This window comes from Haloarcula sp. DT43, from assembly GCF_037078405.1.
In the GTDB taxonomy this organism is placed as follows: domain Archaea; phylum Halobacteriota; class Halobacteria; order Halobacteriales; family Haloarculaceae; genus Haloarcula; species Haloarcula brevis.
In genome coordinates this window covers 498,265-720,759 of record NZ_JAYMGZ010000002.1, presented here as the reverse complement: position 1 = coordinate 720,759, position 222,495 = coordinate 498,265, and the positions used below count along the sequence as shown (strand labels likewise).

Here is a 222,495-nt window from a genome sequence, read left to right as displayed (position 1 = left end):
GCTGGCGTCGTCGACGAACACGCGGAGCCCGTTGCGCTCGAACACCTCGTCGTCGGCTTCGGGTTCGTGTTCGAACCGCATCCCGTAGGAGAGGCCGGCGCAGCCGCCCTGCTGGACGTACAGGCGGAGCCCGGACTCCTCGACGTCCATCCCTTCGCTTTCGAGGAGGTCCAGTGCCTCCGCAGCTGCCTGCTCGGTGACGGCCACGTCCTCGCCCCCGAGGTTCGGCTCGCCGTCGTCCGCTGTGCTGCTCATACACGTACGTGGACGCCCGAACGTGTTAACAGTGACGCCGACGGGGCAGGTGAGTCGGGGGCACTCCACCGGAGCGCCGGGAGGGCCGCGCTACTCCTCGAACCGTTTGCGGACGCTCTCGGCGTGAGCCTCCAGCCCTTCGGCTTCGGCGAGCGTCGTAATCGTCTCCGAGAGGTCGCCGAGCGCGTCCTCGGAGAGGCGCTGGACCGTCGTCGACCGGACGAACGTGTCCACGGAGAGGCCGCCGGTGAGCCGTGCGTTGCCGCCGGTCGGGAGGACGTGGTTGGTCCCGGTCGCGTAGTCGCCGGCCGCGACCGGGCTGTACGGGCCGAGGAAGGCCGAGCCCGCGGAGGGGACTCGCTCCAGCAGGGCCTCGTCGTCGTCAGCCTGAATCGAGAGGTGCTCGGCGGCGTACTCCTCGGCGAAGAGGACGGCCTCGCTCATCGACCGTGCGAGCAGGACCCCGGAGGCGTCGTTGGCGAGCGCGCCGCGGATGACCGCCTCGCGCTCCCGGCCGTCGGCCTGCTCGTCGACGGCGGCCGCGACCTGTTCGGCGAGGGCCGCGTCGTCGGTGACGGCGACGACGGAGGCGTTCTCGTCGTGTTCGGCCTGCGCGACGAGGTCGGCCGCGACCAGATCCGGGTCTGCGTCGCCGTCGGCGACGACCATGATTTCGGAGGGGCCGGCGAGGAAGTCGATAGCCACGTCGCCGCGGACCTCGGCTTTCGCCGCCGTGACCCAGCGGTTACCGGGGCCGACGACGATGTCCGTCGCGTTCACGGTCTCGGTCCCGTAGGCCAGCGCCGCGATGGCTTGCGCGCCGCCGACCTGGTAGACGGCGTCGGCCCCGGCGACGTGGATAGCCGCCAGGGTGACGGGGTTGACCTCCTCGGCCGGCGGGGTTGCGACGGCGACGTGTTCGACGCCGGCGACCTTCGCCGGGATGACGCCCATCAGCGCGCTGGACGGGTAGGCGGCCGTGCCGCCGGGCGCGTACACGCCGGCGCTGTCGAGCGGGTGGAACCGCCGGCCCAGTTCGCGCCCCTCGAAGTCGTCGCGCCAGTCCTCGGGGACCTGCCGCTCGTGGAACGCGCGGATGTTCGCCGCGGCGTCCTCGATGGCCGCGCGCACGTCGTCGTCGATTTCTTCGTACGCCCGCTCGGCGGTATCCGTGATGTCGACGTTGCCCACCGACACGCCGTCGAACTCCTCGGCGAAGCGCCGGAGCGCCACGTCGCCCTCCTCTCGGACCTGCGAGACGATGTCGCGCACGTCGTCTCTGACGGCGTCGACGCCGGCGTCGCGGTCGAAGAAGGCGGCCCGCTCGTCGGGACCCAGGTCGGCTATCGTCCGTACGTTCATACGCCTGGTTCGGGACGGGGCAAAAAACGGGTTTCCCTTCGTCGGTCGGGGGAGACGCGCCGCGTCCCGTTGCCCGTCGGTCTCTCGTCACCGTTTTCCGACGCTCGGGCCTACGGGTGGTATGGATTCAGTCGACGACCACCGTCGTCGGACGACCGACCTGCCCGCGGCGGCGACCGACTACTTCGCGTCCGAACTGGACGCTATCGACAGCTACCTCGACGCGGTGCCGGCGACCATCGACGCGGCGGCCGGGGACGCCGCGGTCGGCCCGATACACGCCCTCCCGTGGTTCTACGTCGCCGACCTGACCGGCTGGCGGGGCAGCACGCTCGCCCGGCTGCTGGCCGCGGAGGCGGACGCGCCCTGCTACGAACTCTCGGCCGGGGCCGCGGACGCGCTTCCGGCCCTGTGGTCCATCGTCGACGAGAGCGGGCGCGGCCCCGTCGTCCTCCACCTGGAACTCCAGGGCGAGTCCGGACGGATTCAGCGGACGCTGCGGGAGGCGCTCCGGCGCGGGTACACGCACACCCCCGACGGGTGGGACGACCCCGTGAACGGCGACCCGGCGAACCTCCACGTCGTCTTCACCGACACGAACCCGTCGAAGCGGCTATCTGTGCCGCTCCCCGCGGCGACGACGCCGACCACCGGCGCGGTCCTCTCGTACGCACCCCGCCGGAGCATGCTCCCGGAACGGCCCGACGGGACGACGGTGCTCCCGGACCCGCCGGCGCTCCACGACCGCGAGACGGAGCTTGAGGGGTTCCTGCTGGCCGCGTTAGCTGACTACGGGGACGACGACGCCAGGGCGCAGTACGTCGACCGCGCCGTCGACGTCCTGTCGATAACCCACTCGCTCATCGGGAAGCGCGACCTGCTGTTCGACGTGTCGCCGCGGCTGGCGCTGAAGTACGGGGCACTCTTGGACAGTCTCTCGGTCGGTGCGGCGACGGAGCGACTCGGCCGGGACGTGCTCGGACAGGTGCCACAGAGCCCCGGGAGCGAGGACATTCGGGCGACGCTCCGGGACCTGCTGCCGGAGTGAGAGCGAGCGCGTCGTCGCGGGCCAGGAACCTCAGTTCGCGTCGCTGATGATTTTGACGACCGCTCCCTCCTCCAGTTCCGTCTCGTCGCTGATGCGCCGGTTCTCCCGGGCGTCGACGGCGTGGATGTAGCCGTCGCCGATGTCCGAGTGGACGGCGTAGGCGAGGTCCTTGGGCGTCGCGCCCCGGCGCAGCAGGAACGCGTCGGGGAGGACGTTCCCCTGGCCGTCGGTCCAGTGGGTCTCGTTCTGGACGGGATAGGCCGTCAGGTGGTCGAGCAGGTCGTAGACGGCGGTGTCGAGCGCGCCCTGGACGCCGGTACCGCCCCACTCGTCCATGACGCCGCGGATGCGGTTCAGGCCCTCCCGTTGCTGGTCGCTCACGTCGCCGACGATGTCGAAGTCCGGGTCGCCCGGGTCGTAGTCGATGACTCCCGCCTGCGCGGCGTTGCGAAGGGCGAGTTCGCCGTCGGCCGTCGCGGGGACGACCACGTCGGCGGCGTCCTGCAGGGCCTCGATGTTCCCCTCGGGAGCGATGTCGGCCTTGTTCGCGACGACGACGAGCGGTTTCGTCCGCCGGCGTATCTCCGTCGCCAGCGCCTCGCGGTGCTCGTCGGTCCAGGCGATGGGGTCCTCGGGGTACTCCAGGTCCCGCAGCGTCCGCGCCACGTCGAGTTCGGAGGCCCCGACGCCGGCCAGCATGTCCACGAGCGCCTCGTCGAGCTTGAAATCCGGCGAGCGGGACTGCCGTTCGATGGACTCCCAGTTGCGCTCGACGATGCTGGCGAGCCACAGGTCCATCTCCTCCTCGACGAAGTGGACGTCCTCGACGGGGTCGTGGTCGCCGACTTCGACGGGTTCGCCCTCGGCGTCGGTCCCGCCGGAGGCGTCGACGACGTTGAGAATCACGTCGGCGGTCGATAGCTCGTCGAGGAACTGGTTCCCGAGGCCCCGGCCCTCGTGGGCCCCGGGCACGAGGCCGGCCACGTCGATGAGTTCCACCGGGACGTACCGCTTGCCGTCCCGGCAGTTGTCGTCGCCACAGCGCTCGTCCCGGTCGAGGCACGGACAGTCCGTGCGGACGTGGCTGACCCCGCGGTTGGCGTCGATGGTCGTGAACGGATAGTTCCCCACGTCCACGTCGGCCATCGTCGCCGCCTTGTAGAAGGTAGACTTGCCGGCGTTCGGTTTGCCGGCCAGCGCGATAGAGAGCATGCCAGAGTCTACCAGTGGCCGCCGAAAGGGGGTTTCGGTTCGGCTCTACGGGCTGACCCACTCGCCGCGGGCGTCGCTACGCTCGACGGCGTCGAGGACGCGCTGTGCCGCGAGGCCATCGGCGAAGGACGGCTCCTGCGTCCCGCCCTCGGCGACGGCCGTGAGGAACTCGTAGTTCTCGTGGACGAACGTGTGCTCCCAGCCGATGACGTGGCCGGGGGGCCACCAGTGGTCGACGTACGGGTCGTCGGCGTCGGTGACCAGCACCTGCTGGAAGCCGCGGTCGCCTTCGGTGAGTACCTGCAGCTCGTTCAGCCGTTCGAGGTCGAACTTGAGTGCGCCCTTCGACCCCTCGATTTCGATGGTGTGGGCGTTCTTGTGACCGTTGGCGACGCGGGACGCTTCGAGCGTTCCCATCGCGCCGTTCTCGAAAGCAATCTGGGCGCTGTAGGCGTCGTCGACGGTCACCGGGCGCGTCTCGTCGCTGCCCTCAACGGGGCGTTCCTCAGTGAACGTCCGGAGGTGACCGCTCACGTCCGTTATCTCGCCGGCGGCGTCGCCCACCAGGAACCGGGCCAGGTCGACCGTATGGGAGCCGAGGTCGCCGAGCGCCCCGCTGCCGGCCATCTCCTCGTCGTTGCGCCAGGACCACGGCGCGTCGGGGTCGACCAGCCAGTCTTGGAGGTACTGCCCGCGGAAGTGGTGAATCTCGCCGAGTTCGCCGTCGTCGACGAGTCCCTTCGCGTACTGTATGGCCGGGACGAACCGGTAGTTGAACGCCGCGCCCGCGGGCACGTCAGCGTCGGCGGCCGTCTCGGCCATCGCCTCGGCCGTATCGAGCGTGGGCGCGAGCGGCTTCTCACAGAACGTCGGCGTCCCGGCCTCCAGCGCCGCGATGGACGGTTCGGCGTGGACGTGGTTCGGGCCGAGGTTGTAGAACACGTCCACCTCGTCGACGACGTCCTCCCAGTCGGTCGCCGTCCGGTCGAAGCCGAGTCGGTCGGCCGCGTCGGCCAGCGCCGCCTCGTCGCGGCCGACGAGCACGTCCTTGTTGACGGCTGGCGCTTCGGGGAAGAACATGGGCAGGCGGTCCAGCGCGTTCGCGTGGGCCTTGCCCATGAATTTGTAGCCGAGCATGCCGATATCCAGTGTCATGCTGTCACCTCACTACCGCGAACGAGCGCAGTGAGTGAGCGACCTTTTTCGCCCACGTTTTTGCCGCGAGCGGTGGCCTGCGGCCAGCCGAGCGGGAAAAAGGTGGCCGTGAAGTGGTAGCCGAGCATGCCGATATCCAGTGTCATATACGGGTGTTCACCCGGGGGCGAAATAACGCTCAGGGTGACGGCAGGGCAGCGGGCCGCCGCGAGGGAAAAGACAAAACCGGATGCGCGCGTTGACCCTGCATGGCCACTGAAACGACTGTCCGCATCGAGGACATCATGTCGACGCCTTTGGAGACGATTTCCGCCGACGAGACCGTCAAGGCGGCCGCGACGCAGATGCAGGCCCAGAACATCAACGGCATCTTCGTCCCGGGAGCGCAAGCGGGCATCATCACGACCACCGACATCGTCGACGCCGTCGCGGCCGGGAAGGACCTCTCGACGGCGACCGTCGGCGACGTGATGACCTCGCCGGTCGAGCGGGTGACGACCTCGCTGGAACTGGGCGAGGCCGCCGCCATGATGACGACCTACGACATCAAGCACCTCCCGGTCATCGACGAACACCAGGACTACGTCGGCATGGTGTCCTCGACGGACATCACGCAGGCGCTGTCCTGATTAGGGCTCTTTTCGGCGGCCGCGTCGCCGGCTTTTCAGATGAAATCGTCCAGCCCGGACGCGTCGCCGTCGTTGTCGCCCGTGCCGGGCAGCGCGTCGGCGATGGCCGAGGTGAACGAGTCGAGCCCGCGGGTCTGGTACCAGACCGTTCCCGGCCCGGTGAAGTCCATCACGAGGCCCTCACCGCTGAGCAGCGTCGATTTCAGGCCGCCGACGCGGTGGGCGTCGAAGTCGACCGACTCCTCCCAGGCGACGACGTGGTCGTTGTCGATGGTGTAGGACTCGCCGGCGTCGAGTTCGACGGTCTCCAGCCCGCCGAAGGCCTCGATGAGGACGTTTCCGGTCCCTTTTAGCGCCAGCGGCGTGATGCTCGCGCCGGCCAGCAGCGACTGGATGCCGCCGAACTCCGAGTCGATATCGATTGCTGGGTCGGCCGCGAGGAAGGCCCCGTCGACGGCGTACAGCGTCTCGCCGGCGAGTTCGTGGTGGTGGACGTCACCGGGCGTCGGCGGCGCGAGGGTGACGATGCCGGGACCGCCCTGGGCGGTGAACTCGTTTGCGAGCAGGGACTCGCCGCCGAGCATCGACTTGGCGGAGCTGAGGAGGCCGTCACGGCTGGTCGTCGTCTCGATTTCGACGGTCGGGGAGTGGCTGACCATCGCGCCGGGTTCCGCGAGTATCGATTCGCCACCGTCGAGGCCGACGCGGACGTGCGTGTACGAGGGCTTGTGTGTGAGTTCGATGTCCATCGGGTGTCACTGGATACGGTCGTCCACTCGTAGTGTCTCACAGACGGTATATAAGCGTGAGTGCCCGGAACGGGCGCGCTGGTGGTCGTACCGGCTACTCGGCCCAGTAGGCGTCGCCGGGCTGGGTCTCGAAGACGGCCCGGTCGAGCACGTCGACGGCCTTCTCCAGGCCCTCGCGGGCGCTGGTCAGCGAGTCCTCGTGTTCGATGGAGAGCGCGCCGTCGTAGCCGACCATCCGCAGGGTCGAGACCACGTCCTTCCAGTGGGACTCGTCGTGGCCGTAGCCGATAGAGCGGAACAACCACGACCGGTTCGGCTCGTCCGTGTATGGCGCGGTGTCGAGGACGCCCTTCTCGCGGGCCTCCGACTCGTAGACCTTCGTGTCCTTGGCGTGGAAGTGGTGGATGGCGTCTTCCTCGCCGAGCAAGCGGATGGCCTCGGTCACGTCGATGCCCTGCCAGTAGAGGTGCGACGGGTCGAAGTTCGCGCCGATGCGGTCGTTCGTCCGCCGGCGAAGCTCTAGCAGGCCGCGGGGTTCGTAGACGAGCATGTTGGGGTGCATCTCGATGGCCACGTCCACGTCGTGTGCGCCCGCGTGGGCCGCAAGGTCCGACCAGTACTCGTCGGCGACGCGCCACTGGTACTCGTGGGCGTCGGCGTGTTCGGTCGGCCAGGGGGCGGTAATCCAGTTCGGCACCTCGTCGTCGGGGCCGCCCGCTGGCAGGCCCGAAAAGCCCGTGACGGTGTTCACGTCGAGCTGGTCGGCCAGCCGAATCGCCTCCCGGAGCTCCCGGTCGGCCTCGGCGGCGCGGTCGTCGTCGGGGTGTAGCGGGTTGTTGTGGGTCGCCAGCGCGCTCACGCGGAGGTCGTAGTCGTCGAGCAGTGCCTCCAGTTCAGCCTGTTTCTCCTCGTCGTCGAGGTACGCCTGTCGGTCGAGGTGGGCGTCACCGGGGAAGCCGCCACACGCCAGTTCGACCGCATCGACACCTAGGTCGTTGAGATACGCCAGTGCCTCGTCGAGCGACTGTCCGCCGAGCGGAACTGTCAGTACACCGATGTCCATGCCCGGTGCTACGACTGGTGCCGAGAAAAACGTACTGCCGGTCCTCCCGACCCGGTCGGCACGCGGTAGCGAAGTGGCGGCACGTATCGTGGCGTAAAGGCTTAACCCGGAGCGTACAGTGATTCAGTCATGATTGTGGCCGTACTCGGGACCGGACAGCGGGCACGTGATACCGCACAGCGATGTGTCCGCGCGGGCCACGCGGTTCGTCTCCGAGGGACGGACGCGTCGGACGTGATGGACCGGGTCGACGAGATTCGCCGCGCGCTGGGCGGGGACATCGCGGCGGGTATCGACGGGACCACCGGACTCGAAAGCGCGGTCAACGGTGCCGAAGTCGTCATCGACGCGACGGACGGCGACACGGACAGCCACCGCGCGGTGGTCGCCGAGACGGAGACGATGGTCGGCGAGGAGGCGCTCGTCGCCGTCAGCGACACGTCGCTGTCGGTGACCGCCGTCGCGGCCGGCCTGCGAAGCCCGGACCGAGCGGTCGGTCTCAATATCGTCGACCCGCCGGACGGCGACATCGTCGAGGTCGTCGTCGCCGAGCAGACGACGGCGGCGACCCGCGACCGGACGACCGCGTTCGCCGAGGGGCTGGATGCGACGCCGGTCGTCGTCCGGGACACGCCGGGCTTTGCCGCGCTCCGCCTCGAACTCGCCACCATCGCCGAGGCCGTGCGGATGGTCGAGGACGGCGTCGCCGGGGTCCGTGACATCGACCGGGCGTTCGAGCGCGGGACCTCGGACCGCGACGGCCCGCTGGTCCGGGCGGACAGGCACGGGCTCGAAACGGTGCTGACGGCCCTGGAAGACCTCGCCGAGCGGCTCGACGAGCGGTTCGAACCGCCCCCGTTGCTCCGACGGAAGGTCGAAAACGGACAGCGCGGCGCGGTCGCCGGCGAGGGGTTCTACGTCTGGGAGGACGTGACGCCGACGACCGGGGCCGACCCGGACCCGAGCGTCCCGACGCGGGACAGCGAGCCCGAGTTCAAATGAGCGATAAGGACGACCCACCGACCGACCTGGACGGGGACGGCGAGTTCGCGACGCTGTTCGACGAACTCCAGGAGCTAGAGCAGCTCGTCGACTCCGAGGACGAGCGCCGGCAGGTCCGGGACGCGATGCGCGCGGCCGCGGAGTCACAGGACCACGAACCGGCGACCTTCGGCCGCATCGTCTGGGGCTTTGGCCGGTCCGACCTCGCGGAGGCGCTGCTCGGCTCGCTGCTGTTCGGGATTCCGATGGCCGTCGAGGGCGGAACCGTCGACGCCGGCCTGCACATCGCCCAGCACCCGCTGTATCTCGCCGCGACGCTCGTCATCGCCGTCGGCCTGGTCATCGCGATTCTGTACGTCGCCGACTTCCAGGACGTGCGGGTCGCAAACCGGATACTGGGACTCGTGCCGCGGCGGCTGGTCGGCGTCACGGGGACGGCGCTCGTCGTCTCCGTCGCGCTGTTGACCGGCTGGGGACTGGTCGAGTGGTCGACCGACCCCATGGTCGTCTACCGGTCGGCCTGTATCTGTGCTGTGGCGTTCGTCCCGATGGCCATCGGCGCCGCCCTCGGGGACATCCTGCCGGGGAACTAGGGTGTGAGAGTCCCTCGCGCTGGCGGTCGCGTTTGGCAATCGTTAAAAGCCGCGGTCGGATACGGAGTGGTATGAGCGAGAGCCAACAGAAACAGGCGCGCAAGTGCGTCTCGTGTGGCATCAACATCGCCGGCACGAACGCCGCCGCGTTCAAGTGCCCGGACTGTGGCCAGCAGATTTACCGCTGTGCCACCTGCCGGAAGCAGAGCAACCTCTACAAGTGCCCGGACTGCGGCTTCATGGGGCCATAACGATGGGGAAAGTAGCAGCCAAAATCAAGGTCATGCCGGAGAGCCCCGAAGTCGACCTCGACGACCTGCAGGAGCGTCTCGAGGGCGTGCTTCCGGAAGGAACGAAGATTAACGGGTTCGAGCGCGAGGACGTCGCCTTCGGCCTCGTCGCGCTGACGCCGACGGTCATCGTCCCCGACGACACCGGCGGGACGGAAGCCGTCGAAGAGGCCTTCGCGAACGTCGACGACGTCGAGTCGGTCTCCGTCGAGAGCACCGGCCGCCTGTAATCGGCACGTCGCCGTAGTTTTCCACGCGGGTAGCGACTGCGCGAGCGCGACCAGCGACGGCCGCGGAACGCACGTTTTATTAGGGCGACCGGATTATCGGGGAGCAAGAATGCCTAGTTCAAACGGACCTCTCGAAGGAACACGAGACAAGCTCAAGAACAAGCCCCGCGACCGCGGCACCTCGCCGCCACAGCGCGCCGTCGAGGAGTTCGAGGCCGGCGAGAAAGTCCACCTCAAAATCGACCCGTCCGTGCCCAACGGGCGCTTCCATCCGCGATTCGACGGCCAGACCGGAACCGTCGAGGGCAAGCAGGGTGACGCCTACAAGGTCGACATCGTCGACGGTGGCAAGGCGAAGACCATCATCGTCACCGCTGCGCACCTGCGCCGGCAAGAATGACGATATTCAAAGAGAAAATCAGTGAGGAGTTCCTGACGGTCGCGGAGACCAAGGAGATACTCGAAGACCTCGAAATGGAGCGGGCGGCCGAGGAGGAGCGCGAGATGCGCTACGAGCTCAAGCGGGCCATCGAGCACGTCAACCGCTTCGCCGTCCTCGACCCCGAGGAGTCGCTCCAGCTGGTCGAAGACCTCGAACAGCTCGAAAAGGTCGACACGCCGACGGCGTACAAGATTGCGAACCTGCGGCCGCTGGACCGCGACGAGCTCCGCGCCGTGTTCGCCCAGGAGCGGTACACGCTCAGCGGCGACGAACTCGACGATATTCTCAACATCGTCAAGCAGTACGCGTAGCTCGGCAGTCCGGCCGTTTCTGGTTTTCTCTGTCCCCACGACCACCGCCGCGCGTGGGCTCGCCGTCCCGAGGGCGATACTGAGTGGGCCAGCGGCGTCCCGTGGCGCGGTTCGGGGCATCCACCGGCATTAAGTGTGCTCTGCTCGTACTGCCTGACATGACTGAATCGGAGAGCGGCGGCGACACTATGATGGCGGCTGTCCTCGATGTCCTCCCGCACGGACGGCCCGGGGACGACCGGCCACAGCACCAGAAGGAGCCGCTCGCGTACGCGCTCGACGTCGAGGACTTCTACATCTACGAGCTCCGGCTCGACGACAAGGACGCCGACATCGCGTTCGGCGACCGCGTCGACCTGACGGAGTTCGGCCGCGTGTCGGAAGTCGCGTTCGAGGACATCCCCAGCGGTGCCCGCTCCGAACTCGACTACGCCGTCGAGGAAATCGTCGAGGCCAACGAGCAGCGCTTCGTGGACTTCTACAACGACGCACAGCCCATCACGCTGCGGCTCCACCAGCTGAACCTCCTGCCGGGCATCGGGAAGAAGCTCCGGAACACGATTCTCGACGAGCGAAAGCGAAAGCCCTTCGAGAGCTTCGAGGACCTCGAAGAGCGGGTCAGCGGCCTCCACAGCCCCAAGGAGACCCTCGTCGAGCGGATACTCGAAGAGCTACAGGACGACGACCTGAAGTACCGGCTGTTCGTCCGCCGCGAAGAGCAGTCTTCGTAAGTCGGCCGTCCGCGTGACAGGCACGGCGGCGAACCCCGACGGAAGTAGAGGGCGACCCTTTTCTACCGCGACCCGCTACGGCTCGCCAATGACCACGACCAAGACTGGGAGTCGGGACCCCGACGCGCTCGTCCGCCGGGCCGGCAAGCGGGCCGACACCCGGCAGGACCAGCACTTTCTCGTCGACGACCGGGTACTCGACCGGATTCCGGGGTACGCAACGGACGCCGGCGTCGACCTCTCGCACGTTCTAGAGATTGGTGCTGGCCCGGGCGCGCTGACGGACCGCCTGCTCGCGGCGGCCGAGCGCGTGACCGCAATCGAACGCGACCCGGAGTTCGCGGCCCACCTCCGCGAGGAGTTCGCCGACGAGAGAGCCGCGGACCGGCTCACCGTCGTCGAGGGCGACGCGCTCGACGTCGACCTCCCCGAGTTCACCGCCAGCATCTCGAATCTGCCCTACGGCGCGTCCTCGGAAATCGCCTTCCGACTGCTACCCGAGGGGCGGCCGCTCCTGTTGATGTTCCAGCGGGAGTTCGCCGAGCGGATGGCCGCCGACCCGGGAACAGACGACTACGGGCGGCTCTCGGTGACAGCGGGCCACTACGCTGACGTGGAAGTCGTCGAGACGGTCCCGCCGGAGGCGTTCGACCCCCAGCCTCGCGTCACCAGCGCGCTCGTCCGGACGACGCCGCGAGAACCCGACTACACCGTCCCGAGCGACGACTTCTTCATGGACTTCCTGAAGGCGGTGTTCACCCAGCGCCGGAAGACGATGCGCAACGCCGTCCGCAACACGGCCCACATCTCCGGGCTGGGCGACCCCGACGCGGTGGTCGAGGCCGCCGACGAGGACCTGCTGCGCGCCCGCGCCGGGAAGCTCACGCCCGCCGATTTCGCCACGCTGGCGACGCTCGCCTACGAGGTCGGCGAGCCGGAGGTCTGAGATGGACGACGCGGACGGCGACTCCGGCGACCGCCCCTCGCTGGCCGACCAGCGCGGCGTGGAATCGGTGTACCAGCCCGCGGAGGACTCCGACCTGCTGGCCCGGACGGCCCGTGGGCGGGTCGACGCGGGCGACACCGTCCTCGACGTGGGGACGGGCTCCGGTTACGTCGCCGCGACGCTCGCCGAGGCTGGCGCGCGGGCGGTCGGGGTCGACGTGAGCCCGCTCGCGTGTCGGGAGGCCGCCGACAACGGCGTCACGGTCGTCCGCGGCAACCTCGTGGAACCGTTCCGGACGGACGCCTTCGACCTCGTGGCGTTCAATCCCCCGTATCTGCCGACGCCACCCGGCCAGGAGTGGGACGACTGGATGGAACACGCGCTCTCGGGCGGCGAGGACGGCCGCCGGCTGGTCGACCCGTTCCTCGAAACCGTCGAGCGCGTGCTGGCCCCGGGCGGCGAGGCGCTCGTGCTCGTCAGCAGTCTCACGGATCCGGACGCGGTGCGGGCGTACGCGAGCGACCACGGCCTGGCAAGCGAACGCATAGCGAGTGAGAAACACCCGTACGAAGCGCTCGTCGTCCTGCGGTTCTACCCCGAACGATTACTGTAGAGCATTAAATTGAATAGGAAATATTAAAGCCCGTCATTTCATACTCCAGGGCAATGACACAGGTAATCGCCACGACACCTGGGCTCTTTCCGCTCCCGGACTGGGCCAAGGACGACCTGGCAGATCTGAAGGGCCATCAGAAGACAGACCTCATCTCGGGCGACGAGTCCGGCGAGGTCGTCGCGGCCTACGACGAGGCCCGCGAGGAAGTCATCGGCGTCCAGCAGGACGCCGGACTCGACCGCGTGGTCGAGGGGCAACTCCGCTGGGACGACATGCTCGCGCACCCGCTGGCCGTCCACGACAGCGTGGAGACGAAAGGCATCGTCCGCTACTACGACAACAACAACTTCTATCGGGAGCCGGTCGTGCAGGGCGACCTCTCCGCCGACGGCGGCGACGTGGCCGCAGACCTCGGTGCGGCCGCCGACTTCGTCGACTCGGGACTGCAGGCGGTCCTCCCCGGACCGTACTCGCTCGCTGACCTCGCCACTGACGAGCACTACGGCGACGACGCCGAGTTCCTCGACGCGGTCGCCGACTTCCTCGTCGAGGAAGTCAAGTCGTTCCCCGACGTCGAGACGCTATTCCTGCTCGAACCGTCACTCGTCGAGAACGCGCCCAAGGACGGCGAGGACGAGCGCGCCGCCGCGGCCATCGACGCCGTCGCCTCGGCCGCCGACGCCGAAGTCGTCGCCCACACCTACTGGGGCGCAATCGAGGAGAAGGCCTACGCGCACCTGATGGACGCCGACGTGGATGCCATCGGCTTCGACCTGGTGTCGAGCCACGACCAGACGGTCTACAACGTCCAGGAGTACGGCACCAAGGGCGACGTGGCGCTGGGCGTCGTCGACGGGCAGAACACGCTCGTCGAGTCCCCCGAGACCATCCGCGACCGCATCGACTGGTTCGAACAGCAGACCAACACCGCCTACGACACCGTCTACGCGACGGCCAACACGGAGACGTTCTACCTCCCGGTGAACAAGTTCGAAGACAAGCTCAGAGCACTCGCAAACGCCGCCGACCTGGAGGCGGCGGAGGCATAACCGATGACAGGACCACGAGACCAGTTCAAACCGGCGGACCACCCGAACGACCACTTCCTGCTGACGACCGTCGTCGGCTCCTACCCCAAGCCCAAGTGGCACGACCGTGCCCGCGAACTGTTCGAGGACGAGGACGCCGACTTCGGCGCGGACGAGTGGGAAGAATCGAAAGACGACGCCTCGCGGCTCATCACCCACGAACACGAGCGGGCGGGGCTGGACGTCATCTGTGACGGCGAGATGCGCCGCAACGAGATGGTCGAGTACTTCGCCCACCGCATCGACGGCTACGAGTTCAACGGCCGCGTGAAGGTGTGGGGACACAACTACTTCGACAAGCCCTCGGTCGCCGACGAGGTCGAGTACGGCGAGCAGTGGCTCGTCGAGGAGTTCGAGTTCACCGACGAAGTGGCCGAGCGTCCGGTCAAGGTGCCGATTACGGGGCCGTACACGCTCGCCAACTGGTCGTTCAACGAAGTGTACGACAGCGAGGAGCAACTGGCCTACGAGCTGGCCGAACTCGTCAACGAGGAGATAGAGGCGCTGGTCGATGCCGGCGCGCGCTACATCCAGATAGACGAGCCAGCGCTGGCCACGACGCCGGACGACCACGCCATCGTCGGCGAGTGTCTTGAGCGCATCGTCGACGAGATTCCCGACGACGTGCGCCTCGGCCTGCACGTCTGTTACGGCGACTACTCGCGTATCTACCCCGAGATTCTGGACTACCCGGTCCACGAGTACGACCTCGAACTCGCCAACGGCGACTACGACCAGCTCGACGTGTTCAAAGAGCACGAATTCACGAAGGACTTCGCGATGGGCGTCGTCGACGCCCACGTCGCCGAGGTCGAACCCGTCGAGGAAATCAAGGAGAACATCAAGAAAGGCCTGGAGGTCGTCCCGCCGGAGCGACTCACCGTCTCCCCGGACTGTGGCGTGAAGCTCCTGCCCCGCGAGGTCGCCTACGGCAAGATGGAGAACATGGTGCAGGCCGCCCGCGAAATCGAGGAAGAACTGGACGCCGGCGAAATCGACGTCGTTGCGAGCGGAGCGGAAGCGAGCGCGGACGATTGAATCGGTGAGCGACTTCAGCCGCGACCTGTCGAGCGTCCGGGCAGCGGACGATTGACCCGGTGAGCGACTTCAGCCGCGACCCGTCAAGCGTCCGGGCAGCGGACGGCTGAATCGGGTCCGGTCGCCTGTTTTTCGACGCGCGTGCGCTGTGTTTTCGGCAGCTATCGAATATTCTCGGGCGCGGTGGCCCCGAATCGGTGAGTCTCGCAGGCGACTGTGGCGACCACGCCGAGGACGCTATCCAACGGGGACCGACAGAACTTCCGACGGCGACTCCGGAAACAGCTCGCTCCGGGGCGTTCGAGCGACGATACCCTCGACCAATCAAGTATTCGGTTTCTTATGATTCACCGAACGCCGCTGCTAAACTGAATAGAACGCTCGCCAAGTTTGTTCGACAGACATCGAATGTTGAATCGACCCGAGAGGAAAACATCTGTCGCCATACTAAGGATATAAGGGGAATCTGAATTCATGTGTATTCCCCATATTATGAATAGAGAGACACTCTTCCCACTGATTTCTGTTTCACCATTCGAGTGGTGTGGTAGCACGTCTATCTGGGAAAGAGTTTTGAGGGTTTCCGGTGAAGCTAGCGACGAGAAAGCTATGACAGGGGACATACACCTCCGGGCGGAACTGTATCTTCGCGGGGATACCTACGGGACGTTCGACGCGCAGCAACAGGTCCTCAATCGGGTCAAGCGACTGGAAGCGAACGGCGTGTTCAGCGAGTCGATGGTCGCCGGCGAGTGGCAGCGCATCCGGACGATGGCCGAGGACAAGCGATCCGAGGCCATCCAGACCTACGAGGAGTTCGCGGACTGGGCGGACCGCAACGGCCATTCGCTCGAACCGGCCTTCGAGCGCCGGACCCGGAGCTACGTCGGGATGGACCGCGTCGACGACGTCGTCGTGTTCCCGGTCGTCTCGCTGGCGATTTACGACGGCGACGAGCTGGAGGGCGTGTTCCCGTGCTCGGACGCCGAGCGGACCTACACCGTCGGTGACGCGCTGGAAGCGTTCGAACGCGGCGACGAGAACTGGCTCGCGCAGTTCGACTCGCTGTCGGTCGACCGGACCGACCCGCTGCTGGAGCCGGGCGTCGAGCCGACGATTTAACCGCGCAGCGCGTCGACCGGTTCCTCGCTCGCCGCTTTCCAGGCCGGGTACAGGCCGCTGACGATGCTCGTCAGCACGCCGAAGGTGAACGCCGCGCCGACGTACCAAGCGTTCGGTAGCCTGAAGACGGCCATCGCGTCACCGACGGTGTAGTGGTTTATCGCCAGACCAGCGCCGAGACTGAGGACGACCCCGGCGACGCCCCCGAGGACGCCGAGCAGCGTCGCCTCCATCAGCATCACTTTGAGGACGTCCCGTTTCTGGTAGCCGACGGCCCGCAGGACGCCGATTTCCTCGCGGCGTTCGACTGTTGACATCAGCATGACGTTGAGAATCGAGATGCCGGCGACAAGCAGCGATATCGACGCGATGCCGGCGAGGACGGTGTTTATTATCTGGAACTGCTGTTCGATTGTGTCGACGAGCGAGCCCAGTTCCATAACGTTGACGCGCTCCCGTCGGTCGTTGAGCGAGTTCCGGATAGCCATCGCCGTCTCGTTGGCTCGCGAGCCGGTGGACTCGACGACGTACACCTGCGAGTATCCCCGCTCCTGGAAGGAACTCGCCGGCAGGAAGATTCGGTTGTCCGGGTTGAGCGTGGAGAAGGCGTCGCCCTCAGCGAGGACAGCCCTGACGCGGACAGTGCTCTCGTTGACCGTAATCGTGCTCCCCGGATGGAGGTCGTGCTCCTCGGCGACGTTGGCCCCAACCAGCGCGCCGGTTCGGAACGGCTCGGTGACACGGCCCTCGCTTTCCTCGTAGAGTTCCGCTGGGTTCTCGACGCCGTATATCACCTGTCTCCCCGTCGTCCGTCTGTCGAACGAGACCGGCTCGACGCGCTGCTTGACTGGCGCAACGGTCGCCGTGGGGCTCGCGACCCGGCGGATGTCGCGCACGTCGCGCTCGGTGAGTTCGGTGACGTTCTCGGCGGCGTTCGGTGAGACCGTTATCTGGTTGCCGATGTCGCCGAGGTTCTGGGTAAAGGAGTACTGGAGGGCGACGCCGAACATCCCGAGGGAGGCGATGGCGACGACGCCGATGACGATGCCAAGCGACGCCAGCAGCGACCGCATCTTCGTCCGCGTGAGGTTGCGCCGCGCCATCAGCGCGGCCGGGAAGAACCTACCCGCCATTCTTCCGCTCCCTCCCGATGGTCCCGTCGACCAGGTGAACGGTCCGGTCGACGTACTCGTTGACCAGGTCGTCGTGGGTGACCGCGACGATTGCCACGTCGTCCTCGTCGGCGATACGGCGGAACTCGTCGAGTATCTGTCGTCCCGTCTCGCTGTCTAGGTTGCCCGTCGGCTCGTCGGCGAGGACGACCTTCGGGCTGTTGATGAGCGAGCGCGCGATGGCGACCCGCTGTTTCTGGCCGCCCGAGAGTTCGTCCGGGCGGTGGCCCAGCCGGTCGCCGAGCCCGAGCCGCTCCAGGAGCGACCTGGCGCGGGTCGTGACCTCGGGGTCGCGGTCCAACAGCAGGGGCACCTCGACGTTCTCGACGGCCGTCAGCGTCGGCAGGAGATAGAAGTGCTGGAAGACGAACCCGATAGTGCGCTTGCGAAGCGACGTTCGCTTGCGGTCACCCAGGCCGGTCACGTCCTGGCCCTCTAGCAGGACCGTCCCCTCCGTCGGCGTGTCCAGGAGCCCGAGGATGTTCAGCAGGGTGGTCTTGCCGCTGCCGCTGGGCCCCATAATCGAGACGAACTCGCCGGCTTCGAGCGCGAAGTCGATACCCGCCAGCGCGTACAGGGTCTGGCCGCCGGTGCGGTACCGTTTGACCAGCCCCTCTGCGTCGATGACCGTCATACCTCGATGTCGTCGTCACCGCGGCGGTAGCGACGCACGAGGACGGCGACGACGACCAGCAGCGCCAGCCCGCCGGCGACGAACACCGGGAGCATGCTGTTCTGGCTCCCGCCCCCGCCGTCCGCGTCCTGGCTCTGCTGCTGTGTCACACCGCCCAGCCCGTCGATATCAACGTCGAAGGTCTGTCGCTTCCGCGTGTCGTCGACGAGGTACGTCACTTCCAGCGGGACCGACGAGACGTTCCCCTCGGTGCGGGCGTACACGTCGAAGGAGACGAAGTCGCTGGCCGGGACCGTGCCGACGAAGTAGTCGCGGTTGGGCGTCGCCGGCGTGACGCTCTCGGTGTCGACGACGCTGACGAGGACGCTGTCGGCGTCCGTCGACCCGGTGTTGCTCGCGCTCCCGGATATCTGGAGCCGGCCCCCCTGCCGGAGCACGTCCAGGCCGGTGAGGTCGATGGTACCCGGGACGGACCGGAGCGTCGTCTCGGCGGTCGTCTGCTCGGTCTCGGTGCCGAGTTCGTAGTCGGCGGTGACGGTGACGTCCGCACGCGGCTCGTCCATCGTGGCGTTCAGCCGCACCTGGCGGGTCGTGCTGGCCGGGACGGTTTCCAGCAGCACGCGCTGGAACGACGCGTTCTCCGAAGCGGCGCTCACGATGACGTCCGTTATCGGCGCGTTAGCCCCGTTCGAGACCGCGACGCGCAGTCCGCGGTCGGTGCCGCTGCCGACCGCGGTCGTGTCCAGTTCCACGCTGTTTCGCAGCGGGTCCGACTCGATGACTATCGTCCGTGTCGTGGTCCGGGAGATGTCGCCGGCTATCGTGTAGCTGACCGTCGCGGTCAGCGTGTGCTGGCCGGCCGAGGAGGGGCGAAACCGGAAGGGAGCGGTCGCCGACTCGTCCTCTGCGACGCTGGACTCGACCGTGCGGCTCCGCGTCATCTCGACGCCGTCGCCCTCGACGACGACCTCGACGTTGGTTATCCGGGTGTCGAGGCCGTTCGCGACGGTGACCTCGCCGGTCGATTCGACGCCGGCGACGGAGTCGTTGGCCATGACGTCCACCTGCGGGTGGCGCTCCTGGACGTTCAGCTTCACCGGGTATCTGAGTTCGACGTTCTCGCCGGTGCCGCGGTCGCGGCCGTAGACGATGACCCGGAGGTCCTTGCTCCCCGCCGAGTCGAAGGACGCGGTCAGGGGAACCTCCAGCGTGCTCCCGGGGGAAATCGAGCCCAGGTTCGAGACGCGGTCGTACTCCGTGATGCCTCGCCCGCCCGCCCTGCGGACGGCGATGTCGTTGATTTCGAGCGGGGCGTCGCTGTTTTCGAGGTTTCGCACCGTCGTGTCGAACGTGACGGTCTCGCCCGGTGCGGGCGAGGACGGGGTCACCTCGACGTTCGAAATCGACGCGTTGACGCTGGCACCGGCGACCGAGACCGGGAGCGAACCGACGACGACCAGACAGGCGAGGACGGCCGCGCCGTACCGCATCACGCGGTCACCCCTGACGGGTGCCGTCTGTCAGTCCGACCGCTCATCGGGAGGCTGCTATCGGGGACCGTTACCATGTGGGCCGGTCCGTCCCGGTCGATGTTAAATATACTGTATATCCCACAGTGGAAAACTGCTATCACGGCGGGCCGCCCACCGGTTGCCATGCGCGTCATCTGTGCCGGCCACGTCAACTGGGACGTGACGCTTCACGTCGACCACGTCCCGGAGCCCGACGGGGAGGGGCGCATCACCGACCGGACACAGGCCAGCGGGGGGAGCGCGGCGAACGCGGCGGTCGCGCTCGCCGGACTCGGGGCCGACCCGCTGGTCCTGGGGAGCGTCGGCCGGGACGACCACGGGCGGATGGCACGGCGCGAACTGTCGGCGGCCGGCGTCGAGACGCGGCTGGTCGAGTCGGACGAACCGACGGCGGTGAAGTACCTCGTCGTCGACGAGGCCGGCGACGTCGTGGTGCTGGGAAACGACGGGGCCAACGAGGCGTTTCGCGCGTCGGACCTCCCGGCCGAGCGGCTGGCCGGGGCGGCCCACCTCCACCTGACCGGGCAGGACCCCGCGACGGCCGCGGCGCTGGCGCGTGACGCCGCGACCGCGGGCGTTCCGGTGAGCTTCGACCCCGGCCGCCGGCTCCCGTACCGCGATTACTCGGCGGTGCTCTCGCACGCTGACGTTCTCTTTTGCAACGACCGAGAGGCCGACCACGCGGGGGACGCCGGCCTCTTCGAATCTGTTCCGACTGTCGTGGTCAAACACGGTGACAGCGGCGCGACGGCTCACACGGCTGCGGGGACGGTCACGAACGCCGGGTTCCCGATAGAGCCGGTCGACACCGCGGGGGCGGGGGACGCGTTCGCCGCCGGGTACGTCTTCGCGACGACGCGGGGGACCGAACCGGACCGGGCGCTCGCGGTCGCCAACGCCTGTGGCGCGCTCGCGGCACAGTCGCCCGGCGCACAGACGACGCTCGACTGGGCGTCGGTGCGGGACCTAGTCGAGGACGAGCAATCGCCCGGGCCGGCCTAGTCCGTCCGTATCTCCCCGACGAGGCGCTCGAACTGCTGTCGGTACTGGGCTTCGGCGCGGGCGACGGCGAGGCCGGACGCCTCGGCGAAGGCGGCCTCGAAGCCGGCCATCCGCCACAGGAGCGTCGAGAGCTGGTAGAGGGGGCGTCGCCGCTCGTACCCCGCGTCGAAATCCATCGGTCGCATCTCCCGGTACCCCTCGCGGAACGCCGACCGGAGCGACTCGCGACGGTCCGGGTCCTGAAACGACGAGTCGACGAAGAGGAACTCCGTCTGTGCGAGGTTGTACTCCGGCAGCGCCGCGAGCACGTCCTGCCAGTCGAGGACGGCCGTAATCGGCGCGTCCGCCGACGGGTCGAACATCAGGTTCGCCGGCCTGAAATCGTCGTGTACCAGGCGCGGCACGCCGTCCTCGGGGACCGTCTCCAGGGCCGGTTCGATGCACTCCCTGGCCCGAGCGGTCACGTCCGCGAAGGGCGTGTCGTCGAGACGGGAGAGGTGGGCCCTGGTGAGCCGCTCGAAGTAGTCCCGCCAGCTCCCCATCCAGTCGCTCACGACGATGCGGTCGTCGTGGAGCGTCAGGCGGCCGAACGCCTCGAAGCCGATTTCCGAGTGTATGTCGCCGAGTAGCCGGCCGGACTGGGCCAGCACCCGGCGGCGGTCCGCTGCCGAGAGCCCGGCGAATTCGGCGGCCAGGTTCTCGCCGTGGATGCGCTCGGTGACGAAGTACGGCGGCACGTCGGCGGCCGGGTCGTCCTCGTGGACGAGGATGCGCGGCACGGGCACGTCGGTCCGGGAGGCGACGAACTCGTGGAGGCGGGGCTCGACGGCGAAGGGGACGTCCCCCGGCGGCTTGAACTTCACGACCACCTCGTAGGTCTCGCCGTCGTGGCGCAGCGTCACCAGGTAGACGTCGCTCTGGTGGCCCTGGCCGGGCGTCTCGAACCGGAACCCGTCGTAGTCCGGGCCCGACTCCGCCAGCACCGTTTCGATGTCACGCTCCGGGGTCTGCACTGACGGACCGTATAGCGGGCGAGCAGATAAATCCCGTCGGCGATGCGGACAGCACGCCCGGGTCGTCGACAGACCTGCGCTACCAGGAGTGAAACGGCGACACCGGTTTCGTTCCGTCGGTCACCTCGAAGCGTGCGCCGCCGGTCCGGCTCTCCGTCACCGAAACCTCCCAGCCGTGGGCATCGACGATCTGGGCCACGATGGACAGGCCGAGACCGGAGTCCCCACCCGAGAACCCGTCGACAGCGAGGAGGTCGTCCCGTTTCTCGACCGGGATACCCGGCCCGTCGTCGGCGACGTAGAAGCCAGTCGCTCGACGCCCCCCGTCGTCGCCGTCCGTCTCGCCGTCGACAATCGGCCCGACCCGGACGGTCGCGGCATCGCCCGCGTGGTCCGCCGCGTTCCGAAAGAGGTTCTCGAACACCTGTTTGAGGCGCTCTTCGTCGCAATAGACCGGGAGCGACCCCTCGACCACCAGTGTCGCGTCGGCGGTCCTGGCCATCGCCCAGGTCCGCTCGGCGAGCGCGTCGAGGGAGACCGCGGTCCGCTCCTCGACGGCGTACCCCTCTCTGGCGAGCGTCAGCAGGTCGTCGATGAGCGCTTCCATGCGGTCGACGCCCGCCTCCGCGTCGTCGAGATGGGACAGGTCGCCGGTCGCACGGGCGAGGTCGAGACGCCCCTCGACGACGTGGAGCGGGTTTCTGAGGTCGTGTGAGACGACGCCGATGAACCGCTCCATCCGGTCGCGCTGGACGCGGAGGTCGTGTTCGCGCTCGGCCTTCTGCAGTGCCGCCTGGACGTGGGTGGCGTACATCCGGGCGAGCCGAACCGTCTCGTCGTCGAACGCGACGGGAGTGAGCGACCCGATGTTGACGACGCCGTACTCGTCCAGCGGGAGGATTATCTCACTGCTGACCGGCGAAGCGTCGTTGTACTGGTTTCGCTCGTCGTCGAGTTCGGAGTACGTCCGGACCTCGTCCCGTTCGAACGCCTCCCACGAGAGGCTGTTGCCGGGACGGTAGGTGACCGGCCTGTCGAACACCTCGTCCGCTCGCTCCGTCGACGCCGCCAACTGCAACTCCGACGCGTCGCCGTCGTACAGCCACAGCGCCCCGAGTTCCACGTCGAACACGGACGGGATGCCAGCCATCGCGGTGTCGCATATCTCACGTTCGGACGCCGCAGCCATCAACTCCCGCGTGACGGTCTCGAACGAATCGAGGTCGAACGCAACCGTGGACTCCCCACCCATCCCGTATAGTTCATGCAACGATGTATATAAATCGCGGTGATTCACCGTCAGTGATAGGTCCCGCGGCGCGGCTCCCCCGCCGATGTCGCGGGGTCTTTGTACGCCCAGTCCTCAGGGAGCGGTATGCGCACGGTCGAAATCGACGGCCTCCCGGTTGGCGATGGCCACCCGACTCGCGTCATGAGCGTGCTGAACATGAGCTCCAACTCCGGGTACAAGCCGAGCGTGTACCTGGACCCCGAGGAGGCCGCCGAGGCCATCGAGGAGACCCTCGTCCCCGCCGGCGCGGACATCGTCGACGTGGGCCTCCAGTCGGCCAACCCCAAGTACGAGTCCAAGCCCGTCGAGATGGAGAAAGACCGGCTCGAGGAGGTCGCGCCGCTCGTCGACGAACTCGACGCCGACGTGCCCCTCTCGCTCGAAACGCGGTACGCCGAGGTCGCCGAGGAGGCCATCGGCCACGGCTTCGACCTCATCAACGACGTGTGTGGCTTCGCCGACCCGGACATGAAAGGCGTCGTCGAGGACCACGACATGCCGGTCGTCAAGATGGCCAGCCCGCCGGACCTCGCCCGGCCGGGCGCGCTCAAGACCATCGACGACCTCTTCGAGGCGCTCCAGCGCGACGGGTTCACCGACAGGACCATCATCGACCCGGCCTTCGGCGGCTGGTACGACGGCAAGGAGTTCGAGGACAACTGGGAGATGTTCCGCCGTCTCCGGGAATTCCGCGCCTTCGACCGGCCGATGCTGACCGCGACCAACCGGGAGGACTTCCTCGGCGACCTGGCCGACCAGCCCGAGACCGAGAACCAGCTCGCGGTGTCGCTCGCGGCGGCGACGATGGAGGTCGAACGCGGAGCCCACATCATCCGCACCCACGACACGCGAGAGACCCACGACGTAGTGCGAGTGGCCGACGCGCTCGGCGACGAGCGGACGACCCGCGCCGAGACCGAGCCCGGCCCGACCGTCGCGGAGCTGACCGACGTGACTCTGCGGGAAGTCGCGCGCCACCAGTCGCTCGGCCAGACGGTCGCTGGCGGCACGGACGACGGCGCGACGCTCACGTTCCTGCTGGGCGACCTGACCGACGACGCCCGCGCCAGCCTCCGGGCCGTCGCCGAGGTGACCGACGTGGTCGTCGTCGAGAAAGACGGCGGCGCGCTCTACGTCGGGGGCGCTGCAGCCGCGGTGAAGGTCGTCGCCGACAGCCTCGCCGAGGACGGCCACCGCGAACTGGCCGGCGAACTCCGGGCGTCGCTGTCCCGCCGGGTGTAGACTGTCCGTCCCGACGCGCTACGGTAGCTCGTCGTAGAGGTCGTGGAACGACCCGATGGTGAGGTCCGGCTGGCCGGCGAAGGCGTCCCACGGGCCGCCGTCACGGTTGACCCACACGCCCTGCATCCCGGCGTGCATCGCGCCGTAGACGTCGAAATACCCCGCCGTGACGTGAGCGATGGCCTCGATTTCGGTCCCGGTCCGGGCCGCAGCGTGGCGGTACAGTTCGGCCGCCGGCTTGAACGTCGCTATCTCGTCTGCGCTGACCGTGTCTTCGAGCAGGCCGCCGATGCCGGCGAAATCGACCATGGAGTCGAGCATCTCGGGGTTGCCGTTCGAGACGACGTAGAGGTCGTAGCCGGCGTCGTAGAGCTTGTTCATGCCGTCGCGCACGTCGTCGAAGACATCGAGTTCGTGATAGACCGCGAGAATCTCGTCGCGCTCCTCCGTCGTGATGTCGACGCCGTGTGCGTCCAGCGCGTACTGCAAGGCGTCGCGGTTCATCTCGTAGAACGGCTTGTACGCGTCTATCTGGTTGGCGAGGAACGTGTACGCAAGCGAGCGCGAGCGCCAGAGCTGCGACACCGGCCGGGGGTCGTCCACCCGGTCGGCGAGGGCTTTCTGGGCCGCCTCGACGTCGACGATAGTGCTGTACGAGTCGAACGTAACCGTCGTCACGCGGTCCGGGTCGAACGGCATAGAAGCCCGTAGCACCGGCGGCCTCATATAGCCGGTCGCCGACTCGCGGCTCGACAGTCCGAGACACGCGCAGTGTCGGTCGTGACCCGGCTCAGTGCGCGGCCGTCTCCGAGAGGACGTTGATACAGTACACACCGGCGACGATGAGCAGGACGCCGAGGAGGCCGACGGCGTCGATTGGCTCGTCGAACACGACGACGCCGATTGCGGCCACGCCGACGATGCCCAGCGCGGCCCAGGTGCCGTAGACGACGCCGAGAGGGAGTTCCTCCAGCGTCAGCGATACCAGATAGAACGCCAGCCCGTAGCCGACGACCACGCCGAGGCTGGGGACCGGCCGCGAGAAGCCGTTCGAGAGCTTCAGCGACGTGGTGCCGAGCAGTTCCGACGCGATAGCGGCTCCGAGGAGGGCGTAGGGGTTCACGGGTACACTCGGCGACAGCGGTGGACAGTTGATATACATTTCGTCGCCCGAGGCGTCACCGAGCTGCCCACGCAGTGGCGCTGGCAAGCGGCAACTGCGGGTGAATAAACCGTCGACAACGGGCCGCAGTCCCCCTCGCATGTGGCTTTATCTCCCGTGAGACCGCACTGCGAGCCATGTTCCAGACAGTCGAAACGCGGCCGGTCGCCGGCCGACGCGCAGGAGGTCGCAGATGACGGCGCGCGACGTGTACCTCCCGGTCGCGGCACAGCCCGCCGTCGACACCCTGGTCGGGATGAGCCAGCAGGCCGAGGAGCGCGGCTACGACCGTGTCTGGCTCCCGGAGACGTGGGGGCGGGACGCGGTGACGACGCTGACCAGCATCGCCGAGCACACGTCGACGGTCGGGCTCGGGGCGTCGATTCTGAACGTGTACTCGCGGTCGCCGGCGCTGCTCGGCCAGACCGCGGCCACGCTCCAGGAGGTCTCGGACGGGCGCTTCCGCGCCGGCGTCGGCCCGTCCGGCCCAATCGTCATCGAGGGCTGGCACGGCCGGGAGTTCGAGCGCCCGCTCAAGTACACGCGGGAGGCCGTCGAGGTGATGAAACTGGTCCTCTCGGGGGAGCGCGTCGAGTACGACGGGGACGTGTTCTCGCTGTCGGGCTTTCGGCTGCGCTGTGAGCCGCCCGAGCCCGCGCCGCCCGTCGACGCCGGCGGACTCGGCCCGAAGTCGGTCGAACTCGCCGGGCGCTTCGCCGACGGCTGGCACGCGCTGATGCTGACCGCGGACGGGGTACGGGACCGGCTCGACGACTTCGAACACGGGGCCGACCTCGGCGACCGCGACCGCGCGGCCCAGCGGGTGACGCTGTCGCTGACGTGCTGTGCGATGGACGACCGCGAGCGGGCCCGCGAACTGGCCCGCCAGCACGTGGCGTTCTACATCGGCGGCATGGGGACGTTCTACCGCGACGCGCTGGCCCGCCAGGGGTACGAGGACACCGCGTACGAAATCGCCGAGCAGTGGGGATCGGGCGAGAAGGCCGCGGCCGCAGAGGCCATCGGCGACGAGCTACTGGACAGCATCGCCGTCGCCGGCACGCCCGAGGAGTGCCGCGACCGCCTGGCGCAGTTCGAGGCCATCGACGGCGTCGACGCCGTCAACGTCACGTTCCCCCGGGCGGCCGACCGGGATACTATCGACGCGACTATCGATGTGTTAGCGCCCTGAATCTGGAGCGTCAGTCGCCGGTGACCGGCGCGATGTCGTCGCGTCGGCCGTCGAGCACGTCGAAGCGCTCGCCGCGGCGCTGTTCCAGCCAGCGGAGAAGGCGCTCGGCCCACCGGAGTTTCCGTCGCTTCTCCGCAGTCACGGACGGGTCGTCGAAGTCCCACCCGGGGAACACCAGCGAGCCAGCGCCGAAGTGGTCCGCGAGGAACGCGGCGCGGTCGCCGTCGGTGAAGCCGCCGTAGTTGCGGACCGGCGGGGCGGGCCCCGCCTGCGTCGTCGGGACGACGAATTCGCTGTCGTAGGCCGGGACGTGGGTCTCCAGCGCCGGGACGTTGTCGCCGTGGGCGTGGACAGCGACCGGCGTCCCCTCGGCGGTCAGTTGCCGCCCGGTGTCCGCGTTCTTGTCCAGGTCCGTGACCATGCAGTCGACGGCGACGCCGGCCGCTCGGAGGCGGTCGGCGGCCGTCGACGCCGCGAGGACGACGTCGGCCTCGACCGCGCGGTCGGCCTCGGATTCCAGCGACGGGCCGGCCCCAGCGACGGCGACCGTTGCGCCGTCGAGCCCGAGTCCCGTCGGGTCACAGGGTTCGTCGCCGTCGAGCAGTTCGACGAGGCGGTCGCGGGCGCGCTCGTCGCCGACGCGGGGATAACCGAAGTCGTCGAGGAGGGCCTCGTACACTGGTTCCCAGGTGCGAAATTCCATCCGTTGTGAGAGAGCACGCGGTGGACGTCCTTCTGTCTTGTTCACTCGCGTCGGTCGGGCAGGTGCCCACACAACGGGCCGGAGCGGAGCCGTCGCTACCGGATTCGCGTTCAGATAAACCGAGTTGAGCCGAAATGGCACGTCCGTGTACCCCTACCCGGGTGCCCTTTCGGCTTTCACCCCTTTCTTTCGAGGCCTCCGGTATAAGTTTTCTCTTACTGCCAGCCCCGGGAGCAATCGCCACGGGCCGGCACGGACCGCTGTGCCCGGTCCGGTCGATGAGCGCCGTCGCAGACGGCCGCCGTGACGACGGCCAACCACCGTCCGTCTCCCCAACCTATTCGGTCCCGAACACGAATCGCCGGGCCGCGACAGTCTCAAGACGGGGGAGTCCCTATCGGCGGCAAATGGTTCCGGAACTGTCAGAGAGCGGTCAGGACGGCGCAGTTCCGGACTCGCTCGTGGTCGTCTCGAACCGCGAGCCGTACAGCCACGAGCGCGGCGACGACGGCGAGATACGGGTCCAGTCCGCGGCTGGCGGGCTGACGAGCGCGCTCGACCCGGTGATGCGGGCGCGGGGCGGCACCTGGGTCGCCTGGGGGAGCGGCGACGCCGACATGGCCGTGGCCGAGGACGGCGTGGTCGAGGTACCGCCGTCCGACCCCGCCTACGAGCTGAAACGGGTCCCGCTCTCGGAAGCGGCGGTACAGGGCTACTACTACGGCTACGCCAACCAGGTGCTCTGGCCGCTCTGTCACGAGGACACGGGCCGGATGTGGGCCGAGCCCGCCTACTGGGAGCAGTACCGCGCCGTCAACGAGCAGTTCGCCGAAGCCGTCGATACGGTCGCCGAGGCGGGCCAGCCGGTCTGGTTCCAGGATTACCACCTGGCACTCGCGCCCGGACTGGTCCGAGAGCGACGGCCGGACGCGACGCTGTTGCAGTTCTGGCACATCCCCTGGCCCGCGCCGTCGGTGTTCCGGCACTGCCCCCACAGCGACGCGCTCCTCGACGGGTTGCTGGCCTGCGACGTCGTCGGCTTCCACACGGCGGCGTACGCCGAGCAGTTCCTGCACTGCGTCGACGGCGCGTTCCCCGCGGCGACCGTCGATGCGGACGGCGGGACGGTCATCCGCAACGGAGGCGAAACGCGAGTGGTGGCGAACCCGCTGGGCGTCGACGTTGAGGGGGTCCGGGACCGGGCACGGGCCGCCGACGTGGCCGGCGTCCGGGAGGCCGTGCTGGGCGACAGCGACTCGGACGCGTCGATTCGCCTCGCGCTCGGCGTCGAGCGGCTCGACTACTCGAAGGGCATCCCCGAACGCATCGAGGCGCTAGCGCATCTCTGGGACCGGCGGCCGGACCTCCGGGGAGAGTTCACGTACGTCCAGAAGGCGAGCCGGACCCGGGAGGGTATCGCCGCCTACCGGCGGTACCGGGCGGACGTCCGCGACGCCGTCGACCGTGTCAACGACCGCTTCGGGACCGACGACTGGCAGCCCATCGTCTACACCGAAGCGGCCCTCGACGACGGGACGCTCGCCGGGCTGTACCGGGCGGCCGAGGCGGCGGTGGTGACCCCGCACCGCGACGGGATGAACCTCGTCGCCCACGAGTACTCGGCGGCCTGCGTCGACGGCGACGGGGCGCTCGTGCTGAGCGAACTGGCCGGCGCGGCGTCGTATCTGGACGGCGCGCTGACGGTCAACCCACACGACATCGCCGCGATTGCCGACGCCGTCGAGGCGGCGCTGGAACTCGACGGCGCGGCGGCACGCGACCGGCTGGAACGGCTCCGGGACAGCGTCGAGGCGCTGGACAGTGCGGACTGGGTCGCCAGGCAGTTCAGCGCCCGGTGCTAGCTGCGTCGGCCCTCCGCCTCCGACAGCCAGTCCGGCTCCGTGACAGTGGTGTCACCGACCCGCGAGACGGACAGCGACAGCGTCACCGTCACCGGCTGGCCGTCGCGCTCGGTCGTCACGCGGTAGTGGAACGACCGGACGACGCCGTCCCCGTCGACGAGGACGGCCGCGCTGGCCGAGTCCACCGTCCCGTTGGCCGAGACGTTCGCCGAGACGGCGTCGTCGGCCGCGAAGCCGGTGATGTCGCCCCCGCTCGCCTCGAACCGAGAGACTGCGACGCCGTCGACCGTCTCAGTGCCGGCGTAGGTCCAGTCGATGTCGGCCCCCAGCGACTGGAGCAGCGAGCGGTCGATGACGCCGCTGTCGTTGACGGGTTGGACCTGCCCGTCGTAGGGAGCGGATGCGGTGCGGTAGTCGGTCAGGTCCTCGTCGCCGCGGGCGAGGACGCGGCGCTCGGTGGTGGTCCCGTCGGCCGTGTAGGTCGTCGTCACCAGCGCGTCGCCGTTCGGCTGTACCAGTTCACCGGTCGACAGCGACCGGCCGCTCTCGCGGTCGACGGCGACGGTTCGGTTGATGAACACGGACCGGTTCTCGCCGTCACGAACCGTCGAGAGCCGGAACGATAGCGAGGTGGTAAACGACGAGTCAGACAGCGTCGCGAAATGCCCGCGCTCGACGGCCGCCGCGTCGAACCCGGACGACCCCGGCGCGGGACCGTTGGCGTCGGCCGACGTCGTCGCCGTGGTCGTGCCGCCCGGCCCCTGCTCGGAGCCGAGCAGTCCGGTACAGCCGGCGGTGGCCGTCAGTAACACCACGAGCGCAAGCGAGAGGTGGCGGCGTTGAAGTGACATACTGGAGTCACTGTATCGGCGGAGTAGTTCGTTATGGCCGTTCAGCTGTCACGTTCCCGCCGTCGGGACGCAGTGATCCCGCCGTCCGGGGTCGTGCCGCCCGCGTCCGACCAGCGTCAGACGCCCGTCATGCACGTCATGAGGGTTTAATACGAACGAAACCGCTATGCGAACTGTGCCTCTCGGCTCCGACCCGCTGTCCGAACTCGACATCCCCGACGGCACCACCGTCGAGGAACACGACCTGGTGACCGACGGCGACGTCATCGTCGGCGGCCAGTCGACCGTGGAGTTCGGCGTGCGCGGGCGGACGGTCATCGCAGACGAGCGGGTCCGCTTCGGCGGCCACATCGAGGCCGAAGGCGACTGTCGGCTGGACATGTGGTGTGACGTCGCGGACAACGTGCTGGTCGGCGAGGACGCCTACATCGGCGAGCGAGTACACATCGGCGGCGAACTCCGGGTCGCGGGTGACCTAGACATCGGCGACGACGTGGACATCGAGAACGGGTTCGAGGCGAACGGCTGGATAGTCATCCGGAACCCGATGCCGACCATCGTGTTCCTGTTCGTCTATCTCTCACAGCTCCTCCGCATCGGCGAGGAAGACGCGGCGGAGGCGGTCATCGAGGAGATGCTCGACGACGGCAGCGGTGACCACGACCCGGTGCTCATCCCGCGCGGCGCGAGCGTCTCCGACGACGCCTGGCGCGTCTCGACGCCGGCGACGGTCGGGGACGACTGCCGGCTCCACGGCAACATCCGCGCGAAGGCCCTCGAAGTCGGCCGCGACACGGTCGTCTTCGGGAGCCTGCGGGCGAAAAACGATATCGTGGTCGGCCGGGGCACGGAGATAAAAGGGGACGTGACGACCCGCGGCGGCACCGTCCGCGTCGGCCCGGGCGCGAAGGTCTGGGGCGACATCTCCGGGACGACCGTCGAACTCCACGAGAACGCGACGGTCGACGGGACGATTCGGGCCAGCGAGGAGATGCGGATGCACACCGAGACGGTGCTTGACCGGCCGGACGAGTCCGCCGCGGCGATGGCCGAGATGGCCGAATCGCTCGAAGCCGACACTGACACTACGGAGCCAGCGACCGAACGGGACGAGAGCGACTCGGCTGACGACGCCACAGACGGTGGAGCCGACGACGAAGACGAGGCGGCGACAGACAGCGACGGTTCCGCGGACGGTCCCGACGTGAAAGAGGCGACGGAGTCCGCGGAGTAACCACTCGGAGTTTTCGCCACCGCGAGCGGCAGTGCTGCGTGGTTGGCCGCCGGTGGGACTCCCAGTCCCGCTGCCAGCGCTACGACGACGCCTCGCAGCATCGGCGAGTCGAACATCGACACAGACCTCGGCGAAATCGTCGTCGGGGACGCGTGGAGTGGGGCGGGGGAGTCCGGACTGTTCGTCCCCGCCTGATTTGTGTCCTCCCTCCGATGAGGGGGTATGCGACGCGTCATCATCGACACGGACACGGCCGGTGACGACACGCAGGCGGTTTTGCTCGCCTGTCTCAGCGACCGAGTTACCGTCGAAGCACTCACCGTCGTTGCCGGCAACGTGCCCTTCGACAGGGAGGTCGAGAACGCGAAGTACACGCTTGACCTCGCCGACGCCGCCGACGTGCCGGTCTACGAGGGGGCGAGACAGCCCCTCATCAAGGAGTTCGAGCACGCGACGTACATCCACGGCGAGGACGGCCTCGGCGGGGACCTGTGGCCCGATACCGACATCGAGTCGGCGGCCGGTTTCGCTCCCGACGAAATCGTCGCCCGCTGCCGGGCGGCCCCGGGCGAAATCACGCTGCTCTGTATCGGGCCGCTGACCAATCTGGCGCTGGCCTACGCCCGCGAGCCAGACCTCCCCGACCTCGTCGACGAGGTGTGGGTGATGGGCGGGAACGTCAACTGTGAAGGGAACGTCACCCCCGCCGCGGAGTTCAATCTGTGGGTCGACCCCGACGCCGCCCGGCGGGTGTTCGACGCCTTCGAGGTGACGCTCGTCGACTGGGGCCTGTGCCTCCGGGACGCGGTGTTCGGACCGTCCGAGTTCGGGACCATCGCCGCGTTCGACACCGAGCTGGCCTCGTTCTTCGAGTCGGTGACCGAGAAGGCACGGGCGTTCAACGGCGACGGCGACGACCCGGGCTGGACGGCGCTCCCGGACAGCGTCACCGCCGCCCTGCTGGCGTACCCGGAACTCCGCGAGGCGGTGTCGACGTACCACGTCCAGGTGGACGACCGCGAGGGACTCACCCGCGGGTACACCAGCGTCGACGTCAACGGCGTGACCGACGGGGAGCCGAACACACACGTCGTGGAAGCCGTCGACAGCGAGGCCTTCCGGGCGGTCATGTACTCGCTGCTCCGGTCCCGGGACCCGGACAGCGGTATCGCCGAGTGAACTCCAGGGTGGACAGCGGGCCGTCGCCGTCCCGCGGCCGGGCGTTCCCCTTGGATTTTACTACGGGTGCGGGTCATGTCGGGATATGACGCTCACAGACCGTCTCGACCAGTATCTGCAGACAGCGGGGCTGGAAGCCGTATGGTTCGCCCGACCGAACTCCTTCGCGTGGCTCACCGGTGGCGGCGACAACGTCGTCGACCGGGAGGGCGAGGTCGGCGTCGCCGCCGCGGGCTACGACGGCGACGAGATACGGGTCGTCACCGACAACATCGAAGCGCCGCGGCTCCGCGACGAAGAACTCGACGAGGGCGTGCCCGTCGAGACCGTCGACTGGCACGCGGAGTCGCTGGCCGACGCCGTCGCGGCGGCGAGTCCGACCCCGGCGGCGGCGGACTTCGACGTGCCCGGCTTCGACTCGGTCGACCCGACGCGGCTCCGACAGCCGCTGACCGACGCCCAGGTGGCGCAGTACCGCGAACTCGGGCGCGACACCGCCGCGGCGGTCGAGAGCGTCGCGCGCAGCGTCGAGCCGTCACACACCGAACTCGACGTGACCGGGGTGCTCAGGCAGGAACTCGAAAGTCGGGGCATCGCCGCGCCGGTCGTGCTCGTCGGCAGCGCCGAGCGGGCCCAGTCCTACCGGCACTACACCTCGACCGACACGGAACTCGGCGACTACGCGCTCATGTCGGTGACCGCCCAGCGCGACGGCCTGCACGTCAGCACCACCCGGTCGGTCGCGTTCGACCCCCCAGAGTGGTTCACGGAGCGGACCCGCAAGGCTGCCCGGGTCGAGACCTCGGCGCTGGCCGCGACGCGGGCGGTCGGCCAGGCGGGCGGCACGGCGGGCGACGTGTTCGAGGCCATCCAGGACGCCTACGCCGAGGTCGGCTGGGAGGGCGAGTGGCGCAATCACCACCAGGGCGGCGCGGCGGGCTTCGCCGGCCGCGAGTGGATTGCCACACCCGGCCACGGGGCCGAAGTCGCGCTCCCGCAGGGGTACGCCTGGAACCCGACCGTCGCCGGTGCGAAGAGCGAGGACACGCACCTCGTCTCGGACGACGGCGTCGAACTGCTGTCGTCGACCGGCGACTGGCCGACCGAGACGGTCTCGGCGGTCGGCTACGACCTCGAACTCCCGCGACACGCGGTGCTAGAACTGTAGCTGGACTCCGACAGGAAATTTACAACAGCAGTTGTATTAATCCGTGGATTTAAGCAACGGCTCAGGCTACCCCTGTGTATGACCGCGGAGCGCGCCTGGTGGAAAGAGGCAGTCGTCTACCAGATATATCCCTGGAGCTTCAACGACAGCGACGGCGACGGCATCGGCGACCTGCAAGGCATCATCGAGCGACTGGACCACGTGGCGGACCTCGGCGTCGACGTCATCTGGCTCAACCCCGTCTACGAGTCCCCGCAGAAGGACAACGGGTACGACATCAGCGACTACCGGGCCATCCACGAGGAGTTCGGGACGATGGCCGACTGGGAAGCCCTGCTCGAAGAAGTCCACGACCGGGACATGCGGCTCGTTATGGACCTCGTCGTCAACCACACGTCGGACCAACACGAGTGGTTCCTGCGGTCCCGACAGCGCGACCCGGAGTACGAGGACTACTACATTTGGCGCGAGGGCGGGACGGACGAGAACGGCGACCCCGTGCCGCCGAACAACTGGGAGTCGTTCTTCGGCGGGTCCGCCTGGGAGTACGACGAGGAGCGGGGCGAGTACTTCCTGCACCTCTACGACACCTCCCAGCCGGACCTGAACTGGCGCAACGACGCCGTCCGACAGGACGTCTTCGACACCATCGAGTGGTGGCTAGAGAAGGGCATCGACGGTTTCCGGATGGACGTCATCAACCTCCTGTCGAAGGTCGAGGGGCTGCCCGACGGCGACCCGGACGGCGAGTGGGTCGGGTCCGAACACTTCATCAACGGGCCGGAACTGTCGTCGTATCTGACGGCGCTGGACGAGGAGGTGCTGTCGAACTACGACGTCATGACCGTCGGCGAGATGCCACAGCTCACCGTCGAGTCAGCCCGCGAGTACTCCGGTGCGGACGGCCCGCTGGACATGGCGTTTCACTTCCAGCACACGAAACTGGACTACGCCGACGGGAAGCGGTGGTCGGTCGGCGACTGGAGCCTGCCGGAGCTGAAACGCATCACCGACCGCTGGCAGGACGGGCTGGCCGAGGACGGCTGGAACGCGCTGTACTGGGAGAACCACGACCAGCCCCGGAGCGTCTCCCGCTACGGCGACCCCGACGAGTACCGCCGGGAGTCCGCGAAACTGCTCGGGACGTTCATCCTCACGCTCCGTGGCACGCCCTACATCTACCAGGGCCAGGAACTCGGGATGACCAACGCCGACTGGGACACGATGGACGACCTCCGGGACGTCGACGCCGTCAACCACGCGCGGGAACTGCTCGACCGCGACGGCGTCGACGGCTACGACGACGTGAGAGACGTGGTCGGCTACCGGACCCGCGACAACGCCCGGACGCCGATGCAGTGGGACGACTCGCCCAACGCGGGCTTTACCGACGGCGACCCCTGGATTCAGGTCAACTCGAACTACACGGAGATAAACGCCGCCGACCAGCGACCGGACGAGGGGTCGGTCTACAACTACTACCGCCGGCTCATCCGGTTGCGCTCCGACCGCGACGTGCTGGTGTACGGCGACTACACCGACCTGCTCCCGGACCACGAGTCCGTCTTCGCCTATACGCGGTCGCTGTCGACGGATGCGGGGACCGAGCGGGTCCTCGTCGTCCTGCATTTCGACGACGGAACCGACACCCTCGACCTCCCAATCGAGTACGGCGACGCGACGCTGCTCGAGTGTAACTACGACCACGACGACGCGGACCCGGGGACGGTGACGCTCGCGCCCTACGAGGCCCGCGTGTACGAGCTGTCCGACTGAGGCCCGCGAGAACCGCGCCGAGGCACAGATTGAAGACGCGGCCGTCACCAGGGGTCGTATGTACCTCGCAGACGAGACCTGGCCGGACCTCGGCGCGTATTTCGAGACGGAATCGCTCGCGCTCGTCCCGCTCGGGTCGACCGAACAGCACGGTCCGCACCTCCCGCTGGCGACGGACCACCTTATCGGAGAGGCGTTCGCACGCGCGGCCGCCGACCGGACCGGCTACCTCTGTACCCCGACAATCAACGTCGGCGTCAGCCCCCACCACAGGCAGTTCAACGGCACGATGTGGGTCGACGCGCCGGAGTTCCGGGACTACGTCGAATCGTTCACCCGGAACCTCGCGTACCACGGCATCAACCGCGTCATCTACGTGAACGCCCACGGCGGGAACGTCGAGCACCTCCGCGAGGTCGGCCGCCGGCTCCGGGACGACGAGCTCATGTACGCCATCGAGTGGATGTGGGACGAGAGCATTCCGGACCTCGTGGACGACCTGTTCGAGCAGAACGGCCCCCACGGCGGCCCGAAGGAGACGGCCATGATTCAGCACCTGCGCGCCGACCTGGTGCACGACGACCGCCTCGAAGACGCGCGGGACGGCGGGATTCCCAGCGTCGAGGCGGCCGACACCGACAAGTACGGCTCGCGGACCTTCTACGACGCCGCCGACAACACCGACAACGGCGTCCTGGGCGACCAGACCGACGCCACGGCCGAGAAGGGCGCGGAGCTGTTCGAGGCCGCGACCGACCAGCTCGTCAGGCTCTGTGAGTGGCTGGACGACCAGGCGTTCGAGGACCTGCTGCCCAAACCACACGTCTGAGCCGACCACGGCAGACGGGTCCGCCCACTCGGCAGGTGGATTTTTGCGCCGGGCCGGTGTAGGTCCGGTATGGTCCTCCCTCTATTCCCCGGTATGCCCGGAGCCGTCGAACTAATCGTTCTCCTGGTCATGATGGGTGTATTTCTCGTCGTCCCCCTCGCGCTCGTCGTCGCCGCGTACCTCTTCGGGAAGCGCCGCGGCAGAGCCGAAGCGGGCGAGTCGGCCGAGTCCTGACAATCGCCGGACGGCGGCCATTCGGCCCGTTCCGGCCCTCTCGGCCGGAATCGACTCGTTTATCGGTCCCACTCTACGATGGCAACGTGTGTCCCCACCGCCTTCCCATCGGGAGTCGCTTCGTAGCCGAGCGTTCGAGATAACGGTCGACGACGGTCGAGAGACCTTCAACGCGCTCAGTATCGAGCGGGCCGACTGCGAGACGGCGTGGCTCATCTCCGATACGGTGTATGCGCTCGAAAACATGCGGTAGCGGCCCGGGTCCCGGTCGGCTATCGCCCGCGGTCCCGACCGTCTCGGTACGCCCACCGTCCGAGACGGACGGTCACTCCGCGCCGACCCGCCGCCACACCGGCAGGAACACAGCGTAAAACGAGCCGAAAAACAGGACCACGGCGGCGACGGCTAGCGCTCGACCATCGACCCCGAGTGCGTCGTACAGGACCCGGAGGACGACGACGACCCCGAGCCCCCAGAGGGCGAACGCAGTTCGCTCTTTCCAGGACAGACCGCTGTCACGGAACACGGCCACAGGTGGACTGCGGTCGCTATCAAGGCTACCGGTTCGGCCGCGGCACGGGACGGTCCTGCGTGAGCCGTCCCGCGGGGGCTATCCCGTCGGTTACTCGGTCGGGACGGGACCGGTCCCGATGACGTCCCGGACCGCGCTCTCGAACTCCTGGCGGTCGGCGAAATAGGGCACGTCGACCGCTTCGAGCACCGCTTCGAGTTCCTGCGGGCCGTCCGGCGTCCGAATCGTCGTGTCGCCCTCGCGGTCGACGATAGTGCTGTGTTCGATGCCCCAGGTGAGCCGGGCCGAGACGCGGGCCAGCGGCGCGCCGGCCACGTCGGGGCCGTCGCCGAGTTCGACAGCCGGCTCCTCCGCGTCCTCGCTTTCGTCGTCGCTCATACCCGGACTGTACCCGCCGGCCTGATTAGTGCTTTCGGAACGCCGCGCACCGCGGGCGATGCGTGTACGCGCGCCCGCGTCATGCGTGTGTCTGACGGGTAGTTTTATCCGATGTAGCAGTAGTGTACCGCATGACTAGTCTCACCGACGTGTACGAGGGGGAGGTCGGGCGCGTCGCATCGCGTCGCCAGCAACTCGTCGGGACGGCACTGTTTCTCGCGGGTACCGCCGGGCTCGTGGGGGCAATCGCGCTCGCCACGACCGGCGTCGGGAACGGGTACGGGCTGGACGCCTACGCCGCCAGGCGTATCGCCGGCATCGTCGCCGGACTCGGACTTCCGTCGGTCATCCTCGGGATGTTCGCGGTGTTGCCGGCCAGCCGACGCATCCGGCTGACCGCCCTCGGCGGCACGGCCGTCGCGGCGGTCGGCGTCGGGCTGTTCCAGTCGCTGTACCCCTACAGCTGGACCAGCAGCGACCCGCTCTTGGCGCTGCTTACGGGCTGTGTGTACTTCGCCGGTATCGTGACGACGTTCTGGTGTCTGTTCGTGTCGCTCGCAACGTTCAAGACGCGGAACGACCCCGGCGGGACGGCCCGGATGGAAGTGACGGAGGAAGGGACGATTCGCCTCGTCGAGGAGGCCCGGACCCTGCCGGGGCTGGGCGGCATCGGGTTCTTCGGACAGGACCCCGACGGCACGGTCGAGACGCAGACGAACCGGGCGAACCTGACCGACGAGGGCGCTGTCGGCGACGGCGGGACCGGGCAGTCGGGCGGGACGCACGCGAGCGGCCAGTCGGGGGCCGACCGCGGCACGCGGTCCCAGCGGCGGTCCGACGACGCAGCGGCGACTGGGCGGCAGGCGAACGCCGGGTCGACAGGCCGGACCGGCCCCTCCGAGAGCGCGCTCGACCCGCGGATAGCCGAGGCCGGCCCGGAAGCGTCGGCGTCGACCGACGGCGGCACGGCGACGACGGGCCACGACGCGATTACCGAGACGGCGGTCCACCGGGGCGAGCCGGACACCTACTGCGGGAACTGCCGGCACTTCGAGTACGTGATGCAAGACGGCGACATCGAGCCGTACTGTTCGTTCCACGGCGAGGTCATGGACGACATGGAGCCGTGTTCGGCGTGGGTCCGCAACGACTGAGACGGGCTGAGCGAAACCGGGCGTTTAACACGGGCGGCAGGCATACGGTGGTACTACAATGGAGTTCTGCGACGAATGCGGTTCGATGATGAAAACGGACGACGAGCGCTGGGTCTGTGGCAGCTGCGGGTACGAGAAGCGCCGGAACGCCGAGGCCGAACAGGAGATGGCCGTCACCACGCAGGGCCAGGAGGAGTCGGAGGTCGTCGACACGTCCGAGGTCGACGCCGAGGACATGGGGCCGACCACGGGGGCCCGCTGTCCCGAGTGTGGCAACGAGCGGGCCTTCTACGAAATGAAGCAGATTCGCGCGGCCGACGAGTCCGAGACGCGCTTTTTCACCTGTACCGAGTGCGAACACAAGTGGCGCGAGGACGACCACTGAGGCCAGCCCGTGCCCACTGACCCCGCGTACCCGGACGTCCCCGCCGACCAGTTGCGCGACGGCGGCTGGGAGCTCGTCGACGAGAGCGTCGAGACCGTCTTCGAGCTCCCGACGGCCCGCGTCGAGGGGGCGACGAAGGTGTACGACGCGGCCGAGACGCGCGCGGCCGTCCGGGACGCGGTCGGGCTCGACCACCAGTGGCGGTTCTTCTTCGCGACCGCGCTGTCGTTTACGCCACCGCTCACGCCGGGTATCGGCCCGGCGATGATTCTCCCGACAGTCCGCTCGGAGGCCCAGTCGGCCTTCGCCGACGAACTGGCCGACAGGGGGTTCGAGTCCGTCGAGCGCGGGCGGAGCGAGCGGGTCCGCGTCGACAGCGGCGACCGCGCACGGCTCCGGAGTTACAGCGCCGAACTCTCCCTCGAAGCGGTCGACGCGACGCTGTCGATTACCGGCTGGGTCGGCGTCTGGCACGGCGACGGCTTCCGCATCGCCGCCGGGGCGTACCCCGACCGGGCGCTGGCGACGCTGCTCGGTATCGAGAACCCCACCGAGACGCTCGAACGGACGCCGTCGGACTACCGGGCCGAACTGCTGGCGCTCATCCGCGCCGTGGCGTAAGCGCCAGGAGCGCGCCCTCGGAGAACAGTTCGACCGGGCCGAGGCCGAGCCGTTCCGTGAGCGGGCCCGGGACGGCGGACGCGCCGAGGCGGGCGACGGGCGCTCCGCGGACTCTGAGTTCGGCCGTCAGTCCAGCAGCCGAAAGCGCCGCGGCGGCGTCCGCGCCCTCGACCGGCCGGTCCCGCCAGAGGGTGAGCGCCGCTCCGAACGACGGCAGGTCGACGGCCACGAGGTCGTCGTACCCGCGGACGGTGAAGGCGACACCGTCACGCTCGACGGTCAGGTCGGCGTCGACGAGGAGGTCCGGCTTCCGTTCGAGGACGTCGACCAGCGCGCCGACCGTCTTCGCCGTGGTCGCCACTGTCAGTCGTTGTCGCGTGTTGTGATGGTCAGCGTGCCGTCGACCCGCCAGCGGGCGTGTTCGGCGTCCTCGCCGGCCTTGCTCGGCACGTCGACCTCCATGTCCTCGAAGTCGTACGTTATCTCGGCGTTGCGCCCGGTCAGACGGTCGTAGAGCCCGATTGCGAGGTCGGGCCAGGTCGTCGTCTCCATCGGCGTCTCTGAGTCGCTCATGCAGTGACATGTACGTGCTACTGCATGTTTAAAACCGACCCCAACGGTAGGGGTGCCCGGCTCGGGTGGGCGTCAGGGCCGCCGGGCGAACGTCAGGTAGCCGGTGTGGCCGACGCCGCCGGTCGAGGGGCGGGAGCCGCGGTCGTCGAAGTCCATCTCGCGCTGGATAGTGTCGAGCGTCTCGACGCCTTCCAGGCCGACCTCGGTGGCCGTGGCCACGACCTCGCGGGTGTTCTCCACGAACGGGGAGTACACCGCCAGCGACCCGCCCCGGTCGAGCAGCGTGGGCGTCCGCTCGACCACGGTGGGAGCGTCCTCCGTGTCGAGAGTCACCACGTCGAACCCCGAGAGGTCGTCGAGGTCGTCGGTGACGTCGCCGGTCCGGACCTCGACGGCGTCCGCGACGCCGGCGACGGCCATGTTCTGGCGGGCCACCTCGGCGAAGTCGGGGTCGCGCTCGTAGGTCACCACGTCGGCCCCGATGCGACCCATGTACGCGCTGAGGATGCCGGTCCCGGTGCCAGCGTCGAGGACGCGGTCCGCGGCGGCGACGCCGGTCTTACCGACGACCAGCCCCACGTCGCGGGGCATCATCGGCGCGCCGGTGCGTTCGAGGTGGGTAAACAGGTCCGGGCCGCGCAGCCGGCGGACGGTGAAGCCGGTGCCCAGATGGGTCTCGACGACATCGCCCGGTGCAACGTCCTCGGGGACCTCCAGAATGCCGAGGTCGGACTCGAAGCGCTCGCCGGGGTCCAGCAGGTACTCGCGGTCCTCGTGGACGAAGAGGTACGCCACGTTACTCCAGTTCGTCGACCGCGTCCGCGAGGTCGCCGTCGTTGGCTTCCAGCGCCGCTCGCGCGGTGTCCTCGTCGACGCCGGCCCGCATGGCGACGAGTTCAACGTCGTCCTCGTCGACGCCGGAGTCGCTGCCGCTCTCGTCGGCGTCGTCTGCCGCTCCCGCGTCGGAGTCGAGGTCGCGGCTCTCGGGCTCGCCGACGACCTGGTAGGTCTTCTGGCCCTGGGCCTCCATGAGCTGGACCTCCGCGTCGTCGAAGACGAGTTCCTCGTCCGGCGTGCGGATAATCACTTCCTGCGCATCGATGTCCTCCATGTCGATGCCCATCTGTTCCATCATCTGTTTCATCTTGCGCGGGTTCATCCCGCCGCCTCCGCCAAACATACGTAGGACTGGCGGGCCAGGGCAGAAAAGCGTAGCGACCCGGGCTCGGCCGGTCGTCGGGACCGCTAGCGACCGAAACAGGCACGCCACAGCGGCTTCGTAACGATTCTAAGGCTCGCCCGTCCATTCCCGCCGTGTCACTGCTGTCTATCTTCGCCACGGCCATCCTGCCGGTCGTCGTCGTCGCCGCGGCTGGCTTCGCGCTCGGCCGGGTGGAGGACACCGACCCCGACGCACTCAACACCATCACGGTGTACGTTCTCGCGCCGGCGCTCGTCGTCCACAGCCTGACCACGTCGACGCTGGCCGGCGGGACGATTCTGAGCGTCGTCCTCGCCGTCGTGGTGTTCACCGCGGCGATGCTCGCCGTCGCGGAGGGGGTCGGCCGCCTGACGGGCCACTCCGAACCCCTGCTGGGCGGGTTCGTCCTCATCTCTATCTTCCCCAACACCGGGAACTACGGTATCCCGCTGGCCGACTTCGCCTTCGGTCCCACTGGCCGGAGCACCGCCGTCCTCGTGACCGCGCTGCAGGGCGTGTTGCTCTACACCGTCGGCATCTACATCGCCGCCCGGGGCAGCGCCAGCAGCCCGCTCGCGGACATGCGCCGCGTGTTCGGCGTGCCGCTCGTCTACGCCGTCGTCGTCGCGCTCGGCCTCCGCTGGCTCGGCGCGGTCCCGCCGGCGGAGTCGACGGTGATGCAGACGCTGGAACTGCTCGGCAACGCCTCGATTCCGGTGATGTTGCTCATCCTCGGGATTCAGCTGTCGAGCGTCGACGGGGACAGCGACCTCGGCTCGGTCGGAGCCGCCAGCGCGCTGAAACTCCTGCTCGCGCCGGTGGTCGCGCTCGGGGCGGTGCTCGCGGTGGGGTTCCAGAACCAGACGGTCGCGCGGGTGGTCGTGCTCCTGCTCGCGACGCCGACCGGCGTGACGACTATCATCCTCGTCGGCGCGTTCAGCCACGGGACCGGGGACCGCTCCCCGGACGAACTCGTCAGCGCGACGGTGTTCCTGACGACCGTCGCCAGCGCGGTGACGGTGACGGTGCTCGTCTGGGCGTTGCAGTCCGGGCTGGTGCTATGATTACTCCTCCCAGAAGACATCGACCCCGTCGGCGGTGACTTCGACGTAGTGATTCGACCCGCCGCGGATGTCGAACTCACCGATGTGAACGTCGAGCGTCCGGCTCAGACCGCCCTCCACGTCGACGCTGATGGAGTACTCGCCGGTCGCGGCGATGCCCGAATCGAACTCGCTCGATTCGCCGCCGGGGAGCGTCACCGCCTCGTCGAGCACCGGCGTCCCGCCGCGAGCGACGCGGAGATGGACGGTTCGTTCGCTATCTGTCGCGTTGTGAACGACGAACAGTATCGGGTCGTCCGGAGGTACCGTCAGCGGCGGTGTCGACGCGGGCTGGTCGGTGGGCGTCGGTGACGACTGGTCGGGAGGCGTTGGCGACCGTCGTCCCGCGGCTGTCCGCGACGAACCGCTCTGCGTCGACCGGTCTGAACCGGGCGCGACGCACCCGGTAACCGGGAGGGTGAGGAGAGCGGCGAGGGCCTGCCGGCGGCGCATACCCGTCGTTCCGAACACGACGCAAAGTGCTTTCTGTCGCCGCGCTCCCGCCTCAGTCCTCCGCGCCCTGGCGGACCTTCACGGCCATCCCCGTCTCGAAGTCGTCCATGCCGCCGCCGGGCAGTTCCGCGCGGCCGACGGCAAGCAGATAGCCGTCCTCGTGGACGACGAGGGCCTCGTCGCCCGGTCGCAGCGCCGGGTCGGCCGACTGGACGAACTTCGCGAAGGCGTTCCGGCCCTCGCGGACGAACGGCTCGCTCTCGTCGCCGACGACCACGCGGTGTCGCGGCGCGTCGAACGCATCGAGGAGCCGGTTCCCGCCGGCGAGACCGAGCCGGAAGCGCCCGTCGTCACCGTACGTGGCGATGCGGCCGTCCGTGGCATGGACCTGTCGCGGCCGCCCGGAGCTGGTGTGCGTTACGTCGAGGGCGTCGGGACCCGCAAACAGCGCCGCTCCGCCACCGCCGCCGAACTGGTAGTCGGCCGCACGTCGGAGTCCGCGGAACTCGTCGTCACTCATTGCCCGTGTTCGATGCCGGGAGATAAACCGCCTTTCGGTCTGTCGCAAATAACGGTGTGTCAGACCGTGGCTGCCCGAACCACGGCCGACCGAAGGTGTGTCCGATGTCGAAGCCGCTCCCCAGTCCGTTCCGACTCGCGGTGTAAAGTCTCCGAACCGGAATGCCGTCGGTTCGCTCCGCCGGTCGCCCCGCGCGGGGCGCGTGCCTCCGTATCCGACCCGCGGTCAGGGAGTGACCACGATGCCTGGAACTGCGGTGGGTCTCCGACTCGCGACCGGCCCGTGACGGGCGGCCACGAGGGGTACCGACATCATCTGCAAGCGACAACGCGTCGTCCGTGCGACCCACCTGGGACGGGGCGATACGAGGGGATGTATGTACTGCTTCAGTGTTGCAGGTGCCCCGAATCCCCGCCGGGACGACGGCTCTCGGAGCACCGTGGACATTGCTGCCTTGTACCATACTTTCCTCCGTCGGTTTTGGGGAAATTTATACCGGATGACTCCCAAGTAGCGGGTGATATGGCTACAGACACGCGGAAAGTCGTTCTGGGTGCGGTTCTGCTGGCGGTCAGTACCGTCCTCATTCTCGGCACAGGCGCAATCGACATCGGCATTCCGGCCGCCGCCGGGACGGTGGCTGCGCTGGGACTCGCCGCCGGCGCGCTCCTCCTCGGAACGTCGGAAGACGGCCGCCCGGTCTAACGCCGCTTCACTGACAGTTCTCGGAACGCGACGCCGCCAGCTACAGCAGGAAGCGCTCGGAGTCGTCGCTCATGTCGATGAAGCCGTCGACGGCGGCTTTGAGGTCCTCCGAGGAGGACTCCTCGAAGCCCATCGCCTCGGCGCGACAGCCCTCGTGGCGGAGATAGCGACAGAGGCGGGCGAAGTCGCCGTCGCCGGTACAGAGGACGACGGCGTCGTTGTGCTTCGCCAGCGTGACGGCGTCGAGGCTCATCCCCACGTCCCAGTCGGCCTTCTTCGACCCGTCCTGGAAGGTCTTGATGTCCTTGATGCGCGTCTCGAAGCCGATGTCGACCAGCGCCTCGAAGAACGACTCCTCCTCGGGGGAGTCCGCCCGGATGACGTAGGCGATGGCGCGGGTCAGTTCGCGGTCGTCGACGGCCTCTTGCAGTAGTGCGTCGTAGTCGATGTTCCGCGAGTAGAGGCTCCGGGCAGTGTGATAGAGGTTTTGCGCGTCGGCCAGCACGGCGACGCGCTGTCCCGGATGGGAGACTGTCATATCCGGTGTTGGCTATCCCCCGGAATATGCTTTCGGGATACAGCCGTCGAACGGACCCGTTCGTGTCAGCTGACGACCGTGGTGTCGCCGAGGTACGCCTCCTTCGCCCGCTTGGCCGCCGGTCCTTCCGGGACGAGTCCGGGTGCCGACGGGCTGTCCTCGAAGCGGTCCGGACTGGGCTGGAGGGTGTCGAGCACCTCGCCGAACGTCGCACCCTGTCGGCCGGTGATGTGGACGAACCCGCCGTATGGTCGCTGCTCGAACGGTGTCGTGTCCGGGTCTGGGAACGCGTGCCGAATACAGCCGACGTTCTCACGGAGGTACTCCGACGCTTTGGCCTGCGAGTACTGGCAGTCGGCGTAGAGTTGCTCCCGGTCGTCGCCGTCGAGGTCGTCCTCGACGTGTTTCGAGGATTCGTACCGGACGCCCGGTGCACTGATGTCACCCGTGAGGAAACTGAGGTTGACGGTGAAACTCTCCGGATAGCGCAGAATCACCAGACAGAATATCTGCTCGTCGACGGTGTACCGCTCCTGCAAGCGGTAGTAACACTCCAGATAGTACGCCGCGAGCGCGCCGATCCAGTCGTCGCGGTTGCCGTCGAGGTACGCGGTCGCGACCTCGTAGTAGTCCTCGCCGGCGACCTGCTGTAAGCGGTGCTGGAAGCTCTTTCGCATGTCGGTCAGTTCGTCCTCGTACACTTCCGTCAGCGGCACGTCCGGGTCTGCGAGTAACTGGCTCTTTCGCTTCCCTGCGGCCGCAATCCGCATCATGTTCTCGTGAACGGACCGTTCGGCCTCTCGGTCCGGGAGGGGAAGTCGAACCGCCTGTTTGTGCAGGGTTTCCGACCCGGACTTCATACGCTGCTGCCAGTCACTCATGGGTGTGGTACTGTTCACTCACAGATATTAAACCGTTGGAACTGCGTCTCAGGGACGCTCGGGAGCAAACGCGCCGGACATCGGTCGGGCCACCGACGCGCTCACAGGCCCGGCGGGAGCCGACAGCGAGAACACAAAAGCTAAGTCGGTCAGACGTGGTTACTCGACCATGCGACGACGCCATCGGTCCGGAACTGCCCCGTTCTCCGGAGAGTGCGTCGTCCGCGCGAAACGCAAACAGACGTTTTAGTGGCTCGTGGCGGACGTGGCGACTCCGTCCCGGGTCGAACCAACTGACACCAGCCGGCGGTATCGGCCGGCCATCGTACCGTCTCCGACCGGACAACCCACCCACAACGACACCACGACACAGCAATGACAGCTATCGACTTCCGCGGCGTGTTCCCGGCGATGTGCACGCCGTTCCACGAGGACGGCAGTATCGACTTCGAAACGCTCAGAGACGACGCCCAGCGGCTCGAATCCGCCGGCGTCGACGGGCTCGTCCCCGTCGGCTCGACCGGCGAGTCGGCGACGCTCTCACACGACGAACACGTCGAGGTCGTCGAGGCGGTCATCGACGCCGTCGACGACGTGCCGGTCATCGCCGGCTCTGGCTCGAACAACACGGCGGAGGCGCTCGAACTGTCCCGCCGCTCCGCCGAGGCCGGTGCCGACGCCCTCCTGCTCATCTCGCCGTACTACAACAAGCCCGAGCAGCAGGGGTTCGTCGACCACTACACGACCCTTGCCGACGCCGTCGACCTGCCACAGATAGTGTACAACGTCCCCTCGCGGACGGGCCAGAACATCGAGCCCGACACGGCGGTCGAACTCGCCGCGCACCCGAACATCCGGGCCTACAAGGCCGCGAGCGGCGACATGAACCAGATTTCCGAAATCATCGAGCGCACGCGAGAGGAGGACTTCGCGGTGCTGTCCGGCGACGACGGGATGACGCTCCCGATGCTGTCGGTCGGCGGGACCGGCTGTATCTCCGTCTCGGCCAACATCGAACCGGAGCGTACCTGCGCGATGGTCGGCGCGGCGCTGTCCGGCGACTTCGAGCGCGCCCGCCAGATTCACCACGAACTCGGCCCGCTGTTCCGCGCGCTGTTCGTCGAGACCAACCCCATCCCGGTCAAGGAGGCCATGCGAATCCGCGGGTACGGCCCGGCGTACCTGCGGTCGCCGCTGACCCGCCTCTCGGACGAGCACCTCGACCACCTGCGTGACGTGCTGGCGAGCCTCGAAACCGAGGACCTCGAAGACGAGTACGCGGAGGCCGAGCGATGACGCGGGTGGCGGTCAACGGCGTCACCGGCCAGATGGGCGGGGCCGTCATCGAGGCCGCCACCGACAGCGAGGTCGTGGTCGGCTTCGCCACCAACGGGACGGACGCAGTGGAGGGGGTCCCAGTCGTCGACCCGACCGACGCCGCCGCGGCGCTCCGTGAGTACGACGTGGACGTCGTGGTCGATTTCGCCGTCCCCGAGGGCGCGCTGACCGTTGCCGACGCCTGCGTCGAGGCGGGCGTCCCGATGGTCGTCGGCACGACCGGCTTCGACGAGGACGGGCTGGCCCGCCTGCGAGACGCCAGCGAGGAGGTTCCGCTGCTGAAGGCGACCAACTTCTCGCAGGGGATTCAGGTCCTCCAGCGCCTCGTGAGCGAGGCGGTCGGCACGCTCGAAGAGTACGACCTGGAGCTGATGGAGACCCACCACAACCGCAAAGTCGACGCGCCGTCGGGGACCGCCAACAGTATCCTCGACGTGATTCAGGCGGAGCGCGACGTGGAACCGGTGTACGGCCGGGAGGGACACGCTCCGCGTGAGGCGGACGAAATCGGCGTGTTCGCCCGCCGCGCCGGCGACATCCGCGGCGAGCACGAACTCGTGTTGGCCGGCAACGACGAGGTCCTCTCGCTGTCCCACCGCGCCGAGGACCGCGGGGTGTTCGCCGCCGGCGCGCTCGATGCCGCGACGTGGCTCGTCGGCCGCGACGCCGGCTGGTACGACTTCAGCGAGGTCGTGGACGCCTGAGCGAGCGCGGCCGCGGAATTAATATGTGATAATACACACACAAACACTTCTCTCAATATTACGGGCAGCCTTATATGTCGGAACTGCCGATTGTCGCGTATGGCTACGAACCACCACGTACAACTGCCAGCGACCGACTGCCCACGATGTTCCAGTGAATTCGAAGCGACGGCCCCCCGAATCAGTATGTGCCAGGAGTGCGGGTACATCCCGGGCCGCGGGGCGGACTGAGACGGGAGTGAGTCACGGTAGCACAGCCGTTCCGAAACCCCGGTAAGTAAGCCCCCGGCGTTGCAACCGGGTGGTATGAGCCTCGAAGCCGACATCGACGACCTCTGGCAACGGAAACAGGACGGCCTGTCTGCGACCGACGCGACCGACGACCACCTCGCCGTTCTCGACGAGTTCCTCGCGGCGCTGGAAGCCGGCGAGGTCCGCGCCGCGGAGAAGTCCGGCGGCGAGTGGGAAGCAAACGCCTGGGTTAAACAGGGCATTCTGCTGAACTTCGGCCTGCGCGAGACCGTCGCCCGCGAGTACGGCGGCGTCGACTACCACGACGTACTGCCGCTGCGCGAGACCGCGGACCTCGGCGAGCGCGGGACCCGCAACACGCCGGACGGGACCGCCATCCGCCGGGGCGCGTACCTCGGCGAGGACTGCATCATGATGTCGCCCTCCTTCGTCAACATCGGGGCCTACGTCGGCGACGGCACGCTCGTCGACTCCTGTGACACCGTCGGCTCCTGTGCCCAAATCGGCGAGAACGTCAAGCTCGGCGCGAACACGCTCATCGGCGGCGTCCTCGAACCGGTCGAGAACGCGCCGGTCATCGTCGAGGACGGTGTGTCGCTGGGCGCTGGCTGTCGGGTCACCAGCGGCTTCGTCGTCGGCGAGGACTCTATCGTCGGCGAGAACACGCTCCTGACGCCGCGGATTCCAGTCTACGACCTCGTCGAGGACGAGGTGCTGTACGGCGAACTGCCGCCGGAGCGGCGCGCCTTCCAGCGCTTCGTCGACTCCTCCGTCGGCGAGAACGACCTCATCCCCGGCGGGGCGTACAAGCCCGCTGTGGTGGCGACCGACGTGGAGGAGGAGACGCTGGAAGCGACGGAGCGAGAGGACGCGCTTCGGGAGTAGCGAGGTTCTGAGCGAAGCGAAGAACCTCGATAGGCGAGCGGGGAACGAAGTGACCCGCGAGTAGCGAGGTTGCGACCAGCGGGAGCAACCCCGACGGCACGAACGGCGAAGCCGTGAATAGCGAGCGGCGCGACTGCAGGGAGCGGCTCTCGTTAGACGAACGGTGAGCGGAGCGAACCGTGGACAGCGAGCGGCACGACCGAACGGGGCGGCTCTCTTGAGTGAGACCCGTATCGCGGCGTCGCCCTCACGCCGTCGGCGTGTCGCCGGTCTCGCCGAGCGTCGTCTGGCGGCCGCCCGGTGCCCGCCTGCGACTCCGGTAGGACTCCCGGAGCGTGAGCGCCAGCGCGCCGAGGCCGAGCAGGAACGCTATCAGTTCGAGCAGGCCGCCCAGAATCGGAACCGCGCCGAGGACCGCGAACCCGACGAGGCCGACGACGAGCGCGAGCCAGCGGTTGTCGCGGTCGGCGAGCGAGAGCGCCCACGACCCGACGGCGAACTGGCCGTAGACGACGGCGACCCACGCGGCGACGCCGAACGCGGCCGCGCCGACCAGCGAGAGCGGGATGCCGACGATAGTCAGCAGGAGCACGACGAGCACGACGGGTACGGCGACGAGCGTCAGCGCCCCGACGCCGCCGGACTTCGCCGGGCTCTCGCCGACACGCTCGGCGACGCGCGCCGAGAACGACGGGAAGGCTGCCAGCAGAACCGCGCCGAGCAGGAGGTTCACGAACAGGCCGTAGACCGCGCCGAGCCACGACGGGAGCGCGAACTCGCCGAAGTCCGGACCGGCGCTGTCACCGATGGTCTCGTCCCGGACGACGCTTCCGGCGACGGTGGCATCGGGGTCACGGGTGAACGTCTCGGCGTCGTAGCGGACGTCCCCGCCGACCGACGCCGTCGGGCCGAGAACGATTTCCTCTGCACCGGCGCGGACGGTCCCGTCGATGGACCCGTGAATCGCGAGAAAGCCCGCGCCCGCGTCGAGGTTCCCGGCTATCCGGGCTGACTCGCCGATTTCGACCGTGCCGCCGGCGGCGCTCACGTCGCCGCCGACGGTGCCGTCGATGCGGACGGTTCCGGCCGCGGCCTCGACGTTCCCGCCGACCTCGCCGGTCTCCGTGACGTGGATGGTTCCCGCCGCCGCGGAGACGTCTCCGGTCACCGTCCCGCGGACGACGATAGTCCCGGCGAACCCCTCGACGCTGTCGTACGTCTCGTCGACGCCGACGACGATGGTGTCTGAAGCCCCCTGATACGACTGCGCGGCGGCGACGCCAGTCGCGGCCGACAGCAGGACGAGCGATGCGAGCGCGAACGCGGCGACCCGGCGGCCGCCGCTGGAGAGCCTGGAAGGCATACGAGACATTCGTGTAGGATGACTAATAAGTCTATGCTGATAGGAGATGCAAGCGGTGACAGGGCACGAAAATGGAGAGGTGAGCCGCGGCCGAGCGTGCCGACGGCCAGGTGGAGGCGTTGAATATGGTCGTTAACCGACTTTTCGAACTGGTTTACGAGTTCGGACCTGGACGGGCAGTCACTCGGATAGTGGCGATTCGGTTTCGTGCAGCCGCCCCGCCGGCGCGGACCTACCCGGGTTCTGACACCGGGTTTCACGGTCGTCGGCTCTCGCTGCGGCCGGCGGGAGCGAGCACCAGGGCTGGAAGCGGAACCCTTGTTAGCCGCCGTCGCCGTTGTTTTCCCAATGAGTCACGACTCGCCGCCGGTCCGCCGCCTGGCGGACTGGGACCACGAGCGCCTCCAGTCGGTCGCCGCCGAGCACGGCACGCCGCTGTACGTCGTCGACCTCGACCGCGTCGCCGAGAACTACGAGCGCTTCGCCGCGGCCTTCCCCGACGCCCACGTCATGTACGCCGCGAAGGCCCACACCGGACAGGCCGTCCTGTCGAAACTGCTCGAGGCCGGGGCTGACATCGAGTGTGCCGCATGGGGGGAACTCCAGCGCGCCATCGACGCCGGCGCGGACCCGAACACGCTCCAGTACACGGCCGTCAATCCGCCCGACCACGACCTCGACTACGCCGTGGAGCTGGCCGCTGACAACCCCGGCCTGACGATTACGGCGGGCGCGCGGGACACCTTCGACCGCCTCGAAGAACGGGGCTACGACGGCCGGGTCGCCATCCGCATCAACCCCGGCATCGGCACGGGCCATCACGAGAAGGTCGCCACGGGCAAGGACGCGAAGTTCGGCATTCCCTACGACGCGGTGCCGGAGGTTGCCGCGGACGTGCGCGAGCGCTTCGACCTCGTCGGCCTGCACGCCCACGCGGGCAGCGGCGTCCTCCACGACGACCTGGACGACCACTGCCGGGCCATCGAGAAGGTCGCCGACATGGGCCGGGAGGTCATCGCCGACGGCGCGGACCTCGAATTCGTCGACTTCGGCGGCGGCTTCGGCGTCCCCTACCGCGAGACCGTCGACCCCCTCGACATGGACATCGTCGGCGAGAAGGTCCGCGAGGCCGTCGGCGACCTCGACGCACAGGTCAAACTCGAACCCGGCCGGTACGTCGTCGCCGACGCCGAACTGATTCTGACCGAGGTCAACACGATAAAGGACACCCCCGCGGCGACGGTCGTCGGCGTCGACGCCTCGCTGGCGACGCTCATCCGCCCCGCCATGTTCGGCTCGTATCACCCCATTCGCAACGTCACCGCGCCGGGCCGCGACAGCGCGCCCGTCTCCGTCGGCGGTCCCTGCTGTACCAGCGCCGACGTGTTCTGTACCGACCGCCCCATCGCCCGCCCCGAGCGCGAGGACCTGCTGGCAATCGGCAACGCCGGCGCGTACGGCTACGAACTCGCCAACCAGTTCCACTCCCAGCCCCGCCCCGCGGAGGTCGCCTTCGAGGGCGGCGAGACGCGGGTCGTCCGCGAGCGCGAGACGCTGGCGGACGTGACCCGCATGGAGCAGTGATGGCGTTCGACATCCCCACCTTCCACCGAACGGCGGTCGAGACGCCCTCGCACGAGAACGTCGACGAGATGCGCGCGCTACTGGTCGACACGCTGGAGGACGCCGGCGAGTACCCGGAAATCGACGACCTCGGGAACGTGATCGCGACTCGGGGCGAGGGCGACGGCCCGCACGTCCTCCTCAACACGCACATCGACACCGTCCCGCCGCATCTGCCCTACGAGCGCCGGACCGAGCCGCCGGGGCCGGACGAGGCCGTCGACGGCACCGGGGACGACGGGGATGGAGACGTCGCCTGTGGCCGCGGAGCCTGTGACGCGAAGGGACCGCTCGCGGCCCTGCTGGACGCCTTCCTCACCGTCACGCCCGAGGACGGCCGGGTCACGCTGGCGGTTTCGACCGACGAAGAGACCACCCAGACCGGCGGTGCGCACCTCGCCGAAACCATCGACGCGGACGGCTACATCGTCGGGGAGCCGACCGGCCTGGACGTGTGTACCGCCGCGAAGGGACAGTTCGAGGGCACCGTCACCATCCGCGGCGAGAGCGCCCACGCCGCCGACCCCGGCAGCGGCCACAACGCGATTCGGGCCGCCGCGCCTATTTTGCAGGCGATGGAGTCCTACGACGACAGCGAGGCGCGGAGCGCCTCTGGACCCGCGAGCGGTGACGACGGGGAACCGCGAACCAGCGGCCCCGGCGAACACGAGACACTCGGCCGCCCCATCCTCACGGCGTCGATGATAGAGGGCGGCGAGGCGACCAATCAGGTCCCGGCCGAATGTACCATCACCTTCGACCGGCGCAGCGTCCCGCCGGAGACGAGCGAGTCGTTCTGTGCCGGCCTCCAGGCCCACCTCGAACAGTGGCTCCCGGACGCGATGGGGCTGGAGGTCGAGCTCATCCGCCCGGACACGCCCTTCCCCGAGGCGTTCGCCACCGACGCCGACGCGGAGCTGGTCCGGACGCTACAGGAAGCCAGCGGCGGCGCAGTCCGGCCGTTCGGGGCCGCGACGGAGGCCTCGTACTTCGCCGAACACGCCCCGACCGTGGTGTTTGGCCCCGGCGACCTGAGCGACGGGGTGGGCGCGGTCGCCCACTCGAAGCGCGAGTACGTCCGCCTCTCCGAGGTGCGGACGGCCGCCCGGGCGGTCCGCGAGACGGTCGAGCGCCTGGTCTGAGTCGCGGCCCCGCCTACGCCGACCGCTGGCGGCCGATGTCCCCCAGCCCCGTCGTCGCCTCCTCGTCCGTCACGCTGTCGAACTGCTCGTAGTAGTCGGCGGTGGCCTGGAACGCCGCCGGCTTCAGCGGGACGACGACGGCGTCGGCCCACTGCCGGACCTCGTCGATGACGTCCGGCGGCGCGACGGGAGCGGCGGCGACGACCCCGTCGGCACCGGCCGTCCGCAGGCGCTGGGTGGCGACGCGCATCGCCGCCCCCGTCTGAATCCCGTCGTCGACCAGTATCACCCGCTTCCCGGAGACGTCGAGCGGACCCCACGTCTCGTCGTAGCTGACCGCTCTCGTCTCGACGGCGTCGCTCGCCTGTGTCTTGGCCTCCAGAACGTACTCCCAGGTCACGTCCAGAAACCGCATCATCGGGCTGTTAATCCACGAGAACCCGCCCGGCGCGACGGCCCCGATGGTCAGGTCGGGGTGGTTCGGGGCCCGTATACGCTGTATTACAACGACATCCGCCGGGAGGCCGGCCGCGTCGGCGACCACGCTCGCGATGGGGACCCCGGTCGGTGCGAGCGCGACGACGACGTCGCCGACGACATCCCGCCGGCGCAGCGCGGCCGCGAGCTGTCGCGCCGCATCCGAGCGGTCTGTGAACATAGCTCGTGATATGGTGTCAGGCGTCCTAACGGTTCCGATTGCCGGTATCGGCCCGCGGCGGCGCGAGTTAGTCCTGCGGGACCGGCTGGTCCGGGTCGCCCCCGAACTCCAGGGTCTCCTCGACCTGGGTGTAGGTCAACACGAGCGCGAGGGCCGCGAGCCCGGCACCGACGGTAAAGGGCGTACTGAACGACCCCGCGTTGTACAGCAGGCCGGAGGCCAGCGGCCCGGCGGCGACGCCGAGGCCGAAGGCCATCGTCAGCACCGACAGCGTCGTCCCGGACCCGCGCGCGCCGGCCAGGTCGCCGGCGAGCGCGAGCGACGGGGCGAACACGAGCGCGACGGCGATACCCTGGACGAACCGGGCCAGCAGCATGAGCCACGGGTCCGTCACGAGGCCCTGGACGAACACCGACGGGGCGAGGACGACGAACCCGGCGACGATGAACGGCCGGCGGCCGTACCGGTCGCTCGCCCGGCCGATGGGGACCTGAAAGACGACGTTCGCGATGACGACGGCGGCGAACTGGACGCTGAAAAACAGCGTCGACTCGTCCAGGCGCATCCGAATCGGGCCTTCGAGCGTGGCGAACAGCGCGATGGTCGTCGCCATCATGAACGTGCCGACGCCGAGGACGAACACCGAGTCCAGCCCCTCTCCCTCGCGGTCGAAGACGGCTATCGAGAGGTCTTTGCCCGCATCGGCCTCTGACGGCGGGTCCTGGATGAGAAACCAGACGAGCAGGAAGCTCACGGCAGCGCCCAGCACGGCGACGGCGAAGGCGGCGGTGAAGCCGGATATCGCAGCGCCAGCGAGCCGGTAGGTCACCACGTCGCTCGCGTCGAGCCCGCCGGTGATGACGACGCCGGCGATTATCGGCCCGAAGCCGAAGCCGATGAGCCGGAAGGTGTTGAACACGCCGAAGTTCCCGCCGCGCTCGGCGTCGCTGGCGGCGTAGTCGTTGACCAGCGCGACCGTCGCCGGAATCGTAAACGCCGCACCGAGCCCCTGGAACGCCCGTGCGGCCAGCACCGTCCAGTACGAGGAGAGGAAGGGGTAGGCCGCGCTCCCGATGGCAAACAGCACCAGCCCGGTGAGGACGAACACCCGCCGCCGCCCGGTCCGGTCCGAGAGCCGGCCGGTGAACGGCTGGCCGAAGCTATTGAGGAGGCCAAACAGGGACAGCACCAGGCCGATGAGCGTCTCCGTCTGGAGCGTGAAGCCGAGTACCTGTTGGCCGGCGATACCGGCCAGCGACACCTGCCCGCTGGCGATGTACAGGGGAAGCACGATGATGAGAAACGAGTTGCCGAGCGCGTCCGCCATCCGGGCGAACGCGAGCGTCAGGACTCGTGAGTCGGTTCCGAGGACCATCTATCGTAGGTGAACGACCCCACTCCCCTGAGCGTTGCGTTCGCCCGCCGCCGGCCCCGTACCGCCGCCCCTCAGATGCCGTCGGCCTGCTGTTCGGCGATGCCCGTGTACTCGCCGGGCGTCAGCGCTTCCAGTTCCGCCCGCACGTCGTCGTTCACGTCGAGGTCCGCGAACATGTCGTGGAAGTCATCGATGGTGACCTCGCGGCCCCGCGTCGCCTTCTTGACCTGCTCGTAGGCGTCAGCGTACCCCTCGCGCCGGAGGATGGTCTGGACGGCCTCGCCGATGATTTCCGGCGTGGCGGCGAGGTCGTCGGCCATCACCTGCTCGTTCGGGACGACCTTCGCCAGCCCGTTCTGGCACTTGCCGTAGCCGATGAGACAGTGAGCGAAGGCGGCCCCGATGTTGCGCTTGACCGTCGAGTCCGAGAGGTCCCGCTGGAGCCGGGAGTTCGTCACGTAGTCCCCGAGGAAGACGAGGTCCGAGTTGGCCTTCGAGAGGTTCCCCTCGCTGTTCTCGAAGTCGATGGGGTTGACCTTGTGGGGCATCGTCGACGACCCCGTCTCGCCCTCGACGGCCTCCTGGCCGAGGTAGCGGTCAGAGACGTACAGCCACACGTCCAGGTCGAGGTCGAGCAGGACGTTGTTCGCGCCACGGAGCGCGTCGAACAGGACCGCGAGGTCGTCACAGGGGTTGACCTGCGTGGTCAGTGGCTCGTGTTCCAGGCCGAGGTCGGCGACGAAAGACTCGGCGAACGCCGGCCAATCGACGTCGGGGTAGGCGGCGACGTGGGCCGCGTAAGTGCCGGACGCGCCGGCCAGTTTCCCGGAGAGGTCGTCCGCGGCGCGCTCGACGCGCCCGATGGCCCGGCCCAGACGGGAGGCGTAGACGGCCATCTCCTTGCCGAACGTCGTCGGCGTCGCGGGCTGGCCGTGCGTGCGGGCGAGCATCGGCACATCGGCGTAGGTGTGGGCCATCTCGACCAGCGCGTCGCGAATCTCGCGGAGTTCGGGGACGAGGACGTCTTCGGCGGCGGGCTTGACGAGCAGTCGCTGGGCGAGGTTGTTCACGTCCTCGCTGGTCAGCCCGAAGTGAATCCAGTTGTCGGCGTCCAAGTCCGCGGGCATGCCCAGCCGGATGAAGTACTCGATGGCTTTCACGTCGTGGTTGGTCGCGGCGTACTCGCCGTAGCCCTCCGTCTCCAGTTGCTTGACGACGGCGGCGTCCTCGTCGTCGAAGTCCTCGTACAGCGCCCAGAGCACGGCCCGCTGGTCGTCGTCGATGGAAAGCGGCGTGGCGTCGAGATCGGCGAGCGCGAGCAGATACTCGACTTCGACATTCACGCGGGCGCGCATCAGCGCCCGCTCGCTGGCGTACGGGACGAGCGGTTCGGTGTAGCGGGCGTATCGGCCGTCAAGCGGCGAGACGGCGGCCAGTGGCCCTCTGTCGGTCATGTCGGACTGTCCGCGGGAGGCGCGAAAAAGCGTGTCGTTCCCGGTCGCGGCTACTGTCCCGTGCCCGTCGCTGCCTGGTAGTGCGAGCGATAGCGGGCAACCTTCCGGTACAGCAGGTAGCCGACGACGCCGTCGAAGACGAGCACGAAGCCGAGGAACGCCAGCGTGCCCAGCGGCGCGTACGTCACGACGGTGTTGTACGTCGCGTGGATGAGCGCCGCGACGAGCAGCCCCTTGACGACGATGGGGCCGGCGTCCTCGGGGTTGAACTTCGCCAGGCCGAGGTAGTAGCCGGCGAACGACGAGTAGAGGACGTGGCCCGGGCCGACGAACGCCCGGCTCGTCGCCGTCTGGATGGCCGAGACGATGGGCTGGCCGCTCTGGGCCGCGATGGCCTGGGAGTAGCCCTGCGAGATGTACAGCGCGTTCTCGATGGTCGCAAAGCCCAGGCCCGCGACGGCCCCGTAGACGACGCCGTCGACCACCGCGTCGATGGTACCGAAGCTCCCGACGCGGACCGCGAGCCACTTCACCGTCTCCTCGATGGGGCCGACGACGACGAAGAAGAACAGCGCCATCCCGACGACGGGGACGAACTGGAACAGCGGTTGCAACAGGGTGTTGACCAGCGCGGCGATGCTGGCGAACAGTATCGAGAGGACGAACGTAATCGCAAGCGGCTCCAGCGGCTCGCGCATCGTCGGGTCGCCGTACCAGAGGAAGCCGACGATGCCGAGCGCCGGGACCGCCGACAGCGCCGCCAGCACGCCCAGTTCCGGTCGTCTGAGCGCCAACAGGATAGTCGCCGCGAGCTGTACCACGAACAGGAGCACGGCGACGGCGATGAGCAGCCAGCGCCGCGACGCGTGCAACGCGCCGTAGAGCCCGACGGCCACCCCGTCGAGGCGCGACCTGGCGTCCCACTCGGCGATGTCGTATAAGTCGGTCGTCCCGCTCATCGACGCCGCGACCGGGTCCGTCTCGTCGTCAGTCACGGCTGGTGCGTCACGCGGCGGCTACGTGAGGGTTTCGCCCGCATTTGCAAGATTATGCGCAGTCAGCCGAGCCAGCCGTAGTCGGCCTCGGCGTCGCCGAAGCGGCCGTCCGGCGGGTCGAAGCGGTAGAGGTCCTGCCCGAGCGCGGCCCAGGCGAGCCCGTAGACGGTCGCCGTCGCGGGCTGTACCTCGAACCCGAGGAACGCGATAGTCCCGAACCCGAGCAGGACGCCCAGCCACGGCGGCTGGATGCGGGTCCTGACGAGGCCGGCCGCGACCAGTAGCGACCCGCTGACCAGGACGAGCACGCCGATGCCGACGATTGCCTCGCCGCCGCCGGAGAGGAGGCGGACGAGCTGTCCGGCCGCGAACACGAGGCCCCCGAGGCCGCCCGCCCACGCGCCGACAGTGCCGGGCCGTTTCATCCGTGCGCCGTAGAAGTCCTCGACGGCGTAGTGGCCGGCCACGACGCCGAGCGCGGAGACGACGGTTCCGACCAGCACGGGCTGGCTCGTCGCGGTCCGGGCGGTCGCCGACAGCGCCAGGGCCCAGCCAATCCAGACGACACCGCCGACGGCGGCGACCGCGCCCGCGCGCTGACACCGTAGCTTCGCCATACGGGCGAGTCGGCGGCGGGCTACAAATGCGCACCGCACCGCGGCCACGTGTGTCCCGGTCCCACGCCACAGGCCGGCCGGGGGTTTCGCAACAACTTTGCACGGGCCGGTCCGTCGGTCGCACATGAAACTCGCCGGTATGGCCAGTAACCGCGGCCGAAACCTCATGAACATCGCCGACCGCACCCCGGGCGGCGCGTCGTTCGCCGTCGTCCTGACGAACGACGCCGACGCGCCGGTCCTCGAAGCGGCGGCCGAGCGCGGCATCCCGACGGAGGTCGTCGAGCGCGACGACGACGAGGCCCGCGAGGCCCACGAGGAGCGCGTCCTCGACGCGCTCTCGGAGTACGACTTCGACCTCGTCACGCTGGACGGCTACATGCGCGTCCTCAGCGAGACGTTCCTCGATTCGGCCCCGACCACGCTGAACGTCCATCCGTCGCTGCTGCCGAACTTCACCGGCATGGACGCCCACGAGCAGGTGCTCGACGCCGGCGTGAAGGTGACCGGCTGTACGGTCCACGTCGTCGACGAGAGCGTCGACGGCGGTCCCATCGTCACGCAGGAGCCCATCCCCGTCTTCGAGGGCGACGACGAGGACGGCCTGAAAGAGCGCGTCCTCTACGAGGGCGAGTTCACCGCCTACCCCCGCGTCGTGGAGTGGTTCGCCGAGGACCGCGTCGAGGTCGACTGGGGCGAGGGCGCGGTCCACGTCGAGGGCGACGAAGGCGGCGACTTCCCCGCTCGGCGCATCGTCTCCGACGACATCGCCGCGAGCCTGCGATACGGGGAGAACCCCCACCAGGACGCCGCGCTGTACGCCGACGCCACCGTCACCGAGGCCAGCGTCGTCCACGCCGACCAGCTCAACGAGGGCGCGAAGGCCCTGTCGTACAACAACTACAACGACGCCGACGGCGCGCTGAACCTCATCAAGGAGTTCGAGGAGCCCGCCGCCGCGGTCATCAAACACACCAACCCCGCTGGCTGTGCCACCGCCGACTCTGTCGCCGATGCATACGGGAAGGCCCTCTCGACGGACCCGATGAGCGCCTTCGGCGGCATCGTCGCGCTGAACCGCGAGTGCGACGCCGCCACCGCCGAGCAGATAATCGACTCGTTCAAGGAGGTCGTCGTCGCCCCCGGCTACACCGACGCGGCGCTGGACGTGCTCTTCGAGAAGGAGAACCTCCGCGTGCTGGACGTGAACGACAACTTCGAGGTCACGGACGCGCTGACCGAGAAGCCCCTCGTCGGGGGCCGATTGGTCCAGGAACGGGACACCCAGCACCTCACGGCCGACGACCTGGAGGTCGTCACCGAGCGCGAACCGACTGACGAGCAGGTCGAGTCGATGCTGTTCGCCTGGCACACGCTCAAGCACGTCAAGTCCAACGGCATCCTCTTCGCCGACGGGACGGAGACGGTCGGCATCGGCATGGGGCAGGTCTCCCGGGTCGACGCCGTCCGCCTCGCCGCGATGAAGGCCGAGGAGCACGCCGAGGGCAAGGACGCCCAAGGCGCGGTGATGGCCTCGGACGCCTTCTTCCCGTTCCCCGACGGCATCGAGGAGGCCGCCGACGCCGGTATCGAGGCCGTCATCCAGCCCGGCGGCTCGAAGAACGACGACAGCGTCATCGAGGCCGCGAACGAACACGACATGGCGATGGTGTTCACCGGCCAGCGCAGTTTCCGCCACGACTGACTGGAGTGTCTGACGCTCGATAGACGAGCGAAGCGCGCCTATCGGTGTTTCCCCCACGACTGACTGGAGTGTCTGACGCTCGATAGACGAGCGAAGCGCGCCTATCGGTGTTTCCCCCACGACTGAGCGGGGCGGCCGACCGCGGCAACGAAAGAGGTTTTCCGGAGGGTTCTGAACCCGCTGTCGATGGCAAACGACAACGACAGGGAGGAAGCCGTTCGGGACGCCGTAGACGTGTCCCGGAGCGGCGCGCCGGCGGGTGGCAGCGTCATCCGCGACCGGTTCTCCGCCGACGAGATTTTCCAGCGCATCATCGTCGCGGCCGACGAGGAAGTGACCGTCGGGACCCGCGAACTGTTCTTCGCCGGCATCGCGGGCGGGTTCGCTATCACGGTGACGTTCATGCTGTACGCGTCGCTGTACGCGAAAACCGGCGGCGACCCGATACTGAGCGCGCTCCTGTACCCGCTGGGGTTCGTCTTCATCATCCTCGGGGACTACCAGCTCTACACCGAGAACACGCTCCCGCCGGTCGCGCTCGTCCTCGAACGGCTGGCGAGCCTCCCGTCGCTGCTCCGCATCTGGGTCGTCGTCCTGGTGTCGAACGTCTTCGGCGGGATGCTCGGCGCGCTCGCGCTGGCGACGACCGACGTACTCTCCCCCGAGGCCGCGTCGGCCGCCGCGGGCTTCGCGCAGAAAGCCATCGAAACCTCACAGGTGACGCTGTTCTCGAAGGCGGTGTTCGCCGGCCTCATCGTCGCCGGCGTCGTCTGGGTCGACTACTCACTGCGGGACAGCATCTCCAGGCTCGTGTTGATTTACATCTCCTTCCTGGCGATTCCGTTCGGGAATCTCTATCACGTCGTCGTCTCCGCGACGGAGATGTTCTACCTCGTGTTCATCGGCGAACTGGCGCTGTCGGTCGGCCTCTGGCAGTTCGTCCTGCCGGTGCTCCTCGGTAACTCTGTCGGCGGCGTCGTGCTCGTCACCGTCGTCAACTACTTCCACACGACCGAGCGGCGGCTCGAAACCGCGAGGGACGAAGGGACCAAACGCCAGCTCACGGTCCGGGAGTGGCTCTGGGGGAGCTGGTCCGCCTCCGGCCGCTCGTACGTGCCGGCGACCGAAGAAGTCCCGCGGAGCGACCCGGAACCGCCCGAGAGCGACCCCTGACACAAACCATTTCAACGCCCTCCGGCTATCGTCGGTGTGCGCTGGGTGAAACGGAACCGCCTGCTGCTCCTGTTTGCGGCCGTCGTGCTGACGACGCTGGGGGCTGTCGGGCTCGGAATCGTCGGCATCGTCGCCACAGCCGGGGCGCTGCTCGGCGGCGGCGCGGTCGTCGAGACGTTCGCCGCGTTCCTGCTCGGGACGCTGTTGCTCGTGGGCGTCGACGTCGTCTTCTCGGTCGCGCTGGTTCGGGAACTGGCCCGGCAGGCGTCGGTGCCGAAGAGCGAACGCGTGGCCGGTGCGCTCGCCCGCCTCGAAGCGGTCGTCCCGCCGCTCGCGTCGCTGGGCCTCTCGGAGATGGTCGCGCCACCCGAGCCGACAGTCGAGGAGCGCCACGAGGCGCTGACTCGCCGATACGTCGACGGGGACCTCACGGAGGCCGAGTACGAGCGGGAACTGCAGGCGCTTCTCGGCGAGGCCGAAGACCCGGACGCCGAACTGCTGGGCGACCCCGATATAGAGGCCGAGTCCGCCGGGGCCGACGCCGAGCGCGAACTGAGCCGGGAGTGACACTGAGTGGGTTTTACGTGGCCGCCCGACGACAGGTCGAGTATGGACGCACCGACGTTCCTCGAACTCGAGGTGGAGCGGGACGCCGTCGCCGCCGTGCTCGATACCGTTCCCGGTGTCGCCGTCGTCGACGACGGGAGCGCGGGCTCGACGCCCGCACCGGTATCGGACGAACCGGACGGCCCCGGCCTGACTGACAGACTCGGGTCGCTGTGGCGACAGTGGGGACTGCTCGGCACAGGGCTGTCCCTCGTTGCCCTCGGCGCGGCGACGGCGGGCCTCTGGTGGTATCGCCGCCGCAACGGGACGGACGAGGGGAGCGACGCGTACGCGGCGGCGTGGACCTCCGACGCCGAGGACGAGACACCGGCCCCGACCGGGACGACCGTCGACACGCCGTCGCCGACCGAGACGGAGTTCGAACCGGCCCGGGCGGACACCGACGAGACGCCGACGCCGGAGCCACAGGAGACGGCGCTGGCTTCGGAAGCGACGCCGACCGAGTCCGAAGGGTGGCGGCGGGACACCGAGACGGACACGGAGCAATCTGGTGCCGCCGGCTTCGAGCCCTCGGACGAGCCGGCGGACGAGACCGACGACGAGCCGGCGGACGAGACCGACGACGAGCGCCCGGAGGCGAGAATCAACCCGGCACCGCTGCTGGGTGCCGCGTTCCTGATTCTCTCGAGCGCGCTGGGCCGGTGGGCCACGCGCGACCGCGACGACCGGGCGTGACCGTCGCCGGCCGCCGGAGCCCAGGTCGGGCGAGTGGGCCGTTCGAGCCGCTCGCGGCGACCACACGCGACAGTTCGACAGGCTAAAGCGAGCGGCTCCGATAGCCCGACCATGGAGTTCCACGAGGCCGCGAACTTCCTCTTCGAGTTGCGCCGGTTCGCCCCACGACCCGGCACCGACGCCACGCAGGACCTGCTCTCGTCGCTCGGTGACCCACAGGAGGGGCTTCGCTGCGTCCAGGTTGCGGGGTCCAACGGCAAGGGGTCGACCGCGCGGATGGTCGAGCGAACGCTCCGGGAAGCGGGCCTCGACGTCGGACTGTACACCTCGCCACATCTCGACGACGTGCGCGAACGGGTCCGAACCAACGGCCGCAAACTCTCCGAGGCCGCTCTCACCGAGTTCATCGACGCGGTCCGGACGCACGTGACCGAGCAGGGGGCGGCCAGCGACTCGCCCACGTTCTTCGAGACGATGACCGCGATGGCGCTGTGGGAGTTCGACCGCCAGGACGTCGACGTGGCGGTGCTGGAGGTCGGCATCGGCGGCCGGTACGACGCCACGAGCGTCGTCGACCCGGTCGCGAGCGCCGTCACGTCCGTGACGCTCGAACACACCGACATCCTCGGCGACACCGTCGCGGAAATCGCCCGCGACAAGGCCCACGTCGCGCCCGAGGACGCGCCCCTCGTGACCGGGACGACCGGCGACGCCCTCGCCGCAGTCCGCGAGGTCGCCGGCGACGTGGTGACCGTCGGCGAGGGCGACGACGCCGACGTGACGGCCACGTACGGCGGCCGCGATGGGCTGGAGGGGGCCGTCTCCGTCGATGGTCCCGACTGGTCCGTCGACACGCACCTCCCGCTGCTGGGCGCACACCAGGCCCAGAACGCCGGTATCGCGGCCACGCTGTGCCGACAGGTGGCGAACGTCTCACAATCGGACCTCGAACGCGGCCTGCGCAACGCCCACTGGCCGGGCCGGTTCGAGGTCATGGGCGAGTCGCCGCTGGTCGTCCTCGACGGGGCACACAACCCCGGGAGCATCGAGCGCACCGCGGCGACGCTGTCGTCGTTCGACTACGACGACCTCCACGTCGTCGTCGGCGCGATGGTCGACAAGGACCACGAGCGCATCGCCGCGGCGCTGCCGGACCCCGACCACGTCGTCGCCTGCCAGCCCGACGTCGACCGGGCGGAGTCCCACCGCGTCGTCGCGGCCGCGATGGAGAGCGCGACCGACGCGGCAGTCGAGACGAGGCGGGACGTGGCGGGCGCGCTCGGGACCGCGCTCGATGCCGCCGCCGAGGGGGATGCGGTCCTCGTGACCGGGTCGCTGTACGCCGTCCGGGAGGCCCGCAACCGCTGGTCGCGGTCGGTCGTCTCCAAACGGGTCGACTCCGTCGCCGAGGCCCGCGAGACACTGGAGAGCGCCCACGTCACTGCGGACGGGACCCGCCGGATGCAGGGCAAGGGCGTCCACCGCATCCTGCGCACCCGCGTCCAGCCCCGGCAGGCCCAGTACCTGAAGCAGGAACTGCTGTCTCTGGGCGGCGAGTGTGCGATTTCGGGCCTGAGCGACCAGGACGAGGAGTCCGTCGACGTGGTACTGATGGCGACGATGGCCCAGTACAGGCGGCTCGCCGGCAAACTGGACGGCCAGACCGGCGGGCTCTCGACGTTCGCCGACGAACTCCGAGCGGCGCTGTCCCTCGGGCAGTCCGCCGAGGCCGACCGCGACCACCCCTGGGACGACGGCACGGCCGTCATGGGCATCTGCAACATCACGCCGGACTCGTTCCACGACGGCGGCGAGTACAACGCCGTCGAGGACGCCGTCGCCCGCGCCGAGCGGATGGTCGAGGCGGGCGCGGACATCCTCGACATCGGCGGCGAGTCGACCCGCCCAGGGGCCGAGCCCGTCCCGGTCGAGGAGGAAATCGACCGCGTGGTCCCGGTCATCGAGGCGCTCGCCGACCTCGACGTGGCCGTCTCCGTCGACACGCGGAAGGCCCCGGTCGCGCGGGCCGCGCTCGACGCCGGCGCGGACATCCTCAACGACGTGTCCGGGCTGGAGGACCCCGAGATGCGCCTCGTCGCCGCCGAGTACGACGTGCCGGTCGTCGTGATGCACTCAATCGAGACGCCGGTCGACCCCGACAGCGACATTCACTACGACGACGTGGTGGCGGACTGCATCGACCAGCTGACAGAGCGGGTCCTGCTCGCCGAGAAGGCCGGCCTGGACCGCGACCAGATAATCGTCGACCCCGGTGTCGGCTTCGGGAAGTCGCCGGCCGAGGACTTCGAACTGCTCGACCGACTCCCGGAGTTCCGGGCGCTGGGCTGTCCGCTGCTGGTCGGCCACTCCCACAAGTCGCTGTTCTCGCTGGTCGGCGAGGCGGCGGGCGACTGTCTGGAGGCGACCATCGCCGGGACGACGCTGGCGGCCCAGCGAGGGGCCGACATCGTTCGCGTCCACGACGTCCCCGAGAACGTCGCCGCCGTCCGAGTCGCCGAGGCGGCCCGCGACCCACAAAAGTTCACGGATTGAAGCCAGTAGCGAACAGTCGACCAGCGAACCGCCCGCATCGACCGCTGAACAGCGGTGTTTTCGCCGTCAGTGTGCACTTCTCAATGCTGAGAACCGAGGGCGAACATATAACCCCGGAGTCGGCTGACACATCCCATGGCATTTCAGAGCGAGAGTCCGGGCTCTCGGGACCGCATCACGGAAGCCGATAGGTCGGGTGTCGACGGGACGACGCTAACCGAACGAATCGGACTGGACGCCGACGAAATCCGCTGGCGCAAGGAATTTACCGGGTTCGACGAGTCGGACGTCGACAACCTCACCGCGATGGCAGACGAAGCGGACGCGCGGGCGGAAGCCGTCGTCGACGACTTCTACGACCACCTCCAGTCGTTCGACGAGACCGTCGAGATATTCGGGCGGTCAACCAAGTCGGTCGACCAGCTCAAGAACACCCAGACGCAGTACCTGCGGGACCTCGTCGCCGGGAGCTACGACAGGCAGTACTTCGAGAATAGGGCCCGCATCGGGAAGATTCACGACATGCTCGACCTCGGGCCGAAGATATATCTCGGGGCCTACAGCATCTACGTCGAACACTTCCTGGAGACAATCGTCGAGGACCTGCAGTCGGGCGACGCCGACCGGGACGAGGCGCTCGAAGAGATGCAGGCGCGGGCGCTGTCAGTGTTCAAGCTCCTCAACCTCGACCAGCAGGTGGCGATGGACACGTACATCGACTCGTACAGCCAGCGGCTCGAATCGGCAATCGACGACCAGCAGGCATTGATGCGGGAGGTCGAGACCGGCCTCCGCCAGCCAATCGACGAACTGAGCACGTCGGCCGAAGACGTCGCCCGGACGAACGAGCAAATCAGCGAGACCGCCGAGAGCCAGTCCGAGTCGATGGACGAGGTGGCGGCGGAGGTCGCGGACATGAGCGCGACCATCGAGGAGATCGCCTCGACCGCCGAAGAGGTCGCCAGTACCAGCACGTCGGCCGAACAGAAGGCGGCGCGGGGCAACGAGGCCGCACAGGAGGCCGCGGCCGTGATGAGCGACGTCGACGAGGCCGTCGACACGGTGTCCTCCGACATCGCCGGCCTGCAGGAGCAGGCGGACGAAATCGACGACATCGTCGAGGTCATCAACGACATCGCGGACCAGACGAACATGCTCGCGCTGAACGCCTCCATCGAGGCCGCTCGCGCCGGGGAGGCCGGCGACGGGTTCGCCGTCGTCGCCGACGAAATCAAGACCCTCGCGGGGGACTCACAGGAGCACGCGAACCGCATCGAGGACACGGTCACGGAGATTCAGGACGAGACCGTCGACGCCGTCGAGAGCCTCGAAACCGTGACCGAGCAGGTCACCCAGGGCATCGACCAGGTCGAGGCGGCGGCCGAGCGACTCGAAGAAATCGTGTCGGCGGTCGACGAGGCGTCACAGGGTATCCAGGAGGTGTCGGCGGCGACCGACGACCAGGCGGCGTCGACCGAGGAAGTCGCCAGCATGGTCGACGAGCTATCGGCCGGCATCGACGACATGTCCGACCGGCTCGACGACCTCGCGGCGACGAACGAGGAACAGACGGAGAAGATTCAGAACGTGGCCGAGACCGCGCGCCGACTCGACACCGAGTAGCCCCGAATACCGTCGCGACCGCCTCACTCCTCAGTCTCGGGTGGCTCGACCGCCTCGGCCTCCGTCTCGGTCACGCGGATGCCCTTCGAGGCGAGGTGGCGCATCTGTCGTCGGACGAAGTCCTCCTCGGTGGTTCCGCGCGTCGCCAGAATGACCATCTGGGCGTCCCCGGCGGGGCGCATCGTCCGCCCGGCCCGCTGTGCGCCCTGGCGGCGTGACCCGCCCAGGCCGGAGGCGACGATGGCAAGCTCGGCGTCGGGCAGGTCGATGCCCTCGTCGCCGACGCGGGAGACGACGAGCGTGTCCAGTTCGCCCCGGCGGAACTCGTCGAACAGCTTCTCCCGGCGGGCGTGTGGCGTCTCGCCGCTGATGAAGGGCGCGCCGATAGCCTCGCTGATGGCCTCGCCCTGGTCCAGATACTCGATGAACACGAGCGCCTTCGCGGCGGGGTTCTCGGCCAGCGCGTATCGTATCTCGTCGATTTTCCCGGTGTTGCTGGCGGCGGCCTGCCGGCGGTCGTGGCCCGACGTGGAGGTGTACTCGGACTGCTCGGTCTCGGTCCCCCACGGGACGAGGCGGATTTCGACCTCCGGCTCGGCGACGTAGCCCTCGTCGAACAGCTTGCCCCAGTCCGTCCCGATTGGCGGGCCGACGAGCGTGAATATCTCCTCCTCGTCGTCGCTCTCTCTGGTCGGCGTCGCGGTCAGGCCCAGGCGGTGTTTGGTCTGGAGGTCCGCGCTCCGGCGGTGGATGGGCGAGGGGACGTGGTGGACCTCGTCGTAGACGATGAGCCCCCACTTGCGCTGGTCGAACAGCTTGCGGTGGCGGTCCATGCCGGCGGTGCGGTAGGTGGCGATGGTGACCGGCCGGATTTCCTTCTCGCCGCCGTGGTACTCGCCGATGTCGTCGTCGGTGAGCGAGGTGTGCCGGACCAGTTCGTCGCGCCACTGGGTCGCGAGTTCGCGCGAGGGCACGAGAATCAGCGTCTCGCCGCCGACGGCGGCCATCGCGCCCATCGCGGCGACGGTCTTGCCCGACCCCGGCGGACCGACGAACACGCCCGAGCCCTGCTCGGTGAACCGCTCGACCCAGTCGCGCTGGTAGTCCCGCAGGCGCAGGCGGAGGTCCATCTCCAGGGCGTCGCCCGTTTCGAGGGCGCGGTCGTCCCGGACGGGATAGCCCGCCTCGTACAGCGTCCGCTTGATTTCGGCGGTGGCGTCCTCGTTGACCCACGACTCCGAGTCGGAGATGGGTGCCCGGAGGTGATCGTCGTCGAGCTTCTGGCGGGCGACGTTTCCCATCAGATCGTCGCTCTCGGCTTCGAGGACGACGTAGCCGTCTTCGTGGGTCGTCAGGCGGAACTTCCGGGCGCGCTCCCACTGGCTCGTGACCCACTCTTCGAGGTGGGGCGAGCGCTCGCCAAGCACGTCACGCATCGTCGTCAGGAGGGCGTCCAGGGACTCGTGGGGCGCGGCCCAGATGTCCTCCTCGCGGAGTTCGTAGACGTACCCGCCCGAGCGGTTCGTGTCCTGCAGGCGGGCGAACTGCGAGAGCTGGGCCCGCGTGAACTGTTCGGGGTGTTCGACGACCACCTCCCGGCGGTCGGGGAACAGGACCACGCGCTCGCGGTCGGTCACCTCGGCGACGTCCGTCGGGTACCACACGGACTCGACCTCGGTCACGTCCTGGCGCTCGATGTCGCCGGCGGCGGCGAGTCGCTCCAGCGCCGCCCGCGCCGCCTCGGGCGTCAGGTCCGTCTTCCGGGAGACCTCCGTGGCCGTGAGGTGCGGGCGGCCGACGGCGTCGATGGCGTCGTAGACGGCGTCGAGTTCGAGCGCCGCTGGGTCGTCGTCTCGGTCGGCTGGCTCCTCGGCTGTCACTACCGGACGGAGGCGGCGGACGCTCAAACGGGTTTCGTCTGGGCGGCTCCGCCGGCGAATACGTACATTGATATAGCGCCATCCGGACCTGCCGGCATGGTCGAGGGAATCGCCGCGGGACCGTGGTCTATCGTTCCCGCGCTCGTGGCCATCGGGCTGGCCTGGTACACTCGGGACGCCCTCATCGGGCTGTTCGTCGGCATCGTCACCACCGGCGTGCTAGTCGGCGCGTTACACCCGCAGGCCGTCGGGGTCCCGCCGGACCTGGTCACCGCCGGCGGCGAGGTGGCGACGGTCCGGCCACAGGCCGAGGACGGCAGTCCCTGGACGGTCGGCGTCGGCGGCGTCGTCCTCGGGGCGGTGTTCGGGCTGAAGGTCGTCCCGGAGATAATCGCCACGGCCCCGCTGTTCGGGGAGTGGTACGTCAAGAACGTCCTGCTGGCCATCTTCGCCATCGGCGGGCTCATCGGGCTGATGATTCGGGCCGGCGCGATACAGGGCGTCCTGGAGGCGCTGGTGGCGCGGGCCGACTCCGCCGCGGACGCCGAGAAGGCCGCCTTCCTGGCCGGTATCGCCGTCCACATCGACGACTACTTCAACTGCCTCGTGGTCGGCTCGATGATGCGCCCGCTGACCGACAAGTTCGACGTCTCGCGGGCCAAGCTGGCCTACTACGTCGACTCGGCAGGGTCGCCGGCTTCCCGGCTCGCGTTCTACTCGACGTGGGGCGCGGCGATGGTCGGGTTCATCGGGAGTGGCCTCGTCGAAGCCGAGCGACAGGGGACGCTCCCGTCGGGCATGGCGGACTTCGTGAACGCCGGCGGCGACCAGGTCACCGCGGCGACCGGCGCGGTCTGGCCGCTGTTTTTCAACACGCTGTTTACCGGCTTCTACTCCTGGGTCGCGCTCGGCCTCGCGGGGCTGGTCGCCTGGCAGGTCGCCCCGAACCTCTACGAGATGGGCGTCGAGGAGTCCCGCGCACGAACCGAGGGGAAGGTCGTCGGGGACGACGCCGACCCGATGCTCTCGGCGGAGATGGACGCCTACGAGATGTCCGAGACCGCCACGCCGGACTGGCGGAACTTCGCCTGGCCCATCGTCACCATGGTCGTCGTCGGCCTCGGCGCGATGTTCTGGCGGGCCAGCCCCGTCGTCTACGTCGAGGGCAAGGAGGGGATGGGTGCGACGCTCTTGCAGGTCGGCGGCTGGCAGCTCGTCGCGCCGCCGGCCGGCCCGTGGGCGTTCAACATCGGCGGCGTCCAGCTGGGCCTGGCATCCTTCGCCGCGCTCATCGTCGCCTTCCTGCTGTACCGCTGGAAGGGCGACATCCCGTCGAACGACGACGCCACCGACGCGATGCTGGTCGGTTTCAAAGGTATCCTGCTGGCCGCCGTCATCCTCATGTTCGCCAGTTCCATCCAGAACGCGGTGACGATACTGGGCGTCTCCGCGTTCGTGACGAACGTCTTCGGCGGCGTGCCGGCCTTCGTCGTCCCGGTCGGTGTCTTCCTCGTGACCTCGTTCGTGAGCTTCTCCGACGGCTCCTCGTGGTCGACCTACGGCATCATGTTCCCCATCGCCATCCCGCTGGCGTTCTCGACGGGCGCGAACCTCCCGCTCGTCCTCGGGGCGGTGTTCAGCGGCGGCATCTTCGGCGACCACACCTCGCCCATCAGCGACACGACCGTGCTGGCGTCGTCGACGAGCGGGAGCGACCACATGGTCCACGTCCGGAGCCAGGCCCCCTACGCCCTCATCGCGGCGGGCGTCGCGGCCGCGCTGTTCCTCGTGTTCGGACTCCTCGTCCCCGAGGGGTTCCGCGTCATCCCGTACTGACCGACGCACTCGCCGCCCGCGCGCCGGTCACAGGAGGCCGTATTCCTCGATACGTGTCTCGTAGAGCTCCTCGTACTCGGCGCGGACCGCGTCGTGGTCGAACTCGGCGACCGACTCGTCGACGGTCCAGCGTTCGAAGCCGGCCGACTCGGTGATTTTGTCGGCGATTTCCTGTGGGTTGGTCACCCGGAACGCGCGGTCGCGCTGCTCGATGAGTTCGTGGGCCGAGGACTCGGCCTGGTACTCGACGATGCCGATACAGCCACAGGCCATCGCCCAGAGGAGGTCCGTGGCGAAACACTCCCGGAACGCCGTCTGGACGAACACGTGTGCGCCCTTGTAAATCGAGACGCGCTCCTCGACGTCGCACGCGCCGACGAAGGTCACGCGGTCGTCGATGCGGAGGTCGGCGGCCTCCTGTTCGTAGTGCGCTCGCTCGGGGCCGTCGCCGATGACCGTCGCCGACCAGCCCTTCTGTCTGAGTTCCGCCAGCCCGAGCAACAGCGACTCGACGTTGGCGCTGCCGTCCAGCCGGTGGGCGTACACCACGTCGATTTCCTCGTCGGCGTCGGTCGCCCGGACGAGGTCCATGTCGATGCTCTGTGGGAGAACCGCGGTCTGGTCCGCTGTCGCCCCCCGCTCGCGGACCCGCGTCCGGACGAGCTCCGACGGCGTGACGAGACAGTCCGACGCCCGGAGCGCGAGTGCGGCCCGGCGGCTCTCGGGCACGTCCTCGTCGCCGAACCACTCGGTGAGCAGCGGCGCACGCGACAGCGTCGCGCCGGCCCTGGCCGCGAGCGCGACCGAGGCCGGGGTCGGATGGGCGTGGACGACGTCGGGGCGGAACCGCGCGAGCAGAAACGGCAGGCGAGCGCAGAAGGCGGGGACGGTCGGCGAGACGGTGACGGCGCGGTAGGTGACGCCGTCGCGTTCGCGCCGGTTGTCGAACCCCTGCCACCACTGCGAGCAGAAGACGGTCACGTCGTGGCCGGCGTCGGCGAGGTCGGTGGCCACCCGCTCCAGCCGGGTCCGTCCCTCTGTGTCCCGGTACTGGCTCGTCTCCATGGCGACGACCGCGACACGCATACAGGGGCGACGGTATGCCCGCTCAAAAAGCCACCCGTTTGCCGCAAAGGGTTTTGACCGCTCCCGCCTTCCCTCCCGGTGTGACCGCGTACGACCTCTCTCGCTATCTGAACGTCCGGAGCGCCTACGGCAGTTCGTTCGCGCCGGACGGGACGCTCGCGTTCCTGATGAACACGACCGGCGTCGCCCAGCTCTGGTCGCTGTCGGAGCCCCGCGGCTGGCCCGAACAGCGGACTTTCTACGACGAGGGCGTGAGCTTCGTCGACTACTCGCCCGAGCGCCCCGAACTCGTCTTCGGCATGGACGAGGGCGGCAACGAGCGGGCCCAGCTGTACCGCCTGGACGACGGCGGGCGCGTCCACGAACTCACTGCGATGCCCGACGCGAAACACCGCTGGGGCGGCTGGTCGCCGGACGGCGAGCGGTTCGCCTTCGCCTCGAACCGCCGCGACGAGGCCGTCTTCGACATCTACGTCCAGGACCGCGACGCGACCGGTGCGGACGCGGAACTGGTCTGGGAGGGCGACGGCTGGCTCTCCGTGGGCGGGTTCTCGCCGGACGGTCGGCACCTGCTCGTCAGCGAGGCCCACTCCAGTTTCGACCAGGACATCTACGTGCTGGACCTCGACGGCCGGGACCTGACCCACCTCACGCCACACGAGGGGACGGTCCGGTACACGAGCGCGTCCTGGGGCCCCGAGGGCGAGGCCGTCTACTGCGTCACCGACGCCGAGAGCGACACGCTCGACCTGGCCCGCCTCTCGCTGGACGGCGACCTCGACGTCGTTCGCTCGGATGACCAGTGGAACATCGACGGCGTCGCGCTCGACCAGGACAGCGGCCGGCTCGTGTACTCGCGTAACGTCGACGGCTACAACGAACTCACCGTCGGCGAACTGACGGGGCCGACCACGGTCGAGACGTTCCCGACGCCGGACCTCCCGGGCGGGCTGGCCGGGGGCGTCGCCTGGGGGCCCGACGCCGAGCGCTTCGCCGTCAGCGTCACCGGGCGGACCGAGAACACCAACGTGTTCGTCGTCGAAGCCGAGACCGGCGAGAGCGAGCGGTGGACCGAGGCGTCGACGGCCGGCATCCCACGCGAGACGTTCGTCGAGCCCGAGGTGGTCCGCTTCGAGTCGTTCGACGGTCGGGAGATTCCGGCGCTGTTCTCCCTGCCCGAGGGGGCCGGCGACGGCGACACGCCGGTCATCGTCGACATCCACGGCGGCCCGGAGAGCCAGCGCCGCCCCTCGTTCGCGGGCCTGACCCAGTACTTCCTCTCGCGGGGCTACGCCGTCTTCGAGCCCAACGTCCGCGGGTCGACGGGCTACGGCAAGGCCTACACCCACCTCGACGACGTGGAGAAGCGGATGGACTCGGTGCGGGACGTGCGCGCCGGCGTCGACTGGCTCCACGACCACCCGGCTGTGGACCCGGACCGAATCGTCGCGATGGGGGGATCCTACGGCGGCTTCATGGTACTTGCGGCGCTGACCGAGTACCCCGACCTCTGGGCGGCGGGGGTCGACGTGGTCGGCATCGCGAACTTCGTGACGTTCCTGGAGAACACGGGCGACTGGCGGCGCGAACTCCGTGAGGCCGAGTACGGGTCCCTCGCCGAGGACCGCGAGTTCCTCGAATCCATCTCGCCGATCAACAACGTCGACCGCATCGCGGCCCCGCTGTTCGTCCTCCACGGCGCGAACGACCCGCGCGTCCCGGTCGGCGAGGCCGAGCAGATAGCCGAACAGGCGGCCGCCCAGGGCGTGCCCGTCGAGAAACGCGTCTTCGACGACGAGGGTCACGGCATCAGCAAGCGGGAGAACCGCATCGAGGCCTACACGGCCGTCGTCGAGTTCCTCGACAAGCACGTCTGACCAGGTCCCCGCCGGACCCGGAACGCCGGGCCGCGTGGTTTTTATACGTCGGTTTCAATCGACGAAAACGGTCGGGCGGCTTTATGATGGTCCCGGAGCACCGTTTCGTATGGAGATAGCCGAGCGCTCGCGAGCGCGGGTCCAGGAGCGTCTCGCCCGACTCGAACAGGAGTTCGGCTCGACGCCGGTGGACCAGACCACCTTCTCCGTGGGGGCGGAGGCGTACCAGCGTGCCGTCGAGCGTTCGCGGGAGGGGCAGGTCGACGTGCACGCGTTCGTCCACAACGAGTCGGGGGACGTGCTGCTCAGCGACGACGACGGGTCCTGGGAGGTCCCGCAGGGACAGACCCAGGGAGCAGAGCGGCCGGCGACGGCGGTCGAGCGGGTCGTCACCGAGACGGCCGGCGTCGCCTGCACGGTTCGGGACGCGGTGCGGGCCACCATCTGCGGCGTCCGGAACGAAGCCGACCCGGACACCGAAACGGTGTACCGGCTCAGCCTCGTGTTCGACGTGGAAATCGACAGCGCCGCGCTCGATGATGGCGAGGCGGCGTCGATTCGGTGGGACGACCCGGGCGACGTGGCGGTCGCGGAACTTGTCTAGATGACGCCGGTGACGGTCGCCGCTTCTATCGCCGCTTCCTCGCTCATCCCGTCGCCCAGCACCGTGTAGCGGTCGCGTATCTGGTGGGCCGTCGTCAGCGCCTCGATGACCGTCTCGTCGTCGATGCCGAGTTCGTCCGCGGTCGTCGGCGCACCGATGGCGGCCAGCGCGTCCCTGGCGTCTCTCCACTTGCCCTTCTGGCCGCTGTGGAGATACTCGGTCATGATTGAGCCGACGCCGACCTGGTGGCCGTGGAGCGCGCCGTTGGGGACGAGCCGGTCGAGCTGGTGGGAGAACAGGTGCTCCGCGCCGCTGGCCGGGCGCGAGGAGCCGGCGATTGACATGGCGACGCCGGAGGAGACGAGCGCTTTCACGACAATCCAGGACGACTCCTCCAGCCCTTGCTTTATCGAGTCGGCGCTCTCGACGAGCATCTCGGCGGTCATCTGCGAGAGCGCGCCGGCGTACTCGGAGTAGGGGACGTTCTTGAGCCGGTGGGCGAGCTGCCAGTCACGGACGGCGGTGTAGTTCGAGATGATGTCGGCACAGCCGGCGGTGGTCAGCCGCCAGGGGGCCTCCGCCAGCACCTCGGTGTCGGCGATGACGGCCAGCGGCGGCTCGGCGGCGACGCTGTGGCGCGTATCGCCCTCGGGGACCGAGCCGCGGCCGGAGACGATGCCGTCGTGGCTCGCGGCCGTCGGCACCGAGACGAAGCCCAGGCCCAGGTCGTCGGCCGCCATCTTCGTGATGTCGATGGCTTTCCCGCCGCCGACGCCCAGCAGGAAGCCAGCGTCGATGTCCGCGGCGTGGTCGATGACCCGCTGGACGGCGTCGAAACTGGCCGTCTCGATGACTATCTCGGAGGGGTCGTAGCCCTCGTCCTCGAACTGGGCCAGTACTCTCTCGCCTGCGACCTCGTGTGGCGTCGGGCTGGAGACGACGAGCGGCCGGCCGGTCAGGTGGAGTTCGCTGACGGCCTCGATTGTCCGGTCGAGGACTCCGTGCCCGACGACGACGTTCCGGGGCAGGCGAATCCAGGTGCGTTTCTCGAACATATCAGTGAGTCCCCGCCGCGCGTGAAAACAGTTTAGGTGCGGTGCCGGCGCGGTTCCGAAGCCAGGACGGCGGGCCGCCTTTCACTCCGTGACGCGTTCGATGACCGCCGTCTCGGTGTCACGGTCCGGGCCGTACTTCCGGCCGGTCCTGTCGTTCTCGCGGTGTTCGGTGACAGTCCGCCGGAGGCCGACCCGGTGGGGCGTCGAGGCCCACCCCAGCGACCGGAGCTTCTCGACGCTGAGGACGTGGGGCGTGGCGCGGTACATCGGGAAATCTTGGGGCTCCAGACCCTCACGAGCGAGGTCCCGCGCCGTCGCGCCGATTTGCTCGACGCCGGTCTCGCACGTCTCGGCGAGCAGGTCGACCCACTGGGTGAGCATCGGCGCGTGCTCGTCCCCGACGTTGTACGCCTCGCCCGCCTCGCCGTCCTCGGCGACGATGCGGAGCGCTCGCGCGACGTCCTCGACGTAGGCCATCTGCCAGAGGCTGAGGCCGTCGCTGGGGACGACGATTCGGTCCTGCACGGCGACCCGGTCCACCCAGTAGGCGAACCGCTCGGTGTAGTCGTGGGGGCCGTAGACGACGGTGGGGCGGACGCTCATCGCGCGGACCCCGTCCTCGGCCGCAGCGAACACCTCCCGGTCGCCCTCGGCCTTGCGCGGGCCGTAGGTCGCCGCGCTGTCCGTGGTGGCCTGCTCGTCGTCGCACGGCTCCAGCGCGGTCTGGTCCTCGCGCTTGGGGACCCGCTCTTCGCCGTAGGCCGCGCCGCTGGAGACGTAGACGTAGGCCTCTGCGTCGGCGAACACGTCGGCCGCTTCCCGCACGTCTCTCGGGAAGTACGCCACGCAGTCGACGACGGCGTCCGGGTCGACCCGCTCGCGCGCGGTTTCGAGGGTGTCTCGGTCGCGCCGGTCGCCGATCAGGTGGGCGATATCGGTGTCCGCGAACGGGTTCGGGCGCTGCCCGCGGGTGAGCATCGTCACGTCGTACCCCGCGTCGCGGAACTCGGTGACCGCGTGTCGGCCGATGAATCTGCCGCCGCCGATGACGAGGACGCTGTCCATACCAGTGCCTGGAGCGGCAGCGGCAAAAAACGGGTCGCCGACGTGGCGTCAGTCGTCGACGGAGGCCACGAAGTCGGTCTCTGCCGCGTCGGCGCTCGGGGCGGCCTTCGCCGGCGGTTCGTTGCGCACGTCGTCGCGCTCGCGGTCGCTGATGACCTCGGCGTAGGCGTCGGGCATCACCTTCGTGAAGTTCTCCAGTTCGGCGTCCCAGTCCTCGAGCAGTTCCGCCGCGCGGTCGGAGTCGGTGTAGGCGGCGTGGTTCTCGACCAGCCGGGTAATCATCTGGCGGTCCTTGCCCTCCAGCGAATCGGACAGGGACACCATGCCGGTGTTGGCCTTCGCTTCGAACTCGCCGTCGGGGTCGTAGACGTAGGCGACGCCGCCGGACATGCCGGCCGCGAAGTTCTTGCCCGTCTCGCCCAGCACGACGATTGCACCGCCGGTCATGTACTCACAGCCGTGGTCGCCGACGCCCTCGACGACGCCCTTGACGCCGGAGTTGCGGACGGCGAAGCGCTCGCCGGCCATCCCGTTGACGTAGGCCTCGCCCTGGGTCGCGCCGTACAGCGCGACGTTGCCGATGACGATGTTCTCCGTCGGGTCGAAGGGAGCGTTGTCCGGCGTTTTCAGGACGAGCTTCCCGCCCGACAGGCCCTTGCCGACGTAGTCGTTGGCCGTCCCGGTCAGTTCCATCGTCACACCCTGTGCGAGGAACGCGCCGAAGGACTGGCCGGCCGTACCGTCGAAGTCGACGCGGATGGTGTCGTCCGCGAGGCCGTCGCTGGCGTGCTCGCGGGAGATGCGGTTCGAGAGCGTCGCCCCGACCGCGCGGTCGACGTTGTCGATGTCGGCGTCGATGGCGACCGGGTCGCCCTTGTAGATGGCGTCCTCGGCGGCGTCGATGAGGTCCCAGTCGAGCTGTTCGTCGACCTCGTGGGTCTGCTCGCGCTGCTTGTAGCGGCCGTCGTTGTCGGCCGGTTCGGCGATGACCGACGAGAGGTCGAGCTTCTGGGCCTTCGGCTGGCTCACGTCGTCACGCTGTGCCAGGACGCTCGGGCGGCCGATCATCTCGTCGACCGTCTCGAAGCCGAGTTCGGCCATGATTTCCCGCAGTTCCTGGGCCACGAACGTCATGTAGTTGATGACGTGCTGTGGCTCGCCGGGGAACCGCTCGCGGAGGTTCTCGTTCTGGGTGGCGATGCCGACCGGACAGGTGTTCTCGTGACACTGCCGGGCCATCACGCAGCCGGAGGTGACCATCGAGGCGGTCCCGAAGGTGTACCCCTCGGCACCGAGCAGGGCGGCGACGGCCACGTCGCGGCCGGTCTTCATGCCGCCGTCGGTCGTCACCTTGATGCGCGAGCGCAGGCCGGTGGCCCGGAGCATCTGGTTGGCCTCGGAGACGCCCAGTTCCCACGGGAGGCCGGCGTTCTTGATGGAGGTCTTCGGCGACGCGCCGGTCCCGCCGTCGTGGCCCGAGATGTGGACCACGTCGGCGTTGGCCTTGGCGACGCCGGCCGCGATGGTCCCGATGCCGTCCTCCGAGACCAGTTTGACGTTGATGTCTGCCTCCGGGTTCGAGGCCTTGAGGTCGTGGATGAGCTGTTTGAGGTCCTCGATGGAGTAGATGTCGTGCAGCGGCGGCGGCGAGATGAGACCGACGCCCGGCGTCGCGTACCGGACGTGGGCAATCATCTCGTTGACCTTCTTACCGGGCAGGTGGCCGCCCTCGCCGGGCTTGGAGCCCTGGGCCATCTTTATCTGGAGCTCGTCGGCCGACGCGAGGTAATCGGAGGTGACGCCGAAGCGGCCGGAGGCGACCTGCTTGGTCGTACACTCCTTCTCGGTGCCGAACCGCTCGGGCGGCTCGCCGCCCTCGCCGGTGTTGGCGTTGGCCCCGAGCCGGTTCATGGCGATGGCGTTGTTCTCGTGCATCTCGGGCGACAGCGACCCGAGCGACATCGCGGCCGTCTCGAAGCGTTCGACGATGTCCTCGACCGGCTCGACGTCCTCGATGGGGACGGACTCACGGTCGGAGTCGAACTCCAGCAGGCCACGCAGGGTCTGGAGCTCCTCGTTCTGGTCGTTGACCAGCTCGGCGAACTCCTTGTACGTGTCGTAGTCGCCCATCCGGACGGCCTGCTGAATCTTGCCGACCGTGTTGGGGTTCCACTGGTGGTGAATGCCGTTCGAGCGGAACTCGTACTCGCCCTGGCGGGGCATGTCGGGCTCGTCCTCGCTCCAGGCGACTTCGTGGCGCTGGGTGAGGTCGTCCTCGATTTCCTCGATACCGATGCCCTCGGTCCGGCAGGTCGTCCCCTCGAAGTACTCGGCGACGAAGTCCGAGGAGAGGCCGACGGCCTCGAATATCTGGGCACCCTGGTAGGACTCGACCGTGGAGATGCCCATCTTGGCCATCGTCTTCAGGAGGCCGTCCTCGACGGCGGTGATGTAGGCGTCGATGGCGTCGGCGAGGTCAGCGCCGTCCGGGCCGGCCACCAGGTCCTCGATGGTCTGGTAGGCCAGGTAGGGGTTGACGGCTCCGGCCCCGTAGCCGATGAGCGTCGCGAAGTGATGCACTGCACGCGGGTCGCCGGACTCGACGACGAGGCCGACGTGGTTGCGGAGGCCGTTGCGGACGAGGTGGTGGTGGACGCCACCGACCGCCAGCAGGCTCGGTATCGGCACGCGGTCCTCGTCCGCGCCACGGTCGGAGAGCACGAGGACGTCGTGTTCCTTGGCGGCGGCGTCGGCCTCGGCCCGCACGTCCTCGACGGCCTGGCGGAGGTCACCGTCTTTCTCGTAGGTGATGTCGATGACCTTCGTGGACATGCCGTTCGCGTCTAGGTCCTTGATGGCTGCCGTCTCCTCGTCGGTGAGGATAGGCGAGTCCAGAACGAGCTGGCGGGCGTGGCTCTGGCTCTCGTCGAGGATGTTACGCTGGTGGCCCAGCCGGGACTCTAATGAGGTGACCAGTTCCTCGCGGATGTAGTCCAGCGGCGGGTTCGTCACCTGGGCGAACAGCTGCTTGAAGTAGGTGAACAGCGGTCGGTTGAACTGCGAGAGCACCGACAGCGGCGTGTCGTCGCCCATGGAGCCGACGGGGTCCTTGCCCTTCTCGGCCATCGGCTCGATGAGGTGGTCGACCTCGTCGTAGGTGTAGCCGTACATCGCCTGGTGGCTCCGGAGCGCGTCCGAGGGGTCTCGGGGCGCGTTGTCCTCGCGGTCGGCCACGTCCTCGATGTCGACCTGCTCCTGGGCGACCCACTCGCCGTACTTGTCGTCGGTGATGTCGTCGAACACTTCCGCGTCGGGGATGACGCGGCCCTCCTCGGGGTCGGCGAGGAAGCACTGGCCCGGCTGGAGCCGGCCACGTTCCCGAATCTCGGTGGCGTCGTGTTCCAGCGCGCCGGCCTCCGAGGACATCACGAGCGTGTTGTCCTCCAGCACGTCGTACCGGCACGGACGCAGACCGTTGCGGTCCAGCACCGCGCCGATGCGGTCGCCGTCGGTCGCGGCGACGAGCGCCGGGCCGTCCCACGGCTCGACCAGCGAGGCGTGGTAGTCGTAGAAGTCGCGCCGGGCGCCGGTCACGTCGTTCATCTCGCCGCGCCAGGCTTCGGGGATGAGCATCCGCAGGGCGTGGGGGAGGTCGCGGCCGCCCTGCAACAGGAGTTCGAGCGCGTTGTCGACGCTCGCGGTGTCTGACTGCTCGGGGTCGTCGATGATGGGCTTGATTTTCTCCAAGTCGCCCTCGAACTCGTCGCTCTGGATGTCGGTCTCCCGAGCGCGCATCCAGTTGATGTTGCCCTGGATGGTGTTGAACTCGCCGTTGTGGATGACACGGCGGTACGGATGTGCGAGATGCCACGCGCCCAGCGTGTTCGTCGAGAAGCGGGCGTGGACCATCGCAAAGGTCGACTGCATCCGCTCGTCTTCGAGGTCGGGGTAGTAGTCTTCCAGCTGTTCGGCCTTGAGCAGGCCCTTGTAGACGACGACGTCGGTGGCGAGGGAGACGACGTAGAACCGCTCGTGACCCGTCGGTGCCTCTTCTTCGACGGTGTTTTCGAGCGCCCGGCGGCCGACGTACAGCTGGTTCTCGAAGGCGTCGCCGGTCTTGCCCGTCGCGGAGGTGACGAAGAACTGGACGATGTCGGGCTCGGATTCCAGCGCCGTCGCGCCTAGGTCGCTGTTGTCCGTGGGAACGTCGCGCCAGTCGAGGACGTCCAGTCCCTCCTCGGCGAGTTCCGACTCGACGAGGTCTTTCAGCCTCTCGGCGACCTCGTCGTCGTCCTTCGGGAGAAAGAGCGTGCCGACGGCGTACTCGCCGACTGGCGGCAGGTCGGCGTCGACTTCGACGGCGAAAAACTCGTGTGGAATCTGGAGCATGATGCCCGCCCCGTCGCCCGTGTCCTGCTCGGCACCCGTCGTCCCTCGATGTTCGAGGTTGTCGAGGAGTTCGAGTCCGTCCGATACAACCCAGTGGTCGCTGTCGCCGTCGAGGTCCATGACGACCCCGACACCACAGTTCGACCGCTCGTCCGTGGGGTCTGCAAGCCCGGCGTCGCCTGCAGAGAGACCTGTCTGTCGCTCAACCATGTGTTTCACGACTAGGCGTGCCCCTATAAGAGGGTACTCCTAATGGTATAAGTGTTGTTTAACCCCACATTAAGGCATATATATTTGTCACGATTGTTCGGCTTGTATCACGATTTATATTGATTGGACTGCAGGCTGGCGGTTCCCGAGGTGGTCAGCCCAGCACCGGCGCGGTCGGCTCCTCGATACCCGAAACGTAGGCCGTCATGTCAGTTGTCGTCAACATTCCGACCACGCCCTCCGTCTCGTCGACGACGGGGAGGTGGTGGACACCCGCTTCCAGCATCAGGCCCGCGGCCGTCTCGACGGCGTCGTTCGCCGTCACGGTCACCAGGTCCGTCGTCATGAACTCGGAGACGGCTAACCCGGTCGTGTCGCCGCCCTCTGCGGCGATTTCGACGAAGTCCGTGGAGGTGAGAATCCCCGACAAGCCACCGTCAGCGTTGACGACCACGACGGAACTGATAGTCTCGTCGAGCATCCGCTTGGCGACCGCTTGCGCGTTCGCGTCGGCGGGGACAGTCGTTACGGGCGATGACATAATTCGTCCGACAAACACGTCGTCCATGACAGCCGATAACATGGCCCGTGATATAACCGTGTTGGTTCCGGATATCTATCGGTTCCAGCGAACCGAGACTGTATAAGGCCATATTATGTGCTGGCGGCTGGCGTGCGCGCACTGCCGTGCCAGTCCCTGCACAATGGTCTCCCGAGACGGTCGCCACGGGACGACTGCCCGCCGGGAACTCCCGGGCGGCGGCCCAACGCCGGTTCCCACGACGGAATCTGTTCGCCGTTTGGCGTTTGTATGACTGTAGTCTGACGGCGATTTATATACATAGGGCCAGCAGTGGTCACCGGGGGCACGGAGAAAAACGTCACACGCTCCCCGACCCCATCCTTCCTTCAGTCGGCTGCCCGGTAGCCGTGGGTCTCGACCGTTTCCTTCCTCGGGTGCTCGCGCACCACTCGTCGCAAAACGTCGGCGAAAACTGCGGACCCTCGCTCCGCACGGGCCGGTTCAGTAGCTCTTTGCGAAGTACGCCGTCTCTTCTGCGTCCTCGCCGCAGATGGCACACTCGTCGTGAATCGGCTCCTCGTCGCGGTCCAGCGGGACCATCACGATTTCGGCCGCGATAGCGTCCTTGATGGGTTCCTCGCAGTCCTCGTCGCCACACCAGCCGCACTTCACGTAGCCGCCGTGCTGGCCGATGGTGCCCAGAATCTCCTCGCGGGACTCGGCCTCGCGTATCTCGCCCTCCAGCGTCTCTTCGGCCTCGGCGTAGAGCTTGGCGTGGACGGTGTCGAGGTGCTCCTCGACCGTCTCGGCGATGCCCTCGCGGTCGACCGTGGCGTTCTCGCCGTCGGGGCGGTGAACGAGCGTCGCCTCTCCGTCCTCGACCTCGTGGGGGCCGATTTCGACGCGGAGCGGGACGCCGTGCAGTTCGTGTTCGTTGTACTTGAAGCCGGGATTGCGGTGCTCGCGGTCGTCCAGTTCGACGCGGACGCCGGCCTCGTCGAGTTCGGCGGCGAGGTCCGCGGCGTACTCCACGACCTCGTCCTTGTTGTCCTCCTGCCAGATGGGGACAACGACGACCTGGTCGGGCGCGAGGGCGGGCGGGAGCACGAGCCCCTGGTCGTCGGAGTGAGTCATGATGAGCGCGCCCATCGCGCGCCAGGAGAGTCCCCACGACGTGGTGTGGGCGGTGTTCTCCTCCTCGTCGGCGTCGGCGTAGGTGATGTCGAACGCCTCGCCGAAGGAGGTCCCGAGGTAGTGGGAAGTGGCCGCCTGCACGGTCTTGCCGTCGGGCATCAGCGTCTCGATAGTCGTCGTCGTGTGCGCGCCGGGGAACTTGTCGTGGGGCGGTTTGCGGCCCTTCAGCGGCGGCATCGCCATGACCTCCTCGTAGAGGCGGGCGTACTGGTCCAGGCGGGTCATCGTCTCCTCCCACGCGCCGTCCTCGTCGGCGTGGGCGGTGTGGCCCTCCTGCCAGAGGAACTCCTTGGTCCGGAAGAACGGCTTCGTCTCGGTGGCCTCCCACCGGACGACCGAACACCACTGGTTCAGACGCATCGGGAGGTCCCGGTGCGAGCGGGTCCACTGGGCCATGAACGGCGCGATGATGGACTCGCTGGTGGGCCGGACGGCGAGGCGCTCTTCGAGTTCGTCGTGGCCGCCGTGGGTCACCCACGCGACCTCGGGGTCGAACCCCTCGACCACGTCTTTCTCCTTCTCCAGATAGCTCTCGGGGATGAACAGCGGGAAGTAGGCGTTCTGGACGCCCGTGTCCTTGAACCAGCCGTCGAGGTTGTTCTGGATGCGCTCCCAGATGGCGTAACCGCGTGGACGCGTGACGATGAACCCGCCCATGGGGGCGTAGTCCGCGAGGCCGGCCTTCTGGACGACCTCGGCGTACCACTCGCCGGGTGAATGCTCCTTGCTCTCGGTGATGCCGAGTTCCTGCTCGCCACTCATTAGGTGTGTCCTGGCCCAGGGCGCTAATAAACTCCCCGAAGGGTGGTTGGACTGGCACGCCGAGCGGAGCCGGCGTGGGCTGTTATCCCCGGACCGTGAGTTCGTCGCCCGGCTCCGGTCGGCCGAAAGCCGACGCCGCGGAGCCGCCCCGCAGGAACAGTTCCTGGTAGGGGTCCTCGCCGCCTGCGGAGCCGGGCACGACGGCGAGTGTGCCCTCCGGTACCTCCGAGACGGCGTCCCTGACGACCGCGTCGCGGGACTCGCCGTTGAGTTCGACGGTGACCGTGTCGCGTTCCGGGTCGAACGCCGAGGCCCGAATCGAGGTCTTGACGTTCCCGTACCCGTCGACGTGACAGACCACGGATTCTGGCGGGGCCGGCACGTCCGCAAGCGACCGCTCCGCGCCCAGCGACGAGCGGTCCCCGTTCGCTAGCTCGGCGACGCGACGCGGGAACAGGTCACGCGAGCGGAACTGGCCGGTGTCGGCCGGCAGTTCGACCTCGCGGACGGTCGTGGCGTGGTCGGCGACAAACGAGAGGTTGTAGCCAGCGTCGACGGCGACGACGGGGACGCCGGTGTCCAGTTCGAGATAGCACAGCGGGCCGCCGGTGTCCGCCCGCTCCGGCGTCGTTTCCGCGGTCCGTGGCGCGGTGTTCGAGTAAATCAGCAGGTCGTCGAACGAGGGGTTGTGGACGCCGAGCTGTGCGAGCCAGAACCCCGTCGCGACGGTCGAGAACGGCCGGACTGCGGTCGATTGGACGGTCATCGTCGGGTCGGCAGCGGTGAGGCGGTGGACGACCTCCGAGAAGGCTGGGTCGGCCGGGCCGTAGTCCGCGACGAGATGGACGAAGGTGCTCATGTGGAACCCCGGTCGCTACCACGTCGGTGCGCCTGTAGAATCTTGTGCCCTGGCACACCAGTCGAGGGGTCGAGGGTCGGACTCAGGCCCCGATGGTCGTCAGCGAGGCGATGGAGTCGGCGACGCGGCGCTCCATCCCCGTTCCGGCGAACCCCGGCGCGGGGTCGACGGCCTGTGCGTAGACCTCCGACTCGCCCTCGACGAACTCGACGCTGAGTGCGCGCGCGCCGAAGCGGTCCAGCAGCTCCCGGACCCGGGCCGCGAGCGTCACCTCGACGGTCTCCTCGCTGACGACGCGGTCCAGCCCGGAGACCTCCGACCGGACCCGAATCGCCCGCAGGTGCGTCTCGCGGCCGTCGTCGACGGCGAAGTACTTGTACTCGACCGGGTCCTCGCGTACCCGGGCCTGGAAGAAGTCACCCTCGTCGCTGCCCGCCGGCACGCCGTCCCAGCAGTAGCGGGTCCGGGCGACGTACTCGCAGTCGGGCTTCTCGAACCAGACGGTTGGGACCCGACAGCCGACCTGTTCCAGGCCGTGGAGGGCGACGAGCCGGCACGACAGCGCCGTCGTCGCGAAGAACCCGTTCCAGGTCTCGACCCCGACCCTGTCGGCGTACCGGAGCGCGCTGAACGACTCGGGCCGGAGCGTCGTGTTGACGAGCGCGGCCAAGTCGTCGATGTCGGCCTCTGCCACCGGGTTTCCGGGACGGAGAAACGCGACATCGAACCCCCGGGCGGAGAGCCGCTCCGCGACGGCACCGAACACCGGATGCTCCGGTTCGCAGATGAAGCCGATGCGGTCCATACCGCCACGTCTCAGCGGGCCGATAAAAAAGCCGTGCCGGACCGAACGACTCAGGAGTGACGGCCCCGAACTGTGACCGTGATGAAACTACACAGTGTCGGGGGGTACCCCGTCGGCGGGATACCGGACATCGCCGTCGTCGTCGGCCTCTCTGCCGTCGCCGGGGCGGTCCTGTGTGGCCTCGCTGTCACGGCCTACCGACGGCGTGGGACGCGCCCGTACCTGCTGATTGCGCTGGCGCTCGCCGCACTGCTCGCCCGACCGCTGGTCGCACTGTTGTCGGGGTTCTCGATGGTCTCGGGTCCGACCCACCACCTCCTCGAACACGCGCTCGATACGCTGTTCGTGGTCCTCGTCCTCGGCGCGGTGTACTACGCCAGGACGGTCGAGAAGCGCCTCGACGAGGAGGGAGCGTGAGCGACACCAGAGCCCGGATATACCGGCACATCGAGGCCAACCCGGGCGTTCACTTCCGGGAGCTGACCCGGGCGCTGGACCTCGCTACGGGCCAGGTCCAGTACCACCTGGCCCGACTCGACCGGGTGCACAGCGAGTCGGTCAACGGGCGCACCCACTACTACGCGGCGTCGTTCGACCCCTGGGAGCGCCACGCCATCGCCTTCCTCCGGCGGGAGACGGCGAGAGATATCCTCGTGACGCTCATGGAGCGCGAGACGGCTCGCCCCGGAGAGGTGGCCGAGGCGCTCGACATCGCCCGGAGCACGCTCGAACATCACCTGGACGGGCTGGTCGACCACCGTGTCGTCGAGAAGCGCCGGGCCGAGGGACAGGTGACGCTGGCGCTCCGGCGGCCGGAGCGGACGGTCGAACTGCTCGCGGCGGTCGACCCCACGACCACCGACCGCCTGTCGGACCGCTTCGCCCGGCTGCTGGACCGGCTCTTCGAGAGCGGGTAGCCGAACCGCGGGACCGGATGCGTTCGAGTCCCGTACCACAACCCAATTGGAGGGCCGGCCCCTAGAACGGGTGATGACTGAACGCGGTATCTCCCGACGCGAGTTCGCCAAAAGCGCCGTCGCCATCGGCGGCACCGCGGCGCTGGCCGCCTGTCTCGACCGCGGGTCGGGGACGGTTCCCGAGGGGACCGACGACCCCTCGTCGCTCCCGGAGCGCCAGCACGCCTGGAACGCGGCGCTGGCGACCGACGACGCGGGGAACCACCGGCTGTCGCGCCACCACGTCCTCCTCCTGCTGAACTACCCCGGCGACGGCACGCCGAGCGACGCCGACCGCGAGCAGGTCGAATCGGCGCTTCGGGACCTCGAACGCGCCTACGAGTGGAGCAACGAGGGGCTGCTGTTCACGCTCGGGTACAGCCCGGCCTACTTCGACCGCTTCGAGGCCGACGTGGCCGGCGTCGACCTGCCCGAGCCGGCGGCGCTGGCCCCCTTCGAGGACCCCGAGTTCGACACACCCGACGCCCTGTTGCACCTCGCCAGCGACGACGAGCGGGTCGTCATCGAGGCCGAGGAAGCGCTGAAAGGCACCCGGGAAGCCGCCAACGACCACGAGATGACCGCGACGTTCGAGGGCGTGCTGCACGAGGCGGACCGCCGGACGGGGTTCGTCGGGGCCGGCCTGCCCGCCGAGAACCAGGACGCCGACGGGATTCCGGACTCCGAGCCGGTTCCCGACGACGCGCCGCTGTTCATGGGATTCAAGTCCGGGTTCGACGGCAACCAGGCCTCCGAGGACCGCGTGACGGTCGACTCGGGGCCGTTCGCCGGCGGCGCGACCCAGCACCTCTCGAAGATACGGCTACAGCTCCAGCAGTGGTACGAGCAGGAGTCACACGACCAGCGCGTCTCGAAGATGTTCTGCCCGGCCCACGCCGCCGAGGACAAGGTCGAGGGCGTCGGCGAGAACCTCGGCACCGACAGCGGCGTCGACGAGTGCCCGGCTGACGTGGTCGAGAGCAGTCGACGGGAGGGCGTCGTCGGGCACGCCCAGAAGATGTCCCGGGCCAGAGAGGACGACGCGCCGACGATTCTCCGCCGGGACTTCGACTCCACCGACGGCGGCGAGGCCGGCGTCCACTTCCTCTCCCTGCAGCGGTCCATCGCCGACTTCGTCGCCACGAAACAGGCGATGAACGGGACCGACGTCGCGGCGGACTCCGCCGTCGGCCAGCAGGTCAACAACGGTATCCTCCAGTACATGACCGTCACACGCCGCGGGAACTACCTGTTGCCGCCGCGCTCGCTGCGCGCGCTGCCGCCGGCGGACCCGGCCGCGTGACGGCAGGCGGGTCCCGGCTCCCGGTTTCGGCCGCCGTACCAGAACGGTCTTTCAGACGAGGACCCAAGACGGCCCATGAATCGCCGACAGTTCCTCGCCAGCACCGGCGTCGCCGCATCGGCGGCCCTGGCGGGGTGTGGCTCGCTGAGCACGCAGTCGACGCGCGCACCGCCGCTGGTCGAGAACCGCCCCGACGCCACGTACCGGCCCACCCACGCCGAGGGGATGGGGATGGCCGGGATGGCACAGGCCGGCGAGTACATGGTCGGGCTGACCTACTCGTTCCCCCACCGCTTCTGGACCGTGACCGGGACGACGGCGGAGAGGGTCGACATCCGGAGCGAGGACAGCGTCCACCTGATGGCGACCGTCTGGGACCCCGAGACGGAGATGGTGCTGCCGGTGTCCGCCGGCCTCTCGATTACCGTCGAACGCGACGGCGAGACGGTCGCCGACAAGTCCCCGTGGCCGATGATATCACAGAACATGGGATTTCACTACGGCGACAACTACGCCCTGGACGGCGACGGCGTCTATCAGCTCTCGGTCCGCGTCAACGGGATGGGCGAGCGCCGGCTGGGGGCCTTCGACGGGCGGTTCGGCGAGGCCGGCGAGGCGACGGTCGAGTTCGACTTCGCACAGAGCACCCTCGACCAGCTCTCGTTCGAGGAGTTCCCGGACTCACAGGGCGAACGCGCCGCCGTCGACCTGATGAACATGGACATGCTGCCGACCTCGCAGGTGCCCGAGGTGTCGGCCCTGCCCGGGACGGTCCTCGGGACCGATAAGGGGAGCGACGGCGTCTACGCCGTCACCTGGCTCCGGGACGCCGCGTTCCTCGCCGACGGCGAGTCGTATCTCGCCGTCTCGGTCCGGACGCCGTACAACCGCGTCCCCCTGCCGATGATGTCGCTGGACGGGACCGTGGAAGCCGACGGCGAACCGGTGTTCGAGGACGCGCTGACCGCCGCGGTCCACCCCGACCTCGGGTACCACTACGGCGCGGTCGTCGAGACGACGGTCGAAGAACCGTCCGTCGGCGTCGACGTCGTCGCCCCGCCGCAGGTGTCCCGTCACGAGGGGTACGAGACGGCGTTCATGGCGACGCCGTCGTTCTCGTTTGGGAACTGACCCGCCGCGGTCACACCTAGTCGAACCACTCGGTGTACGCGTCGCAGTCGCGGCATTCGGCGCGGAGGCTCCACTCGTCCCCGCGTTCGTGGTCGGACGGTGCCACCCTGTGTATCCGTACGTCCACCGACCCACATTCCGGACACTGGCTCGGAACCTGTTCATCAAACATGTCTGAGTGCTGTCCGTATAGTTGCCAGAATTATCCCGTGGGTTGATATTTGTTTCCCAGACGTGTCTCGTACAACCCAGTTTCCGGCGAGACGTGGGAAACCGAGCGACGCGTCCCTGGGAGGCTCACTCCACGGCGAACGGGCTCGCGCTCCGTTGCCACGGCCACCCCGGGACTCGCGTCTGGACGCCGGCGGCGAGGGCGGCGTCGAGGTCGTCAGCGCCGGCCGGCTCCGCGTCGTCCCCGTGGGTCCGCACGTCCGCGACGTGGAAGGTCGCTTCCGCGAGCAGTCGGAGCGGTTGCTCGCCGGCGATAATCGCGGCCAGCTCGCGGCCGAGAAGTTCGTCGACGACGAACCCCGGGTAATCGCCCGCGACGTCCAGGTCTCGAAGCAGACGCGCCAGCGCGGCGGCGTTGACCGCGCGGTCGCCGTCGGCGAACACCTCGTCGATGGCGGCCGCGTAGGCGTCGTCGGTGAGCGTCTCGACCTCGACGCCGAACTGGGCCCCGAGGTGGGCCCGGGTTTCGTTCACGAGCGGGACGACGTCGTCGCGCCGGTCCTGTATCCGGTCGTACTCCTCCCGGACGGTCTCGGGCGTCAGTCGCATGCCGGTGTCTCACACGGAATGCGTTTACCGCTTGCGGGCACGGACGGTCTCGACCTCCGTATTGCGAAGGCTTTTATAACACGAAGGGAATACTGAGAAATAGAGGACGGTTTTCCGGACATCTCTCCACGTCCGGAGGCAACTCACCGATAACTGATGACTTTGTTAGAGAGCGTACATCCCGCGGCACCAGGTCGGCCCCCAGCAGCCGTGGTCGGCCCCGCCGGGAGGACACCCCGTTTTGAGCTATGAGCACTGTAGACAAGCAACTCGAAGACGTGAAGGCAACGATTGACGAGGAAGTCCCGCCCCGCATCTCGGTCACGGACGTCACCTACGAGGGACCGGAACTCGTCATATACACGCGGGACCCGAAGGAGTTCGCCGCGAACAGCGACCTCGTTCGCCGGCTCGCGTCGAAACTCCGCAAGCGCATCACGGTCCGTCCGGACCCCGACGTGCTGTCCCCGCCGGAAGAGGCCGAGGCGGCGATTCGGGACATCATCCCGGAGGAAGCCGGCGTCGTGGACCTGAACTTCCACACCGACACCGGCGAGGTCGTCGTCCAGGCACAGCGCCCCGGCGTCGCCATCGGGCGGCGCGGGTCCACCCTGCGCGACATCACCCGCGAGGTCGGCTGGACGCCCGAGGTCGTCCGGACGCCGCCCATCGAGTCCTCGACGGTCGAGAACGTCCGGAACTTCCTCAAACAGGAGCGCGAGGACCGCCGGGACATCCTCGAACGGGTCGGCAGGCAGATACACCGCGACCCGATGTCCGACGACGAGTACGTCCGCATCACCACGCTGGGTTGCTGTCGGGAGGTCGGCCGCGCTGCCTTCATCCTCTCGACGCCGGACACGCGGATTCTCGTCGACTGTGGCAACAAGCCCGGCTCGAACGGCGAACAGCCGTACCTGGACATCCCCGAGGCGTTCGGTGCCGGGACCAACGGCATCGACGCCGTCGTCCTGACCCACGCCCACCTGGACCACTCCGCGCTGGTCCCCCTGCTGTTCGAGTACGGCTACGACGGCCCAATCTACTGCACGGAACCGACGCGGGACCTGATGGGCCTGCTGACGCTCGATTACCTCGATACGGCGGCGGACGACGGCCGGACCCCGCCGTACGACTCCGAGATGGTCCGCGAGGCCATCAAACACACCATCCCGCTGGAGTACGGTGACGTGACCGACATCGCGCCGGACATCAAACTGACGCTGCACAACGCCGGCCACATCCTCGGCTCCTCGGTGTGTCACTTCCACGTCGGCGACGGCCTGTACAACGTCGCCTTCTCCGGTGACATCCACTACGACGACACGCGGCTGTTCGACGGCGCTGTCAACGACTTCCCCCGCGTGGAGACGCTCGTGCTGGAGTCGACCTACGGCGGCCGCAACGACTACCAGACCGACCAGGAGGACTCGGAGCGAAAGCTCAAGCAAATCGTCCAGAACGCCGCCGACCGCGGTGGAACGGTCCTCATCCCGACCTTCGCCGTCGGGCGGTCACAGGAACTCCTCCTCGTCCTCGAAGAGGCGATGCGAAAGGGCGACATCCCGGAGATACCGGTCTACCTCGACGGGATGATATGGGAGGCGACGGCCGTACACACGACCTATCCCGAGTACCTCCGGGACGACCTGCAGGACCGCATCTTCGACGAGGACAAAAATCCGTTCCTCGCCGACCAGTTCACCCACGTCGAGGGCGGCGACGAGGAGCGGCGGGACATCGCCGACGGCGACGCCTGCATCGTCCTCTCGACCTCCGGGATGCTCACCGGCGGGCCGGTGCTGTCCTGGCTCGAACACCTGGCTCCGGACCCGGACTCGACGCTCACCTTCGTCGGCTACCAGGCACAGGGGACGCTCGGCAACCGGGTCCAGCGCGGCGTCGACGAGGTGCCCGTCGGCGGCAGCGGACGCAGCGAGACGGTCCCGCTGGAGATGACCGTCGAGACGGTCGACGGCTTCTCCGGGCACGCCGACCGCCAGGGGCTGGAGAACTTCGTGAAGACGATGAACCCCCGGCCCGAGAAAATCCTCTGTGTCCACGGCGACGAGTCGGCGACGCAGGACCTCTCCTCGTCGCTGTACCACGACCAGAACATCCGGACCTTCGCGCCGGAGAACCTCGAAACGTTCCGCTTTCGCTGAGCGACGCCGTTCTCGCCCGCGACCGGACGAACCTCTATACCACAGGCGGGCGAACCACCGGACATGGACTTCACGAAGTTCCTCGACGAACTCGAACCGGTCGGGATGGTGCTCACCGGACTCGTGCTGTTTATCATTCCAGAGCCTGCGACTTCGACGCTCGGCGTCGGGCTGATGGTGCTGGGCGGCGCGTGGTGGTTCTACGAGTGGAACCGGTGAAGCCGGCCCGATGGACCACGACCGCATTCACGCACGGGAGCCGTCACACCACCGCGACCGCTGGACGGTCGGCACGGTCACCGGGCTGACGGAGCGGGACGGCCACTGCGTCGTCACCGTCGAAGACGAGTCCGGCGAGCAGAGCGAACTCGTCGTCACCGTGGCTATCCGGGACCTGTTCGTCAGTCGGCTCGACATCGACGACGGCGAGAGCCCCGTCGGCGAGCGCGTCTGGTTCCGGAAACGCGGCGGGTAACGGCCGGTCGGCGCGGCGAACCGGGACGAAATCCCGGCGGGCGCTCTGTCCCGCTCGCTACGACAGGTCGACGGTCCGGTCGGCCCAGTGCCGGAGCCGGTCGAGCGCGTCCCGCTCGGCCCGCGAGACCGGGTCGTCGACGCCCAGTTCGTCGCTGTCGAAGGCGTTGAGGACGGCCACGTCCGCCCCGTCGCAGTACGCGGTGAGCCGGTCGACCGCGGCGGCGGTGTGCTGGAACGGAATCGTCGCGTCGTTGACGAACACCGCTCGCGGGGCCGCCGGGAGCGCGTCCAGCTGTCGCTCGGCACGCCGGGCGTTCTCCCGAGCGAGCGCGACCGCCCCGTCAGCCGTCTCGCTCTCGGCTCGGGGGGCGCTGGCGTCGATACGGCCGACCCAGACCGACTCCGGCACGGTGGTGAATCGGTCGAGGCGGCCGCCGAGGACGGTCCCGTCCCGTTCGAGTTCGGGCGCGAAGTCGAGGACGACGACGCCGTCGGGCCCCTCGCGGTCGAGCCAGGCGTCGAGGGCGGCGGCGGTCGTCCGCGTCTTCCCGGCGTTCGACCGGCCGACGACTAGCGTCGACCCCGAGAGCGGGACCTCGACGCCGGTCACGCGAGGAGTTCCTCCCGCAGGAACTTCCCGCCGAGGCCGGCCATGGCGAGCCCGAGCGCGACGGCGAAGGCCAGCACGAACCCGGACAGCGGGCCGACGCCGCCGCCGAGCTGTTCGACGACGAAGTTCGCGGCCAGGCCGCCCGAGACCGCGAGGAGGGCCAGCCCGCCGACGTTGGCCAGCGTCGAGTTCGGTTCCGGGACCGCATCGGAGTTCAGGAGATAGAGGACGACGGCGATGACGAAGGGCGTGCCGACGGTCCCGAGCGCGAGCACGAGGACGAGCTGGCCGAGCACGTTCCCGCCGATGAACGCCCCCGGCGCGGACAGCAGCGCGACGGCGACGAGCAGCCCGCGGTAGCGACCGTCCTCGATGGTGGTGCCCCAGCCGAGCTTATCGGCCAGCAGGAACGGCGGGACGATGGTGTTGCCCCCGAGCGTCGAGACGGCAGCGCCCCACAGACCGAGCAGGAACAGCCAGCGGGCGCTGTCGCCGACCAGGGGACCGAGCGCCTCCGCAGCGCCGACCGTCGTGAGGTCCCCGGAGGTGAGCACGCTCGCCGTCACCAGAAAGATGGCGAGGCTGTAGACGCCGAAGGCCACGAGCATCGATGCGCCCACGTCGACCGTCGCGAGGTCGTAGTCGTCGCGAGTCCAGCCCCGTGCCCGCATCGTGTAGGAGTGCATCGTGATGAGCGTGATGTGGACCGCGCCGCCGAGGATGCCGGCCGCGACCAGCGCGCTCCCGGATGGAACGGACGGAACGAGGCCGCTCACCGCCGCGCCGGCGTCGATGGGCACGACGAACAGACTGGCGACGAACGCGACGACCACGAGCAGGACGAGGACTTTCGCGCCCAGTTCCAGAAAGCGGTAGCCGCCGCCGGCCAGCCCCGCGGCCAGCAGGAGCGCCCAGGCGACGCCCCAGACCCGCGCGTCGATACCGGTCACCGTCGCCGAGACAGTGGCGACGGTCTTCATGATGACTAACTGCGCGACGCCGGCGGCAAGTACTGCGTCGCCGACGAGCAGCCACGCCCAGGCGTCGCCGAGGTGGTCCTCCACGACGCCGACGATGCCCCGCTCGGTCAGCAGTCCCAACCGCATGGCGAGGTACTGGGCCAGCGCCCCCGCCCCCGCGGAGAGGACGACGACCCACAGGAGGCTGTAGCCGAACGCGCCGCCCGCGGTGACGAGGCTGGCAATCGTCGCCGGGCCGGCGGCGATTGCCCCCGCAATCCAGGACGGCCCCATCGCCTCGACGTAGTCACCCACGGTACCCCTGCTGACGGCCGAACTGTCGACGGTTTCGGTCCGACTCATACCTCCGGTTTGGGAGATGCCCCCTCAAAACACTGCCGACATATCGTTCGGTGGTATTCTGTAGTAATCCGGCTGCAGTATGGCGGTTAGCCGGGACAGCAGGATACGCGACCGACACACCGGCCGCTCGGCGAGAGACGGTGTCGAAAGCGGGACCGGCCAGTCAGAGGTCGACGGTTCCGAGGTCCGATTCCAGGTCCTCGACGTGGTCGTTGTACGCGGCCACGAAGGCCGCGAACTGCGGGGCGTACTCGCGGATGTCGGCCGCCGAGGGCGGTTCGTACTGCGAGAGGAGGTAGAGCCCGCTGCTGCCGCCGACCCGGAGATACGACGCCCCGTCCGTGTCCCACTTCAGCTCCCAGCGCGTGCCCCCGATTCGGCTGGTAAAGGTCCCGTAGTCGCCGCCCTCGTAGCGCTGGAGTTCCCGGGCGATTCGGTCACAGACGTCGCGGATGCGCCCGAGGACGCGGTCGCGCTCGACCACGACGCCGTCGGTGGTGGCGATGTCGGGAAAGTCGGTCGACACGTCGTCGAGGACGCCGTCGAGCGAGGCGACGTAGTCGTTGAACCCCTCGACGAAGGCGTCGTAGTCGGCGAGCGCGTCGGCCAGCGGTTCCGGCTCGGGCGGCTGTTTCGTCGAGATGACGTAGGTGTCCGAGCCCCGCGAGGGCGAGAACCGGAGGTACTCCAGGTCGCCGCCCTCGTATTTCACGGTCCACTCGCCGCGGTCGGTCTCGATGTCCGCCTGCCCGTAGTCGCCGCCCTCCAGCCGAGCGAGCTGGTAGGCGACCTGGCCGGCGTGGTCGCGGACCGCCGCGACCAGTTCGTCGCGCTGCTGTGCAACGGCCGTCGCGTCGGCGGGGTCGACCGGTGGCCACTCTGTCACAGTAGACGGAAACGACGGGATAGCAATAACAGGCTCGGTCAGCTACTCGGACTCCAGCAGGGCGTCGTCGCCGTGGCGCTCGCGGAGCGCCTCGAAGTACTCTCGCTGGTCGTCGATGTTCGGCGTCGACGCCGCGTACACGTCGGCGAAGAGGTCCGTCGGGTCCGCCGCGTGGGCCTCGGCGGTGTCGATAATCTCGCCGAGGCGCTCGTCGATGGTGTCGTCCATCACGTCGAGTTTCCCGTCGTCCAGCAGATTGCAGTTCCGGAGGAACGCCTCCATACGGGCTAGTGGGTCCCGCTCGCGCCACTCCTCGACCTCAGCGTCGTCGCGGTACACGTCCGGGTCGTCGGCGGTCGTGTGCGCGCCGAAGCGGTACTGCACCGCCTCGACGAAGACAGGCTCGGCCTCGCTTCCGTCGGCCCCCACGGCCCGCTCACGGGCGGCCTCGGTGACGGTGTAGGTCGCCAGCGGGTCCATGCCGTCGACCTGGACGCCGTCGAAGCCGTAGGCGTCGGCCTTCTGTGCCAGCGTCTGACTGGCGGTCTGGCGCTCCCGCGGCACGGAGATGGCCCACTGGTTGTTGTTGCAGAAGAACACCGTCGGCGTCTCGAACACGCCGGCGAAGTTCATCGCCTCGTGGAAGTCCCCCTCGCTCGTGGCCCCGTCGCCGAAGTGGACGACGCCGACCCGCTCGTCGCCCTTGCCCTTTGCCGCCCACGACCACCCGACCGCGTGGGGAAGGTGCGCGCCGATGGAGATGTTCAGCGGGAACACGTTCACGTCGCCGATGGCCGCGTTGCCCGCCTCGTGGCCCATCCAGTAGAGGACGTACTCCCAGGGGAGCCCCCGGGCGACGAGCGTGCCGTGTTCCCGGTACTGGTAGAAGATAGTGTCCGCATCGGCCAGCGCGTAGGTCGACCCGACCTGGGCACCTTCCTGGCCGGCCAGCGACGAGTAGGTGCCGAGCCGGCCCTGCCGCTGGAGGCTTATCATCCGCTCGTCGAACCGGCGGGCGAAGCGCATGTCGCGGTACATCGACACCAGCGCTTCGTCGGAGAGGTCCGGCATGAGGTCGGGCGCGACGATTTCGCCGTCCGCATCCAGCGCTTGGATGCGGTCGTCGGGAGCCCGATTGAGAACGTCGCGGGACATTTCGTACCACCACGCTCGGAGCGGACGAGCAAAAAGCTGTGTCCGGTAGCGGGAACAGCGGGGTTAAGTACCACTGGGTGTGACCACGGAGTAATGGATAGACGTTCGTTCCTGACAGCGGCCGGCGCGGCGGCATCGCTCTCCGTCGCAGGCTGTGCCGGACTGGGCGGCGGTGGCGATGGGTCGAGCACGGACGAGTCGACGCCCGCCGGGACGACAACGGGCGACGCCGACGGGTCCGAGGAGACGCTCGTCGTCGGGACCTACAGCGCGTTCATCGACTCGCCGTCGACGAGTCCGGGCGCGTGGGTGAAACAGCGCTTCGAGGAGGAGTTCGACGCCCGACTGGTCTGGCAGACGCCGAGCAACGAACTCAACCACTACATCGAGCGCCGCAACGCCGGCGTCGACATCGAGGCGGACATGTACCTCGGCCTGAACACCGACCACCTCGTCCGGGTCGACGAGACGCTCGACGACGGGCTGTTCGCCGACGTCGGCGACGTAGCCGGGCGAGACGACATCAAGCCGGGCCTGCAGTTCGACCCCGACGGCCGGGCGATTCCCTACGACACCGGCTACATCAGCCTGGTGTTCGACGGCACGGCGACCACCGCGCCGGAGACGTTCGAGGGCCTGCTGGCCGAGGAGCACGCCGGCGACCTCATCACGCAGAACCCAGCCAGTTCCGCGACCGGACGGGCGTTCCTGCTGCACACAATCAAGCAGTTCGGCCCCGACGGCTACCTGGACTACTGGAGCGACCTGCAGGACAACGACGTCCGGGTCCTCGGGTCGTGGAGCGACGCCTACAGCGCCTGGTCGGGCGGCGAGGCCCCGATGGTCGTCTCCTACTCCACCGACCAGGTGTTCGCCGACCAGAACGACGCCGACCTGTCGGAACACCAGATTCGCTTCCTGAACGACCAGGGCTACGCCAACCCCGAGGGGATGGCGGTGTTCGACGGAGCGGACACGCCCACCCTCGCCCGTGAGTTCATGGGCTTCCTGTTGCGTCCGGATATTCAGGGCGAAATCGCCGTCCGGAACGTCCAGTTCCCGGCGACCGAGTCCGCCGAACTCCCCGCGGACTACGCCGAACTCGCACAGGAGCCCCCGGAGCCGGTCACTTTCGGCTACGACGAACTCAGAGGCTCGGTCTCGGGCTGGATATCCGACTGGGAACGGCAGTTCGCCTCGAACTGACCGCGACCGTGGCCCGAGATTCCGACGGTGGCGGGGACGACGAGGCCGGCGGTAGTGGCCACGGCGGGCGACGCCGCGCGGTTCGCGACAGCGTCGAACGCCATGCGCTGCTGGCGCTCGCGGCGGCGACGGTCGCCCTGCTGCTGGGCATCTTCTACTACCCGGTGGCGACGGTGTTCGTCGACAGCGTGCTCGTAGACGGCCGCCTGACCGCGCGGGTGTTCGTCTCGATACTCCGGGACCCGTTCTACCTCGGCGAGCCGGCCCGCCTGCTCGCGGGCGAGCCGATAGCCGCGGTCGTCGAGAGCGCGCTGGCGCCGGACCGCCGGCTCGGTGTCATCGGCTTCACGGCGTACCAGGCGGCGCTGTCGACGGTCGCAAGCGTCGCCCTGGGGCTGCCCGCGGCGTATCTGCTGGCCCGGTTCGAGTTCCCCGGCCGGCGGACGCTCCGGTCACTGACGATTCTCCCCTTCGTCCTCCCGTCCATCATGGTCGCCGTCGGCTTCGTCGCCACGTTCGGACAGCGCGGGACGCTCAACGCCGTCCTCGGCGCGCTCGGTCTCGGGCAGGTCAATCTCCTGTTCACGCTCGAAGCCGTCGTCGTCGCCCACGCCTTCTACAACGCGCCGCTGGTGGCGCGGGTGACGACCGCCGCCTGGGAGTCCGTCGACGCCAGCGCGGTCGAGACGGCCCGGAGCCTCGGCGCGAGCCCGGCCCGGGCGTTCCGCGACGTGGTCGCCCCGCAGCTGTACCCGTCGGTGCTGATGGGGGCGGCGCTGACTTTCGTGTTCACCTTCTCTACCTTCCCCATCGTCCTCGCGCTGGGCGGGTTCCAGCTGGCGACCGTCGAGGTGTTCGTCTACCGGCTCATCCGCGACCTGGAGTACGCCGAGGCGGCCGCGCTCGCCCTGTTGGAGCTCGGCATCTCGCTGGGCCTGCTGTACGCGTACCTCCGCTACGAGGCGCGCCACACCGTCCGGTCGCGGGGGATTCGCCCGCTCCCGCGGCGGCCGCTGACGCCTCCGTCGCTCTCGGTCCGGGAACTGCTTCCCAGAATGGGGCTCGCCGCCTACGCCGCCGTCGCGCTGGCGGTGTTCGTCGCGCCGATAGCGAGCATGGTGCTGGCCAGCCTCAGCGGGCCGGAGGGGCTGACGCTGGCGCACTACCAGTTCCTCATCGACCGCCAGACGACCGGCGCGTCGTTCCAGGTCAAGCCCTGGGACGCGGTCAGGAACTCGCTGCTGTTCGGCGTCGCTTCCCTCGCCGTCGCGCTCCCGATGGGCGTCGTCGTCGCCGTCCTCACGACGCGGGACTACCGCGGCCGGAAGGTCGTCGACGCGGTGGCGATGGCCCCGCTTGCCGTGTCGGGCATCGTCGTCGGCCTGGGCCTGCTTCGGGGCCTCGTCTTCGGCGTCGAGGTCGGCGGGACGCGACTCGCCGTCGGCGGCGGCCTCGCCATCGTCGCCGCCCACGCCGTCGCCGGCTACCCGTTCGTCGTCCGGACGGTCGCGCCCGGACTGGAAGGCATCGACCACACGCTGGTCGAATCCGCCCGCGCGCTCGGCGCGCCGCGCGCCAGGGCGCTCGTGGACGTGGAACTCCCGCTCGTGTGGCCCGCCGTCGTCGCCGGCGCGGCGTTCGCCTTCGCCATCTCCATCGGGGAGTTCTCGGCGACGGTCGTCCTCGCCTCCGGGACGAGCCAGTTCACGATGCCAATCGCAATCGAGCGGTTCATCGGCCGTCGGCTCGGCCCCGCGACGGCCATGGGCGTCGTTTTGCTGGTGGTCACCAGCGCGAGTTTCCTGCTCATCGACCGCCTCGGGGGTGACGACGTTGGCTTCTGAACGCCCGCCGGGCGGCGGTGGCGAGGGCGACCTCGACGGCCCGCCGGCCGTCTCCCTCGACGGCGTCACGCGGCGCTACGGCGAGACGACCGCCGTCTCGGACCTCTCGCTGTCCGTCCGCGAGGGGGAGTTCTTCACGCTGGTCGGTCCCTCCGGCTGTGGCAAGACGACGACGCTCCGGCTCGTCGCCGGCTTCGAGGAGCCGACGGCGGGGACGGTCCGGTTCGGCGGCGAGTCCGTCGCCGGCGTTCCCCCGGAGGACCGCGACGTGGGCGTCGTCTTCCAGAACTACGCCCTGTTCCCGCACATGAGCGTCGGCGAGAACGTTGCGTACGGGCTCCGGTTCACCGACCCGCCCGGCGGCGTCAGCGCCGACGAGCGGGTGGCCGACCTGCTCGACCTGGTGGACCTCGGTGGGATGGGCGACCGCGACCCCGACACCCTCTCGGGCGGCCAGCGCCAGCGGGTGGCGATGGCCCGCGCGCTCGCCCCCGGCCCGGACGTGCTCCTGCTCGACGAGCCGATGAGCGCGCTGGACGCGAAGCTCCGCGAGCGCCTCCGCGTGCAGGTCCGCGAGATCCAGCGGGAACTCGGCATCACGACCGTCTACGTCACCCACGACCAGGAGGAGGCCCTGGCGGTGTCAGACCGCGTGGCCGTGCTCAACGAGGGCCGGGTCGAGCAGGTCGCGCCGCCGCGGACCGTCTACCACCGACCGGCCTCCGAGTTCGTGGCGACGTTCGTCGGCGACAACAACGTCTTCGCCGGCGACGTGACCGCGGTGCGGACCGACGAGGACGGGCGGCGGCTGGCGGACGTGGCCGTCGGTGACGCCGCGTTCGCCGTCGCGCTCGATGCCGACGCGGCCGACGCGTCGGCCACTGTCGGGGACCGGCTCACCGTCTGCGTCCGCCCGGAGCGCCTCGCCGTCGACGCCGGCCGGAACGAACTGACGGCGGACGTGACGAGCGCGGAGTTCCTCGGCGAGACCACGCGCGTCCACCTCGACTGGGCGGGCCGCGAGGTCCTGCTCCGGGCCGAGGACCCGCCCGAGGGGACGGTGACCGTCGGCTTCGACCCCGCCGACGCCCACGTCGTCGACGGGGCGTAGCGGGGCCGAGATTCAAGGTCGGTCCCGCCCTCAGTTCTCCACGTGTCTCCGATGCGACGGCGCGTTCTCGCGGACGCCTCGCGGGCCGGCCTCGCCCTCGCCGGCGTCGGTGGTCTCGCCGGCTGTCTCGGCGGCGCGAGCGAGGTGGCCGTGACGTGTCCGCCGTCGGTCCCCACCGACGAGGCGCTCCGGCTCGGCTTCGTCGGCGACGTGATGCTGGGCCGGAGCGTCGACGAGCGCTGGCGCGACGACCCCGAGGGGCCGACCGCTGTCTGGGGGTCGATGCTCGACCGGCTCCGGTCGCTCGACGGCCTCGTGGCGAACCTCGAGTGCTGCGTCTCGACGCGGGGCGACCCGCGACCGGGCCGAACGTTCCACTTCCGAGCGACCCCCGACTGGGCCGTGCCGGCGCTAGAGCGTGCCGAGGTGACCTGCGCGGGGCTGGCGAACAACCACCTGCTCGATTTCGGACCGGCGGCGCTGACGGACACCACGGCGCACCTCGCGGACGGCGGCGTCGCCGCGGCCGGGGCCGGGTCGGACAGGGAGGCCGCGTTCGAGCCTGCGGTGGTCGAAGTCGGCGAGCTCACTCTCGCCGTCGTCGCCGTCACCGACCAGTCGCCGGGCTACGCCGCCAGTCGGAACCGTCCCGGGACGGCCTACGCGCCGCTGGACCCGAGCCACCCGCTGACTCGGCGGCGTGTCGGCGGAGCACTGGCGGCGGCCCGCGACGCCGACCCGGACCTGCTCGTCGTCACCGCCCACTGGGGGCCGAACTGGGTGACCGAACCGGGCGAGACACAGCGGGCGTTCGCCCGCTGGCTCGTCGACCGCGGGGCCGATGTGGTCCACGGCCACAGCGCCCACGTCCTCCAGGGCGTCGAAGTGTACCGCGGCCGTCCCATCATGTACGACACCGGCAACTTCGTCGACGACTACGCTGTCAAGGAGGGATACCGCAACGACCGGAGTTTCCTGTTCGAACTCCGCGTCGAAGGCGGGCGGCTGGCCGCGCTCGAACTCACGCCGGTCGAGAACGCGTACGCGCAGGTCCGGCGCGCCGACGACGCAGTGGCGGAGTGGCTCCGTGAGACGCTCAGAGCGCGCTCTCGGCCCTTCGGGACGCCGATAGAGCGCGACGGACTCGGGCTTCGGGTGCCGCTGGCGTGTCCGGAGTAGCGACCGCGTTCAGTCCTCGCGGCTCGGTCCAACGGCGTCGAGGTCGAGTATCTTCGAGAGAACCTCGGTCGTGGCGGGCGACAGCGACGCCAGCGCCGCGGTCTGCTCGTCGGCGTCGTAGGAGACGATGCCGGCCTCGTCGAGGGCCGGGAGATGGCGGTGGTGGAGCGCGGTGGGCATGTGGGCGCGGTCGGGAGGGTCGGTGGTCCGACTGCGCGCCCGCGACCACTCCACGACCGCGTCAGCGAGGGGCTCGATTGCAGCCGACTCGTGTTCGTCGAGATAGATATACGTCAGCCGCCTCGGTTCGGCTGCCAGCGCCCGAAGCAGCGTATCGAGTCGCTCGGGAGACAGTCGTACCGTCTCCCCCGGCCGTTCGTACTGGTCCATGTCAGTGATTCGTCCACTCTTGATATTAATATCATCGGCCGATACATAACCACAGATGTGACGGAATCCATTTACGTGCCAGCACCGTCTGATGCGTATGAACTACGAGTCCGCTCTGCAGCGTGCGTACGACGTGTTACCAGACCAGCCCCGAGAAGCCGGCGAGCGGCTCTCGATTCCGGACCCCGAGGGCCAGACCGACGGGGCGTTCACACGCCTGACGAACCTCGAAGCCATCGCCGACGCCGTCTCGCGGGACCCCCAGCATCTCCACCGGGCCATCCAGCGCGAGTTCGGGACCAACGGCCAGTTCGACGGCGGCGAGGCCCGCTACAACGGCTCGTTCGACACGGCTGACTTCGACGCCGCCGTTGACGCGTACGTCGCAGAGTACGTCACCTGTTCCGAGTGTGGCCTGCCCGACACCGTCCTCAAGAACGAGGACGGCGTCGACATGCTGCGCTGTCAGGCCTGCGGTGCGTTCCGCCCGGTCGCCAAGGGCGCGAGTTCGACCGCACAGCAGGACCGCCCCACGCTCGAAGAGGGCGAGACCTACGAGGTCAAGATAACCGGCACGGGCCGCGAGGGCGACGGCGTCGCCGAGAAGGGTAAGTACACCATCTTCGTCTCCGGCGCGCGCGAGGGCCAGGTCGTCGACGCGTACATCGAGAGCATCAGCGGCACGCTGGCGTTCGGCCGCGTCCAGTAAACCGCTCATCGGACGGGCGACACCACAGAAAGCATTTATCACGCCTGCTCAGTGTCGTAATATGCTCGACAACCACGGCGAGGCGGGCCTGTACGCCGTCGCAGTGCTAGCGCTTGGCCTCGGTGGCGTCAACGCCCTCTCGGGGGGACTGACACTCGTCTCCTCGCTCGGGTCGGCAGGCGCACTCATCCGTGCGGGCAGTCAGGCCGTGCTGGGACTGCTCCTCGTTCCCACCGGCATCGCGCTCGCGCTCCGGAAACCGTGGAGCCGCTGGGTCGGCGTCGTCGCGTTCGGCGGTATCGCCGTCGTCCAACTTCTCCCCCTCGTGGCGGGCTCGACGTTCGCGGTCCCGCTCGCGGGTATCCTCCTCGCCACCGGGTGCTCGCTGTACCTTCTGCTGGCCGGCGAGGCGTTCGAGACGGCGGACGACGGGCGCGTACTGACCGAGGACACGGACCCCCACGAGTTCGTCCGGTGAGGCCCGCTCAGTCGCCGCCGTCCCACAGGTCCGTCGAGAGGTAGCGTTCGCCGGTGTCCGGCAGGACGACGACCACCGTCTCGTCGGGGTGTTCGCTCGCGTACGCCGTGGCCGCGTGCAGCGCCGCCCCCGATGAGATGCCGACCATGATGCCCGCTTCGCTGGCGAGTCGGCGGGCCGCCTCGGTGGAGTCCGCCTTGCTCGCGGTCCGCACCTCGTCGACGAGGTCCCGGCGGAGGATGTCCGGGACGAACCCGGGACCGATACCCTGGATGTCGTGGCTGTCCGGGTCGGCCGCCGAGAGCAGTTGCGACTGGTTCGGTTCGACGGCGACCGAGGTGAGGTCCGCGCCGACCTCCTCCTCGATGTACTCCGAGATGCCGGTAATCGTCCCGCCGGTCCCGACGCCGGCGACGACGGCGTCCACGTCGCCGCCCGTGTCCGACCAGATTTCCGGGCCCGTCGTCTCGCGGTGGGCCCGCGGGTTCGCCTCGTTCTCGAACTGCCGGGCGCGGACGGTTCCCGGCGCGTCCGCGAGTTCGTTCGCGCGCTCGATGGCCGCGCTCATCCCGCCGTCGGCCGGCGTGAGTTCGAGGTCCGCGCCCAGCCCCGACAGCAACTGCCGGCGCTCCTCGCTCATGGACTCGGGCATCGTCAACACGCAGTCGTAGCCCCGGGCGGCACAGACCGCGGCCAGTCCGATGCCGGTGTTGCCGCTGGTCGCCTCGACGACCGTCCCGTCGTCGGGGAGGTCGCCGGAGTCGGCGGCCGCCTCGACCATGTACAGCGCGATGCGGTCCTTGACCGAGTAGGGATTCGCCGCCTCGACCTTGCCGAACAGATTGTCCGCGAAGCTATCGAGACAGACCAGCGGCGTGTCGCCGATGAGTTCGGTCACGCTGGCTGCGACGGTCCCGTCGTCTCGCTGGGCGTACGACTGCATACGTCGGTGGAAGACGGTTGGTCGGCCTAACTCTGCACCCATAATACTGCGGGCTGAATAGGTTCACTCGGTTCCGAGTCTCCGGAAGCTTATGTCACCTCGCTACTATTCCACCAGTGATGCCCGAGATTACCGTCTCAGAGGGCCTGTACCGCCAGCTCGCCGCCACCGAGAACAAGGTCGACGAGGACACGCTCTGGAAGATGCTCCACCAGTTCAAGCGACAGCACGCGGCCAGCGAGTGACTGCGCCCGGTCGACCTACCCGACCGGTTCGATGAGTTCCGGCGAGTCGTTGGCCGGACTGTTGACCGCCGAGGAAACCGGGTAGCTCCGCATCGGCCCGTCGTAGGGGTCCAGCAGTGCCGCCGCGTCGCCGACATCGCCCCGCAGCCACGTCGACTCCTCCGACGGGTCGAGGACGACGGCCATCCGGTGGTGAAGGTCAGCGACGGCGTCGTTCGGCTCGGTCGTCACAATCGTGAACGACTCGACGACGTCGTCCTCGCCGCCCGACTCACCCCCGCTCGCGCCGAACTCCCCGAGCCCGGTCTGGCGCTGTGGCGGCTCCCACCGCTCGTACAGCCCCGCCATCGCGAACAGGTCGTCGTCCGGCAGCGCCACGCGGTAGGGCTGTTTGCCGTCGCTCGTCTCGACCCACTCGTAGAACCCGTCCGCGGGGACCAGACAGCGCCGTGACTCGTAGGCCTCGGCGAACGAGCGCGTCTCCGCCAGCGTCTCGGCGCGGGCGTTGATGTGGCCGTGGTCCGACCGGCTGTCGGCCCAGGACGGAATCAACCCCCACTCCATCCGCTGAATCGTCCCGGGCGAGTCGTCGGTGACGACCGGCAGGTCCTGGCTCGGGGCGGCGTTGTACCGCGGCTCGTACTCGAAGTCGAACGCGGCGTCGAACCGCGCCTCGACGTCCTCGCGGGGCGCAAACAGGCTGTAGCGGCCGCACATAGCCGAAGACAGGGGCCGGTGGCGGATAAATCCAGCAGTACCGGCCCGGAGGGTGGCCCCGCCGTCTCGAACGCACAGCGCCGGCCGTGGATATTTGACACGGCCACGCGAACACGGAGATATGCCCTCGAACGACGAGGCGACGGACTACGATTTCGTCTACTGCCGGACCTGCGGGTCGAAGGCGGCCGGTTCCTGGTCGTACTGTCGCTCCTGCCAGTCGTCGCTCGACGATGCGCGCCCGCCCGAAGACGGCCTGGAACGGCTCGGAGCGGGCGACGCGTCGGACATGGACGACGCCGGCTGTCCGAAGTGTGGCCACGAGACGGCCGAAGTCGACGAGATAGCGACGACCGGCGCGGGGCTCACGAAGTTCTTCGACGTACAGAACCGGCGGTTCAAAACCGTCTCCTGTACGAACTGTGGCTACACGGAGTTCTACCGCGGCCCGGACGGCGACGTGGTCGTCGACCTCTTTCTGGGCGGCTGACCGCGCCCGCGAATTTAACTTGTATCGCGTCCAACCACTTCGTAGATGACGACGGACCCCTCGTTCACCATCCCCGCCCACCCACAGCGGCGCTTCCCCCACGGGAGCGGGGTGGAGTACGAGGGCGGCACGGAGTTCAGGCTCACCCCCGACACCGAGCGGGCGATGCCGGACCTGGCTGAGACAGTCGCCGACATCCTCGCCGACGGGCCGTATCGCTACGGGGATTTCCACGACCTGCCGATGCCGCTGTGGCTGGTCCGCGACGAGGAGACGGCCGACGTGTTCCGCGTCGCCGTCCGCGACGGGACGGTCCGGTTGCACGTCCTGCCGACCACGGAGTCCGACGGCCTGCGGCGGTTCTTCGAGCGCCTTCGGGGGACCGGCGAGGCGCAGTCCTGGACGGTCCAGCGACACGTCGACGGGCAGTAGCCGGGACCCAAAACCGTCTTACACACCTGCCTCCATGTCTCCGCCATGACCGTCTCTCGCGAAGTCGAGCTCGAAGGCCACATCATCGACTCCGGGATGATGCAGTCCTGTTTCGGCATCATCATGGACCTGGGCGGGTCCTTCTCCGTCGAGGAGTTCGATATCGGCCGTCACAAGGACGAGGAGTCCTACGCCCGGATGCTCGTCGAGGCCGACGACGAAGACCAGCTCCAGTCCATCGTCCACGAACTCCACCAGCACGGCGTCAATCCCTCGGACCCGAAAGACGCCACGCTCGTCCCCGCGCCCGACGACCAGGTCGTCCCGCACGGCTTCTACTCGACGACGAACCACCCCACGTACATCCGTTACGAGGGCGAGTGGGTCGAGGTCGAGGACATGGAGATGGACTGCGCCGTCGTGGTAGAGGACAGTGAAGACGGCCCGCGCGCCTTCACCAAGGTCCTGAACGCCATCGAAGAAGGTGACATGGTCGTCACCGACGAGACCGGCATCAAGGTCCAGCCCCCGGAGCGCCCGCGCGACTCCGGCGGCGCGTTCGGCTTCATGCAGGGCGGCGTCTCCTCGGAGCGCCCTTCGGAGTCGACCATCCGCAAGATAGCGAACGCCATCCGCGAGACGAAAAAGGAGGGCGGCAAGGTGCTGGCCGTCTGTGGCCCGGCGCTCATCCACTCCGGCGCGCGCGAAGACCTCGCGCGGCTCGTCCGCGAGGGCTACGTCGACATGCTCTCGGCGGGCAACGGCTTCGCCGTCCACGACATCGAGCGCGACATCTACGGCACGTCGCTCGGGATGGACACCGAGAGCCTGGACCACCCCCGCCACGGTCACAAGCACCACATCTACACCATCAGCGAGGTCATCCGCGAGGGCGGCATCGCAGAGGCCGTCGAATCGGGGACCATCGAGTCCGGCGTCATGTACGAGTGCGTCGACAACGACCGCCCGTTCGTGCTGGCCGGGTCCATCCGGGACGACGGCCCGCTGCCCGACACCATCACCGACGCCGTCGAGGCTCAGAACGCCATCCGCGAGCAGGCCCACGAGGCCGACATGGTGCTGATGCTCTCGACGCTGCTGCACTCGGTCGCCGTCGGGAACTGCCTCCCGTCGACGACGCGAGTCGTCTGCGTCGACATCAACCCCGCGACGGTCACCCAGTTGCTCGACCGGGGCTCCGCCCAGGCGGTCGGGATGGTCACAGATATCGGTACTTTCGTCCCGATTCTGGCGGAGCAGTTGCTGGAGGAGTAGGACGCGAGCGAAGCGAGCGCTTTTTCGTCCAGGTTTTCGAGGATGTCTCCGGAGTGAGCGACGCGAACGGAGGAGGAGACGAAAAAAAGGTGGATCGCGCAGGTTCGTCCCGATTCTGGCCGAGCAGTTGCTGGAGGAGTAGGACGCGAGCGAGGCGCGGCCGGGCACGGCGTCCACCGTTATCACGCGTCGGTAGCTCGCGAGATACTTATTAATCACCGTCCGGTACTCCGCTCTATGTCCTCTCCCTCGCAGCAGTTCACGCGGCTTTCCAGCGGTATCTCCGGACTCGATTCCCTTCTCAGAGGCGGGCTGGTGGAAGGGCGGCTCTATCTCGTCATCGGACCGCCGGGCACCGGCAAGACACTGCTCGGCGCGCAGTTCCTCGAAGCGGGGCTGGAGGCCGGCGACGACGTGCTGTTCATCCACGCCGAGGAGTCGGCCGCGGACCTGCTCGCCAACACCGCCGAACTCGGCATCGACATCGGCGAAGCGACGTTTCTCGACGTGGGCCCCGACTCGGAGTTCTTCGAGGAAGCGGAGTCCTACGACGTGGTCAAACCGCGCGACGTCGAGGACGGCCACCTGATTTCCGACATCCGCGAGGCCATCGAGACGGTCGACCCGGACCGCGTCCTCCTCGACCCGATAACGCACTTCCAGTACCTCGAACCGACCGAGTACCAGTTCCGCAAGCGCGTCATCGCCTTCGCGCGGTTCCTGCAGGACAGGGAGACGACCGTGCTGGCGACCAAGACGCCGAGCAACGAGATGGACACGCAGCTCAGGTCCCTCAGCGACGGCATCATCTCGCTCAGCTACGGCGACGAGAAGGCGGGGCGGCGGGTTCGGCTGCGCAAGCATCGCGGCATCGGTCAGCAGGACGGCTCACACGGGATGGAAATCCGCGAGTCCGGCGTCGAGGTCTATCCGGCGCTGGAACCGCGCCAGCGGACGCGGTCGTTCGACCCCGAGCAGTTCGCCGCCGGGATACCGGAACTGGACTCGCTTCTCGACGGCGGGCTCGAACGCGGGACGGTGACGATTCTCAGCGGCCCCTCCGGCGTCGGCAAGTCGACGACGGCGACGGCGTTTCTGGCCACGGCGGCGGCGGACGGCTCCCCGGCGCTGGCGTACCTGTTCGACGAGTCCATCGACACGTTCACGCACCGCTGTGAGACGTTCGGGACACCGGTCTCGGAGTTGCGCGGGACGGGGGCGCTCCACGTCGAGGAAATCGAGTCGCTGGCGCTGTCGCCCGAGGAGTTCGCCAACCGCGTGACGTCACAGGCCGCGGAGAGAGGGGCCGAACTCGTCGTCGTCGACGGCATCGCGGGCTACAAGAACGCCATCAAGCACGGACAGGACGGCGTGGAACTGCGCCGGCGACTCCACGCCCTGACACAGCAGCTCACGCGAGAGAACGCCGCCGTCATCCTGATAGACCAGCGCCGGGACGTGACGGGCCTGCACGAACCCACGAGCGAGAACGTCAGCTATCTCGCCGACAACATCGTCTTCGAGAACTACATCGAGGTCGAGGGGGAACTCCAGCGGGTCGTCGGCGCGCTGAAGAAGCGCGTCGGCGGGTTCGAGGCGGTGCCCCGCCGCTTCGAGATATCCGCCGACGGACTCCAAGTCGGGGACCCCGTCTCGGGGATGCACGGGGTGTTCGATGGCGTTCCCGAGCAACAGGGCGACAGCGACGGCCGGTCGGCCACCCGCTAACGATGGGCGACATCCAACTACTGCTGGCGGGCGACGGCAACCGGGAGGCGCTTGCGTCGGTCGTGGCCGAGCACCACACGCCGGTCACGGACGAGGAGTTCCGGGCGGCGGACCTCCACATCGTCGACGAGCCGTCGTTTCCGAAGTACAGGGCGGCGATAGAGCGGTACAAGGACCGGTCGGACCCGGTGTTTTGCCCCGTGATTCTGGTCCGTCACGAGGGGCGGTCGGCCAGAGTCGACCTGCCCGACATCGACGACGCCGAGGGGCCACTCGTCGTCAACGACGTCGTGACCGCGCCGGTGGACACGCAGGCGCTCTTTCGGACTATCGCGAACCTCCTCGCGCGGCGCAGCCACACCGAGGAACTCGTCGCGGACCTCCGGGAGCAAAACAGCGAGCTCCGGCGGTTCAGAAACGCCGTCGAGCACGCGGGCCACGCGATTCTCATAACGGACACGAACGGCGTCATCGAGTACGTGAACCCGGCGTTCGAGGAGCTGACCGGCTTCAGCGCCGAGGAGGCGCTCGGTCGGACGCCGCGGATACTCAAGTCCGGCGAACAGGACCAACAGTTCTACGAGCGGCTCTGGGACACCATCTGTCGCGGCGAGGTCTGGACGAGCGAAATCGTAAACGAGCGCAAGTCCGGTGAGCGGTTCATCAGCAACCAGACCATCGCCCCGATTCAGGACGCAGACGGGGAGATACAGGGCTTTGTCGGGATGCAGGACGAAATCACCGGCCGGCGGCTGCGCGAGCAACAGCTCACCGTCTTCCACCGGATTCTCCGCCACAACCTCCGGAACAATGGCACGACGATAAGCGGCCGTGCGGACATCCTGACTGAACTCGTCGACGACGACGACGCCGTCGACCACTTAGAGACCATCAAGGCGAACGTCCAGTCGCTGCTCGACATCAGCGAGAAGGCCCACCACGTCCAGGAACTGCTCGCGGACTCGGTCGGCGACGACGTCGAGCGCGACCTCGACGGCGTTCTCGGAGACATCACGGACGGGCTGGCCGCGGCCTACCCCGACGCCGAGTTCGTCGTCGAGAGCGACCCGGTCGCCTCGTCGACGATAGACGCGAAGGTCGTCCCGGCGCTACAGGAACTCATAGAGAACGGCATCAAACACTCCGAGGCGGCAGCGCCGCGGGTCGTCATCCGGACGGAGCGCCACGGCACGACGGCGACGGTGACGATTTCGGACAACGGGCCGGGCGTCCCGGACCGCGAGCGCCGCGTCATCGAGGTGGCCGACGAGAAACCGCTCGAACACGGGTCCGGGCTGGGGCTGTGGTTCGCGTACTGGCTCATCAGCTACGTGGGCGGCGACATCGACATCCGGACCGACGCCGAGGGGACCCGCGTCTCCGTGACGATGCCCGTGCGGTAGGGCGTCAGATGGCGACCCAGGCCAGCACGATGACGGCCGCGCCGACGACCGTGGAGCCGACGGCGTGGGTCCGGAGCTCGTCGAGCAGGTCGTGGGAGTGGTCGTGCAGCTCACAGACCTCGTCTATCTCGCTGCCGGCCTCGCAGTTCGGCAGGAAGTCCATCGCCACGTGGAGGAAGATGCCGGCGGCGAACCCGAAGATGATCGCGTTGAGCACCGCGGACTCCGGGACCGGGAGGAGCGCGGACGGAATGGCCGTCAGGCCGACGCCGGCCGCGGGGAGCAACAGCGCGGTGGCGGACTTGCCGTTGCGACCGAGCCGACGGGCGGCGGCGTAGCCGGCCGGCCCCTTGTGCGAGACGATGGCGAGGCCGAGCAGGATGCCGAGGTCGGGCATCGACGCGTACACCAGCCCGATGACCAGCCCGGCCGAGAGCGCGTGGGCGGCGATGGCGAGCGTCGTCATGTCGAAGGAAGTGTCGACGTGGGTCAGCCGATGGCCGATGGTGTGGGTGCCGTAGCCGACGACCAGCCCGGCGGCGATGCCGACGCCGCCGATTCGCGCGGCACCGGCTTGCCCGCCAAGCCCCATCGCCTGCGGGACGAGGAACATGGCCGCCGACGTGACCATCGCGCCGCTGGCGAGGCCGTAGCCCCAGACCAGCCGATAGGGGTTCGTCTTGTCGGCCCGCGCACCGAGCCACGCGCCCAGTCCCATCGCCGCGAACGCGACCCACGAGATGACCAGGACCTTCCGCGCCCCGCCGGCGACCGCGACGCCGGACAGGACCGCCAGGCCGACGACGCTCGCGATGCCGACGGCGGATGTCCGGCCGGCGTTATTAAAAGTCGAGTTTGAGTTAATAGTCATTATCCACAATCACTGGTCTGTTACTAATAAACCCATCGGTGGCGGTCAGCGGGTCGCCGACCGGAAGTCGCCCCAGTCGAGGACGCCGCCGTCCAGCGCCGACGGGGCCGCATCGCGGAGCGCCCACAGCACCATCTCGGCGACCGTCTCGGGGTCGCGCCCACCGTCACCGGAGAGGTCCGTCGCCACCTGTCCGGGGTCGACCGCCCCGACCGGGATTTCGAGGTCGGCGGCGAACCCGCGGGTGACGGCCTCCGCGGCGGCCTTCGAGACGGCGTACGAGCCGTAGCCAGGCATCCCCTGGCGGGCGACCGCGCCGGTCGGGACGACGACGCGGGCGTCTGGTTCGAGATGGGGGATTGCCTCGCGTATCGTCGCGAACACGCCGCGGGCATTCGTCCGGAGGTGGTCGTCGAAGGCGGCGTAGGACTCCTCGGTGAGCGGCGTCTGGCCGGCGGTGCCGTGGTAGACGCCGGCGTTGGCGACGACGTACCGTATCGCTCCCGCCCCCTCCCGCGTGGCTGTCTCGACCAGCCGTTCCACGTCGAACTCGTCGCGGACGTCGGCCCGCACCGCGGTCACGGAACCCCCCGCGTCCCGGATGTCGGCCGCGACCGCGTCGAGCGCCGCCGCGTCGCGGGCGCAGATGACCGTGTGTGCGCCCGCGTCCGCCACCGCGTGGGCCGTCCGTTCGCCGATGCCTCTGCTCGCGCCCGTGACGACAGCGGTCGCGCCGTCCATCCCTGGGACCATAGGGGTGGTACCGCTGCCAGCCACAAGGCCGTTTCCCGCGGGTGAGAGAGCGGTAGCCTCTTGTCGGACGCCCGCTACCGACCGGGCATGGACATCACGATTGCCGAATCAACGGTCGCAGGGACGGCACAGGCCCCACCGTCGAAGAGCTACACGCACCGGGCGGTGCTGGCCGCGGGCTACGCCGACGGCGCGGTCGTCCGCGACCCGCTCGTGAGCGCGGACACGAGGGCGACGATGCGGGCGGTCGAGGCCTACGGCGGCAGCGTCTCGCTCTCCGAGGGCGGGTCGACGGTCGAGGTGACCGGCTTCGACGGCCGGCCGGAGACGCCGGCCGACGTCATCGACTGTGCCAACAGCGGGACGACGATGCGACTGGTCACCGCCACGGCCGCCCTGCAGGACAAGCTCGCGGTGCTGACCGGCGACGACTCGCTGCGCTCGCGACCACAGGGGCCGCTGCTCGACGCCATCGGACAGCTGGACGGCGACGCCGAGTCGACCCGCCGGAACGGGCAGGCTCCGCTCGTGGTCGGAGGCGGCGTCGACGGCGGCGCGGTCGAAATCCCCGGCGACGTCTCCTCGCAGTACATCACCGCCCTGCTGATGGCCGGGGCCGTCTCGCCGGACGGCATCGACATCGACCTGACGACCGACCTCAAGTCGTCACCGTACGTCGACATCACGCTAGAGGTGCTCGCCGACTTCGGCGTCGACGCCGAGCGGACCGACGGCGGGTTCACCGTCGCCGGCGGCCAGTCCTACGCGCCGACCGGCGGCGAGTACAGCGTCCCCGGCGACTTCTCGTCGATGAGCTACCTGCTCGCGGCCGGCGCGCTCGCCGCCGAGGACGGCCTGCGCGTCACGTCGGCGTTCCCCAGCGCCCAGGGCGACGCCGCCATCGTCGACATCCTCGACCGGATGGGGGCTGACCTCGACTGGGACGAGGACAGCGGCGAAATCACCGTCTCGAAGTCCGCGCTGACCGGTATCGAGGTCGGCGTCGAGGACACGCCGGACCTCCTGCCGACCATCGCGACGCTTGGGGCCGCCGCCGACGGCGTCACCCGGATTACCGACGCCGAGCACGTCCGGTACAAGGAGACCGACCGCGTGAGCGCGATGGCCGAGGCGCTGACGAAGATGGGCGCCGAGGTCGAGGAGAAACGGGACGAACTAATCGTCTCCGGCGAGGACAGCGACCTCGTCGGCACGACCGTCGCGGGCCGCGCGGACCACCGCATCATCATGTCGCTCGCCGTCGCCGGCCTCGTCGCCGAGGGCGAGACGACGGTGACCGGCGCGGAACACGTCGACGTGTCCTTCCCGGACTTCTTCGACGTGCTCGAATCGCTCGGCGCGGCCGTCCAGCGATAGGGCACGACAGTCGTTGAAGCGGCAGTTTTGCAACGAAAGAAGGTTACGTATCTGATAGATAAACGCGCTTAAACCGAGTGAAGAATAGTTACAGCACACGTTGTGAACCAGCCAGACGACACCACACAGTCTCCCGCGGGCGTCACGAGAGTCCTCTACGTCGACGACGACCCGTTGATGCTCGACCTACAGGCAGACATCGCCGCCGAACGGGAGGCAATCGAGCTGGTGACGACGCCGGACACCGACCGAGCGATGGAGCTGCTGGATGACCGGGAGTTCGACTACGTGGTCGTCGGTATCGAGCGCCCCGGCGCGGCAGCGCACAGGTTCGCCCGTGCCGTCCACGCGGCGCATCCCGACACGGCGCTGGTACGGTACGCCTGGGAGCCGGCGGAAGACGACGCGGACAGGGTGTTCGACCGGGTTCTGGCAAAACAGGTCGAGGCAGCGGGGACGATACAGCTCCTCGACCGCGTCAGGTGGCTCGACGACTGACGGCCACATCTACAAGGTTCAAATGCCCCCGTCCCCGAAACGAGTGTAATGAACGGCAACGAGTTCGGTCGTCTGTTCCGCATGACGACCTACGGCGAGTCCCACGGGGAGGCGATGGGCTGTACCGTCTCCGGCGTTCCGGCGGGCGTCGAACTCTCGGAAGAGGAGATACAGACGGACCTCGACCGGCGCAAGCCCGGGCAGTCGATGATTACCACCTCGCGGGGGGAACCCGACAAGGTGAGCATCCAGTCCGGGATTCAGGACGGCTACACCACCGGCACCCCCATCGGGATGGTCATCCAGAACAAGGACGCCCGCTCGGGCAAGTACGAGCCGTTCATCACGGCTCCGCGCCCATCGCACGGCGACTACACCTACTCCGCGAAGTTCGGGACCCGGAACTGGGGCGGCGGCGGCCGCTCGTCGGCCCGCGAGACGGTCAACTGGGTCGCCGCCGGCGGCGTCGCCAAGCAGGTGCTCGACCAGTCCGACTACGACGTGCAGATAAAGGCTCACGTCTCTCAAATCGGCGACGTGGAGGCCGGTCCGGTCACCTTCGAGGACATGCTCGAACACAGTGAGGAAAACGAGGTCCGCTGTGCCGACCCGGAGGCCGCCGAGGAGATGCGCGACGTGGCCGACCAGCACCAGACGGAGGGCGACTCCATCGGCGGCGCGATTTACTTCGAGTGTCGCGGCGTCCCGTCCGGGCTCGGCGCGCCACGGTTCGATAGCTTCCCGTCCCGGCTCGGCCAGGCGATGTACTCCATCCCGGCCGTCAACGACTTCGAGTACGGCATCGGCCGCGAGGCCCGGACGACCCGAGGCAGCGAGTACACCGAAGACTGGGAGTTCGACGAGGACGGCCGTCCGACGCCGGTCGGCAACGACCACGGCGGCATCCAGGGTGGCATCACGACCGGCCAGCCCATCTACGGCGAGGTGTCCTGGCACGCGCCGGTCTCGATTCCCAAGACCCAGAAGACGGTCGACTGGGAGACCGGCGAGGAGAAGGAGATAACGGTCACGGGCCGCCACGACCCGGTCCTGCCGCCGCGAGCGGTCCCGGTCGTCGAGGCCATGCTCGCCTGTACGATACTGGACTTCATGCTGCTGTCCGGCCGCATCAACCCCGACCGGCTCGACGGCCGGCCGGGCGAGTACGACACCGACTACCACCCCTCCAGCCCGCAGAACGACCCCGAGGACGCGGACACCCACGCGAAAACCATCGACGACGACTAAAATGGACGCACACCAGGAGTCCAAGTCGAACCCGTTCGGGATGGACGAGGAGTGCCAGAACTGCCCCGCGCTGTGTGAGACGCGCGAGAACGTCGTCCACGGCTACGGCGACGTAGGTGCCGAGTTCATCGTTCTCGGCGACGCGCCAGCGGCCGGCGCGGACGCGTCGGGCATCCCCTTCACCGGCGAGCGCGAGCGCGAACTGCTCGACATCCTGGCTGCGGTCGACATGTGCTCCGACCCGGACGCCGACAGGCCGCAGTTACGGAACACCTTCCTCACCTACGTGACCCGCTGTCGCCACCCCGACCGGGCCGCGACCGACGAGGAGGTCGGCAACTGCGAGCCGTATCTCAACAGCGAGGTACGGATGATAAACCCAGAGATTCTGCTCCCGGTGGGCCAGCGCCCCCTCGAGGAACTGGCCTTCGAGTACACCACGATGAGCGAGGACGAACTCGACATCGCGGAGCGACACGCGACCACGATTCGCGGCCGCGGGTTCGAAATCCTCCCGATGCTCCCGCCCGCCGAACAGACCGACGCAGAGCGGACGGCGTTTCTAGACCACTTCAGCGAGACGCTCGGACAGGACTACCGCCAGACGAAGGGCCGGCGCGGGCGGTAGTCAGGCCTCGGACTGGACTTCGAGCCCGGTGGCCTGGCGCAACTCTTCCGGACTCGACACCGTCCCGTACTCCCGTGCGGCCTGCAGCCGGTTCTCGGCGTCCTTGCGGTACGTGCTCGCCTGCGCCGTCTCCCCCTGTTCCCTGGCGTAGGTCATCCCGCTGAGCCACTCGGCGGCCTGCCACAGGCAGGTCGCCTTCTTGCGGCCCCGTTCCGCGAACTCGCCGAGCGCCTCGTCGTCCGCCTCGCGCAGCGCCGTCGTGAACTGGTCGACGCTCGCCTCGAAATCCGACGCGGCGCTGTCGAACCCGCCGCGGGCGAGCGCCATCTCCCCGTCCTCGACGGTCGCCAGCGCGTCCGAGAGCTGGCGGCGCGCCTCACGATACCGCGTGTAGCCGATGTGGTACGCGCGCTGTGCCGCCGCAGCCCCACACAGCGTGGCTTCCCGGTCGCAGTTCCGGCACACGACTTTCGGCTGTGACTTCCCGACCACCCGATACTCCGACCCACATCCGTCACATCTGTACGTCTGGGCTTTCTCCATATACGTTTTACTTGATTATCAAATACAACTCACATCTTATAATTGTTCGGTAGCCCGGTCGGAACACAAGCGACTAACCGCCGTCGGGCCGAGGGGTGAGTATGACCACGGTAACTGTGCTGGCTGACCCGCCCGTCGAGGGGTTCGTGTTACAGGACCTGGCGGGGGGCCACCTGGACGACGCCGAGGCTGCCGGGCTGTACGAGGCGATGTTGCTCGACGTCTGTCGCGCGGTGGAAATCAGCGGCGGCGAGTTGCTGGTGAACTACCGCCCCCCGGACCAGGTCCCGGACGGCGTCGACCCCGAGGCCGCGGTGCGGGAGCCGGTGACAGAGGCCCTCGAATCACCGGGCGAGGCCCGGTTCGAAGTCCAGGTCGGGTCGACGTTCGCCGGCCGGGTCGGAAACACCGTCACTCACCTCCTCGAACGGGAGGACGTCGCCACCGTCGCCGCCGTCGAGCCGACCGCGGCGCTGTTGAACCGACAGCTCATCGACAGCGCGGCGATGAAACTCCGGTCCAGCGGCGTCGTGCTCGGCCCCGCAGCGGGCGGGCGCGTCTACTACGCCGGGTTCGGCGAACCGATAGATTTCGAGGCCAGCTACGCCACCCCGACCGTCGAAACGCTCTGTGAGCGCGCCACGGACGCCGGCCTCGCCGTGGATTTCCTCCCGTCGGCCCCCGTTCTCGAAACGGGAGCGGACCTGGAGACGGTGGTGCCGCTGCTGCGCGCCCGGAACCGGGCCGACCGGGTCGTCCCACCGCGGACGACGGCGTTCCTCGACGACCTCGGCATCCGCGTCGTCGACGACGACGGCCAGCCGGCCGTGGTCCGAGAGACCGACAGGTCTTAGAAGGGCCACCGAATAGGCTCGCCTGCGGTGGGATGGCAGAGCGGCCTATTGCGCCTGCCTTGAAAGCAGGTATCCTCACGGATTCCTGGGTTCAAATCCCAGTCCCACCGCTTCTCTGCGAACGACAGCGAGTAGTGACCCGCGCGGTCGGAGCCGTGACCGCCGGGAGCTGGTACAGCGTGGTGAGCGGACGGCCCGGGCCCAGTCGCAACCGGCGTCGGCCACAGCGGCCGAAACACCACAGAAAGGAGGGAAGGGATTCGCCGTCGTCCGAATTAGGAGGGGTTTACCGACCCGAAGTAATCGGGCGGTTTTATGTCGGTGGTCCGGATTATATCCCTGTGATGGTACGTGAAGATAGGTCCCCAAGACAGCAACTCCCGGGTCTCCTGGTCGTCTGTGTCGTTGCCCTCCTCCTCGCGGCGACGGCGGCAGGTCCCGCTGTTGCCGAACCGAGCCTGTTCGTGTCCGGCGCGTCGAAAGACGCGAACACGATACTGGCTGGCGAATCGGTGAACGTCACGGCGACGGTCCAGAACACCGGCGACTCGGGCGGCGCGATGACTATCGAGTACGTGGTAAATGGGACGACCAGAGCGACCGAGCGGGTGGTCGTCGACGCCGACTCGGCGGTCGAGCGGACGCGGGCGCTGACCTTCGACAGTCCCGGAACGTACAGGATAAAGGTCCAGAGCCCCGGGAACTCCGCCGGACGGGTCACGGTCAAACCGGCACTCGTCGAGACCCTGCGGACGGACGCGACGACGCGGCAGCTCAGGATACGCGGCGGGACGGTCCCGACGGACGAACCCTACGAACTGAACGTGTCGGGGCCGGCGAACCGCTCGTTCGGCGTCCACTCGTGGACGGTCAACGCGTCACAGCAGGCGTTCACGCAGGACATCACCGAGTACACCGAACCCGGCGCGGCGGACGTTCCGGTCCCGACCGGCGACGACGCGTCGGTGTTCGGCGTGGTGACCGTGGGGTCGTCGGACGGCGTCGCACCGTCGTCGATGCAGTTCGCGCTGACCCGTGAAACCCTCCAGTCGGCCGGAATCAGCGCGTCGGACGTCAGCCTGTACCACCGCGTGAACGGGTCCTGGCGTGCCACGGAGACAACCGTCGTCTCCGAGCAACCGGACCGCGTCGTCTACGAGGCCGACACGTCCGGTGCGTCGGCCTACGCCGTCGGGCGAATCCGGCCGTCCTTTACCGTCGTGCGGACCTCGGTCATCAGCGAGGGGGCCGCCGACGGGCACCGGGTCAGCGTCAGGGGCACGGTCGAGAACGCCGGCAGCGCCCCGGGCACGTACGACGCGCGGATGCTGGTCGACGGCGAGGTCGTCAACCGAACGTCGGTGACCGTGCCGGCCAACGCCGACCGGACGGTGACGCTGTCGACGGTCGTGACGACGCCGGGGCAGTTCCGAATCGGGTTCAACGAGGTCGACGCGGGCGAAGTACAGATAACCGAGAGCCAGGTCGGGACCGACGAGAACGGCGGGACCGAACCGGAAACGGAACCGCCGGAAACGGAGCCAGCGGTCCAGACCGACCCTGCGGCCGACGGTGACGGCGTCGGCCTCGGCCCGTTACCGGCGACGGTCATGGGTATCAGTACGGTCCTGGTCGTCGGCGGCCTCCTGGGTGCGCTGTTCCTCTTCGGCGTCGTCATCGCCGTCCTCCGTCGGGCCGGCGGCCGGAACGACAGCGGCTTCGAACTGTAGGCGGGGAGAGAAACCCTTTTTGTGCCAGTGTCCAGAGAACCGCGTATGGATTGGCCACACGATCCGGACGGCGAGGAAGGTAGCGAGGGCCGGCGCAAGTACGGCCACGCTGTGCTGGCGAAGAAAGTCGACGAGGACGAGGACTTCCCGTTGACCGCCGAGGAGTACGTCGAACAGTACGGGGACCATCCGGTTCGGATCGACTACGAGACGGTCGTCAGCGTGGCGGACATCTTCGAGTACGTCGACCAAGAGGAGTTCGAGGACTTCCCGGACTTCCACAAGGCCCTCGGGCGTGCGCTGCGGGAGGCGGACTGGTGGCCGTACAGACTCGAACACGCCTGAACGTGTGATGTGAGGTCACGACACATACTTGTGGGTAGCCGGTGTAGTCCCGCGTATGGCGACGACACGCTCAGGCGGTGACCGGACCGGAGCGGGGCTCCCCGAGGAGGTCGTCGAGGACCTCCTGGCGAACGACAGCCGCCGTCGCGCGCTCTCGATACTGGCGGCCCGCGACGAGCCGATGGTCGTGGCGGACCTCGCGGCGGCGGTGCTGGCGGCCGAGCGCGGCACCGAGCCGGCAGCAGTGCCCCGCAGCGAGCGAGAGAGCCTCACCGAAGAACTGTTCACCGAACACCTCCCGAAACTGACAGCCACGGACGTCGTCGCGTACGACTCGATGGTCGGGACCGTCGAGCTACGGCGGCGCGACGCCGTGCCGACCGACCGCCCGTAACGGTCCGTACCTGGTCCCGCCGCCGGTTCGCGCCGGCCTACGGACCGCTCTGTCGGCGAGTTCCGACAGAGCAATACCCGTCGCTTCCCAACAACGGACAGTGACGAACACCCAGATCACGCATATTCAGATCGACAACTACGGCCCGTGGACTGTGACGCCCGAACCCCGCCGTGAAGTCGACCTCCAGACGCTCCAGTCCCGTCTGTACGCCGACCTCGCCCAGCTGTTCGGGAACCGCGACGGCTACATCTTCTTCTCGCGGTTCGACAACATGATAGCCGTCACGAACGGGCTCGGCGAGGAGGCCCACGCGCTCATCCAGGAGTCGGTCGGCAACCGCTACCCGGTCACCATGAGCCTCTCGGTCGCGACGGGCACGACGCCGGTTTCGGCGCTCGGGACGGCGACCGAGCAGCTCCAGGAGGCCGGGAGCGCACAGGACAAAGGTCGGCGTGAGGTGCTCCGCGGCCAGACAATCGACGAGGAGTTCCGGACACCGACGGACGTGCAACTCGCCCACTTCGACGTCGACGACGCCACGGAGAAGTACACCGACCAACTCAACGAGTTCGACACCTTCATTCAGATAGAGCAGGGGTACGCGGCGCTGATGAAGTACATGCGCGAGGCCCACGACTCGCTGTCGTTTTTCGTCGGCGGCGACAACGTCATCGCGGTCTGTCCGGACCTGGACGAAGCGGACTACCACGATGCCATCAGCCACGTCCGCGAGGCGGTCGACGTGGAACTGAAGGTCGGCGTCGGGCGTGGACGGACAGCAGCGACGGCCGGGATGGACGCGAAGCACGCCCTGGAGACGTGTCGGGCGACCGGCGAAGCCGTCACTATCGAGACAACCGAGTAACTTGTGAATCGCGCGATATAAACGTAGTGGAGGTATCTTTTAGACCGGTCGTGTGGTAACGTCACACATGAACGGCGAGGTCACCGTCCGGGAGGTCATGAACAGAGAGTACGTCGGGGCGAGCGAGTCCGACGACCTCCTCGAGACGACGGAGTTGTTGATACACGAGGAGCAGCATCCGATTCTCGTGTTGCGGGGGAACGAACCGGTCGGCGTCGCGACGGACAGGGACGTGCTGGCGTATATCGTCGACGGCGGCGACCCGGAGACCGCGACCGTCGGGGACGTGATGCGCGAGTCGGTCCCGACCGTCGACCCCGACGCCAGGCTACCGGAGGCGCGGGACCAAATGGCGGCGCGGTCCGCGGAGTTCCTGCTGGTCACGGCCGACGGTGAACCGCTTGGGACGCTGACCGAACACGACATCCTCTCGACTGCGCGGTTAGAAAGCGAGTCGACCGAGGTCGCCGAGCAGGCTCCACAGGTAGCGACGACCGGGAAGGAGGCGACGACGGACGGGATGCAGTCCGCCGCCGAGGACTCCTTCGACGACCAGGGCATCTGTTCCGCCTGTGGGACGTTCACGCGGGACCTAGCGTCGTTCAACGGACAGCTCCTCTGTGCGGACTGCCGGGACGTGTGAGCCCTCGTCCGGTCGCTGTTCCCCCCAGCGGACGGATTCACCGGGTAGCCGAACTGTTTTGACCGTTCGAGACCGACTGTCACTGTGGAAATCGCCACCGCTTCGATGGACGACGTGGACACTGTCGTCGACCTGTGGGTCCGACTGGCGGAGAGCCAGCGCGCCCACGGGTCACACCTGTTCGGGGACCGGAACCGGACCGCGGTCCGGGAGTCCATCGTCCAGCGCGTCGTCGCCGAGAACGTCCGCATCGCCCGTATCGACGGGCGAGCCGTCGGGTTCGTCATGGTGACCATCGACAGCGGTCGCTACGAGCAAGACGAGACGCGGGGCATCGTCGAGAACATCTTCGTCGAGCCGACCCACCGGGGCCAGGGCGTCGGAAGCGAACTGCTCGACGCGGCGGAGGAGGTACTCCGCCAGGCCGGAGTGGACCGGCTCGCACTGGAGGCGATGGCAGACAACGAGTCGGCCCGACAGTTCTACCGGGCGCACGGCTACGCGCCCCACCGGGTCGAACTCGAAAAGCCGACGGAAAACGATACTCTCTAAACGGTCCCCACACAACGCAGGGATGCAACCGCGCCAGGGGAGCTTGGGTGGTCCAAGCACTCGACTTGTAATCGAGAGTTCGTGGGTTCAAATCCCACCCCTGGCTTCGCCAGTTCTGTTCGGAACCGGACACGGAACCCGGGGCCGAACCCATCGGTTTTCGATTCGGTCCTGAAGTGAGCAGCTCCAGCGTGTTTCTGCGGCGCGGCTCGGTCGCCGGCCACTGTGACACGACACCACCTTCGAGACGGTCTCCAAACGTGGGTGTTTTTGGATTAAAATGTGACTAACAATGCAGTATCGGTACTGTTTTGGGTTTGTATGTGGGGGACAGTCAATCAGTTCAGAGTGGTTAGGGGGACGCAAGTACAGTTGGCGCTGGCGGCCGTCGTCGGATTCCTCGCAGTCGAGATGGCGACGCGGACGGGCACTTCGATGGCGTGGGTCGGCGGGGCGTTCGTCGCCGCGGTCGTCCTCGTCGGGCCCGCAGCGCCGCTCGGTGGGGTCGCCGGGCTCGTCATCCACGACGCCTTCCACGGGGTCATCGGGTACTGGACAGTCGCCACAGCGGTCTGGATACTGACCTTTACCGGGGTCGTCGCGTGGCTCTCTACCGAGCCGGACGGACGAGGCCTGGAATCGATGCATCGGACGGCTCCGGCCTATGCCGGGTGGCTCGTCGTCGGCGGTGTCAACGCGACAGCGTTCGCGGCGTGGCTGGCGCTGGTGCTGGGCGTCCAGCCGTTCTACACGGCCGTTATGGGCTACCTTCCGGGCGTCGCCGTGGCCGTGGGCCTCGGTGTGTTCGGGCTGGTCGCTGTGGGGGCGGCCGAGCGAGTCGGATGGTTGCCCGGCCGAGCGGGCGCGCGCGGCCATTCCTTGTCAGAATCGAATGCACCCGGACGAAACAGTTCGACAGGGCCGACCCTCGGTGTATTCCTCGCCGGTACCGGGTGGCTGGTCGGTGTTTCGGCGCTTGACGTGTTCGTCCGCGACCTGTGGCTGTACCCGACGGCGACCGAGTTCAGAGCGTTCGTCACGGGATTCCTCGGCAGTGGTTCGCCGGTAGCGACCGTCGGGACGACCGTACTCCTCGGGGTGTACGAGTACGGTGAACTGGCGGTTGTCCTCTCGGCTCCAGTCTCGATACTCGCTGTGATGGGCTGGTGTCTCTACCACGGGCAGATACCTTCGCCGACCGCTTACGACGTCGAGATGACCCACGGAGGGCCGTCCGATGACTGACCAGCAGGTCGCGTCGGACGGGGATGTCCCGAGCAGACGCCGATTCCTCACAGCACTCGGCGGCACGGCACTCGCGGCTGCGGGTTATGGCTACGGTACCGGTTCCGGGGGGTCGGTGACCACCGATTCGGCAGCGAGTTCCGACAGCCATCCGGCGTCGGAAGACCACGTCGCCACGCTGACGGCTCTCGCCAGCGCGGTGTATCCGTCGACCGTCTCCGTGGACAGTTCGTTCATCGAGCGCCACGTGTTCGGACGGGTCGAACCGGAACCCGGCCACTTCGAGCGTCTCGTCGCCGCTATCGAAGCGGTCGACGACCACGCCAGAGCGCGGTTCGGTGACGGCGTCACTGAACTTTCGGCGGGCCGGCGGCGACAGGTCTTGCAGTCGATGGGCGTGACGACGGTCCATCCCACCGCCGACGGGACGACTGCGGAGCAGGTGCGGTTTTACGTCGTCAACGACCTGTTGTACGCGCTGTTTACCGCTCCGGTCGGCGGCGAACTGCTCGGAATCGACAACCCCCCGGGTCATCCCGGCGGGCGGGAGGCGTACCAGCGAGGGCCGGGCGGTGATGACCGATGACGGGCGCTGACGACCGAACCCCTACCGACGCCGACGTCTGTATCGTCGGAGCGGGGCCGGCCGGAGCCATCACTGCCTACTCGCTGGCGCGGCGCGGTCACGATGTCGTGGTGCTGGAAGCAGGCGAACGGCTGACCCCGGAAGACCACCACCGGCGCATGGAGATGTGGCTGCGTCCGAACTTCGAGCGGGGCGCGTTCTGGCGGGACGGCGCGCGGGACGCGTACACGTCGACCGGCGACATCGACGCGCGCCTCAACGAGACACGCGTGAAGGCGGTCGGTGGCACGTCCCTCCACTGGGACGCGAACACGCCGCGGCTTCACGAGGAAGACTTCGAGATGAACACACGGTACGGGGTAGCACGGGACTGGCCGATTAGCTACGACGACCTCCAGCCGTACTACGTGCGTGCCGAGCGGGAGATGGGCGTTTCGGGAGCCGACGACAACCCACACGGCCCCCCGCGGGAAGAGCCCTATCCGCTGACGGCGTTCGAGCCGAGCTACTCGGATTCGCTGTTCGCCGAGGCCTGCGAGGAACTCGGAATCACGATGGCGTCCCAGCCGAAGGCCATCAACTCCGAGGCGTACGACGACCGGTCCGAATGCGTCGGATACGGCGTCTGCAACGCCTGTCCGTCGGGCGCGAAGTACAGCGCCGAAGTCCACGTCCGGAAGGCCGAGTCAGCGGGTGCGCGAGTCGTCGACCAGGTGCAGGCGCTCTCCGTCGAACACGACCGGACGGGGGAGTACGTCGAATCGGTCGTCTACGCGACCCCCAGCGGGCGGCAGTATCGCCAGGAGGCCGACCACTTCGTCATCGCGTGTGGCGGCATCGAGACGCCGCGGCTGCTGTTGCTGTCGGACTCGGAGGAGTACCCCGACGGCTTGGCCAACTCAAGCGGGGCAGTCGGGCGATATCTCATGGACCATCCCAGCGTCAGAACGACGGGGGTGCTCGAAGAGCCGACGCGACAGAGCAACATCGGCTGGGTCTCCAGTCGGAGCGACCAGTTCTACGCTCACGAGGAGACGGGGCCCGGGAGCTACCACCTCACGTTCAGCAACACCGCGAAGTCGACGTCTGGCGGTGCCCAAACCAGGAATCCGCCGACGTCTCCGTCGCGGCTCCTCGACATCGTTGGCAATCCGACTCCCGACGCGCTGGCCGACCTCGTCGCGGACCCGCTCAACGAGACGGAACTGGGTGACGGGCTCGACCTCCCGTCGACCGCGGGACCGCCGTATCCACTCTCGATACGCGGTGCCGGGGAGATGCTCCCTCGACCGGACAACCGGGTCACGCTGGACGAATCGACGACGGACAACCACGGCCGGCCGGTCCCCTCCATCGACCTCGCTGACGGGCCCCACGCCCAGGAGACGATGGAACACTGTCTCGAGGTCCAGAAGTCGATTCTGACGGAGCTCGGTGCCGAAATCACCGGAGTGAAAACGCTGGACGACAGAAGTATGAGCACACACCACATGGGGACGACGCGGATGGGGACCGACCCGGCAGAGAGCGTGGTGAACGAGGAGTGTCGGACACACGACCTCGCGAACCTCTGGGTCGCGTCGTCGAGCGTGTTCCCCAGTGCCGGCGCGAACAACCCGACGCTCACTATCGCTGCGCTCGCGCTGAAGACGGCGGACCACATCGACGACAAGCTGTGACACACCCCCGGGGAAACGCGTCGGACGGGCGTTGTCCGCGATTTCGACAGCCGGGGAGTGAGGGACGCGAGCGGCGAGGTCTACGCTTTTACCGCTGGGACGCGTACGTGAGTCCATGAGCGAATCCAGGGGCGAACTCCCCGAGAACGACGAGGAGTGGCGCGAGATACTCTCGGACGAGGAGTACCGAATCCTCCGGGAGGCCGGGACCGAGCCGCGGTTCAGCAGCGACCTCATCGACGTGAAAGACGAGGGCGTGTTCACCTGCGCCGGCTGCGGGGCGGAGCTGTTCGACAGCGACGAGAAGTTCGAGTCCGGCACCGGCTGGCCGAGCTTCTGGGACGTGTACCAGGAGGGCAACGTCGAGACCCGGCCGGACAACAGCCACGGGATGCAGCGAACCGAGGTCGTCTGTGCCGAGTGTGGCGGCCACCTGGGTCACGTGTTCGACGACGGCCCGGAGCCGACCGGGAAGCGCTACTGCATCAACGGCGCGGCGCTCGACTTCGACTCCGAGTAGCGACCGCCCCCTTCGCAGCGGCGTCCGGACGGCGTTGTCGTCTTTGATTGTACCGGACCTGCCAGTGGCCCCGCTGTGGTCTGCCCGCCCAGGTTCGGGAGCCCCGGCGCGGCCGCTCGCTACGCCGACTTGGCCTCGGGCGCGTAGGTCGTCTCGACGAATTCGAGGATGCGCTCGGACTCGGCCATCGTGACGCCGCGGTCGTCGTCGACCAGCACCGGGACGCCGCGCTGGCCGGAGACCCGCTTCACCGCGTCGCGTTTGGAATGCAGCGCCTCGACCCAGACGCTGTCGTAGTCGATGCCGAGGTCGTCCAGTCGGTCGGCGACCTTCTCGCAGTACGGACAGCCGTCGAGTTGGTAGAGCGTCAAGCTCATATCCGGCAGTACGGACGCCGTCCTCAAGGCGGTTATGCCCGAAAAAACGCAGCAGTCGACCTGGCGTTACTCGTACAGCCAGGGCGCGTCGATCTGGTCCCAGTCGACGAGTTCGTCCTCGTCGAAGAACAGCGCGATCTCGCGCTCGTTCGCGCCCTCGTCCTCGTGGTCGGAGCCGTGGATGACGTTCCGACCGAGGTCGAGCCCGTAGTCGCCGCGGATGGTGCCGGGCGCGGACTCGGCGGGGTCGGTCTCGCCCATCATGTTCCGGACCTGCCGGGTCGCGTCCTGGCCCTCCCAGACCATGGCGAAGACCGGACCGGACGTGATGAAGTCCACGAGGCCGTCGAAGAACGGCTTGTCCTCGTGCTCGCCGTAGTGCTCCTCGGCGAGGTCCTGGTCTATCTGCATGAACTTGCCGCCGACCATCTTTAGGCCGCGGTCCTCGAAGCGGGAGACGATGTCGCCGATGAGCCCGCGCTGGACGCCGTCGGGCTTGACCATCACGAAAGTGCGCTCGTGGTCGGCCATTAGGCTTCAGCCTCCTCGGCTTCTTCCTCGTCTTCGGCCTCGTCGGCCGCTTCGTCGGCGTCTGCTTCAGTCTCGTCGACTTCGTCGTCCGCTGCTTCGACCGTTTCCTCGACCTCGCCGGCCTCGCCGCGGGCGGTGTCGGTCCATTCGAGGTTGCGGGCCTCGCGGCCCAGGTCGGCGTTGTTCTCGCACTTCGAGGAACAGAAGTGCGTCGTCGCGCCGTCCTTGTGGACGAACATCGTGCCCGTGCCGGGCTCGATGTCCGCGCCGCAGTAGTCACATTCGCGTGTCCGGGGCATGGTTACTGCCCTCCGATGGTGTCGGCCTCGCGGGCCGTCTCGCGGAGTTGGAGTACGTCACCTTCGCGGACCGGGCCGAGAACGTTGCGCGTGATGATGCGCCCCTGGTTCTCGCCTTCGCGGATGCGGCACTTGACCTGCATGGCCTCGCCGTGCATCCCCGTCCGGCCCACGACTTCGATGACCTCGGCGGGCGTGGAACCGCTGCTTTCGGATTCCTCAGCGCTCATCCGAGGTCACCTCACCGAAGCTCCTCGACCTTGTCGGCGATGTCCTCGACGTCGGCCTCGGCCTCACCCGCGTCGGTGACGGCCGCGGCGGCCGAGCCGACTTCGAGCCCGGCGGCGTGTCCGAGGTCGTCCTGCTGCTCGACGAAGATGAAGGGGACGCCCTTCTCGTCGGCGAGCTCCGGGATGTGCATGACGATTTCCTCGGGCTGGACGTCTTCGGCGACGAAGACGAGCTCGGCGGAGCCGCGCTCGATGGCTTTGGTCGTCTCGTTTGTACCCTTCTTTACCGAACCTGTGTCCCGGGCGACCTCGAGCGCCTCGAGGGCGTCGTCTTCGAGGTCCGCGGGAACGTCGAAATCTACGTATACTGGCATTTGTATGTTCACCTCCTGCGCGCGAGCTCAGGCTCCCCCGCCGTGTCCGGGCCGCGAGGCCCGTCACACCGTGGTGGTGTGTGTCCTGAAAAGGCTGGGAGCATCATCAACTCGGCGCAGGCTGTACCCCATTCTGTGCCACCGGCCCTAAAAGCGCTTTCGAAGCCGAAATCCCGTGCCAGGCCGGCACACGGGTGCTGGCGGGTGGTCTGTCTATCGCGTCAGGTCGGCCGCGTCCGACCGTCAGGCCCATGTCGGCGCACCGTCCACCTCCGGTATGGACATCGCGCGGTCGCTCCGCGAGGAGGCCCGTCGTGCGAACGAGCGGCGACTGCTCGTGCTCGCGGGCGACCCCGACCGGACGCGAGCGCGCGCGAAAGCGGCGCTCGACGCGGCAGACGTTCCGCTGTCGGAGACGACCCTCGTCGGCCCGGAGCCGTTTCTCGACTGCGAACACCACGAGCAGTCCCGCGCCGGGGAGCTACTGGGCCGGACCCGGACGGCCGTCGTCCTCGACGCCCACGAGGAACTGCGGCCGGACGCTGTCGGGCGGACCGTCGGGGCCGTCGACGGCGGCGGCCTCTACGTCCTCCTCGCGCCGCCGCTGGAGCGGTGGCCCGAGGAACGGGACGGGTTCGACGACTCGCTCGCGGTCCCGCCGTTCGGCGTCGGGGACGTGACCGGCCACTTCCGCCGCCGGTTCGTCGAGACGCTGCGAGCCCACCGTGGCATCGCCGTCGTCGACGCCGATACGGGCACCGTCGAGCGGGACGGGCTGACCGACCCGCCGCCGAGCCGCCCGGTTCCGGGGCCGACTCCGCCCGCCGACGCGGCGTTCCGTCCCGAGACCTACGCCCAGTGTCTCACCGACGACCAGCGGGACGCCGTCCGGGCCTTCGAGTCCCTGCGGAGCGACGGGTCGGCAGTCGTCGTCGAGGCCGACCGGGGCCGGGGGAAATCAAGCGCTGCCGGGCTGGCCGCGGGGGCGCTCGCCGTCGCGGGGCGGGACGTGCTGGTGACCGCGCCGCAGTACCGCAGCGCCGGCGAGGTGTTCACGCGGGCGCGGCACCTGCTGGAGGCGCTCGGGGCCGATGTCACGCGCGACCGGGCGTCGGAGCCGCAGCACCTCGACGTCGCGGGTGCGGGCCGTGTGCGGTACGCGCCGCCGGCCGAGGCCGCGGGGCTCCCGGACGACCCCGACGTGGTCGTCGTCGACGAGGCCGCCGCGCTCCCGGTCCGGCGGTTAGAGCAGTTCCTCGACGCCCCGGCGGTCGCCTTTACCACGACCGTCCACGGCTACGAGGGGGCGGGCCGTGGCTTCTCGGTGCGGTTCCGGGACCGCCTGTCCGAGAGCGACCACGCCGTCACCGAGGCGTCGATGACGACACCGATTCGGTACGGCGACGCGGACCCCGTGGAGGTGTGGGCGTTCCGGGCGCTGTTGCTGGACGCCCGCCCGCCGGTCGACCCGCTCGTCGACGAGGCGACGCCGGAGACCGTCGACTACTGCCGGCTGTCGACCGCGGACCTGCTCGCCGACGAGCACCGCCTTCGGGAGGTCTTCGGCCTGCTCGTACTGGCCCACTACCGGACGGAGCCGTCGGACCTCGCCCGCCTGCTCGACGCGCCGAACCTCACCGTTCGGGCACTGACCCACGGGGGCCACGTCGTCGCGGTGGCGCTGCTGGCGCGGGAGGGGGCTCTCTCGGCGGCGACGCGGGTCACGATGTACGACGGCGGGCGCGTCCGCGGGAACATGATTCCGGACGTGCTGACGACCCAGCTCCGTGACGAGGCCGCCGGGGTCCCGGTCGGCCAGCGGGTCCTCCGCATCGCCACCCACGCCGCGGCCCGGTCCCGCGGACTCGGCTCCCGCCTCCTCTCGGAAGTCCGGGCGGAGTTCGCCGAGCGGGTGGACTGGCTGGGGGTCGGCTACGGCGCGACGCCGGAGCTCGTCGGGTTCTGGGCGGAGAACGGCTACGAGACCCTGCACCTCGCCACCTCGCGGAACCCGACCAGCGGCGAGTACTCCGTCGTGATGCTCGACCCCTGCTCCGACGACGGGGCGGCGCTCGCGGCGCGTCACGGCGAGTGGTTCCAGGACCGTGTCGCCGCGGTGCTGTCGGACCCCCTCTCGGACTGTGACCCCGACGTGGTCCGGGCGGTGCTCCGGGCGACCGACGCGGAGCCGCCATTGGCGCTCTCGGACTGGGAGTGGCGGCTGGTCGCGGGCGTCCCCGGCGGCGCGTCGATTCTCGACACGGACCCGCGGCCGTTCAGAGAGCTCGCCTGTCGGCACCTCTCGGCCCCGGCCGACCCGGACGCGCTCTCAGCGCGGGAGGAGCGCCTGCTCGTCCGGAAGGTCCTGCAGGCCCGGCCCTGGGCCGCCGTCACCGACGAACTGGGGTTCGTCTCCGAGCGGCAGTGTATGCGCACGCTCGGCGGAGTCGTCGAAAGGTTGACGCGTCTGTACGGCGACCCTTGGGTACGGGAGGAACTCGATAGCCACCAATGAGCCCCCTCGGCCTCGAATCGCTGCTGTTCGTGCTCGCGTTCGCCCTGCTCGTCGGCGGCGTCGTCGGCAGCCTCACGCCCCAGGTCCCGGGCGCGCTCGTCTCGCTCGCCGGCGTGTACCTGTACTGGTTCGCCAGCGGCATGACCGACCCGGGGACGGTGCTGCTGGCCCTGTTGACGCTGGTCGGCCTGCTGACGTGGGCCGTCGACATCACGGGCGGGGCCGTCGCGGCGCGCGTCGGCGGAGCATCGAACTGGACAGCCCTACTCGCCGGCGTCGTCGGCCTCGTCCTCTTTTTCGTGACCGGCCCGCTGGGTATCCTGCTCGGGGTCGCCGGCACGGTGTTCGCCGTCGAGTTCTACCGCCAGGAGGACGCCCGCGGGAGCGCGAAGGCGGCGCTGGTGACGACCGCCGGGATGCTGGCCTCCGGTGTCGTCCAGGCCCTGCTGACGGCGTCGATACTGGTCACGATGGTCGCCGTCGCGCTGCTATGACCAGGTGTGCCGAGGACGGCTGTGAGAGCGAGGCCGCGGTCGAACTCCACATCCCCTGGGCCGCGAACCGCCGGGTCTGCCCGGCCCACGCCCGCGGCTGGGCACAGAAGGACGGCGTCGTCCCCGCACCGATAGAGGGCCACGAGGACGAGTGGCCGTAGGACCGCCGTTCTCCCGGTAACTGGTTTGATTCTCACGAGGGAACTAACGGGACGCGTGCCGACAATCAGCGAAGAAAATATAATAATAATTGGAATAGAAATCGACTAGTAAGGCGTGTTACCATGAAACGCGAGATGCTCACAACCGACTTCATCGACCGTGCGGCGGACATCTACGACGACGTGACCGGCATCGTTGCCCACGACGGCACCGAGTACACGTACGCCGAGGTGAACGAGCGGGTCAATCAGCTGGCACACGCGCTCTCGGAACGGGGCGTCTCGAAGGGCAGCCGGGTGGCCGTCCTCGCGCCGAACACACACTACTTCATCGAGACGTTGTACGCGGCGAACAAGCTCGGTGCGGTGTTCGTCCCGCTGAACTACCGGCTCGACCCCGCGAAAATCGAGTACATTTTGAACGACTGCGAGGCGTCGACGGTAATCGCCGACTACGACTTCGCAGAGAAGGTCCAGCCGGTACGCGATGCCGTCCCCGCGGAGACGTTCGTCGGCTACGAGGCCGACCGCATCGAGGGCGAGTGGGAGGAGTACGCGGCCCTGCTCGACGACCAGCCGACGGCCGAACCGGACCGGCCCGACATCTCGGAAGACGACGACGCCAGCATCAACTATACTTCGGGGACGACCGGGGACCCGAAAGGGGTCGTCAGGACCCACCGCACCGAGAGCTGGCACGCGCTGATTCTCAACCAACACATGGAGGTCCGCGACGACGACACGTACCTCTGGACGCTGCCGATGTTCCACTGCAACGGCTGGGGTCACACCTACGCGATAACGGGGACCGGCGGGACCCACGTCTGCCAGCGGACCTTCGACGCCGCGGACACCTTCCGCCGGGTCCGGGAGTACGACGTGTCTTTCATGTGTGGCGCGCCGACGGTGTTGAACAAGCTCGTCCAGCACTACCGGGCCGCGGACGGCGACATCGAGACGCGGGGCGACCGTGACGTGCGCATCGCCACGGCCGGCAGCGCCCCGGCGACGGCGACCATCGAGCGCGTCGAGGACGAATTCGGCTGGCGCATCATCCACATCTACGGCCTGACCGAGACGGCCCCCATCATCACGACCAGCAACTCCCCACGGCGCATCGCCGGACGGGGCCGATATATCAAGGTCAAGCAGGGCTCGGAGGCCATGTGTACCGACATCAGAATCGTCGACGAGGGCGGCGACGACGTACCACGCGACGGGGCGACTATCGGCGAGGTGGTGGTGCGGGGCAATCAGGTGATGGACCGCTATCTCAACAAGCCGGACATCACCGAGGAGGCCTTCTCAGACCGCGTCGATGGCTATTTCCACACCGGCGACCTCGCCACGTGGGACGCGGACGGGATGATACAGATAATGGACCGGCGGAAGGACATCATCATCTCCGGCGGCGAGAACATCTCTTCCATCGAACTGGAGGACGAACTGTACGACCACCCCGACGTGCTGAAAGCCGCGGTCATCCCCGTTCCGAGCGAGGACTGGGGCGAGACGCCGATGGCCATCGTGGTCCCGACGGCCGACAGCGACGTGACCGAACAGGACATCCTCGACTTCCTCAGGGAACGGGTCGCCAGCTACAAACGCCCCTCAGGCGTCGACTTCCGGGACTCGCTACCCGAGACGGCGACCGGGAAAATCCAGAAGTACGAACTCCGGAAGGAGTACTGGAAGGAGCAGGAACGGATGATAGGCCAGGAGTGAGGCCGGAACGTCAGCGAACCATCAACACGATTCTTTATTAGGATTCCGGCGGTCGGTCGGACCATGCATCTGGGCGTCGTCGTGCCACGTGTCGAGGACCACAGCACAGTCGACCTCGCGGTCGAGGCCGAGGAGTGGGGCTACGACTCGGTCTGGCTCAACGAGCTGTGGGGGGCAAGCTCCGTCGTCGAACTCACGGACGTCGCCACCCGGACCGACGAGGTCGAACTCGGGACGGCCATACTCAACGTCTTCTCGCGGTCGCCGGCCGTGCTGGCGATGACTGCGGCGACACTCGACAGGGTGTCGGACGGCCGGGCGGTGCTGGGGCTGGGAACGAGCACGGCCCGGTCGGTCGAGAACATGCACGGCATGGCCTTCGAGCGTCCGGTCCGTCGCGCCCACGAGACCATCGACGTCGTCAAGCGGCTCACGACTGGTGAGGAGCGGGTGAGCTACGACGGCGAGGTGGTGTCGGTCGAGGGGGTCCCGCCGCTGGGGCGCGAGGTGCCGGTGTACCACGCGGCGCTCGGGCCGGCCAACAGGCGGGTCGTCGCGCGCCTCGCCGACGGCTGGCTCCCGCATATGATTCCGTTCTCCGAGCTCGACTCGGCGTTCGAGTACATCGCTGAAACCGCCCGCGAGGCCGACCGCGACCCGAGCGAGATTACGGTCGCACCGTACGTGCCGGCGGTGGTCCACGAGGACGCCGACCGGGCGACCGAGGAACTCCGCCAGCACGTCGCCTACTACGTCGGCAGCGGCGAGGGCTACCGTCGGGCCGTCGCGGAAGCGTATCCGGACCGGGCGGAACGCATCGCCGACGCCTGGGGAGCGGGCGACCGCGGCGAGGCGACGGAGCTGGTCACCGACGAGATGGCGGCGGACCTCGGAATCGCCGGGACGCCGGAACAGGCGCGGGAAAAACGGGATGCGGTAGCGGACAGGGACGTCCTCGACCGGCTTCTGCTAACGGTGCCACAGCAGGTCGACGGGGAGCTGGCTCGGGAGACGATTCGGGCGCTGGGACCGAGCTAGAGGTCGGCTTCCATCATCACCTCGTCGGCGTACTCGTCGCCGAACTTGTAGTGGTCCTCGCGGACGGCCGCGGTCCCCCAGCCGTGGCTCTCCAGGAACTCGATGGCATCCTCGTTCGTCGAGGGCACGGAGTTGTACAGTTTCTCGTACCCGTGCGTGGCCGCCCACTCGGTCCCGCGGGCGAGCAGTTGCGAGCCGATGCCGTGGCCGCGGTACTGTTCGAGAACGCCCAGCGTGAGCTCGGCCGTGTGGCTCAGCTTCTCGACCTCCGGGTGCTTGAGGTGGACCCAGCCGACCACGTCGTCGTCGATGCAGGCGACGAAGAAGATGCGCGACTCCAGTTCGTTGTGCCGGAGCAACACGCCCTCGCTGTCGACCACGTCGGCGACAGTCTCGGCGTCGACGTACTCGCCGCCGCCGATGGCGGCCCGGATGGCCCCGACGAGCCCGGTGAGGTCCTCCTGGCGGGCCTGCCGGATGGTGAACTCGATGTCGTCGGCCTCGAACTCCTCCTCGACGGTGTCGTTGTAGGCGACGCGGAGTTCCCCGTCGATGTCCTCCAGTACGCCGTCGCGTTTGAGTATCGCGACGTGATGACCGAACGGTCGCGGGTCCATCTGCAGCGCCGTCCGGGCGGCTCTCGGCTCGACGGACCCGTGCGATTCGACGTACTCGTAGATGTCCCTGCGGTCCTCGTGGTCGAACTGCAGTGGCTCTGTCAGCTCCATGGTAACTAGTACCACGAGACAGTACTTAATCCTTTATCATAAACCATGTATTTCTCGGTAAACGGTCGCTACCGCTCCGGAACACCGGTCAGCACCTGTGCCACGTCCCGGGCGTTGTGGGTGTCGACGAGCAGTTCCGCGGCCTCTCTGATGGCGTAGGAGCCGGCTAACTCCACACCGTAGCAGGCGGCGTAGCAGTCCAGCCAGTCGTTCATCGTCGCCTCCAGGCGCTCGAACTCGGCCTCGGAGAACCGCACCCAGGTGCCGCCGGTGCGGGCTTCGCAGTACAGCGCGACGGTGGGACCGAAGCCCTCCCGGAGCAGAGTCATCGCACGCTTGTCGTCCGGCGGGTCCGGGTCCAGCGACTCGCGGGCCGCCTCGGCGCGCCGGGAAAGCGCCCGAATCCGGTCGTGATACTGGTGGGTCACGGCGGTCAGCCCTGCTCGAACTCGACTCCCTTGCCCCCCGCTGGATGCTCCCACTCGGTGTCGGCGACGACCGCGCAGGTCCCACACTCCACGCAGGGCTGGGTGTCGAGGCTCACGAGGTGTTCCTCGCTGCCGTTCGTCTGCACCCGCTCGTCGCGGTAACAGCCGCCCCCGAAGCCCTTCGCACTGACCGGACAGGCAGTGACCGCGGTCCCCGACGCCTCGAAGGACTTGTCGAGGAGCTCGATGTGTGGATCGCCGACATCGTAGGTCAGGTCGCCGATGCGGTCGGCCAGGTCCGGTGGCGAGACGGTGTTCTCGTCCTCGACGCGCTCGCCGAGTTCCTCCGCGATGATCGTTGGCAGCGTCACGTAGGGCAGCTTGGTGTCCGGAATCATCGACACCAGCGTCGGCGAGGAGTAGGCCCGTTCGAGCAGTCCCGACGCGGCCCGGACGCCGAAGCGACCGACGGCGGACTCCGCGATGCTGTTCGAGACGTCGTCGACCGGCCCGAGTTCACCGAGCCGTCCGAACACCTCGTAGCGGGTGGGTCGGAGCTTGTCCATCACGCCCTCGTCGTGGAGCTTCTTCTCGTACAGTTCGCCGGCGCGGTGGGGGTCGTTGCGCGAGCGCGCGTCGGCGAAGGCCTCGGCGGCCAGCGCCCCCGCGGTCACGGCGTGGTTCATCCCCTTGATTATCGGGCCTTGGGCCTGCATCTGCCCCGCGGCGTCGCCGACCAGGACGAGGCGGTCCTCGTGGGGCGATGGGTGAGCCGCCTTCTTCGAGTCGGGGACCAGCTTGGCGCTGTACTCGCGCTCGTCGTACTCGTCGCCGAGCCACTGGGCCATGAGCGGGTGGGTGAGCAGGCCGTCCAGCAGTTCGTGTGGCTCGGCCTCCTCTTCAGCGATTGAGTCGAGGTGGAACACGGTCCCGATGGAGAGCGACGACTCGTTGGTGTAGAGGAAGCCGCCGCCCCGGACGCCGTCGAACAGGTCGCCCGAGAACAGGTGGGCCGCGCCGTCGTCCGCGTCCACGCCGAAGCGCTCGTTGATGAGGTCCGGCTCCACGTCGACGACGGCCTTGACGCCCTGGAACCACTCTTCCGGCTCCTCCCAGTCCATCAAGCCCGCGTCACGGGCCAGTTCGGAGTTGACACCGTCGGCCGCCACGATCAGATCGGCCTTGATTGGGTCGAGTTCCTCCGTCGTCACGCCGACGATCTCGCCGCGCTCGCGCAGCAGGCCGGTGACGTGGACCTCGGTCAGCAGGCCGCCGCCGGTCTCGCGGGTGCGCTCGTGGACCTGCTGGGCGAGCCAGGAGTCCATCTTCCGGCGGAGCACCGAGTCGGCCCACGCCGTGTCGTGGTGGTGGAGGTCGCCGATGTCGAAGGTCTTGACCTTCTCGCCGGCGACGTTGTGGATGTAGTTCTCGGTGACCGGCCGCTCGGTCGCCTCCTCCCGGAACCCGGGGAACAGCCCGTCAATGGTGTAGGGGGCCGACTCCTCGGCGTAGATGAGGCCGCCAGAGACGTTCTTGGATCCGGCGTCGACGCCGCGTTCGAGGACGAGCGTCTCGACGCCGTTTCGCGCGAGGTTCGCCGCCGCCGCGGCCCCGCCGGGGCCACAGCCGACGACGACCGCCTCGTACTCCTCGTAGGAGTCAGTCATCGCTGACCTCCCCCACGACCGCGCCGAGGTCGCCCGCTTCGACCGCCTCCGTCAGGCGCGGTAAGACCTCGAACAGGTCGCCCTCGATGAGGTAATCAGAGAAGTCGCGGATGTCGGCGTCCGGGTCGGTGTTGACGGCGATTATCGTGTCCGACTCGTCGCAGCCGACCTTGTGCTGTATCGCGCCGGAGATACCCGCCGCGATGTACACGTCCGGTTCGACCTCCTGTCCGGACTCGCCGATCTGGCGCTCCTCGGTGACGTACTGTTCGACATGGCCGTCGAAGGAGTACGACGAGGTGATGACGCCCCGAGAGAGCCCGAGGTCGGCCTCGTCGAAGGCGTCCACGAGGTCGAGTGCCAGTTCGATGCCCGTCGTCGGATCGTCGCCGATGCCGCGACCGACGGCGACGACCACGTCGTTCCCGGTGAGGTCGACGCCACCCGAGAGACGGTCGAACTCCTCGACCTCGACCTGGAACCAGTCCGCGTCGAGTTCCATCTCGTAATCGACGACCTCGGCTTCACGCTCGAAGTCGGGGTCCGGAATCTCGAAACTCCCCGGAATGACGGACGCCCCTTGCGGGTGGAAGTCCCGGTTTGGCTTGTCGATACAGAGGATGGTCGAGTACTCGAAGCCGGAGAAGTCCGGACGCTTCATGTGCAGGACGCGCTCGAATTCCTTCTTGTCGCCGGCCGTGCCGACCTTCGCGGGATTGGATATCATCGCGTTCTCGATGTACAGCCCCGAACAGTCCGAGGCCAGCCCCGAGTCGAGTTCGCCCTGAACGAGCGCCGAGAGGTCCCGCCCGTTGTTCGTGGCCGGGAAGACCGTGTACCGCGGTTCGTGGTAGTCCTTCCAGTCCACCTCCTCGCGGCCCTCGGCGGCCAGGTCGCCGCCCGCCCGAGCCATGTCACAGAAGATCTCGGTGTAGGGCTGGTGACGGAAGCGTTCGAGGCGGTCGTCCTCGTGATAGAGGACGAGGTCGGCCCCGTAGGCGATGACGTCGTCGACGTGGTCGCTGGCGTCGGCACCGATGAGCACTGCGACGACGCGCTCGTCAGCATCGTACTCGGCGTTGTAGGTGTCCATCAGGTCGCGGGCCTTCCCGAGCATCTCTTTGGACACGTCCACGAGGTCGCCCGCCTGCGTCTCGCAGTAGACCCACATGTCGCGGTACTCCGCGCCGACGGTGCCCTCGACCCACTGCTTGTCGTTGGTCGGGTGGTCGAGTTCGGGGTACTTCTCTTCGGGCGGCACGTACTCGGCCTCTGCGACCTCTGACTCCTCGGTTCCCTCGACAGACTCGATGCGGCTCTCTATCTGAGACTTCGCCGTCTTGCGGTCCTCGCCGGCCTGCTCGCGCTCTAAGAGGTCCCGGAGCACCTCGGCGTCGTCGATGTCCCGGACCATGTTCGCCACGTCGGCGACAGTCAGCGCGGCGAGGTCGACGGTCTCGGGGTCGAGTTCCCCGTCGCCCTCGTCCTCGACCTTCTCGATTCGGTCCTCGATGAGCGTCTTGACCGGCACGCGGTCCTCGCCGCCCTCTTCGAGTTCCAGCATCGCCCGCAGTTCGTCGGCGTCGTCGACGTCCTTGATCTTCGGTCCGAGCTCGGCGATCTCGTACTCCGTGGGGTCGATTTCGGCCATCGTCAGTCACCCGCCGCGTACGGCGCGAGTTCGTCCACGACCTGTTCCATGGCCTCGTCCGCGCCGGCGTCGATAACCGTCGCCTCTCGCTCAGAGGGGGCCTTCGGGATCGGGTCGACGCCGGCGACGATGGTCGGCGAGCCGTCCAGCCCGATGTAGTCCGGGTCCAGATTGAGATCGGTGTGGTCCCAGACCGTCAGGTGATCCTCGTAGTCTTCGGCTCGCTCAGTCGTCTCCTCGCGGAGGTCCTTGTGTTTCAGCCGGTGACTGGCCCGCCGGTAAGTGGGTTCGAACTCCGGGTCGGCGACGATGAAACACGGCATCGGCGCCTCGACCGTCTCGATTTCGGAGATGTCGCCGTCGACCAGGCGTTTGGCCCGCACGGTCCGCGCGTCCTCGTCGATATCCAGCGAGAGGACGTGCGTGATTATCGGCCAGTCGAGACACCAGCAGGTCTGTGGCCCGGTGTGACCGGTCTCACCGTCGGCCGTCTTGAAGCCCGCGAACACGAGGTCGGGCTCCGTCTCCAGTTTCTGGAGGCCGCTGGCGACCGTCATCGCCGTCGCCCACGTGTCGGCCGCGCCCATCTCGCGGTCCGAGAGGAGATAGAGGTCGTCGGCGTACACGTCCGCCATTCCCTCCTGGAGGACCTCCTCGTAGCCCGGCGGGCCCATGCTCATCAGCGAGACGTGCCCGCCGTTGCGGACTTTCGTCTGGAACGCGGCCCGCAGCGCGTGCTTGTCGTTGGGGTTCATCACCGTCGGTGTCTTCCCCCGTTCGAGATGACCCTCCTCGTCGAACGATACCTGTCCCTCCCGGAAGTCCGGGACGCCTTTCGTCATGACGACAGTATGCATGGTATCACGACCCTCGTGAGTGTATCTCACACATGATTCTATAATAAATGTATGTTTACAATTCCGAGTGACAGGTAAGCGCACCCGTCCCAGTGGCGACGAGAAGCGAGCGACGTGGAATCCGTCGGCGACTGACAGCTAGCAAACGAGTCCGTACGCGGCGTCAGAGGCTGTACTCTCGCAGAAGGAACGGTTAGAGGGTCTCAGATACGCCCGGCGCGGCCCGGGTCCACGTCGATGGCGTCGACCGGACACACGTCGACACAGAGCATGCAGTCGATGCACTGGTCCTCGTGGGCGGGGTCGGCCTTGATTTCGCTCTCCGGATGGTCCGGCGTGTCGACCCACTCGAACACGTCGACGGGACAGTCCTCCAGGCACGCGCCGTCGGCGAGACAGATGTCGAAGTCGACGGCGACGTGTGTCCCGTGGATGCCCAGTTCCTCGGGCTCGTCGACCGGCCCCCAGACGTTGTGGCCGTCGTGTTGTTCGACAACGTCGCGGTTCTCCTCGAACTCCGGGTCTATGGCCATTGGTATCTTATCTCATCTTTGGGAGCTACTTAACTTTTCGACCTCGCCGTCAGAACCCGGGGCCGTCGCGGCGGTCCGGGTCCCTGCCGCCCGCCGGCCCGGAGTCGTCGATGCGGTCTGTCGGGTCCGGTAGGTCGCCGCCGGGACCGCCGGTATCGCCGACCGAGTCGGTCGCGTCGGCGGCGTCCGGCCCGGCAGCGACCCCCCGGAGGAACTCGACGGTCCGCTCGTACACGTCGTCGTAGTGAGCGCCGTGGAACGGGAACCCGTGGTCCGCCGGCACCGGCTCGTGAACCACGTCGGTCATCGGCCCGAGGGCGTCGGCCAGCAGTTCGGACTGGGACGGCGGGACGGTCTCGTCCTCGGTGCCGTGGAGCAACAGTATCGGCGGCGCGTCGGTGTCGGCCTGTGCGACCGGCGAGGCCAGGTCGTAGGCCGCGGGCTCGTCGTCGGGTCCGCCGCCGAGGTACTGGCGGTGGAACCGCTCGCCCTCGCCCGTCGCGGCGTCGAGCGAGCGGAAGTCGTACACCCCGGCGTAGCCGACGGCGGCCGACAGGTGGGAGGACGCGCCGGGGTACAGTTCGGGTTCGAACCCGGGCTCGTCGGCCGTCAGCGCGGCCAGAACGACGAGATTCGCCCCTGCCGAGTGGCCGACGCCGACGATGCGGTCGGTGTCAGCGCCGTAGCCCTCGCCCTCCGACCGGGCCCACTCGATAGCGGCCTTCACGTCCACCAGCGCCGCCGGGAAGGTCCACTCCGGCGCGAGGCGGTACTGGGGCTCGACGACGAGGAAGCCGTCCGCCGCGAGGTCGAGCGCGTGCCGGGCGAACTCGCCCTTGTCGCCGAACGCGAACGCGCCGCCGCGGACGAGCACGGCGACCGGCTTCGGGCCGCTGGCCGCCGGCGAGTCGTACAGGTCGAGCGTCAGCGTCTCGCCGTCCGCCTCCTGGAACGGGATGTCGCGCTGGACGGTCACCGACTCGGGAGCAGGGTCTGTCACGGGCGACGGTCGGGCCGTCACGGGCTTAAGCCCGACGCTATCGGCACTCCGACGCAACGGACGCGTCGCCGTCTCACTACCCGACACTCCGTCGCTGTGCGTTTGTGCGGCTCGTGCTGGTCCAGCTGTTCGTCCGCTCTCGGCACCTGTACCGGACACAGGCCGCGGCCGTCCTCGTCGCGGCGCTGGCCCCCTGGACGGTCGCGCTGAGCCAGCAGTACTTTCTCCAGGTCCCCGAGGACGCCACGATTTTCGCCTGGGGCATCTCCGGGCTGGCGATGACGACGGGGCTGTACACGTTCGAGACGCTCGACCCGGTTCCGGCCGCACAGGAGACTATCGTGGAACAGATGGGCGACGGAGCGCTCGTCGTCGATACCGACGGCCGTATCAGCCACGCGAACCCGGCGGCCGAGTCACTCCTCGCTGGGGCCGAGGCCCACGGCTGGGAGCTGACGATTACCGAGGGCGAAGACGGCGGCGCTCGCTTCGAGTTCAGCGGCATCGAAGCCGCGAGCCGGGCCAGGGAACCGGCTGCCGGGCGGCCGTGACGGCAGTCAGGGGTGAGTGAAGTACGCGACGGACTCCGTGTCGGGAGCCTCGGCCACGTCGTCGAGGCGGGCGAACCCGATGCGTTCGAACTGGACGACCGCGTCGGCGTCGTAGCCGAGCAGTCCGGGTTCGGCCACGCCGGTCACGTCGCCGTCCATGGTCCGCAGGCGGACGGCGGGACCGTCGGCGGGGGCCCAGTGAATCACGTCGACGCCCTCCTCCCGGACGGCGTCGATGTCGTCGCCGGTGTACTCGAAGGCGTCGCGGGTGTGGCGCACGCAGCCGTAGCCCTTGAGCCAGACGCGCTCGCCGTGGGGCGGCAGGTCGTCACCCTCGACGGCCACGCCCCCCACGACCGGAATCTCGCGGCGGCCCCGCTCCTCGAAGTCGGGGTGCAGCGGCGGCTCGCCGGCGTCGGGACCGCCGACGACCTGGCGCTCGACGAGACCGCCGTGGGCGTCGTCGTCGCGGACGAAGAACGCCCGGTCCGAGGCGTCGTCGACGAGGTCGCGGTTGTTCGAGTAGATAGCGGACATCGCGAGGTCGACGTTCGAGGTGGACGTGCCCAGTTGAATCATCGCGTCGACGACGGCTTCGCCGCGGATGCCGCGCCGTTCGAGGCTAGCGACGGTCGGCGCGCGCGGGTCGTCCCAGCCCGCTAGCTCGCCGGTCTCGATGAGCTCAGCGATGCTCGACGTGGACAGCGGCACGTCGTACTCGTCGACCTGGACGTGGCCCCAGTGGATGACCTCGGGGTACTCCCAGCCGAAGTAGTCGTAGACGAACTGCTGGCGCTTCGCGGAGTCCTGGAGGTCGATGCCGCGGATGATGTGTGTCACGCCGAGCAGGTGGTCGTCCAGTCCGCTCTGGAAGTCGAGCATGGGCCAGCAGCGGTACTCCGCCGCCTCCTCGCGCGGGTGTGGCGTGTCGACGATGCGGAAGGCCACGAAGTCCCGCAGGGCGGGGTTCTTGTGGGTGATGTCGGTCCGGACCCGCAGGACCATCTCGCCGCTGTCGTACTCGCCGTCGACCATCGCCTCAAACTCCTCGCGGGTGGTCTCGGCGTCCTTCTCGCGGTGGGGACAGGCCTCGCCGCTGTTCTTCAGGTCGGAGAACTCGCCCTGCGGGCACGAGCAGGTGTAGGCCCCGCCCTTCTCGATGAGGTCGCGGGCGTACTCGTAGTACGTCTCGACGCGGTCGCTGGCGTTCACCACGTCGTCCGGTTCGAAGCCCAGATAGCCGATGGCGTCGAGGATGGCGTCGTAGGCGTCCAAGTCGGGACGCTTCGTCTCGGGGTCGGTGTCGTCGAAGCGGCAGATGAACTCACCGTCGTAGCGGTCCTTGTACGTGCCGACGACAGCCGCCATCCGCGCGTGGCCGATGTGCCACGGGCCGTTGGGGTTGGGGGCGACGCGCATCCGAACGGTGTCGTAGTCGTCGGCGTTGGGCAGGTCCGGCAGCGGGTGGTCCTCGCCCTCGTCCTCGGCCTCCAGTTCTTCGAGCTTCTCGGGGGCGAGTTCGGCCAGCCGTTCGCGTCGCTCGTCGGCGTCCATGCCGTTGACCCGCTCGACGACCGGCGCGATGACGCCCGGAATCTCGTCGCCGTGCTCGCGGAACTCGGGGTTCTCGCCCATGAGCGGTCCCATTATCGCGCCGACCTGTGCCTCGCTGTCGTGTTTGACCGCGTTGAGGAGGGCGCTCGTCTCCGCCGCCTCCCTGATTCGGTCTCGCAACTCGTCGTCCATTACCGGGACCTGCGACTGGGAGGGTCAAAACGCCGTCGGGTTCGGCTAGCGACTGAGGACAGGGCGTCAGGAGACAGTGTCCGTCCGCCCGTCGGCACCGGTTCGGGCAATTCAGTCCACCACCGTACTGAAAGGGGCGGACGGCGGGTCCCACACCTCGTCTCTCCGTTCGTTCACCGGCGGTCGGTCCCCATTATCGTACGTTTGGTATCCAGCATGCGAGAGTTTTTATCTGCGTGTAGAGTTTAAATACCCGACATGAGTTTTGATTTTGTAGCGGATATCGAACACTACGCGATTTTCGAGATGGGGCCGGACGGCCGCGTCGCTACGTGGAATGCGGGGGCCGAACGTATCAAGGGGTATTCCCGAAGCGAGATACTCGGAACGCACTACCGGACGTTTTTTGTCGACGACGCGATATCTACGGGGGCACCAGAACAGTTACTGGCTCGTGCCGAAAACGAGGGTGCGATAAAAGGACAGGGCTGGCGCGTCCGGAAAGACGGGGAGCGGTTCTGGGCGGAGTTCTCCCTCACCGCGCTGTTCGATGAGTCCGGCGCACTCAGTGGGTTTGCGAAAGTCGTCCGGGATGCGACAGCACAGCGCCAGTACGAACGACTATTCGAGCAGCAGACGGAGCAGTTGGAGGAGTTCGCCGAGCAGGTGAGCCACGACCTCAGGAACCCACTGGGCGTCGCCCGTGCGAACTTGAAACTCGCGCGCGAGGAGTGCGACAGTAGCTACCTCGATGTCGTGAGCAACGCCGTCGAGCGGGCGTCCGAGACAGTCGACGACCAGTTAGCGCTCGCACGGGACGGGGAGAACGCGGGGACGGTCGAGGATATTGCCCTCGCGGAGATGGCGAAGTGGTGCTGGCAGACGATTGATACGACCAACGAGACGCTCGTCCTCGAAACAGACCGGACGGTTACGGCTATCCCGTCCCGGTTGAAGCCTATCTTCGATAATCTCCTGGGGAACGCCGTCGAACACGGGGGCAGGGGAGTGACCGTCACGGTTGGCGACCTGGAGGACGGCTTCTACGTCGCCGACAACGGGACCGGCATACCCGAAAGCGAGCGTGGGCGGGTATTCGAACGCAAGTACACTCTCGGTGACGGGACGGGCCTCGGCCTCCATCTCGTCCGAAGAAACGTCGTTGCCCAGGGGTGGGACATCAGTGTCACCGAGAGTGAAACCGGCGGAGCGCAGTTCGAAATCACCGACGTCGACACGACCGAGTGACGGTGCTGACCGGAGTATCGAGTCACACACCGGCCGCGTATTCAACGCAGACTGATTCACTCGCACCGGGGAGCGGTCAGTCCACGGCAGCCAGCGATTCCGCGACCCGTTCCAGCGCCGCCAGCCCAGTCACCTCGCCGGACTGGTCGGGAATCGTCCACACGTCGAGGTCGGGCAGCGCGTCACGCAGGGTCCCGATGGCTGCCTCCTGATCGGCCCGCTTCGCGCGACAGCGGTCGCAGTCGCCGGCGTCCTCGATGACCTTGTTCACGACGAGCGTCGTCACGGGGACCTCGAACTCGCGGAGCCGCCCGACCAGCCGCTCGGACTCACGGACGGCCATCGTCTCGGGGACGGTGACGACGCGGAATTCGGTCTGTTCCGGGTCCCGCAACACCCTCCCGACGCGGTCCATCCGCTTGCGCATCGCGGTGAAGTCGTCGGGGCCGTCGTCTCGCCGGCCGGCCATCGGGCCGAAGAACATGGTCCGCGCGGTGTTGGCCTTCCGGCGGACCTGGTCGCGCAGGTCCATCGCCGTCGCCACGCCGCGGTCCATCACCGACGGGAGGTCGAGCAGGCGGAGCGTGTGGCCGGTCGGGGCGGTGTCGAACACCACGCGGTCCCAGCGGTCGCTTTCGACGTACGTCGCCATGCCCTCGATAGCCGCCAGCTCGTCGCTGCCGGGCATCACGCCCGACGTGAACAGCGCCGCGACCTCGTCTTCGTCCAGCCTGATGCCGGCGTCGGAGAACTCCGCCGCCAGCGCCTCGAACAGCGAGCGGTAGCGGTCGATGCCGGTCTGTGGGTCCACCTCGACGCCCCACAACCCCGACCGGATTTCCGTCGGGTCGCCGCCGACCTCGGCTTCGACGGCGTCGCCCAGCGAGTGTGCGGGGTCCGTCGAAACGACGAGCGTCTCGTGGCCCGCCGCTGCCAGGCGGTGGCCCGATGCCGCCGCCACCGTCGTCTTGCCGACGCCGCCCTTGCCGCCGTAGAGGACGAATCGAGTCACGAGCGTCGCTAGGGCGCGACGCGTCTTAGTTGCTGACCAGTGGCTGTCGGGATCGGGTGGACGACTGCAAAAGGGGGCCTCGGGGGCCCTCAGTAGTCGCGCTCGACGAGGTAGTTGGCGATGCCTTCGAGCAGGTAGCGGGTCTCGTTGTCCGGCAGGACTTCGAGGTTCTGCTTGCCGCTCGCGATGAGGTCCTGGCCGGTCTGGCGGGCGTACTCGATAGAGCCCACCTCCCGCAGGCGCTCGACGGCGGCGTCGATTTCGGCCTCCGAGACCGCCTCGACGGAGTTCGTGTCGATGAGTTCGCCGACGTCGACGCCCTGCTGGCGGGCGTGCAGCGTCACGAGCGTCTGCTTGTTCTCCACGAGGTCAGAGCCCCGCTGCTTACCGAGCTTCTCCGAGGGGGTCGTCAGGTCCAGCAGGTCGTCCTGAATCTGGAACGCACGACCCACGTCGAGCCCGTAGTTGTACAGGGCGTCGACGGTCGCCTCGTCGGCCCCCAGCAGCGTGGCCGGAATCGAGGCGGCCGCGCCGTACAGCACGGCCGTCTTGAGTTCGACCATCTCCAGATACTCCTCGGGCGTGACTACGTCGCGTTGCTCGAACTCGATGTCCAGGGACTGGCCCTCGCAGATGCGGGTACACGTCGTCGCGAGTCGCTTGTTCGCGGCGACGGTCCGCTCTGGGGCCGCGCCCGTGTCGAGCAGGAACTCGAACGCCTTCGAGTACAGCGTGTCGCCGGCGAGAATCGCCGTCGAGAGGTCGTACTCCTTGTGGACGGCGGGCACCCCGCGCCGGAGCGCGTCGTCGTCCATGATGTCGTCGTGGATGAGCGTGAACGTCTGGATGACCTCGATGGCCAGCGCGGCCGACATCACGTCGGCCCGCCCGCCGTCGAGCGTCGGGAAGTCACGGTAGGCCGCCGTCAGCGGGTCGACGTCGAGCAGCGACTCCGCGACCAGCAGCAGGACCGTCGGGCGGAGTCGTTTCCCGCCCGCGTCCAACAGGTAGCGCGACGCCTCGTAGAGGTGGTCCGGTTTCTGCACCGGGAGGTCCTCGTGGAGGGCGTCGTTGACCCGGTCTCGTCGGGCGACAATCGCGTCTTCGACCTGCTGATGGCGTTCGGACATCGATTTACTCGGTGAGCTTTATCATGTTGCCGTTGCGGGTGATGTGGAGGTCCCGCCCGGCTTTGTAGCCCATGTTTTCCGCGAGGTCGACGTACGGTGCGAACCCTTCGAGGCTCTGGTGGGCCGGGATGACGTTCTTGGGCTGGAGCGCTTCGAGCATCTCGTAGTGGCCCTCCTCGCGGAGGTGGCCCGACACGTGGATGTCGTCGTAGATGCGTGCGCCCTGCATGCCCAGGAGCTTCTCGGACTGGTAGCGCTGACCCTCGTTGGTCGGTTCCGGGATGACCCGGGCCGAGAACAGCACCTTGTCGCCGTCGTCTAGCTCGTAGGGCGTCTCGCCCCGGCCCATGCGTGTGAGCATCGCGCGCGGTTCGCCCTGGTGGCCGGTGACGATGGGGAGGAAGTTCTCCTTGCCCTCGTTCATGATTCGCTTGAACGTGCGGTCGACGGACTTGCGGTGCCCATACATGCCCAGGTCCTCCGGGAAGTCGACGAAGTCGAGTCGCTCCGCGGTGCCGGAGTACTTCTCCATCGAGCGACCCAGCAGCACCGGCTGGCGGCCGATGTCGTCGGCGAACTCGACGAGGCTCTTCACACGAGCGATGTGTGAGGAGAACGTCGTCGCGACGATGCCGCCGTCGTAGTCAGCGACGCTGTCCATCACGTCCTTGAGGTGGCGACGCGCGACGGACTCGGAGGGCGTGCGGCCCTTCTTGCCCGCGTTCGTACAGTCCTCGATGTAACAGAGGACGCCCTCGCGGCCGATTTCGCGGAACCGCTTCATGTCGATGGGGTCGCCGATGACCGGCGTGTGGTCCATCCGCTTGTCCAGCCCGTAGACGACCGCGCCCTCCGGCGTGTGGAGGACGGGGTTGATGGCGTCGATGATGGAGTGAGTGACGTTGACGAACTCCAGTTCGTTGCGCTCGCCGATGGACATCGTCTCGCCGGCCTCCATCTTGACGAGGTCGTTCTGGACGCCGAACTTCTCCTCGCTCTTAATCTGCTGTTTGACGAGTTCGATAGTAAACGGCGTCGCGACGATGGGTGCGTCGTACCGGTGGGCGAGCTTGGATATCGCGCCGATGTGGTCGAGGTGACCGTGCGTCGGCACGATGGCCTTCACGTCGCCCTCCAGGTCGGACATGACCCGGTCGTCCGGGATGGCACCCATGTCGATGAGGTCCAGCGAGTGCATCCGTTCCGTCTCGACGTTGTCGTGAATCAGTACCTTCGAGAGGTTCAGGCCCATGTCGAAGATGACGACGTCGTCCCCTGCACGGACGGCCGTCATCTGTCGGCCTACAGCCTCGTAACCGCCAATTGTCGCAATTTCGACTTCCATGGTTGTAGCTCCGAGTGGAAAGCCGGCCGCGGGCATCCGGTGGGGCACGGCAACGACGGTATCTGCAATGTAGGCGACCTCGTCCGCGTCGGCGCTCCAGGCCAGTCGGGTACGCCCGTAGCCTGTGCAACCGCAGTGGGAGGGACTCCCGTCCCGCAACTTACATCCGCCGTCTGCCGGCCGCCGAACCGCAGTCCGCGGGCGGCCGTGCGCTCGGTTACTCCGGATTACAACGGCGGTTCTTAAAACGGTGTGGGTTCGTCGCTACTCGTCGTCGAGTGGGTCCGAGAGCGGGTCGTCGTCGCTGGAGACGTCGAAGCCGGTGACGCCCTCGTCCGCGAGCGTCGAGTCCTCTGCGGTCGCGTCCGCGTCCCGAGACTCCGCCGCGCCCTCGTCGGCCCCGGCGTCCGACTGGCCGTCGGCACCGCCGAACAGGTCCTCCGCCGTCCGCGGCCCGTCGTCCTGCCCGCCGCCGTCGTCGAGCAGTCGCGTGTCCTCGGTGACGGCGTCCGCCTCGTCGGCCCCCGTGACGCCGGCGGACTCTGTGTCACTCGCCCACTCCTCCGCCGGTGCGGGCTCCTCGTCGGCCGCTGTCGGGGCCCCGCTCTGGGTGTCGAACTCCGCGGGGTCCGGCGGGGTCCACTCCTGGGGACTCGGCTCCGGGTCCTCGCCGGACTCGTCCGCCATGGGCGTCCCCTCTGTCGTCTCAGGTCCCACCTCGGGCTCCGGTTCGGTGACGCTCTCGACCGACTGGTGACCGGTTGTCGCTTCGTCCTGTCCCGCCGAGCCCGGCGCTGTGGCGTCGTCGCCCGACTGGACCGGCGCATCGTCGACCGACGCCGTCTCCGGCGTGTCCTCGACCTCCTGTGGGTCGTCGGCCGTCGTCGGTTCGGGGGCCGCCGGTCCCTCGTCCGCCGCTGTCGCCGAGGTGTCGTCGGCCACCGGAGCGTCGGCCGTGTCGGACGCGGCGGTCGGTTCGGGCTGTTCCGTGGTCGCTGCGACTGGCGATTCACCGGCGGTATCGGAGTCGGCGGCCGGCACCGCCGTCTCGGGGTCGGCAGCGGGTTCCGGCGCGCCGGCGTCGACGGTCGCTGGTTCGGGAGCCGACGGCTCCGTCTCCTGCGGTTCCGCCGGCTCGTCCGGCCCCGTCGTCGGTTCGTCGGCGGCCGACCCGGCGGCGGCCGAAGCGCTACCGGCCGTCGCGGTCTGGTCACTCGCCGCGGAGCTGTCGGCGGGCGCGTCGCTCGCGTCACGCTGTGTCGTCCGCGCTGCGAGCGTGCCCGCCATCGTCGCGTCGGCGATGAGCTTGTGGGTCAGGCCGAGCAAGCCCGAGAGCAACAGGAGACCGCCGAGCGCGCCGACGACGATACCGAGCGCCGCGCGGTAGCCTGCGGTCCCCGAGAGCGAGCCGAGCGAGCCGTTCTGTATCAGCACGTACCCTGCAGCGATGAGGCCGCCACCGACGCCGGCGACGACGAGCAATGTCCCGAGAAGCCTCGTTCCGTATCGATAGACGTCGGTCAGACCTACTGCAGACATAGTCGCATAATTGATAACAGAGGACAAATATGTTACGACGAGGGAAGAAGTGATATTTAGGTAACCAGTCACTCGGCAAGGACCGGGCGCGCCGCCGTCTCGGCTCGTTCCGGCCCACAAGGTGGGACTCACGTTCCGAGCGATGCCCGCAGACGACGGTCCTGTCAGTTCGTGTCGTCACCGGCGATGGTCGTTCCCGGGCTCTCACCGGCGAGAAACGCGGGGAGCGCGTCGGGACCGAAGACGACTGCGGGGGCCGGGAGCGCGAGCAGGGCGCGTACCTTGCCGGCCATCCCGCCGGAGACGTCCGTCGCGTCGCTCCCGCCCAGCGCCGATGCGACGGCCTCGAACGTCTCGATGCGGTCGATGACGTCGCCGCCCTCGTCGAGGACGCCGGGGACGGTCGAGCAGACGCCCACGCGGTCGGCGGCGACGGCGGGGGCGAGTTCGACCACCAGTTCGTCGCCGCTCAGGACCGTCGCGCCCGCGTCGGCGTGTGCGACGAGGTCGCCGTGTAACACCGGGACGAACCCCTCGTCGAGCAGCGTCCTGACCTGGGCCGTCGGCAGGGAGAGGTCGCCGCTGGCGTCGCGCGCGGCCGCCGAGAACGGGTGGACGGGCACCGCCGGAACGCCTGCGTCGGCGAGCACGTCCACGACGGCGGCGTTGAGCCGGCACATCGCGCCGTGGATGGCCCGGACCCCGCCTGCGTCGTGGGTCCCCTCGGTCGTACTGACGCCGTGTTCGGCGGCGTGGTGGTGGCCGAAGCTCCCGCCGCCGTGGACGACGACGACGTCGTCACCGACCGCCGAGTCGGCGATGGCCGCCGCCGCCGCCGACAGGGCGGCCCGGTCGACCGTCTCGGGTTCGTCCTTCTCGGTGATGACGCTCCCGCCGAGTTTGAGGACGACCGTCATTCCCGCCGGACCCCGTCGGTGTCGAGTTCGGCCCGGAAGACGCTCTCACACCCCGGCGTGTACTTCAGTGCCGTGAGCGCGTCGTCCGTCTCGTCCAGCGCGACGATACAGCCGCCGCCGCCGGCCCCGGTGAGTTTCGCGCCGTGAGCGTCGGCGTCGCGGGCCGCCCACACCATCGAGTCCAGCGACCGCGAGGAGACGCCCAGCGCCGAGAGCAGGCCGTGGTTGAAGTCCATCAGGTCCCCCAGCCGCTCGTAGTCGCCCGTCCCGAGCACCGCCTCGCCCTCGCGGACGACATCGCCGATGGCTTCGACCGTGTCGGCGGCGAAGTCGTACTCCTCGCGGAGGTCCCGGACGCCGGCGACCAGCGCCCCGGTGTCGCCGGCCCCGCCGTCGTACCCGATGACGAAGGGGAGATTGTCGATGCCGTCCAGCCGCCGGCAGTCGTCGCCCTCCACGCGGACCGCCCCGCCCATCGCCGAGCAGAACGTGTCCGCACGGGAGGCCTGCCCGTCCTGGACCGCGTGTTCGACGCGGTAGGCGCGGTCGGCGATTTCCCCGGCGGACAGTTCGACGCCGAGTTCCCGCGTCGCCGCGTCTATCGCCGCGACGACGAGCGCGGCCGACGAGCCCAGTCCCGCCCCGAGCGGGATGTCGCCCTCGACGGAGATTTCGAAGCCTGCGTCCGGCGCGTCGGCCGCGTCGCGGGCCTGTGCCACCGCTTCGTTGACGTATCCCATGCCCGCCTCGACGAGCGATTCGGCGACGTCCACGTCCGGGTGGCTCTCCCCGTCGCCGGAGTACTCGACGGTAAAGCCGTCCAGTTGCAAGTCGTTCGCGTGGATGCGCAACCCCTCGTCGATTTCGGTTGCCGTCACGTGCACCCGCCGCTCGATGGCGCAGGGCACCGCCGGCTCGCCGTAGACGACCGCGTGCTCCCCGAACAGGTACACCTTCCCGGGAGCGCTCGACGTGACCATACCCGCCCGTGTGCGCCCAGGGCGTTAGGTGTTTTCGGAGTCGACGGTCGGGGGCGCGGTGTCGACGCCGGTGAACTCGAAGCGAGCGCCGCCGTCGGGCCCATCGACGACGCGGACCGTCCAGCCGTGGGCGTCAGCGACCTGTTTGACGATGCTCAGGCCGAACCCGGTCCCGTCGGCCGCCGTCGTGTAGCCGGCCTCGAACACGTCACCGCGGTCGGGGCCAGGGATACCGGGGCCGTCGTCGGCGACGTAGAAGCCCCCGTCCAGGTCGCCGACGGTCACGGTCACGTCGTCGCCGCCGTGTTCGACCGCGTTGCGGACGAGGTTCTCGAACAGCTGTCGGAGCCGGCTCTCGTCGGCGCGGATGGAGCGGTCGGCGTCGGCCCGGAGCGTCGCGTCTCTCGTTTCGACGGTCTCCCAGCACGACGCGACGACCGGTTCGAGGTCGACCGCGGCCAGCGAGGCGGGCGAGGCCCCGTCGCGTGCGAGCGTCAGCAGGTCGTCGATGAGCGTCTCCATTCGCTGGTTTGCGCTGTCGATGGCGTCGACGTGCTCGCTTTCGACCTCCTCACTGAGGAGCTTCAGTCGCCCGCGCGCGACCTGCAGGGGGTTCCGCAGGTCGTGGGAGACGACGCTGGCGAACTGTTCGAGCTGCTCGTTTTGCCGCTGGAGCTCCTGTTCGCGCTCCTTTCGCTCCGAGATGTCGCGGCTGATTGCCAGGAACCGGTCCTCGCCGTCGAGGCTGAGCCGGAGCAGATGCACTTCGACCGGCATCGTCGACCCGTCGCGGCGCTCGTACAGGCCCTCGAACTTGCGGCGCTCGTCGACGCGGAACCCCGAGAGCTGTTCCCTGACGTCCTCGGCGTCGAAGTGACGGTCGAACTCCCAGATAGACCGCCCGAGCACTTCGCTTTCGTCGTATCCGAGCTCCGTGTAGAACCGCTGATTCACGTCCCGAATCGTTCCGTCGGCGTCGAGCACGTCTATCATGTCCGGCGAGTTCTCGAAGAGGGCTTCGAGCCGCGAGGATGTTTCTTCCAGCCGTCGCTCGCGGCGTTTCCGCGCCGTGATGTCCTGCTGGAACCCGACGTAGTTGACGACCGACCCGTCGTCGTCGCGGACCGGCGCGATACGCACTTTGTTCCAGAACTCGGTCCCGTCTTGGCGGTAGTTCCGGAGTTCGACCGTCACGCGCTCCTCCGCGTCGATGGCGTCCCGCATCGCGGCGACGGCGTCCGGGTCGGTGTCCGGCCCCTGGAGCATCCGGCAGTTCTCGCCGAGTACCTCCGGCAGCGAGTAGCCAGTCAGGTCGCAGTAGTGGTTGTTGGCGTATATCATCGGATTGTCCGCCTGGCTGGGGTCGGTGATGGTGACACCGACCGGGGCCTCGTCCATCGCGCGCTGGTTCCGCAACAGTTCCCGTTCGCGCTCTTTCCGGTCGGTGACGTCGCGTGCGACGGCGACGATACCGTCGACGACACCATCGACGAACAGCGGCGTCAGTCGGTACGCGACCACCGCGTGTCCGTGGCCGGGGAACTCCGCCCTGATTTCGCCGCTGAGTTCCGCCCGCGTGCCGTCGAGCAGTTCCTGATAGCGGTCCGTCTCGCCCTCGGCCCGGATACGTGGGACGAGTTCGCTGACCCGGCCTTCGAGGTCGGCACGCGTCGTGTCGTACCACTCCGCCAGCGCCTCGTTGACGGTTTCGAACCGCCCCTCGGCGTCGTAGATGCAGGCCGTCTCCCGCATGGAGTTGACCATCCGCTCGTAGCTCCGGAGCGTCCGGGTCCGCTCGTTTGCCGCCCGTTTCGAGCGGTACTTGTCGACGGCGTCCGTGATTCGGTTCGCCAGCCCGGCGTGCTGTCCGGTGCCCGGTTCTCTCCGGAGGTAGTCCGTGACGCCCGCCGAAATCGCCTCGCTGGCGACCACCTCGCTCCCATGGGCGGTGTAGAGGATGACCGGGAGGTCGGGGTGGTCCTCGCGGACCGTCTCCAGCAGTTCGACGCCGTCCCGGTCGGGCAGGTCGTACTCGGTGACCAGACAGTCCACGGCGTCGTCGGCCAATTCCGCTACGGCTTCGGCGGCGGTTCGGACCGTGTCGGCCGAGAGCCGGTCGCACTCCCGTTCCAGCGCCGTCGCCAGCCCGGCGTCGTCCGTATCGGTGCCGACACACAGGACTCGAACCCGGTCGCGCCCTCCGGTTCCGGTAGCGGTCGTCATTCGGAATCACGGGAGAGCGCGCCCCGGCGGGCGACAGATGGCGAAACGGTGTGTCTCTGGGGGCACCCCGAGAGAGTCTGTGGTGGTGTCATGGTATCGAGTCGGCGGCCGTGGGCGGAGTCACGCTTGCCGGAGTCGGCCACCGGGAACCGCCGTTCTTGGCTACATGTAGGGACTCTGCAGTAAATAGCTGATGACCGGGTTCCTGTCATGTCTGGCCGCCGTGGCGGGCGGCCTGGGGGTAGCGGCTCCGGGCCCGCGTCAGCGGTCACGCACGCGCATCGACATCTCCTGTCGGGGGTGGGCAGTCAGCGACGGAAGCAGTTCCAGGGGCGTCTCACCCTGGAACTCCAGTCGGTACTGGCTGGCCGTAGTGGCGGTGATGAGCTGCGCTTCCAGCATCGCGAGGTGCTTCCCGATGCAGTGGCGCGGCCCGCCACCGAACGGGAAGTAGGCGAACCGCGGGCGCTCGCCGGCCCGCTCGGGTTTCCAGCGCTCCGGGTCGAACGCCTCGGGGTCGTCGTAGAACCGCTCGGAGCGGTGGACGCCCCACTGCGGGACCATCAGCGTCGTCCCGGCCTCGACCTCGTAGCCCGACAGCGTCACGTCCTCGGTCGGCTCCCGGAAGATGGTGTACACCGGCGGGTAGAGCCGCATCGCCTCCTGAATCACCCATTCGAGGTAGTCCAACTCGCGGACGTGTTCCATCCCCGGCCGGTCGTCGCCGACGACGGCGTCCAGTTCCTCGTGGACCCGCCGTTCGACCTCGGGGTGTTCCGACAGCAGGAACCAGGTGTAGGTCAGCGTCAGCGCCGTCGTGTCGTGGCCCGCGAGCAGCATCGTCATCATCTCGTCGCGGAGCTGGTCGGGCGACTGGTTCCCGTCGTCGCGTGCCCGCAGAAGCACTGACAGGAAGTCCATGGGGCCGTCCTCCGCCGTCCCGACCGTGTCCTCGCGGACGGCGATGATGTCGTCCAACACCTCGTCCAGCGTCCGCACGGCGCGGTCGAACTCGGCGTCGTCGGGCATCGGCACCCACTCTGGCATGGCGAACCGGATGGGGTCGGGCTCGAACCGCTGGCCTAGCGGCAGCAGTTGCTCCTCGATTGTGCGGACCCGCTGTTCGGAGAGTTCGACGCCCATCATCAGGTCCAGGATGACGTCCAGCGTGACCCGCGTCATCGACTGCTCGGCGTCGATGACGTCGCCGTGGGACCAGTCGGCGATGCGGTCCTCGGCGTGGCCGGTGATGCGGTCGGCCATTCCCGACAGCCGAGCCATCGAAAACGCGGGGTTGGCGAGCTTTCGCTGCTGTTCCCACGTCTCGCCCTCGCTCAGCAACAGCCCGTCACCCAGCAGGTCTCCCAGGGCGTCGCCCTGGAAATCGGGCTTGCGAAACCGGTCGGCCTCCGAGACCAGCACGCGCTCGATTGCGGTCGGGTCACACAGCATGACCGTGTCCATCGGCCCCATGTCGAAGCGAGCGACGTCGCCGTAGGCCCGCTCCAGCGCCGAGATGAACCGGAACGGGTCCCGGGCGTACGTGCGACTACTGCCGAACAGCGGTTCGCCCTTCGGTCCGGGCGGGGTCTTTGACATCGGCTAACGTTAGTGTCGGACACGCTTGAATGGCATGCCAAACGTCGGGACAGCGGCGGTTCAGAGCCAGCGGTCGGCGTCCAGGTCCCAGTCGGTGTGGCCCCGAACCCAGACGCCGCCGAGGCCGCCGAGGGCGCTCAGGCCGACGGTGTACAGCAGGAAGAACGCGAACACGAGCCCCAGGAACAGGTCGTAGCCCGGCGCGCCAGGCGGGATGCCGAACCCCAGGCGACCGGCGATGTACAGTGCCGGGAGAAAGAGCGCGAGCAGCGGGACCATCGCGCAGACGCCGGCCAGCGTCCCCAGCCAGAGCCCCGCCCGGTAGCCGCCGCCGTGATTCGCCGCGGCGACGGCACCGCCGGCTATCGACGAGAAGGGGACGACGGACAGGGCTATCGTGACGAGCGCCCCGATACCGGCGTTTCGCACCGAGTCGCGCATATGCGTTGCTCGTAGTGGCGTCCCGAGTGATGTAGCTATCGACAGCGGGGCCGGTCAGTCGCCGACGGCTGAGCCTAGCCACCGAGCGCGCTCAGGACGTGTACTCCCCGTCTATCTCGGTGTGCGGGCCACCTGTCAGCGAGCCCGGCGTCGCCACTCGTGTGTCAGCGGGCCGGAAAACGAAGCGAATCGACAGCGACGTCAGATGTCGGACTCGAAGTCGTCGAGTCCGTACGTCGGTTCGGCACCGCGGCGGTCGAGCGTCTCGTTGGCCAGCAGCCAGTAGACGACCGACAGCGCCTTGCGCCCCTTGTTGTTCGTCGGGACGACCAGGTCGACGTTCGACGTGGTGTTGTTGGAGTCACACATCGCGATGACCGGGATGCCGACCGTGATGGCCTCCTTGACGGCCTGGGCGTCGCCGATGGGGTCGGTGACGACCACGATGTCGGGCTCGATGTAGCCGTCGTAGTCGGGGTTGGTCAGCGTGCCGGGGATGAACCGGCCGGTGCGGACGCGTGCGCCGATGGCTTCGGCGAACTTCTCGGCCGGGAACCGGCCGTACTGGCGCGACGACGCGGCCAGAATCTGCTCCGGCTCGTAGTTGGCCAGGAAGTCCGCGGCGGTGCGGATGCGCTCGTCGGTCATCGAGACGTCCAGCACGTAGAGCCCGTCGGTCCGGACGCGGTGGATGAACCGCTCCATGTCCTGGGTCTTCTGCTGGGTCCCGATGTGGACGCCGGCGCCGAGGTAGTCCTCGACGGGAATGAGGAGGTCGGCCTCCGACTGCTCGTCGGGCATGACGTCCTCGTCCAGCTGCGGGCCGGCGGCCTCGTCCGTGGCCTCTTCGTCTTCGGCGGTTGGTTCTGCCTCCGTCGCCTCTTCGGCGTCGTCGGCGGGCTGTTCGGCTTCCGTTTCGGTCTCCGCGTCGACCGCTTCGTCGTCCTCCTCGGACGGGTCGAAGTCGGAGTCGGACGCGTCGAGACCTTCTTTTTCGTTGCCGCTCATACTGCGTTGTCCTCGATACGGATTAGTTCGTTCAGCTTGGCTGTGCGCTCGCCGCCGACCGCGCCGGTCTTGATGAACGGTGCGTCAGTGGCGACAGCGAGGTGTGCAATCGTCGTGTCTTCGGTCTCTCCGCTCCGGTGGGAGACGACCGACTCGTAGCCGTTCTCGGTCGCCAGTTCGATGGCGTCGACGGCGTCGGTGAGCGTCCCGATCTGGTTGGGCTTGATGAGGATGGAGTTGCCGGCGTCGGCGTTGATGCCGGCCTGCAGGCGCTCGACGTTCGTGACAAACAGGTCGTCACCGCAGACGAGCGTCTGGTCGCCGACCCGGTCGGTCAGCTCGGCGAAGGCCTCGTAGTCGTTCTCGTCGAGGGGGTCCTCGACGTAGACGAGGTCGTACTCCTCGACCTTCTCGGCGATGTAGTCGATTTGCTCTGCGGTCGACTTGACGCCGTCGTCGTAGACGTAGCCATCCTCGTCGGCGTCGTACAGCTCCGCGCCGGCCACGTCGAGGCCGAAGGTGATGGCGAAGCCGAAGTCGTCGGCGACGGTCTCGACGGCCTCGTCCATAATCTCGAACGCCTCGTCGTCGGAAACCGACGGGGCCCAGGCCCCTTCGTCGCCCTTGCCCGCTGGCAGGTCGCGGTCGGCCAGGATGTCGTGGACCTCCTGGTGGACCGCGGCGTTGGCGAAGACGGCCTCCTCGACGCTCGGCGCGCCGACGGGGGCCGCGAGGAACTCCTGGATGTTCGTGGCATCTGCGGCGTGTTCGCCGCCGCCGATGATGTTGCCCAGCGGCGTCGGATACTCGTTGCCCCGGAAGGTGCCGCCCAGGTGCTGGAACAGCGGTGCGCCCAGCACGTCGGCACCGGCCTTCGCGGCCGCCATCGAGATGGCGACGGCGCTGTTGGCCCCGATGCCCGAGAAGTCGTCCGTGCCGTCGGCGGCGTGCAGCGCCGCGTCGACGTCACGCTGATTCCCGGCGTGGACCTCGCCGACGAGTCGGGGAATCGCGTCCTCGCGGGCGTTGGCGATGGCCTCAGAGGCGGGGAGTTCGATGGCCTCGTACTCGCCCGTGCTTGCGCCGCTCGGTGCCTTGCCACGACCGAAGCCCCCGCTCTCCGTGAGGACGTCGGCCTCGACGGTCGCGTTGCCGCGGGAGTCGAGGACGCGGCGGAGTCGTACGTCGGTGATGAGCGTCATCGTTAGTCACTCCTGTTGACCGTAAACGGTAGGACGCCAGCGTCGTACTCCTCGGCGGCGATGAGTATCGGCTGGGTGTGTTCCGTCTCGATGAGCACGGGAGCGCCGTGGGCCAGCTGCAGCGCTCGTGCGCCGAGTTTGCGGGCCTTCTCGTAGCGGCTTTCCTGTGCGTTCATTGGTAGGGGGAGACGATGTCGACGAGGTCCTTGTGCGAGACGAGCATCCGGCGACAGCAGTGTCGCTCGACGCCGAGTTCGTCGAGGACCTTCTCCGGGTCCTCGGGTTCCTCGGCCTCGCGGGTGCGTGCCTTGAACTCCTCCCAGTGCTCGCCGACGACGTTGCCGCACGTGAAACACCGGACCGGTACCATCATACCTGTATCACCTTAGCGGTACGATTTCTGGTAGCGGGCCCGCGCACCGGGGCCGCCCCACTTCTTGGGTTCGGACTGGCGAACGTCGTTGACCAGCAGCGAGCGGTCGAACTCCATGAACGCGTCGCGGAGCTCGGCGTCGTTGGTGTGGTCGACGAGGCCGCGAGCGATGGCGGTTCGGGCGGCGTCTGCCTGCCCCATGACGCCGCCTCCCTCGACGGACACCTCGACGTCGACCTCGCCGCGGAGGTCGTCCTCGGCGATGCGGAACGGTTCCAGCATCTTGAGCTGCGCCAGCTCGGGGTCGACGAGTTCGACCGGCTGCGAGTCGATACGCACGCGGCCCTCGCCCTCGCGTACGGTCGCGCGGGCGACGGCGGTCTTCTTCTTGCCAGACGTGTTCGTTACCATGTCTTGTTCGCTCCAAGCGTTTCGCTGATTTCGCCCAGCGTGACGAACTTGATGTTCGACAGTCGGTCAAGCGACGTCCCGTCGAGGACCTCGCCGTCCTCGTCGTACGGGTTGCCGAGGTAGACACGGACGTTCTCGAACGCCTCGCGGCCACGCTGCTTCTTGTGGGGCAGCATGCCACGGATGGTGCGCTTGAAGATGCCGTCCGGTCGCTTGGGGTAGAAGTACCCGTTGTCGTTCCCGATGTCGACGCGTTTCTCGTACTTCTCCATTATCTGCTCCTCTCGGCCGGTTATCACGGCGCGTTCGGCGTTGACGACGGCGACCGTCTCGCCGTCGAGTGCCCGTTCGGCGACCTGTGATGCGACGCGGCCCATGATACAGTCGCGGGCGTCCACGATGACGTCCGCGTCGAACTCTGCGACGCTCATCGGATCACCCGGACGTGGGAGCCTTCTGGGTTGTTTTCGATTGCCTGTTCGAGTGATACAGCCTCTCCAACCTGGTCGATCTTCGTCTCGGCGGTTCCGGAGAAGTCGACGGCGGCGACGGTGACGTCCTTCTGCAGGACACCGGAGCCGAGCACCTTGCCGGGCACGACCACGGTCTCGTCTTCCTGGGCGTATCGTTCGATACGGCCGAGGTTGACTTCCGCGTGTGTGCGCCGTGGCTTCTCTAAGCGCTCGGCGACGTCGCCCCAGACAGCACCGCCCGAACTGCGGGCGGCTGACTTCAGGTCGGCGATGAGACTACTGAGTCTCGGGTTCGTCTTACTCATATGATTCCTCCGTTGTGGGAAAAGTGCAGGGAGCAGGATTTGAACCTGCGGACCCCTACGGGACAGCGCCCTGAACGCTGCGCCGTTGGCCAGACTTGGCTATCCCTGCGCGCGATTGTTCGTTTTGCGTGCCCCGTAAAACCCCTTTCGGTCCTCGCGCTCGGGGAGCGGGCGGTCATCGGTAGTGGTGGGGTGTGTTGGGGCATCGTATCGTTACAGCTGGACTGCGTCTTTCAGTTCGGTCGCGCGGTCACGCAGCGTCTCGACCGCGCGCAGGACCAGTTCCTCGGTGGTGAACGACCCGTCCGTCTCGACGTGGAACACGAACGCGTTGGGCACGTCCGAGACCTCGACGTCCTTGCCGGGGTAGCGGTTCCGGAGGTCGTTGTCGAACTCGTCTGTGGCGACTAGTTCGCCGTCGGTGGCGTCGCCGGCGGCGTGTTCGGCCGCCTGCTCTTCGATGACGCCACGCAGGATGTTCGGGTCGTCGTCCTCGAACTCGCCGAGGTCGCCGACGACCTCCACCCGCTGGAGGTGTCGGTAGCCGACGGCCACGCCGCCCTGGTGTTTGGCGTGTTCCCGACCGGTGTCGAGGACGGCGTCGGCCTCGACTTCGAGGCGCTGGCCGTCCTTGAGGTCGATAATCGGGATGTTGTCGTCGGCCGCCTCGACCATCGGGTCCGAGGAGACGAGGTCGCTGGAATAGGCCGTGGCCGGCCCGTCGACGGACAGCGACAGCGTCACCTCGTCGCCAATCTCGAAGTCGTCGAGGTCGGTCGTCAGCGGGACCAGCCCCAGTCGGAGGCCGATCTGCTCGTTGAACATCACGCTGGTGTTCTCGATGACGCGGACGGTGTCGATACTGAACGTCGGCACGTCCGCGACCATCGCTCGCCGGATGCCGTTGGCAAACGCCGGCGTGATGCCGCGCACGAGGATGCGGGCCTCGCGCTCGCCGCGTTCGACGAACTCAACCTCGTAGTCCTGTGTCATTGGTTAGAATCCGGAGTTCTTGGGTGCACGAGTGCCGTCGTGCGGGGTCGGCGTGACGTCCTCGATGCGACCGATCTCCAGGCCCGCTCGGGCGAGTGCGCGGATGGTCGCCTGCGCACCCGGACCGGGCGAGGTCTGGAGGTTGCCACCGGGGCCACGGACCCGAACGTCGACGCCCTCGACGCCGCGGTCGAGGGCCTTCTCCGCGACGACCTCCGCCATCTGCATCGCCGCGTACGGCGACGCCTCGTCGCGGTTCTGCTTGACGACCGTCCCGCCGGAGCTCTTCGCGAGCGTCTCCGCGCCGGTCTGGTCGGTGATGGTGATGATAGTGTTGTTGAACGATGCGTGCACGTGGGCGATGCCCCAGATGTCTTCGGTTTCTTCGCTCATTCTTGAGCCTCCGCGCGCTCAGGGTGGAGTTCGTCCGACAGCGAGCTGTGTTCGTCGAAGCCGACCGAGCTCTCGACGGCGGTCTCGACGGTCATGCCAGGTCGGGTGACGCGAGCGTCGTCCAGCACGATGTGGCCGTGGACGATGAACTGTCGGGCCTGCTCGGGCGTGTTCGCGTAGCCCTTGCGGTAGACGACCGTCTGCAGGCGACGCTCCAGGACGTCGGTCACGTCGAGCGACAGCACGTCGTCGAGCTGGTCCTGCTCGTTGAGGATGCCGTAGCGCTTGAGCCGAGCGAGGAACTCCTCGGACTCGGTCTCGTGTTCGCCGGCGCTGCCCAGCAGTTTCCGGGCCTCGCGTCGGTAGCCACGGAGCTCGGACTGTGCGCGCCAGAGCTCTTCCTTGTTCTTCAGGCCGTAGCGGCCGATGAGGTTGGCCTCGTCGGCGATTCGCTCGCCCTGGAAGGGGTGGTTCGGCGTCTCGTAGAACTTCGTGTTGGAACCGAGCGCCATTATTCGTCATCCTCCGCGGCGGCGTCTTCCGCCTGTTCTTCCTTGATTGCCTCGACGTTGACGCCGATGGTCCCCTCGGTACGGCCGGTGGACTTGGTGCGCTGGCCGCGGACCTTCTGTCCGCGCTTGTGGCGGACGCCGCGGTACGAGTCTATCATCTTCATGCGGTTGATATCCTGCCGGCGGGTCAGCTGGAGGTCGTTGCCGGTCTCGTGGGTGGTCTCACCGGAGAAGTAGTCCTTCTGGTGGTTGGCCATCCACTCGGGCACCTCGTCGGCGAAGTTCTCGACGTGGTCGACGACGCGCTCGATGACGTCGTCGTCGAGCTTGCCGAAGACCGCGCGCCGGTCGACGTCCGCCTTCTGGGCGATGATTCGGGCGGCCCGGTGGCCGATGCCGTTCAGTTCTGTCAGTGCTCGCTCGACGGATTTCGTCCCGTCGAGGTCTGTCTGTCCGATACGGACGAAATAGCGGATGTCCTCCTCGTCCTCGGCATCCGCGTCCTCGCCCGCGTTGGGGTCTTCTGCACTCATATGTAGGTACTGATGGGTGAGCGTCGTGGCTGGGATTCGAACCCAGGAGGCTGTACGCCACAGAGTTAGCAACCCTGCGCCTTGGGCCAGGCTTGGCTACCACGACACGCGTTCTTGTGACACTCGCGCCCGCGGCACGCGGACTCGGGGGCCGGTCCCCCTACACGAGTCTATCCGACTCTATTCCGGGGTTGTATTTAAACGCAACGAAGGGGTCCGGCCGCGTGACTCCGGGGCATACCACCTGAGACATGCACTACCAAGCATCAGGGGTCGGCCGCCGGCACAACACATTCGTCGTTGGGAGCCCACGTCGTGATATGGACCGACGCGGTACCGACGGTGGCAGCGGCGTCGACCCGACCGACAGAACGGCCCTCCGCGACCACCTCGAACGGTTTGCGGGGGCCGACGCCGTCACCGAGGCGGCCGACGGGACGCTCCGGGCCGACTTCGGCGGCCGAGCCCACGTTGCAGTGACCCCCGACGGCGCGATAGACACCGGGATGCCGCTGCACTCGTTCGACGGGACGCCGGAACGGCTCGTGTTCGACCACGACAGCGGCGAGCTACGCGTCGAACTGGACGGCGAGAGCGTCTACGTGTTCAGGCGTCCCTGACTCTCGGCAAACTGGATTTTTCGATTCCGTGCGCTCACGTGCGCGACCGCCCGCTCGGTCTCCGGGTCGCGCTGGCCCTACCGGGCGGCGACTGTCGTGTTCGCGGTGTCACAATCCTTATCGCACCTCCGGGACCTACCCCTGTGCATGAATACAGACGACGTACGCGAGCGCCTGCGAACGGTCGAGGACCCGGACCTGGGAGCCGACATCGTGTCCCTCGGGCTGGTAAACAGCATCGACGTGACCGACGACGCGGTCCGCATCGACCTGGCGCTCGGTGCGCCGTACTCGCCGACGGAGACCGGCATCGCGAACGAGGTCCGCGAGGCGCTGGCCGACGTGGACCGGGAGATAGACCTCTCGGCGAGCATCGACCGCGGCGTCCCGGAAGCCGAGGACCCCCTGCCGAAAGTCAAGAACGTCATCGCGGTTGCCTCCGGCAAGGGCGGCGTCGGCAAGTCCACCGTCGCAGTGAACCTCGCCGCCGGGCTCTCGCGGCTCGGTGCCCGCGTCGGCCTGTTCGACGCCGACGTGTACGGACCGAACGTCCCGCGGATGCTCGACGCCGACGAACAGCCCCGCGCGACCGAGGACGAGGAAATAATCCCCGTCGAGAAACACGGGATGAAACTGATGAGCATGGACTTCCTGGTCGGCAAGGACGACCCCGTCATCTTCCGCGGGCCGATGGTCGACAACGTCCTCACCCAGCTGTGGGACGACGTGCTCTGGGGCGAACTCGACTACATGGTCGTGGACCTGCCGCCGGGGACCGGCGACACGCAGCTGACCATGCTCCAGCAGGTCCCCGTCTCCGGGGCCGTCATCGTCACGACGCCCGAAGAGGTCGCGCTCGACGACGCCCGCAAGGGACTCCGGATGTTCGGCCGCCACGAGACACCCGTGCTGGGCATCGTCGAGAACATGTCGTCGTTCGTCTGCCCGGACTGTGGCGGCGAGCACGACATCTTCGGCAGCGGCGGCGGCCGCGAGTTCGCCGACGAGACGGAGATGCCGTTCCTCGGCGAGATTCCGCTCGACCCCGAAGTCAGAGAAGGGGGCGCGACCGGGGAGCCGCTGGTCCTCGACGAGGACAGCGACGTCGGCGAGTCGTTCCGTGACATCGCCGCCCGCACCGCTAACATGCAGGGCATCATCCACCGGAAGCGCCGGAGCGACAGCCAGCCCGCCCAGCCCGAGCAGTAACGGCTGGAGAGAGCGGCCGCTCGCTCACCGCTGGAGACAGAGAGAAAGAACCGGCTCAGGCTTCGACGGGGTTGTTCATCTTCCGGGTGACGTAGCCGGCGATGCGGTTGCGGACACCCTTGGACTCGATGTTGGTCAGTTCCTCGACGACGTCCTTGTTGTGTTCGAAGTCAGCACCGAAGGCGTCGGGGTATCGCTCCATGAGGAGCGTCCCGGTCTTCTTGACGTAGGCGGGTTTGATTGCCATGCGCGCTACTTGCTTGGTCGCACTCAAAAAGGGTTCGGAACGGACCACGCACGCGAACGTTTATCAGGAGGAAGGGGGCGACCCGGGACCGTGCGCTGACCGTCGCCGTGGCAGGTCCCGCGGGAGTGCGACACAGCCTGTCACGACCCAGCGTGTGTCGCCTGTTTGCCCCACCTACCACTCGACGTCGACCAGGTCGCGGATGCGCTCGAATGCCGCCCGCTCGCGCTCGCTACCGGCGGTTTCGGCGACTGACTCGAAGTACGCGAGCCGGTCCAGCAGCGGGTCGCGGTCGTAGCTCGGCACGTCCAGCCGTGAGGCCGCGACGGTCGCCTCGACGACGGCGGCGTGGCCGCGGTTCGTCGCCGGCACGACCCGCCGCTCGACGGCGCTGTCGATGGGTTCGAGCGCCCACTCGACCCACTGGGTGTCGCCCTCCGTGCCGGCGTCTCGCCGGACGACGTTCACTTCGACCCACGCGTCCGCGCTGTCGAGGACGGGGTCGTCCGCTTCCCGAACCGACAGCGCCGCCTCGGCGAAGTCCACCGGGTCCCGGGTGAACTGGACGTAGCCGCCGCCACGCTCCCGGAAGTTCCGCCAGGTCCGGGTCCGGCCCCACGTCGTCGCCGTGACCGGCCCGTCGCCGTCGGGCGCGTGGACACCCAGCGCGGCGACGTTCCAGCGCTCGTTCGGCCCCAGCGTGGTCACGACCGTCTCGGTGACGCCGGCGAGCGCGACGGGCCACGCCGTCTCGGAGTCCAGCCCGTCACCTGCCGACGACTCCCCAGTCACACTTCGAGCCCCCGTTCCAGCGCGACAAACAGCGCGCCCGCGACGATGTCGGCGGTCGTTCCGGGGTTGATGTCCCGCTCGACGAACTCCTCGGCCAGGTCCGTGGCGTCCTCTTCACCGTCGAGAACCGCCCGTGCCCGGCGCTGTACCTCAGCGGCAGTCTCGCGGTCCTGTCGGGTGACGACGAAGGTATCCACGTCCGCCGCGAGCAGTTCGAGGAAGGCGTCAGACGCGCGGTCGGCGACCGGGCCAGAGCCAGTCAGTAGCGTCTCGCTGGCGTCGAACACGCGTTCGAAGCCGGAGACCCACTCCGCGGCCACGCCGTCGACGTCGGCGCTTGACTCCATGACGTCGAACAGCGTCAGCCCGCGCGCACGGAGGTCCGGAACGGCGTCGCTCCCGCGGCGAACGTCGAGCGGTTCCAGCCCGTCGGGCGGGTCGTCGACGGCCACGTCGACGTGTTCGAAAGCGCGGTAGAACGCCGCCGCGTCCTCGACAGTCGTCTCACGGACCACGGCGTCGACGCCCGACGGCGACAGTCGCTCGTCCGCGGCCGCGGCCGCGAGCGGCGTGAGCACCAGCAGAGCGCCGAACTGGGTGTTGCCGCCGGACTGTCCCGCCATCCCGTCGACCGCGGCCTCGAACGCGGGACCGATGGGGTCGCCCGCGGCCGCGCGGTCGAGCCCCGGTCGCGCTCCGACAGCGCCGGCGACGAAGTGCTCGAACCGGAGGTCGTCGTACTCTCGCTCGCGGTCGACGTTGCCGGGTTTCGGCGTGCCGGAGACCTCTAGTAGCAGCGCCAGTTGGGCGTTCTGTCCGACCGACCGCTCGCTCACGGCGACACCTCCGACGCGAACCACTCGTCGGTCCCCGCCCGAACCGCGCGGAGTATCTCCGGCTTATCACTCGGACGCCCCACGCTGACCGCGTCCGCACCGTAGCCGAGGTACTCTTCCGCCGTCTCGCGGCCTCGAACGCCGTTGTTCGCGACGACGAACAGGTCGGTTGCATCGGCCACGTCGGCGACGACGGACTCCGAGTCCATCGCGTCGACGTGGAAGACGTCCCCGCCGGCTGCTTCGATGGTGCGAGCGACGTCGGGGAGCGAGACGCCGGCGAGTTCGGCCCGTCCCTTCACCGAAACGGTCGCTCCCGTCGCCGCCGCGGCCGACACGAACTCGGCCAGCCGGTCGCGCTCCCGGAGCAGCGACTCGCCGGCACCGGCGGCGCACATCTCGTCTTGGCGACAGTGGGCGTTGATTTCGACGATTGCGCCGTGGCGCTGACAGACGGCCGCGGCCCGCTCAACGGGCGCTATCGTCGCGCTCCGGACGTTGAACGCCGGGCGCAACGGCGCGCCGGCGAGCGCGTCGAGCTGGCCGTCGATGAACGCGACCGGGTCTTCGGGCAGGAACTCCGAGCGGTCGCGGTCGGTCATCGCCCGGGCGGCGTCGCGCGTCGCGCCGTCGAGTGCGATGCCGCCGAGGAACGCACACCCGACGTGGGACTCGACCGCGCGGGCCCACGACGCGTCGGCCTCACCGCTCAGACTCGCCAGGGCGACTCGCGGTTCGAACATCAGGTCACCTCCGAGAGCGCCGTCTCGACGGCGCGGTTCACCCGCTCGGCGTCGGCCGCGTCGTCGAGCGTAGTGTCGGTCCGGACGACCGGCACGTCGAGCGGCGTCGAGTCGCCGTCGTCCAGCACGAACGCGTCGGCGAACGGATAGGCCTCGGCCACCCCGGCAGTGCTCGGTTCCAGCCCGACGCCGGCCATCAGGTCCGCCGCCGGTCCCGAGAACACGGTGTCCTCGATGAACGGCGAGACGGCGACGACCGGGGTCTCGTGCAGCGCCTGCTCGATGGCGTCGACGGCGAGCATCGGCCCCAGCGAAGTCACCGGGTTCGACGGCCCGACGACGACGGCGTCGTCGAGCGCGGTCAGGACGGCGTCCGTCGCGTCGGCCGCCTCGGCCCCGCGGAACTCGACGTCTTCGACCGTCGGCTCCCCGCCGTGACCGACCCACCACTCCTGGAAGTGCATCGGGCCGTCGGGCGTGTGGACGATGGACGCGACGGGGTCGTCGCTCATCGGGAGCAGCGACCGCTCCAGGCCGAACGCGTCGGCGAGCGTACGCGTCACTTCGGTCAGTGACCGCCCTTCGTCGAGCAGGGAGGTGCGCGTGACGTGGACCGCGCGGTCGCGGTCGCCGATGTGCATGAACTCCACGACGCCGGAGAAGCGCCGCCAGCGGGCGATGTCACGCCCCGCTGTCTGTGCGTCGTCGGGGAGGTATCGCGGCCCGCCGTCCAGCCCGGCCGCGTCCGCGAGCCGTGTCAGTTCGGCGTGTGTCTCGGCGGTATCGCCGTCGATACCCCACCATCTTTCCCGATCGAGGACGCTCCCCTCAAGGAACAGCACGGTATCGAGGTCAGGACAGACCAGGTGGCCCCCGAGTTCGATGTCGTCGCCGGTGTTGGCGACGACGGTCGTCGCCGCCGGCGAGAACACGTCGTCGGCACCGGCGAGGAGCTTCGGGGTTCCCGTCCCGCCGGCAAGAAACGTCACCATGTCACGACGTAGGGGGAACTGACGGTATAAACGTGGCCACTGAAACCGGTCGACACCGTCCTGTTCGGAGAATCACAGCTGAGAACTGGGCGGGTAGAATGAAGGGGGTCGGTAGGATAGCCACGGTAACGGGTGCTATGCCCATCGTGAATCCACACCGCTTCGCGCCTGCAACCTCCAGCGAAGAGTGCGTCTACGGGTCCTGTGCGCCGGGCTGGCACACGGCCGCCACGCACCAGGACGCTATCGACGACTGGGTCACACACATGCAGGCACACGACATCGAGCGGATATGCTGTCTGCTTCCCGGACCGCAACTCGACGAGGCTGGAGCGAACGTCCAGCGGTACCGGGAGGCTTTCGGCGCGTCGTCAGTCCGCCACGTACCGGTCCCCGACCACCGACTCGTCCCCGAAGACCGCCTCCACGACGACATCCTCCCCTTCCTCGTCGACGCCTGTGAGAACGAAGAGCGGGTCGTCGTCCACTGCCTCGCCGGCATCGGCCGCACCGGGCAAGTGCTGGCCGCGTGGTTGGTGTATCACTACGACTACGGGCCCGACCGTGCTATCGAGGCCGTCCAGGAGATGGGTCGTGACCCCGAAGACGCCGTCAAGGCGGGGAACGCGACCGAAGAAGAGCTGACAGACCTACTCGCTTCCGTCGCGCGGTTGTGACGGTCAGTCCGTCCGCGGGAGGAGCCGCGCGCCGACGACGAAGCCGACGACGGCACAGGCCGCGAGAACGGCGAGCGGTCCGAGCGGTTCGCCGGTCCCCGTGGTCGCCGCCCGCACGCCCCGCGAGAAGTACGTCAGCGGCGACAGCCACGTCGGCAGCCACGCGGGCAGGAGCGTCTGTGGGACGAACGTCTCCGAGAGGAAAAGCAGCGGGAGCGCGAGGCCGTTGCTCGCCGCGATGACGCCGTCCTGTGAGTCCGCGAGACTGCCGAGCATCGCGCCGACGGCACAGAACAGCGCGACGCCGAGGCCGACGAAGGGGAGCAACAGGACCGACGGTCGGATGGTCGCGCCGGTGAGCCACACCATCAGGCCCAGAATCAGGAGGCCGGCGATGCCGATGATGACGACGTTGACAAGGGTCTGTGCGAGCAGCCACTCGGTGCGGGTAAGCGGCGTCGTCGCCAGTTTCTCGAAGCGGTTCCCGTCCCGGTGGCGGGCCACCTCGCTGCCGACCCGGGACAGCGGCGTAAACAGGACGACGACGGCCAGGTACCCCGGCGCGTAGAAGCTCGGCGGCTCGGTGAACAGCCCGCCGCCGCCCGGCTGAGTCTGGACCAGCACGCCGAAGATGACGACGATGATGACCGGGAAGAAGAACGTGAAGAAGACGGCCGTTCGCCGCCGGAGGAAGGCCAGCGACGCGGCGCGGGTCTCCGAGGTGAGGCGGCCGAGCCGGCTCATCGGACACCACCCGCTGCTGGCTCTGTCCGGCGTGGCTCGCCGCGCTGGCCGACGGCCGTGCCAGTGAGTTCGAGGTACACGTCCTCCAGGTCGGGCTGTTTCCAGGTGAGGCTGTCGTACTCGATGCCCGCCTGTGTGAGTTGCTCCGTGACGCTGCCGATAGACTCCGGGCGGATACCGTAGACGACCAGCCGGCCGTTTTGAAGTGCCGTCTCCGCCGGGTAGTCGATGGCCGAGACGGCGGCCTCGTCGAAGGTCCCGTCCACGACGAGGCGGCTGTCGCCGCCGTGCTCGGCGACGAGTCGGTCCGGCGAATCGAGGGCGACGAGCGACCCGTCGGCGAGAAGGCCGACGCGGTCCGCCAGGCGCTGGGCCTCCTCCATGTAGTGTGTCGTGACGAGTATCGTCACGCCGCGGTCGGCCAGCCCCTCGAGCAGCCGCCAGAGATCGCGCCGACCGGCCGGGTCGATGCCGGTGGTCGGCTCGTCTAGCACGAGGAGGTCCGGGTCGTTGATGAGCGCCGTGGCGACGCAGGTCCGCCGCTGCTGGCCGCCCGAGAGGTTCTCGTAGGTCGTGCCGGCGGTGTCGGCCAGACCCACGTCATCGAGCACGGCCTCGACGTCCCGGGTCTCGTCGTAGAGGCCGGCGTAGTACGCAAGCAGTTCCCGCGCGGTCAGCCGCTCGTGGGGCGCAAACGACTGTGGCAACAGCCCGATTCGGTCGCGGGCGACCGCCCTGGGCGACTGGCCGAACAGCCGCACCTCGCCGGTCGCGTCCGTCGTGCCGGTCAACGCCCGCACGAGCGTGGTCTTGCCGGCCCCGTTTGGACCGACCAGCGCGAGCACCTCCCCGGCGGTCGCCGTCAGCGAGACGCCGTCGAGCGCGACCGTGTCGCCGTAGCGTCGCCGCACGTCCGACGCGACCAGTACCTCGTCCATGCGCCCCCGTCCGGTCGGGTGGCCGAAAGCAGTTCCGTTCTCGGGCGACCGGCGTTACACGTTCCGACCGCACTGCAGACAGACCGCCGGAAGCCACGGCTTGTCCACGACGACCGGGTTGGTCTCCCCACAGTGGTCACAGAACTCGGTTTTCGTCGCCATTTGACACAAATGTCAAAGCAGAACAACAAATAGTTTGTTGTGTGGTACACTTTGGCATGCACGAAAGTTACCGCGGTGACCCGCCGACAGCAGGGCCCTACACGGCCTGCGAGCGGACCGCACGCACGATGGCGTCCACGTCGAACTCGTCGCCGGCGTCGGCTTTGTCGTAGACCACCTCGTCGTCGACGCTGACCCTGAACACGCCGTGGTCGCCCATGACCAGCCTGACGCTGTCGAGTTCGCGTTCGAGCCCCGACAGAATCGCCCGCTGGACGTCCAGTGCCCGTCCGCGGAACCCACACGGTACGCAGTATTCGATTTCGACAGTGCTCATACCTGCCTCGACGCCCCTCAGTCCCAAAGCTCTATGGCCGGCCGACCAGCGCTCGGAGCCGCCCGACGACGGTCACGTCGAATCGGTGGACGCCGTACAGCAGTGCCACGGAGGTGACGAACACGGCCGTCGAGAGGCCATAGGACTGGGCCAGGGCCGCCTGGGACAGCGTCGCGCCGATGCCGACGAACCCGCCCAGAACGGACGCGATAATCGGGAGGACACAGGAGACACACGAGAACAGGCCGACGACGCCGCCCAGCGCGCCGCCGCTGGCGTCGATGACGGTCACGAACACCAGGTACGACAGCGCCAGGTAGCCGGCGACCTTCCACGGGATGAGCACCATGCTGAGGGTCGCCCCGCTGAACACGACCGTCGGCGAGAACCCGGGCGGGGCCTGCGTGACCAGTCGGAGGCCGGTCCCCCGACCGCCCGTTCCGTACACGCCGCCGACGTACCCCAGCACGAGCAGGTAGCCGACGGCGACGGCCGCGCCGACGAGCGTCCGCCGGCGGCCGGGCAACTCAGGGCGCACCCGCAGGAGGACGAAGCCGGCGATGTTGAGCCAGACGAACGGGAACACCAGCAGGAACGGGTCCGTCGCGGGTTGGGCCGTGTTGACGACGTAGCCCAGGATAAGGATGAACTCCGCGTTCAACACGGCTGCCCAGGTCACCAGCGAACGCGTGTCCGGTATCACTTCTCTCAGCGTCGCTGTCGGGGCGCTCATAGTGCGAGTGCGTCGACGACGATGGCGAGCAGGACGGCCCCCAAGTAGGCGTTCGACGCGTGGAACGCCCGGAACGCCGCCGCCTCGGTCTGCTCGTGGTGGAGCCGGACGACGGCCCAGAGGAACACCGCCCCGAGCAGCACCGACGTGGCGGCGAACAGCCAGCCGAGCGACGTGAGGACGCCGAGGACGCCCGCCGAGACGAGCGTCGCCCCGAGGTAGTAGACGATGTGCTTTCGGGTCTCGGTCTCGCCGCGGACGACCGGCATCATCGGGAAGCCGCCGGCCTCGTAGTCGTCCTTGTACGCGAGCGCGAGGTTGTAGAAGTGCGCCGGCGTCCACAGGAAGATGACGACGGCGAGGACGACGCCCGGGAGGCCGACCGACCCGTCGGCGGCGACCCAGCCGATGAGCGCCGGCAGCGCGCCGGCCGCCCCGCCGATGACGGTGTTCTGGACGGTGTTGGGCTTCAACACGAGCGTGTAGATGACGCTGTAGAACACGATTGCGGTCAGCCCGAGCAGCGCCACGAGCGCGTTCACTTGCCAGAACAGCCACAGCGAGGCGAACGACAGGAGCAGGCCGAAAGCCAGCGCGTTCCGGACCGGAATCTGGTGGGTGGCGATGGGGCGGTCGGAGGTCCGGTCCATTCGCTTGTCGATGTCACGCTCGAGGACGTGGTTGAACGTCCCCGACGCGCCGATAGAGAGGACGCCGCCGCCCAGCGTGAGCAACACGGTCCGAACGGCGAGCGTCTGCCCGGCGGCGAGTGCCATCCCGGCCGCGGCGACCAGACACAGGAGCCACATGAGCCGGGGCTTCATCAGGCGGAAGTACGCCGCGGCGGTCCCGACGAGGCGGTCACGGAGACTGAGCGACGGCGTCGGGTCGGGGCTGTCGTCCCCGGTCGGCTCCGGCGCGGGCGTCGGGTTCTTGACGGGGGATTCGTCGTCGCTGCCCGTCTCGGCTTCGAGGTGCCACGCCAGGGCCAGCACGAACGCACCGAAGATGCCCATGCCCAGCGCGAGGTGGGCACCGGGGAGCGTCGCCGCCGTGGTCGTCGCGACCAGGGCACCGAGCGCTATCTGGACCGGGTACAGGACGGCCCCCAGCAGGACGGCCGCCGTGACGCGGCCGCGACAGTCGGAGCGGAGCCCGGCGACGGCCGTGGCGACAACGAGGAGACCGACGGCGGCCGCGACGAGCCGATGGCCCCAGGCGACCAGCAGGGCCGTGTTCGTCACCGCGACTGGTCCGTCACACAGCGGCCAGGTAGTACAGGCTGCCGCCGCGTCCGTGAGCGTGGTCGTCGCGCCGGCGAGGACGAGCAAGTACACGCCGACGGCGGTCGCGGCGAGCAGTCCGGTGAAGGTCCGGCTCTCTGCCATTAGTATATCCTTCGATGCTGTCCACTTAGACCCCGCGATTCCGCTGTCTGCGTCGGGCGTAGGTTCGCCGCCCTATCGCTGGAAATCGGGTGCCTGCGGCGAAGACAGCAGTTATTTATCCCCGAAATCCTAACCCGCATCCATGACCCGGAAACGCGCCGGTCTGGTCGCGCTGTTCGGTGCTGCGTTGCTCGCGCTCGCCGCCGAGCCGGCCGCCGCCGCACAGATTCAGGACTCGACGACGGAGAGCCTCATCTGGGGGCTGAACTTGAACCTCCTGTACGTCGCTATCCCGATTACGGTCCTCGTCGAGGGGATTCTCATCTACACCGTCTGGCGGTTCCGTAATCAGGAGGAGGCGCTCCCGACACAGGAGAACCGCCGACTCGAAGTCACCTGGACCATCGCGACGGCCATCATCCTCCTGTTCGTCGGCATCGCCTCCTACCAGGTGATGGCCAGCCCGTACGTCACCGCCGAGGCCGGTGACCAGGCCGCACTACAGGAACAGGACACCGAGCTCATCACCGTCGAGGCTCAGCGATACGGCTGGACGTTCTACTACAACGAATCGAGCTGGAGCGGTGAGGCCGCGGTGAGCACCACGACGAACCTGAAGGTACCGGCCAACCAGGACGTGTCCTTGCGGGTGACGTCGACCGACTGGCTCCACGCCTTCCACGTCCCGGGACTCGGGCTGAAATCCGACGCGTTCCCCGGCCAGTACAACAGGATTCGGACGAACGTGGACAGCACCGGCACCTACCAGCTCTACTGTGCCGAGTACTGCGGCTCGGGCCACTCCCAGATGCTCGGGACCGTGGAAGTCGTCCCGCAGGACGAGTACGAGGACTGGCTGGCAGAGCAGAAAAGCGGCGGAGACGGCTCCGGCAACGGCGGCGAGTAGCGCGACCACCGACGCACCTTTTTTCGCCCTTCGAGCGCCGACCGATTACTGAGTACGACCCCGTCCGGCAGCACGGGGATAGGAGAGATGGTCACGAGTCGGGTGAGAACGCCGAGTCGACCGTTACTGAACGACCCATCTGTCGGTTACGTCGCCGCTTGAATCCACTGTCAGACGCAGGCTCTGGTGACTGCTGACCCTCCCACGGAACACTTGCTCACCGTCGACGACTAAGCCGATGTCACAGACCTGGGCGTCGACCTCGCGGGCAATCCGGACCGACTCCCCCGGTGGAACTGGGACTTCTTTACTCTGACAGGCGGCGAGTAGCACGACGTCGCCCGAGAAACCGCCGGCGACCCGGGCGTCCACGAGTATCGACCCTGCACACATCGACGGCCAACACTCCGGTGTCGGTACCTCGGACGGCGGTGGCTCGGTGTCAGTAGCAGCATCCCCCGTCGTCGCTGTTCCTGCCGCGTCTGCCGTTCGAGCGGTCCCTCCGCTTCGGTCACCGAAATCACCGACGAGGCATCCCGAGAGGGCAGCGGCAAGCGCCGATAGTGAGAGAAACCGTCGGCGTTGCATACCAACCGGTGCAATCGAGCACGTAAGTGCTTTGTGAGGTACACGACGGCTGACTCGGCGACAGACCAGCGGCAGTGGACCATACACAAGCGTGGAATCCGCACGGGGAGATACGGAAGAAAAGGCAGGAATGCAGTGGAGACACAGCGCTCGTAGACCCGCCGCGTCAGTCGCCCTGGTCTAGCCGCAGATGTTGGCAGTCACGTACACGTTGCCGGTGTCGGTTATCTCCACGCCGATACCGACGATGTTGGCGTTGCGGAGCGTGAGCCGTTCGCGGTAGTCCGGCCACGCCATCCAGTCGTCGACGATTTTCCGGGCCACTTCCCCGTCAGTCGCGTGGAACCGCTCCTGGCCGTCCTCCTCATAGGTCTGTCCCGCGACGGTTTTTTCGACTGCCTCGAAATCGGTACCGTCCGGGGTCTCGATGTAATCACCCTCCGCGGACTTGAACGTACATCGGTCGTAGAGGCCGCTGTTCTCGTAGCGGTCCTTGCTTGAGACGCCGTCTATCTCGTGAATCGCCTGCCCCGCAGTGGCCATCTGCTCGCTGTGGCTCTTGGCCATCTCGTTGAGTTCCTCCTCCGTCTGGAGCCCCGATTCGAACGGCGGGACGCCCGCGGCCTCGCGTTCCTCGTTGAGGAACTGACGCACGTAGTCCGAGACGTTCTGTTCGTTGAACTCCCGGGCCGGAATCGACCTCTGTTGCGGCGTCGCCGTCTCGGTCGGAGTGGCCGTGTCCGCCGCCGGCGTCGGGGTCGGTGTGGGAGTGGCCCCCGGTGTCGCCGTCGGCGTCGAACTACCGCCGCTGTCGTCGCTCTGTGGGTCGGTCGTCTGTGCCGGCGTGTCCGACGTCCCGCCCGCGAACTGTGCGCCGATGAGCACCCCCGTCCCCAGAACCACGAGAAGCACCACGACAGCGATAGCGAGTAGCCCTTTCTTTGCCATACTGGTCACGGATAGACTACTGGGGTATGTAAGTTTGATTCTTCATATACGTCAGCTAGTTATCACCTCGTCCAGCGTCGGCGGTGACGGTAACCCATATATGCCGCGGGCGGCCACTCCCGGTATGGTCGAGAACGTTATCTGGCCGGTGGCGCTCGACGCCGACCGCTCGCGCAGCGACGGGCGTCGCGTGTCGCTGGACCTGGCCGTCGAAGAGCCGACCGTCGACGAGATAGCCAAAGCCGTCCAGCAGGTCGGGTACGACGCCGTCATCGAGCGGGACAAGACGTACCCACGCGAGTACGAGGCCCGCGGACGGGTCGTCGTCAAGGACGCGGACGACGCGACGAAAAGCGACCTGCTCGGGGCCGTGGCGGCCTACATGCAGGCGCTGCGTGAATGAAACGCATCGGCACCGTCACGCGGGTCGCACAGGGACTGGCCGTCGTCCGGGCCCCCGACGAGGAGTACGCCTCCGTGGGAACCGCCGTCGTCGACGAAGAGCTCCAGTCGGTCGGCTCCGTCGTCGACGTGTTCGGCCCGGTCGAGCGTCCGTATCTCGCCGTCTCGCCGGACGACGACGTCCACCTCCCGGCGCTGGTTGGTGCGGTCCTGTACGCGCGGTAGCTGGCCGATTCGCCGCCCGTACGCGCTTCGTAACGCTCAAACGCGTTCCTGCAGGAGGTACGTGCATGGAGCGACGGTGGCGAATCCTCGGCGGTTGTGGCCTTATCGCTGGTATCTTCCTGTTCGTCCAACTCGGCGCGCTGGCGCTCGTCCAGCCCTTCGAGTCGGCCGGCTACCAGGCCGTCGACGACCCCTCCGACCCGACGAACAGCCTCATGTACGTCGGGGCGATTCTGGTCGCGACCGCGGTGATGTTGCTCGCCTTCCGCTACGAGGTGGACCAGCTCATCCGCGGGCTCATCGTCTTCTCGGCGGCCTGGCTCTCGCTGTACGTGTTTCAGGTGCTAATCCCGCCGGTGGTCACGTACGCCGGGCTCAACGTCGTCGCCGTCCTGTCGGCGCTCGGCCTGGGGGCGGCGCTGTTGGTCTATCCCGAGTGGTACGTCATCGACGCTGCCGGTGCGGTGATGGGAGCGGCCGCCGCCGGCCTGTTCGGCATCAGTTTCGGCGTGTTGCCGGCGCTGGTCCTGCTGACCGTGCTCGCGGTGTACGACGCCATCAGCGTCTACGGGACCGAACACATGCTCACGCTGGCCTCCGGCGTGATGGACCTCAAGGTGCCGGTCGTCCTCGTGATTCCGATGACGCTGTCGTACTCGTATCTCGACGCGACGACGCCGGACCCCGCGGCGGAAGCCGACACGGGCGACGACTCGACGCAGACTGAGGAACCGACACCCACGGACGTCGACGTGGACGGCCCGGCAAGTGCGGACGGGAGCCAGTCGGCAGACGGTGCCGATACGGCCGACGAGTCCAACGGCAGCCACGCCGACCCGCTGGACCGGGACGCGCTGTTTATCGGGCTCGGCGACGCCATCATCCCGTCGATACTCGTCGCCAGCGCCGCCTTCTTCGCCTCGACGGACGCGCTGTCGGTGTTCGGCGTCCCGCTGCCGGCCCTGACCGCGATGGTCGGGTCCTACGTCGGCCTGACGATACTGCTGTGGATGGTTCTGAAGGGGCGCGCGCACGCGGGACTCCCGCTCCTGAACGGCGGGACCATCGCCGGATACATCGTCGGCGCGCTCGCCGCCGGCATCAGCCTGGTCGACGCCCTCGGCCTCGGGCCGTACCTCTAGCGGCCGGTCAGGGCCTCGCTCGCGGGCGCGAAGTCGATTTCCTCGCCGCGGCCCTCGGCCGCGGCCCGCTCGTACAGCATGTGGCCCGCAGCGACGGTTTCGATGGCCGTGCCGCCGGAGTCGAACACCGTTATCTCCTCGGGCGACTGCCGCCCGGGGGCGTTGCCGGCGACGATGTCGCCGAGTTCGGCGTGGACGTGGTCCTCGTCGACGACGCCCTCCTCGAGGGCGTTGATGAACGACCCGGCGTCCTGTGTCACCCGCTCGCGCAGGTCCGGGACGTACGTGGCCCGCTCTATCGTCGTCGCGTCCAGTTCGTTCTTCTCGGGGTGGTACTGCCCCATCGCGGTCACGTGGGTCCCCGGTTCGAGCAGGTCGCCGTCGAACACCGGTTCGCTCGCGTCGGTCGCCGTGATGACGACGTCGGCCCCCTCGATTGCCGCGGCGGGCGAGGCGACGGCCGCGACCGTCGGGTCCAGAGCGTCGTTCATCTCCGCGGCGAAGGACTCCCGGTGGTCGGCCGTCGGGGAGTACACCTCGATGCGGTCGAAGTCCCGAACCGTCGCCGTCGCCCGGACCTGTCCGCGGGCCTGTGCCCCGCTGCCGATGACCGCGAGGTCGCTGGCGTCGCGGCGGGCCAGCGCGTCGACGCCGACGGCCCCGGCCGCGCCGGTCTTGTGTGGGTTCATGCTCGCGCCGTCGAGGACGGCGAGCGGGGCGCCGCTGTCGGCGTCGAAGATGGGGAGCGTGAAATGTGCGTCCCGTCCGCCGAAGCCGGCCGCGTAGGTGTACCCACCCATCGCGCCGGTGTCGGGGAGAATCGCGAGATAGCCGGTCAGCATGCCGGCCGGCTCGTCCGAGAACAGCGTCGTTCTGGGGGTCGCCGGGGCACCCTCGCCGCGCTGGCGGTACCCCTCCCGGACGGCGTCGACGTACTCGGCGGGGTCGGCGAGGTCGGCGACCTCGTCGCTCTGCAGGAACAGCGCTGTCGCATCCGTTGTCATACCCCGACGTTCGGCCGACCGGCCCTTATACTGTCCGGCAGCGACGATGGTTCGGGACGGCCGCGGTCACTGGTACCTGCTGAAAAGCGTCGAAAAGACGGGTGAGAGGGCGCTCAGTCCGCCGTCTGGAGCGGGTCCGACTGCGCGCTCCCCTGGGTCGGCGCTTCGCTCGGGACCGGGTCGACGGGTGCGCGGACGAACATCGCGTGACCGATGAGGCCGACAGCCACGACGGAGGCCATCGGAATCGCCGTCGTCAGTTCGAAGCCGCCGACGAACAGGGTCGCGGTGATGCCGGCCATTGCGAGCGGGATGAGTCCGAGAATGATGTCGTAGTAACCCGTCATAAGTATGAATTATACTATGGGAGTTTGGTATATAAACGTTTCCCTAAAATGCGTCGTAATACATTCGATGGCCCCTACGAATTTGCCAGGTACCCGCTACGGAACATCTCTATAAGTTATGAGTTGGATAGTGGGGCAAAGTTAATATACCCTGGTTCGTGAGACTGGCTCACAATATAAGGTCGGGACCGGTCCGCGATGTTGTGCTGGCCCGCGGGCGCGGTGGCATGCGAACGGGGACTGGAGCGTGGATTGGCGTCCGAGATGTGCTGACGGTTGTCCCGGCGCTCCGTTTCTCGGGACAGCGCGCCCTACCCCACTGTTTTCAGATTTTGAGAACTAGATGAGGGTGCACGTGGAGTGGTAATGCACCCTGTTTTCTCCTGTGATAACTGGGTCCGTGTGCTTATTAGGTGCGCCGGGATACGGTAAGCCGGAGAAAGACGGTAAGGCCGCTTCCAAACGAGACAATGAGCACGAACGCAACGGACGACACGACGGGCGCTGCGACCGACGACCAAGAACGACGGTACGCCGAACTGAACATCGGCGACGAGGAGTTCGTAATCTACGACCGGGAGAACCACCAGGCGTGGATTCAGTCGACAGAGTCGCTCGAACTCGACGACCAACGGTAGTCGTCGACTGCGCCCGCGCCGGAGACGCCTATTTTACGACTGCGAACGCGCCGCGCCAGAGCACCAGCAGCGTGCCGCCGACGAGCACGGACACGAGCGCGAACGTCACCGCCGCGTTGCCGGGAAACAGCGCCGTCGACCGGAGCCCCTGGGCAATCCCGACCGCTACGACCCACCCGGCGAACGCGCGGCCGACCGCCGCCCGCACGGTCCCGGTCGCGGCGGCGGTGTACAGCCCCCCGACACCCGCGACGAGGAGCCAGCCGACGTAGAACGGCGTCAGCGTCCCGGCGAACCGGCCCGGGTTGAGTATCGGATTGATGCCGTGGGTCACCTCGCCGACGCCGACGAACAGCGCAATCGCCAGCAGGTCACCGACGGCGACCAGCGCCGTCCGGGCGGACAGTTCGACACGACCGTTCCCCACCGTCGAAACGCTCATACAGGGGGTTCCCGCTCCGACCACTTCCCTCTCCCGGATTCGACGGCGGCGAGCGGTCGGACGCGGTCGGCCGGCGCGGACCAGCACTGATTACAGGCCAGGGGCCGTCCGGTGAGCCATGGAGTTCGCGCTGCTGGGCTGGCCCGATGACGGCCACCGGCTCCGGCTGGACTACGAGCAGTTCGCGTACGCGGGCAAGTTCGTGATGACCTCGACGGGGAAGGCAGTCGTCGGGGACGACGGCGTCGTGGCCGCGGCCGCGTTCGACGCCGACCGAACCGACCCCGACACGCTCTGTGTCCGGTACATCACCGTTCGGCAGGACCGGCAGGGCGAGCGACTCGGGGCGCGCCTCCTCCGGTTCGTCCGGGAGCGGGCCACTGAGCGGGGCTTCGACCGCGTCACCATCGGCGTCAACAACCCCTTCTCCTACCAGGCCGCCTACCGAGCTGGGTTCTGTTTCAGCGGCACCGAGTCGGGAATGGCCGAACTCGACCTGGGCTGGCCGGGCGACCGGAGCACCGAGCGGTATCAGGACGGCCTCAACCGGTTCCGCGAGCGCGACCTCTCGTCCGAGGAGGAGTCGTTCCTGGCGGCGAAGGCAGACACAGCTCCCCCAGCGGTCCTCGACTCCTGGAGTGAGCGGCCAGCCGCATCGTCCGAGTAATCCACCCCGCTCCGGGAGATTCAAACCGCTGTCCCCCCAACGACTGCCAATGGGAAACGCAGACCTCCGCTCGCTCGCGGCGCTCGAAGACGTGCCGTTCGCCGACCTCGGCGGGAGCGTCGTCGCCGTTGACGCCCACAACTGGCTCTATCGCTATCTGACGACGACGGTGAAGTTCACCGGCGAATCGAAATACACGACGGGCGACGGCGAGGAGGTGGCGAACCTCATCGGCGTCGTCCAGGGCCTGCCGAAGTTCTTCGAACACGACATGACGCCGGTGTTCGTCTTCGACGGCGCGGTCACGGACCTCAAGGACGACGAGGTCGAGAAGCGACGCGAACAGCGCGAGAAGTACGAGTCCGAACTCGAAGAAGCGCGTGCCGCGGGCGACACCACCCGCGTCGCCAAGCTCGACTCCCGGACCCAGCGGCTGACCGACACCATCGTCGATACGACGCGGGACCTGCTGGAACTGCTCGACGTCCCTATCGTCGACGCCCCGGCGGAAGGCGAGGGGCAGGCGTCGGTGATGGCCAGACGGGGCGACGTGGACTACGTCGGGACCGAGGACTACGACGCCCTGCTCTTCGGCGCGCCGCTGACGCTCCGCCAACTCACGTCGAAAGGCGACCCCGAACTGATGGACTTCGAGGCCACGCTCGACCGGCACGACCTCACCTGGGAGCAACTGGTCGACGCCGCCATCCTGATGGGCACGGACTTCAACGAGGGCATCTCCGGCATCGGACCGAAGACTGCGGTCAAAGAACTCCGCGAACACGGCGACCTCTACGCCGTCCTCAAGGCCCGCGGTGACCACATCGACCACGCCGACCGCATCCGGGACCTGTTTCTCGACCCCGCCGTCACCGACGACTACGAGATTCCGGACAGCCTCGACCCGGACATCGACGCCGCCCGCGCGTTCGTCACCGAGCAGTGGGAGGTCGACGCCGACGAGGTCGCCCGCGGGTTCGAGCGCATCGACGAGTCGCTCGTCCAGACCGGGCTGGACCAGTGGACCTGACGGGACCGGCCGTTACACGCCGTCGAGGTTCGCGTTCTCGTCGCTGTGGAGCCGAAACCGGTCGATTTGCTCGTAGAGGTCCTCGCTCATCCTGTTGAGCTGCTGGGAGCTTGCGGCGACCTGGTCCATCGCGGCCGACTGCTCGTCCAGGCCGGCGGAAATCTGCTGGACCGAAGCGGTGATTTCCTCGGCGAGGCCGGAGCTGTTCTCGACCAGCGACGCGACCTGCTCGGCGTTCTCGGCCTGGCGTTCGACGGCATCGGTAATCTCGGTCACGCCGTCGCTGGTCTGTTCGACCCGCGCCTTGATGTCGTCGAGCTGACTCCCGACCCGCTCGACCGCGTCGGCCCCCTCCTCGACTTCGGTGTTTGCCTCGCGGATACTGCTGACGACCTCGTCGGTCTGGTCCTGGACTTCCGCGATGATGGCCGCGATGTCGTCGGCGGACTCCTGGGACTCCTCGGCCAGGCTCTTGACCTCGTTTGCGACGACCGCAAAGCCCTGTCCATCCTCGCCGGCGCGGGCGGCTTCGATGTTCGCGTTCAGCGCCAGCATGTTCGTCTGCTCGGCGATGTCGGCTATCATCTCGACGATGTCGCCGACCCGGCCCATCTTCGCTTCGAGGGAGTCTATCTCGGACGCGACGGAACTGGTCGCGTCGGTCGCGTTCCGAATCTGGCCGACCGTCCGGTCGATTTCCGCGACGCCGTCCTCGGCGAGGGCTTCGGCCTCGGCTGACCGGGCGTCTATCTGCTGGACGGTGGCGGTAATCTCTTCGATTGACGCCGAGAGGTCGTCGACGCTGGCCGTCGCCTGCTGGGTCTCCTCGGCGAGGCTCTCGGCGCCGTCGGTCAGCTCCGTCGAGGAGGCGTCTATCTGCTGAATCGAGGCGGTTACCTCCTCCGCCGAGGCGGAGAGGTCCTCGCCGCTGTCGGCGAGGTCGTCCGACTGCGCGGTCAGGGACTCGATGACCGCCCGGATGTTGTCGACGGCCGCCGTGAGGTCCGCGTTCATCGACTCGAACTCCTCGTAGATGGCCCGGACCTCCTCGAACTCCGACTCGGAGGCCGGGACCGTCGGGTCGATGGTCAGGTCGCCCTCGGCGAGTTTCCGGAGTTTCCCCTGCAGGTCGTCGAGGGCGTCCCGGCGGTACCGGTCGAGGGCGTCGACCTTCCGCGCTTTGGCTTTCCGCTCGGAGATGTCGTCGACGACTTCGAGCGCGCCGCGGCAGACGTCGCCGTCGTCGAACAGGAGCGTCACCGTCTTGCTCACCGGCACGGTCTCGGTGCCGATGTCGATTGTCAGTTCGCGTTCCTGTATGTCGCGCCGGGACTCCAGCGCCTCGGCGACCAAATCCGCGCTCGACCCGTCGTGGAGGTCAATCGGCCGGGCCCCGAGCGCCGCGTCGCGGGTCACGCCGAACAGGTCCAGCGCCTGGCTGTTGACGTGGGTAATCGTCCCGGCGTCGTCGGTCACGAACGTCGGTTTCGCCAGCCCATCGAGGACGCTGTCGAGCATCGCGGCCGCCTCGTCGGTCCGGCCCTCGTCGCCGTCGGTCGGGGCCGATTGCCGGGTGGTGGTACCGTCTCCGACTGCTGACGCCAGTAGAGACAACATTGTATCAGCACCATTGACACAGACCCACATACAGAGTGTGCCAAACAGCATAGGGGCCCGCAAGCGGGTGGCCTAACATCAGAGGGTCAGAATTATCAGTCGAAAAAACACGGGGGACAGTCGGCTATCTCGCCGCGGGCTCGTCGGTCGAGGACACCACGGCCGCGACCAGTTTCGCTTCCGCACGCCGCAGGTGTTCGGTGAGGGTCGGCACCGAGATGTCGAGCGACTCGGCGACCACCTCGCTCGTGCTGTCCCGGGGCCACTCGTAGTAGCCGTGCCTGTGTGCGACTTCCAGCACCTCGCGCTGGCGCTCGGTCAGCGAGTCCAGCGCCCGCTCGATGGACTCCTCGCGGTGGTCCTTTTCCCGTCGCGCGAGCAGTTCCGTCCCGGGGAACCGCTCGACGAACGTGTTGACGAACGCCGACACGTCGCCGGCGGCCGGGACCGTCAGTTCGAGCAGACCGGCCCCGTCGTCGATGACGAGCCGTTCGAGGGATCCCCCGTGGTCGCCGACCGGGTCGACGACCGAGGGGCCGTCGACCCGCAGTTCGAACCGGATCTCGTCGCCGTCGGCCTGCAGTACGCGCGCCCGTTCGACCCCGTGGCTGTCCTCACAGACCGTCCGGAACGTCGCCGTAGTGACGCCCGTCGCCGTGCCGAACGCGAGCGAGGTCCGGCCGGACTGTGGCAGCAGGCGGGTGACCGACAGCTCGCAGTCGAGGGCATCGGCCAGCGTGAACAGCACCGTCGCCTGCTGTTCGATGCCGAAAACCAGTTCCGCCCGGGTGTCAGCGAGCAGCGCCCGTCGCTGGGTGACCGTGGCGATTGCGTGACCGACCGTCCGGGCGAGTTGGGTCAGCACGGCTTCGGTCTCCCCCTCGAAGGCGTCGACGCGGCTGGCGTACACGGACAGCGTCCCGTACGGGACCCCGCCGTGCCGGAGCGGGAAGCTGGCCACCGACCGGTAGTCCCGGGTCAGCGCCTCCCGCTGCCAGCGCCCGCTCCGGAGCTCGTCGCTTACCCGTGTCACCACCGGCCCCTGCGTCTGGGCGGCCCGGGCCGTCGGCTCCGGGGCCGTCGCCTCGGCGTCGACGGTGACGGCATCGAGATAGCCGCGTTTCGTCCCGGCCCAGAACCGCGGCGTCACAGTCGACCCGACGGTGTCGGCGTCGCCTATCCAGACGAACTCGTGGTCCTCCAGCGAGGCCAGCCGGTCACAGACGATGCGCTCGATGTCGGCCCTGGTCGTCGCCCCGACCAGTTCGTGGGCTATCTGGCGCACCCGGTCGTTGATTTCCTCCAGCTGGGTGAGCCGCCGGTTCTGCTCGCGTAGCTCCCGGTCGCGCTCGTGGAGCCGGGCGTCCCGTTCCATCCGGTCGTAAGCGGCCTCGGCGTTCGCGGCCAGGATTTCGGCCAGTTCGACGGTTCGGTCGTCGTACTCTCCGGCGGTCGTCGAGCCGAACAGCAAGACTCCGTGGTCCCCGACCGGGACGCAGACCTCGGCGCGTATCGGCGTCTGCGGGTTGTACGCCGCCGGCGCTTGCGACACGTCGTCGTACATGCGGGAGGTCCCGCTCACGAACACCTCCCAGGCGATGCCCTCCCCCGCGCGAAAGGTCGGGGGGTCCCCGAGCAGGACGGCCGTCTGTTCGGACCACGTCTGCGGTCGGAGCGCGTTCGCCGCCTCGTCGAACCGGTATACGCTCGCCACCTCGATATCGAGGATAGTCTCGGCCGCCTCGACGACGGCGTCGCTGACCTCGTGGCTCGACTCCGCGGCCAGCAGTGCCCGGCTGCTGTCGTGGAGTTCAGTCAGCGTCTCCTCGTGGCTCCGCTGGTCGCTGGCGTCCCGGCAGACGCCGACGGTCCCGCGGAGCGTCCCGTCCGCTGTCAGGAGGCCGATGCGGCACTCGATGGGGCAGGTCGTTCCGTCCGCGCGTTCGAGCGTGACCGGCAGCGAGACGACGCTCGGCTCCGGCTTCCGGAGCTCCTCGGCGATTCGCCGCTCGCCGCGGGCGACGTCCTCCTCGGATATCAGCACGGAGACGTGCTCGCCGAGCAGTTCCGTCCGGTCGTAGCCCGTCTTCGAAAGCAGCGCGTCGTTGACCGTTTGCACGCGGCCGTCGGCGTCGAGCAAGTAGATGCCGTCGGCGGCCGTCCCGAGAATCGTCTCGTACACGTCGGACGACCCGGTCAGCGCCGCCGGCTCCGGGTCGAGCCCGTCGGTCCGTGACTCGACGGCCCGCAAAACCGCGTCGGCGACGTCCTCTGGCCCGGCGTCTGCCACCACCCGGTGGACGCCCGGTACGTCGTTCGCGCCGTCGGGGGCGTCCCCGACGACTACGGTCGGCACGTCGGCCTGCGACTGGACGGACCCGGCGAGTTCGACGCCGGTGAGCGGTGCTGTCCGATACGCCGCGACGACGCAGTCGACGCCGCCCCCGTCGACCCGTTCGACGGCCGCCGTCGTTCCCGAGACCCGCGAGACGGTTACGCCACGGTCGCGCAGACGCTGTGCCACGGGGTCCAGCGACCCGACGACGAGAACGGTCGGTCTGCTGTCAGGTTGCTGAGGCATAAACGGCTATGTACGCGTAGTAGTCCGGGACCGGTTGAAAAACGCTCCGCGGAAAATATCAGCGGTGATACCGACTCAGACGACCGATTCGACCGCTTCGACCTCGCCGAGTTCCCGGTTCCGGACGGCCTCGCCGCTGGCCGTATCGAAGAGGTGAATTGCTTCCTCTGGGAACCGGACCCTGACGCGCTGGCCGGCGTCGAGCCGTTTCATCCCGCCGACGGTCGCGGTGAACTGCTCGTCCATCGACTCGTCGAACTGCAGGTGGGCGGTGTTCTCGTTGCCTCGCGGTTCGACGACGTTGACCGACGCGTCGAACACGTTCGGGTCGTCGCTGTCGACGAACTCGATGTCCTCGGGCCGGATGCCCAGCGTGACGTCGGTCGTCCCCTCGATTTCGGCGAGCGTCTCGTCGCTGAGTTCGTACTCGAACCAGTCGCCTTTGAGCGTCGACCCCTCCAGGGTAGTCGGGAAGAAGTTCATCGACGGCTCGCCGATGAAACCGGCGACGAAGAGGTTGTTCGGCTCGTGGTAACACTCGAGCGGCGTCGCACACTGCTGGAGGACGCCGTCGTTGAGGATGGCGATGCGGTCGCTCATCGTCATCGCCTCCGTCTGGTCGTGGGTGACGTACACCGTCGTCACGTCCAGTTCCTGCTGGAGCTCCTGGAGCTCGGTCCGCATCTCGGCTTTGAGCTTCGCGTCCAGGTTCGCCAGCGGCTCGTCCATCAGGAACACTTCGGGGTCCCGGACGATTGCTCGGCCCAGCGCCACCCGCTGTTGCTGGCCGCCCGAGAGTTCGCCGGGCTTGCGGTCGATGAGCTCGTAGATGCCCATGTCCTTGCACGCCTGCTCGACGCGCTCGTTTATCTCGTCGTCGGGCATGTCCGTCGACTCCTCCAGCCCGAAGGCCATGTTCTCCCGCACGGTCATGTGGGGATACAGGGCGTAGGACTGGAACACCATCGCCACGTTCCGCCGGGCCGGCGGCTGGTCGTTGATTACCTGTCCGTCGAGTCGGATTTCGCCGCTCGTGATGTCTTCGAGGCCAGCGATCATCCGCAGGGTCGTCGACTTCCCACAGCCCGACGGGCCGACGACACAGAGGAACTCGCCGTCCTCGATGTCGGCTGATACCCGGTCTACAGCGATGATTTCGCCGTCGTCGTCTTGGAACGTCTTCGTTACCTCGTCCAGTGTGAGTTGTGCCATAGTGAATGCCTCCGTGATTACTCTCCAGCGACGCCTTTCGCGAACTGTTCGCCGAACACGATGTAGACGAGCAGCGTCGGAAGTGCTGCGACGATGGCCCCCGCCATCGTGGTGTTGAACGACTGGACGACCCCGCCGGTCAGCGCCGCGAGGCGCTGGGTCGCCACCTGCGAGGCCGGCTCGTTGATGAGCACCAGCGCGAACAGCAGGTCGTTGTACACCTGCGTGAACTGGTAGATGAGCGTCACCGCGAACATCGGCAGCGACAGCGGGAGGATGATGTTGCGGTAGATGCTGAACGCGCTCGCGCCGTCGAGGCGAGCGGCCTCTATCATCTCGTCCGAGATGCTCTGGTAGTACGACCGGAACAGCAGCGTACAGATGGGAATCCCGTAGGCCGCGTGAGTGACCGACAGCTGCAGCAGCTGCACGTAACCGTTGCGGCTCGGGTACTCCCAGTTCCCACCGGTGAGGAAGCCAAAGAGCGTGTTGATAAAGCCCTCGACGATACCGGGGAGCACCTGGAACCAGAACTGTGCCAGCGGGACCAGCACGGCCTGGTAGGGGATGAAGATGCCCGCGATGATGAGGACGACCACGCCGACTTGGCCGCGCCAGCTCAGCGTCGTCAGCCCGTAGGCAGTCAGGCTCCCCAGCAGCGCCGACATAATCGTCGCCGGAATCGCCATCAGCAGCGAGTTCAGCAGTCCCGGCCGAAGCGTGTTCCAGGCGGTGGCGAGCGCGTCGAGCGTGAAGCCGTCGGCACCCGGCGGCGCGAACGGGAGCGTCCGGGCGAACGCGCTCTCGGTCTTGAACATCGTCATCACGGCCGTCTCCACCGGGAAGAGGTAGAAGGCGATGCCCGCGAGCAGGAGGGCATACAGGCCGATACGACTGCTCTCCGTGTTCCGAAGCCCGTCGAGGAAGCCGCCGTCTCCAGTACTCATAGTTCACCCCGTCGGTATTCGCTGTAGAGATACGGTCCGATGACGAGCAGGGCGAGCACGAACAGCACGATGGCGACGGCGGACCCGTACGCCCACTGGAGGCTGTCGAAGGCGACGCGGTACATCATCGTCGCCAGGATGTCCATGTTCGCCCCCGGCTGTGAGCCCCGCAGCGCGTAGATGAAGTCGAACGCCTTCAGCGCAAACACCATCAACACCACCGACGCCGACACCGCGGAGGCCCGGAGTTGCGGGATGATGACCCGCGCGTACATCCGGACCGTCGACGCGCCGTCGACCCGCGCCGCCTCGTAGTGTTCGGTGGGAATCGCCCGGAGGCCGGCGAGGAACACGACCATCGCGTAACCGCTGAACTGCCAGATGAGAGCGAAGATGACCGCAGCCAGGGCGGTCGTGTTCCAGGAGAGCCACTGTATCACCTGCGCGCTGACCCCCGCCGGGCGGAGCAGGCCGACCAGCGCGCCTTCGAGATTGAACAGCCGGAACAGCTGATTGAGCACGCCGTTGCGGGCATTGTACACCCACGCCCACATCGTCGCCGTGACGACGAACGAGAGGCTCATCGGCAGCAGGTAGATGGTCCGGAAGGTGTTCTCGAAGCGTATCTGCTGGTCGATGAGGATGGCCACGAACAGGCCAAGCGCCAGGCAGAGGACGGTGAACACGACGAGCAACACCACCGTGTTCTGTGCCGCCTGCCAGAACGTCCCGTCGCTCAGCATGCGGCTGTACATGCTGAAATCGAAGTTCTCGTACTGTGCACCGCCGAGACCGCTGTAGTCGGTCAGCGACAGGAGGAAGTTCCAGGCGATAGCGCCGTAGACGAAAAAGCCCGCAAACAGGACTGGCGGCAGCCAGAACGGGGCGGATTCGACGAGTTCCCACTCGACCGGCAGCGAGTTCCGGAGCGAGTCGCCCCGGGTCGTCTGCACCGTCGCACCCCCGTCTGTTGCCAGTTGGTCTCCGTCCGATTCGTCTCTCGATACCGCCGACCGGAGCCGGCCCCCGGTGGCGAGGAGTCTGCTGAGTATCTCGCGCATGGTTGTGTCAGTCGTTCGCCGACGTGAGTTCGCCGTCCATCGGCCCGACGGATGTGTCGTCAGTCACACTGCCTCGCCGGCCGACACGCGCGCGCCGACCGCGTCCGGACCAGTCTGTCGCACCAACACAGGCTGGCGGGCGCGCCGGCGCGACGGGTGTGCCATCCCGTCGTCGTGCCGAGCGGGCGAGCGGTTGCAACACGGCGGGTACACCGGTTGCGAGCGTTCGCGGGGTGTCACGTCCGTCGGTACCCAATCGAGCCCCGGGACCCGAGAACGACGGCACCACGCCGCCGCAACCGGCGTCGCCGGGGTGTCAGTCATGAACGTCTCTGTGGCGTCGAACTCATGGTAAGTGGATAGAGATTCTACTTAATATTTCCGAATGATAATACACATTTATCCAGGTCACGGGTTCTGAGCCCCGCGGTCTCCACCGTTGGACGGGACCGGAGCGACCGGTCGGCCGCCGCGGCGTTGTGGACCTGTGGCGGATGGTGTCCCGACTCGTACCGGTGGGTTTTACGACCGTGCGACCCACCCCCCGGACGTATGACCGACGAGTACCGGACAGAGCAGGACAGCCTCGGTGAGATGCAGGTGCCAGCCGACGCGTACTGGGGGGCCCAGACCCAGCGCGCCGTCGAGAACTTCCCCATCAGCGACGTGACGTTCGGACGGCGGTTCATCCGGGCGCTGGGCGTCGTCAAGAAGGCGGCCGCACAGGCCAACCGCGACCTCGGGACGGTTCCGGAGGACAAGGCCGACTGTATAATCGAGGCCGCCGACGAGGTCATCGCCGGCGAGCACGACGACCAGTTCCCCGTCGACGTGTTCCAGACCGGGTCGGGCACGTCCTCGAACATGAACGCGAACGAGGTCATCTCGAACCGTGCGACGGAGCTGTACGGCGGCGAAATCGGGACCCGCGAGATTCACCCGAACGACCACGTCAACTTCGGCCAGTCGAGCAACGACGTGATTCCGACGGCGATGCACGTCGCCGCCCTCGAAGCGGTCGAGAAGGACGTGATTCCGGGCCTGAAGACGCTGCGTGACGAGCTCGAAGCCAAGGAAGACGAGTTCGCCGACGTGGTCAAGACCGGCCGCACGCACCTCCAGGACGCGACGCCGGTGACGCTGGGCCAGGAGTTCTCGGGCTACCGCACGCAGGTCGAGAAGGGCATCTCCCGCGTGCAGGACACCCACGGCCGCCTGGCCGAACTCGCGCTGGGCGGCACCGCCGTCGGGACCGGCCTGAACACCCATCCCGAGTTCCCGGCGAAAGCCGCCGAGTACATCAGCGAGGAAACGGACCTCAGTTTCCGCGAGGCGGACAACCACTTCGAAGCCCAGGCCGCCCACGACGCGATGTCGGAAGCCCACGGCGCGCTCCGGACCGTCGCCGGCTCGCTGAACAAGATAGCCAACGACCTCCGCCTGCTCGCCTCCGGCCCGCGCAACGGCCTCGGCGAGATAGACCAGCCGGAGAACCAGCCCGGCTCCTCCATCATGCCCGGGAAGATCAACCCCGTCGTCGCCGAGGCGGTCAATCAGGTCCACAAGCAGGTCGTCGGTAACGACGCCGCCGTCTCGGCCGGCGCGGCCGAGGGCCAGATAGACCTGAACCTCTACAAGCCCGTGCTGGCCTCGAACTTCCTGCAGTCGGCCAAGCTCATCGCCAACAGCAGCGCGGTGTTCGGCGAGAAGTTCGTCGCCAAACTCGAAGCCGACGCCGACCACTGCGCCGAGCGCGTCCAGCAGAGCATGGCGCTGGCGACGGCGCTCAACCCTGCCATCGGCTACGACAAGGCCAGCAAGGTCGCCAAGAAGGCCCTCGCCGAGGACAAGACCATCCGCGAAGTCGTCCTCGAAGAGGGGTATCTCGACGAGGACGAGGTCGACGAGGTGCTGGACCCCGCGAAGATGACCGAGCGCGGGATTCTCGGAGACGAGTAGCGAGGGTCGAACGAAGTGAGCGGCCCTCGATAACGCGAACGGCGATGAGTCGCGGAACGCGAGGGCCGGAGCGGCGACGCGAGGAGCCGCGGGGGCGCGGTGCCTGCGAGGTGTCAGCCAGCCGGGGTGGACTCGTTCACCCACGCCGGCCGAGTGACGGCCGACTCGCCCACGTGTTCGTACCAGAAGCGGTACCTGACCACGTGGGCCTCGGACCGGTACCGGACCGAGAACCGCCGGACGAAGCCGTCGGGTTCGACCAGAAGTTCGACGCGGTACGCCGTCAACCGCTCCGTGGTCGGAAGTTCTCCGCCGGAGCCGCGGACGCGGTAGACGCGGGTCCCGTTGCGGGTGGTAACGCTCGTCGAGCTCCGGCCGACGACGGCGTAGCGGTTCAGGTAGAACGCGGTGCGGTACGCGTACTTGTCGCGGCCGAACCGGACCGCCCCGCGCTGTCGCTCGACGGTGCCGTTGTCACGCCGCTCGTACCAGCGGGTGCCGTCGGCGTAGGTCGACTGCTCGTAGCGCGCGAAGCTCCCGTTCGCGTCGGTCGAGACACGGGTCAGTTCGTCGCGGTACCGGGTGGCCGATTCGACGGTGACGGTTTCGGCCCGGCGGACCGAACTCGTGTCGTTCCGGCCAGTGCTGTACTGGGCGTAGCGCTCGTGCAGCGTGTAGCTCGTCCCGTTGAGCCGCTGTCGGTGGGCGGCCGACAGCAGGGCGACGTTGTCGAGGCCGTCGGTCGTCACGCCGGGCGGGGCGGCGGTCGCGGCCGTCGCCGTCGCGGTCGGTACCGGGGCCGGCGTGAGCGTCTCGCGCTCGGTGGTATCGGCCCCAACGAACGCGTTACAGCCGGCCGTCAGGAACAGGGCGGCGATTGCGACCGTCGACAGCCAGCGCATATCGGTCCTGAGTGGCAGAGACGCAAAAGGACAGCGCCGAGGCGGCGGAAGGGAGCGTTTTTTGGCCCCCGGTCCCGGACACCTCGACAATGACCGAGTACGACTACGAGGAGCTGGGGCTGGTCGCCGGCCTTGAGATTCACCAGCAACTCGATACCGCGACGAAACTGTTCTGTGACTGTCCGACGACGACCCGCGAACCCGAGGAGTCCGGACGCTCCTTTACCCGCTATCTCCACCCGACCAAGAGCGAACTGGGCGAAATCGACGAGGCCGCCCTGGAGGAGAGCATGGTCGACCGGGAGTTCGAGTACCTGGCCTACGACACCACCTGCCTCGTCGAGGAGGACGACGAGCCGCCCCACCGCGTCGACCGCGAGGCGACGGAGACGGCGCTCGAAATCGCCCAGCTACTGGACATGAACGTCGTCGACCAGGTGAACGTCATGCGAAAAATCGTCGTCGACGGCTCGAACACGACGGGGTTCCAGCGGTCGATGCTGGTCGCCAACGACGGCGAAATCGAGACCAGCGACGGCCCGGTCGGCGTCGAGGACATGCTCCTGGAGGAGGAGTCCTGCCAGCGCGTCGAAGAGACCGACGACGGCGTGCGCTTCTCGCTCGACCGCCTGGGCATCCCGCTGGTCGAAATCGGGACCAAGCCCGACATCAGTTCGCCCGAGCAGGCCCGCGAGGCCGCCGAGCGCATCGGGATGCTCCTCCGTTCGACCGGGAAGGTCAAGCGCGGCCTCGGGACCATCCGCCAGGACGTGAACGTCTCCATCGCCGAGGGCGCGCGCATCGAACTGAAGGGCGTCCAGAGCCTCGACGACATCGACGACCTGGTCCGCAACGAGGTCCGCCGGCAGGTCGAACTGCTGGACATCGCCGCGGAACTCGGCGAGCGCGAGGCCAGCGTCGGCGAGCCACGGGACGTGACCGACGTGTTCGCGGACACGGACTCGGGAGTCATCGCCGGCGCGCTCGACAGCGGCGGGCGGGTGCAGGCCCTCCGGCTGGAGGGCTTCGACGGCCTCGTCGGCCGCGAGATTCAGCCCGACCGCCGACTCGGCACGGAGCTCTCGGACCACGCCAAGCGCCACGGCGCGGGCGGCATCTTCCACACCGACGAACTGCCGGCCTATGGCGTCACCGAAGCGGAGGTCGAGGCCCTGCGGGACGCCGTCGACGCGGGTCCCGAGGACGCCGTCGCCATCGTCGCCGACGACCCCGAAACCGCCGAACTCGCCATCGACGCCGTCGCCGAGCGCGCGGAGACGGCCCTCGACGGCGTCCCGGAGGAGACCCGTGACGCCAACGAGGACGCCACCTCGCGGTACCTCCGCCCACTCCCGGGCGCGGCGCGGATGTACCCCGAGACGGACGTGCCGCCGGTCGAGCCGGACGTGACCGAAGTGGAGACGCCGGAACTGCTCACCGAGAAGGTCGACCGGTACGAGAGCGAGTTCGGCCTCGGCTCGGGGCTCGCGGAACAGGTCGCCTACGGCCAGCGGTGGCCACTGTTCGAGGCGCTGGTCGAGGGCGAGGGCGTCGACCCGACGCTGGCCGCCGGCACGCTCGAGTCGACGCTGACCGAACTCCGCCGCGACGACGTCCCCGTCGGGAACCTCACCGACGAGCACCTTCGAGCGGCGGTTCTCCTGGTCGACGGCGGCGACGTGCCCCGCGAGGGCATCGAGGACCTGCTGACGGCACTGGCCGAGGACCCGTCGCTCTCGGCCGAGGCGGCGGTCGAGCAGGAGGACCTCGGCGGCGTCGACGAGTCGGAGGTCAGGGAGGCCGTCGTCGAGGTCGTCGAGCGTCACGAGGACCAGGTCGAAGCGGAGGGGATGGGCGCGTTCTCGGCGCTGATGGGCGAGTGCATGGGCGCGCTCCGCGGTAAGGCCGACGGCGATACGGTGAGCGACGTGTTGCGCTCGGAGATACAGAAGCGGGCCTAGCTCCGGTCGGGGTACAGGGCGTCGACATCGACGGGCTCCCGTGACAGGCCGTCGCCGTTCGCGGACAGGTCGTAGTCGACCGTCAGTTCGAGCAGCGGGGCGAGCGCCGGCGCGTTCGGGCCGACGTCGACCGCGTCGTCGGCCTGGTCGTACCGGACGACGCCGGCATCGACCAGCCGCGGGACGTGGTTGTGATAGAGGGCCGTGTAAATCCTGAGGCGCTCGTCGCGGTACTGGTCGGCGGGCGTCCCGTACTCGATTTCGGTGACCGTGTCGGTGAGCACCGCGAGCGAGACCGGCGTCGTGTACTTCGAAAGCCCGTACAGGAGGTAGCGCCGGTACTGCGAGGAAAGGAGCGAGAGTCGGTCGTCCAGCGGGAGCGAGTCGGGGGTGTCAGTTTGTTCCGTGTTCATGTGTCTCGGGTGTGTTCAGGGGGTGTCGCCGGGCGGTTCGGACGCGGTCGCCGCCTGCCCGGGTGGTTCGCGTGCCGCGTGACGGGACCGATCCGAAGCGTCCCGGCGTTACTGTACCACGGTGTGTTCGCGCTCCGGTTCGTCTGTCGGGCGCGTGGCGTCCGCGAGGCGGTCCACCCGGTCAGTGACGCGGTGGGCGACCCCGTCGCGCGTACAGGGGGCGACGTGCTGGAGGTCGTCGTCGACGTACTCGGCGAGCGCGAGCGTCGGCAGGGTGATGACGCTGAGCGACTCGTCGGAGGCCACGTTCGTGACCGGGTGCCCCCAGTCGAAGGCGTCCAAGGAGGCGTCGGCATCGCGCGCCCACTTCCGGAACCTAGAGAGCCGCGCGAGCAGGCGTCGCCCCTCCGGAGTCCGCCGTGCGATGTCCGGCTCTATCCGGTTCCCCCAGATGAGTACCGACAGGTCCTCGATGGCACCCGCTTCTTCGAGCGCCTGTAGCCGGTCCAGCACGTAGTTCTGGTGGCGCGTTGCGCCCTCCGGGCACAGGGACCGGACGAACAGTTCGACGCGAACCGGAGTGGGAGTAGAGTCCATGGTGACGTGTGGGTATCTGTGCGTCGCTACAGCGGTCACCGCCCTAAGCACTCTCTCTAGGCCCCTAGAACGAGCGGCGGGGAACCGGAGAGGTGGCTGATATATCCGGGTCGAACAGTAATCGGTTAGTATCCGGACGTGTCGTGGCCCGCCCGCCAGCCCGAAGCCGTTAGTTCCCGACGAATTGGCAGCCACAGCGGCGAATACGCCGCACTCTCAGCTCTCCCGACACACCCACCGATTGTTGCCTTTCTAACTAGACTCGGGGCGTTAAGTGGCTCGCCGTCACACTGACTGTATGGCTCCGAGTAGCATGGATGGCCACGGCGTCCCGGCACTGTACGGGCCGGCCATCGACACGCTACCGTTCATGTTCGCAATCGTCGACGAGTCCGGGGTGATTCTCTCGACGAACGAGACGTGGGACGAGTTCGGTCGGGCGAACGGGACGGACCTGGCACCGGAGACGCTGGGCGCGAACTACCTCGACGTCGCCGCGGCGGCCGACGACGCGACCGGGCCCCAGGCGGCCGACGGAATCAGGGCGGTCCTCGACGGTGAGCGACCGACCTTCGAGCTCGAATACCCGTGTCACTCCCCGTCGACGAACCGATGGTTCCGGCTGTACGCCGCGGCGTTCACGCTCGACGGGGCGACGTATGCGTCGGTCACACACATCGACGTCACGGCCCGGAAAGAGCGGGAGGCGGCGCTCGAATCGGCGTACGCCATCTGTACCGACGCGAACCGGACGTTCGCGGAGCAACTCGACGCACTGCTGGCACACGGCTGTGAGACGCTGGGAACGCCGTTCGGGACGCTGTCCCGGGTCCACGGTGACGAGTACGTGTTCGAGGCGGTGGTGACGCCGCCGACCGCGGCCCTCGAAGCCGGCCGGACGGCGAGCATCGACGACCTGCCGAACTGCGGCCACGTCGTCGAGTACCGCGAGCCGCTCGCACTCAGCGACGTCGAGGCGGAAGCGCCGGCGCTGGCCGACCCGGCGTGGGGAATCGAGAACTACATCGGCGCGCCCGTCGTCGTCGACGGGGCCGTGTACGGGACGTTCTGCTTCTACGGGCTGGAACCGCGCGCGGCGGCGTACACGCAGTGGGACCTGACGTTCGTCCGCCTGCTCTCGGACTGGGTGGGGTACGAGCTCGAACGGCAGCGCCACGCGGAACAGCGCCACGCGCTGAACACCGCCCTGCCGGACCCCAGTTTCGTCATCGACGCGGAAGGGCGGTTCATCGACTGCCTGACGGACCCGGAGGCGATGGTCGAGGTAGACGATACGGACACGCTCGTCGGGCAGACGCTCCACGGGGCGCTGTCGGCGGACACCGCCGACTCGCTGCTCGCGACCGTCCGTGCGGCCCTCCGGACCGGGACGTTCCAGTCCGTGGAGTACAAACTGGGGGCTCCCGGCGGCGAGCGCTGGTTCGAGGCGCGGGTCGCGCCCCTGGAGCGTCGGGCGTACGACCTCGACACCGTCGTCTTCGTCGCCCGCGACATCACCGCCCACAAGGACCGGCAGGCGGAACTCGAACGCCAGCGCGACGAGCTCGAACAGGCACAGCGGCTCAACGTCCTGGGCCGGGAGATTGCGAAAGCGCTCCAGGACACACAGACCCGCGAGGGAATCGAATCCGAAGTGTGTACGCACCTCACCGACTCTGACCTGTACCGGGCCGTGTGGGTCGGGAGCCGGGAGAACGCGACGACGGTGACGCTGCGTACAGCAGCGGGAATCGAGGAGGCGACACAGGAGCGGCTTTCGGCCGCCGAGCACAGCCTCGCCGCGAACGCCATCACCACCGGCGAGGTGCAGGTCGTCGAGGACATCGCCGGCGCGGCGGCACAGTCGGACGGGCCGCTGGTCCCGGGCGCTTCGGCCGTCGCGGCAGTCCCACTCACGACCGGCGAGACCACCTACGGCGTACTGGTGGTGTACGCGCCGACCGGAGCCACAATCGGCTGTCGCGAGTCGGCCATCCTGGCCGACCTGGGCCGGCTCATCGCGCTCTCCGTCCAGCGCATCCACAGTCAGCAGTCGTTGCAGGCGGCGACAGCCGTCGAACTGGAGTTCCTGACGCCCGAGTCGGGCGGCGTCCTCGCCGACGTCTCCGCCGCGCTCGACTGCTCGTTCACGCTCGACCGACGCGTCCCGACCAGCGACGGGGACTGCCTCTACTACGTTCGGGTCAGCGGCGCGGACACCGACCGGGTGTGTCGGGCGCTCACCGAGACGCCGTCGGTCGCGTCCTGCGCCGTCGTCGAGCCGGCGGCGGACCGGGGGCCACTGCTCGAAGTCGCGCTCGACGAGGTGTCGGCGTCGCCCCTCGACGCGCTCGCGGACTACGGCGGTGCCGTGACGAAGGCCGTCGCGGCGGACGGCGACCTGCGATTCGCCGCGGAGATGGCACCAGACGTCGACGTCCGGGCCGTCGTCGAGACCGTCCGAGAGACGGCCCCCGGGACGGAACTGCGGAGCAAGCAGTACGTCGACCGACCGGTCTCGACGGCCACGGACTTCCAGACGCGGCTACGCGACCGGCTGACGCCGAAACAGGCCGCCGCGCTCAAGACCGCCTACGCGCGCGGGTACTACGACTGGCCGCGGAAGAGTTCCGCCGAGGAACTGGCCGAGACGCTCGACATCTCCGCGCCGACGCTACACTACCGGCTGCGGAAGGCCCACGACGCGGTCATCGGTGGGCTGTTCGATACGGCGACCGGGTTCGGGGACCCCGACTGAGTTCACTCGTCCCCGGCGCGGTCGATGCGCTGCCGGGCCCGCCGGAACAGCCCACGAAGCGTCTTCGCCTCCCGCCCGGTCGGTCCCGCACGGCCGAGCACCCGGCGGAACAGCCGCCGGGCCTTGTGCTGTTTCTCCTCGGGATGGCCGATAGCGTGCAGGAACCGGTCGAACTCCTCGTGCAGCCCCTCGACGGCCGGCTTCTCGGCGAGGGCGTGTAGCTCCTCGGGGTGCTGGGTCGCGTCGACGGTCAGCTCGCGGAGTTCGTAGAGCACGATGGTGGCCGCCTGTCCGAGGTTCAGGACGGGGTAGGATTCGCTCGCGGGGATAGAGCAGATGCGGTCCAGCCGGGCGAGTTCGTCGTTCGAGAGCCCGACCCGCTCGCGGCCGAAGACGACGCAGACGTCGCCCTCGACGCCCCGGAGCGAGTCGGCCAGGTCGGCCGGCGTCGTCGCCGGGTACCGGACGTGGTTGGCGGGGTCCTCGTTCGTCGTCGCCGTGCAGGCGACGGTGTGGTAGTTCTCGACGAGGTGGTCGAAGGTCACCGTCCGGGCGTTCGGGAGGATGTCCTCACGGGCCTGCCCGGCGAAGCCGTAGGCCTCGCCGTCGGGGTCGAGTTCCGGCGGGTCGACGAGCAACAGCTCCGACAGGCCGAAGTTCTTCATCGACCGGGCGATGGTGCCGACGTTGCCCGGCGTCTCCGCGTCGACGACGGCGACCGAAATCATACGTCCAGGTCGCTGAGGTCTATGTCGAGCGCGTCGAGGTCCTCCTGGTCCATCTGCTCGACTTCCTCCTCCAGGCCCGGAATCGCCTCGTCCCTGTCGGGGGCCTCCGGCAGGGCCGTCGGGTCCTCCTCGACGTGTTCGAGGCCGACGTACCCGTCTGGGGCGCGGTTCCCGTCGGCGAACCACTCGTGAAACGCCGAAGCGAGGTCCGTCTCGCCGGCGTAGGCCTCGCCGCCGTCCTCGCGGAACCAGTAGATGAAGTCCGTCTCGTGGTCCGAACAGAGGACCACCTCGCCCATCGGCTCCCCGTAGATGGCGTCGGCGACGTTGCACTGCTCGATGTCCGCGTCGCCGTGAATCAGCCAGCAGGCGTCACAGGGGTCGACCACCCGCTCTGCGAGCACCAGCAGCCGCTGCCGTGTCTCCGGCTCCAGCGTCTTGAGCGGCTGGACCCGCCCGTCGGGTCCGAGCACGTCCTCGTCGAAGCGCCAGCCCCGGAGCCCGATGTTGACCTTGCTCATACGTGGGCGTGAGGGACTCCCGGACTAAAAGAGCGCGATGTGGCGGTCGGACGACGCCGACCCTTCGCTCCGTCGTCGTCCCGGAGCGCGAGACGGGCGTGGCGGGCGTTTCCATCTGGCAGCCGTCCGAAATATAGACAGTTCTAGCGGAATTTAACATGATTATTCCAGCGCACGCCCGTAATGGGGGTCCGAATCGGGCAAAACTGCCGGGACCGCCCAAACATTTATACGTGATTGGCTTTTCTCCGTAAAAGAACACATGGAACGGCCGACGCGCCAGCGGGAGTCTGACCAGGAGGAACGCGAGGAGGAGTCCGAGAACACGGGCCAGCAGACCTGCCCCGAGTGTGAGTCGGAGTCCATATCCAGCGACGGCGGCGGTGAACTCGTCTGTGAGGACTGTGGCCTCGTCATCGAGGACGAGAACATCGACCGCGGGCCGGAGTGGCGGGCGTTCAACCACTCCGAGCGCCAGTCCAAGTCACGCGTCGGAGCCCCCACGACCCAGACGATGCACGACAAGGGGCTGACCACACAGATAGACTGGAAGGACAAGGACGCCTACGGTCGGTCGCTCTCCTCCGAGAAGCGGAGCCAGATGCACCGACTGCGGAAGTGGCAGGAGCGCATCCGGACCAAGGACGCCGGCGAGCGGAACCTGCAGTTCGCGCTGTCGGAAATCGACCGCATGGCCAGCGCACTCGGCGTCCCCCGCTCGGTCCGGGAGGTCGCCTCGGTCATCTACCGGCGCGCGCTCAACGAGGACCTCATCCGCGGACGCTCCATCGAGGGCGTCGCTACCGCCTGCCTGTACGCGGCCTGTCGACAGGAGGGCATCCCCCGGAGCCTCGAAGAAGTCTCGGACGTCTCCCGGGTCGAACAGAAGGAAATCGGGCGGACGTATCGGTACGTCGCCCAGGAACTCGAACTGAAGATGGAGCCGGTCGACCCCAAGCAGTACGTCCCCCGGTTCGCCTCGGAGTTGGAACTCTCCGAAGAGGTCCAGTCGAAGGCCAACGAGATAATCGACACCACCGCCGAGCAGGGCCTGCTCTCGGGCAAGTCGCCCACGGGGTACGCCGCCGCAGCCATCTACGCCGCCTCGCTGCTGTGCAACGAGAAGAAGACCCAGCGCGAGGTCGCCGACGTGGCCCAGGTGACGGAGGTCACCATCCGGAACCGGTACCAGGAACAGATCGAAGCGATGGGCATCCACTGACCGGTCGTCCCTGCCTGGCGTAGCAGCGATTTCTTCCCGTTTTCCGGCCGTACTGCCACTCAGACCCACCGATGTGAGCGAGTGGCGCGTAGAGCTATCTGTCCGGCCATCGATACTGTACGTATGCCCGTCTCCCCCTCGCAGAAACGGCTCGCACGTCTGGTCATCGGCCTCGTGATTCTGTTCGCGCCGGCGCTGTTCGTCGTCGCCACCCTTGAGTTTCTCATCCTGACGGGCGACCTCGCGCTCAGCGACATCTCGCTGGTCGAGTTCCTCGAACTGTACCTCATCGACCTGGTGTTGTTCGTCGCGCTCGGCTACGGCGTCTACCGGCTGACGTTCTGGCTCGTCGAGACCCGACTCCCCGACGCCCTCGATACCGCCGACGAGTCCGAGACGAGCGATACGGCCGGCGACGCGGAGACGGGCGGCAGCGAGGACCGGGCCTGAGCGGACGCTACCGCTGCCGTGCACGAGTCGCTCGAAAAGACAGGGTCGCTCTATGTCCGCGGCTCACAGCTCCGCCGTTCGCCGTAGTCGAGGGCCGCTCCCTGCGGTCACGCCCCTCGCTTAGTCCCCTGCCACTGGCGTCGCCTCGTCAGTGGCCTCCCCGACCGAACCGAGGTCCATCATCGCCAGCAGGGCGATGAGGCCGAAGCCGACCTTCGTGACCACGTCGAGGTAGACGACCACGAGCGACGCCGTCTCCACGTCCAGCAGCCCCAGACCCGGCACACCGAGCAGCCACACGACCGGGTACACCATCCAGAGGACGACGACGAAGTTCCGGAGCGTGCGGTACAGGCTCATCTCGATGTCCGACAGGGTCGACGCCGCGGCCCCCGCGATGTTCCGGTAGAGGAGGTAGATGACACCGAGGAACAGCGTCGCACCGACCGCGAACAGGGCGTAGCTGACCGGCGACGGCGAGACCGCACCGGCGAACCCGAAGACGATAGTCAGCGCCTGCAGGACGACGAGTGTCACCGTGTCCCGTCGGTTCGCCCCGGCCAGCAGCGCCAGGAACAGGACGTTGAGCGGGGTCGTCAGCAGCCAGTCGGCGTAGCGAACTGCGTACACCACGTGCCCGTCCGTCTGTATCGCGCCGAAACCCAGCGTCATCAGGGCGTAGGCGACGATGGCGATGCCCGGAATCGCTATCAGCAGCAGGTACCGCTTTCGCGTCTCTTCGGGGACGAGCGTGTAGCCGTACGCCAGCACCGCCGTCCCGAGCAGTTCGCCGAGTAGTCCCAGCGTGAACCAGGTCGTTATCGTTGCCATTGTCAGTCGTCCCCCACCGCGGCCGTGCCGTCGACACCCGCGCCGGCGGAGCTCTCGACGGTAAAGCGGTCCAGTAGCGATTCGAGGTCGTCAGCCCGCTGTCGGAGTTCCGTCGCGGACTCCGACACTTCGTCGATAGAGGCGGACTGGTCCTGTGCCGCGCCGGCCACGGTGTCGGCCTCCGTCGCCGTCTGCTGGCTGATGGTCGTCAGGTCGTCGATTGTCCCCATCACGTCCTGTGCGGTCCGGGCCTGTTCCTCGGTCGCCCGGTCGATTTCCTGGATGCCGGTGTCGACCTCCTCCGTGTACTCGACGATGGTCTCCAGCGCGTCGACGGTCTCCTCGACCGTGGCGACGCCTTCGGTGATTCGGGTGCTGGTCGACTCCATCGTCTCGACCGTGTCGCCCGCCTGCTCCTGGATGGCCTCGATGCGCTGTTCGATGTCGGCGGCGGCCTCCTTGGTCTCCTCCGCGAGGCCCTTGATTTCGTCGGCGACGACGGCGAACCCGTCCCCGTCCCCGTCGGCGTGGGCGGCCTCGATGGAGGCGTTCAGGGCGAGCATGTTCGTCTGTTCGACGATGCTGGTGATTACGCCGACGATTTCGCCGATTTCGTCGAGTTCGTCGTCGAGGGCGTTTATCTCCTCGACGGTCTCGCCGGTCTCCTCCTCGATGGCGCTCATTTCCGCGATGGCCTCCTGTGCGGCCTCGCGGCCGTCCTCGCCGACGTCCGCGGCCGACTGGGAGGTGTCGGCGACCTGCTGAGCCGAGGAGGCGACCTGCTGGGCGGTCGCCGAGAGGTTCTGCATCTCCGCGGCCGCCGATTCGAGCCCCTCGTTTTGCTCGGTCGTCCCCTCGAAAATCTCGTTGATGGACTTCGACACCTGCTTGCTGGCCTGGTCGACCCGCTCCGCGTTCGAGTTGACGCGGTCGCTGGACTGGATGACGTTCGCCGCGAACGCCTTCATGTCCGCGATGGTGTCTTCCAGCGCGTCCAGCGTCGTGTTGATGTCCTCGCCGACCTCGGCCATCGCCTCGTTCATGCTGTCCGTGTCCACCCGCGCGGTGAGGTCGCCGTCGGCGGCGGCCTCCAGCGCGTCGCTGTACTGCTGGGCCTTGAGTTCGAGGTGGCCCGTCAGTGCCTCCATCTCGTTGCGTTCGGCCTCGACTTCCTCGCGGGCGGCCTGTGCCTGCTCTTTCGCCTCCTCGGCCTCCTGGCGGGCGGTTTCGGCCTCGGAAATTTGCGTTCGGAGGTTCGTCCGCATGTTGTCGAAGGCCGCATACAGCGTGCCGAACTCGTCTTCCCGAGACGTGTCGAGGTCGACGTCGAGGTCACCGTCCGCTATCGCCTCCGCCTTCACGGAGAGGCGGCGGAGCGACGCGATAGTGTTGCCGCCGATAGTGACACCGATGAGCCCGAGGTTGACGACGGCAAGCAGGATGAGCCCGATGAGGTCGGAGTTTATCTGGTCGCTCAGAGCGTAGGCGGCCGACGGGTCGGAGTGGACCATGACGACCCAGCCGTGTGATTCGAGGCGGCTCATCCCCATCAGCATGCTATCGGTCTCGTGGAACGCGCTCTGTCCGGGTTCGAGCGTGCCCAGGGGGTCCGACTCCATCTGCGAAATCGGTGCCGTCGACCCTATCATCGAGGCGTTGGGGTGCGAGACGAACTCGCCGTCGGTGCTGACGACGGTGGTGAACGACCCCTCACGCTGGTCGGATATCTGGTCGGCCTTCTGGCTGAGGTCGATCATGTACACGAGCGCCCGGTCCTCATCGCCGGGAACCGGCGAGACGACAGCGATTATCGGGTGGTCGACGACCGACACCGAAAACGGCTCGGTCACGTGCGTGTCATCGGGGTCGTCGAACTGCGGCGGGTCGGTGGCGAAGGGCGCGCCCTGGTCGGCGGCGTCGACACCGATGAACTCCCGGTTCGAACTGGCGCGTATCTCGTTGGTCTCGGTGTCGAAGTAGTGGACCGCCACCACCCCGGGCGGTAGTTCCTCGTTGGTCCGTAGCTGCTCCAGGCGCTGCTGTTTCTCCGTGTCTGTCCCCTCAGTGAACACGGGGAGGCGCGACGTCGACCGGACGTCCCGCCGCGACGTGGTCAGCCAGTCGTCTAACTGTGCGGCATGTGTCTCCGACAGCGCCGTGATGTCGTCCGCGACATCTTCCTCCAGTGTCGCGGACGCCTGGACGCTCGTCAGGACACCGACGGCGATAATGACGAGTATCGCCAACGAAAGCGCCACTCCGAGTCTGGCAGCGTAACTGCCAGCAATAACACTCGGAAGCGGCGAGTCCCTTTCTGATTCCATCACTCAGTGCTACGGAAACATGCTAATAAAGGGTTGTTGCGCAATTTTCACGTGTGATAAGCGCTGTGGCCGACTGTGGTACCGGAGCGCTGGAACCCCGAAACGAATCCAGTTTCCCGGCACGCCTCGCCGTCGCCAGCTCAACCCGCTCGCGGCAGCGCCGCGTTGGCCGCTGCGGGGCTGTGCTCGGCCCCGTGGGGAAACGTTTTCCCGGTACCGCCGGACCATACGCCAATGCGCGCTGTAAGATTCCACGAGTACGGCGGGACGGACGTGCTCCGCGTCGACGACGTCGAACGACCCACACCGGGGCCCGAGGAGGTCCTGCTCGAAGTCGAGGCAGCGGCGGTCAATCCGGTCGATACGTACTTCCGGACGGGTGATTACGAGCCCGGCGAACTGCCCTGGGTCCCCGGCTCCGACTGCGCCGGGACCGTCGCCGCGACCGGCGAGGACGTGGCCGACTTCGCCGAGGGCGACCGGGCGTTTGCGACCGGGCTGGGCAACTGGCTCCAGGGGACCTGCGCGGAGTACGTCACCGTCCCCGAGTCGCACCTGGCGCGGCTCCCCGAGGGCGTCTCCGCCGAGGCTGGCGCGGCCGTCGCACTCGTCGGCGTCACCGCCTGGCAGACGCTCGTCGCGGCCTGTTCGCTGGAGCCGGCCGAGCGGGCGCTGGTTCACGGCGGGAGCGGCGGCGTCGGCCACGTCGCGGTCCAGCTGGCCGCGGCGAACGGAGCGCAGGTGACGACGACGGCGTCGCCGGACTACCACGACCGGCTGGCCGACCTCGGCGCGGACGACGTGTTCGACTACCGCCGTGACGACCTCGGCGACGCCGTGGTCGAGGCCGGCGCGCCGGACGTGATTCTCGACCACCGGCTCGACGACTACCTCGCGTTCGACGCCGAGGTCGCCGCCCAGGGCGCTCGCATCGCCGCCATCGGGAACACCGACCTCGCGGCGACGTTCGAGAACGTCCCGCGCTGCCGGGCGAAGGCACTCAGCTTCCACCACGTTTCGATGTTCAACACGCCCGAGTTCGGCGCGGTACTCGACCGACTGGCGACGCTCATGGCCGACGGCGACCTGTCGCCGGTCATCGCCCGCCGCTACGACCTGGACGAGGTGGCGGCCGCCCACGACGACGTGCTGAACGACAGCTTCCTCGGCAAGCTCGTCGTCACACCGTAGGTCGGCGGCTCCCGAGTCCCGCGGACGGACATTTATTTCCCTGCTAGCCGTTGGCATAGCCATGTCAGTCGAGTTCGACTTCGACGGCGAGGTAGCGCTAATCACGGGCGTCGGCGGGGCGCTGGGGAGCGCGGTCGCGGACGCCTTCCTCGAGGCCGGCGCGACCGTCTGTGGCAGCGATATCATCGAACCGAACACCGAGGACTTCCTGCTGGCCGAGCCCGAGCGCGTCGACTTCTACCAGGCGGATTTCAGCGACGAGACTGACGTGGCCGAGACGGTCGAGGCGGTCGTCGACGACCACGGACGGCTCGACTACCTGCTGAACGTCGCCGGCACCTGGCGCGGGGGCACGCCGATTCACGAGACGGACGCGGACACGTTCGATTTCCTGTTCGACGTGAACCTGAAGACGATGTTCCTGGCGTCGAAACACGCGGTTTCGCACCTCCGGGAGACGGAGGGTGCAATCGTCTCCGTCTCCGCGCGGGCGTCGCTGGAGGGCGGCGAGGGCGATGGCATCTACCGGGCCACGAAGGCCGGCGTCCGGCTCCTGACCGAGACCATCGCCGAGGAGAACCTCGGGACCGTGCGGGCAAACGCCGTCATGCCGAGCGTCATCGACACCCCGATGAACCGGGAGATGATGCCCGAGTCGGACTTCGAGTCGTGGGTCGACCCGAAGGACATCGCGGCCGTGATGCTGTTCCTCTGTTCGGACGCCGCCACGGTCACCAGTGGCGCGGCGGTCCCGGTGTACGGCGAGGCCTGACCAGGGCTCAGTCCGCCCTGTCGAGCCGGAGCGTGACCGTCGCGCCGTCGCCGTCGGGGGCTTCGAACTCGAGCGTCCCCCCGTAGGCCTCGACGACCCACTTGGACAGCCACAGCCCGAGCCCGTTGCTGTGTGTCAGCTGCGTGACCGACTGGTCGCCGCTGACCAGTTCGCGCTCGGTCTCCGGGATGCCGGGGCCCGCGTCGCTGACCGACACCGTGACCGTCCGTGGCTCGGCGTCGACGCGTACGGTTACGGTCGCCGGGTCGCCGCCGTGGACCAGCGCGTTCTCCAGCAGTTCGCTGACCGCGATTTCGAGCGGGTCGCCGGCCAGCGCGCGGACACCGTCGTCGGCGCGCACGCTGACTGCCGCGTCGGGGAACTGTGGTCGAAGCTCCGCGGCGCTGGCCTCGACGAGGGAGTCGACCGCCACCGGTTCGCGCTCAATGTCCTCCGATTCGATGAGGTCGGTCACCGTCCCGACCTGGCTGTCTATCTCGGCGAGGTCCGACCCGACCGTTCGCACGCGGTCGCCGATGTCGTCCACGTCCGGGTCCGGGGTCCCTGAGAGGACGTCCCCGAGTCCCAGCAGCACCTGCGCGCTGTGTTTCAGGTCGTGGCGGATGAGGCGGTTCATCACGGTCGTCTTCTCGCGCTGGCGCGCGAGGTTCCGGGCCCGTATCCGCCGGACGTCGTTGACGCCGATGAGCACGTGAGCCGTGGCGCTGACGCCGACGACGATGGTCCCGCTGAAAAGCGGCGCGAGGAGCGTCCCCCCGCTCGCCCGCTGGTACAGCAGTATCAGGACCAGGACGGCCGACGTTGCGACGACGCCCAGGAGGTTCCAGCCGGCGACCCTGAGGACGTGTTTCGTCCGGAGGTCGCTTCGGAGAAGCACGCCGCTCCCGGCGAGAAAGCCGAGGCCGATGAGCAGGCCGAAGGCCGCGATGACCGTCTCGACGACGCCGTTCGTGCCGCCGAGTAGTTGCCGTGCCGACACCACCGCCAGGCCCCCGCCGGTCAGCGTGAGCGTCCCGCAGCCGAGAATGCGTTTCGTAGTCACGTGTACGGTTCGTCCGGGAAGGGTCGCCAAAAAAGTAACAGTGCAATTCTCTCAGTTGATACTGTTCGACCGCCGGAGCGGTGACGTCCCCGGTACCACCGGCTGGTACCGCAGCCGGGAATCAGGGCAATTTTATTCGGCAGAAGAATACGCGGCGTCACAATGAGTGACAGAGAGACGTGGGCCTCGCGGCTGGGGTTCATTCTCGCAGCCATCGGTAGCGCAGTCGGTCTCGGGAACATCTGGCAGTTCCCGTTCAAGACCGCGACGAACGGCGGCGCGGTGTTCCTCGTGTTCTATCTCGCCGCCGTGTTGCTCATCGGCTTCCCGGCGATGCTGGCGGAGTTCATCATCGGCCGGCGGACGAACCGCAACGCCGTCGACGCGTTCACCGAACTCGGACACAGGCAGTGGCGGGTCGTCGGCGGCCTCGGTGTCGTCACCGGCTTCTGGATTCTCTCCTATTACAACGTCGTCGGAGGGTGGGTCATGCGGTACATCCTCGGCAGCGCGACGGGCGCGTACTTCGGCAGCCCCGCGGAGTACTTCGGAGCCATCTCCACCGGGCCGGAGGCCGTCGCCGGCCAGGCGCTGTTCCTGCTGGTCTGTGTCGGCATCGTCGCGCTGGGCATCGAGGACGGCATCGAGAAGGCGACGAAGGTGATGGTCCCCAGCATCGTCGTCCTCATGCTCGGGATGGCGGCCTGGGTCACCACGCTCGACGGGGCGGGGGCCGGCTACAGCTACTTCCTCACGCCGGACTTCTCGACGCTTGCGGCCAACGCCGGCGACCTGATTCCGTTCGCCGTCGGGCAGGCGTTTTTCACCCTCTCGCTGGGGATGGCGGCCATGATAACCTACTCCTCGTACATCGGTGACGACGAGAGCCTGCCGACCGACGGCGGCATCATCGTCGTGACGAACACGCTCATCGGCGTGCTGGCGGGGCTGGTCGTGTTCCCGATTCTGTTCGCTATCGGTGTCAGCCCGGACACCAGCGGCCCGTCGGCGATATTCGTCGCCATGGCGTCGGCGTTCCCCCAGCTCCCGGCGGGGCGACTCCTCGGCGTGCTGTTCTTCGGCGTCGTCCTCATCGCAGCCGTGTCCTCGGCCATCAGCCTGCTCGAAGTGGTGGTCTCCTACGGCGTCGACAACACCGCGTACTCGCGGGTGTCGCTGTCGGCGGCGGTCGGGGTCGCCCTGTTCGTGCTCGGCCTCCCGTCGGCCTGGAGCCTGTCGTGGTTCGGCTGGTTCGACACGCTCGCGTACAAACTGTTCCTGCCGCTCTCGGTACTGCTGATTCTGGTGTTCGTCGGCTGGGTCCTGTCCGCGGAGGCCGTCGAGGAACTCCGACAGGGGACGGGCGGGCTCGGTACTTTCGGCCCGGCCTGGCTCTGGATGGTCCGAACGGTGGTCATCCTCGGCGTCGTCCTGACGCTGGCGCTCGGACTGGAGACGCTGTTCCTCGCTGAAGACCCCGCAATCGTCCCGCCGGTGTAGCGCTCCGCGTCCGGTTCCAGCTCAGTCGGACTCGAACCCGCGCGGTTCGTCTGCGAAGCCGAGACTGTCGGCCACGGCGTCGGCGTCCTCGGTGCGGTCCGAGAGCAGTCCGCGGAGGTCGACCGACTCGGTGCCCAGCACCGCGAACCCCGCGAAGATGGTCAGAAAGCCTGCGACCGCCGTCGGGGTGATGGCCTCGCCGAGCAGGGCCCAGCCCCCGAGCGTCGACACGACGGGGACCACGTAGAAGACGAGGTTCGCGCGAATCGCGCCCGTCGTGTCGAGCAGGCCGAAGTAGGCGATGTAGGCGATGGCTCCGGCGAAGATGCCGACGTACAGCAGGGCCGCTATCGCCGTCGGGGACCAGACCGCCGCGGCGACCGATTCGCCCGTCCCGACGCTCAGCGCGTGACAGAGCGCGGCGGCGACGGGGAGCGCCCACGCGGTCCGGACCGTGCTCGACAGGCCGCCGTCGGACCACCGGATGAGGACGCTGCCCAGCGCGGCGCTGGTCGCGCCGGCGAACAGAACGAGCTTGCCGATGCCCCCGCTCAGGAGCATCGCCGGGTCGGGGCTGACGACCAGGCCGACGCCGAGCAGGCCGACGACCATCCCGAGGCCGCCGCGGGCCGAGAGCCGCTCGTCGGAGAGCAAGATGGCGGCAAACACCGGCGTCAGGATGGGATTGAGGCTGAAGACGATGGCCGCGACGGCGCTGGTGGCCGACTGCTGGCCAACGAATATCAGCGCGTTCGCCAGGCCGAGCGCGAACAGCCCCGTCGAGAGAATCGCCAGCACGTCGCCGCGGGTCCGCGGGAGCAGGTCGGCCCGCGAGCGCGTCACGGCGACGTAGCCGAGCAGGGCGACGGCGGCGATGTCGAACCGCAGGGCGACGAACAGGAGCGGCGGGAGATAAGAGAGCCCGGCCTTCGCGCCGACGAACGTGCCGCCGAACAGGACGCTGGCGACCGCCCCGAACGCGAGCGTGCGGCGCGAAATCATCGCGCCACCTCGTGAGTGATTTCTGAAACGACTGCACAGCCGAGGGAGAGAACAGACGGAGAGACCCGAATCATCGTACTCTACGGTACGGCACCGACGGTTATAGGTCCGTTTAGAAATTCTTACATGACGCGAAACGACCGAACAGCCGTGGTGGACCTTCACGGTGTGAAACTTTTTCACGCTGCGAAAGCGCTTTAGCACGGACCGCCTAACGCGGCGGTATGGAATCGGCGCTCGAAGAGATAGAGTTCCTCGCACTCTCCTCGAACCGAGTCGAGGTGTTGCGGCTCCTGGCGTCAGGGCCCCACACGCGCGGCGAACTCGCGGCCGAGACCGGCGCGTCCCAGGCGACGCTCGGCCGCATCATCGCCGACTTCGAGGAGCGGTCCTGGATTCGGCGAACGGCCGGGGAGTACGTCGCCACGGCGACGGGGCGCATCGTCGCCGACGGGTTTACCGACCTGCTCGACAGCCTCGAAACCGAGCGGGGGCTGCGCGACATCGTGGAGTACCTTCCCACCGACGCGATGGACTTCGACCTGCGGCACCTAGCCGACGCCACGATAACCGTCCCGAGCCAGACGCGCCCGAACGCGCCGCTCCAGCGCTTGCTGGACCTGCTCCGGGACGCCGAGACGGTCCGGACGTTCTCGCACGCGTTCAACGACCAGACGATTCGGGTCGTCCAGGAGCGGGTCAGCGCCGGCGACCAGCAGTTCTCGGGCGTGTTCTCCCCCGGCGCGATAGACGCCCTGACGGCCGACGACCGGCTCCGGGCGCAACTGGAGTCGCTGCTCGCCGAACCGGCTGCGTCAGTCCGGGTGCGGAGCGACGGCGTGCCGCTCGCCGTGATGGTCGCCGACGACGTGGTCCACATGCTGTTGCGGGACGACAGCGGCGTCCTGCGGGCGTCCCTGGATACGACCGCGCCGGCCGTCCGCGAGTGGGCGGTCGAGACGTTCGACACCTACTGGGAATCGGCCGAACCGCTGTCGGGGGCGCTGTGACGCGTACCGGGAGAGCGACCGGCGCTACTACCGGACGAGATACGGGTCGTCGCCGGGCAGGAACCGCCCGAGGTCCGCCTCCCGGCGGTAGTCAGTCGCAAGCAGCGCCGTCAGCGCGTCGACGAGGGCGGCCTCGTCGTCGTTGCTCCATTCCGCCGGCTCCTTGATAGGGTAGACGAGCCAGCCGCTGCCGGGCACCTCGGTGGCGTGCAGCGCGTCCATGTCCACCGACTCGGTCGACTCGGCCGTCGTGTTCGCGAACACGTGGCGCGTGGCGCGTTCGCCGACGGGCAGGAGCACGTGCGCGGTGATGGCCCGGAGTTCCGTGTCGAACAGCGGTTCCTGGGCCTCGTAGTCCGCGTCCGTCGGTGGGTCGCCGCCGCACATGTACAGGTACGACAGGTACGTCTTGTCGACGGTCGGCGGGGTGCCGGCGTCGGTCAGGAGCCCGGCGGCGACGAGCGCACGCTGGAGGCGCTCGCCCGCCACGCTGTCGGTAAACGGGATGCCCGAGGCCGCGCCGCCGTGGACGCCGGGGTGGTCGCCGATGACGTGGAAGTGGGCGTTGGCGTCGCCGTACCCCGGCACGAACGGCTCACACGGGGCGTCGAAGCCGAAGGGGTTGTGCTGGCGGGCCGTGACGTTCTTCACGCGCGATAGCAGCAGGCCGCCGGTCAAAACTCCGCCGGTTTCGGCCACCAAATACGGGAAATAATGGTTAAGTTTGACAACGCTTTTCTCGGATGCCCGCAAGGAGTCGGATATGTTCCGGTCCGGGAGAAGTGATGTGGCGTGAGCCACGACGACCGTGTCGAGGACCTTCGAGAACGAAAGGCCGAGGCCCAGCGGGGCGGCGGCGAGGAACGCATCCAGGCCCAGCACGACCGCGGGAAGCTCACCGCCCGCGAACGCATCGACTACTTTCTCGACGACGACACCTTCGTCGAAATCGACTCGCTGCGCGAGCACCGCTCGACGAACTTCGACATGGCCGAGAAGAAGGTACCCGGCGACGGCGTCGTCGTCGGCTACGGGAAAGTCGACGGCCGGCAGGTGTACGTCTTCGCCCACGACTTCACCGTCTTCGGGGGCTCGCTGGGCGAGGCCTTCGCCCAGAAGGTCTGTAAGGTGATGGACAAGGCCATCGAGACCGGCGCACCAATCATCGGGCTGAACGACTCCGCCGGCGCGCGCATCCAGGAGGGTATCGACTCGCTCGCCGGCTACGCCGACATCTTCCACCGAAACCAGCAGGCCAGCGGCGTCGTTCCCCAGATTTCGGCCATCATGGGGCCGTGTGCCGGCGGCGCGGTGTACTCGCCCTCCATCACGGACTTCGTCTACATGGTCGAGGAGACCAGCCACATGTTCATCACCGGGCCGGATGTCATCGAGACGGTGACCGGCGAAGAGGTCGGCTTCGACGAACTCGGCGGCGCGAAGACCCACGCCTCCGAGTCCGGGGTGGCCCACTTCACGGCCGCGGACGAGAAAGACGCGATGGACGACATCCGCTACCTGCTGTCCTTCCTGCCACAGAACAACGTCGAGGACCCGCCCCGCGTCGAGCCCTGGGACGACCCCGAGCGCCGGGACGAGGCGCTGAAGACCGCGGTGCCGGACGCGCCACAGAAACCCTACGACATGACGGACGTCGTCGGGCGCATCGTCGACGAGGACTCCTTCTTCGAGGTCGCCGAGGACTTCGCGCGCAACATCGTCATCGGGTTCGCCCGCATGGACGGCCACAGCGTCGGCGTCGTCGGCAACCAGCCGCGGGTCAACGCCGGGACGCTCGACATCGACGCCTCGCGGAAGGGCGCGCGCTTCGTCCGCTTCTGTGACGCGTTCAACATCCCCATCCTGACGTTCGTGGACGTGCCCGGCTTCATGCCCGGCAAGGACCAGGAGCGAAACGCCATCATCAACCACGGCGCGAAGCTCCTGTACGCCTACTCCGAGGCGACGGTGCCGCTGGTGACCGTCATCACGCGGAAGGCCTACGGCGGGGCCTACGACGTGATGGCATCGAAGCACATCGGCGCGGACATGAACTACGCCTGGCCGACCGCCGAAATCGCCGTGATGGGGCCACAGGGCGCGGTGAACGTCCTCTACGACGACGAACTGGAAGACGCCGACGACGTGGAGGCCCGCCGCCAGCAGCTCATCGACGAGTACCGCGACGCCTTCGCCAACCCCTACACGGCCGCCGAGCGCGGCTTCGTCGACGACGTCATCGAACCCCAGGAGACCAGACCGCGGCTCATCGACGACCTGGACCTCCTGCGGGGCAAGCGCAAGGACCAGCCCGACCGCAAGCACGGCAACATCCCACTGTGACTATGGCGGCCGACACGGACACCACGGTCGACGCCGAACTGGTCGCGGAAATCGCAACGCAGCTCGACGACGCCTCGGCCGACGAGGCGGCCGCCATCGCCGTCGCCGTCGGGGCCCATCTCACCGACCGCCAGCGCGCGGCGGCAGCGGCCGCGGCGGCCGCGGCGGCGGACGACGGGGACTCGTGGAACGGCAGGCAGTGGTCGTTCTCCGGGCGCGTGGAAGCCACGCAGAGACGGTCCGTCCGGGTCCGCTCGGACGCGCCGACCGACCCTTGGAGCGCCGCCGGCCGCGCCGAACGGTTCTGACCGCGGACAGGTCTCCCGCGAGTCTCTCGGCGACGCCGTGGCTGGATTTCCCGGTGTGTTCCATACTAACATGATAATATGTGTAAGATTGGCCGCTATCTGCGCATAGTTTTATGGGCCGACTCTCAGTATGAGGGCGTATGTTCGACAAGGTGCTCGTCGCTAATCGTGGGGAGATAGCGGTGCGCGTGATGCGCGCGTGCGAGGAGTTGGGCATCGGCACAGTGGCCGTCTACTCTGACGCCGACAAGCACGCCGGACACGTCCGGTACGCGGACGAGGCGTACAACGTCGGCCCGGCCCGCGCCGCCGACTCCTATCTCGACCAGGAAGCGATTATCGACGCGGCCACGCAGGCCGACGCCGACGCCATCCACCCGGGGTACGGCTTCCTCGCGGAGAACGCCGACTTCGCCGAACGCGTCCAGGACGCGGAGGGCATCTCCTGGGTCGGCCCCGAGAGCGAGTCGATGGAGGCCCTGGGCGAGAAGACGAAGGCCCGCAAAATCATGCAGTCGGCCGACGTGCCAATCGTGCCGGGCACGACCGACCCCGTCGAGGACCCCGAGGAGGTCGTCGAGTTCGGCGAGGCAAACGGCTTCCCGGTCGCCATCAAGGCCGAAGGGGGCGGCGGGGGCCGCGGGATGAAAATCGTCCACGACCCGGAGGAGGCCGAAGAGCAACTCGAAAGCGCCAAGCGGGAGGGGGAGGCGTACTTCTCGAACGACTCTGTCTATCTCGAACGCTACCTGGAGAACCCACGCCACATCGAGGTCCAGATTATCGCCGACCACCACGGCAACGTCCGGCACCTGGGCGAACGCGACTGCTCGCTGCAGCGCCGCCACCAGAAGGTCATCGAGGAGGGGCCGTCGCCGGCCCTGAACGACGGCCTCCGGGAGAAAATCGGCAACGCCGCCCGCCGGGGCGTCCGCGAATCTGACTACTACAACGCCGGGACCGTCGAGTTCCTCGTCGAGGAAGACCCCGACCGCGAGCCCGGCGAACTGCTCGGCGAGGACGCGAACTTCTACTTCCTCGAAGTGAACACCCGCATCCAGGTCGAGCACTGCGTCACCGAGGAGATAACCGACATCGACATCGTCAAGTGGCAACTGCGGGTGGCGATGGACGAGGAGATAACCTTCGAACAGGACGACGTGGAGATAGAAGGCCACGCGATGGAGTTCCGCATCAACGCCGAGAACGCCGCCGACGACTTCGCCCCCGCGACGGGCGGCAGCCTCGACACCTACGACCCGCCGGGCGGCATCGGCGTCCGCCTGGACGACGCGCTCCGGCAGGGCGACGACCTCGTCACCGACTACGACTCGATGATAGCGAAGCTCATCACCTACGGCGGGGACCGCGCGGAGTGTATCGAGCGCGGGAAGCGGGCGCTCAAGGACTTCGACATCGAGGGGATACCGACCGTCATCCCGTTCCACCGCCTGATGCTCACCGACGAGCGGTTCGTCGGCGGCACGCACACCACGAAGTACCTCGACGAGCACCTCGACCGCTCGCGCATCGAGGCGGCCCAGGAGCAGTGGGGTACCGTCACCGAGTCCGACGGCGAGGAAGAGGAGGAGGTCGTCGAGCGTGAGTTCACCGTCGAGGTCAACGGCAAGCGCTTCCAGGTCGACCTCGAAGAGCGCGGCGCACCGCCAATCAACGTCGGCGACGTGGACGCCGACGGCGGCAATCAGCCACAGCGGCCACGGGGCGGCAGCAGTTCCGACGGCGGGGGTGGCAGTGCCTCCACTGCCGAGGGCCAAGAGGTCGCCGCGGAGATGCAGGGGACGATTCTGGAGGTCAACGTCGAGGAGGGCGACGAGGTGGAGGCCGGCGACGTCCTCTGCGTGCTCGAAGCCATGAAGATGGAGAACGACATCGTCGCCGAGCGCGGCGGCACAATCAACGACGTGGCCGTCAGCGAGGGCGAGTCCGTCGACATGGGCGACCTGCTCTTCGTGATTGGGTGAGCTAGCGGGGAGCACCGCGCCGTCTCGCCGTCTGCAGACGCCTTTTATTCCGGCCGGTCGAAGCCGTGCGTATGAACGAGACGCGCCACCGGGTGCTCGACGCGCTCGCCGACGGTCCCGTCTCGGGGCCGGCCCTCGCCGACGAACTGGACATCTCCCGTTCCGCGGTCTGGAAGCACGTCGAAGCCCTCCGCGAGGAGGGGTTCGAAATCGGGAGCGGCGACGGCGGCTACGTCCTCGATTCGGTGCCGGAGTTCGGGGGGAGCGCGGTCGAGTACGGCCTGGACGCACCGTTTGCCGTCGAGTACCACGACAGCATCCCGAGCACGAACGCGCGGGCACGTGACTTGGCCGGTGACGGCGCGTCGGAGGTGGTGGTCCTGGCCGACGAGCAGACCGGCGGCCGGGGACGGCTCGACCGCGAGTGGCACTCACCCAGCGGCGGGGTCTGGCTCTCAGTGCTGTTCCGGCCCGACGTTCCGATGGCCCACGCGCCGGTGTTCACCCTCGCGGCCGCCGTCGCGGTGACCCGAGCGGCACGCGAGGCCGGCGTCGAGGCGAGCATCAAGTGGCCCAACGACGTGCTCGTCCGGCGCGGCGACGCGGAGCGGAAGCTGGTCGGCATCCTCACCGAGATGGAGGGCGAGGCCGACCGCGTCTCGTGGGTCGTCGTCGGCATCGGCGTCAACGCGAACGTCGACCCGGCGGACTTGCCCGCGGCGGCGAACCCGACGAGCCTGCTCGCGGAGCGGGGCGACCCGGTTGACCGACGACTGTTCACCCAGCGGCTGCTGGAGGAGTTCCACGCGCTGCGACGGAACCCCGAGAGCGTCGTCGAGGCGTGGCGCGAGTACGCGACGACCCTGGGGAAACGGGTCCGGGTCGAGACGCCCGGCGGAACCATCGAGGGCGAGGCCGTCGACATCCAGTTCCCGGGTGCGCTCGTCGTCAAGACGGACGCCGGCAGGGAGGTCGTTTCGGCGGGCGATTGCGAGCATCTTCGCCCGGTCACGGAGTGACGGGCGCGAGTTACTGCGGGACGGCGGGGCGCTCATCTGCCACATCGGGCCGGGTTGTCTCCACCGGGACGGTGACGACCGGGACGCTCGCCGACCGGACGACTCGCTCGGCGACGCTCCCCAGCAGCAAGCGGTCGATGCCGCCGCGCCCGTGGGTCCCCATCACGACGAGGTCACAGCCGTGCTGGTTCGCGTAGTCGACGATTTCCCGGCTCGGATGCCCCTCGGCCGTGGCTCGCACGACGGACACGGTATCGGCGACGAGTCGCTCGACCGTGTCCAGCGCCCGCTCGCCCTCGCGGTGGAGCGAGTCGGTGACGCGCTCCCACGTCGGTTCGTTCGGGAGCGTCGAGAACCGGCCGGTATCGACGACGTACAGCGCGTGCACCTCGCTGCCGTGTGTCGCCGCGAGCGCCTCGGCGTGTGTGAGCACGTCTCGTGTCCCCGGCGATCCGTCCGTCGGCACCAGTATCTTGTCGTACATGCCGTAGTATTGACTGTCTGACGTGATATAGTTTGGTAAAAGATAGCATACACCACTGACGTGTCGTGCGCGGGAAGCGTCGCCCGGGACCGACTCGCGCGGGGGCTACTTCGCCCCGGGGTGGACGACCCGCCGGACGTCGGCCGTACCCGCCCGGCGGACGACGGCCCGCACGGGGTTTCGCGCTCCGGAGAGGTTGTCGGAGTCGCCGTCGAGCACGAGGAGGCGTGCCGGGTAGCCGGGCTCGACGAGTCCACCGCCGAGGCCCGCGATTTCGGCCCCGTTGACCGTCGCCATCCGCAGCACTTCGCGGGCCGAGAGGTCGTACAGCTTCGCGGTGAACTCCATCTCGCGGAACATCGAGGGGCTGTTGAGCATGACGTTGTCCGTCCCGAGCGCGACCGTCGTCCGCTCGGCCAGTTCCTCGACCGGCGGGCGGCCCACGTCGGTGACGATGTTCGACCGCGGGCAGACGACGACCGGGATTTCGCTGTCGGCGACCCGCTGGAGGTGCAGCGGCTCGGCGTGGACCATGTGGACGAGGAAGTCCGGCTCCAGGTCGAGCGCGGGGTTGATGTCGGAGCTGTCGACCTCGCCGGCGTGGATGCCGAACAGCTTCCCGGCCTCGCTGGTAGCGCGGCGCTCCGCCCCGAACTCGCTGTCGTTGGCCCCGCTCGCGCCGAACCCGTCGGCCAGTTCCATCGCGTCGGTCGTCTCGCGCCCGAGAATCACGCTCTCCAGCAGCGAGTCCGACAGCGCGTCTCGAATCGCCTCGACACCCGCGACGCCGCCCTCGCGGAACTCGACGAACGCGCCGGTCCCGGACCGCTCCATGAACGACAGCGACCGCGCCATCGCGGCCACCAGTTCGTCCCGGTCGGCCTCCCGGAGCAGCCGGTGTTTCAGGCCGTCCGGCGGCGCGACCAGTTCCGTAAGCGAGAGCCCCTCGCCGGCCTCTTTCGCAATCGAGTCGCCGATGTGGGTGTGGGCGTTGACGAACGACGGCACCACGATGTCGTCGCTGTCGACCGCGGTCTCCTCGATGGCGGCTATCTCCCCGTCCTCGACGACGACGCGGCCCTCGACGGCCTCGAACGACCGCCCCGTCAGAATCGTCCCTTCGAGAATCATACTCTCTGTTCGCCGGGTCTCTCAGTTAAACTCATCGAGGGTCGCGTGGAGGCCGGGCCGCACGTCCCGGACTCTGGCCCCGTCGAGGTCCAGCCCCAGTTCGCGGATGGCCGCCGCGCCGACCCGCTCGCTCTCGCCGTCCGGCGCGTAGACGCCGAGCCGCCACTGGTCGCGCTGGGCGGCGCGGATGGCGTTGACCAGTGTCGACTGCTCGCCGAGCCGCCGGACCTCGCCGTTGACGAGGACGCGGCTGCTCGACTCGGTCATCGACGGCTCGGGCGGCACGTCGAGGATGACGGCGTCGCTGTCGACGTTCGCCGCGTCGGCGATGGCCCGTTCCATCGCGCCGACCGCCTCGTGGTCGGCCGACAGCACCTCGTCGGGGACGGCCCCCCATTCCGCCCAGACGGCGCGTTTGTACAGGTCCCGCTGGCTCAGCCGCCGGGCGTAGGCCGCCGTCGCCTCGCACTGTCGCAGCGCCACGAGCAGGTCGCTGTCGTCCCACCGGCGCAGCGTCTCGGCGGTCGTGTCGGTCGCGGCGAGCAGTTCCTCGGTCCCGCGGCGCAGCATCGACTTGGCGATGCGGGCGACGTGGTGCTGGTAGACCGTCGGGTTCATCAGCGCCCGCGCGAGCAGGAGCGACTCGGCCGTCTGGACGTTCCCCTCGTCGAGGACGAGTTCACCGTCGACGAAGCTCAGTTCCCGGACCAGGCGCTCGTGGTCGATGGTCCCGTATGGAACGCCCGTGTGGTGGGCGTCGCGGACCAGGTAGTCCATCCGGTCGACGTCCAGTTCGCCGGAGACCAGTTGGCCCAGTTCGCCCTCCCCGGCGACCAGGCCGGCCACGCGGTCGGGGTTGAGACCGTGCTCGGACAGCACCCGCGCGACCGGGCCGTCGCCGAGCAGTTCGTCCACGTCGTCGTGGTACTTCCCCGTTCGGCGGTGGATGAGCGCCTCGACGTTGTGGCTGTACGGCGAGTGCCCCACGTCGTGGAGCAGGGCCGCGGCACGGACCCGTTCGGCCTGCTGGCCCTCGATGCCGAGATGAGAGAGCGCCCGGTCGGCGAGGTGGTAGACGCCAAGCGAGTGCTCGAACCGGGTGTGGTTCGCCGAGGGGTAGACGAGCGTCACGGTGCCGAGCTGTGAGATGTGTCTGAGCCGCTGGACCGGCGGCGTGTCGAGCAACGCCGCCGCGACGCCCTGGACCTCGATGTGGTCGTGGACGCTGTCCTTGATTGTGGTCATTGCCCGGGCCTACGGCGGCGGCCGGCAAAATCGTTCGCCACCGTCCGCGGCGAACGCGCAGTCGCCTACCGGGGCACCCAGCCGTAGATGTGGTTCAGCATCACGTAGGTCACGAGCCCGAGGAACAGGCTCAGTCCCCAGGCGGAGACGGCGATGCGACCGACGCGGGCATGCACCGTCTCCCTGAGTTCCGCCGGGGAGTGGGTCAGCCCGAGGACGACCGCGTGGACGACGACGGGCACGGACACCGCAGACAGCAGGATGTGGATAGCCAGCATCACGATGTACGCCGTCCAGACGACGCCCTCGGCGACGATTTCCTTCTCGAAGCCGCCGCCGACCTTGAGGATGTACAGCGTCAGGAACACCATGATGAGGGTAAACGCGGTCAGCATCGCCGCGCGGTGTTTCTGGACCTGGTCGTTCTTGATGAAGTAGACGCCGGCGACGATTGCCAGCAGGGCGACGCTGTTGACGACGGCGATTGCGTCGCCGAGCAGGATGACGACGTCCCGTGAGAACTCGGGCAGGGGCAACACGCCGCCGAACGCGCCGAACACGAGCGCGTAGCCAACGACCGAGACGACAGCGGTGACGAGCCGCGGGCGAGCGCGGGCACGCGACTGGAGAGTGTCTGCGACGGCCATGCAAGCAGTTCAGGCCCGGAGTGGTAACTGTGTTCTGAAACGGGCGAGAACGGCGGCGGATTGCGAGCCGGAGCGGCCGCTGGCTCAGTACGCAACGGAGAATCAGGTCGCCGAAATCAGGCGAAGGTCCGGGAGACGTCCTCGTCGTCGGTCTCTTCCTGCTGAATCTTCTCCCAGGCGTTGTGGAAGTCCGCCATCGTGACCTCGGTCCGGTCGTCGCGGATGGCGAACATCCCGGCCTCCGTACAGATGGCCTTCACGTCGGCACCGGAGGCGTCCGTTATCTCCTCGGCCAGCGCCTCGAAGTCCACGTCGTCGGAGACGTTCATGCTGCGGGTGTGAATCTGGAATATCTGCTTGCGCCCCTCCAGGTCGGGGTTGGGGACCTCAATGAGGCGGTCGAAGCGGCCGGGGCGGAGGATGGCCCGGTCGAGCATGTCGAAGCGGTTCGTCGCCGCGATGATGCGGATGTCGCCGCGGTCGTCGAAGCCGTCCATCTCCGAGAGCAGTTGCATCATCGTCCGCTGGACCTCGGCGTCGCCGGAGGTCTTCGACTCCGTTCGCTTCGCTGCGATGGCGTCGATTTCGTCGATGAAGACGACGGCGGGCTCCTCCTGACGGGCCAGTTCGAACAGGTCCCGGACGAGCTTCGCGCCCTCGCCGATGAACTTGTGGACCAGCTCGGAGCCGGCCATCTTGATGAACGTCGCGTCGGTCTCGTTGGCGACCGCTTTCGCCAGCATCGTCTTCCCGGTGCCGGGCGGGCCGTGCAGCAGGACGCCGCTCGGCGGGTCGATGCCCACGTCCTCGAACATCTCGGGGCTCTTCAGGGGCATCTCGACGGTCTCGCGGACCTCTTCCATCTGCTCCTCGATGCCGCCGATGTCGGCGAAGGTGACGTCCGGCGACTGGTCGACCTGCATCACGCGGGCGCGCACGTCAGTTTCGTCGTCCAGTTGCTTGACGATAGACAGGGAGTTGTTGACGGCGACGCGGTCGTCGGGTTCCAGGTCCTCGCGCATCTCGTCGGTGACCTCCGTCAGGGCCTCCTGGTTGTTGCCGTGCTGTTTGATAATCACGCCGTCGCTGGACAGTTCCTGCACTGTGGCGACGAACAGCGGCGACTGCTTGAGCTTCTTGTTCTCGTGGGTGAGCCGTTCGAGCTTCTGCTGGTACTTGTTGTTCTCCGCGTTCGCGTCCAGCAGTTTGTCGCGCATCTCCTCGTTCTGGGCTTCGAGCACCTCCAGCCGCTCCTGCAGCGCCTCGATTTTCTGTTGTTGAGACGCGTCATCGTCGTACGGCATGTCGACCTCGTCGACGGTGTCGGTCATTACGACACCTTTAGTAGGTGTACCGTTATGAGGCTTCGGGTAGTCCCAGAACGTGTATCGCCCGGCGTGAGCCCTGAGGGAGGCGTTACTGGCCGCTCCCCGTCGGCGAATCCCGAACCGGCACGTTTCTTGGCCCCCGCCGGGAACACCCGCCCATGCCAACCGACCGCGAGGAAGTCATCATCGTGGGCGGCGGCGTCGCCGGGCTCTCGGCGGCGATTTACACCGCCCGCGCCGACCTGTCGACCCGAATCGTCTCGACCGGCGAGTCGATACTGAACCGCAACGCTCACCTGGAGAACTACCCCGGGTTCCCGGCTGGAATCAACCCCCGGCTCCTGCTCGAACTGATGCGTGCGCAGGCGCGGCGGGCCGGTGCCTGGTTCATCGACGGCGAGGCCGAGACGGTCGAGCGGACCGAGGACGGCTTCGAGGTGACCTGTACCGACGGCGAGGCCTTCGACGCGACGTACCTCATCGCCGCCTCCTGGTCGGACCCGTCGTATCTCGACGGGCTGGACATCTCGCTCGTCGACCGGGGGTCGAAGCAGTTCATCTCGACCGACGAACAGGGCCGGACCGACGTGGAGGGACTGTACGCGGCCGGCCGGCTGGCAGAGCAACACCACCAGACAATCGTCGCCGCGGGCCACGGCGCACAGGTCGGGCTCACGTTGCTCGAGGATTCGGACGCCGACTTCTATCACGACTGGACCGCGCCGGAGGGGTACTTCACCGACCGCGGCCGGCCGGTCCCGCCGGGCTGTGAGGAAATCGACGAGGTAGAACGCAAGAAACGCGAACAGGAGTCACTTGAGGTCATGCGGCGGTACTTCGAGGAGCCGATGCCCGGTGAGCCGACGATGCACCCGAGCGTCGATCAGAAGTCGGACTGAAGCCGAGAGACAGGGGCTTTTACCCACGCACCGCGAACCGGCGGGTATGCTGACCGGAGTCAACGTCGTTCTGGGGGTGTCGGGGTCCATCGCGGCCGTCAAGACGGTGGAGCTCGCACACGAACTCCGACGACAGGGGGCGTCCGTCCGGGCGGTGATGACCGACAGCGCGACGGGTATCATCCATCCGTGGGCGCTCTCGTTTGCGACGGACGACGACGTGATCACCGAGATTACGGGGAGCGTCGAGCACGTCGAGCTCTGTGGGCGGTCGGGCTGGGGTGACGTGTTCGTGCTCGCGCCGGCGACGGCAAACACCGTCGGGAAGGTCGCCGCGGCAATCGACGACACGCCCGTGACGACGTGTGCGACGACCGCCCTCGGCGCGGACGTGCCGGTCGTGGTCGCGCCAGCGATGCACGAGCCGATGTACGACCACCCCGGCGTGCTGTCGGCGATCGACCGCGTCGAGTCTTGGGGCGTCGAGTTCGTCGACCCGCGAATCGAGGAGGGGAAGGCCAAAATCGCCACCGAGGAGGCCATCGTCACGGCGACCGCCCGGGCCGCGGGCGACCGACCGCTTGCAGGCGAGCACGTCATCGTGACTGCGGGGGCGACCACGGAGTCGGTCGACCCCGTGCGGACGCTCTCGAACCGGTCCTCGGGGCGGACCGGGCGGGCCGTCGCGCGGGCCTGCTACGCCCGCGGGGCCGACGTGACGCTCGTCCACGACGGCCCCGACGTTCCCTACGCGACCGTCGAGCAGGTCGAGTCGGCCGCGGAGATGACGGCAGCTACCCGTCGGGTCGCCGACGCGGCCGACGCGCTGGTCTCGGCGGCGGCGATTTCGGATTACACCGTCGAGCAGGCCCCCGAGAAAATCAAGAGCGGGCAGGCGGAGCTGACGCTGACGCTCGAACCGACACCGAAGCTCATCGACACCGTTCGGTCTGACCACCCGGACCTCCCCATCGTCGGCTTCAAGGTCGAGACCGCGGGCGACGACGAGACGCTGGTCGAGCGCGCCCGTGAGATACGCGAACGGGCCGGGCTGGCCTTCGTGGTCGCAAACGACGCGAGCGTGATGGGTGCCGAGGAGACGCGGGCGCTGCTCGTCGACGACGGGACGGCGGCGGAGTACGTCGGGGACAAACAGGGGCTCGGCGGCCGTGTCGCCGACGAACTCGGTGCCCATCTGTCCAGTCGCGCCGGTAACTGATTACGAAATAGTTTTGCGTGTTCCGTTGCTCCGGTCCGATAACGACAGTACTGCCCGACGAACTGCCTATTCGGAGTTTTTAAACAGAGACTGTGACTGCACCACCACCCCGTCGCCTGCTCGTGCCAGTAGCCGATTCGGTGACGGTCCGTAACACCGTCGCCTACGCCGTCGAACAGGCCGAATCAGCGGCCAGAGAGGGACAGCAGCGGGTGTCGCTGCACCTCGTCGCCGTCGCAAGCACGCGCGCCATCGACCCCGACGCCCAGACGGAACTCGGCCAGGCCAAGGACCTGCTCGACCGAATCGAGGTCTGGCTCGACGAGGACCTGGGCGACGACCCGCCGTCGAACCTCGACGTGGAACTGGGCGTCATCGGCGCCGACCGCTACCTGTTCAGCCCCGGTGACTACGCCGACGCCATCCTGGCCTACGCTGACGACCACAGCATCGAACGGGTCGTCCTCGACCCGGAGTTCAACCCCGGCGGGACGACGCCGATGCTCCGGCCGCTCGAAGTCGAACTCGTCCGGGGCGACGTCGAAGTCGAAACCGCGCCCGTCGAGCGGCCGGCGCGGTCGACCGCGCTCGCTCGCGCCGCGACGCTCCCGAAGTACCTCACCGTCTTCGGCTCCTCCTACTTGTTTTACCTGCTTTTGAGCACGTACAAGCCGCTGGACTTCCTCACGGGCGCGATAACGGCGACCATCGTCACCGCGTTGCTCGCCCCCATCGCGTTCAGCCGCCAGCCGTCGCTGACGCGGATTCCCGGACAGCTCGCCCGAATGGCGATTTTCGTCCCGTACCTCCTGAAGGAAATCGCCGTGGCGAACCTCGGCATCGCCTACGTCGTCTTGCACCCGTCGCTGCCAATCGACCCGGAGATGGTCGAACTGGAGGCGGCCATCTGGGGCGACGCCCCGGTGACGACGCTGGCAAACAGCATCACGCTGACGCCCGGGACGCTCACCGTCAACGTCTCCGAACAGGCGTTCGACATCCACTCGCTGACCGGCAGTGCGCGCGAGGACCTGTTCGAGGGCGGCCTCGAACGGGCCGTCCGGTTCGTCTTCTACGGCCGGGAGGCGGCGGCGATTCCATCGCCCCGCGAGCGCGGACAGGGGAACGACGAGCCCATAGAGAGCGACATCGCCGACCCGGAGGTGGGCGACGATGATTGAGTTCGAGACGGCGCTGCTGGGTATCGCCGGCGCGTTCGTCGTCTTCGCCGTCGTGGCGCTGTACCGCGTGTTCGCCGGTCCGACGGACCACGACCGGGTCATCGCGGTCAACGTGATGGGGACCAACACCGTCATCGCCATCGCGCTCGTCTCCGGCGCGCTCGATAAGCCGCTGTTCCTGGATATCGCCCTCGTGTACGCCCTGCTGAACTTCCTGCTGTCGATAGCGTTCTCGAAGTTCAACGTCGAGCACGGAGGTGTGCTATGACCCCGACGGAGTGGGCCATCGTCGCGCTCGCGCTGGTCGGGGCGTTCTTCGGCGGCGTCGCCTCCATCGGCATCGTCAGGCTGCCGGACGTGTACACCCGCACGCACGCGGCGTCGAAAAGCGACACGCTGGGAGCCGTCCTCACTATCGCCGCCGCCGCGTTCGCGATTCAGACGGACCTGGCGACGGTCAAGGCCGTCTTCCTGCTGGTGTTCATGTTCCTGACGAACCCGACCGCCGCCCACGCCATCGCCCGGGCGGCACAGGACCAGGGCATCGAGCCGTGGACTGCCGATGACAAGGAGGGCGAGCCGTGACGCTCTCGCTCATCGAGGCGGCGCTGCTGGTGTTCGTGCTGGGCTGTGCGCTCGGCGCGGCCGTCCTCCGGGACGTGCTGGCGTCGCTGATGGCGTTTGCCGCCTACAGCCTCGGCGTCTCTATCATCTGGGTGATGCTCGAAGCGCCCGACGTCGGGCTGACGGAGGCGGCCGTCGGTGCCGGCATCATGACGATTCTGTTCATCCTGGCGCTGGCAAACACCGTGCGGCCACAGGAGGACGGCCTGTTCGAGTCGATACACGTCCGGACCGTCGTCCTCGTCGGCGCGTTCGTCGTCGTCATGCTCGCGACGGTCCCGTCGCTGCCCGCCATCGGGGCCGACGGGGCGGCGAACCCCGTCGTCAGCGGCGAGGTGACGCAGTACTACATCGAGAACGCGTACGCGGACACGGAGGTCCACAACGCGGTGACGGCCGTGCTCGCGGCCTACCGCGGGTTCGACACGCTGGGCGAAGCGGTGGTGGTCTTCTCGGCCGGCGTGGCGGCGCTGACCGTCCTCAGACAGGAGGTGTTCGCATGAGCAGCGACGAGCGGGAGCGGACCGGACTGTACGTCGAGAGCACCATCATCATGACGACGGTCCGAGTCGTCTCGCCGTTCGTACTCACGTTCGCCCTGTTCGTGATGTTCCACGGGGCGAACTCCCCCGGCGGCGGCTTCCAGGGCGGGGTCATCGCCGGGTCGGTCGTGATGATGCTCGCGTTCGCCTACGGCATCGACGCGGCCCGCGAGTGGCTCGACGTCCGCGTCGTCGCCGCGCTCGCCTCCGGCGGCGTGCTCCTGTTCGCCGCTATCGGCCTGGGTACGATGCTCCTGGGCGGGAACTTCCTGGAGTATCACCTGTACGAACAGTTCCTCTCGCACGCGACCGCCTACGGCATCGAACTCGTCGAGCTGGGCATCGGTGGCATCGTCGCCAGCGTCGCCATCGGCCTCTTTTTCCTGCTCGCGGCCGGGTTCGGCCACGCCGTCGACTCCCCGGAGGGTGAGAGCTAATGC

General features: G+C 68.2%; 235 protein-coding genes, 4 tRNA genes and 1 pseudogene (2 of these 240 cut by a window edge). 118 read left to right on the top strand and 122 right to left on the bottom strand.

Annotation, left to right across the window (positions count from 1 at the left end; all coding sequences use genetic code 11):
• Window positions 1-255: the 5' portion of a HesB/IscA family protein gene (locus tag VI123_RS11090; RefSeq protein WP_336338108.1), read on the bottom strand. It extends 120 nt beyond the left edge of the window; only the first 255 of its 375 coding nucleotides appear in the window; the start codon lies at window positions 253-255; the stop codon falls past the left edge of the window.
• Window positions 256-345: 90 nt separating this feature from the next.
• Complete coding sequence (gene hisD, locus VI123_RS11085; protein ID WP_336338107.1) at window positions 346-1,617, bottom strand: histidinol dehydrogenase; 1,272 nt, start codon at window positions 1,615-1,617, stop codon at window positions 346-348.
• A 121-nt stretch (window positions 1,618-1,738) separates the two neighbouring features.
• On the opposite strand from hisD, the gene VI123_RS11080 reads away from it, so the two are divergent.
• Window positions 1,739-2,665: a hypothetical protein gene (locus VI123_RS11080; protein WP_336338106.1), complete on the top strand. Its 927-nt coding sequence runs from the start codon at window positions 1,739-1,741 to the stop codon at window positions 2,663-2,665.
• A 30-nt stretch (window positions 2,666-2,695) separates the two neighbouring features.
• Here VI123_RS11080 and VI123_RS11075 read toward each other — a convergent pair whose 3' ends face one another.
• The 3 genes from VI123_RS11075 to VI123_RS11065 are packed head-to-tail and all read right to left on the bottom strand — an operon-like array spanning window position 2,696 to window position 5,178.
• Window positions 2,696-3,877 carry a redox-regulated ATPase YchF gene (locus VI123_RS11075; protein WP_336338105.1) on the bottom strand — a complete coding sequence of 394 codons (1,182 nt, stop codon included), beginning with the start codon at window positions 3,875-3,877 and terminating at the stop codon, window positions 2,696-2,698.
• Between the two features lie 45 nt (window positions 3,878-3,922).
• On the bottom strand, window positions 3,923-5,032 hold the full coding sequence (locus VI123_RS11070) for a Gfo/Idh/MocA family protein (protein WP_336338104.1): 1,110 nt from the start codon (window positions 5,030-5,032) through the stop codon (window positions 3,923-3,925).
• Window positions 5,029-5,178 carry a hypothetical protein gene (locus VI123_RS11065; RefSeq protein ID WP_336338103.1) on the bottom strand — a complete coding sequence of 50 codons (150 nt, stop codon included), beginning with the start codon at window positions 5,176-5,178 and terminating at the stop codon, window positions 5,029-5,031. The genes VI123_RS11070 and VI123_RS11065 overlap by 4 nt, the downstream gene beginning before the upstream one ends.
• A gap of 102 nt (window positions 5,179-5,280) precedes the next feature.
• Here VI123_RS11065 and VI123_RS11060 point away from each other — a divergent pair, with 102 nt between their 5' ends.
• Complete coding sequence (locus tag VI123_RS11060) at window positions 5,281-5,661, top strand: CBS domain-containing protein (RefSeq protein WP_004516615.1); 381 nt, start codon at window positions 5,281-5,283, stop codon at window positions 5,659-5,661.
• A 35-nt stretch (window positions 5,662-5,696) separates the two neighbouring features.
• Here VI123_RS11060 and VI123_RS11055 read toward each other — a convergent pair whose 3' ends face one another.
• Window positions 5,697-6,410, bottom strand: coding sequence for a TIGR00266 family protein (locus VI123_RS11055; protein ID WP_336338102.1), 714 nt, complete (start codon window positions 6,408-6,410; stop codon window positions 5,697-5,699).
• 94 nt (window positions 6,411-6,504) lie between these two features.
• Window positions 6,505-7,473: a sugar phosphate isomerase/epimerase family protein gene (locus VI123_RS11050; protein WP_336338101.1), complete on the bottom strand. Its 969-nt coding sequence runs from the start codon at window positions 7,471-7,473 to the stop codon at window positions 6,505-6,507.
• Window positions 7,474-7,602: 129 nt separating this feature from the next.
• Here VI123_RS11050 and VI123_RS11045 point away from each other — a divergent pair, with 129 nt between their 5' ends.
• The 12 genes from VI123_RS11045 (at window position 7,603) to VI123_RS10990 (ending at window position 15,882) form a co-directional block, all read left to right on the top strand.
• Window positions 7,603-8,475 (top strand): 3-hydroxyacyl-CoA dehydrogenase family protein, encoded by an 873-nt coding sequence (locus VI123_RS11045; protein ID WP_336338100.1) that lies wholly within the window; start codon window positions 7,603-7,605, stop codon window positions 8,473-8,475.
• Window positions 8,472-9,068, top strand: coding sequence for a DUF2391 domain-containing protein (locus tag VI123_RS11040; RefSeq protein ID WP_336338099.1), 597 nt, complete (start codon window positions 8,472-8,474; stop codon window positions 9,066-9,068). The genes VI123_RS11045 and VI123_RS11040 overlap by 4 nt, the downstream gene beginning before the upstream one ends.
• Before the next feature lie 71 nt (window positions 9,069-9,139).
• A complete protein-coding gene (locus VI123_RS11035; protein WP_004516620.1) occupies window positions 9,140-9,319 on the top strand; it encodes an HVO_2753 family zinc finger protein in 180 nt (59 codons plus the stop codon).
• A gap of 2 nt (window positions 9,320-9,321) precedes the next feature.
• Complete coding sequence (locus tag VI123_RS11030; RefSeq protein WP_004593354.1) at window positions 9,322-9,588, top strand: elongation factor 1-beta; 267 nt, start codon at window positions 9,322-9,324, stop codon at window positions 9,586-9,588.
• 109 nt (window positions 9,589-9,697) lie between these two features.
• Window positions 9,698-9,988: a 50S ribosomal protein L21e gene (locus VI123_RS11025; protein ID WP_336338098.1), complete on the top strand. Its 291-nt coding sequence runs from the start codon at window positions 9,698-9,700 to the stop codon at window positions 9,986-9,988.
• Window positions 9,985-10,341: an RNA polymerase Rpb4 family protein gene (locus VI123_RS11020; RefSeq protein WP_336338097.1), complete on the top strand. Its 357-nt coding sequence runs from the start codon at window positions 9,985-9,987 to the stop codon at window positions 10,339-10,341. Before VI123_RS11025 ends, VI123_RS11020 begins: the two co-directional genes overlap by 4 nt.
• A 158-nt stretch (window positions 10,342-10,499) precedes the next feature.
• The gene (locus VI123_RS11015) at window positions 10,500-11,072 is read left to right on the top strand and encodes a DUF655 domain-containing protein (RefSeq protein ID WP_336338096.1); all 573 of its coding nucleotides are present in this window, start codon (window positions 10,500-10,502) and stop codon (window positions 11,070-11,072) included.
• An 88-nt stretch (window positions 11,073-11,160) separates the two neighbouring features.
• Window positions 11,161-12,018, top strand: a complete 858-nt coding sequence (locus VI123_RS11010; protein WP_336338095.1) for a 16S ribosomal RNA methyltransferase A — start codon at window positions 11,161-11,163, stop codon at window positions 12,016-12,018.
• A 1-nt stretch (window position 12,019) separates the two neighbouring features.
• A complete protein-coding gene (locus tag VI123_RS11005) occupies window positions 12,020-12,631 on the top strand; it encodes a HemK2/MTQ2 family protein methyltransferase (RefSeq protein ID WP_336338094.1) in 612 nt (203 codons plus the stop codon).
• A 53-nt stretch (window positions 12,632-12,684) separates the two neighbouring features.
• On the top strand, window positions 12,685-13,683 hold the full coding sequence (locus tag VI123_RS11000) for a 5-methyltetrahydropteroyltriglutamate--homocysteine methyltransferase (RefSeq protein WP_336338093.1): 999 nt from the start codon (window positions 12,685-12,687) through the stop codon (window positions 13,681-13,683).
• 3 nt (window positions 13,684-13,686) lie between these two features.
• Window positions 13,687-14,760, top strand: a complete 1,074-nt coding sequence (locus VI123_RS10995; protein ID WP_336338092.1) for a methionine synthase — start codon at window positions 13,687-13,689, stop codon at window positions 14,758-14,760.
• A 609-nt stretch (window positions 14,761-15,369) separates the two neighbouring features.
• Window positions 15,370-15,882 carry an HTH domain-containing protein gene (locus tag VI123_RS10990; RefSeq protein WP_336338091.1) on the top strand — a complete coding sequence of 171 codons (513 nt, stop codon included), beginning with the start codon at window positions 15,370-15,372 and terminating at the stop codon, window positions 15,880-15,882.
• Here the strand turns inward: VI123_RS10990 and VI123_RS10985 are convergent.
• The 3 genes from VI123_RS10985 to VI123_RS10975 are packed head-to-tail and all read right to left on the bottom strand — an operon-like array spanning window position 15,879 to window position 19,178.
• On the bottom strand, window positions 15,879-17,015 hold the full coding sequence (locus VI123_RS10985) for an ABC transporter permease (RefSeq protein ID WP_336338090.1): 1,137 nt from the start codon (window positions 17,013-17,015) through the stop codon (window positions 15,879-15,881). The genes VI123_RS10990 and VI123_RS10985 overlap by 4 nt on opposite strands.
• Window positions 17,005-17,688 carry an ABC transporter ATP-binding protein gene (locus VI123_RS10980; protein ID WP_336338089.1) on the bottom strand — a complete coding sequence of 228 codons (684 nt, stop codon included), beginning with the start codon at window positions 17,686-17,688 and terminating at the stop codon, window positions 17,005-17,007. Before VI123_RS10980 ends, VI123_RS10985 begins: the two co-directional genes overlap by 11 nt.
• Entirely contained in the window at window positions 17,685-19,178 is a 1,494-nt protein-coding gene (locus VI123_RS10975) for a COG1361 family protein (RefSeq protein ID WP_336338088.1), read from the bottom strand. Before VI123_RS10975 ends, VI123_RS10980 begins: the two co-directional genes overlap by 4 nt.
• 165 nt (window positions 19,179-19,343) lie before the next feature.
• Between VI123_RS10975 and VI123_RS10970 the strand changes: the two genes are divergently transcribed.
• A complete protein-coding gene (locus VI123_RS10970) occupies window positions 19,344-20,222 on the top strand; it encodes a carbohydrate kinase family protein (RefSeq protein WP_336338087.1) in 879 nt (292 codons plus the stop codon).
• Here the strand turns inward: VI123_RS10970 and VI123_RS10965 are convergent.
• Together VI123_RS10965 and VI123_RS10960 are read right to left on the bottom strand one after the other, a co-directional pair.
• Window positions 20,219-21,235, bottom strand: coding sequence for a phosphotransferase family protein (locus VI123_RS10965; protein WP_336338086.1), 1,017 nt, complete (start codon window positions 21,233-21,235; stop codon window positions 20,219-20,221). The genes VI123_RS10970 and VI123_RS10965 overlap by 4 nt on opposite strands.
• 79 nt (window positions 21,236-21,314) lie before the next feature.
• Window positions 21,315-22,487 carry a sensor histidine kinase gene (locus VI123_RS10960; protein ID WP_336338085.1) on the bottom strand — a complete coding sequence of 391 codons (1,173 nt, stop codon included), beginning with the start codon at window positions 22,485-22,487 and terminating at the stop codon, window positions 21,315-21,317.
• 123 nt (window positions 22,488-22,610) lie between these two features.
• Between VI123_RS10960 and VI123_RS10955 the strand changes: the two genes are divergently transcribed.
• On the top strand, window positions 22,611-23,768 hold the full coding sequence (locus VI123_RS10955) for a dihydropteroate synthase (protein WP_336338084.1): 1,158 nt from the start codon (window positions 22,611-22,613) through the stop codon (window positions 23,766-23,768).
• Between the two features lie 18 nt (window positions 23,769-23,786).
• Here VI123_RS10955 and VI123_RS10950 read toward each other — a convergent pair whose 3' ends face one another.
• Both VI123_RS10950 and VI123_RS10945 read right to left on the bottom strand, forming a co-directional pair.
• The gene (locus VI123_RS10950; RefSeq protein WP_336338083.1) at window positions 23,787-24,467 is read right to left on the bottom strand and encodes a haloacid dehalogenase type II; all 681 of its coding nucleotides are present in this window, start codon (window positions 24,465-24,467) and stop codon (window positions 23,787-23,789) included.
• Window positions 24,468-24,558: 91 nt separating this feature from the next.
• Window positions 24,559-24,891 carry a DMT family transporter gene (locus VI123_RS10945; protein ID WP_407066996.1) on the bottom strand — a complete coding sequence of 111 codons (333 nt, stop codon included), beginning with the start codon at window positions 24,889-24,891 and terminating at the stop codon, window positions 24,559-24,561.
• A gap of 232 nt (window positions 24,892-25,123) precedes the next feature.
• Between VI123_RS10945 and VI123_RS10940 the strand changes: the two genes are divergently transcribed.
• The gene (locus VI123_RS10940) at window positions 25,124-26,122 is read left to right on the top strand and encodes a TIGR04024 family LLM class F420-dependent oxidoreductase (protein ID WP_336338081.1); all 999 of its coding nucleotides are present in this window, start codon (window positions 25,124-25,126) and stop codon (window positions 26,120-26,122) included.
• A gap of 10 nt (window positions 26,123-26,132) precedes the next feature.
• Here VI123_RS10940 and VI123_RS10935 read toward each other — a convergent pair whose 3' ends face one another.
• Window positions 26,133-26,825, bottom strand: a complete 693-nt coding sequence (locus tag VI123_RS10935) for a 6-hydroxymethylpterin diphosphokinase MptE-like protein (RefSeq protein ID WP_336338080.1) — start codon at window positions 26,823-26,825, stop codon at window positions 26,133-26,135.
• A gap of 407 nt (window positions 26,826-27,232) precedes the next feature.
• Here VI123_RS10935 and VI123_RS10930 point away from each other — a divergent pair, with 407 nt between their 5' ends.
• Complete coding sequence (locus VI123_RS10930; protein ID WP_336338079.1) at window positions 27,233-28,687, top strand: alpha,alpha-trehalose-phosphate synthase (UDP-forming); 1,455 nt, start codon at window positions 27,233-27,235, stop codon at window positions 28,685-28,687.
• Here VI123_RS10930 and VI123_RS10925 read toward each other — a convergent pair.
• The gene (locus VI123_RS10925) at window positions 28,684-29,538 is read right to left on the bottom strand and encodes a DUF7537 family lipoprotein (RefSeq protein WP_336338078.1); all 855 of its coding nucleotides are present in this window, start codon (window positions 29,536-29,538) and stop codon (window positions 28,684-28,686) included. The genes VI123_RS10930 and VI123_RS10925 overlap by 4 nt on opposite strands.
• Window positions 29,539-29,704: 166 nt before the next feature.
• Between VI123_RS10925 and VI123_RS10920 the strand changes: the two genes are divergently transcribed.
• From VI123_RS10920 to VI123_RS10890, 7 genes are all read left to right on the top strand, one after another.
• Window positions 29,705-30,772, top strand: a complete 1,068-nt coding sequence (locus VI123_RS10920; RefSeq protein ID WP_336338077.1) for a polymer-forming cytoskeletal protein — start codon at window positions 29,705-29,707, stop codon at window positions 30,770-30,772.
• A gap of 222 nt (window positions 30,773-30,994) precedes the next feature.
• Window positions 30,995-31,951, top strand: coding sequence for a nucleoside hydrolase (locus tag VI123_RS10915; RefSeq protein WP_336338076.1), 957 nt, complete (start codon window positions 30,995-30,997; stop codon window positions 31,949-31,951).
• 85 nt (window positions 31,952-32,036) lie between these two features.
• Window positions 32,037-33,119 (top strand): M24 family metallopeptidase, encoded by a 1,083-nt coding sequence (locus VI123_RS10910; protein ID WP_336338075.1) that lies wholly within the window; start codon window positions 32,037-32,039, stop codon window positions 33,117-33,119.
• Window positions 33,120-33,197: 78 nt separating this feature from the next.
• A complete protein-coding gene (locus VI123_RS10905; protein WP_336338074.1) occupies window positions 33,198-34,895 on the top strand; it encodes a glycoside hydrolase family 13 protein in 1,698 nt (565 codons plus the stop codon).
• A 58-nt stretch (window positions 34,896-34,953) separates the two neighbouring features.
• Window positions 34,954-35,724 carry a creatininase family protein gene (locus VI123_RS10900; RefSeq protein WP_336338073.1) on the top strand — a complete coding sequence of 257 codons (771 nt, stop codon included), beginning with the start codon at window positions 34,954-34,956 and terminating at the stop codon, window positions 35,722-35,724.
• A gap of 69 nt (window positions 35,725-35,793) precedes the next feature.
• Window positions 35,794-35,958 carry a hypothetical protein gene (locus VI123_RS10895; protein WP_336338072.1) on the top strand — a complete coding sequence of 55 codons (165 nt, stop codon included), beginning with the start codon at window positions 35,794-35,796 and terminating at the stop codon, window positions 35,956-35,958.
• A gap of 88 nt (window positions 35,959-36,046) precedes the next feature.
• Window positions 36,047-36,211, top strand: coding sequence for a hypothetical protein (locus tag VI123_RS10890; RefSeq protein WP_336338071.1), 165 nt, complete (start codon window positions 36,047-36,049; stop codon window positions 36,209-36,211).
• 72 nt (window positions 36,212-36,283) lie between these two features.
• On the opposite strand, the gene VI123_RS10885 is transcribed toward VI123_RS10890, so the two are convergent.
• Complete coding sequence (locus VI123_RS10885; protein WP_336338070.1) at window positions 36,284-36,484, bottom strand: hypothetical protein; 201 nt, start codon at window positions 36,482-36,484, stop codon at window positions 36,284-36,286.
• Window positions 36,485-36,580: 96 nt separating this feature from the next.
• Window positions 36,581-36,868 (bottom strand): DUF5789 family protein, encoded by a 288-nt coding sequence (locus VI123_RS10880; protein WP_336338069.1) that lies wholly within the window; start codon window positions 36,866-36,868, stop codon window positions 36,581-36,583.
• A 131-nt stretch (window positions 36,869-36,999) separates the two neighbouring features.
• On the opposite strand from VI123_RS10880, the gene VI123_RS10875 reads away from it, so the two are divergent.
• Genes VI123_RS10875 through VI123_RS10865 form a run of 3 tightly spaced genes read left to right on the top strand, consistent with a single transcriptional unit; the run spans window position 37,000 to window position 39,028 of the window.
• Window positions 37,000-38,022, top strand: coding sequence for a DUF7139 domain-containing protein (locus tag VI123_RS10875; RefSeq protein ID WP_336338068.1), 1,023 nt, complete (start codon window positions 37,000-37,002; stop codon window positions 38,020-38,022).
• A gap of 58 nt (window positions 38,023-38,080) precedes the next feature.
• The gene (locus tag VI123_RS10870; protein WP_336338067.1) at window positions 38,081-38,407 is read left to right on the top strand and encodes a transcription factor S; all 327 of its coding nucleotides are present in this window, start codon (window positions 38,081-38,083) and stop codon (window positions 38,405-38,407) included.
• 9 nt (window positions 38,408-38,416) lie between these two features.
• Entirely contained in the window at window positions 38,417-39,028 is a 612-nt protein-coding gene (locus VI123_RS10865) for a hypothetical protein (protein ID WP_336338066.1), read from the top strand.
• Here the strand turns inward: VI123_RS10865 and VI123_RS10860 are convergent.
• From VI123_RS10860 to VI123_RS10845, 4 genes are all read right to left on the bottom strand, one after another.
• Window positions 39,009-39,389, bottom strand: a complete 381-nt coding sequence (locus tag VI123_RS10860) for a hypothetical protein (protein ID WP_336338065.1) — start codon at window positions 39,387-39,389, stop codon at window positions 39,009-39,011. The genes VI123_RS10865 and VI123_RS10860 overlap by 20 nt on opposite strands.
• A gap of 2 nt (window positions 39,390-39,391) precedes the next feature.
• Complete coding sequence (locus VI123_RS10855) at window positions 39,392-39,601, bottom strand: hypothetical protein (protein WP_336338064.1); 210 nt, start codon at window positions 39,599-39,601, stop codon at window positions 39,392-39,394.
• A 72-nt stretch (window positions 39,602-39,673) separates the two neighbouring features.
• Complete coding sequence (locus VI123_RS10850) at window positions 39,674-40,396, bottom strand: methyltransferase domain-containing protein (RefSeq protein ID WP_336338063.1); 723 nt, start codon at window positions 40,394-40,396, stop codon at window positions 39,674-39,676.
• 1 nt (window position 40,397) lies between these two features.
• Entirely contained in the window at window positions 40,398-40,781 is a 384-nt protein-coding gene (locus VI123_RS10845; protein ID WP_336338062.1) for a nascent polypeptide-associated complex protein, read from the bottom strand.
• 134 nt (window positions 40,782-40,915) lie between these two features.
• Here VI123_RS10845 and VI123_RS10840 point away from each other — a divergent pair, with 134 nt between their 5' ends.
• The gene (locus VI123_RS10840; protein ID WP_336338061.1) at window positions 40,916-41,866 is read left to right on the top strand and encodes an AEC family transporter; all 951 of its coding nucleotides are present in this window, start codon (window positions 40,916-40,918) and stop codon (window positions 41,864-41,866) included.
• On the opposite strand, the gene VI123_RS10835 is transcribed toward VI123_RS10840, so the two are convergent.
• Window positions 41,867-42,358: a cyclin family protein gene (locus VI123_RS10835; RefSeq protein WP_336338060.1), complete on the bottom strand. Its 492-nt coding sequence runs from the start codon at window positions 42,356-42,358 to the stop codon at window positions 41,867-41,869.
• A 52-nt stretch (window positions 42,359-42,410) separates the two neighbouring features.
• Window positions 42,411-42,878, bottom strand: a complete 468-nt coding sequence (locus VI123_RS10830) for a PUA domain-containing protein (RefSeq protein WP_336338059.1) — start codon at window positions 42,876-42,878, stop codon at window positions 42,411-42,413.
• A 522-nt stretch (window positions 42,879-43,400) separates the two neighbouring features.
• Between VI123_RS10830 and VI123_RS10825 the strand changes: the two genes are divergently transcribed.
• Window positions 43,401-43,583, top strand: coding sequence for a hypothetical protein (locus tag VI123_RS10825; protein ID WP_336338058.1), 183 nt, complete (start codon window positions 43,401-43,403; stop codon window positions 43,581-43,583).
• 40 nt (window positions 43,584-43,623) lie between these two features.
• Here VI123_RS10825 and VI123_RS10820 read toward each other — a convergent pair whose 3' ends face one another.
• On the bottom strand, window positions 43,624-44,121 hold the full coding sequence (locus VI123_RS10820) for a LabA-like NYN domain-containing protein (RefSeq protein ID WP_336338057.1): 498 nt from the start codon (window positions 44,119-44,121) through the stop codon (window positions 43,624-43,626).
• A 65-nt stretch (window positions 44,122-44,186) separates the two neighbouring features.
• On the bottom strand, window positions 44,187-45,002 hold the full coding sequence (locus VI123_RS10815) for a hypothetical protein (RefSeq protein WP_336338056.1): 816 nt from the start codon (window positions 45,000-45,002) through the stop codon (window positions 44,187-44,189).
• A 375-nt stretch (window positions 45,003-45,377) separates the two neighbouring features.
• On the opposite strand from VI123_RS10815, the gene dapA reads away from it, so the two are divergent.
• From dapA to VI123_RS10800, 3 genes are all read left to right on the top strand, one after another.
• Entirely contained in the window at window positions 45,378-46,298 is a 921-nt protein-coding gene (gene dapA, locus VI123_RS10810) for a 4-hydroxy-tetrahydrodipicolinate synthase (protein ID WP_336338055.1), read from the top strand.
• A complete protein-coding gene (dapB, locus tag VI123_RS10805) occupies window positions 46,295-47,044 on the top strand; it encodes a 4-hydroxy-tetrahydrodipicolinate reductase (RefSeq protein WP_336338054.1) in 750 nt (249 codons plus the stop codon). The genes dapA and dapB overlap by 4 nt, the downstream gene beginning before the upstream one ends.
• Before the next feature lie 306 nt (window positions 47,045-47,350).
• Entirely contained in the window at window positions 47,351-48,181 is an 831-nt protein-coding gene (locus tag VI123_RS10800; RefSeq protein WP_336338053.1) for a 2,3,4,5-tetrahydropyridine-2,6-dicarboxylate N-succinyltransferase, read from the top strand.
• A gap of 247 nt (window positions 48,182-48,428) precedes the next feature.
• Here VI123_RS10800 and VI123_RS10795 read toward each other — a convergent pair whose 3' ends face one another.
• Window positions 48,429-49,544, bottom strand: a complete 1,116-nt coding sequence (locus VI123_RS10795) for a bactofilin family protein (protein ID WP_336338052.1) — start codon at window positions 49,542-49,544, stop codon at window positions 48,429-48,431.
• 348 nt (window positions 49,545-49,892) lie between these two features.
• On the opposite strand from VI123_RS10795, the gene lysA reads away from it, so the two are divergent.
• The gene (gene lysA / locus VI123_RS10790) at window positions 49,893-51,128 is read left to right on the top strand and encodes a diaminopimelate decarboxylase (RefSeq protein ID WP_336338051.1); all 1,236 of its coding nucleotides are present in this window, start codon (window positions 49,893-49,895) and stop codon (window positions 51,126-51,128) included.
• A complete protein-coding gene (locus VI123_RS10785; RefSeq protein WP_336338050.1) occupies window positions 51,128-52,309 on the top strand; it encodes a M20 family metallopeptidase in 1,182 nt (393 codons plus the stop codon). The genes lysA and VI123_RS10785 overlap by 1 nt, the downstream gene beginning before the upstream one ends.
• 13 nt (window positions 52,310-52,322) lie before the next feature.
• Here VI123_RS10785 and VI123_RS10780 read toward each other — a convergent pair whose 3' ends face one another.
• From VI123_RS10780 to VI123_RS10760, 5 genes are all read right to left on the bottom strand, one after another.
• Window positions 52,323-52,967 (bottom strand): phosphoribosyltransferase family protein, encoded by a 645-nt coding sequence (locus VI123_RS10780; protein WP_336338049.1) that lies wholly within the window; start codon window positions 52,965-52,967, stop codon window positions 52,323-52,325.
• A gap of 67 nt (window positions 52,968-53,034) precedes the next feature.
• On the bottom strand, window positions 53,035-54,342 hold the full coding sequence (locus tag VI123_RS10775) for an MFS transporter (RefSeq protein WP_336338048.1): 1,308 nt from the start codon (window positions 54,340-54,342) through the stop codon (window positions 53,035-53,037).
• A gap of 71 nt (window positions 54,343-54,413) precedes the next feature.
• Window positions 54,414-55,796: an adenylosuccinate lyase gene (purB, locus tag VI123_RS10770; RefSeq protein WP_336338047.1), complete on the bottom strand. Its 1,383-nt coding sequence runs from the start codon at window positions 55,794-55,796 to the stop codon at window positions 54,414-54,416.
• Between the two features lie 50 nt (window positions 55,797-55,846).
• Complete coding sequence (locus tag VI123_RS10765; RefSeq protein ID WP_336338046.1) at window positions 55,847-56,791, bottom strand: PrsW family intramembrane metalloprotease; 945 nt, start codon at window positions 56,789-56,791, stop codon at window positions 55,847-55,849.
• A 62-nt stretch (window positions 56,792-56,853) separates the two neighbouring features.
• Complete coding sequence (locus tag VI123_RS10760; protein ID WP_336338045.1) at window positions 56,854-57,408, bottom strand: hypothetical protein; 555 nt, start codon at window positions 57,406-57,408, stop codon at window positions 56,854-56,856.
• 124 nt (window positions 57,409-57,532) lie between these two features.
• Between VI123_RS10760 and purH the strand changes: the two genes are divergently transcribed.
• The 6 genes from purH to VI123_RS10730 all read left to right on the top strand — a co-directional run bounded on the left by purH (window position 57,533) and on the right by VI123_RS10730 (window position 65,764).
• Complete coding sequence (purH, locus tag VI123_RS10755) at window positions 57,533-59,113, top strand: bifunctional phosphoribosylaminoimidazolecarboxamide formyltransferase/IMP cyclohydrolase (RefSeq protein WP_336338044.1); 1,581 nt, start codon at window positions 57,533-57,535, stop codon at window positions 59,111-59,113.
• Window positions 59,114-59,299: 186 nt separating this feature from the next.
• On the top strand, window positions 59,300-60,286 hold the full coding sequence (locus tag VI123_RS10750) for a formate/nitrite transporter family protein (RefSeq protein WP_336338043.1): 987 nt from the start codon (window positions 59,300-59,302) through the stop codon (window positions 60,284-60,286).
• 36 nt (window positions 60,287-60,322) lie between these two features.
• Window positions 60,323-60,853 (top strand): hypothetical protein, encoded by a 531-nt coding sequence (locus tag VI123_RS10745; protein ID WP_336338042.1) that lies wholly within the window; start codon window positions 60,323-60,325, stop codon window positions 60,851-60,853.
• A gap of 42 nt (window positions 60,854-60,895) precedes the next feature.
• Window positions 60,896-61,588, top strand: a complete 693-nt coding sequence (locus VI123_RS10740) for a hypothetical protein (RefSeq protein WP_336338041.1) — start codon at window positions 60,896-60,898, stop codon at window positions 61,586-61,588.
• A gap of 111 nt (window positions 61,589-61,699) precedes the next feature.
• On the top strand, window positions 61,700-64,141 hold the full coding sequence (gene folP, locus VI123_RS10735) for a dihydropteroate synthase (RefSeq protein ID WP_336338040.1): 2,442 nt from the start codon (window positions 61,700-61,702) through the stop codon (window positions 64,139-64,141).
• 135 nt (window positions 64,142-64,276) lie between these two features.
• Entirely contained in the window at window positions 64,277-65,764 is a 1,488-nt protein-coding gene (locus tag VI123_RS10730) for a globin-coupled sensor protein (RefSeq protein ID WP_336338039.1), read from the top strand.
• Between the two features lie 23 nt (window positions 65,765-65,787).
• Here the strand turns inward: VI123_RS10730 and VI123_RS10725 are convergent, their stop codons facing one another.
• Window positions 65,788-67,644: a DEAD/DEAH box helicase gene (locus VI123_RS10725; RefSeq protein WP_336338038.1), complete on the bottom strand. Its 1,857-nt coding sequence runs from the start codon at window positions 67,642-67,644 to the stop codon at window positions 65,788-65,790.
• A 96-nt stretch (window positions 67,645-67,740) separates the two neighbouring features.
• Here VI123_RS10725 and VI123_RS10720 point away from each other — a divergent pair, with 96 nt between their 5' ends.
• Complete coding sequence (locus VI123_RS10720) at window positions 67,741-69,480, top strand: Na+/H+ antiporter NhaC family protein (RefSeq protein ID WP_336338037.1); 1,740 nt, start codon at window positions 67,741-67,743, stop codon at window positions 69,478-69,480.
• 27 nt (window positions 69,481-69,507) lie between these two features.
• Here the strand turns inward: VI123_RS10720 and VI123_RS10715 are convergent, their stop codons facing one another.
• A complete protein-coding gene (locus VI123_RS10715) occupies window positions 69,508-70,566 on the bottom strand; it encodes a glycosyltransferase family 4 protein (protein WP_336338036.1) in 1,059 nt (352 codons plus the stop codon).
• An 80-nt stretch (window positions 70,567-70,646) separates the two neighbouring features.
• Between VI123_RS10715 and VI123_RS10710 the strand changes: the two genes are divergently transcribed.
• The gene (locus VI123_RS10710; RefSeq protein ID WP_336338035.1) at window positions 70,647-72,443 is read left to right on the top strand and encodes a S9 family peptidase; all 1,797 of its coding nucleotides are present in this window, start codon (window positions 70,647-70,649) and stop codon (window positions 72,441-72,443) included.
• 109 nt (window positions 72,444-72,552) lie between these two features.
• Window positions 72,553-73,047 carry an NUDIX domain-containing protein gene (locus VI123_RS10705; protein ID WP_336338034.1) on the top strand — a complete coding sequence of 165 codons (495 nt, stop codon included), beginning with the start codon at window positions 72,553-72,555 and terminating at the stop codon, window positions 73,045-73,047.
• Here VI123_RS10705 and VI123_RS10700 read toward each other — a convergent pair.
• The 7 genes from VI123_RS10700 to VI123_RS10670 form a co-directional block, all read right to left on the bottom strand.
• Window positions 73,044-74,102: an NAD(P)-dependent glycerol-1-phosphate dehydrogenase gene (locus VI123_RS10700; protein ID WP_336338033.1), complete on the bottom strand. Its 1,059-nt coding sequence runs from the start codon at window positions 74,100-74,102 to the stop codon at window positions 73,044-73,046. The two genes, VI123_RS10705 and VI123_RS10700, sit on opposite strands and share 4 nt — an antisense overlap.
• A gap of 81 nt (window positions 74,103-74,183) precedes the next feature.
• Window positions 74,184-75,167 carry an NAD-dependent epimerase/dehydratase family protein gene (locus VI123_RS10695; protein WP_336338032.1) on the bottom strand — a complete coding sequence of 328 codons (984 nt, stop codon included), beginning with the start codon at window positions 75,165-75,167 and terminating at the stop codon, window positions 74,184-74,186.
• Between the two features lie 48 nt (window positions 75,168-75,215).
• Entirely contained in the window at window positions 75,216-79,766 is a 4,551-nt protein-coding gene (gene gltB / locus VI123_RS10690) for a glutamate synthase large subunit (RefSeq protein ID WP_336338031.1), read from the bottom strand.
• 154 nt (window positions 79,767-79,920) lie between these two features.
• Window positions 79,921-80,334 (bottom strand): CBS domain-containing protein, encoded by a 414-nt coding sequence (locus VI123_RS10685; RefSeq protein ID WP_336338030.1) that lies wholly within the window; start codon window positions 80,332-80,334, stop codon window positions 79,921-79,923.
• Window positions 80,335-80,790: 456 nt separating this feature from the next.
• Complete coding sequence (gene proS, locus VI123_RS10680) at window positions 80,791-82,245, bottom strand: proline--tRNA ligase (RefSeq protein WP_336338029.1); 1,455 nt, start codon at window positions 82,243-82,245, stop codon at window positions 80,791-80,793.
• An 82-nt stretch (window positions 82,246-82,327) separates the two neighbouring features.
• Window positions 82,328-83,104 (bottom strand): SAM hydrolase/SAM-dependent halogenase family protein, encoded by a 777-nt coding sequence (locus tag VI123_RS10675; RefSeq protein WP_336338028.1) that lies wholly within the window; start codon window positions 83,102-83,104, stop codon window positions 82,328-82,330.
• A gap of 82 nt (window positions 83,105-83,186) precedes the next feature.
• Window positions 83,187-83,909: a hypothetical protein gene (locus VI123_RS10670; protein WP_336338027.1), complete on the bottom strand. Its 723-nt coding sequence runs from the start codon at window positions 83,907-83,909 to the stop codon at window positions 83,187-83,189.
• Window positions 83,910-83,990: 81 nt separating this feature from the next.
• Between VI123_RS10670 and VI123_RS10665 the strand changes: the two genes are divergently transcribed.
• The 4 genes from VI123_RS10665 to VI123_RS10650 all read left to right on the top strand — a co-directional run bounded on the left by VI123_RS10665 (window position 83,991) and on the right by VI123_RS10650 (window position 87,299).
• On the top strand, window positions 83,991-84,326 hold the full coding sequence (locus VI123_RS10665) for a DUF7471 family protein (RefSeq protein WP_336338026.1): 336 nt from the start codon (window positions 83,991-83,993) through the stop codon (window positions 84,324-84,326).
• Window positions 84,323-84,826: a winged helix-turn-helix transcriptional regulator gene (locus VI123_RS10660; protein ID WP_336338025.1), complete on the top strand. Its 504-nt coding sequence runs from the start codon at window positions 84,323-84,325 to the stop codon at window positions 84,824-84,826. Before VI123_RS10665 ends, VI123_RS10660 begins: the two co-directional genes overlap by 4 nt.
• A gap of 73 nt (window positions 84,827-84,899) precedes the next feature.
• The gene (locus VI123_RS10655) at window positions 84,900-86,168 is read left to right on the top strand and encodes a DUF7405 family protein (protein ID WP_336338024.1); all 1,269 of its coding nucleotides are present in this window, start codon (window positions 84,900-84,902) and stop codon (window positions 86,166-86,168) included.
• Between the two features lie 75 nt (window positions 86,169-86,243).
• Window positions 86,244-87,299 carry a twin-arginine translocation signal domain-containing protein gene (locus tag VI123_RS10650; RefSeq protein WP_336338023.1) on the top strand — a complete coding sequence of 352 codons (1,056 nt, stop codon included), beginning with the start codon at window positions 86,244-86,246 and terminating at the stop codon, window positions 87,297-87,299.
• Window positions 87,300-87,596: 297 nt separating this feature from the next.
• Here VI123_RS10650 and VI123_RS10645 read toward each other — a convergent pair whose 3' ends face one another.
• Window positions 87,597-88,079, bottom strand: a complete 483-nt coding sequence (locus tag VI123_RS10645) for a hypothetical protein (RefSeq protein WP_336338022.1) — start codon at window positions 88,077-88,079, stop codon at window positions 87,597-87,599.
• A 248-nt stretch (window positions 88,080-88,327) separates the two neighbouring features.
• Between VI123_RS10645 and VI123_RS10640 the strand changes: the two genes are divergently transcribed.
• The 3 genes from VI123_RS10640 to VI123_RS10630 all read left to right on the top strand — a co-directional run bounded on the left by VI123_RS10640 (window position 88,328) and on the right by VI123_RS10630 (window position 90,719).
• Window positions 88,328-90,244, top strand: coding sequence for a beta-CASP ribonuclease aCPSF1 (locus VI123_RS10640; protein WP_336338021.1), 1,917 nt, complete (start codon window positions 88,328-88,330; stop codon window positions 90,242-90,244).
• A 63-nt stretch (window positions 90,245-90,307) separates the two neighbouring features.
• Window positions 90,308-90,463, top strand: coding sequence for a hypothetical protein (locus VI123_RS10635; protein WP_336338020.1), 156 nt, complete (start codon window positions 90,308-90,310; stop codon window positions 90,461-90,463).
• Between the two features lie 10 nt (window positions 90,464-90,473).
• The gene (locus tag VI123_RS10630; RefSeq protein WP_336338019.1) at window positions 90,474-90,719 is read left to right on the top strand and encodes a DUF7861 family protein; all 246 of its coding nucleotides are present in this window, start codon (window positions 90,474-90,476) and stop codon (window positions 90,717-90,719) included.
• A gap of 57 nt (window positions 90,720-90,776) precedes the next feature.
• On the opposite strand, the gene VI123_RS10625 is transcribed toward VI123_RS10630, so the two are convergent.
• The 4 genes from VI123_RS10625 to pdhA form a co-directional block, all read right to left on the bottom strand.
• Window positions 90,777-91,331: a hypothetical protein gene (locus VI123_RS10625; protein ID WP_336338018.1), complete on the bottom strand. Its 555-nt coding sequence runs from the start codon at window positions 91,329-91,331 to the stop codon at window positions 90,777-90,779.
• A complete protein-coding gene (locus tag VI123_RS10620) occupies window positions 91,328-92,653 on the bottom strand; it encodes a divalent metal cation transporter (protein WP_336338017.1) in 1,326 nt (441 codons plus the stop codon). The genes VI123_RS10625 and VI123_RS10620 overlap by 4 nt, the downstream gene beginning before the upstream one ends.
• Before the next feature lie 163 nt (window positions 92,654-92,816).
• Window positions 92,817-93,539 (bottom strand): hypothetical protein, encoded by a 723-nt coding sequence (locus tag VI123_RS10615; RefSeq protein WP_336338016.1) that lies wholly within the window; start codon window positions 93,537-93,539, stop codon window positions 92,817-92,819.
• Between the two features lie 42 nt (window positions 93,540-93,581).
• Complete coding sequence (gene pdhA, locus VI123_RS10610; protein ID WP_336338015.1) at window positions 93,582-94,694, bottom strand: pyruvate dehydrogenase (acetyl-transferring) E1 component subunit alpha; 1,113 nt, start codon at window positions 94,692-94,694, stop codon at window positions 93,582-93,584.
• A 93-nt stretch (window positions 94,695-94,787) separates the two neighbouring features.
• On the opposite strand from pdhA, the gene VI123_RS10605 reads away from it, so the two are divergent.
• The 4 genes from VI123_RS10605 to VI123_RS10590 are packed head-to-tail and all read left to right on the top strand — an operon-like array spanning window position 94,788 to window position 100,034.
• Window positions 94,788-95,900: a thiamine ABC transporter substrate-binding protein gene (locus VI123_RS10605; protein ID WP_336338014.1), complete on the top strand. Its 1,113-nt coding sequence runs from the start codon at window positions 94,788-94,790 to the stop codon at window positions 95,898-95,900.
• An 8-nt stretch (window positions 95,901-95,908) separates the two neighbouring features.
• Window positions 95,909-97,744 carry an ABC transporter permease gene (locus VI123_RS10600; RefSeq protein ID WP_407066995.1) on the top strand — a complete coding sequence of 612 codons (1,836 nt, stop codon included), beginning with the start codon at window positions 95,909-95,911 and terminating at the stop codon, window positions 97,742-97,744.
• Complete coding sequence (locus VI123_RS10595; protein ID WP_407066994.1) at window positions 97,725-98,855, top strand: ABC transporter ATP-binding protein; 1,131 nt, start codon at window positions 97,725-97,727, stop codon at window positions 98,853-98,855. Before VI123_RS10600 ends, VI123_RS10595 begins: the two co-directional genes overlap by 20 nt.
• A 42-nt stretch (window positions 98,856-98,897) precedes the next feature.
• A complete protein-coding gene (locus tag VI123_RS10590; protein WP_407066993.1) occupies window positions 98,898-100,034 on the top strand; it encodes a CapA family protein in 1,137 nt (378 codons plus the stop codon).
• A 9-nt stretch (window positions 100,035-100,043) separates the two neighbouring features.
• Here the strand turns inward: VI123_RS10590 and VI123_RS10585 are convergent, their stop codons facing one another.
• Complete coding sequence (locus VI123_RS10585) at window positions 100,044-100,424, bottom strand: DUF7344 domain-containing protein (protein WP_336338011.1); 381 nt, start codon at window positions 100,422-100,424, stop codon at window positions 100,044-100,046.
• 97 nt (window positions 100,425-100,521) lie between these two features.
• Here VI123_RS10585 and VI123_RS10580 point away from each other — a divergent pair, with 97 nt between their 5' ends.
• Entirely contained in the window at window positions 100,522-101,133 is a 612-nt protein-coding gene (locus VI123_RS10580; protein WP_336338010.1) for a translation initiation factor IF-2 subunit beta, read from the top strand.
• Between the two features lie 61 nt (window positions 101,134-101,194).
• Window positions 101,195-101,611, top strand: coding sequence for a hypothetical protein (locus VI123_RS10575; protein ID WP_336338009.1), 417 nt, complete (start codon window positions 101,195-101,197; stop codon window positions 101,609-101,611).
• 7 nt (window positions 101,612-101,618) lie between these two features.
• Here VI123_RS10575 and cysK read toward each other — a convergent pair whose 3' ends face one another.
• Window positions 101,619-102,554, bottom strand: a complete 936-nt coding sequence (gene cysK / locus VI123_RS10570; protein WP_336338008.1) for a cysteine synthase A — start codon at window positions 102,552-102,554, stop codon at window positions 101,619-101,621.
• A gap of 119 nt (window positions 102,555-102,673) precedes the next feature.
• Here cysK and VI123_RS10565 point away from each other — a divergent pair, with 119 nt between their 5' ends.
• On the top strand, window positions 102,674-102,799 hold the full coding sequence (locus VI123_RS10565) for a hypothetical protein (RefSeq protein ID WP_336338007.1): 126 nt from the start codon (window positions 102,674-102,676) through the stop codon (window positions 102,797-102,799).
• Window positions 102,800-102,814: 15 nt separating this feature from the next.
• On the opposite strand, the gene VI123_RS10560 is transcribed toward VI123_RS10565, so the two are convergent.
• On the bottom strand, window positions 102,815-103,516 hold the full coding sequence (locus VI123_RS10560) for an SOS response-associated peptidase (protein ID WP_336338006.1): 702 nt from the start codon (window positions 103,514-103,516) through the stop codon (window positions 102,815-102,817).
• Between the two features lie 121 nt (window positions 103,517-103,637).
• Between VI123_RS10560 and VI123_RS10555 the strand changes: the two genes are divergently transcribed.
• The 5 genes from VI123_RS10555 (at window position 103,638) to VI123_RS10535 (ending at window position 108,844) form a co-directional block, all read left to right on the top strand.
• Window positions 103,638-104,006 (top strand): zinc ribbon domain-containing protein, encoded by a 369-nt coding sequence (locus VI123_RS10555; protein WP_336338005.1) that lies wholly within the window; start codon window positions 103,638-103,640, stop codon window positions 104,004-104,006.
• Window positions 104,007-104,051: 45 nt separating this feature from the next.
• Window positions 104,052-104,438, top strand: coding sequence for a hypothetical protein (locus VI123_RS10550; RefSeq protein ID WP_336338004.1), 387 nt, complete (start codon window positions 104,052-104,054; stop codon window positions 104,436-104,438).
• Between the two features lie 45 nt (window positions 104,439-104,483).
• Window positions 104,484-105,713 (top strand): ornithine cyclodeaminase, nickel-pincer nucleotide-dependent, encoded by a 1,230-nt coding sequence (locus VI123_RS10545; protein ID WP_336338003.1) that lies wholly within the window; start codon window positions 104,484-104,486, stop codon window positions 105,711-105,713.
• A 237-nt stretch (window positions 105,714-105,950) separates the two neighbouring features.
• Window positions 105,951-107,441, top strand: coding sequence for an ATPase domain-containing protein (locus VI123_RS10540; protein ID WP_336338002.1), 1,491 nt, complete (start codon window positions 105,951-105,953; stop codon window positions 107,439-107,441).
• Window positions 107,442-107,443: 2 nt separating this feature from the next.
• Entirely contained in the window at window positions 107,444-108,844 is a 1,401-nt protein-coding gene (locus VI123_RS10535) for a PAS domain S-box protein (protein ID WP_336338001.1), read from the top strand.
• Window positions 108,845-108,848: 4 nt separating this feature from the next.
• Here VI123_RS10535 and VI123_RS10530 read toward each other — a convergent pair whose 3' ends face one another.
• Window positions 108,849-109,715, bottom strand: coding sequence for a ZIP family metal transporter (locus VI123_RS10530; RefSeq protein WP_336338000.1), 867 nt, complete (start codon window positions 109,713-109,715; stop codon window positions 108,849-108,851).
• 45 nt (window positions 109,716-109,760) lie between these two features.
• Window positions 109,761-110,468: an SDR family NAD(P)-dependent oxidoreductase gene (locus tag VI123_RS10525; protein WP_336337999.1), complete on the bottom strand. Its 708-nt coding sequence runs from the start codon at window positions 110,466-110,468 to the stop codon at window positions 109,761-109,763.
• A gap of 87 nt (window positions 110,469-110,555) precedes the next feature.
• Between VI123_RS10525 and aroA the strand changes: the two genes are divergently transcribed.
• The 4 genes from aroA to VI123_RS10505 all read left to right on the top strand — a co-directional run bounded on the left by aroA (window position 110,556) and on the right by VI123_RS10505 (window position 114,219).
• The gene (aroA, locus tag VI123_RS10520; RefSeq protein ID WP_336337998.1) at window positions 110,556-111,845 is read left to right on the top strand and encodes a 3-phosphoshikimate 1-carboxyvinyltransferase; all 1,290 of its coding nucleotides are present in this window, start codon (window positions 110,556-110,558) and stop codon (window positions 111,843-111,845) included.
• A 102-nt stretch (window positions 111,846-111,947) separates the two neighbouring features.
• Window positions 111,948-112,343: a hypothetical protein gene (locus VI123_RS10515; protein WP_336337997.1), complete on the top strand. Its 396-nt coding sequence runs from the start codon at window positions 111,948-111,950 to the stop codon at window positions 112,341-112,343.
• Between the two features lie 48 nt (window positions 112,344-112,391).
• Window positions 112,392-113,591, top strand: a complete 1,200-nt coding sequence (gene aroC, locus VI123_RS10510) for a chorismate synthase (RefSeq protein WP_336337996.1) — start codon at window positions 112,392-112,394, stop codon at window positions 113,589-113,591.
• A 1-nt stretch (window position 113,592) separates the two neighbouring features.
• A complete protein-coding gene (locus tag VI123_RS10505; protein ID WP_336337995.1) occupies window positions 113,593-114,219 on the top strand; it encodes a uracil-DNA glycosylase family protein in 627 nt (208 codons plus the stop codon).
• Here VI123_RS10505 and VI123_RS10500 read toward each other — a convergent pair whose 3' ends face one another.
• Window positions 114,220-114,762, bottom strand: a complete 543-nt coding sequence (locus VI123_RS10500) for a hypothetical protein (protein WP_336337994.1) — start codon at window positions 114,760-114,762, stop codon at window positions 114,220-114,222.
• A 101-nt stretch (window positions 114,763-114,863) separates the two neighbouring features.
• Between VI123_RS10500 and VI123_RS10495 the strand changes: the two genes are divergently transcribed.
• From VI123_RS10495 to msrB, 13 genes are all read left to right on the top strand, one after another.
• Complete coding sequence (locus tag VI123_RS10495; protein WP_336337993.1) at window positions 114,864-115,616, top strand: hypothetical protein; 753 nt, start codon at window positions 114,864-114,866, stop codon at window positions 115,614-115,616.
• A 26-nt stretch (window positions 115,617-115,642) separates the two neighbouring features.
• Window positions 115,643-115,726 (top strand) — tRNA-Ser (locus VI123_RS10490).
• A 354-nt stretch (window positions 115,727-116,080) separates the two neighbouring features.
• A complete protein-coding gene (locus VI123_RS10485) occupies window positions 116,081-117,346 on the top strand; it encodes a PGF-pre-PGF domain-containing protein (protein WP_336338270.1) in 1,266 nt (421 codons plus the stop codon).
• Between the two features lie 45 nt (window positions 117,347-117,391).
• The gene (locus VI123_RS10480; protein WP_336337992.1) at window positions 117,392-117,691 is read left to right on the top strand and encodes a DUF5785 family protein; all 300 of its coding nucleotides are present in this window, start codon (window positions 117,392-117,394) and stop codon (window positions 117,689-117,691) included.
• A gap of 55 nt (window positions 117,692-117,746) precedes the next feature.
• A complete protein-coding gene (locus tag VI123_RS10475) occupies window positions 117,747-118,085 on the top strand; it encodes a DUF7344 domain-containing protein (RefSeq protein WP_336337991.1) in 339 nt (112 codons plus the stop codon).
• 100 nt (window positions 118,086-118,185) lie between these two features.
• A complete protein-coding gene (locus VI123_RS10470) occupies window positions 118,186-118,953 on the top strand; it encodes a GTP cyclohydrolase III (protein ID WP_336337990.1) in 768 nt (255 codons plus the stop codon).
• Window positions 118,954-119,020: 67 nt separating this feature from the next.
• On the top strand, window positions 119,021-119,596 hold the full coding sequence (locus tag VI123_RS10465) for a CBS domain-containing protein (protein WP_336337989.1): 576 nt from the start codon (window positions 119,021-119,023) through the stop codon (window positions 119,594-119,596).
• A gap of 84 nt (window positions 119,597-119,680) precedes the next feature.
• Entirely contained in the window at window positions 119,681-120,148 is a 468-nt protein-coding gene (locus VI123_RS10460; RefSeq protein WP_336337988.1) for a GNAT family N-acetyltransferase, read from the top strand.
• 32 nt (window positions 120,149-120,180) lie between these two features.
• A tRNA-Thr gene (locus VI123_RS10455) sits at window positions 120,181-120,254 on the top strand.
• 242 nt (window positions 120,255-120,496) lie between these two features.
• Window positions 120,497-121,393, top strand: coding sequence for a hypothetical protein (locus tag VI123_RS10450; RefSeq protein WP_336337987.1), 897 nt, complete (start codon window positions 120,497-120,499; stop codon window positions 121,391-121,393).
• Entirely contained in the window at window positions 121,386-121,979 is a 594-nt protein-coding gene (locus VI123_RS10445) for a gluconate 2-dehydrogenase subunit 3 family protein (RefSeq protein WP_336337986.1), read from the top strand. The genes VI123_RS10450 and VI123_RS10445 overlap by 8 nt, the downstream gene beginning before the upstream one ends.
• Window positions 121,976-123,658: a GMC family oxidoreductase gene (locus tag VI123_RS10440; protein ID WP_336337985.1), complete on the top strand. Its 1,683-nt coding sequence runs from the start codon at window positions 121,976-121,978 to the stop codon at window positions 123,656-123,658. Before VI123_RS10445 ends, VI123_RS10440 begins: the two co-directional genes overlap by 4 nt.
• A 115-nt stretch (window positions 123,659-123,773) precedes the next feature.
• Window positions 123,774-124,178 (top strand): peptide-methionine (R)-S-oxide reductase MsrB, encoded by a 405-nt coding sequence (gene msrB / locus VI123_RS10435; protein WP_336337984.1) that lies wholly within the window; start codon window positions 123,774-123,776, stop codon window positions 124,176-124,178.
• Between the two features lie 119 nt (window positions 124,179-124,297).
• Here the strand turns inward: msrB and VI123_RS10430 are convergent, their stop codons facing one another.
• From VI123_RS10430 to rpl7ae, 5 genes are all read right to left on the bottom strand, one after another.
• On the bottom strand, window positions 124,298-124,555 hold the full coding sequence (locus VI123_RS10430) for a glutaredoxin family protein (RefSeq protein ID WP_336337983.1): 258 nt from the start codon (window positions 124,553-124,555) through the stop codon (window positions 124,298-124,300).
• A gap of 66 nt (window positions 124,556-124,621) precedes the next feature.
• Window positions 124,622-125,086, bottom strand: a complete 465-nt coding sequence (gene ndk, locus VI123_RS10425) for a nucleoside-diphosphate kinase (RefSeq protein ID WP_336337982.1) — start codon at window positions 125,084-125,086, stop codon at window positions 124,622-124,624.
• Window positions 125,086-125,385, bottom strand: coding sequence for a 50S ribosomal protein L24e (locus tag VI123_RS10420; protein ID WP_336337981.1), 300 nt, complete (start codon window positions 125,383-125,385; stop codon window positions 125,086-125,088). The genes ndk and VI123_RS10420 overlap by 1 nt, the downstream gene beginning before the upstream one ends.
• A 2-nt stretch (window positions 125,386-125,387) precedes the next feature.
• Entirely contained in the window at window positions 125,388-125,615 is a 228-nt protein-coding gene (locus tag VI123_RS10415; RefSeq protein ID WP_004516764.1) for a 30S ribosomal protein S28e, read from the bottom strand.
• Window positions 125,616-125,626: 11 nt separating this feature from the next.
• On the bottom strand, window positions 125,627-125,989 hold the full coding sequence (gene rpl7ae / locus VI123_RS10410; RefSeq protein WP_162411641.1) for a 50S ribosomal protein L7Ae: 363 nt from the start codon (window positions 125,987-125,989) through the stop codon (window positions 125,627-125,629).
• Window positions 125,990-126,266: 277 nt separating this feature from the next.
• On the opposite strand from rpl7ae, the gene tmcA reads away from it, so the two are divergent.
• From tmcA to VI123_RS10385, 5 genes are all read left to right on the top strand, one after another.
• The gene (gene tmcA, locus VI123_RS10405) at window positions 126,267-128,504 is read left to right on the top strand and encodes a tRNA(Met) cytidine acetyltransferase TmcA (RefSeq protein WP_336337980.1); all 2,238 of its coding nucleotides are present in this window, start codon (window positions 126,267-126,269) and stop codon (window positions 128,502-128,504) included.
• Window positions 128,501-128,998: a DUF456 domain-containing protein gene (locus tag VI123_RS10400; protein ID WP_336337979.1), complete on the top strand. Its 498-nt coding sequence runs from the start codon at window positions 128,501-128,503 to the stop codon at window positions 128,996-128,998. Before tmcA ends, VI123_RS10400 begins: the two co-directional genes overlap by 4 nt.
• Window positions 128,995-129,159, top strand: a complete 165-nt coding sequence (locus tag VI123_RS10395; RefSeq protein ID WP_336337978.1) for a hypothetical protein — start codon at window positions 128,995-128,997, stop codon at window positions 129,157-129,159. The genes VI123_RS10400 and VI123_RS10395 overlap by 4 nt, the downstream gene beginning before the upstream one ends.
• A 123-nt stretch (window positions 129,160-129,282) precedes the next feature.
• Complete coding sequence (locus tag VI123_RS10390) at window positions 129,283-130,884, top strand: class I adenylate-forming enzyme family protein (RefSeq protein ID WP_336337977.1); 1,602 nt, start codon at window positions 129,283-129,285, stop codon at window positions 130,882-130,884.
• Between the two features lie 63 nt (window positions 130,885-130,947).
• On the top strand, window positions 130,948-131,922 hold the full coding sequence (locus VI123_RS10385) for an LLM class flavin-dependent oxidoreductase (protein ID WP_336337976.1): 975 nt from the start codon (window positions 130,948-130,950) through the stop codon (window positions 131,920-131,922).
• On the opposite strand, the gene VI123_RS10380 is transcribed toward VI123_RS10385, so the two are convergent.
• The 7 genes from VI123_RS10380 to VI123_RS10350 form a co-directional block, all read right to left on the bottom strand.
• Entirely contained in the window at window positions 131,919-132,650 is a 732-nt protein-coding gene (locus VI123_RS10380; RefSeq protein WP_336337975.1) for a GNAT family N-acetyltransferase, read from the bottom strand. The genes VI123_RS10385 and VI123_RS10380 overlap by 4 nt on opposite strands.
• Before the next feature lie 68 nt (window positions 132,651-132,718).
• On the bottom strand, window positions 132,719-133,078 hold the full coding sequence (locus VI123_RS10375) for a hypothetical protein (protein ID WP_336337974.1): 360 nt from the start codon (window positions 133,076-133,078) through the stop codon (window positions 132,719-132,721).
• Between the two features lie 5 nt (window positions 133,079-133,083).
• Window positions 133,084-134,745 carry an FAD-dependent monooxygenase gene (locus VI123_RS10370; RefSeq protein WP_336337973.1) on the bottom strand — a complete coding sequence of 554 codons (1,662 nt, stop codon included), beginning with the start codon at window positions 134,743-134,745 and terminating at the stop codon, window positions 133,084-133,086.
• Window positions 134,738-136,396, bottom strand: coding sequence for an electron transfer flavoprotein subunit alpha/FixB family protein (locus VI123_RS10365; RefSeq protein WP_336337972.1), 1,659 nt, complete (start codon window positions 136,394-136,396; stop codon window positions 134,738-134,740). The genes VI123_RS10370 and VI123_RS10365 overlap by 8 nt, the downstream gene beginning before the upstream one ends.
• Before the next feature lie 2 nt (window positions 136,397-136,398).
• The gene (locus VI123_RS10360; RefSeq protein ID WP_336337971.1) at window positions 136,399-137,253 is read right to left on the bottom strand and encodes an electron transfer flavoprotein subunit beta/FixA family protein; all 855 of its coding nucleotides are present in this window, start codon (window positions 137,251-137,253) and stop codon (window positions 136,399-136,401) included.
• 203 nt (window positions 137,254-137,456) lie between these two features.
• The gene (locus VI123_RS10355) at window positions 137,457-137,786 is read right to left on the bottom strand and encodes a 4Fe-4S dicluster domain-containing protein (RefSeq protein ID WP_336337970.1); all 330 of its coding nucleotides are present in this window, start codon (window positions 137,784-137,786) and stop codon (window positions 137,457-137,459) included.
• Between the two features lie 49 nt (window positions 137,787-137,835).
• On the bottom strand, window positions 137,836-138,786 hold the full coding sequence (locus VI123_RS10350) for an alpha/beta hydrolase (protein ID WP_336337969.1): 951 nt from the start codon (window positions 138,784-138,786) through the stop codon (window positions 137,836-137,838).
• A gap of 110 nt (window positions 138,787-138,896) precedes the next feature.
• On the opposite strand from VI123_RS10350, the pseudogene VI123_RS10345 reads away from it, so the two are divergent.
• Window positions 138,897-139,337: pseudogene (locus tag VI123_RS10345) on the top strand (histidine kinase N-terminal 7TM domain-containing protein); the annotation flags it as partial.
• A gap of 6 nt (window positions 139,338-139,343) precedes the next feature.
• On the opposite strand, the gene VI123_RS10340 reads toward VI123_RS10345, so the two are convergent.
• Window positions 139,344-141,083, bottom strand: coding sequence for a glutamate--tRNA ligase (locus tag VI123_RS10340; protein ID WP_336337967.1), 1,740 nt, complete (start codon window positions 141,081-141,083; stop codon window positions 139,344-139,346).
• Window positions 141,084-141,341: 258 nt separating this feature from the next.
• On the opposite strand from VI123_RS10340, the gene VI123_RS10335 reads away from it, so the two are divergent.
• Window positions 141,342-142,331, top strand: a complete 990-nt coding sequence (locus tag VI123_RS10335; protein WP_336337966.1) for a sensor histidine kinase — start codon at window positions 141,342-141,344, stop codon at window positions 142,329-142,331.
• Window positions 142,332-142,407: 76 nt separating this feature from the next.
• Here the strand turns inward: VI123_RS10335 and VI123_RS10330 are convergent, their stop codons facing one another.
• The 22 genes from VI123_RS10330 to VI123_RS10225 all read right to left on the bottom strand — a co-directional run bounded on the left by VI123_RS10330 (window position 142,408) and on the right by VI123_RS10225 (window position 159,826).
• Complete coding sequence (locus VI123_RS10330) at window positions 142,408-143,343, bottom strand: ArsA family ATPase (protein ID WP_336337965.1); 936 nt, start codon at window positions 143,341-143,343, stop codon at window positions 142,408-142,410.
• Between the two features lie 89 nt (window positions 143,344-143,432).
• Window positions 143,433-144,473: a geranylfarnesyl diphosphate synthase gene (gene idsA3 / locus VI123_RS10325; protein WP_336337964.1), complete on the bottom strand. Its 1,041-nt coding sequence runs from the start codon at window positions 144,471-144,473 to the stop codon at window positions 143,433-143,435.
• A gap of 4 nt (window positions 144,474-144,477) precedes the next feature.
• Window positions 144,478-145,818: a ribonuclease J gene (locus VI123_RS10320; protein WP_336337963.1), complete on the bottom strand. Its 1,341-nt coding sequence runs from the start codon at window positions 145,816-145,818 to the stop codon at window positions 144,478-144,480.
• Between the two features lie 264 nt (window positions 145,819-146,082).
• Window positions 146,083-147,357: a hypothetical protein gene (locus tag VI123_RS10315; protein ID WP_336337962.1), complete on the bottom strand. Its 1,275-nt coding sequence runs from the start codon at window positions 147,355-147,357 to the stop codon at window positions 146,083-146,085.
• A gap of 164 nt (window positions 147,358-147,521) precedes the next feature.
• Window positions 147,522-148,274, bottom strand: coding sequence for an isopentenyl phosphate kinase (locus VI123_RS10310; protein ID WP_336337961.1), 753 nt, complete (start codon window positions 148,272-148,274; stop codon window positions 147,522-147,524).
• Window positions 148,271-149,254 carry a mevalonate kinase gene (gene mvk / locus VI123_RS10305; protein ID WP_336337960.1) on the bottom strand — a complete coding sequence of 328 codons (984 nt, stop codon included), beginning with the start codon at window positions 149,252-149,254 and terminating at the stop codon, window positions 148,271-148,273. The genes VI123_RS10310 and mvk overlap by 4 nt, the downstream gene beginning before the upstream one ends.
• A 24-nt stretch (window positions 149,255-149,278) precedes the next feature.
• A complete protein-coding gene (locus VI123_RS10300) occupies window positions 149,279-151,477 on the bottom strand; it encodes a PAS domain S-box protein (RefSeq protein ID WP_336337959.1) in 2,199 nt (732 codons plus the stop codon).
• Between the two features lie 261 nt (window positions 151,478-151,738).
• Window positions 151,739-153,076, bottom strand: a complete 1,338-nt coding sequence (locus VI123_RS10295; protein ID WP_336337958.1) for a cytochrome P450 — start codon at window positions 153,074-153,076, stop codon at window positions 151,739-151,741.
• 60 nt (window positions 153,077-153,136) lie between these two features.
• The gene (locus tag VI123_RS10290; protein WP_336337957.1) at window positions 153,137-153,517 is read right to left on the bottom strand and encodes a DUF5518 domain-containing protein; all 381 of its coding nucleotides are present in this window, start codon (window positions 153,515-153,517) and stop codon (window positions 153,137-153,139) included.
• Between the two features lie 201 nt (window positions 153,518-153,718).
• The gene (gene rpsB, locus VI123_RS10285; RefSeq protein ID WP_336337956.1) at window positions 153,719-154,525 is read right to left on the bottom strand and encodes a 30S ribosomal protein S2; all 807 of its coding nucleotides are present in this window, start codon (window positions 154,523-154,525) and stop codon (window positions 153,719-153,721) included.
• Window positions 154,522-155,727: a phosphopyruvate hydratase gene (gene eno, locus VI123_RS10280; RefSeq protein ID WP_336337955.1), complete on the bottom strand. Its 1,206-nt coding sequence runs from the start codon at window positions 155,725-155,727 to the stop codon at window positions 154,522-154,524. Before eno ends, rpsB begins: the two co-directional genes overlap by 4 nt.
• 2 nt (window positions 155,728-155,729) lie before the next feature.
• Complete coding sequence (locus VI123_RS10275) at window positions 155,730-155,903, bottom strand: DNA-directed RNA polymerase subunit K (protein ID WP_004516796.1); 174 nt, start codon at window positions 155,901-155,903, stop codon at window positions 155,730-155,732.
• Window positions 155,900-156,100: a DNA-directed RNA polymerase subunit N gene (locus VI123_RS10270; protein WP_004516797.1), complete on the bottom strand. Its 201-nt coding sequence runs from the start codon at window positions 156,098-156,100 to the stop codon at window positions 155,900-155,902. Before VI123_RS10270 ends, VI123_RS10275 begins: the two co-directional genes overlap by 4 nt.
• 12 nt (window positions 156,101-156,112) lie before the next feature.
• Window positions 156,113-156,511 (bottom strand): 30S ribosomal protein S9, encoded by a 399-nt coding sequence (locus tag VI123_RS10265; protein ID WP_004516798.1) that lies wholly within the window; start codon window positions 156,509-156,511, stop codon window positions 156,113-156,115.
• The gene (locus tag VI123_RS10260; protein ID WP_336337954.1) at window positions 156,505-156,942 is read right to left on the bottom strand and encodes a 50S ribosomal protein L13; all 438 of its coding nucleotides are present in this window, start codon (window positions 156,940-156,942) and stop codon (window positions 156,505-156,507) included. The genes VI123_RS10265 and VI123_RS10260 overlap by 7 nt, the downstream gene beginning before the upstream one ends.
• Window positions 156,939-157,289 (bottom strand): 50S ribosomal protein L18e, encoded by a 351-nt coding sequence (locus tag VI123_RS10255; protein WP_004516800.1) that lies wholly within the window; start codon window positions 157,287-157,289, stop codon window positions 156,939-156,941. The genes VI123_RS10260 and VI123_RS10255 overlap by 4 nt, the downstream gene beginning before the upstream one ends.
• Before the next feature lie 24 nt (window positions 157,290-157,313).
• A tRNA-Leu gene (locus VI123_RS10250) sits at window positions 157,314-157,398 on the bottom strand.
• 104 nt (window positions 157,399-157,502) lie between these two features.
• Entirely contained in the window at window positions 157,503-158,282 is a 780-nt protein-coding gene (locus VI123_RS10245; protein WP_336337953.1) for a DNA-directed RNA polymerase subunit D, read from the bottom strand.
• A 3-nt stretch (window positions 158,283-158,285) separates the two neighbouring features.
• The gene (locus tag VI123_RS10240) at window positions 158,286-158,675 is read right to left on the bottom strand and encodes a 30S ribosomal protein S11 (RefSeq protein ID WP_004516802.1); all 390 of its coding nucleotides are present in this window, start codon (window positions 158,673-158,675) and stop codon (window positions 158,286-158,288) included.
• Window positions 158,672-159,187 (bottom strand): 30S ribosomal protein S4, encoded by a 516-nt coding sequence (locus VI123_RS10235; protein ID WP_004593562.1) that lies wholly within the window; start codon window positions 159,185-159,187, stop codon window positions 158,672-158,674. The genes VI123_RS10240 and VI123_RS10235 overlap by 4 nt, the downstream gene beginning before the upstream one ends.
• A complete protein-coding gene (locus tag VI123_RS10230; RefSeq protein WP_336337952.1) occupies window positions 159,187-159,720 on the bottom strand; it encodes a 30S ribosomal protein S13 in 534 nt (177 codons plus the stop codon). The genes VI123_RS10235 and VI123_RS10230 overlap by 1 nt, the downstream gene beginning before the upstream one ends.
• A 21-nt stretch (window positions 159,721-159,741) precedes the next feature.
• A tRNA-Ser gene (locus VI123_RS10225) sits at window positions 159,742-159,826 on the bottom strand.
• A 214-nt stretch (window positions 159,827-160,040) separates the two neighbouring features.
• Between VI123_RS10225 and VI123_RS10220 the strand changes: the two genes are divergently transcribed.
• Window positions 160,041-160,340, top strand: a complete 300-nt coding sequence (locus VI123_RS10220) for a hypothetical protein (RefSeq protein WP_336337951.1) — start codon at window positions 160,041-160,043, stop codon at window positions 160,338-160,340.
• A gap of 147 nt (window positions 160,341-160,487) precedes the next feature.
• On the top strand, window positions 160,488-161,549 hold the full coding sequence (locus VI123_RS10215; RefSeq protein ID WP_336337950.1) for an Mrp/NBP35 family ATP-binding protein: 1,062 nt from the start codon (window positions 160,488-160,490) through the stop codon (window positions 161,547-161,549).
• 55 nt (window positions 161,550-161,604) lie between these two features.
• Here VI123_RS10215 and VI123_RS10210 read toward each other — a convergent pair whose 3' ends face one another.
• The 5 genes from VI123_RS10210 to cofD all read right to left on the bottom strand — a co-directional run bounded on the left by VI123_RS10210 (window position 161,605) and on the right by cofD (window position 165,159).
• The gene (locus tag VI123_RS10210) at window positions 161,605-161,796 is read right to left on the bottom strand and encodes a 30S ribosomal protein S17e (protein WP_004516807.1); all 192 of its coding nucleotides are present in this window, start codon (window positions 161,794-161,796) and stop codon (window positions 161,605-161,607) included.
• Between the two features lie 174 nt (window positions 161,797-161,970).
• Window positions 161,971-162,588 (bottom strand): DUF447 domain-containing protein, encoded by a 618-nt coding sequence (locus VI123_RS10205; RefSeq protein WP_336337949.1) that lies wholly within the window; start codon window positions 162,586-162,588, stop codon window positions 161,971-161,973.
• Entirely contained in the window at window positions 162,585-163,448 is an 864-nt protein-coding gene (locus VI123_RS10200) for a triphosphoribosyl-dephospho-CoA synthase (RefSeq protein ID WP_336337948.1), read from the bottom strand. The genes VI123_RS10205 and VI123_RS10200 overlap by 4 nt, the downstream gene beginning before the upstream one ends.
• The gene (locus tag VI123_RS10195) at window positions 163,421-164,167 is read right to left on the bottom strand and encodes a tRNA-dihydrouridine synthase (protein ID WP_336337947.1); all 747 of its coding nucleotides are present in this window, start codon (window positions 164,165-164,167) and stop codon (window positions 163,421-163,423) included. The genes VI123_RS10200 and VI123_RS10195 overlap by 28 nt, the downstream gene beginning before the upstream one ends.
• Window positions 164,167-165,159 (bottom strand): 2-phospho-L-lactate transferase, encoded by a 993-nt coding sequence (cofD, locus tag VI123_RS10190; protein WP_336337946.1) that lies wholly within the window; start codon window positions 165,157-165,159, stop codon window positions 164,167-164,169. Before cofD ends, VI123_RS10195 begins: the two co-directional genes overlap by 1 nt.
• Before the next feature lie 137 nt (window positions 165,160-165,296).
• Between cofD and VI123_RS10185 the strand changes: the two genes are divergently transcribed.
• On the top strand, window positions 165,297-165,836 hold the full coding sequence (locus VI123_RS10185; RefSeq protein WP_336337945.1) for a protein-tyrosine phosphatase family protein: 540 nt from the start codon (window positions 165,297-165,299) through the stop codon (window positions 165,834-165,836).
• Window positions 165,837-165,839: 3 nt separating this feature from the next.
• Here the strand turns inward: VI123_RS10185 and VI123_RS10180 are convergent, their stop codons facing one another.
• From VI123_RS10180 to VI123_RS10160, 5 genes are all read right to left on the bottom strand, one after another.
• Window positions 165,840-166,580: an ABC transporter permease gene (locus VI123_RS10180; protein ID WP_336337944.1), complete on the bottom strand. Its 741-nt coding sequence runs from the start codon at window positions 166,578-166,580 to the stop codon at window positions 165,840-165,842.
• Entirely contained in the window at window positions 166,577-167,518 is a 942-nt protein-coding gene (locus VI123_RS10175) for an ABC transporter ATP-binding protein (protein WP_336337943.1), read from the bottom strand. Before VI123_RS10175 ends, VI123_RS10180 begins: the two co-directional genes overlap by 4 nt.
• Before the next feature lie 259 nt (window positions 167,519-167,777).
• Entirely contained in the window at window positions 167,778-168,017 is a 240-nt protein-coding gene (locus tag VI123_RS10170; RefSeq protein WP_336337942.1) for an Rdx family protein, read from the bottom strand.
• 31 nt (window positions 168,018-168,048) lie between these two features.
• Window positions 168,049-168,750 carry a DUF7546 family protein gene (locus VI123_RS10165; RefSeq protein WP_336337941.1) on the bottom strand — a complete coding sequence of 234 codons (702 nt, stop codon included), beginning with the start codon at window positions 168,748-168,750 and terminating at the stop codon, window positions 168,049-168,051.
• Complete coding sequence (locus VI123_RS10160; protein WP_336337940.1) at window positions 168,747-170,138, bottom strand: heme o synthase; 1,392 nt, start codon at window positions 170,136-170,138, stop codon at window positions 168,747-168,749. Before VI123_RS10160 ends, VI123_RS10165 begins: the two co-directional genes overlap by 4 nt.
• A gap of 142 nt (window positions 170,139-170,280) precedes the next feature.
• Here VI123_RS10160 and coxB point away from each other — a divergent pair, with 142 nt between their 5' ends.
• Window positions 170,281-171,045, top strand: coding sequence for a cytochrome c oxidase subunit II (coxB, locus tag VI123_RS10155; RefSeq protein WP_336337939.1), 765 nt, complete (start codon window positions 170,281-170,283; stop codon window positions 171,043-171,045).
• A gap of 123 nt (window positions 171,046-171,168) precedes the next feature.
• Here coxB and VI123_RS10150 read toward each other — a convergent pair whose 3' ends face one another.
• Together VI123_RS10150 and VI123_RS10145 are read right to left on the bottom strand one after the other, a co-directional pair.
• On the bottom strand, window positions 171,169-171,633 hold the full coding sequence (locus tag VI123_RS10150) for a hypothetical protein (RefSeq protein ID WP_336337938.1): 465 nt from the start codon (window positions 171,631-171,633) through the stop codon (window positions 171,169-171,171).
• A 180-nt stretch (window positions 171,634-171,813) separates the two neighbouring features.
• A complete protein-coding gene (locus VI123_RS10145; RefSeq protein WP_336337937.1) occupies window positions 171,814-172,581 on the bottom strand; it encodes a CAP domain-containing protein in 768 nt (255 codons plus the stop codon).
• Window positions 172,582-172,705: 124 nt separating this feature from the next.
• Here VI123_RS10145 and srp19 point away from each other — a divergent pair, with 124 nt between their 5' ends.
• From srp19 to VI123_RS10130, 3 genes are all read left to right on the top strand, one after another.
• Complete coding sequence (srp19, locus tag VI123_RS10140) at window positions 172,706-172,984, top strand: signal recognition particle subunit SRP19 (RefSeq protein ID WP_336337936.1); 279 nt, start codon at window positions 172,706-172,708, stop codon at window positions 172,982-172,984.
• Window positions 172,981-173,208, top strand: coding sequence for an H/ACA ribonucleoprotein complex subunit GAR1 (locus VI123_RS10135; protein WP_336337935.1), 228 nt, complete (start codon window positions 172,981-172,983; stop codon window positions 173,206-173,208). Before srp19 ends, VI123_RS10135 begins: the two co-directional genes overlap by 4 nt.
• Window positions 173,209-173,273: 65 nt before the next feature.
• Window positions 173,274-174,350, top strand: coding sequence for a presenilin family intramembrane aspartyl protease PSH (locus tag VI123_RS10130; protein ID WP_336337934.1), 1,077 nt, complete (start codon window positions 173,274-173,276; stop codon window positions 174,348-174,350).
• Here the strand turns inward: VI123_RS10130 and VI123_RS10125 are convergent.
• Window positions 174,347-175,354 carry an ornithine cyclodeaminase family protein gene (locus tag VI123_RS10125; protein WP_336337933.1) on the bottom strand — a complete coding sequence of 336 codons (1,008 nt, stop codon included), beginning with the start codon at window positions 175,352-175,354 and terminating at the stop codon, window positions 174,347-174,349. The genes VI123_RS10130 and VI123_RS10125 overlap by 4 nt on opposite strands.
• Before the next feature lie 113 nt (window positions 175,355-175,467).
• Complete coding sequence (locus VI123_RS10120; protein ID WP_336337932.1) at window positions 175,468-175,701, bottom strand: hypothetical protein; 234 nt, start codon at window positions 175,699-175,701, stop codon at window positions 175,468-175,470.
• Window positions 175,702-176,171: 470 nt separating this feature from the next.
• Between VI123_RS10120 and VI123_RS10115 the strand changes: the two genes are divergently transcribed.
• A complete protein-coding gene (locus tag VI123_RS10115) occupies window positions 176,172-176,339 on the top strand; it encodes a DUF7331 family protein (protein ID WP_336337931.1) in 168 nt (55 codons plus the stop codon).
• 28 nt (window positions 176,340-176,367) lie between these two features.
• Here VI123_RS10115 and VI123_RS10110 read toward each other — a convergent pair whose 3' ends face one another.
• Complete coding sequence (locus tag VI123_RS10110) at window positions 176,368-176,781, bottom strand: DUF3054 domain-containing protein (RefSeq protein WP_336337930.1); 414 nt, start codon at window positions 176,779-176,781, stop codon at window positions 176,368-176,370.
• A 118-nt stretch (window positions 176,782-176,899) separates the two neighbouring features.
• Between VI123_RS10110 and VI123_RS10105 the strand changes: the two genes are divergently transcribed.
• Window positions 176,900-177,448, top strand: a complete 549-nt coding sequence (locus VI123_RS10105; protein ID WP_336337929.1) for a GNAT family N-acetyltransferase — start codon at window positions 176,900-176,902, stop codon at window positions 177,446-177,448.
• 49 nt (window positions 177,449-177,497) lie between these two features.
• Complete coding sequence (fen, locus tag VI123_RS10100; protein ID WP_336337928.1) at window positions 177,498-178,478, top strand: flap endonuclease-1; 981 nt, start codon at window positions 177,498-177,500, stop codon at window positions 178,476-178,478.
• 12 nt (window positions 178,479-178,490) lie between these two features.
• Here fen and VI123_RS10095 read toward each other — a convergent pair whose 3' ends face one another.
• The 5 genes from VI123_RS10095 to VI123_RS10075 all read right to left on the bottom strand — a co-directional run bounded on the left by VI123_RS10095 (window position 178,491) and on the right by VI123_RS10075 (window position 185,896).
• Complete coding sequence (locus tag VI123_RS10095; RefSeq protein WP_336337927.1) at window positions 178,491-180,095, bottom strand: methyl-accepting chemotaxis protein; 1,605 nt, start codon at window positions 180,093-180,095, stop codon at window positions 178,491-178,493.
• Between the two features lie 124 nt (window positions 180,096-180,219).
• Window positions 180,220-182,676 (bottom strand): bacterio-opsin activator domain-containing protein, encoded by a 2,457-nt coding sequence (locus VI123_RS10090; RefSeq protein WP_336337926.1) that lies wholly within the window; start codon window positions 182,674-182,676, stop codon window positions 180,220-180,222.
• A 75-nt stretch (window positions 182,677-182,751) separates the two neighbouring features.
• Window positions 182,752-183,888 (bottom strand): ABC transporter ATP-binding protein, encoded by a 1,137-nt coding sequence (locus VI123_RS10085; RefSeq protein WP_336337925.1) that lies wholly within the window; start codon window positions 183,886-183,888, stop codon window positions 182,752-182,754.
• A gap of 17 nt (window positions 183,889-183,905) precedes the next feature.
• A complete protein-coding gene (locus tag VI123_RS10080; protein WP_336337924.1) occupies window positions 183,906-184,835 on the bottom strand; it encodes a carbohydrate ABC transporter permease in 930 nt (309 codons plus the stop codon).
• The gene (locus tag VI123_RS10075) at window positions 184,832-185,896 is read right to left on the bottom strand and encodes a carbohydrate ABC transporter permease (RefSeq protein WP_336337923.1); all 1,065 of its coding nucleotides are present in this window, start codon (window positions 185,894-185,896) and stop codon (window positions 184,832-184,834) included. The genes VI123_RS10080 and VI123_RS10075 overlap by 4 nt, the downstream gene beginning before the upstream one ends.
• Before the next feature lie 552 nt (window positions 185,897-186,448).
• Here VI123_RS10075 and VI123_RS10070 point away from each other — a divergent pair.
• Window positions 186,449-187,855, top strand: coding sequence for a class II fumarate hydratase (locus tag VI123_RS10070; protein WP_336337922.1), 1,407 nt, complete (start codon window positions 186,449-186,451; stop codon window positions 187,853-187,855).
• A gap of 113 nt (window positions 187,856-187,968) precedes the next feature.
• Here VI123_RS10070 and VI123_RS10065 read toward each other — a convergent pair whose 3' ends face one another.
• Window positions 187,969-188,757, bottom strand: coding sequence for a hypothetical protein (locus VI123_RS10065; RefSeq protein ID WP_336337921.1), 789 nt, complete (start codon window positions 188,755-188,757; stop codon window positions 187,969-187,971).
• 89 nt (window positions 188,758-188,846) lie between these two features.
• Here VI123_RS10065 and gatE point away from each other — a divergent pair, with 89 nt between their 5' ends.
• Window positions 188,847-190,718, top strand: a complete 1,872-nt coding sequence (gene gatE / locus VI123_RS10060) for a Glu-tRNA(Gln) amidotransferase subunit GatE (protein WP_336337920.1) — start codon at window positions 188,847-188,849, stop codon at window positions 190,716-190,718.
• Here the strand turns inward: gatE and VI123_RS10055 are convergent.
• Window positions 190,715-191,131 carry a DUF7344 domain-containing protein gene (locus VI123_RS10055; protein ID WP_336337919.1) on the bottom strand — a complete coding sequence of 139 codons (417 nt, stop codon included), beginning with the start codon at window positions 191,129-191,131 and terminating at the stop codon, window positions 190,715-190,717. The genes gatE and VI123_RS10055 overlap by 4 nt on opposite strands.
• Before the next feature lie 108 nt (window positions 191,132-191,239).
• A complete protein-coding gene (locus VI123_RS10050) occupies window positions 191,240-191,728 on the bottom strand; it encodes an HTH domain-containing protein (RefSeq protein WP_336337918.1) in 489 nt (162 codons plus the stop codon).
• Between the two features lie 298 nt (window positions 191,729-192,026).
• Here VI123_RS10050 and VI123_RS10045 point away from each other — a divergent pair, with 298 nt between their 5' ends.
• Window positions 192,027-194,486, top strand: a complete 2,460-nt coding sequence (locus VI123_RS10045) for a bacterio-opsin activator domain-containing protein (protein ID WP_336337917.1) — start codon at window positions 192,027-192,029, stop codon at window positions 194,484-194,486.
• A 2-nt stretch (window positions 194,487-194,488) separates the two neighbouring features.
• Here VI123_RS10045 and VI123_RS10040 read toward each other — a convergent pair whose 3' ends face one another.
• Together VI123_RS10040 and VI123_RS10035 are read right to left on the bottom strand one after the other, a co-directional pair.
• Window positions 194,489-195,214, bottom strand: coding sequence for an RNA methyltransferase (locus tag VI123_RS10040; protein ID WP_336337916.1), 726 nt, complete (start codon window positions 195,212-195,214; stop codon window positions 194,489-194,491).
• On the bottom strand, window positions 195,211-195,735 hold the full coding sequence (locus VI123_RS10035; protein WP_336337915.1) for a hypothetical protein: 525 nt from the start codon (window positions 195,733-195,735) through the stop codon (window positions 195,211-195,213). The genes VI123_RS10040 and VI123_RS10035 overlap by 4 nt, the downstream gene beginning before the upstream one ends.
• Window positions 195,736-195,997: 262 nt before the next feature.
• Between VI123_RS10035 and VI123_RS10030 the strand changes: the two genes are divergently transcribed.
• Window positions 195,998-196,957, top strand: a complete 960-nt coding sequence (locus VI123_RS10030) for a transcription initiation factor IIB (protein ID WP_336337914.1) — start codon at window positions 195,998-196,000, stop codon at window positions 196,955-196,957.
• 123 nt (window positions 196,958-197,080) lie between these two features.
• Window positions 197,081-197,407, top strand: a complete 327-nt coding sequence (locus VI123_RS10025; protein ID WP_336337913.1) for a hypothetical protein — start codon at window positions 197,081-197,083, stop codon at window positions 197,405-197,407.
• A 120-nt stretch (window positions 197,408-197,527) separates the two neighbouring features.
• On the opposite strand, the gene sop2 is transcribed toward VI123_RS10025, so the two are convergent.
• Window positions 197,528-198,238, bottom strand: a complete 711-nt coding sequence (sop2, locus tag VI123_RS10020; protein ID WP_336337912.1) for a sensory rhodopsin II — start codon at window positions 198,236-198,238, stop codon at window positions 197,528-197,530.
• A 2-nt stretch (window positions 198,239-198,240) separates the two neighbouring features.
• Window positions 198,241-200,496: a methyl-accepting chemotaxis protein gene (locus VI123_RS10015; protein WP_336338269.1), complete on the bottom strand. Its 2,256-nt coding sequence runs from the start codon at window positions 200,494-200,496 to the stop codon at window positions 198,241-198,243.
• Between the two features lie 300 nt (window positions 200,497-200,796).
• Between VI123_RS10015 and VI123_RS10010 the strand changes: the two genes are divergently transcribed.
• Window positions 200,797-201,753 carry an NADPH:quinone reductase gene (locus VI123_RS10010; protein WP_336337911.1) on the top strand — a complete coding sequence of 319 codons (957 nt, stop codon included), beginning with the start codon at window positions 200,797-200,799 and terminating at the stop codon, window positions 201,751-201,753.
• Window positions 201,754-201,814: 61 nt separating this feature from the next.
• Entirely contained in the window at window positions 201,815-202,525 is a 711-nt protein-coding gene (locus tag VI123_RS10005; protein ID WP_336337910.1) for an SDR family oxidoreductase, read from the top strand.
• 7 nt (window positions 202,526-202,532) lie between these two features.
• Here VI123_RS10005 and VI123_RS10000 read toward each other — a convergent pair whose 3' ends face one another.
• Window positions 202,533-203,588, bottom strand: a complete 1,056-nt coding sequence (locus VI123_RS10000) for a sensor histidine kinase (RefSeq protein WP_336337909.1) — start codon at window positions 203,586-203,588, stop codon at window positions 202,533-202,535.
• Window positions 203,589-203,750: 162 nt separating this feature from the next.
• Here VI123_RS10000 and VI123_RS09995 point away from each other — a divergent pair, with 162 nt between their 5' ends.
• Window positions 203,751-205,088: a sodium-dependent transporter gene (locus VI123_RS09995; RefSeq protein WP_336337908.1), complete on the top strand. Its 1,338-nt coding sequence runs from the start codon at window positions 203,751-203,753 to the stop codon at window positions 205,086-205,088.
• Between the two features lie 21 nt (window positions 205,089-205,109).
• On the opposite strand, the gene VI123_RS09990 is transcribed toward VI123_RS09995, so the two are convergent.
• Window positions 205,110-206,090 carry a DMT family transporter gene (locus tag VI123_RS09990; protein WP_336337907.1) on the bottom strand — a complete coding sequence of 327 codons (981 nt, stop codon included), beginning with the start codon at window positions 206,088-206,090 and terminating at the stop codon, window positions 205,110-205,112.
• A 224-nt stretch (window positions 206,091-206,314) separates the two neighbouring features.
• On the opposite strand from VI123_RS09990, the gene VI123_RS09985 reads away from it, so the two are divergent.
• The gene (locus tag VI123_RS09985; protein WP_336337906.1) at window positions 206,315-207,100 is read left to right on the top strand and encodes a helix-turn-helix transcriptional regulator; all 786 of its coding nucleotides are present in this window, start codon (window positions 206,315-206,317) and stop codon (window positions 207,098-207,100) included.
• Between the two features lie 27 nt (window positions 207,101-207,127).
• Here VI123_RS09985 and VI123_RS09980 read toward each other — a convergent pair whose 3' ends face one another.
• Window positions 207,128-207,751 (bottom strand): uracil-DNA glycosylase family protein, encoded by a 624-nt coding sequence (locus tag VI123_RS09980; protein ID WP_336337905.1) that lies wholly within the window; start codon window positions 207,749-207,751, stop codon window positions 207,128-207,130.
• A 141-nt stretch (window positions 207,752-207,892) separates the two neighbouring features.
• Between VI123_RS09980 and VI123_RS09975 the strand changes: the two genes are divergently transcribed.
• The 4 genes from VI123_RS09975 (at window position 207,893) to VI123_RS09960 (ending at window position 212,755) form a co-directional block, all read left to right on the top strand.
• Complete coding sequence (locus VI123_RS09975; RefSeq protein ID WP_336337904.1) at window positions 207,893-209,443, top strand: acyl-CoA carboxylase subunit beta; 1,551 nt, start codon at window positions 207,893-207,895, stop codon at window positions 209,441-209,443.
• Between the two features lie 2 nt (window positions 209,444-209,445).
• Entirely contained in the window at window positions 209,446-209,751 is a 306-nt protein-coding gene (locus VI123_RS09970) for an acc operon protein (protein WP_336337903.1), read from the top strand.
• A gap of 140 nt (window positions 209,752-209,891) precedes the next feature.
• Window positions 209,892-211,736: an acetyl/propionyl/methylcrotonyl-CoA carboxylase subunit alpha gene (locus tag VI123_RS09965; RefSeq protein WP_336337902.1), complete on the top strand. Its 1,845-nt coding sequence runs from the start codon at window positions 209,892-209,894 to the stop codon at window positions 211,734-211,736.
• Window positions 211,737-211,807: 71 nt separating this feature from the next.
• Window positions 211,808-212,755, top strand: coding sequence for a biotin--[acetyl-CoA-carboxylase] ligase (locus VI123_RS09960; RefSeq protein WP_336337901.1), 948 nt, complete (start codon window positions 211,808-211,810; stop codon window positions 212,753-212,755).
• 10 nt (window positions 212,756-212,765) lie between these two features.
• On the opposite strand, the gene VI123_RS09955 is transcribed toward VI123_RS09960, so the two are convergent.
• From VI123_RS09955 to pan1, 5 genes are all read right to left on the bottom strand, one after another.
• Window positions 212,766-213,239 (bottom strand): universal stress protein, encoded by a 474-nt coding sequence (locus VI123_RS09955; RefSeq protein WP_336337900.1) that lies wholly within the window; start codon window positions 213,237-213,239, stop codon window positions 212,766-212,768.
• A 105-nt stretch (window positions 213,240-213,344) separates the two neighbouring features.
• Window positions 213,345-214,370, bottom strand: coding sequence for an amidohydrolase family protein (locus tag VI123_RS09950; RefSeq protein ID WP_336337899.1), 1,026 nt, complete (start codon window positions 214,368-214,370; stop codon window positions 213,345-213,347).
• Between the two features lie 21 nt (window positions 214,371-214,391).
• Window positions 214,392-215,615: an HD domain-containing protein gene (locus VI123_RS09945; RefSeq protein ID WP_336337898.1), complete on the bottom strand. Its 1,224-nt coding sequence runs from the start codon at window positions 215,613-215,615 to the stop codon at window positions 214,392-214,394.
• Window positions 215,616-215,680: 65 nt separating this feature from the next.
• Entirely contained in the window at window positions 215,681-216,262 is a 582-nt protein-coding gene (locus VI123_RS09940) for a DUF420 domain-containing protein (RefSeq protein WP_336337897.1), read from the bottom strand.
• A 116-nt stretch (window positions 216,263-216,378) separates the two neighbouring features.
• Window positions 216,379-217,593 carry a proteasome-activating nucleotidase Pan1 gene (gene pan1 / locus VI123_RS09935; protein ID WP_336337896.1) on the bottom strand — a complete coding sequence of 405 codons (1,215 nt, stop codon included), beginning with the start codon at window positions 217,591-217,593 and terminating at the stop codon, window positions 216,379-216,381.
• 155 nt (window positions 217,594-217,748) lie between these two features.
• Between pan1 and VI123_RS09930 the strand changes: the two genes are divergently transcribed.
• From VI123_RS09930 to VI123_RS09895, 8 genes are all read left to right on the top strand, one after another.
• Entirely contained in the window at window positions 217,749-218,489 is a 741-nt protein-coding gene (locus VI123_RS09930; protein ID WP_336337895.1) for an NAD(P)/FAD-dependent oxidoreductase, read from the top strand.
• A gap of 46 nt (window positions 218,490-218,535) precedes the next feature.
• On the top strand, window positions 218,536-219,708 hold the full coding sequence (coaBC, locus tag VI123_RS09925; RefSeq protein ID WP_336337894.1) for a bifunctional phosphopantothenoylcysteine decarboxylase/phosphopantothenate--cysteine ligase CoaBC: 1,173 nt from the start codon (window positions 218,536-218,538) through the stop codon (window positions 219,706-219,708).
• A 140-nt stretch (window positions 219,709-219,848) separates the two neighbouring features.
• A complete protein-coding gene (locus VI123_RS09920; protein WP_336338268.1) occupies window positions 219,849-220,889 on the top strand; it encodes a monovalent cation/H+ antiporter subunit E in 1,041 nt (346 codons plus the stop codon).
• Window positions 220,882-221,157: a cation:proton antiporter gene (locus VI123_RS09915; RefSeq protein ID WP_336337893.1), complete on the top strand. Its 276-nt coding sequence runs from the start codon at window positions 220,882-220,884 to the stop codon at window positions 221,155-221,157. The genes VI123_RS09920 and VI123_RS09915 overlap by 8 nt, the downstream gene beginning before the upstream one ends.
• Window positions 221,154-221,474, top strand: a complete 321-nt coding sequence (mnhG, locus tag VI123_RS09910) for a monovalent cation/H(+) antiporter subunit G (protein WP_336337892.1) — start codon at window positions 221,154-221,156, stop codon at window positions 221,472-221,474. Before VI123_RS09915 ends, mnhG begins: the two co-directional genes overlap by 4 nt.
• Window positions 221,471-222,016: a DUF4040 domain-containing protein gene (locus tag VI123_RS09905; protein ID WP_336337891.1), complete on the top strand. Its 546-nt coding sequence runs from the start codon at window positions 221,471-221,473 to the stop codon at window positions 222,014-222,016. Before mnhG ends, VI123_RS09905 begins: the two co-directional genes overlap by 4 nt.
• Entirely contained in the window at window positions 222,013-222,492 is a 480-nt protein-coding gene (locus VI123_RS09900) for a Na(+)/H(+) antiporter subunit B (protein ID WP_336337890.1), read from the top strand. Before VI123_RS09905 ends, VI123_RS09900 begins: the two co-directional genes overlap by 4 nt.
• Window positions 222,492-222,495 carry the start of a cation:proton antiporter subunit C gene (locus VI123_RS09895; RefSeq protein ID WP_336337889.1) on the top strand. Its footprint extends 353 nt past the window's final position, so only the first 4 of its 357 coding nucleotides appear in the window; its start codon is at window positions 222,492-222,494; the stop codon falls past the right edge of the window. Before VI123_RS09900 ends, VI123_RS09895 begins: the two co-directional genes overlap by 1 nt.

Coding starts and splice junctions, on each gene's coding strand:
- hisD (WP_336338107.1), bottom strand. CDS start 1,617: ATGAACGTACGGACGATAGCCGACCTGGGTCCCGACGAGCGGGCCGCC.
- VI123_RS11080 (WP_336338106.1), top strand. CDS start 1,739: ATGGATTCAGTCGACGACCACCGTCGTCGGACGACCGACCTGCCCGCG.
- VI123_RS11075 (WP_336338105.1), bottom strand. CDS start 3,877: ATGCTCTCTATCGCGCTGGCCGGCAAACCGAACGCCGGCAAGTCTACC.
- VI123_RS11070 (WP_336338104.1), bottom strand. CDS start 5,032: ATGACACTGGATATCGGCATGCTCGGCTACAAATTCATGGGCAAGGCC.
- VI123_RS11065 (WP_336338103.1), bottom strand. CDS start 5,178: ATGACACTGGATATCGGCATGCTCGGCTACCACTTCACGGCCACCTTT.
- VI123_RS11060 (WP_004516615.1), top strand. CDS start 5,281: ATGGCCACTGAAACGACTGTCCGCATCGAGGACATCATGTCGACGCCT.
- VI123_RS11055 (WP_336338102.1), bottom strand. CDS start 6,410: ATGGACATCGAACTCACACACAAGCCCTCGTACACGCACGTCCGCGTC.
- VI123_RS11050 (WP_336338101.1), bottom strand. CDS start 7,473: ATGGACATCGGTGTACTGACAGTTCCGCTCGGCGGACAGTCGCTCGAC.
- VI123_RS11045 (WP_336338100.1), top strand. CDS start 7,603: ATGATTGTGGCCGTACTCGGGACCGGACAGCGGGCACGTGATACCGCA.
- VI123_RS11040 (WP_336338099.1), top strand. CDS start 8,472: ATGAGCGATAAGGACGACCCACCGACCGACCTGGACGGGGACGGCGAG.
- VI123_RS11035 (WP_004516620.1), top strand. CDS start 9,140: ATGAGCGAGAGCCAACAGAAACAGGCGCGCAAGTGCGTCTCGTGTGGC.
- VI123_RS11030 (WP_004593354.1), top strand. CDS start 9,322: ATGGGGAAAGTAGCAGCCAAAATCAAGGTCATGCCGGAGAGCCCCGAA.
- VI123_RS11025 (WP_336338098.1), top strand. CDS start 9,698: ATGCCTAGTTCAAACGGACCTCTCGAAGGAACACGAGACAAGCTCAAG.
- VI123_RS11020 (WP_336338097.1), top strand. CDS start 9,985: ATGACGATATTCAAAGAGAAAATCAGTGAGGAGTTCCTGACGGTCGCG.
- VI123_RS11015 (WP_336338096.1), top strand. CDS start 10,500: ATGACTGAATCGGAGAGCGGCGGCGACACTATGATGGCGGCTGTCCTC.
- VI123_RS11010 (WP_336338095.1), top strand. CDS start 11,161: ATGACCACGACCAAGACTGGGAGTCGGGACCCCGACGCGCTCGTCCGC.
- VI123_RS11005 (WP_336338094.1), top strand. CDS start 12,020: ATGGACGACGCGGACGGCGACTCCGGCGACCGCCCCTCGCTGGCCGAC.
- VI123_RS11000 (WP_336338093.1), top strand. CDS start 12,685: ATGACACAGGTAATCGCCACGACACCTGGGCTCTTTCCGCTCCCGGAC.
- VI123_RS10995 (WP_336338092.1), top strand. CDS start 13,687: ATGACAGGACCACGAGACCAGTTCAAACCGGCGGACCACCCGAACGAC.
- VI123_RS10990 (WP_336338091.1), top strand. CDS start 15,370: ATGACAGGGGACATACACCTCCGGGCGGAACTGTATCTTCGCGGGGAT.
- VI123_RS10985 (WP_336338090.1), bottom strand. CDS start 17,015: ATGGCGGGTAGGTTCTTCCCGGCCGCGCTGATGGCGCGGCGCAACCTC.
- VI123_RS10980 (WP_336338089.1), bottom strand. CDS start 17,688: ATGACGGTCATCGACGCAGAGGGGCTGGTCAAACGGTACCGCACCGGC.
- VI123_RS10975 (WP_336338088.1), bottom strand. CDS start 19,178: ATGCGGTACGGCGCGGCCGTCCTCGCCTGTCTGGTCGTCGTCGGTTCG.
- VI123_RS10970 (WP_336338087.1), top strand. CDS start 19,344: ATGCGCGTCATCTGTGCCGGCCACGTCAACTGGGACGTGACGCTTCAC.
- VI123_RS10960 (WP_336338085.1), bottom strand. CDS start 22,487: ATGGGTGGGGAGTCCACGGTTGCGTTCGACCTCGATTCGTTCGAGACC.
- VI123_RS10955 (WP_336338084.1), top strand. CDS start 22,611: ATGCGCACGGTCGAAATCGACGGCCTCCCGGTTGGCGATGGCCACCCG.
- VI123_RS10950 (WP_336338083.1), bottom strand. CDS start 24,467: ATGCCGTTCGACCCGGACCGCGTGACGACGGTTACGTTCGACTCGTAC.
- VI123_RS10940 (WP_336338081.1), top strand. CDS start 25,124: ATGACGGCGCGCGACGTGTACCTCCCGGTCGCGGCACAGCCCGCCGTC.
- VI123_RS10935 (WP_336338080.1), bottom strand. CDS start 26,825: ATGGAATTTCGCACCTGGGAACCAGTGTACGAGGCCCTCCTCGACGAC.
- VI123_RS10930 (WP_336338079.1), top strand. CDS start 27,233: ATGGTTCCGGAACTGTCAGAGAGCGGTCAGGACGGCGCAGTTCCGGAC.
- VI123_RS10925 (WP_336338078.1), bottom strand. CDS start 29,538: ATGTCACTTCAACGCCGCCACCTCTCGCTTGCGCTCGTGGTGTTACTG.
- VI123_RS10920 (WP_336338077.1), top strand. CDS start 29,705: ATGCGAACTGTGCCTCTCGGCTCCGACCCGCTGTCCGAACTCGACATC.
- VI123_RS10915 (WP_336338076.1), top strand. CDS start 30,995: ATGCGACGCGTCATCATCGACACGGACACGGCCGGTGACGACACGCAG.
- VI123_RS10910 (WP_336338075.1), top strand. CDS start 32,037: ATGACGCTCACAGACCGTCTCGACCAGTATCTGCAGACAGCGGGGCTG.
- VI123_RS10905 (WP_336338074.1), top strand. CDS start 33,198: ATGACCGCGGAGCGCGCCTGGTGGAAAGAGGCAGTCGTCTACCAGATA.
- VI123_RS10900 (WP_336338073.1), top strand. CDS start 34,954: ATGTACCTCGCAGACGAGACCTGGCCGGACCTCGGCGCGTATTTCGAG.
- VI123_RS10895 (WP_336338072.1), top strand. CDS start 35,794: ATGGTCCTCCCTCTATTCCCCGGTATGCCCGGAGCCGTCGAACTAATC.
- VI123_RS10880 (WP_336338069.1), bottom strand. CDS start 36,868: ATGAGCGACGACGAAAGCGAGGACGCGGAGGAGCCGGCTGTCGAACTC.
- VI123_RS10875 (WP_336338068.1), top strand. CDS start 37,000: ATGACTAGTCTCACCGACGTGTACGAGGGGGAGGTCGGGCGCGTCGCA.
- VI123_RS10870 (WP_336338067.1), top strand. CDS start 38,081: ATGGAGTTCTGCGACGAATGCGGTTCGATGATGAAAACGGACGACGAG.
- VI123_RS10855 (WP_336338064.1), bottom strand. CDS start 39,601: ATGAGCGACTCAGAGACGCCGATGGAGACGACGACCTGGCCCGACCTC.
- VI123_RS10845 (WP_336338062.1), bottom strand. CDS start 40,781: ATGTTTGGCGGAGGCGGCGGGATGAACCCGCGCAAGATGAAACAGATG.
- VI123_RS10835 (WP_336338060.1), bottom strand. CDS start 42,358: ATGCGCCGCCGGCAGGCCCTCGCCGCTCTCCTCACCCTCCCGGTTACC.
- VI123_RS10830 (WP_336338059.1), bottom strand. CDS start 42,878: ATGAGTGACGACGAGTTCCGCGGACTCCGACGTGCGGCCGACTACCAG.
- VI123_RS10825 (WP_336338058.1), top strand. CDS start 43,401: ATGGCTACAGACACGCGGAAAGTCGTTCTGGGTGCGGTTCTGCTGGCG.
- VI123_RS10820 (WP_336338057.1), bottom strand. CDS start 44,121: ATGACAGTCTCCCATCCGGGACAGCGCGTCGCCGTGCTGGCCGACGCG.
- VI123_RS10815 (WP_336338056.1), bottom strand. CDS start 45,002: ATGAGTGACTGGCAGCAGCGTATGAAGTCCGGGTCGGAAACCCTGCAC.
- dapA (WP_336338055.1), top strand. CDS start 45,378: ATGACAGCTATCGACTTCCGCGGCGTGTTCCCGGCGATGTGCACGCCG.
- dapB (WP_336338054.1), top strand. CDS start 46,295: ATGACGCGGGTGGCGGTCAACGGCGTCACCGGCCAGATGGGCGGGGCC.
- VI123_RS10800 (WP_336338053.1), top strand. CDS start 47,351: ATGAGCCTCGAAGCCGACATCGACGACCTCTGGCAACGGAAACAGGAC.
- VI123_RS10795 (WP_336338052.1), bottom strand. CDS start 49,544: ATGCCTTCCAGGCTCTCCAGCGGCGGCCGCCGGGTCGCCGCGTTCGCG.
- lysA (WP_336338051.1), top strand. CDS start 49,893: ATGAGTCACGACTCGCCGCCGGTCCGCCGCCTGGCGGACTGGGACCAC.
- VI123_RS10785 (WP_336338050.1), top strand. CDS start 51,128: ATGGCGTTCGACATCCCCACCTTCCACCGAACGGCGGTCGAGACGCCC.
- VI123_RS10780 (WP_336338049.1), bottom strand. CDS start 52,967: ATGTTCACAGACCGCTCGGATGCGGCGCGACAGCTCGCGGCCGCGCTG.
- VI123_RS10775 (WP_336338048.1), bottom strand. CDS start 54,342: ATGGTCCTCGGAACCGACTCACGAGTCCTGACGCTCGCGTTCGCCCGG.
- purB (WP_336338047.1), bottom strand. CDS start 55,796: ATGACCGACAGAGGGCCACTGGCCGCCGTCTCGCCGCTTGACGGCCGA.
- VI123_RS10760 (WP_336338045.1), bottom strand. CDS start 57,408: ATGGCGAAGCTACGGTGTCAGCGCGCGGGCGCGGTCGCCGCCGTCGGC.
- purH (WP_336338044.1), top strand. CDS start 57,533: ATGAAACTCGCCGGTATGGCCAGTAACCGCGGCCGAAACCTCATGAAC.
- VI123_RS10750 (WP_336338043.1), top strand. CDS start 59,300: ATGGCAAACGACAACGACAGGGAGGAAGCCGTTCGGGACGCCGTAGAC.
- VI123_RS10740 (WP_336338041.1), top strand. CDS start 60,896: ATGGACGCACCGACGTTCCTCGAACTCGAGGTGGAGCGGGACGCCGTC.
- folP (WP_336338040.1), top strand. CDS start 61,700: ATGGAGTTCCACGAGGCCGCGAACTTCCTCTTCGAGTTGCGCCGGTTC.
- VI123_RS10730 (WP_336338039.1), top strand. CDS start 64,277: ATGGCATTTCAGAGCGAGAGTCCGGGCTCTCGGGACCGCATCACGGAA.
- VI123_RS10720 (WP_336338037.1), top strand. CDS start 67,741: ATGGTCGAGGGAATCGCCGCGGGACCGTGGTCTATCGTTCCCGCGCTC.
- VI123_RS10715 (WP_336338036.1), bottom strand. CDS start 70,566: ATGCGTGTCGCGGTCGTCGCCATGGAGACGAGCCAGTACCGGGACACA.
- VI123_RS10705 (WP_336338034.1), top strand. CDS start 72,553: ATGGAGATAGCCGAGCGCTCGCGAGCGCGGGTCCAGGAGCGTCTCGCC.
- VI123_RS10700 (WP_336338033.1), bottom strand. CDS start 74,102: ATGTTCGAGAAACGCACCTGGATTCGCCTGCCCCGGAACGTCGTCGTC.
- VI123_RS10695 (WP_336338032.1), bottom strand. CDS start 75,167: ATGGACAGCGTCCTCGTCATCGGCGGCGGCAGATTCATCGGCCGACAC.
- gltB (WP_336338031.1), bottom strand. CDS start 79,766: ATGGTTGAGCGACAGACAGGTCTCTCTGCAGGCGACGCCGGGCTTGCA.
- VI123_RS10685 (WP_336338030.1), bottom strand. CDS start 80,334: ATGGACGACGTGTTTGTCGGACGAATTATGTCATCGCCCGTAACGACT.
- proS (WP_336338029.1), bottom strand. CDS start 82,245: ATGAGTGGCGAGCAGGAACTCGGCATCACCGAGAGCAAGGAGCATTCA.
- VI123_RS10675 (WP_336338028.1), bottom strand. CDS start 83,104: ATGAGCACCTTCGTCCATCTCGTCGCGGACTACGGCCCGGCCGACCCA.
- VI123_RS10670 (WP_336338027.1), bottom strand. CDS start 83,909: ATGGACCGCATCGGCTTCATCTGCGAACCGGAGCATCCGGTGTTCGGT.
- VI123_RS10665 (WP_336338026.1), top strand. CDS start 83,991: ATGAAACTACACAGTGTCGGGGGGTACCCCGTCGGCGGGATACCGGAC.
- VI123_RS10655 (WP_336338024.1), top strand. CDS start 84,900: ATGACTGAACGCGGTATCTCCCGACGCGAGTTCGCCAAAAGCGCCGTC.
- VI123_RS10650 (WP_336338023.1), top strand. CDS start 86,244: ATGAATCGCCGACAGTTCCTCGCCAGCACCGGCGTCGCCGCATCGGCG.
- VI123_RS10645 (WP_336338022.1), bottom strand. CDS start 88,079: ATGCGACTGACGCCCGAGACCGTCCGGGAGGAGTACGACCGGATACAG.
- VI123_RS10640 (WP_336338021.1), top strand. CDS start 88,328: ATGAGCACTGTAGACAAGCAACTCGAAGACGTGAAGGCAACGATTGAC.
- VI123_RS10635 (WP_336338020.1), top strand. CDS start 90,308: ATGGACTTCACGAAGTTCCTCGACGAACTCGAACCGGTCGGGATGGTG.
- VI123_RS10630 (WP_336338019.1), top strand. CDS start 90,474: ATGGACCACGACCGCATTCACGCACGGGAGCCGTCACACCACCGCGAC.
- VI123_RS10620 (WP_336338017.1), bottom strand. CDS start 92,653: ATGAGTCGGACCGAAACCGTCGACAGTTCGGCCGTCAGCAGGGGTACC.
- pdhA (WP_336338015.1), bottom strand. CDS start 94,694: ATGTCCCGCGACGTTCTCAATCGGGCTCCCGACGACCGCATCCAAGCG.
- VI123_RS10605 (WP_336338014.1), top strand. CDS start 94,788: ATGGATAGACGTTCGTTCCTGACAGCGGCCGGCGCGGCGGCATCGCTC.
- VI123_RS10585 (WP_336338011.1), bottom strand. CDS start 100,424: ATGGACCAGTACGAACGGCCGGGGGAGACGGTACGACTGTCTCCCGAG.
- VI123_RS10580 (WP_336338010.1), top strand. CDS start 100,522: ATGAACTACGAGTCCGCTCTGCAGCGTGCGTACGACGTGTTACCAGAC.
- VI123_RS10575 (WP_336338009.1), top strand. CDS start 101,195: ATGCTCGACAACCACGGCGAGGCGGGCCTGTACGCCGTCGCAGTGCTA.
- cysK (WP_336338008.1), bottom strand. CDS start 102,554: ATGCAGTCGTACGCCCAGCGAGACGACGGGACCGTCGCAGCCAGCGTG.
- VI123_RS10565 (WP_336338007.1), top strand. CDS start 102,674: ATGCCCGAGATTACCGTCTCAGAGGGCCTGTACCGCCAGCTCGCCGCC.
- VI123_RS10560 (WP_336338006.1), bottom strand. CDS start 103,516: ATGTGCGGCCGCTACAGCCTGTTTGCGCCCCGCGAGGACGTCGAGGCG.
- VI123_RS10555 (WP_336338005.1), top strand. CDS start 103,638: ATGCCCTCGAACGACGAGGCGACGGACTACGATTTCGTCTACTGCCGG.
- VI123_RS10550 (WP_336338004.1), top strand. CDS start 104,052: ATGACGACGGACCCCTCGTTCACCATCCCCGCCCACCCACAGCGGCGC.
- VI123_RS10545 (WP_336338003.1), top strand. CDS start 104,484: ATGACCGTCTCTCGCGAAGTCGAGCTCGAAGGCCACATCATCGACTCC.
- VI123_RS10540 (WP_336338002.1), top strand. CDS start 105,951: ATGTCCTCTCCCTCGCAGCAGTTCACGCGGCTTTCCAGCGGTATCTCC.
- VI123_RS10535 (WP_336338001.1), top strand. CDS start 107,444: ATGGGCGACATCCAACTACTGCTGGCGGGCGACGGCAACCGGGAGGCG.
- VI123_RS10530 (WP_336338000.1), bottom strand. CDS start 109,715: ATGACTATTAACTCAAACTCGACTTTTAATAACGCCGGCCGGACATCC.
- VI123_RS10525 (WP_336337999.1), bottom strand. CDS start 110,468: ATGGTCCCAGGGATGGACGGCGCGACCGCTGTCGTCACGGGCGCGAGC.
- aroA (WP_336337998.1), top strand. CDS start 110,556: ATGGACATCACGATTGCCGAATCAACGGTCGCAGGGACGGCACAGGCC.
- aroC (WP_336337996.1), top strand. CDS start 112,392: ATGAACGGCAACGAGTTCGGTCGTCTGTTCCGCATGACGACCTACGGC.
- VI123_RS10505 (WP_336337995.1), top strand. CDS start 113,593: ATGGACGCACACCAGGAGTCCAAGTCGAACCCGTTCGGGATGGACGAG.
- VI123_RS10500 (WP_336337994.1), bottom strand. CDS start 114,762: ATGGAGAAAGCCCAGACGTACAGATGTGACGGATGTGGGTCGGAGTAT.
- VI123_RS10495 (WP_336337993.1), top strand. CDS start 114,864: ATGACCACGGTAACTGTGCTGGCTGACCCGCCCGTCGAGGGGTTCGTG.
- VI123_RS10480 (WP_336337992.1), top strand. CDS start 117,392: ATGGATTGGCCACACGATCCGGACGGCGAGGAAGGTAGCGAGGGCCGG.
- VI123_RS10475 (WP_336337991.1), top strand. CDS start 117,747: ATGGCGACGACACGCTCAGGCGGTGACCGGACCGGAGCGGGGCTCCCC.
- VI123_RS10465 (WP_336337989.1), top strand. CDS start 119,021: ATGAACGGCGAGGTCACCGTCCGGGAGGTCATGAACAGAGAGTACGTC.
- VI123_RS10445 (WP_336337986.1), top strand. CDS start 121,386: ATGACTGACCAGCAGGTCGCGTCGGACGGGGATGTCCCGAGCAGACGC.
- VI123_RS10440 (WP_336337985.1), top strand. CDS start 121,976: ATGACGGGCGCTGACGACCGAACCCCTACCGACGCCGACGTCTGTATC.
- msrB (WP_336337984.1), top strand. CDS start 123,774: ATGAGCGAATCCAGGGGCGAACTCCCCGAGAACGACGAGGAGTGGCGC.
- VI123_RS10430 (WP_336337983.1), bottom strand. CDS start 124,555: ATGAGCTTGACGCTCTACCAACTCGACGGCTGTCCGTACTGCGAGAAG.
- ndk (WP_336337982.1), bottom strand. CDS start 125,086: ATGGCCGACCACGAGCGCACTTTCGTGATGGTCAAGCCCGACGGCGTC.
- VI123_RS10420 (WP_336337981.1), bottom strand. CDS start 125,385: ATGCCCCGGACACGCGAATGTGACTACTGCGGCGCGGACATCGAGCCC.
- VI123_RS10415 (WP_004516764.1), bottom strand. CDS start 125,615: ATGAGCGCTGAGGAATCCGAAAGCAGCGGTTCCACGCCCGCCGAGGTC.
- rpl7ae (WP_162411641.1), bottom strand. CDS start 125,989: ATGCCAGTATACGTAGATTTCGACGTTCCCGCGGACCTCGAAGACGAC.
- tmcA (WP_336337980.1), top strand. CDS start 126,267: ATGGACATCGCGCGGTCGCTCCGCGAGGAGGCCCGTCGTGCGAACGAG.
- VI123_RS10400 (WP_336337979.1), top strand. CDS start 128,501: ATGAGCCCCCTCGGCCTCGAATCGCTGCTGTTCGTGCTCGCGTTCGCC.
- VI123_RS10395 (WP_336337978.1), top strand. CDS start 128,995: ATGACCAGGTGTGCCGAGGACGGCTGTGAGAGCGAGGCCGCGGTCGAA.
- VI123_RS10390 (WP_336337977.1), top strand. CDS start 129,283: ATGAAACGCGAGATGCTCACAACCGACTTCATCGACCGTGCGGCGGAC.
- VI123_RS10385 (WP_336337976.1), top strand. CDS start 130,948: ATGCATCTGGGCGTCGTCGTGCCACGTGTCGAGGACCACAGCACAGTC.
- VI123_RS10380 (WP_336337975.1), bottom strand. CDS start 132,650: ATGGAGCTGACAGAGCCACTGCAGTTCGACCACGAGGACCGCAGGGAC.
- VI123_RS10370 (WP_336337973.1), bottom strand. CDS start 134,745: ATGACTGACTCCTACGAGGAGTACGAGGCGGTCGTCGTCGGCTGTGGC.
- VI123_RS10365 (WP_336337972.1), bottom strand. CDS start 136,396: ATGGCCGAAATCGACCCCACGGAGTACGAGATCGCCGAGCTCGGACCG.
- VI123_RS10360 (WP_336337971.1), bottom strand. CDS start 137,253: ATGCATACTGTCGTCATGACGAAAGGCGTCCCGGACTTCCGGGAGGGA.
- VI123_RS10355 (WP_336337970.1), bottom strand. CDS start 137,786: ATGGCCATAGACCCGGAGTTCGAGGAGAACCGCGACGTTGTCGAACAA.
- VI123_RS10340 (WP_336337967.1), bottom strand. CDS start 141,083: ATGGACGACGAGTTGCGAGACCGAATCAGGGAGGCGGCGGAGACGAGC.
- VI123_RS10335 (WP_336337966.1), top strand. CDS start 141,342: ATGAGTTTTGATTTTGTAGCGGATATCGAACACTACGCGATTTTCGAG.
- idsA3 (WP_336337964.1), bottom strand. CDS start 144,473: ATGTCCGAACGCCATCAGCAGGTCGAAGACGCGATTGTCGCCCGACGA.
- VI123_RS10320 (WP_336337963.1), bottom strand. CDS start 145,818: ATGGAAGTCGAAATTGCGACAATTGGCGGTTACGAGGCTGTAGGCCGA.
- VI123_RS10315 (WP_336337962.1), bottom strand. CDS start 147,357: ATGTCTGCAGTAGGTCTGACCGACGTCTATCGATACGGAACGAGGCTT.
- VI123_RS10310 (WP_336337961.1), bottom strand. CDS start 148,274: ATGACGGTCGTCCTCAAACTCGGCGGGAGCGTCATCACCGAGAAGGAC.
- mvk (WP_336337960.1), bottom strand. CDS start 149,254: ATGGTCACGTCGAGCGCTCCCGGGAAGGTGTACCTGTTCGGGGAGCAC.
- VI123_RS10300 (WP_336337959.1), bottom strand. CDS start 151,477: ATGACGACCGCTACCGGAACCGGAGGGCGCGACCGGGTTCGAGTCCTG.
- VI123_RS10295 (WP_336337958.1), bottom strand. CDS start 153,076: ATGTCAAAGACCCCGCCCGGACCGAAGGGCGAACCGCTGTTCGGCAGT.
- VI123_RS10290 (WP_336337957.1), bottom strand. CDS start 153,517: ATGCGCGACTCGGTGCGAAACGCCGGTATCGGGGCGCTCGTCACGATA.
- rpsB (WP_336337956.1), bottom strand. CDS start 154,525: ATGAGCGGCAACGAAAAAGAAGGTCTCGACGCGTCCGACTCCGACTTC.
- eno (WP_336337955.1), bottom strand. CDS start 155,727: ATGACGCTCATCACCGACGTACGACTCCGCCGCGTCCTCGACTCCCGC.
- VI123_RS10275 (WP_004516796.1), bottom strand. CDS start 155,903: ATGAACGCACAGGAAAGCCGCTACGAGAAGGCCCGCAAACTCGGCGCA.
- VI123_RS10270 (WP_004516797.1), bottom strand. CDS start 156,100: ATGATGGTACCGGTCCGGTGTTTCACGTGCGGCAACGTCGTCGGCGAG.
- VI123_RS10265 (WP_004516798.1), bottom strand. CDS start 156,511: ATGGTAACGAACACGTCTGGCAAGAAGAAGACCGCCGTCGCCCGCGCG.
- VI123_RS10260 (WP_336337954.1), bottom strand. CDS start 156,942: ATGAGCGTCGCAGAGTTCGACGCGGACGTCATCGTGGACGCCCGCGAC.
- VI123_RS10255 (WP_004516800.1), bottom strand. CDS start 157,289: ATGAGTAAGACGAACCCGAGACTCAGTAGTCTCATCGCCGACCTGAAG.
- VI123_RS10245 (WP_336337953.1), bottom strand. CDS start 158,282: ATGACACAGGACTACGAGGTTGAGTTCGTCGAACGCGGCGAGCGCGAG.
- VI123_RS10240 (WP_004516802.1), bottom strand. CDS start 158,675: ATGAGCGAAGAAACCGAAGACATCTGGGGCATCGCCCACGTGCACGCA.
- VI123_RS10235 (WP_004593562.1), bottom strand. CDS start 159,187: ATGGCGCTCGGTTCCAACACGAAGTTCTACGAGACGCCGAACCACCCC.
- VI123_RS10230 (WP_336337952.1), bottom strand. CDS start 159,720: ATGAGTGCAGAAGACCCCAACGCGGGCGAGGACGCGGATGCCGAGGAC.
- VI123_RS10220 (WP_336337951.1), top strand. CDS start 160,041: ATGGACCGACGCGGTACCGACGGTGGCAGCGGCGTCGACCCGACCGAC.
- VI123_RS10215 (WP_336337950.1), top strand. CDS start 160,488: ATGAATACAGACGACGTACGCGAGCGCCTGCGAACGGTCGAGGACCCG.
- VI123_RS10210 (WP_004516807.1), bottom strand. CDS start 161,796: ATGGCAATCAAACCCGCCTACGTCAAGAAGACCGGGACGCTCCTCATG.
- VI123_RS10195 (WP_336337947.1), bottom strand. CDS start 164,167: ATGTTCGAACCGCGAGTCGCCCTGGCGAGTCTGAGCGGTGAGGCCGAC.
- cofD (WP_336337946.1), bottom strand. CDS start 165,159: ATGGTGACGTTTCTTGCCGGCGGGACGGGAACCCCGAAGCTCCTCGCC.
- VI123_RS10185 (WP_336337945.1), top strand. CDS start 165,297: ATGCCCATCGTGAATCCACACCGCTTCGCGCCTGCAACCTCCAGCGAA.
- VI123_RS10180 (WP_336337944.1), bottom strand. CDS start 166,580: ATGAGCCGGCTCGGCCGCCTCACCTCGGAGACCCGCGCCGCGTCGCTG.
- VI123_RS10175 (WP_336337943.1), bottom strand. CDS start 167,518: ATGGACGAGGTACTGGTCGCGTCGGACGTGCGGCGACGCTACGGCGAC.
- VI123_RS10170 (WP_336337942.1), bottom strand. CDS start 168,017: ATGAGCACTGTCGAAATCGAATACTGCGTACCGTGTGGGTTCCGCGGA.
- VI123_RS10165 (WP_336337941.1), bottom strand. CDS start 168,750: ATGAGCGCCCCGACAGCGACGCTGAGAGAAGTGATACCGGACACGCGT.
- VI123_RS10160 (WP_336337940.1), bottom strand. CDS start 170,138: ATGGCAGAGAGCCGGACCTTCACCGGACTGCTCGCCGCGACCGCCGTC.
- coxB (WP_336337939.1), top strand. CDS start 170,281: ATGACCCGGAAACGCGCCGGTCTGGTCGCGCTGTTCGGTGCTGCGTTG.
- VI123_RS10150 (WP_336337938.1), bottom strand. CDS start 171,633: ATGCAACGCCGACGGTTTCTCTCACTATCGGCGCTTGCCGCTGCCCTC.
- VI123_RS10145 (WP_336337937.1), bottom strand. CDS start 172,581: ATGGCAAAGAAAGGGCTACTCGCTATCGCTGTCGTGGTGCTTCTCGTG.
- srp19 (WP_336337936.1), top strand. CDS start 172,706: ATGGTCGAGAACGTTATCTGGCCGGTGGCGCTCGACGCCGACCGCTCG.
- VI123_RS10135 (WP_336337935.1), top strand. CDS start 172,981: ATGAAACGCATCGGCACCGTCACGCGGGTCGCACAGGGACTGGCCGTC.
- VI123_RS10130 (WP_336337934.1), top strand. CDS start 173,274: ATGGAGCGACGGTGGCGAATCCTCGGCGGTTGTGGCCTTATCGCTGGT.
- VI123_RS10125 (WP_336337933.1), bottom strand. CDS start 175,354: ATGACAACGGATGCGACAGCGCTGTTCCTGCAGAGCGACGAGGTCGCC.
- VI123_RS10120 (WP_336337932.1), bottom strand. CDS start 175,701: ATGACGGGTTACTACGACATCATTCTCGGACTCATCCCGCTCGCAATG.
- VI123_RS10115 (WP_336337931.1), top strand. CDS start 176,172: ATGAGCACGAACGCAACGGACGACACGACGGGCGCTGCGACCGACGAC.
- VI123_RS10110 (WP_336337930.1), bottom strand. CDS start 176,781: ATGAGCGTTTCGACGGTGGGGAACGGTCGTGTCGAACTGTCCGCCCGG.
- VI123_RS10105 (WP_336337929.1), top strand. CDS start 176,900: ATGGAGTTCGCGCTGCTGGGCTGGCCCGATGACGGCCACCGGCTCCGG.
- fen (WP_336337928.1), top strand. CDS start 177,498: ATGGGAAACGCAGACCTCCGCTCGCTCGCGGCGCTCGAAGACGTGCCG.
- VI123_RS10095 (WP_336337927.1), bottom strand. CDS start 180,095: ATGTTGTCTCTACTGGCGTCAGCAGTCGGAGACGGTACCACCACCCGG.
- VI123_RS10090 (WP_336337926.1), bottom strand. CDS start 182,676: ATGCCTCAGCAACCTGACAGCAGACCGACCGTTCTCGTCGTCGGGTCG.
- VI123_RS10085 (WP_336337925.1), bottom strand. CDS start 183,888: ATGGCACAACTCACACTGGACGAGGTAACGAAGACGTTCCAAGACGAC.
- VI123_RS10080 (WP_336337924.1), bottom strand. CDS start 184,835: ATGAGTACTGGAGACGGCGGCTTCCTCGACGGGCTTCGGAACACGGAG.
- VI123_RS10075 (WP_336337923.1), bottom strand. CDS start 185,896: ATGCGCGAGATACTCAGCAGACTCCTCGCCACCGGGGGCCGGCTCCGG.
- VI123_RS10070 (WP_336337922.1), top strand. CDS start 186,449: ATGACCGACGAGTACCGGACAGAGCAGGACAGCCTCGGTGAGATGCAG.
- VI123_RS10065 (WP_336337921.1), bottom strand. CDS start 188,757: ATGCGCTGGCTGTCGACGGTCGCAATCGCCGCCCTGTTCCTGACGGCC.
- gatE (WP_336337920.1), top strand. CDS start 188,847: ATGACCGAGTACGACTACGAGGAGCTGGGGCTGGTCGCCGGCCTTGAG.
- VI123_RS10055 (WP_336337919.1), bottom strand. CDS start 191,131: ATGAACACGGAACAAACTGACACCCCCGACTCGCTCCCGCTGGACGAC.
- VI123_RS10050 (WP_336337918.1), bottom strand. CDS start 191,728: ATGGACTCTACTCCCACTCCGGTTCGCGTCGAACTGTTCGTCCGGTCC.
- VI123_RS10045 (WP_336337917.1), top strand. CDS start 192,027: ATGGCTCCGAGTAGCATGGATGGCCACGGCGTCCCGGCACTGTACGGG.
- VI123_RS10040 (WP_336337916.1), bottom strand. CDS start 195,214: ATGATTTCGGTCGCCGTCGTCGACGCGGAGACGCCGGGCAACGTCGGC.
- VI123_RS10035 (WP_336337915.1), bottom strand. CDS start 195,735: ATGAGCAAGGTCAACATCGGGCTCCGGGGCTGGCGCTTCGACGAGGAC.
- VI123_RS10030 (WP_336337914.1), top strand. CDS start 195,998: ATGGAACGGCCGACGCGCCAGCGGGAGTCTGACCAGGAGGAACGCGAG.
- VI123_RS10025 (WP_336337913.1), top strand. CDS start 197,081: ATGCCCGTCTCCCCCTCGCAGAAACGGCTCGCACGTCTGGTCATCGGC.
- sop2 (WP_336337912.1), bottom strand. CDS start 198,238: ATGGCAACGATAACGACCTGGTTCACGCTGGGACTACTCGGCGAACTG.
- VI123_RS10010 (WP_336337911.1), top strand. CDS start 200,797: ATGCGCGCTGTAAGATTCCACGAGTACGGCGGGACGGACGTGCTCCGC.
- VI123_RS10005 (WP_336337910.1), top strand. CDS start 201,815: ATGTCAGTCGAGTTCGACTTCGACGGCGAGGTAGCGCTAATCACGGGC.
- VI123_RS09995 (WP_336337908.1), top strand. CDS start 203,751: ATGAGTGACAGAGAGACGTGGGCCTCGCGGCTGGGGTTCATTCTCGCA.
- VI123_RS09990 (WP_336337907.1), bottom strand. CDS start 206,090: ATGATTTCGCGCCGCACGCTCGCGTTCGGGGCGGTCGCCAGCGTCCTG.
- VI123_RS09985 (WP_336337906.1), top strand. CDS start 206,315: ATGGAATCGGCGCTCGAAGAGATAGAGTTCCTCGCACTCTCCTCGAAC.
- VI123_RS09970 (WP_336337903.1), top strand. CDS start 209,446: ATGGCGGCCGACACGGACACCACGGTCGACGCCGAACTGGTCGCGGAA.
- VI123_RS09965 (WP_336337902.1), top strand. CDS start 209,892: ATGTTCGACAAGGTGCTCGTCGCTAATCGTGGGGAGATAGCGGTGCGC.
- VI123_RS09960 (WP_336337901.1), top strand. CDS start 211,808: ATGAACGAGACGCGCCACCGGGTGCTCGACGCGCTCGCCGACGGTCCC.
- VI123_RS09955 (WP_336337900.1), bottom strand. CDS start 213,239: ATGTACGACAAGATACTGGTGCCGACGGACGGATCGCCGGGGACACGA.
- VI123_RS09950 (WP_336337899.1), bottom strand. CDS start 214,370: ATGATTCTCGAAGGGACGATTCTGACGGGGCGGTCGTTCGAGGCCGTC.
- VI123_RS09945 (WP_336337898.1), bottom strand. CDS start 215,615: ATGACCACAATCAAGGACAGCGTCCACGACCACATCGAGGTCCAGGGC.
- VI123_RS09940 (WP_336337897.1), bottom strand. CDS start 216,262: ATGGCCGTCGCAGACACTCTCCAGTCGCGTGCCCGCGCTCGCCCGCGG.
- pan1 (WP_336337896.1), bottom strand. CDS start 217,593: ATGACCGACACCGTCGACGAGGTCGACATGCCGTACGACGATGACGCG.
- VI123_RS09930 (WP_336337895.1), top strand. CDS start 217,749: ATGCCAACCGACCGCGAGGAAGTCATCATCGTGGGCGGCGGCGTCGCC.
- coaBC (WP_336337894.1), top strand. CDS start 218,536: ATGCTGACCGGAGTCAACGTCGTTCTGGGGGTGTCGGGGTCCATCGCG.
- VI123_RS09915 (WP_336337893.1), top strand. CDS start 220,882: ATGATTGAGTTCGAGACGGCGCTGCTGGGTATCGCCGGCGCGTTCGTC.
- mnhG (WP_336337892.1), top strand. CDS start 221,154: ATGACCCCGACGGAGTGGGCCATCGTCGCGCTCGCGCTGGTCGGGGCG.
- VI123_RS09900 (WP_336337890.1), top strand. CDS start 222,013: ATGAGCAGCGACGAGCGGGAGCGGACCGGACTGTACGTCGAGAGCACC.